The organism is Pectobacterium sp. F1-1, assembly GCF_025643735.1.
Taxonomy (GTDB): Bacteria; Pseudomonadota; Gammaproteobacteria; order Enterobacterales; family Enterobacteriaceae; genus Pectobacterium; species Pectobacterium colocasium.
The window spans coordinates 2,652,884-2,883,569 of record NZ_CP104733.1; the positions used below are offsets into that span (position 1 = coordinate 2,652,884).

187 protein-coding genes, 2 tRNA genes, 20 pseudogenes and 1 riboswitch (2 of these 210 cut by a window edge) are annotated in these 230,686 nt (G+C 51.9%); of the genes and pseudogenes, 108 read left to right on the plus strand and 101 right to left on the minus strand.

Annotated elements, in window-relative coordinates:
• On the minus strand, positions 1-3,290 hold the 5' portion of the coding sequence (gene hrpA / locus NAL19_RS11665) for an ATP-dependent RNA helicase HrpA (RefSeq protein ID WP_263057417.1). It extends 598 nt beyond the left edge of the window; only the first 3,290 of its 3,888 coding nucleotides appear in the window; its start codon is at positions 3,288-3,290; its stop codon lies off the left edge, out of view.
• A gap of 348 nt (positions 3,291-3,638) precedes the next feature.
• Between hrpA and NAL19_RS11670 the strand changes: the two genes are divergently transcribed.
• Entirely contained in the window at positions 3,639-4,244 is a 606-nt protein-coding gene (locus NAL19_RS11670) for an FMN-dependent NADH-azoreductase (protein WP_263057418.1), read from the plus strand.
• A gap of 78 nt (positions 4,245-4,322) precedes the next feature.
• Here the strand turns inward: NAL19_RS11670 and NAL19_RS11675 are convergent, their stop codons facing one another.
• Complete coding sequence (locus NAL19_RS11675) at positions 4,323-4,556, minus strand: YnbE family lipoprotein (protein WP_263057419.1); 234 nt, start codon at positions 4,554-4,556, stop codon at positions 4,323-4,325.
• A gap of 15 nt (positions 4,557-4,571) precedes the next feature.
• On the minus strand, positions 4,572-7,163 hold the full coding sequence (locus tag NAL19_RS11680) for a YdbH family protein (RefSeq protein WP_263057420.1): 2,592 nt from the start codon (positions 7,161-7,163) through the stop codon (positions 4,572-4,574).
• Positions 7,164-7,535: 372 nt separating this feature from the next.
• Between NAL19_RS11680 and NAL19_RS11685 the strand changes: the two genes are divergently transcribed.
• From NAL19_RS11685 to NAL19_RS11695, 3 genes are all read left to right on the plus strand, one after another.
• Complete coding sequence (locus tag NAL19_RS11685; RefSeq protein ID WP_263057421.1) at positions 7,536-9,089, plus strand: methyl-accepting chemotaxis protein; 1,554 nt, start codon at positions 7,536-7,538, stop codon at positions 9,087-9,089.
• A 347-nt stretch (positions 9,090-9,436) separates the two neighbouring features.
• Positions 9,437-10,990 (plus strand): methyl-accepting chemotaxis protein, encoded by a 1,554-nt coding sequence (locus NAL19_RS11690; RefSeq protein WP_263057422.1) that lies wholly within the window; start codon positions 9,437-9,439, stop codon positions 10,988-10,990.
• 119 nt (positions 10,991-11,109) lie between these two features.
• Entirely contained in the window at positions 11,110-12,102 is a 993-nt protein-coding gene (locus NAL19_RS11695; protein ID WP_263057423.1) for a 2-hydroxyacid dehydrogenase, read from the plus strand.
• Between the two features lie 33 nt (positions 12,103-12,135).
• On the opposite strand, the gene NAL19_RS11700 is transcribed toward NAL19_RS11695, so the two are convergent.
• A complete protein-coding gene (locus NAL19_RS11700) occupies positions 12,136-12,426 on the minus strand; it encodes a DUF333 domain-containing protein (RefSeq protein WP_225084855.1) in 291 nt (96 codons plus the stop codon).
• A gap of 872 nt (positions 12,427-13,298) precedes the next feature.
• Here NAL19_RS11700 and NAL19_RS11705 point away from each other — a divergent pair.
• Positions 13,299-13,571, plus strand: a complete 273-nt coding sequence (locus NAL19_RS11705) for a hypothetical protein (protein WP_225084856.1) — start codon at positions 13,299-13,301, stop codon at positions 13,569-13,571.
• A 478-nt stretch (positions 13,572-14,049) separates the two neighbouring features.
• On the opposite strand, the gene NAL19_RS11710 is transcribed toward NAL19_RS11705, so the two are convergent.
• A complete protein-coding gene (locus NAL19_RS11710; RefSeq protein ID WP_161509182.1) occupies positions 14,050-14,319 on the minus strand; it encodes a hypothetical protein in 270 nt (89 codons plus the stop codon).
• Positions 14,316-16,796, minus strand: a complete 2,481-nt coding sequence (locus tag NAL19_RS11715; RefSeq protein ID WP_263057424.1) for a colicin-like bacteriocin tRNase domain-containing protein — start codon at positions 16,794-16,796, stop codon at positions 14,316-14,318. The genes NAL19_RS11710 and NAL19_RS11715 overlap by 4 nt, the downstream gene beginning before the upstream one ends.
• Positions 16,797-17,349: 553 nt before the next feature.
• On the opposite strand from NAL19_RS11715, the gene ttcA reads away from it, so the two are divergent.
• Positions 17,350-18,285, plus strand: coding sequence for a tRNA 2-thiocytidine(32) synthetase TtcA (gene ttcA / locus NAL19_RS11720; protein WP_225084858.1), 936 nt, complete (start codon positions 17,350-17,352; stop codon positions 18,283-18,285).
• Positions 18,286-18,371: 86 nt separating this feature from the next.
• On the opposite strand, the gene NAL19_RS11725 is transcribed toward ttcA, so the two are convergent.
• The 3 genes from NAL19_RS11725 to NAL19_RS11735 all read right to left on the minus strand — a co-directional run bounded on the left by NAL19_RS11725 (position 18,372) and on the right by NAL19_RS11735 (position 21,830).
• A complete protein-coding gene (locus NAL19_RS11725; protein ID WP_225084859.1) occupies positions 18,372-18,548 on the minus strand; it encodes a hypothetical protein in 177 nt (58 codons plus the stop codon).
• A 485-nt stretch (positions 18,549-19,033) separates the two neighbouring features.
• Positions 19,034-20,047: a zinc transporter ZntB gene (gene zntB, locus NAL19_RS11730; protein WP_225084860.1), complete on the minus strand. Its 1,014-nt coding sequence runs from the start codon at positions 20,045-20,047 to the stop codon at positions 19,034-19,036.
• Positions 20,048-20,213: 166 nt separating this feature from the next.
• Positions 20,214-21,830 (minus strand): ABC transporter substrate-binding protein, encoded by a 1,617-nt coding sequence (locus tag NAL19_RS11735; RefSeq protein WP_284144901.1) that lies wholly within the window; start codon positions 21,828-21,830, stop codon positions 20,214-20,216.
• A 165-nt stretch (positions 21,831-21,995) separates the two neighbouring features.
• Between NAL19_RS11735 and mpaA the strand changes: the two genes are divergently transcribed.
• From mpaA to NAL19_RS11765, 6 genes are all read left to right on the plus strand, one after another.
• Positions 21,996-22,715, plus strand: a complete 720-nt coding sequence (gene mpaA / locus NAL19_RS11740) for a murein tripeptide amidase MpaA (RefSeq protein ID WP_225084861.1) — start codon at positions 21,996-21,998, stop codon at positions 22,713-22,715.
• Between the two features lie 79 nt (positions 22,716-22,794).
• Positions 22,795-23,298 carry a thiol peroxidase gene (tpx, locus tag NAL19_RS11745; RefSeq protein ID WP_225084862.1) on the plus strand — a complete coding sequence of 168 codons (504 nt, stop codon included), beginning with the start codon at positions 22,795-22,797 and terminating at the stop codon, positions 23,296-23,298.
• Positions 23,299-23,668: 370 nt separating this feature from the next.
• A complete protein-coding gene (locus NAL19_RS11750; RefSeq protein WP_263057425.1) occupies positions 23,669-24,451 on the plus strand; it encodes a hypothetical protein in 783 nt (260 codons plus the stop codon).
• Between the two features lie 26 nt (positions 24,452-24,477).
• Positions 24,478-26,436, plus strand: a complete 1,959-nt coding sequence (locus NAL19_RS11755) for a calcium-binding protein (protein WP_263057426.1) — start codon at positions 24,478-24,480, stop codon at positions 26,434-26,436.
• Positions 26,346-27,554, plus strand: coding sequence for an IS256 family transposase (locus NAL19_RS11760; protein WP_263057427.1), 1,209 nt, complete (start codon positions 26,346-26,348; stop codon positions 27,552-27,554). Before NAL19_RS11755 ends, NAL19_RS11760 begins: the two co-directional genes overlap by 91 nt.
• Before the next feature lie 70 nt (positions 27,555-27,624).
• Positions 27,625-27,921: a hypothetical protein gene (locus NAL19_RS11765; RefSeq protein WP_263057428.1), complete on the plus strand. Its 297-nt coding sequence runs from the start codon at positions 27,625-27,627 to the stop codon at positions 27,919-27,921.
• Between the two features lie 61 nt (positions 27,922-27,982).
• Here NAL19_RS11765 and NAL19_RS11770 read toward each other — a convergent pair whose 3' ends face one another.
• From NAL19_RS11770 to NAL19_RS11795, 6 genes and pseudogenes are all read right to left on the minus strand, one after another.
• On the minus strand, positions 27,983-29,290 hold the full coding sequence (locus NAL19_RS11770) for a DNA-processing protein DprA (RefSeq protein ID WP_263057429.1): 1,308 nt from the start codon (positions 29,288-29,290) through the stop codon (positions 27,983-27,985).
• A complete protein-coding gene (locus NAL19_RS11775) occupies positions 29,290-31,404 on the minus strand; it encodes a RecQ family ATP-dependent DNA helicase (protein ID WP_263057430.1) in 2,115 nt (704 codons plus the stop codon). Before NAL19_RS11775 ends, NAL19_RS11770 begins: the two co-directional genes overlap by 1 nt.
• Positions 31,405-31,456: 52 nt before the next feature.
• Positions 31,457-33,024 (minus strand): annotated as a pseudogene (gene tyrR, locus NAL19_RS11780) (transcriptional regulator TyrR).
• A gap of 135 nt (positions 33,025-33,159) precedes the next feature.
• A complete protein-coding gene (locus NAL19_RS11785; RefSeq protein ID WP_263057431.1) occupies positions 33,160-34,704 on the minus strand; it encodes a M20/M25/M40 family metallo-hydrolase in 1,545 nt (514 codons plus the stop codon).
• A gap of 141 nt (positions 34,705-34,845) precedes the next feature.
• Positions 34,846-35,889, minus strand: coding sequence for a YcjF family protein (locus tag NAL19_RS11790; protein ID WP_263057432.1), 1,044 nt, complete (start codon positions 35,887-35,889; stop codon positions 34,846-34,848).
• A complete protein-coding gene (locus NAL19_RS11795; protein WP_263057433.1) occupies positions 35,886-37,283 on the minus strand; it encodes a YcjX family protein in 1,398 nt (465 codons plus the stop codon). Before NAL19_RS11795 ends, NAL19_RS11790 begins: the two co-directional genes overlap by 4 nt.
• Before the next feature lie 355 nt (positions 37,284-37,638).
• Here NAL19_RS11795 and NAL19_RS11800 point away from each other — a divergent pair, with 355 nt between their 5' ends.
• Genes NAL19_RS11800 through NAL19_RS11810 form a run of 3 tightly spaced genes read left to right on the plus strand, consistent with a single transcriptional unit; the run spans position 37,639 to position 47,444 of the window.
• The gene (locus tag NAL19_RS11800; protein WP_263057434.1) at positions 37,639-39,381 is read left to right on the plus strand and encodes a ShlB/FhaC/HecB family hemolysin secretion/activation protein; all 1,743 of its coding nucleotides are present in this window, start codon (positions 37,639-37,641) and stop codon (positions 39,379-39,381) included.
• An 11-nt stretch (positions 39,382-39,392) separates the two neighbouring features.
• Positions 39,393-39,908 carry a toxin-activating lysine-acyltransferase gene (locus NAL19_RS11805; RefSeq protein ID WP_039480927.1) on the plus strand — a complete coding sequence of 172 codons (516 nt, stop codon included), beginning with the start codon at positions 39,393-39,395 and terminating at the stop codon, positions 39,906-39,908.
• Positions 39,909-39,935: 27 nt separating this feature from the next.
• A complete protein-coding gene (locus NAL19_RS11810) occupies positions 39,936-47,444 on the plus strand; it encodes a hemagglutinin repeat-containing protein (protein WP_263057435.1) in 7,509 nt (2,502 codons plus the stop codon).
• Positions 47,445-47,465: 21 nt separating this feature from the next.
• Here the strand turns inward: NAL19_RS11810 and NAL19_RS11815 are convergent, their stop codons facing one another.
• Positions 47,466-48,659 (minus strand): IS4 family transposase, encoded by a 1,194-nt coding sequence (locus tag NAL19_RS11815; RefSeq protein WP_225085167.1) that lies wholly within the window; start codon positions 48,657-48,659, stop codon positions 47,466-47,468.
• A 41-nt stretch (positions 48,660-48,700) separates the two neighbouring features.
• Here NAL19_RS11815 and NAL19_RS21845 point away from each other — a divergent pair, with 41 nt between their 5' ends.
• The 12 genes from NAL19_RS21845 (at position 48,701) to NAL19_RS11870 (ending at position 57,769) form a co-directional block, all read left to right on the plus strand.
• Positions 48,701-48,901 (plus strand): hypothetical protein, encoded by a 201-nt coding sequence (locus NAL19_RS21845; RefSeq protein ID WP_411561431.1) that lies wholly within the window; start codon positions 48,701-48,703, stop codon positions 48,899-48,901.
• Positions 48,901-49,404 carry a contact-dependent growth inhibition system immunity protein gene (locus tag NAL19_RS11820; protein ID WP_225084875.1) on the plus strand — a complete coding sequence of 168 codons (504 nt, stop codon included), beginning with the start codon at positions 48,901-48,903 and terminating at the stop codon, positions 49,402-49,404. Before NAL19_RS21845 ends, NAL19_RS11820 begins: the two co-directional genes overlap by 1 nt.
• Before the next feature lie 103 nt (positions 49,405-49,507).
• On the plus strand, positions 49,508-49,864 hold the full coding sequence (locus tag NAL19_RS11825) for a hypothetical protein (protein WP_263057436.1): 357 nt from the start codon (positions 49,508-49,510) through the stop codon (positions 49,862-49,864).
• Positions 49,861-50,151 (plus strand): hypothetical protein, encoded by a 291-nt coding sequence (locus NAL19_RS11830; RefSeq protein ID WP_225084878.1) that lies wholly within the window; start codon positions 49,861-49,863, stop codon positions 50,149-50,151. The genes NAL19_RS11825 and NAL19_RS11830 overlap by 4 nt, the downstream gene beginning before the upstream one ends.
• A 529-nt stretch (positions 50,152-50,680) precedes the next feature.
• Positions 50,681-51,046, plus strand: a complete 366-nt coding sequence (locus NAL19_RS11835; RefSeq protein WP_263057437.1) for a hypothetical protein — start codon at positions 50,681-50,683, stop codon at positions 51,044-51,046.
• A 61-nt stretch (positions 51,047-51,107) separates the two neighbouring features.
• The gene (locus NAL19_RS11840; RefSeq protein ID WP_263057438.1) at positions 51,108-51,662 is read left to right on the plus strand and encodes a hypothetical protein; all 555 of its coding nucleotides are present in this window, start codon (positions 51,108-51,110) and stop codon (positions 51,660-51,662) included.
• A gap of 314 nt (positions 51,663-51,976) precedes the next feature.
• On the plus strand, positions 51,977-53,692 hold the full coding sequence (locus tag NAL19_RS11845) for a VENN motif pre-toxin domain-containing protein (protein WP_263057439.1): 1,716 nt from the start codon (positions 51,977-51,979) through the stop codon (positions 53,690-53,692).
• A gap of 12 nt (positions 53,693-53,704) precedes the next feature.
• Positions 53,705-54,187, plus strand: a complete 483-nt coding sequence (locus NAL19_RS11850) for a hypothetical protein (protein WP_225084872.1) — start codon at positions 53,705-53,707, stop codon at positions 54,185-54,187.
• 144 nt (positions 54,188-54,331) lie between these two features.
• On the plus strand, positions 54,332-54,886 hold the full coding sequence (locus tag NAL19_RS11855; protein ID WP_263057440.1) for a hypothetical protein: 555 nt from the start codon (positions 54,332-54,334) through the stop codon (positions 54,884-54,886).
• 54 nt (positions 54,887-54,940) lie between these two features.
• Positions 54,941-56,608: a VENN motif pre-toxin domain-containing protein gene (locus NAL19_RS11860; RefSeq protein ID WP_263057441.1), complete on the plus strand. Its 1,668-nt coding sequence runs from the start codon at positions 54,941-54,943 to the stop codon at positions 56,606-56,608.
• Between the two features lie 2 nt (positions 56,609-56,610).
• A complete protein-coding gene (locus tag NAL19_RS11865; protein WP_263057442.1) occupies positions 56,611-57,162 on the plus strand; it encodes an immunity 42 family protein in 552 nt (183 codons plus the stop codon).
• Between the two features lie 52 nt (positions 57,163-57,214).
• The gene (locus tag NAL19_RS11870; protein WP_263057443.1) at positions 57,215-57,769 is read left to right on the plus strand and encodes a hypothetical protein; all 555 of its coding nucleotides are present in this window, start codon (positions 57,215-57,217) and stop codon (positions 57,767-57,769) included.
• A gap of 92 nt (positions 57,770-57,861) precedes the next feature.
• Here NAL19_RS11870 and pspC read toward each other — a convergent pair whose 3' ends face one another.
• The 3 genes from pspC to pspA all read right to left on the minus strand — a co-directional run bounded on the left by pspC (position 57,862) and on the right by pspA (position 59,204).
• A complete protein-coding gene (pspC, locus tag NAL19_RS11875) occupies positions 57,862-58,227 on the minus strand; it encodes an envelope stress response membrane protein PspC (protein WP_225084884.1) in 366 nt (121 codons plus the stop codon).
• Entirely contained in the window at positions 58,227-58,451 is a 225-nt protein-coding gene (gene pspB, locus NAL19_RS11880; RefSeq protein ID WP_010276759.1) for an envelope stress response membrane protein PspB, read from the minus strand. Before pspB ends, pspC begins: the two co-directional genes overlap by 1 nt.
• A gap of 84 nt (positions 58,452-58,535) precedes the next feature.
• Positions 58,536-59,204 carry a phage shock protein PspA gene (pspA, locus tag NAL19_RS11885; protein WP_263057444.1) on the minus strand — a complete coding sequence of 223 codons (669 nt, stop codon included), beginning with the start codon at positions 59,202-59,204 and terminating at the stop codon, positions 58,536-58,538.
• A gap of 225 nt (positions 59,205-59,429) precedes the next feature.
• On the opposite strand from pspA, the gene pspF reads away from it, so the two are divergent.
• Positions 59,430-60,419, plus strand: a complete 990-nt coding sequence (pspF, locus tag NAL19_RS11890; protein ID WP_263057445.1) for a phage shock protein operon transcriptional activator — start codon at positions 59,430-59,432, stop codon at positions 60,417-60,419.
• A gap of 165 nt (positions 60,420-60,584) precedes the next feature.
• Here pspF and NAL19_RS11895 read toward each other — a convergent pair whose 3' ends face one another.
• Both NAL19_RS11895 and NAL19_RS11900 read right to left on the minus strand, forming a co-directional pair.
• On the minus strand, positions 60,585-62,102 hold the full coding sequence (locus NAL19_RS11895; protein WP_225084886.1) for a cellulase family glycosylhydrolase: 1,518 nt from the start codon (positions 62,100-62,102) through the stop codon (positions 60,585-60,587).
• A gap of 297 nt (positions 62,103-62,399) precedes the next feature.
• Positions 62,400-64,179, minus strand: a pseudogene (locus tag NAL19_RS11900) (2-isopropylmalate synthase).
• A 363-nt stretch (positions 64,180-64,542) separates the two neighbouring features.
• Between NAL19_RS11900 and NAL19_RS11905 the strand changes: the two are divergent.
• The 7 genes from NAL19_RS11905 to fabI all read left to right on the plus strand — a co-directional run bounded on the left by NAL19_RS11905 (position 64,543) and on the right by fabI (position 71,984).
• Positions 64,543-65,265: an AraC family transcriptional regulator gene (locus NAL19_RS11905; RefSeq protein WP_263057446.1), complete on the plus strand. Its 723-nt coding sequence runs from the start codon at positions 64,543-64,545 to the stop codon at positions 65,263-65,265.
• Between the two features lie 387 nt (positions 65,266-65,652).
• A complete protein-coding gene (gene sapA / locus NAL19_RS11910; protein ID WP_225088168.1) occupies positions 65,653-67,341 on the plus strand; it encodes an ABC transporter substrate-binding protein SapA in 1,689 nt (562 codons plus the stop codon).
• Positions 67,338-68,303 (plus strand): putrescine export ABC transporter permease SapB, encoded by a 966-nt coding sequence (gene sapB, locus NAL19_RS11915; protein ID WP_263057447.1) that lies wholly within the window; start codon positions 67,338-67,340, stop codon positions 68,301-68,303. The genes sapA and sapB overlap by 4 nt, the downstream gene beginning before the upstream one ends.
• On the plus strand, positions 68,290-69,180 hold the full coding sequence (gene sapC / locus NAL19_RS11920; RefSeq protein ID WP_263057448.1) for a putrescine export ABC transporter permease SapC: 891 nt from the start codon (positions 68,290-68,292) through the stop codon (positions 69,178-69,180). Before sapB ends, sapC begins: the two co-directional genes overlap by 14 nt.
• Positions 69,181-69,196: 16 nt before the next feature.
• Positions 69,197-70,189, plus strand: coding sequence for a putrescine export ABC transporter ATP-binding protein SapD (gene sapD, locus NAL19_RS11925; RefSeq protein WP_225084892.1), 993 nt, complete (start codon positions 69,197-69,199; stop codon positions 70,187-70,189).
• Complete coding sequence (sapF, locus tag NAL19_RS11930; RefSeq protein WP_225084893.1) at positions 70,189-71,004, plus strand: putrescine export ABC transporter ATP-binding protein SapF; 816 nt, start codon at positions 70,189-70,191, stop codon at positions 71,002-71,004. Before sapD ends, sapF begins: the two co-directional genes overlap by 1 nt.
• 191 nt (positions 71,005-71,195) lie before the next feature.
• Entirely contained in the window at positions 71,196-71,984 is a 789-nt protein-coding gene (fabI, locus tag NAL19_RS11935) for an enoyl-ACP reductase FabI (protein ID WP_039351636.1), read from the plus strand.
• A gap of 29 nt (positions 71,985-72,013) precedes the next feature.
• Here fabI and NAL19_RS11940 read toward each other — a convergent pair whose 3' ends face one another.
• From NAL19_RS11940 to NAL19_RS11950, 3 genes and pseudogenes are all read right to left on the minus strand, one after another.
• Positions 72,014-73,111 (minus strand): FAD:protein FMN transferase, encoded by a 1,098-nt coding sequence (locus tag NAL19_RS11940; protein ID WP_263057449.1) that lies wholly within the window; start codon positions 73,109-73,111, stop codon positions 72,014-72,016.
• A gap of 115 nt (positions 73,112-73,226) precedes the next feature.
• On the minus strand, positions 73,227-76,091 hold the full coding sequence (locus NAL19_RS11945) for a flavocytochrome c (protein WP_263057450.1): 2,865 nt from the start codon (positions 76,089-76,091) through the stop codon (positions 73,227-73,229).
• Between the two features lie 331 nt (positions 76,092-76,422).
• Positions 76,423-76,944: pseudogene (locus NAL19_RS11950) on the minus strand (TIM-barrel domain-containing protein); the annotation flags it as partial.
• Positions 76,945-77,050: 106 nt separating this feature from the next.
• On the opposite strand from NAL19_RS11950, the pseudogene NAL19_RS11955 reads away from it, so the two are divergent.
• Positions 77,051-77,965, plus strand: a pseudogene (locus tag NAL19_RS11955) (LacI family DNA-binding transcriptional regulator); the annotation flags it as partial.
• Here the strand turns inward: NAL19_RS11955 and NAL19_RS11960 are convergent.
• Complete coding sequence (locus NAL19_RS11960) at positions 77,956-78,858, minus strand: LysR family transcriptional regulator (protein ID WP_263057452.1); 903 nt, start codon at positions 78,856-78,858, stop codon at positions 77,956-77,958. The pseudogene NAL19_RS11955 and the gene NAL19_RS11960 overlap by 10 nt on opposite strands.
• A 184-nt stretch (positions 78,859-79,042) precedes the next feature.
• On the opposite strand from NAL19_RS11960, the gene NAL19_RS11965 reads away from it, so the two are divergent.
• From NAL19_RS11965 to NAL19_RS11975, 3 genes are all read left to right on the plus strand, one after another.
• A complete protein-coding gene (locus tag NAL19_RS11965) occupies positions 79,043-81,355 on the plus strand; it encodes an FdhF/YdeP family oxidoreductase (protein ID WP_263057453.1) in 2,313 nt (770 codons plus the stop codon).
• 252 nt (positions 81,356-81,607) lie between these two features.
• Complete coding sequence (locus NAL19_RS11970) at positions 81,608-83,542, plus strand: exoribonuclease II (RefSeq protein WP_225084900.1); 1,935 nt, start codon at positions 81,608-81,610, stop codon at positions 83,540-83,542.
• A 625-nt stretch (positions 83,543-84,167) separates the two neighbouring features.
• Entirely contained in the window at positions 84,168-86,231 is a 2,064-nt protein-coding gene (locus NAL19_RS11975) for a carbon starvation CstA family protein (protein WP_263057454.1), read from the plus strand.
• Between the two features lie 265 nt (positions 86,232-86,496).
• Here the strand turns inward: NAL19_RS11975 and araD are convergent, their stop codons facing one another.
• Positions 86,497-87,192 (minus strand): L-ribulose-5-phosphate 4-epimerase, encoded by a 696-nt coding sequence (araD, locus tag NAL19_RS11980; protein ID WP_263057455.1) that lies wholly within the window; start codon positions 87,190-87,192, stop codon positions 86,497-86,499.
• 333 nt (positions 87,193-87,525) lie between these two features.
• Between araD and osmB the strand changes: the two genes are divergently transcribed.
• On the plus strand, positions 87,526-87,738 hold the full coding sequence (gene osmB, locus NAL19_RS11985; RefSeq protein WP_039359270.1) for an osmotically-inducible lipoprotein OsmB: 213 nt from the start codon (positions 87,526-87,528) through the stop codon (positions 87,736-87,738).
• A gap of 74 nt (positions 87,739-87,812) precedes the next feature.
• On the opposite strand, the gene yciH is transcribed toward osmB, so the two are convergent.
• From yciH to NAL19_RS12005, 4 genes are all read right to left on the minus strand, one after another.
• Positions 87,813-88,148, minus strand: a complete 336-nt coding sequence (gene yciH / locus NAL19_RS11990; RefSeq protein ID WP_225084903.1) for a stress response translation initiation inhibitor YciH — start codon at positions 88,146-88,148, stop codon at positions 87,813-87,815.
• Entirely contained in the window at positions 88,145-88,888 is a 744-nt protein-coding gene (gene pyrF, locus NAL19_RS11995) for an orotidine-5'-phosphate decarboxylase (protein ID WP_263057456.1), read from the minus strand. The genes yciH and pyrF overlap by 4 nt, the downstream gene beginning before the upstream one ends.
• A gap of 182 nt (positions 88,889-89,070) precedes the next feature.
• Positions 89,071-90,240: a lipopolysaccharide assembly protein LapB gene (gene lapB / locus NAL19_RS12000; RefSeq protein WP_263057457.1), complete on the minus strand. Its 1,170-nt coding sequence runs from the start codon at positions 90,238-90,240 to the stop codon at positions 89,071-89,073.
• Positions 90,241-90,252: 12 nt separating this feature from the next.
• Positions 90,253-90,558: a LapA family protein gene (locus NAL19_RS12005; protein WP_263057458.1), complete on the minus strand. Its 306-nt coding sequence runs from the start codon at positions 90,556-90,558 to the stop codon at positions 90,253-90,255.
• A 251-nt stretch (positions 90,559-90,809) separates the two neighbouring features.
• Here NAL19_RS12005 and NAL19_RS12010 point away from each other — a divergent pair, with 251 nt between their 5' ends.
• Positions 90,810-91,754, plus strand: a complete 945-nt coding sequence (locus NAL19_RS12010) for a sugar-binding transcriptional regulator (protein WP_263057459.1) — start codon at positions 90,810-90,812, stop codon at positions 91,752-91,754.
• 89 nt (positions 91,755-91,843) lie between these two features.
• Here the strand turns inward: NAL19_RS12010 and NAL19_RS21720 are convergent.
• The 3 genes and pseudogenes from NAL19_RS21720 to pgpB form a co-directional block, all read right to left on the minus strand.
• A pseudogene (locus tag NAL19_RS21720) lies at positions 91,844-92,734 on the minus strand (sugar phosphate isomerase/epimerase family protein); the annotation flags it as partial.
• A pseudogene (locus NAL19_RS21725) lies at positions 92,708-93,034 on the minus strand (substrate-binding domain-containing protein); the annotation flags it as partial. The pseudogenes NAL19_RS21725 and NAL19_RS21720, both read right to left, overlap by 27 nt.
• Before the next feature lie 332 nt (positions 93,035-93,366).
• Positions 93,367-94,143, minus strand: a complete 777-nt coding sequence (gene pgpB / locus NAL19_RS12020; protein ID WP_225084907.1) for a phosphatidylglycerophosphatase B — start codon at positions 94,141-94,143, stop codon at positions 93,367-93,369.
• Between the two features lie 312 nt (positions 94,144-94,455).
• On the opposite strand from pgpB, the gene ribA reads away from it, so the two are divergent.
• Positions 94,456-95,049, plus strand: a complete 594-nt coding sequence (gene ribA / locus NAL19_RS12025; RefSeq protein WP_225084908.1) for a GTP cyclohydrolase II — start codon at positions 94,456-94,458, stop codon at positions 95,047-95,049.
• A gap of 71 nt (positions 95,050-95,120) precedes the next feature.
• Here ribA and NAL19_RS12030 read toward each other — a convergent pair whose 3' ends face one another.
• The 3 genes from NAL19_RS12030 to NAL19_RS12040 form a co-directional block, all read right to left on the minus strand.
• On the minus strand, positions 95,121-96,752 hold the full coding sequence (locus tag NAL19_RS12030) for an ABC transporter substrate-binding protein (RefSeq protein ID WP_263057460.1): 1,632 nt from the start codon (positions 96,750-96,752) through the stop codon (positions 95,121-95,123).
• A gap of 212 nt (positions 96,753-96,964) precedes the next feature.
• Positions 96,965-99,637, minus strand: coding sequence for an aconitate hydratase AcnA (acnA, locus tag NAL19_RS12035; RefSeq protein ID WP_263057461.1), 2,673 nt, complete (start codon positions 99,635-99,637; stop codon positions 96,965-96,967).
• A gap of 296 nt (positions 99,638-99,933) precedes the next feature.
• Complete coding sequence (locus NAL19_RS12040; protein ID WP_263057462.1) at positions 99,934-101,238, minus strand: dicarboxylate/amino acid:cation symporter; 1,305 nt, start codon at positions 101,236-101,238, stop codon at positions 99,934-99,936.
• Between the two features lie 924 nt (positions 101,239-102,162).
• Between NAL19_RS12040 and gstA the strand changes: the two genes are divergently transcribed.
• Positions 102,163-102,771 carry a glutathione transferase GstA gene (gene gstA / locus NAL19_RS12045; protein WP_225084912.1) on the plus strand — a complete coding sequence of 203 codons (609 nt, stop codon included), beginning with the start codon at positions 102,163-102,165 and terminating at the stop codon, positions 102,769-102,771.
• Positions 102,772-102,809: 38 nt separating this feature from the next.
• On the opposite strand, the gene pdxY is transcribed toward gstA, so the two are convergent.
• The 5 genes from pdxY to anmK all read right to left on the minus strand — a co-directional run bounded on the left by pdxY (position 102,810) and on the right by anmK (position 107,583).
• Positions 102,810-103,670: a pyridoxal kinase PdxY gene (gene pdxY / locus NAL19_RS12050; RefSeq protein ID WP_263057463.1), complete on the minus strand. Its 861-nt coding sequence runs from the start codon at positions 103,668-103,670 to the stop codon at positions 102,810-102,812.
• 84 nt (positions 103,671-103,754) lie between these two features.
• The gene (gene tyrS / locus NAL19_RS12055; protein ID WP_263057464.1) at positions 103,755-105,032 is read right to left on the minus strand and encodes a tyrosine--tRNA ligase; all 1,278 of its coding nucleotides are present in this window, start codon (positions 105,030-105,032) and stop codon (positions 103,755-103,757) included.
• A 236-nt stretch (positions 105,033-105,268) separates the two neighbouring features.
• Positions 105,269-105,949 (minus strand): pyridoxamine 5'-phosphate oxidase, encoded by a 681-nt coding sequence (pdxH, locus tag NAL19_RS12060; RefSeq protein ID WP_263059705.1) that lies wholly within the window; start codon positions 105,947-105,949, stop codon positions 105,269-105,271.
• A 106-nt stretch (positions 105,950-106,055) separates the two neighbouring features.
• Positions 106,056-106,373, minus strand: a complete 318-nt coding sequence (locus NAL19_RS12065) for an MliC family protein (protein WP_263057465.1) — start codon at positions 106,371-106,373, stop codon at positions 106,056-106,058.
• A 97-nt stretch (positions 106,374-106,470) separates the two neighbouring features.
• Positions 106,471-107,583: an anhydro-N-acetylmuramic acid kinase gene (gene anmK / locus NAL19_RS12070; protein ID WP_263057466.1), complete on the minus strand. Its 1,113-nt coding sequence runs from the start codon at positions 107,581-107,583 to the stop codon at positions 106,471-106,473.
• 348 nt (positions 107,584-107,931) lie between these two features.
• Between anmK and NAL19_RS12075 the strand changes: the two genes are divergently transcribed.
• Positions 107,932-108,399, plus strand: a complete 468-nt coding sequence (locus tag NAL19_RS12075; protein ID WP_225084917.1) for a glycine zipper 2TM domain-containing protein — start codon at positions 107,932-107,934, stop codon at positions 108,397-108,399.
• Between the two features lie 131 nt (positions 108,400-108,530).
• Here NAL19_RS12075 and slyA read toward each other — a convergent pair whose 3' ends face one another.
• A complete protein-coding gene (gene slyA, locus NAL19_RS12080; protein ID WP_015840595.1) occupies positions 108,531-108,968 on the minus strand; it encodes a transcriptional regulator SlyA in 438 nt (145 codons plus the stop codon).
• 227 nt (positions 108,969-109,195) lie between these two features.
• The gene (locus tag NAL19_RS12085) at positions 109,196-109,435 is read right to left on the minus strand and encodes a DUF1289 domain-containing protein (protein ID WP_317630284.1); all 240 of its coding nucleotides are present in this window, start codon (positions 109,433-109,435) and stop codon (positions 109,196-109,198) included.
• A gap of 288 nt (positions 109,436-109,723) precedes the next feature.
• Between NAL19_RS12085 and gloA the strand changes: the two genes are divergently transcribed.
• The gene (gene gloA / locus NAL19_RS12090) at positions 109,724-110,131 is read left to right on the plus strand and encodes a lactoylglutathione lyase (protein ID WP_180742737.1); all 408 of its coding nucleotides are present in this window, start codon (positions 109,724-109,726) and stop codon (positions 110,129-110,131) included.
• A gap of 147 nt (positions 110,132-110,278) precedes the next feature.
• On the plus strand, positions 110,279-110,950 hold the full coding sequence (rnt, locus tag NAL19_RS12095) for a ribonuclease T (RefSeq protein WP_225084919.1): 672 nt from the start codon (positions 110,279-110,281) through the stop codon (positions 110,948-110,950).
• 101 nt (positions 110,951-111,051) lie between these two features.
• On the opposite strand, the gene NAL19_RS12100 is transcribed toward rnt, so the two are convergent.
• On the minus strand, positions 111,052-111,402 hold the full coding sequence (locus tag NAL19_RS12100; protein ID WP_010276591.1) for a Grx4 family monothiol glutaredoxin: 351 nt from the start codon (positions 111,400-111,402) through the stop codon (positions 111,052-111,054).
• 341 nt (positions 111,403-111,743) lie between these two features.
• On the opposite strand from NAL19_RS12100, the gene NAL19_RS12105 reads away from it, so the two are divergent.
• A complete protein-coding gene (locus NAL19_RS12105) occupies positions 111,744-112,595 on the plus strand; it encodes a C40 family peptidase (RefSeq protein ID WP_263057468.1) in 852 nt (283 codons plus the stop codon).
• 103 nt (positions 112,596-112,698) lie between these two features.
• Here NAL19_RS12105 and NAL19_RS12110 read toward each other — a convergent pair whose 3' ends face one another.
• A complete protein-coding gene (locus tag NAL19_RS12110; RefSeq protein ID WP_121575788.1) occupies positions 112,699-112,788 on the minus strand; it encodes a YnhF family membrane protein in 90 nt (29 codons plus the stop codon).
• 377 nt (positions 112,789-113,165) lie between these two features.
• On the opposite strand from NAL19_RS12110, the gene purR reads away from it, so the two are divergent.
• Both purR and NAL19_RS12120 read left to right on the plus strand, forming a co-directional pair.
• The gene (gene purR, locus NAL19_RS12115) at positions 113,166-114,191 is read left to right on the plus strand and encodes an HTH-type transcriptional repressor PurR (RefSeq protein ID WP_225084921.1); all 1,026 of its coding nucleotides are present in this window, start codon (positions 113,166-113,168) and stop codon (positions 114,189-114,191) included.
• A gap of 201 nt (positions 114,192-114,392) precedes the next feature.
• Positions 114,393-115,262, plus strand: coding sequence for a class I SAM-dependent methyltransferase (locus tag NAL19_RS12120; RefSeq protein WP_263059706.1), 870 nt, complete (start codon positions 114,393-114,395; stop codon positions 115,260-115,262).
• 61 nt (positions 115,263-115,323) lie between these two features.
• Here NAL19_RS12120 and NAL19_RS12125 read toward each other — a convergent pair whose 3' ends face one another.
• Complete coding sequence (locus NAL19_RS12125; RefSeq protein ID WP_263057469.1) at positions 115,324-115,959, minus strand: riboflavin synthase subunit alpha; 636 nt, start codon at positions 115,957-115,959, stop codon at positions 115,324-115,326.
• A gap of 242 nt (positions 115,960-116,201) precedes the next feature.
• On the opposite strand from NAL19_RS12125, the gene NAL19_RS12130 reads away from it, so the two are divergent.
• Entirely contained in the window at positions 116,202-117,575 is a 1,374-nt protein-coding gene (locus NAL19_RS12130; protein WP_263057470.1) for an MATE family efflux transporter, read from the plus strand.
• Positions 117,576-117,735: 160 nt separating this feature from the next.
• Positions 117,736-117,812: transfer RNA gene (locus tag NAL19_RS12135), tRNA-Val, on the plus strand.
• A gap of 633 nt (positions 117,813-118,445) precedes the next feature.
• On the opposite strand, the gene uca is transcribed toward NAL19_RS12135, so the two are convergent.
• The 7 genes from uca to NAL19_RS12170 form a co-directional block, all read right to left on the minus strand.
• Positions 118,446-122,051, minus strand: a complete 3,606-nt coding sequence (uca, locus tag NAL19_RS12140; protein ID WP_263057471.1) for an urea carboxylase — start codon at positions 122,049-122,051, stop codon at positions 118,446-118,448.
• A gap of 150 nt (positions 122,052-122,201) precedes the next feature.
• Entirely contained in the window at positions 122,202-122,342 is a 141-nt protein-coding gene (locus NAL19_RS12145; protein WP_263057472.1) for a hypothetical protein, read from the minus strand.
• A complete protein-coding gene (locus NAL19_RS12150; RefSeq protein WP_263057473.1) occupies positions 122,333-122,968 on the minus strand; it encodes an urea amidolyase associated protein UAAP2 in 636 nt (211 codons plus the stop codon). Before NAL19_RS12150 ends, NAL19_RS12145 begins: the two co-directional genes overlap by 10 nt.
• Before the next feature lie 11 nt (positions 122,969-122,979).
• The gene (locus NAL19_RS12155) at positions 122,980-123,714 is read right to left on the minus strand and encodes an urea amidolyase associated protein UAAP1 (protein WP_263057474.1); all 735 of its coding nucleotides are present in this window, start codon (positions 123,712-123,714) and stop codon (positions 122,980-122,982) included.
• 13 nt (positions 123,715-123,727) lie between these two features.
• Positions 123,728-124,519 carry an ABC transporter ATP-binding protein gene (locus NAL19_RS12160; protein WP_263057475.1) on the minus strand — a complete coding sequence of 264 codons (792 nt, stop codon included), beginning with the start codon at positions 124,517-124,519 and terminating at the stop codon, positions 123,728-123,730.
• Entirely contained in the window at positions 124,516-125,331 is an 816-nt protein-coding gene (locus NAL19_RS12165) for an ABC transporter permease (protein WP_263057476.1), read from the minus strand. The genes NAL19_RS12160 and NAL19_RS12165 overlap by 4 nt, the downstream gene beginning before the upstream one ends.
• A 22-nt stretch (positions 125,332-125,353) precedes the next feature.
• Positions 125,354-126,412, minus strand: coding sequence for a putative urea ABC transporter substrate-binding protein (locus NAL19_RS12170; protein ID WP_263057477.1), 1,059 nt, complete (start codon positions 126,410-126,412; stop codon positions 125,354-125,356).
• A 59-nt stretch (positions 126,413-126,471) separates the two neighbouring features.
• A riboswitch (guanidine-I (ykkC/yxkD leader) is annotated at positions 126,472-126,573 on the minus strand.
• 260 nt (positions 126,574-126,833) lie between these two features.
• Between NAL19_RS12170 and NAL19_RS12175 the strand changes: the two genes are divergently transcribed.
• Complete coding sequence (locus NAL19_RS12175) at positions 126,834-127,100, plus strand: DUF3861 domain-containing protein (protein ID WP_411561432.1); 267 nt, start codon at positions 126,834-126,836, stop codon at positions 127,098-127,100.
• 50 nt (positions 127,101-127,150) lie between these two features.
• On the opposite strand, the gene katG is transcribed toward NAL19_RS12175, so the two are convergent.
• Together katG and NAL19_RS12185 are read right to left on the minus strand one after the other, a co-directional pair.
• Positions 127,151-129,325 carry a catalase/peroxidase HPI gene (gene katG / locus NAL19_RS12180; RefSeq protein WP_263059707.1) on the minus strand — a complete coding sequence of 725 codons (2,175 nt, stop codon included), beginning with the start codon at positions 129,323-129,325 and terminating at the stop codon, positions 127,151-127,153.
• Positions 129,326-129,633: 308 nt separating this feature from the next.
• Positions 129,634-130,899, minus strand: a complete 1,266-nt coding sequence (locus NAL19_RS12185) for a metallophosphoesterase (RefSeq protein ID WP_317630323.1) — start codon at positions 130,897-130,899, stop codon at positions 129,634-129,636.
• A gap of 78 nt (positions 130,900-130,977) precedes the next feature.
• Between NAL19_RS12185 and NAL19_RS12190 the strand changes: the two genes are divergently transcribed.
• Positions 130,978-131,751, plus strand: coding sequence for a DeoR/GlpR family DNA-binding transcription regulator (locus tag NAL19_RS12190; protein ID WP_263057479.1), 774 nt, complete (start codon positions 130,978-130,980; stop codon positions 131,749-131,751).
• 47 nt (positions 131,752-131,798) lie between these two features.
• On the opposite strand, the gene NAL19_RS12195 is transcribed toward NAL19_RS12190, so the two are convergent.
• Positions 131,799-132,590 (minus strand): HAD-IIB family hydrolase, encoded by a 792-nt coding sequence (locus NAL19_RS12195; RefSeq protein ID WP_263057480.1) that lies wholly within the window; start codon positions 132,588-132,590, stop codon positions 131,799-131,801.
• Between the two features lie 134 nt (positions 132,591-132,724).
• Here NAL19_RS12195 and NAL19_RS12200 point away from each other — a divergent pair, with 134 nt between their 5' ends.
• The 13 genes from NAL19_RS12200 (at position 132,725) to NAL19_RS12260 (ending at position 144,302) form a co-directional block, all read left to right on the plus strand.
• A complete protein-coding gene (locus tag NAL19_RS12200; RefSeq protein ID WP_263059708.1) occupies positions 132,725-133,780 on the plus strand; it encodes a cation:dicarboxylate symporter family transporter in 1,056 nt (351 codons plus the stop codon).
• 322 nt (positions 133,781-134,102) lie between these two features.
• Positions 134,103-134,179 (plus strand) — tRNA-Val (locus NAL19_RS12205).
• A gap of 227 nt (positions 134,180-134,406) precedes the next feature.
• Positions 134,407-136,251, plus strand: a complete 1,845-nt coding sequence (locus tag NAL19_RS12210) for a tyrosine-type recombinase/integrase (RefSeq protein ID WP_263057481.1) — start codon at positions 134,407-134,409, stop codon at positions 136,249-136,251.
• Between the two features lie 375 nt (positions 136,252-136,626).
• Positions 136,627-137,565 carry a LysR family transcriptional regulator gene (locus NAL19_RS12215; protein WP_263057482.1) on the plus strand — a complete coding sequence of 313 codons (939 nt, stop codon included), beginning with the start codon at positions 136,627-136,629 and terminating at the stop codon, positions 137,563-137,565.
• Positions 137,566-138,006: 441 nt separating this feature from the next.
• Entirely contained in the window at positions 138,007-138,219 is a 213-nt protein-coding gene (locus tag NAL19_RS12220) for an AlpA family transcriptional regulator (RefSeq protein ID WP_263057483.1), read from the plus strand.
• Between the two features lie 30 nt (positions 138,220-138,249).
• Positions 138,250-138,438: a hypothetical protein gene (locus NAL19_RS12225; RefSeq protein WP_263057484.1), complete on the plus strand. Its 189-nt coding sequence runs from the start codon at positions 138,250-138,252 to the stop codon at positions 138,436-138,438.
• Complete coding sequence (locus tag NAL19_RS12230; RefSeq protein ID WP_263057485.1) at positions 138,422-138,682, plus strand: type II toxin-antitoxin system HicA family toxin; 261 nt, start codon at positions 138,422-138,424, stop codon at positions 138,680-138,682. Before NAL19_RS12225 ends, NAL19_RS12230 begins: the two co-directional genes overlap by 17 nt.
• A complete protein-coding gene (locus NAL19_RS12235; protein ID WP_263057486.1) occupies positions 138,675-140,399 on the plus strand; it encodes a ParB family protein in 1,725 nt (574 codons plus the stop codon). Before NAL19_RS12230 ends, NAL19_RS12235 begins: the two co-directional genes overlap by 8 nt.
• A gap of 11 nt (positions 140,400-140,410) precedes the next feature.
• Complete coding sequence (locus tag NAL19_RS12240; protein WP_263057487.1) at positions 140,411-140,971, plus strand: DUF2857 domain-containing protein; 561 nt, start codon at positions 140,411-140,413, stop codon at positions 140,969-140,971.
• On the plus strand, positions 140,971-142,185 hold the full coding sequence (locus tag NAL19_RS12245) for an STY4528 family pathogenicity island replication protein (RefSeq protein WP_263057488.1): 1,215 nt from the start codon (positions 140,971-140,973) through the stop codon (positions 142,183-142,185). The genes NAL19_RS12240 and NAL19_RS12245 overlap by 1 nt, the downstream gene beginning before the upstream one ends.
• Before the next feature lie 278 nt (positions 142,186-142,463).
• On the plus strand, positions 142,464-143,282 hold the full coding sequence (locus tag NAL19_RS12250) for a PFL_4669 family integrating conjugative element protein (protein ID WP_263057489.1): 819 nt from the start codon (positions 142,464-142,466) through the stop codon (positions 143,280-143,282).
• Positions 143,279-143,839, plus strand: a complete 561-nt coding sequence (locus tag NAL19_RS12255) for a DUF3158 family protein (protein ID WP_263057490.1) — start codon at positions 143,279-143,281, stop codon at positions 143,837-143,839. The genes NAL19_RS12250 and NAL19_RS12255 overlap by 4 nt, the downstream gene beginning before the upstream one ends.
• A 61-nt stretch (positions 143,840-143,900) precedes the next feature.
• Positions 143,901-144,302: a single-stranded DNA-binding protein gene (locus NAL19_RS12260; RefSeq protein WP_263057491.1), complete on the plus strand. Its 402-nt coding sequence runs from the start codon at positions 143,901-143,903 to the stop codon at positions 144,300-144,302.
• A gap of 224 nt (positions 144,303-144,526) precedes the next feature.
• Here the strand turns inward: NAL19_RS12260 and NAL19_RS12265 are convergent.
• Positions 144,527-144,954, minus strand: a pseudogene (locus NAL19_RS12265) (transposase); the annotation flags it as partial.
• A gap of 74 nt (positions 144,955-145,028) precedes the next feature.
• Here NAL19_RS12265 and istA point away from each other — a divergent pair.
• Positions 145,029-145,724: pseudogene (gene istA / locus NAL19_RS12270) on the plus strand (IS21 family transposase); the annotation flags it as partial.
• A gap of 87 nt (positions 145,725-145,811) precedes the next feature.
• On the opposite strand, the pseudogene tnpC reads toward istA, so the two are convergent.
• A pseudogene (gene tnpC / locus NAL19_RS12275) lies at positions 145,812-147,273 on the minus strand (IS66 family transposase).
• A 54-nt stretch (positions 147,274-147,327) separates the two neighbouring features.
• Positions 147,328-147,399, minus strand: a pseudogene (locus NAL19_RS12280) (IS66 family insertion sequence element accessory protein TnpB); the annotation flags it as partial.
• Between the two features lie 3 nt (positions 147,400-147,402).
• Between NAL19_RS12280 and NAL19_RS12285 the strand changes: the two are divergent.
• A pseudogene (locus NAL19_RS12285) lies at positions 147,403-148,024 on the plus strand (IS3 family transposase); the annotation flags it as partial.
• 3 nt (positions 148,025-148,027) lie between these two features.
• A pseudogene (locus tag NAL19_RS12290) lies at positions 148,028-148,270 on the plus strand (Tn3 family transposase); the annotation flags it as partial.
• Between the two features lie 264 nt (positions 148,271-148,534).
• On the opposite strand, the gene NAL19_RS12295 reads toward NAL19_RS12290, so the two are convergent.
• The 15 genes from NAL19_RS12295 to NAL19_RS12365 form a co-directional block, all read right to left on the minus strand.
• Complete coding sequence (locus NAL19_RS12295; RefSeq protein WP_263057492.1) at positions 148,535-149,026, minus strand: DUF2165 family protein; 492 nt, start codon at positions 149,024-149,026, stop codon at positions 148,535-148,537.
• Positions 149,020-150,096 (minus strand): 3-oxoacyl-[acyl-carrier-protein] synthase III C-terminal domain-containing protein, encoded by a 1,077-nt coding sequence (locus tag NAL19_RS12300; RefSeq protein ID WP_263057493.1) that lies wholly within the window; start codon positions 150,094-150,096, stop codon positions 149,020-149,022. The genes NAL19_RS12295 and NAL19_RS12300 overlap by 7 nt, the downstream gene beginning before the upstream one ends.
• Positions 150,097-150,324: an acyl carrier protein gene (locus tag NAL19_RS12305; RefSeq protein ID WP_263057494.1), complete on the minus strand. Its 228-nt coding sequence runs from the start codon at positions 150,322-150,324 to the stop codon at positions 150,097-150,099.
• Positions 150,314-151,795 carry an AMP-binding protein gene (locus tag NAL19_RS12310; protein WP_263057495.1) on the minus strand — a complete coding sequence of 494 codons (1,482 nt, stop codon included), beginning with the start codon at positions 151,793-151,795 and terminating at the stop codon, positions 150,314-150,316. Before NAL19_RS12310 ends, NAL19_RS12305 begins: the two co-directional genes overlap by 11 nt.
• A gap of 70 nt (positions 151,796-151,865) precedes the next feature.
• Positions 151,866-153,020: a hypothetical protein gene (locus NAL19_RS12315; protein WP_263057496.1), complete on the minus strand. Its 1,155-nt coding sequence runs from the start codon at positions 153,018-153,020 to the stop codon at positions 151,866-151,868.
• Positions 153,013-153,804, minus strand: a complete 792-nt coding sequence (locus NAL19_RS12320; protein WP_263057497.1) for an SDR family oxidoreductase — start codon at positions 153,802-153,804, stop codon at positions 153,013-153,015. Before NAL19_RS12320 ends, NAL19_RS12315 begins: the two co-directional genes overlap by 8 nt.
• Positions 153,804-155,267, minus strand: a complete 1,464-nt coding sequence (locus NAL19_RS12325) for an MFS transporter (protein ID WP_317630324.1) — start codon at positions 155,265-155,267, stop codon at positions 153,804-153,806. Before NAL19_RS12325 ends, NAL19_RS12320 begins: the two co-directional genes overlap by 1 nt.
• Positions 155,264-155,947 (minus strand): SAM-dependent methyltransferase, encoded by a 684-nt coding sequence (locus NAL19_RS12330; protein ID WP_263057498.1) that lies wholly within the window; start codon positions 155,945-155,947, stop codon positions 155,264-155,266. Before NAL19_RS12330 ends, NAL19_RS12325 begins: the two co-directional genes overlap by 4 nt.
• Before the next feature lie 44 nt (positions 155,948-155,991).
• Entirely contained in the window at positions 155,992-157,413 is a 1,422-nt protein-coding gene (locus tag NAL19_RS12335) for an aldehyde dehydrogenase family protein (protein WP_263057499.1), read from the minus strand.
• Entirely contained in the window at positions 157,413-158,513 is a 1,101-nt protein-coding gene (locus tag NAL19_RS12340; protein ID WP_263057500.1) for a phenazine antibiotic biosynthesis protein, read from the minus strand. The genes NAL19_RS12335 and NAL19_RS12340 overlap by 1 nt, the downstream gene beginning before the upstream one ends.
• The gene (locus NAL19_RS12345; protein ID WP_263057501.1) at positions 158,494-159,120 is read right to left on the minus strand and encodes a pyridoxine 5'-phosphate oxidase C-terminal domain-containing protein; all 627 of its coding nucleotides are present in this window, start codon (positions 159,118-159,120) and stop codon (positions 158,494-158,496) included. Before NAL19_RS12345 ends, NAL19_RS12340 begins: the two co-directional genes overlap by 20 nt.
• Before the next feature lie 9 nt (positions 159,121-159,129).
• On the minus strand, positions 159,130-160,020 hold the full coding sequence (locus NAL19_RS12350; protein WP_263057502.1) for a PhzF family phenazine biosynthesis protein: 891 nt from the start codon (positions 160,018-160,020) through the stop codon (positions 159,130-159,132).
• The gene (locus tag NAL19_RS12355; RefSeq protein ID WP_263057503.1) at positions 160,020-161,924 is read right to left on the minus strand and encodes an anthranilate synthase family protein; all 1,905 of its coding nucleotides are present in this window, start codon (positions 161,922-161,924) and stop codon (positions 160,020-160,022) included. Before NAL19_RS12355 ends, NAL19_RS12350 begins: the two co-directional genes overlap by 1 nt.
• Complete coding sequence (locus NAL19_RS12360; protein ID WP_263057504.1) at positions 161,917-162,546, minus strand: isochorismatase family protein; 630 nt, start codon at positions 162,544-162,546, stop codon at positions 161,917-161,919. The genes NAL19_RS12355 and NAL19_RS12360 overlap by 8 nt, the downstream gene beginning before the upstream one ends.
• Before the next feature lie 133 nt (positions 162,547-162,679).
• Positions 162,680-163,156, minus strand: coding sequence for a phenazine biosynthesis protein (locus NAL19_RS12365; protein WP_263057505.1), 477 nt, complete (start codon positions 163,154-163,156; stop codon positions 162,680-162,682).
• 453 nt (positions 163,157-163,609) lie between these two features.
• On the opposite strand from NAL19_RS12365, the gene NAL19_RS12370 reads away from it, so the two are divergent.
• The gene (locus NAL19_RS12370; RefSeq protein WP_263057506.1) at positions 163,610-163,999 is read left to right on the plus strand and encodes a VOC family protein; all 390 of its coding nucleotides are present in this window, start codon (positions 163,610-163,612) and stop codon (positions 163,997-163,999) included.
• Between the two features lie 340 nt (positions 164,000-164,339).
• Here NAL19_RS12370 and NAL19_RS12375 read toward each other — a convergent pair.
• A pseudogene (locus NAL19_RS12375) lies at positions 164,340-164,752 on the minus strand (IS1 family transposase); the annotation flags it as partial.
• Positions 164,753-164,901: 149 nt separating this feature from the next.
• On the opposite strand from NAL19_RS12375, the gene NAL19_RS12380 reads away from it, so the two are divergent.
• The 5 genes and pseudogenes from NAL19_RS12380 (at position 164,902) to NAL19_RS12400 (ending at position 171,380) form a co-directional block, all read left to right on the plus strand.
• Positions 164,902-166,914 (plus strand): DNA topoisomerase III, encoded by a 2,013-nt coding sequence (locus NAL19_RS12380; RefSeq protein WP_263057507.1) that lies wholly within the window; start codon positions 164,902-164,904, stop codon positions 166,912-166,914.
• A gap of 523 nt (positions 166,915-167,437) precedes the next feature.
• A pseudogene (locus NAL19_RS12385) lies at positions 167,438-168,867 on the plus strand (DNA cytosine methyltransferase).
• 233 nt (positions 168,868-169,100) lie between these two features.
• Positions 169,101-169,898: a GTPase gene (locus NAL19_RS12390; protein ID WP_263059710.1), complete on the plus strand. Its 798-nt coding sequence runs from the start codon at positions 169,101-169,103 to the stop codon at positions 169,896-169,898.
• A 148-nt stretch (positions 169,899-170,046) separates the two neighbouring features.
• Complete coding sequence (locus tag NAL19_RS12395; protein ID WP_103182588.1) at positions 170,047-170,412, plus strand: DUF3085 domain-containing protein; 366 nt, start codon at positions 170,047-170,049, stop codon at positions 170,410-170,412.
• Positions 170,413-170,537: 125 nt separating this feature from the next.
• Positions 170,538-171,380 (plus strand): phosphoadenosine phosphosulfate reductase family protein, encoded by an 843-nt coding sequence (locus NAL19_RS12400; RefSeq protein WP_263057508.1) that lies wholly within the window; start codon positions 170,538-170,540, stop codon positions 171,378-171,380.
• Positions 171,381-171,450: 70 nt separating this feature from the next.
• Here the strand turns inward: NAL19_RS12400 and NAL19_RS12405 are convergent, their stop codons facing one another.
• Positions 171,451-171,774, minus strand: a complete 324-nt coding sequence (locus tag NAL19_RS12405) for an H-NS family nucleoid-associated regulatory protein (protein WP_015730104.1) — start codon at positions 171,772-171,774, stop codon at positions 171,451-171,453.
• 375 nt (positions 171,775-172,149) lie between these two features.
• Here NAL19_RS12405 and NAL19_RS12410 point away from each other — a divergent pair, with 375 nt between their 5' ends.
• The 9 genes from NAL19_RS12410 (at position 172,150) to NAL19_RS12450 (ending at position 183,650) form a co-directional block, all read left to right on the plus strand.
• Entirely contained in the window at positions 172,150-173,070 is a 921-nt protein-coding gene (locus NAL19_RS12410) for a DUF3577 domain-containing protein (RefSeq protein WP_263057509.1), read from the plus strand.
• An 82-nt stretch (positions 173,071-173,152) separates the two neighbouring features.
• Positions 173,153-173,827 (plus strand): DUF3275 family protein, encoded by a 675-nt coding sequence (locus NAL19_RS12415; protein WP_263057510.1) that lies wholly within the window; start codon positions 173,153-173,155, stop codon positions 173,825-173,827.
• A gap of 95 nt (positions 173,828-173,922) precedes the next feature.
• Positions 173,923-174,570: a hypothetical protein gene (locus NAL19_RS12420; RefSeq protein WP_263057511.1), complete on the plus strand. Its 648-nt coding sequence runs from the start codon at positions 173,923-173,925 to the stop codon at positions 174,568-174,570.
• A 71-nt stretch (positions 174,571-174,641) separates the two neighbouring features.
• Positions 174,642-175,751, plus strand: a complete 1,110-nt coding sequence (locus NAL19_RS12425) for a DUF6094 domain-containing protein (protein WP_263057512.1) — start codon at positions 174,642-174,644, stop codon at positions 175,749-175,751.
• 263 nt (positions 175,752-176,014) lie between these two features.
• Positions 176,015-177,037, plus strand: coding sequence for an IS110 family transposase (locus tag NAL19_RS12430; protein ID WP_263057333.1), 1,023 nt, complete (start codon positions 176,015-176,017; stop codon positions 177,035-177,037).
• A gap of 279 nt (positions 177,038-177,316) precedes the next feature.
• The gene (locus tag NAL19_RS12435; RefSeq protein WP_263057513.1) at positions 177,317-179,596 is read left to right on the plus strand and encodes a DEAD/DEAH box helicase family protein; all 2,280 of its coding nucleotides are present in this window, start codon (positions 177,317-177,319) and stop codon (positions 179,594-179,596) included.
• A 316-nt stretch (positions 179,597-179,912) separates the two neighbouring features.
• Positions 179,913-181,256, plus strand: a complete 1,344-nt coding sequence (locus NAL19_RS12440; RefSeq protein WP_263057514.1) for a DUF4145 domain-containing protein — start codon at positions 179,913-179,915, stop codon at positions 181,254-181,256.
• Between the two features lie 196 nt (positions 181,257-181,452).
• Positions 181,453-182,082 (plus strand): hypothetical protein, encoded by a 630-nt coding sequence (locus NAL19_RS12445; RefSeq protein ID WP_263057515.1) that lies wholly within the window; start codon positions 181,453-181,455, stop codon positions 182,080-182,082.
• A 422-nt stretch (positions 182,083-182,504) separates the two neighbouring features.
• Positions 182,505-183,650 carry a hypothetical protein gene (locus NAL19_RS12450; protein ID WP_263057516.1) on the plus strand — a complete coding sequence of 382 codons (1,146 nt, stop codon included), beginning with the start codon at positions 182,505-182,507 and terminating at the stop codon, positions 183,648-183,650.
• Between the two features lie 146 nt (positions 183,651-183,796).
• On the opposite strand, the gene NAL19_RS12455 is transcribed toward NAL19_RS12450, so the two are convergent.
• The 5 genes and pseudogenes from NAL19_RS12455 to NAL19_RS12475 form a co-directional block, all read right to left on the minus strand.
• A complete protein-coding gene (locus NAL19_RS12455) occupies positions 183,797-184,378 on the minus strand; it encodes a hypothetical protein (RefSeq protein ID WP_263057517.1) in 582 nt (193 codons plus the stop codon).
• 71 nt (positions 184,379-184,449) lie between these two features.
• A complete protein-coding gene (locus NAL19_RS12460) occupies positions 184,450-184,827 on the minus strand; it encodes a hypothetical protein (RefSeq protein WP_263057518.1) in 378 nt (125 codons plus the stop codon).
• Between the two features lie 17 nt (positions 184,828-184,844).
• A complete protein-coding gene (locus NAL19_RS12465; protein WP_263057519.1) occupies positions 184,845-185,558 on the minus strand; it encodes a hypothetical protein in 714 nt (237 codons plus the stop codon).
• Positions 185,559-185,826: 268 nt separating this feature from the next.
• Complete coding sequence (locus tag NAL19_RS12470; protein WP_263057520.1) at positions 185,827-188,631, minus strand: hypothetical protein; 2,805 nt, start codon at positions 188,629-188,631, stop codon at positions 185,827-185,829.
• 341 nt (positions 188,632-188,972) lie between these two features.
• Positions 188,973-189,145 (minus strand): annotated as a pseudogene (locus NAL19_RS12475) (integrase); the annotation flags it as partial.
• A gap of 98 nt (positions 189,146-189,243) precedes the next feature.
• Here NAL19_RS12475 and NAL19_RS12480 point away from each other — a divergent pair.
• From NAL19_RS12480 to NAL19_RS12515, 8 genes and pseudogenes are all read left to right on the plus strand, one after another.
• Positions 189,244-189,813, plus strand: coding sequence for a PilL N-terminal domain-containing protein (locus NAL19_RS12480; RefSeq protein WP_263057521.1), 570 nt, complete (start codon positions 189,244-189,246; stop codon positions 189,811-189,813).
• Positions 189,810-190,460 (plus strand): hypothetical protein, encoded by a 651-nt coding sequence (locus NAL19_RS12485; RefSeq protein ID WP_263057522.1) that lies wholly within the window; start codon positions 189,810-189,812, stop codon positions 190,458-190,460. Before NAL19_RS12480 ends, NAL19_RS12485 begins: the two co-directional genes overlap by 4 nt.
• A gap of 11 nt (positions 190,461-190,471) precedes the next feature.
• Positions 190,472-191,188 carry a TIGR03759 family integrating conjugative element protein gene (locus NAL19_RS12490; protein ID WP_263057523.1) on the plus strand — a complete coding sequence of 239 codons (717 nt, stop codon included), beginning with the start codon at positions 190,472-190,474 and terminating at the stop codon, positions 191,186-191,188.
• Positions 191,170-191,773, plus strand: a pseudogene (locus tag NAL19_RS12495) (lytic transglycosylase domain-containing protein). The gene NAL19_RS12490 and the pseudogene NAL19_RS12495 overlap by 19 nt, the downstream one beginning before the upstream one ends.
• The gene (locus NAL19_RS12500; protein WP_263057524.1) at positions 191,770-192,309 is read left to right on the plus strand and encodes an integrating conjugative element protein; all 540 of its coding nucleotides are present in this window, start codon (positions 191,770-191,772) and stop codon (positions 192,307-192,309) included. Before NAL19_RS12495 ends, NAL19_RS12500 begins: the two are co-directional and overlap by 4 nt.
• 4 nt (positions 192,310-192,313) lie before the next feature.
• Positions 192,314-194,473 (plus strand): type IV conjugative transfer system coupling protein TraD, encoded by a 2,160-nt coding sequence (traD, locus tag NAL19_RS12505; RefSeq protein ID WP_263057525.1) that lies wholly within the window; start codon positions 192,314-192,316, stop codon positions 194,471-194,473.
• Entirely contained in the window at positions 194,470-195,219 is a 750-nt protein-coding gene (locus tag NAL19_RS12510; protein ID WP_263057526.1) for a TIGR03747 family integrating conjugative element membrane protein, read from the plus strand. Before traD ends, NAL19_RS12510 begins: the two co-directional genes overlap by 4 nt.
• A gap of 361 nt (positions 195,220-195,580) precedes the next feature.
• A pseudogene (locus tag NAL19_RS12515) lies at positions 195,581-196,616 on the plus strand (IS630 family transposase).
• Between the two features lie 554 nt (positions 196,617-197,170).
• Here NAL19_RS12515 and NAL19_RS12520 read toward each other — a convergent pair.
• Together NAL19_RS12520 and NAL19_RS12525 are read right to left on the minus strand one after the other, a co-directional pair.
• Positions 197,171-197,821 carry a pentapeptide repeat-containing protein gene (locus NAL19_RS12520; RefSeq protein ID WP_263057527.1) on the minus strand — a complete coding sequence of 217 codons (651 nt, stop codon included), beginning with the start codon at positions 197,819-197,821 and terminating at the stop codon, positions 197,171-197,173.
• A 241-nt stretch (positions 197,822-198,062) separates the two neighbouring features.
• Positions 198,063-199,241 carry a DUF3800 domain-containing protein gene (locus NAL19_RS12525; RefSeq protein WP_263057528.1) on the minus strand — a complete coding sequence of 393 codons (1,179 nt, stop codon included), beginning with the start codon at positions 199,239-199,241 and terminating at the stop codon, positions 198,063-198,065.
• Positions 199,242-199,772: 531 nt separating this feature from the next.
• On the opposite strand from NAL19_RS12525, the gene NAL19_RS12530 reads away from it, so the two are divergent.
• The 9 genes and pseudogenes from NAL19_RS12530 (at position 199,773) to NAL19_RS12570 (ending at position 207,401) form a co-directional block, all read left to right on the plus strand.
• Positions 199,773-200,150, plus strand: coding sequence for an RAQPRD family integrative conjugative element protein (locus tag NAL19_RS12530; protein ID WP_263057529.1), 378 nt, complete (start codon positions 199,773-199,775; stop codon positions 200,148-200,150).
• The gene (locus NAL19_RS12535) at positions 200,147-200,380 is read left to right on the plus strand and encodes a TIGR03758 family integrating conjugative element protein (protein ID WP_137742619.1); all 234 of its coding nucleotides are present in this window, start codon (positions 200,147-200,149) and stop codon (positions 200,378-200,380) included. The genes NAL19_RS12530 and NAL19_RS12535 overlap by 4 nt, the downstream gene beginning before the upstream one ends.
• 18 nt (positions 200,381-200,398) lie before the next feature.
• Positions 200,399-200,758 (plus strand): TIGR03745 family integrating conjugative element membrane protein, encoded by a 360-nt coding sequence (locus tag NAL19_RS12540; RefSeq protein WP_263057530.1) that lies wholly within the window; start codon positions 200,399-200,401, stop codon positions 200,756-200,758.
• 12 nt (positions 200,759-200,770) lie between these two features.
• Positions 200,771-201,169, plus strand: a complete 399-nt coding sequence (locus NAL19_RS12545; protein ID WP_263057531.1) for a TIGR03750 family conjugal transfer protein — start codon at positions 200,771-200,773, stop codon at positions 201,167-201,169.
• Positions 201,166-201,845 (plus strand): annotated as a pseudogene (locus tag NAL19_RS12550) (PFL_4703 family integrating conjugative element protein). Before NAL19_RS12545 ends, NAL19_RS12550 begins: the two are co-directional and overlap by 4 nt.
• Positions 201,842-202,744: a TIGR03749 family integrating conjugative element protein gene (locus tag NAL19_RS12555; RefSeq protein ID WP_263057532.1), complete on the plus strand. Its 903-nt coding sequence runs from the start codon at positions 201,842-201,844 to the stop codon at positions 202,742-202,744. The pseudogene NAL19_RS12550 and the gene NAL19_RS12555 overlap by 4 nt, the downstream one beginning before the upstream one ends.
• Entirely contained in the window at positions 202,734-204,137 is a 1,404-nt protein-coding gene (locus NAL19_RS12560; protein ID WP_263057533.1) for a TIGR03752 family integrating conjugative element protein, read from the plus strand. Before NAL19_RS12555 ends, NAL19_RS12560 begins: the two co-directional genes overlap by 11 nt.
• Positions 204,118-204,555 (plus strand): TIGR03751 family conjugal transfer lipoprotein, encoded by a 438-nt coding sequence (locus NAL19_RS12565; RefSeq protein ID WP_025920317.1) that lies wholly within the window; start codon positions 204,118-204,120, stop codon positions 204,553-204,555. Before NAL19_RS12560 ends, NAL19_RS12565 begins: the two co-directional genes overlap by 20 nt.
• Positions 204,555-207,401, plus strand: a complete 2,847-nt coding sequence (locus NAL19_RS12570; protein ID WP_263057534.1) for a conjugative transfer ATPase — start codon at positions 204,555-204,557, stop codon at positions 207,399-207,401. Before NAL19_RS12565 ends, NAL19_RS12570 begins: the two co-directional genes overlap by 1 nt.
• Positions 207,402-207,741: 340 nt before the next feature.
• Here NAL19_RS12570 and NAL19_RS12575 read toward each other — a convergent pair whose 3' ends face one another.
• From NAL19_RS12575 to narQ, 14 genes and pseudogenes are all read right to left on the minus strand, one after another.
• The gene (locus NAL19_RS12575; protein ID WP_263057535.1) at positions 207,742-208,224 is read right to left on the minus strand and encodes a hypothetical protein; all 483 of its coding nucleotides are present in this window, start codon (positions 208,222-208,224) and stop codon (positions 207,742-207,744) included.
• Positions 208,225-208,326: 102 nt separating this feature from the next.
• Positions 208,327-209,487, minus strand: coding sequence for an MFS transporter (locus NAL19_RS12580; protein WP_158653963.1), 1,161 nt, complete (start codon positions 209,485-209,487; stop codon positions 208,327-208,329).
• 54 nt (positions 209,488-209,541) lie between these two features.
• Positions 209,542-210,810 (minus strand): acetyl-CoA carboxylase biotin carboxylase subunit family protein, encoded by a 1,269-nt coding sequence (locus NAL19_RS12585; protein WP_263057536.1) that lies wholly within the window; start codon positions 210,808-210,810, stop codon positions 209,542-209,544.
• Positions 210,807-211,574 carry an SDR family oxidoreductase gene (locus tag NAL19_RS12590; protein ID WP_263057537.1) on the minus strand — a complete coding sequence of 256 codons (768 nt, stop codon included), beginning with the start codon at positions 211,572-211,574 and terminating at the stop codon, positions 210,807-210,809. The genes NAL19_RS12585 and NAL19_RS12590 overlap by 4 nt, the downstream gene beginning before the upstream one ends.
• Positions 211,549-212,451 (minus strand): DapH/DapD/GlmU-related protein, encoded by a 903-nt coding sequence (locus NAL19_RS12595; protein ID WP_102801070.1) that lies wholly within the window; start codon positions 212,449-212,451, stop codon positions 211,549-211,551. The genes NAL19_RS12590 and NAL19_RS12595 overlap by 26 nt, the downstream gene beginning before the upstream one ends.
• Positions 212,448-213,413 (minus strand): hypothetical protein, encoded by a 966-nt coding sequence (locus tag NAL19_RS12600; RefSeq protein ID WP_102801069.1) that lies wholly within the window; start codon positions 213,411-213,413, stop codon positions 212,448-212,450. Before NAL19_RS12600 ends, NAL19_RS12595 begins: the two co-directional genes overlap by 4 nt.
• A gap of 16 nt (positions 213,414-213,429) precedes the next feature.
• Complete coding sequence (locus tag NAL19_RS12605; RefSeq protein WP_263057538.1) at positions 213,430-214,593, minus strand: NAD/NADP octopine/nopaline dehydrogenase family protein; 1,164 nt, start codon at positions 214,591-214,593, stop codon at positions 213,430-213,432.
• Positions 214,594-214,609: 16 nt separating this feature from the next.
• Positions 214,610-215,530: a hypothetical protein gene (locus tag NAL19_RS12610; protein WP_263057539.1), complete on the minus strand. Its 921-nt coding sequence runs from the start codon at positions 215,528-215,530 to the stop codon at positions 214,610-214,612.
• 104 nt (positions 215,531-215,634) lie between these two features.
• On the minus strand, positions 215,635-215,862 hold the full coding sequence (locus tag NAL19_RS12615; RefSeq protein ID WP_263057540.1) for a hypothetical protein: 228 nt from the start codon (positions 215,860-215,862) through the stop codon (positions 215,635-215,637).
• Positions 215,863-215,928: 66 nt separating this feature from the next.
• A protein-coding gene (locus NAL19_RS12620) for an IS1 family transposase (RefSeq protein WP_263057541.1) occupies positions 215,929-216,623 on the minus strand; the annotation gives its coding sequence in 2 pieces (ribosomal slippage) (positions 215,929-216,377 and positions 216,377-216,623; 696 coding nt in all).
• A 56-nt stretch (positions 216,624-216,679) separates the two neighbouring features.
• Positions 216,680-217,710: pseudogene (locus NAL19_RS12625) on the minus strand (IS3 family transposase); the annotation flags it as partial.
• An 88-nt stretch (positions 217,711-217,798) separates the two neighbouring features.
• The gene (gene tnpA, locus NAL19_RS12630; protein ID WP_263057542.1) at positions 217,799-218,257 is read right to left on the minus strand and encodes an IS200/IS605 family transposase; all 459 of its coding nucleotides are present in this window, start codon (positions 218,255-218,257) and stop codon (positions 217,799-217,801) included.
• A 160-nt stretch (positions 218,258-218,417) separates the two neighbouring features.
• Positions 218,418-219,050 (minus strand): nitrate/nitrite response regulator protein NarP, encoded by a 633-nt coding sequence (gene narP, locus NAL19_RS12635; protein WP_225084935.1) that lies wholly within the window; start codon positions 219,048-219,050, stop codon positions 218,418-218,420.
• 47 nt (positions 219,051-219,097) lie between these two features.
• A complete protein-coding gene (narQ, locus tag NAL19_RS12640; RefSeq protein ID WP_263059711.1) occupies positions 219,098-220,840 on the minus strand; it encodes a nitrate/nitrite two-component system sensor histidine kinase NarQ in 1,743 nt (580 codons plus the stop codon).
• A 258-nt stretch (positions 220,841-221,098) separates the two neighbouring features.
• Between narQ and napF the strand changes: the two genes are divergently transcribed.
• From napF to napC, 7 genes are read left to right on the plus strand one after another with little or no spacing between them, the layout of a single operon-like run.
• On the plus strand, positions 221,099-221,635 hold the full coding sequence (napF, locus tag NAL19_RS12645) for a ferredoxin-type protein NapF (protein ID WP_225084936.1): 537 nt from the start codon (positions 221,099-221,101) through the stop codon (positions 221,633-221,635).
• Entirely contained in the window at positions 221,632-221,952 is a 321-nt protein-coding gene (gene napD, locus NAL19_RS12650) for a chaperone NapD (protein WP_263057543.1), read from the plus strand. The genes napF and napD overlap by 4 nt, the downstream gene beginning before the upstream one ends.
• The gene (gene napA, locus NAL19_RS12655) at positions 221,949-224,435 is read left to right on the plus strand and encodes a nitrate reductase catalytic subunit NapA (protein WP_263057544.1); all 2,487 of its coding nucleotides are present in this window, start codon (positions 221,949-221,951) and stop codon (positions 224,433-224,435) included. The genes napD and napA overlap by 4 nt, the downstream gene beginning before the upstream one ends.
• A gap of 5 nt (positions 224,436-224,440) precedes the next feature.
• Positions 224,441-225,133 carry a ferredoxin-type protein NapG gene (gene napG, locus NAL19_RS12660; protein ID WP_411561397.1) on the plus strand — a complete coding sequence of 231 codons (693 nt, stop codon included), beginning with the start codon at positions 224,441-224,443 and terminating at the stop codon, positions 225,131-225,133.
• On the plus strand, positions 225,120-225,983 hold the full coding sequence (napH, locus tag NAL19_RS12665) for a quinol dehydrogenase ferredoxin subunit NapH (RefSeq protein WP_263057545.1): 864 nt from the start codon (positions 225,120-225,122) through the stop codon (positions 225,981-225,983). The genes napG and napH overlap by 14 nt, the downstream gene beginning before the upstream one ends.
• Before the next feature lie 47 nt (positions 225,984-226,030).
• Positions 226,031-226,432, plus strand: coding sequence for a nitrate reductase cytochrome c-type subunit (napB, locus tag NAL19_RS12670; protein ID WP_411561433.1), 402 nt, complete (start codon positions 226,031-226,033; stop codon positions 226,430-226,432).
• An 8-nt stretch (positions 226,433-226,440) separates the two neighbouring features.
• Complete coding sequence (gene napC / locus NAL19_RS12675) at positions 226,441-227,043, plus strand: cytochrome c-type protein NapC (protein WP_129706122.1); 603 nt, start codon at positions 226,441-226,443, stop codon at positions 227,041-227,043.
• A gap of 660 nt (positions 227,044-227,703) precedes the next feature.
• Here the strand turns inward: napC and ccmI are convergent.
• The 4 genes and pseudogenes from ccmI to NAL19_RS12695 form a co-directional block, all read right to left on the minus strand.
• Positions 227,704-228,573, minus strand: coding sequence for a c-type cytochrome biogenesis protein CcmI (ccmI, locus tag NAL19_RS12680; RefSeq protein WP_263057547.1), 870 nt, complete (start codon positions 228,571-228,573; stop codon positions 227,704-227,706).
• Positions 228,570-229,028 (minus strand): cytochrome c-type biogenesis protein CcmH, encoded by a 459-nt coding sequence (locus NAL19_RS12685; protein ID WP_225084944.1) that lies wholly within the window; start codon positions 229,026-229,028, stop codon positions 228,570-228,572. Before NAL19_RS12685 ends, ccmI begins: the two co-directional genes overlap by 4 nt.
• Positions 229,025-229,581, minus strand: a pseudogene (locus tag NAL19_RS12690) (DsbE family thiol:disulfide interchange protein). Before NAL19_RS12690 ends, NAL19_RS12685 begins: the two are co-directional and overlap by 4 nt.
• Positions 229,578-230,686 carry the 3' portion of a heme lyase CcmF/NrfE family subunit gene (locus NAL19_RS12695; RefSeq protein WP_263057548.1) on the minus strand. The gene runs 847 nt beyond the window's last position, so only the last 1,109 of its 1,956 coding nucleotides appear in the window; its start codon lies beyond the right edge, outside the window; its stop codon occupies positions 229,578-229,580. The pseudogene NAL19_RS12690 and the gene NAL19_RS12695 overlap by 4 nt, the downstream one beginning before the upstream one ends.

Here is a 230,686-nt window from a genome sequence, read left to right on the forward strand (position 1 = left end):
TACGGGTTGAAATAGAGGCCGAGTTTCGCCTTGTTCGGCAGCTTGTCATGCAGATATTTGATCGGTGACGGAATATTTAACAGCAACAGACGACGCAGCCCCTGCCGCATCACCTGCTGTTGCTGGTGCGGCGTATCAAACAGACGAATCGCCACGCTATCCTTTTCATCCACCAACGCCGGATAGGCTTTAACCGAGTAGCCGCCCCGTTTCTGCTCATAGCAGTCCGGCAACGAACCAAAGCTCCAGACGTGCAAACCGCGCTGCTCCAGCCCGTCATCCGCCACGGATGACAGTGTTTGCTGCACTTTATCTTTGAGCTGATCTTTCAGCGCGTTCAGGTCTTTGCCTTCCCGCTGCGTCCGGTTCTTCTCATCGATGACGCGGAACGTGATTTTCAGATGATCGGGCACCTGATCCCACTGCCACGCCTCGCGCGGCACCGTCACACCCGTCATCAGTCGTAACTCACGCTCCAGCGCCTCCAGCAATCCCTTCTCTAATGGCGTAGTACGCGCCAGAAACGCCTCGGCATAATTTGGCGCGGGAACAAAGTTACGACGTAACGGTTTGGGCAACGATTTAATCAGCGCAATCGTCAGCTCACGACGCACGCCGGGGATCTGCCACTCAAAGCCTTCTTCACGCACCTGATTGAGGATAGGTAACGGAATATGCACCGTCACCCCATCCGCATCCGCGCCCGGTTCAAATTGATAAGACAGCCGTAATTTCAGGCTACCCTGATGCCAGAAGTTCGGATAATCCAGCGCGCTGACCTTCTCCGCACCGTCTTTAATCAGCATGCTCTTTTCAAAATTAAGCAGGTCGGCATTATCCCGGCTGGCGGCTTTCCACCACTTGTCAAAGTGGCGCGACGAGATGACATCGTGGGGCAAGCGCTGATCGTAGAAAGCAAACAGCGTCTCGTCATCCACCAGAATGTCGCGGCGGCGCGATTTGTGTTCTAAATCTTCAACCTCCGCCAGTAGCTTAAGGTTGGCACGGAAAAAGGCGTGATGCGTTTGCCAGTCCCCTTCCACCAGCGCATGGCGGATGAACATCTCACGCGCCAGCGTTGGATCGATTTGGCTGTAGTTCACCTTGCGCGCCGCAACAATCGGCAGCCCGAAAAGCGTCACCTTCTCCTGCGCCATCACGGTGCCCTGCGCTTTTTCCCAGTGAGGCTCGCTGTAGCTCCGCTTAATTAGATGCTGAGCCAGCGGCTCGATCCACTCGGGCTCAATACGCGCCGCGATACGTCCCCACAGGCGGCTGGTTTCCACCAGTTCAGCCACCATCGTCCACTTAGGCGGCTTCTTGAAGAGACCGGAGCCAGGGAAAATCGCAAACCGAGCGTTACGCGCACCGCTGAACTCCTGTTTCTCAATATCTTTCTGCCCGATATGCGATAGCAAACCAGTAAGCAGTGAGCAGTGAATGCTTAGGTAATCGGCGGGTTCACTGTTGACCGGTAGTCCCAGTTCCTTCACCACCTGACGCAACTGCGTGTAAATATCCTGCCATTCGCGCACGCGCAGATAGTTAAGGAAATCCGTACGGCACTGGCGACGGAACTGGCTGGATGACAGCGCCTTTTGCTGGTCACGCAGATAGTCCCACAGATTGACGAAAGCCAGAAAATCGGAGTCTTTATCCGCAAAACGACGGTGTTTCTCATCCGATGCCTGCTTCTTATCCAACGGCCTTTCGCGCGGATCCTGAATCGACAGCGCGGCGGTGATGATCATCACTTCACGCACACAGCCGGTTTTACGCGCTTCCAGCACCATTCGCGCCAAACGTGGATCGATCGGCAATTGCGCCAACTGTTGCCCCTGCGGCGTCAGGCGGTAATGCCCATTTTCCGCCAGGTTAATCGCGCCTAACTCCTCCAGTAACCGCACGCCGTCCTGAATATTGCGCTTATCCGGCGCTTCAACAAACGGGAATGCGGCGATATCGCCAAGCCCCAGCGACGTCATTTGCAGAATAACGGAAGCCAGATTGGTGCGAAGAATTTCAGGATCGGTAAATTCAGGCCGCGACAGGAAATCCTGTTCAGAGTAGAGACGAATACACACCCCAGCGGCGACACGGCCACAGCGTCCTTTACGCTGATTCGCCGACGCCTGAGAGACAGGTTCAATCGGCAGGCGCTGTACCTTGGTGCGGAAACTGTAGCGGCTGATGCGCGCGGTGCCCGGATCGATGACATAGCGAATCCCCGGCACGGTGAGCGAGGTTTCCGCTACGTTGGTCGCCAGCACGATGCGGCGGCCATGATGTGACTGAAAGACGCGGTTCTGTTCCTGATTAGATAAACGCGCGTACAGCGGGAGAATTTCGGTATGCGGCAAGTCCAGACGGGTCAGCGCCTCTGCCGTATCGCGAATTTCACGTTCGCCGCTCATGAAGATCAGAATATCCCCCGGCCCTTCGCGCGTCAGCTCGTCTACCGCATCAAAAATCGCCTGTAGCTGATCGCGTTCGCTGTCGTCGGCGTCTTCCACCACGGGACGGTAGCGCACATCAACCGGATACGTTCGACCAGACACTTCGATGATTGGTGCGTGATTAAAGTGGCGAGAGAAGCGCTGCGGATCGATGGTCGCTGACGTAATAATGACTTTCAAATCAGGACGTTTTGGTAACAGCTGACGCAAATAGCCCATAATGAAGTCGATGTTCAGGCTGCGCTCGTGTGCTTCATCGATGATCAGCGTGTCATACTGCATCAATAGGCGATCCTGCTGAATTTCAGCCAGCAGAATACCGTCGGTCATCAGTTTGACCAGAGTATTGTCACTCACCTGATCGTTAAAACGAACTTTATAGCCGACGCTGCCGCCCAACGGCGTTTCCAACTCAGCGGCAATGCGGTCAGCAACGGTTCTGGCAGCCAGACGACGCGGCTGCGTATGGCCAATCAGGCCATGCACGCCACGACCCAGTTCGAGACAGATCTTCGGCAACTGCGTGGTCTTCCCCGACCCTGTCTCGCCCGCGACGATAATCACCTGGTGGTGACGCAGCGCCTCCAGTATCTCGTCTTTTTTCTGACTAACGGGAAGCTGTTCAGGGTAGTGAATCGCCGGGCAGCTTGCCCGCCGGTTCTCGACCTTCTGGCGTGCCGCGACAATTTCCCCCTCAATTTCCTGCGCGATCGCCGCCTGCGCCTGCGGGCTGCTGACCTTCTCTGCGCCCTGCAAACGACGGCGTAGACGTTGCCGATCGCGAAGCATTAGCTCACTTAACTGCGTAGATAATGCACTGAGAGGTGATTTCACGTTGCTCTTCCTTAATTGTTTCTCTAATTCTGTTCTCTACCGGGACAATGCTTGTTGCCGAATCTGGCTCGATTGAACCTAACCTGATTTCAAGGCACCGCATGTTTAAACCATGAAAATGGTTAAGCCGTGGGGATTTTTAAGACGTGGATAGTAGCACATTGTCATAAGCGGCTCTAATCGCCCCGCGCAGTCTTATTCAAACGTCATGCAAACATCGTCTTATTCAAGAAAATCGAATAAAGACCTCGAATATTTGCACTTTTCACTTGCCAGAGCACCGCATAAGATGTGACACATCAAAGGGCGTTATGTTGCCGCCCACTTCAATCACTAAAGGAATTGGCAATGAGCAAAGTATTGGTTCTGAAATCAAGCATTCTGGCAGGTTATTCTCAGTCAAACCAACTGGCCGACCACTTCACCGCCGAATGGCAGTCTGCACATCCAAACGACAGCATCACCGTACGCGACCTGGCCGCTCAACCGATCCCGGTTCTTGATGGCGAGTTAGTCGGCGCACTGCGTCCTTCCGATGCCACGCTGACCCCGCGCCAACAGGAAGCCCTGAAACTGTCCGACGATCTGATCGCGGAACTGCAAGCGCATGACATTATCGTGATTGCCGCACCAATGTATAACTTCAACATTCCTACCCAGTTGAAGAACTACTTCGACTTGGTTGCCCGCGCGGGTGTGACGTTCCGCTACACCGAGCAAGGCCCAGAAGGTCTGGTGAAAGGTAAACGCGCTATCGTCTTAACCAGCCGTGGCGGTATCCATAAAGGCACACCAACCGATCTGCTGGAACCGTACCTGCGCGTCTTCCTGGGCTTCCTCGGCCTGACCGACCTTGAATTCGTGTTCGCAGAAGGCTATGGCTACGGCCCAGATGTGGCGCAGAAAGCCACTGAAGCAGCAAAAACCCAGCTTTCTCAACTGGTTACAGCATAAAAAATCACTGCCCGTATGAATAACGGGCATAACGGATCATTGTTACCGACCTTGCCATATCTTGATTTTATTGGCTAATTATTGCGCGCCCACGGGCGCGCTTTTCTTTATCTCATCACCGGCCGCATTGTCCGACTTTTCCAGCAGTTGCGTCGCTTCTTTGTCCGCTTTGATATGAATTTCATGTTCGATCTTCACGTTCATATTAATGGTAATCGGCTCTTTGGGCGCAGCTACTTCGATGCGCGGCACGCATCCCGTCAGGAAAACAACTGCGCAACCTACCGCCAGCAATGTCTCGCTCTTGTTCATTGTTCTGCCTTGAATTTATTCATTTGCCTGCTGCTCCAGCGTATCCCGCAAGTTATCGCCAAAACGTAAGCTGCGCCATAGCTGGAAGATATTCTCCTGATGACGATAGTTAAGAAGAACCTGTCGGTTCGCACTGAGCTGTGGATTTTTCCCCTGCACCTGCGACGTTAACGTCAGTTCGCCCTGATTATTCAGATCAAGCGTGGCATAGGAACGCCCTATTTCCAGATAACGCAGCCAGTCAATCGCCGCGCCGCCCGCTAGATTTTTACTCGCTAATTCATCGGCCAGTTGGTTATCCAACCGCAGCGTCAGGAAGCCATCATTGGTAATTCGCCCGCCTTCAATCAACATGGTCGGGTGATTAAAATTCAACGGAAGCGTACCGCTCACACGCCCGGACAGAGCGAATTGTTTTTGCTTCAATACCGTCAGCAGTTCGCTGAGATCCACACTTTTAACGGTGAACAACGCGGGTTCACGCTGCGGCCAGCGCAGCGTCGACAGGCCGATATGCCCATCCAATACGTCCATATCAGCCTGGGACATAATCAGCGGTCGCCGCTCGCTATACGGATAAAACCCTTGTAGATCGACACGGATATTGCTCATCCGAAACAGGTTATCCAGCACGTCAATGCGCAACGTGACAGGCTGCCTGATACCCAGTTGCCAGCGCTGATCTTTCAGACGGTAAGGCAGGACAAAGTTTACGCCGCTGACTTCACCATCCTGTAACCACAATCCGCCATTCTTCACGACCCAATGCCCACCGGCGCTGAACCCTTCTTTACGTGCGGCGGAAAAGGCCGCCTGTGCGTAAAACTGTCCGGCGCGAATGTTCATTTTCAGCAGTGGGGAAAGCAGGGGTTGAAACACCTTAAGCGGCTGCGTCGGCCACCACGCACCACCGCGCAGTCGTTCCCCATCCCAGCGTCCGCGCAACCTCACCGGGCCGATATCCTCAGCCTGTAGCTGCCCCTGTAGCAGGAAATCATCCGGGCTACGCCCCTGCATTGCCAGCGTTAGCAACGAAGGTGGCAGATAGCCGCCGTTGCTGAAATGCGTCCGCTCTGAGGCCAACTGCAACGCCCCTTGAAAATGTTCCCCGGAACGGGCGCGCTGCCAACGGATTGGATCAGTAATCGTCAACCGAGGCTGATGTACTGTCACCATGCCGTAGCCCAACTGATCTAAGCCGCTCGACAGTTGGCTGATTTCAATCAGCGTATCCTGCCATTGGCCTCGCCCGGTTACATCCCACTGACCTTTCAGCGGCGGCAGATGACCATTGCCCCAATAACGCCATTGCCACTGCCCTTGATCCGGCCAGAAATCCTGCGCCAGACCATCAAGGTGCAGGTTCACACGCCCCCAATATTCCTCCCGCGCCTTCACAATCGCCTGTAGTCGTCCATTCACGCCAGTCGCACTGACCCGAACGCCCGCCAGCGGCCAGCGCGCCTCCTCCAGATAAACCTGCGGCGCAGGTGTTCCCCAGGCGCGCAGCAGCGCCCCAGGTAAAAGAGCGAGTTCAGGATTGAGAATCGATCCCTGCAACACCCCCGGTAGCGTCGCCGTCAGAGAAAGTGCCGGTAAGTTAGCCTGCCCGGTAAGCTGAAAGCGCAATTCACTGTTGAGCAAACCAATATTACCCGGTCCCAGCACCAGCACGGCGTTCGCTTTGCCGTTATGCCCTTGCGTCAACATGTTCAAACGCGCAGTAATCGTGGTAGCGTCTAGTCCTTTCCGCCAGTGCTGTAAGGTCATGGCGACTTGCCCAGAGAGCGGCTGAGCGGCATAAGGCCAGCGCCAGATGCCGTTAGTCACCTGGATCACCTCATCCGTCAGTTGCCACGGTAGCGATATCAGCGGCGCGTCATCATTCGCCGCATTCAGCACCAGTTCACCTTGCTGGTTATGCCAGTCCAGCAGGAGCGAAAGCGGGTCCGGCGTCTGCCCTGAATCCAGCTTTCCCGTCAGTCGCCCCTGTATCGGGGCCGCATCCAGCGTATCGGCCAGCGCCATCTCGCCGCTGAGCTGTAAACGTACGAATCCCGCTGGCGTGGCGAGCATGCTCTCATGCAGAGTCAGCTGTGCCTCATTCAGCGCTGCCCTCACCACCAGTTGATCGCCCTGATAATCGAGCGTTTGTCGCCGTTTTCCGTCACTACTGAGCCGCACCTGTCCGGCATAATCCTGCCAGGGCTGTAGCGTAAACGCCTTTATCTGAATATCGGCAGCCGGCAATCGCTGTTGCCACTGCGCCAGCTGCGCTGGCGGCTCGGTGCCGCTACTCGCAGGTACATATTGCAGGCAGTCACTGTTTAACGTCACGGCATCAATATCAACATGCCAGCGCCAGCGGTGCCAACGCAACGTCATATTCCTTACGTCAACAAGCGCGCACTCCCCGGCCATCATACGGAACCCCTCGCTATGTAGCCCACCGCTCTGCCAGCCAAGTGTCCCATTCACGGACAAAGACACCTCCGCTGGTAGCCAGACTGTGGCGATACGCGGCAGCCACTGCGGCAGTGTCCGCCAGAAAAGAAACAGCAGCGCGACAAGGAGAAAGGTAACTGGAAGTGCATGTTTTTTAATCATTAGCGCGAGTTAAGCATCCTGTTCAATAGCGGTAAAATGTCGTCCTGCATGCCCTTGTCGATTATTCATTCACAAATAGCTCTTTTTGTTAACAAACAATCCTATCCATCTCACATTTACCACCATTGTGCGTACATGCTCATTACCCTTTCGTGGTAAAATGTTTAATTGAGGTTATATTTTGTAATGAATCACGTTATCTCATCATGAACAACGCGTTTACGGGTGGATATCAGGATTATCTCCTTCTGCCCGAGTCGCCTTAAAAAAAGCAATGAGCAACCTGAACCATTACCGCTATCCGCAGATTCATCTCCGTGGGTATGCCTCAGCTAAATCAGTATTCGGACACAGCATATCAAGGACTGCTTCATGCGTAACAACACCCCTGTCACCGACCGCCAGCTCCCTCTTTCTGAAAAAACCCGACTGATGTCGGTCACTACGCCAGAAAGCCATATTACCTACGCAAACAAAGATTTCATTGACGTCAGCGGCTACAGCACTGATGAGTTAATGGGGCAGCCCCATAATCTTATCCGACACCCAGATATGCCACCAGCCGCCTTCGCGGATATGTGGAAAACGCTGCGTGCGGGCAATATCTGGACGGGGATTGTGAAAAATCGGTGTAAAAATGGCGACCATTACTGGGTAAAATCCAGCACCACGCCGTTGAGAAAAGGCGGTGAGATTAGCGGATATATGTCCGTTCGCACGGCGGCATCACCCGAAGAAATCCGTCAGGCCGAAGCGCTCTACGCCAGCGCAAACGAAGGTAAACTGAAATACCGAACCTTCCATCATGGCCTGCTCATTTATACCGGGCCATTGCGTATTCTAAGCCTGTTTAAAACCATGCCGCTACGCTGGCGCATCCGCAGCTATTTTCTGCTCTTTAGCCTGATCCCACTGCTCACAGCCTATTCCCTTTTGGCGGGAACCGCATTGGCTTCCGTACTCTTCCCGCTGCTCATTGCCTGCTGTTTTGTTAGTGGCGAGCTTCTGGTGCACCATGTTGCTCGCCCCATCGAGCAAATTCTGTCTCAGGCCATGCGTTCCGCGGCCGGGCAGGCAGATAATCTGACACAGCTTAATCGCGTGGATGAAATTGGCATGTTAATGCGGGCAGTCAACCAGTCCGGTATGAATTTCCGTACTTTCGTGGACGATGTGAATACCAATCTGAGCGAGCTGAAAAACGCCTGTAATGAAATCGCGCAGGGTAACCATACGCTAGCGCAGTGCTGCGAGGAAACGGAAGAAAGCCTGCAACAAACCGCTGCTTCCGTGGAACAGCTTACCGCAACGATAAAAAGCAATGCGGAAGCTTCACTTCAGGCTTCGATGTATACACAGGATGTGAATCAGGCCGTGAACTCTGGCGAGCAGGCCGTCAGCCAGGTCTCTACTACCATGGAGACGATCACACGTTCCAGCGAACGCATTACCGATATCGTCAGCGTGATGGATAATCTCGCGTTCCAGACCAATATCCTGGCCGTGAACGCCGCCGTCGAAGCCGCACATGCCGGGGAACAGGGTAAGAGCTTTGCGGTAGTCGCCAGTGAAGTTCGTTCGCTGGCACAGCGCAGCGCGTCCTCTTCCAGCGATATTTCAACCATCATTGACGAAACGCTGAATAGCATCCGTACCGGTGAACAACAGGTATTGCATACACACAAATCCATGAGCAATATTCTGCTTCAGGTTCAGCACGTCACCAACTTAATGAATGAGATCAGCCTCGCCACGCAGGAGCAATCTCTGGGATTGGAACAAATCAATGAAGCGGTAAACCGCATTGATGAACTCACGCACCAGAATACCGCGCTGGCCAGTCAGTCACATTCGGCCACCGATCATCTACAACAGCAGATATCAAGCATGGTGCAGGCGGCATCAGTCTTCAGCCTTTCCCGCTAATCTCCTCTTCACGGGCGCTTCACGTCAGGGCGCCCTTCGCCGCCTTTTCTCGCTATTTCTCCCCCCCCCTTCAGCATGCGTTTTCCACAGTGCAAATTCACAGACACATAATATACTTAGCAAGTGAATGCTTTTGGTCATAGGCACATGCGTTTGTCACGATTTGGGGGAAGATAACTACGTTTCCGAAGAAAAAATAACAGGCGAAATTAGTGACAATATATAAGTCTACTCGCTAATTATTTCGCAAATATTGCCGTTAATTAACTAGCATCAATCGCCTTTCCGTTAGTTAATAGATCTAAAAACATCATATTTATGCTTGCTTATACTAAAAGGATCAATAAATGCGTAAGAATTTTCCGGTCAGTGATATTCAGTATTTATTAGATGAAAAAGCCAAGCTAATGTCGGTAACCACCATCGATAGTCATATCACTTATGCAAATGACGATTTTATTGGTGCCAGTAGTTACGACTTTGAGGAAATCCTCCACCAACCTCACAATATCGTACGCCACCCGGACATGCCCCCACAGGCGTTTGCCGACATGTGGGCGACGCTAAAGGCAGGTAAAATCTGGACAGCCGTCGTCAAGAACCGCCGCAAGAATGGCGATTACTATTGGGTCAAAGCCAGTACAACGCCGTTAATGAAGAACGGGAAAATAACAGGATATATGTCGGTGCGAACCCGAGTTTCACAGGAAGAGATTCGGCAAGCGGAAGCGCTTTACCATCAAATGAATGAGAATAAATTAAAAAACCGCCGACTCTTTCAGGGACTGCTGATTTATAAAGGCGCGCTAAAATTTCTTAGCTTATTTAATGTTATTCCCGTACGTTGGCGGATAAGAAGCTATGTATTCCTTTTCATGCTATTCGCGCTGCTTTTCTTACTTGCAACGCTTCCACTCACAACGCCGCTATTAATTTTTGTTTTGGTGCTGCTCGCTGGCGCAGCCATCACCAGTGAATTATTAGTTCAGCATATAGCAAAACCACTGGAAAAAATTCTGCGCCAGGCCATTAATTCCGCATCCGGGCAGGCGGATAACTCGTTCCAGCTTAATCGCGTGGATGAAGTCGGCATGCTGTTACGCGCCGTCAATCAATCCGGCATGAATTTCCGCACGTTTGTCGATGATGTTAACGGTAAGCTAGCCGAACTGCGCCACGCCTGCGGCGAGATCGCCTCCGGAAATTACACGCTGAGCCAGCGCTGTGAAGATACCGCACAGAGTTTGCAATCCACCGCATCGTCAATGGAAGAGCTGACAGCGACGATTCAAAGCAACGCGTCTGCTTCACAGTTAGCAACGCGCTGTGCGAACGATGCCAATCAGGCCGTCGATGCCGGAGAGAAAGCGGTGAGTCAGGTCACAGACACAATGGCGGTCATGACCCGCTCTAGCAAAGAGATCACCGACATCATCAGCGTGCTGGATAACCTGGCGTTCCAGACCAACATTCTGGCGCTCAACGCGGCAGTCGAAGCTGCTCACGCGGGGGAACAGGGTAAGAGCTTCGCCGTAGTTGCGGGTGAAGTGCGTATTCTGGCGCAACGTAGCGCCGCCGCCGCCAAAGACATCGCAGAGATTATCGACTCGACGATCGCAAACATTCATACCAGCGATAAATTGGTCAGCCACACCAGCCAGTCCATGAACAATATATTGACTCAGGTACAGCAGGTTACGCAGCTTGTGAATCAAATCAGCCTGGCAACACAAGAACAATCGCAAGGTCTGGGGCAGATTAACTCAGCAGTGAACAACATTGATGAATTGACGCGCCAGAACACGATTTTGGCAACGCATTCCAGTTCCGCCATTAACAGTCTGGAACAGCAGATCTCCACGATGTCCGAAGCCGTCTCGGTTTTCAGTACGCCTCGCTAAACCCGTTCTGACGTTATTATCGCCCCTCAATTTCAAACCGTTACTGTCAGTCAGGTAACGGTTTGTCACCGCCCTATTTTCTGATAGCTTAATCTAAGGATTTTTCGGAGAAACTATCAATGAAACTGGCAATTTACAGCACTAAGCAGTATGACCGTAAATATCTGGAGCAGGTCAATCAACAGTTTGGCTATGAGCTGGAGTTTTTTGATTTCATGCTGACGTCGCGCACGGCCAAAACAGCGGCGGGCTGTCAGGCCGTCTGCATCTTTGTGAACGATGATGGTGGTCGCGAGGTGTTGACCGAACTGGCAGAGATGGGCATAAAAACGCTGGCGCTGCGTTGCGCAGGTTTTAATAATGTCGATTTGGAAGCCGCTAAGGAACTGGGTATCAGTGTTGTACGCGTTCCCGCATACTCCCCTGAGGCCGTCGCCGAGCACGCCGTCGGCCTGATGCTGACGCTTAATCGCCGCATTCATCGTGCCTATCAGCGTACTCGCGATGCGAACTTCTCTTTGGAAGGGCTGATCGGATTCAATATGCATAATCGGACGGCGGGCATTATCGGCACAGGAAAAATCGGCATCGCGACCATGCGTATCCTGAAAGGCTTCGGGATGCGGCTGCTGGCCTTCGATCCCTATCCGAACCCGCAGGCATTGGAATTAGGGGCGGAATATGTCGATCTGAAAACGCTGTATGCCAACGCGGACGTCATTTCCCTGCACTGCCCGCTGACCCCGGAGAATCATCACCTGCTGAATCAGGCAGCCTTTGCGCAAATGAAAAACGGCGTCATGATCGTCAATACCAGCCGTGGTGGGCTGATTGACTCACAGGCGGCTATCGACGCGTTGAAACAACAGAAAATTGGCGCGCTGGGGATGGACGTTTATGAAAACGAGCGCGACCTCTTCTTTGCCGATAAATCCAACGATGTGATTCAGGACGACGTTTTCCGCCGCTTGTCCGCATGCCACAACGTGCTATTTACCGGACACCAGGCATTCCTGACGGAAGAAGCGCTAATCAGCATTTCTCAAACCACGCTACAGAACCTGAAAGACATCAGCCAGAACGTACCTTGTGCCAATCTGGTGACATCTTAATTTTTCCCGCGGCAGTGCTGGCTGCCGCAACACTCACCCCGCCGGACAGCTTCCATTCATCAGCGATTGTTCGCTACAGCGCTTACCATTGGCTAACTGGCAGGCTCCCACGCTTGCACCGTCAAGCTGTCGGGAGAGCGCCATCGTCCCGCCAATCAGCGTACAGTTGACGTCAACCGGAGAACTGCTTTTTAGCAACACGACAGCATTCTTATCATCATTTTGCGTGGCGTCTTGCTGGGTCGCCGCAGTGCTCTCACTATGGTTGCTGCATCCCGCCAGCAACAACACAGCGGCAGTACATAGCCATGGCAATAATTTCATGTTTTGGCCTCGGATCGGATGAGTAGTCGGTTCTGACGCCACGTTTGGCATCAATACCTATCAAATAGCTTTTTCAGACGAGGACTATATCTATCACACCTCACGCTGACAACACAGGGCTCAATGCAGGTAAACGGGAAAAAGATCAAGGAAATGGTGGGTTATCTGGGAAGTGGGACAACGATAAAACAATCCTTCTCGCAAGCATTATGGTCTGCTCCCAAATGTTTTGGTGTTGATAATGTTCCCTTCTTTATGAAGGGAACATATCTTTCCATTTTAAAGAGCCACGCTTAAAAATCCGAAATCAGTTCCACCTCTGCCAGTCTTCAAAGAAGGTTTTCTGAGCCTTCTCGTCATCGTACAAAAGCTCTTCAACTCCAGTTCGAATAATACAGTCACTTTGAGTGATACGCTGAACAGGTTAAAATGAATCTGATTTTCTGCTCATCATCTAAAAATGTACCATCCGATTGATCAACAAGACCGCTAATCAGGTAGCACAGCACATGAAAAGCATGCTCCATGCACGACATTATGAGGAGGGGAAAGGAAACCGTGCTCAGAGCGTAACGTGATTGGTTGATGGCGTGTTGTATAAGCCTCTTGATATTCATATCAAGACATATAATTACATATATAATTATTTTAATGATTGCAAACCTGGCATTTAAATACATTAATAACTGACAAATCGCCTAAAAGCTCTTATTTTATTTTCTGATATACTTTAATTTTATTCATATAAAGAGAATGGCATTCCTCCTTGCCAAGAAAAATTAAATAACTTAGTCTCATTTCACAGCCCTGTGGGAATATTAACAGGGTAACACAGCAATTAAATTATCCGTTAAAGTAAATGAGGTGAAATAATGTCAGATCAACTTGCTGGTGGATGGACTGCTTTCCGTGATTTGAATGATGCGGATAAATCACTTTTCAAATCCACCGTACATTTATTGGGTGTGACCTACACACCTTTATTCGTCGCAACACAGGTGGTCTCTGGTACGAATTACTCCTTTCTGACGAAAGGTACGGTAACGTCCCCAGAAGCACCACTAAGAATTGTCAAAATCCACATTTATAAACCGCTAAGCGGCGATGCGCATATTACTAAAATTGAAGAAGTTCTGCCGCAATAAATAGTGAAATAAAATAAATAGTGCAATAAACAACGCTACGGCTCATTAATTTATCACGCTAGCCGTAGCGTTGTTTTATCTCTCCTACTTCCCTGATGTACCAGAACCACCTCCTGTATTACCTGAATTTCCGTTTGGGGATGAAGGGGCATTGCCTCTATTGCCACCCGATGGATTTCAGGTTGTGCTGATCTCTTCCACTGTTTCTTCACCGGTTAAATTATTCATATCAACACTCACGTCATTACTCCTGCATGTCTATTTGTCGGATAGATCCGAAAGGGAAAAGGCGTATCGCTGCCCATGCGAATAAGCGCTCTAACAAAAACGCTTATCGGCACAAACAAAAAAGCCACCCGAAGGTGGCCGAGACTGATTTTGTGGTATAAAAAAACCGGAGCAGCTTTTTAAGGCATACTCCGGTATCTTTCGCGAATTTAGCGCATATTAATTAAGAAAGCAAGTAATGAACCTTCGATTAGAGACCGTATTTTTTCTCGATTACAAACTTAGGTTCTTTCCAGTTGGGGCCTTTTTTAACGAGCATTTTTTCTCCCCATTCGACCACGCCAGCTTTAAGGAGATTATCAAATACTTTTAATAACTCTCCATCACCAATAACATCAAACCGATAACGAACAAAAAAATTATCTAATTGAGGATAACCGATCCCTTTCGTTGAACCAGCAAAGAAAGACACTATATCGCTAACGCTTTCTTTCTCAAACATTGCCTTAAAATCAATCATTTCGATTCCCTCATATCCTGTTCCTCTGAAGCTTTAATCGCCTCAGACGTGTATAAAGATTCAGTTCTTTCATCTATTCTGTAGTCTTCTAAGGTAGCAGTATGGGTATTATTCCATACTTCCCCCTGATTACTTGGCACAACTCCATCCTTAATGCCTAAATTTCGATAACGTTCAAGTTCTCGGATTTCATGTGTATAAAATCGTTTGTCCGTGTCAGTTACAGCAAGAGTACCTTTCAAGATTCTCTCAAGACGGTCAATCATCACCTTGTTAGCATCGGATTCAGCAAATCGCCCAGTATGCAGTTTTACCTTGTCCACACCAGCGCGGTCAATATTAGCCGTTTTCCAGTCCAGACTTTGGATGGGGCCTCCAGCTTTGTCCGTATTAAAGCTACGACCACTGTATTTCCCTTTGGAATTAGTTTCACCATACGGATTACTGTTAAACACAACATAAAATGGTTCAACACCAGAGCCAGAAGCGGTTGGCAACCAGATTATATAGTCATCAATCTCCACTGGATCAGCAACTGGCGTTACCGTAATTGTGATTTTATCGACCGGTTTAACATCAACACCGGTATTCAGTAATGCTTTGTAGTCAGGAGCGGTATTACCCGTATTGCCGACATTTCCGGTCGGAGGAAACGCAGGGTTTTCCAGTACAAGGCGAGATGAAACACCGTCAATTTCTGCACTAAAAATACCCGTACTTTTGTCATAGCTACCAGCTACACCTCTGACACTCGAAGGTACTCGCAGACTACCCGCTTTGAATGCCCGAAGAACCCTTTCTCCATTCTCATCAGAAAATGCCAGACGAATGGGAAGATCCAGACTTCCACTTTTATTGGCTAAATCGTCAAAGTTAGTAGGAGGCTTATATCCAGGAATGTCTTTTACTGGGATGGAAAATAAAATATCGACATCCTTCCCAACAATCTTACCGCTGCCAATCATCCCTTGTGGCTTATATGAAAAAGAGGCTAATGCCCCAGAAGGAACACTTTGGGAAATAGATGCAGTAGATCCAGATGTAGCAGCATAAAATGCTGACAACAGTGTACTAAGTTGAGTTTGCACTGTACCAAATGTTGATACATTAACCCTGTTGCGTTTTATCTCTTTTTCTTCGGCAAGCGTTCGCTCCGTTTCAACCTGAAGCAGATTATTCTCAGCAAGCAACTGCTCAGCCTTAGACAGATCAGAACGAGCCTGGTTCAGAACATGACTCTCTTGTTCCAATGCATTATTTGCTCTGAAATAAGCCTGATGAAAATTATTCATCGTCTGCCATGCGGCAAGATACATTGGATATCCCGGCCCCCCAGTTATTCCAGAACTCAAAAATGCCTTAGCATTATTATAAAAATCATCGCGATTTTTCGCAGCGGTATTCACCTGTTCTTGGTAAACCGCAACAGTTTTAGTTTTTTCTGAAATGGTTGCGGCAGAGCTTTCTTTTAGCTGTTGAGCAAAAGAGATCACTTGGTGGATTTCAGTTAATTTTCGCTCCGCAGCGGTAATTGGATGTCTCAACAACCACTCCTGCTCACGGCGTTTGGCCTCTGCAACCTGTTTTTTCTCTTCCTCGGCTGTCACGATCTTCGAAAGAGACACGTATACAGGTTCATGGTCGCTGCCAAAATCAATAAATGCATGGTGCGTATCAGCCACCGGCGTGGAAAGGAAAGAAGATACCTGGACATCATCTTTCACTTTCGGCGGATTCTTTGCCAAAGCTGGCTGCGTTCTGTCCAGTTTGATTTGAAGCGCTGGTTTATCAGCAATGATCTTCACCGAATACACGCCAGGTACAGCCGTTTTCTCCGCTTTAACCACAGGAATATTCGCGACTGGTGAATTAACCGCTGGCTGAGTGAGGGTAAGTTGGCGACGTGAAAGCTCAGTATTAATAACACTCTGAGCCAGCAGACTAGCTGGAGCGGTTGTCAACGAACGCATTTCGCTAACAGGCAGGCTGCTTACTAAATCTGCCGGCATTGCTGTAACACTATAGCCCGTATTTAGTACGCCTTTTTGAGCGGCCAACTGCGCAGCTAGTTGAGCCATTTTTGTCTGCTGCATCCCGTTAAACACAGGATCAATACTATCAGGTGCAATATCTGATGGCATAATCGCACCAAGAATGCCAACCAGTCTTCCTGCAACAGGAGCAGCTTTAAGCGCAAAATCAGCAACTTTCTTTAATCCAACTTCAATAGCTGCCGTATTAAACGTAAAACCCCATACGTCATCAATAAGGTAGACAGCAGGTGGTATAGCAAAGAACAAATAAGGATTTATCACCGTTTGCTTTTCAGGATTTTTGCCATAATCAACCTGTGAACCAGACTTATCATTATTCCTGTCATTACCACCTTTGCGGTCATCGTTTGAAACCCAACCACCACCACCATCTACGGTCATGGTATCTCCATCGTTTGGAGCATATAAACGGTATTTAATCATTGAAGTTCTCCATCAAAAAATGCCAATACTGTATTTTTATACAGACTCGGCATTATAGAGACTTCTCCGATCTGGCTAAAGCATTCGCCTAATTTCATAAACACAGTTAATAAACTGATTTTAAAAGTCTATTTTATCAATCTGCCCCTGAATGCTCTGCATCATCTGTGCATTCCACACCTCAATTTCCCGCATAGTGTTCTCCATATCCTTTCACAGTTTCCTTAGTTAGACTGACTCTGGAATCACTTCAATCTCAAATGAAAATCACGGGGAACAAGCACACGAACGAGATTGTCTATCATCACAGAGAATATGGCCTTACTGAAATCCAACGTTTACGCTTCGTTTTTCTACCGCGAGTACGCAACGGTGAGCAAAAAAATCAGTTACTCATACGGCATCATGGGATCATTGTGGAACACTGCTGTAAAACGATCTGGTATTCGTCGCCGTAATCCGTACCATACACGCCATGATCGTGCAGACCGTGTTGGCGTCTGCGCTGAACCGTTTTCCATCCGCAACGCTTTTTGCAACGAGCACAGATAAAATGTCAGAAAAACAAGAGATTAACCCAAAAACTCAGTACAATTTGAACAAATTGCAAAAGCGACTGCGGCGTAACGTCGGCGAAGCTATCGCTGATTTCAATATGATTGAAGAAGGCGACCGCATCATGGTGTGCCTGTCCGGCGGGAAAGATAGCTTCACCATGCTGGATATTTTGCGCAATCTGCAACAAAGTGCGCCCGTTAACTTTTCTCTAGTCGCCGTGAATTTGGATCAGAAGCAACCTGGTTTTCCAGAGCACGTTCTGCCGCAGTATCTTGATAGCATCGGCGTGGAATACAAGATCGTCGAAGAAAACACCTACGGGATTGTGAAAGACAAGATTCCAGAAGGGAAAACCACCTGCTCACTGTGCTCACGCCTACGTCGTGGGATTTTGTACCGTACCGCAACGGAACTCGGCGCAACGAAAATCGCCCTTGGTCACCACCGCGACGATATTCTGCAAACGCTGTTCCTGAACATGTTTTATGGTGGAAAACTGAAAGGCATGCCACCAAAATTAATGAGCGATGACGGCAAACATGTCGTTATCCGCCCGCTTGCTTACTGTCGCGAAAAAGATATCGAGCGTTTTGCTGAAGCTCGCCAATACCCGATTATTCCGTGCAACCTGTGCGGCTCGCAGCCAAATCTTCAACGTCAGGTGATTAAGGATATGCTGCGCGATTGGGACAAACGCTATCCTGGCCGTATTGAGACCATGTTCAGCGCCATGCAGAACGTTGTGCCTTCTCATCTTGCCGATCATGCCCTGTTTGATTTTAAAGGCATTCGTCACGGCAGCGACGTGGTGGATGGTGGCGATCTGGCGTTCGACCGCGAAGAATTGCCATTGCAACCTGTTGGCTGGCAACCGGAAGACGATGAAGACGCGCCGTCACTCACCCGCCTCGATGTGCTGGAAATAAAGTAAGTACGATTTTCCCGAAAGAATAATGACACGGTGGCAAGAAGCAGCGGTTGCTGTTTCGCCACCGTTTTTATTTCCGTTTTCTAAGTCTATCGACCTTGCGGTGGTTCAGTGACCGGTTCGTGTTCCGGCCCGGTTGGCGTTGGGTCAGGAATGGGCGATGGTTCGGGAGGCGGCTGAGGTATCGGATCGTTCGGTATAATGGGAATCGGTTCAACCGGAACCGTGTCGGCTTGCAGATAATCCGCTGCGCCTTGAGTGAGCATATTTTCCTCCTCGGTGTTGGATAAGAGCAAATCCAGCTACTGAAGCAGTACAGACATGCGTTACAACTGGCCGTTCGGCACCAGCCTTTCCCTTTAAGCATAGTCAGCTAATAAATAAAATGCCAAAGGCATTTTACAACGTCGCTTGCGACGGCCCGAAGGGGAGCGCGTAGCCCACCATAATAAATGCCAAAGATATGTCGCAACACCGCTCAGGACGAAACAGGAAAGAGTAAGATCGAAGAACAAAAAAAAAGCCGACAAAACTGTCGGCATGGTGTGAATCAATTGTGCTATGCAGTAATTCAAAAAAGGAAGTAAGACAATATGGAGCGCAACGCCCATCGCTTGACGTTGCATTCACCTGCGGGAATGATAGTGCCGCACAACAGGGTAAAAAATGTTGATATTGCTCAATTTACGCGTGGTTTTTTAGCCGTTCGCGACAGTTTGTGATTATCTGCGCACCCAGTCGCCGCAAGTCGTTATAGCCATTTACTGCGTTTTAACCACCATGCAACGCCGCCGACCAATATCACCAACATCAGACAGAACGCGAAAAAACCAAACGGCGCGTCGCCGCCGGGAATGCCCCCTAAATTGACGCCAAATAACCCAGTTAAGAACGTCGTCGGCAAAAAAACCATTGCCAAAAGCGACATCGTATAGGTGCGGCGGTTCATCGCTTCGGTCATCTGCGCGGTGATTTCATCCGAAAGTACCGTGGTGCGCGCAATACTGGCATCCAGATCCTCCAGCCCACGCCCTAACCGATCGGCAATTTCCTGCATTCTGCGGCGATCGTCATCCTGCATCCAAGGCAATTTCTCACCGGAAATACGCGAGAACACATCGCGCTGTGGCGTCATATAGCGGCGTAGTACAATGAGCTGTTTGCGGATCAATGCCAGTTCACCGCGCGGTGGAATCTTCTGTTCCAGCAAATCCTCTTCCAGATCGATGATTTTTTCATGCAAATCATCAATAAACTCGCTGGTATGATCGGTCAAGGATTCCGCAATGGAGACCAACCAGCTTCCGCTGTCCGTCGGGCCATTGCCTTCCTTTAGATCGGTAAGAATCTCGTCGATAGCCAAAACCTTACGGCGCCGGGTAGATATAATCAGCTTATCGGTAATGAATACCCGAACCGCCACCAGTTGATCCGGCCGTGCATTTGCATTCAGGTTAATGCTGCGCAGCGTAATGAGCGTGCCCTCCCCCAAGCGTGTCACTCTAGGGCGGACGCTTTCCCCCGCTAGCGCGTTGCGCACGCTATCCGGCACCAGTATCGTTTTATTCAACCAGCGCACGCTGGCGGGCAGTGTCGAGTCCAGGTGCAGCCAGCAGGGTTGTTCACTGTTAACCACATCCTGTTCACCAATCGGGGTTACCCCCCCCTTCCCATCCAACTGATACGCATGAACCGCACCGCTGTGTTGCAACTCTTTTCCTGCGAAGGATTCCACGTTTTGCCTCCAACGGTGTTTGCTATCCATTCTTTTCCTATTAGTGCTTTACTATCAGCTCTTTTATTATCAGCGCTTCTACTATCCGTTCTTTTACTATCCGTTCTTTTACTATCAACGATGGGATTGTCAGCCGGAATGACCATCATGGCCATACCGGCGTTATCACCACATCATTCGATGCGTCAATCTGGTATTAATGCTTCTCGATGTAAAGCGTATGGCTGTAGGCCACGTCTTCAGGGTTCGTAATGGGATAGCCCTTCACCCACGGCTTGATCAAACGTCCGTTGGTATATTGATAGATCGGCGCAATCGGTGCTTCATCCATCAATATCTGCTCTGCCCGGTTATAGTCAGCATTCAGCGCCTGCGGGTTAGTCTGATTCCCCGCTTCATCCAGTACGCGATCGTAATTCGCGTTTTTAAAACGTGCGATGTTACCGCTGTGGTGGGACGTCAGCAGTGAGAGGAATGTCGACGGCTCGTTGTAGTCCCCCACCCAAGAGGCTCGCACAACATCAAAATTGCCGCTATTGCGGCTATCGATGTAGGTTTGCCACTCTTGATTGGACAGACGGACGTCAACGCCCAGCGTTTTCTTCCACATGGACGCCACGGCAATCGCGATCTTCTGGTGGCTTTCCGAGGTGTTGTACAGCAGCGATAATTTCAGCGGATGGTTTGGACCATAGCCCGCCGCCGCCATCAGCGCTTTTGCCTGCGCATCCAGTTCATCCTGAGAATACTGCTGCAACAGGCTTTCTGTCGGTTTGAAGCCCGCCGTAACATCCGGCGTGAAGTGCCAGGCCGGTTTTTCCCCTGTGCCCAATACTTTTTCCGCAATCACTTTACGGTCGATGGCGTAAGACAGCGCTTTTCGCACTCGGGCATCGTTGGTCGGCGCCCGCTGGGTGTTAAACGCGTAATAATACGTGCCAAGTTGATCCGGCGTATAAACCTGACCGGGCAAATCTTTCAGCAGCTTTTGATACAGGTTTTTAGGAAATGACTCGGTGATATCGATATCCCCGGACAGATAGCGTTTTGTCGCGTTCGATTCCTGATTGATGGGAACAAAGGTCACCTTTGTCAGGCGCGTGTTAGCGTTATCCCAATAATATGGATTCTGCGTGAGCACCAGCTTCTCGTTAACGACGCGCTGATCCAGCTTGAACGCACCATTGCCAACCAGATTGCCCGGCTTCGTCCAGTCATTCCCGAATTTTTCGACCGTAGCCTGGTGTACCGGAAACAGGCTGAAATTCGCCGTCAGGCTGACAAAATAAGGGACTGGCTTGCTGAGCTGCACTTTCAGGGTATGGTCGTTGACAGCCGTCACACCAAGCTGATCGACAGGCAGTTTACCCGCAAGAATCTGCTCGGCATTCTGAATCCCCGCAAGTCGGGCAAACCAGGAGAACGACGAGCTGTTTTCAGGCGTCACCAGACGACGCCAACTGTAGACAAAATCGTTTGCCGTAACGGGTTCACCGTTAGACCAGCGGGCATTGTCACGCAAAGTAAAGACAAACGTGCGGTTATCGGTCGTCTGCCAGCGTAGTGCTACGCCCGGAATAATGTTCCCTCTGGCATCCTGATTGACCAGCCCTTCAAACAGATCGCGATCCACCTGAGCCTCCATCAGCCCCACCGCTTTTATCGGGTCGAGAGAAGCCGGTTCATCTTTAATGTGGCGGACGATTTCCTGTTTTTCAGCCAGAACCGTTCCCGCAGGTACCTGTGCCGCGACGGCATTGCCCGTCATGGCCGCCATCAGCGCGGCATAGAATGCAGAATATCCATAGTGCATGATGATTTGACCTGAAAGCATAATGAAATGATTGAAGAATATAATAGTCAGAAATCAGCGCTATCATCCAGCGATACGCCCGCAATTTGTCAGCACGCATCGCGGTTTGCGTCTCCGGTGCGATTTTTTTATGATGAAATGCATAGGTAATAACAGGGCGGTATCATGGAAAATACAATCATTCCTCTTCAGGCGCGCCAGCAACGCGGTAATTTGCCGTCGCTGGGCGAACCTTATGGAAAATCGCTGCTGGGCGCACCGCTGCTGTATTTCCCCGCCGAGCTAGCGGCCTCCGAGAGCGGGCTGATTATTGCCGGAACGCACGGTGATGAAACCGCAGCGGTAGTCGCGCTTTCATGCGCGCTGCGAACGCTCTTTTCAGGACAGCGCCGCCATCATGTGATTCTTGCGGTAAATCCGGATGGTTGTCAGTTGGGGCTGCGCGCTAACGCTAACGGCGTCGATCTCAATCGTAATTTTCCCGCCAGTAACTGGCAGCCGGGAAAGACGGTATATCGCTGGAATAGCGCCGCAGATGAACGCGATGTCGAGTTATCCACGGGTGAAGCCGCAGGTTCAGAACCGGAAACGAAAGCCCTTTGCACATTGATTGAGAAACTTAATCCTCGCTGGGTTGTCTCTTTTCATGAGCCACTCGCCTGCATTGAAGATCCGCATCGTTCCGAACTGGGTCGATGGTTGGCGCAGCAGTGCGAGCTGCCGTTAGTGTCGAGTGTCGGTTACGACACACCGGGATCGTTCGGAAGTTGGTGCGCCGATCGTTCGCTTCACTGCATTACCGCTGAGCTGCCGCCGATCTCGGCAGATACCGCCAGCGAATGCTACCTGAAAGCGATGGTCGCGTTGCTAAGCCAGCAATTTTAATCGTAATTTTTATACCAATGTTGCTAATGTTGCCCTAAACTGAGCAGCGTGTTAATCACCTGTAATTAAGGACGCAAACATGTCACAGAACGTACATTTTCAAGGCAATCCTGTGCCAGTAGCAGGGTCATTTCCAGCTAAAGGAAGCAAAGCCCCGGCATTTACGCTGGTGGCTAAAGATCTGTCAGATACCCCACTCAGCAACTATGCTGGCAAGCGCAAAATCCTGAACATTTTCCCAAGCATCGATACCGGTGTTTGTGCCGCGTCCGTGCGCAAATTCAACCAGTTGGGTTCTGAGCTGGATAACACTGTTGTTCTGTGTATCTCTTCCGACCTGCCGTTCGCACAGTCTCGTTTTTGCGGTGCGGAAGGTCTGAACAACGTCGTTGTACTGTCTACCCTGCGTGGCGGTGAGTTCAAAGAACACTATGGCGTTGCTATCGCCGATGGCGCGCTGAAAGGTCTGACTGCTCGCGCGGTTGTCGTACTGGACGAAAACGACAACGTGCTGCATAGCGAGCTGGTGAACGAAATCACCACTGAACCAGACTATGACGCTGCACTGGCGGTTCTGAAATAAACGACGCTGACAGTGACTCACATTGTCAGTATTGAAGAAACGGCTGCTTACGCAGCCGTTTTGTTATCTTAATATCTATCGATTTCCCATACATATAATTGGGTTATTCTGTTAATCACCCTGTATCTATTTGAACATGAATTTTTATTAATGATTTATTTCATCATGCTTATGATATGAAGGTATCTGTTTTTTGATACTCACCATCTTATATAGACTTTTTCGCCACGTTCTGGCGTTTTCATCACGACAAGTACGATGCCAATAATAACTACTATTTTCTGTATGGAATAATGGACATGGTAAAGAGAAAGTAATTGCACCATAACTAATCCTGATATGTTAGTGCTATTCACAGGAGTGATGACTGTTGAAAATATTATTATTTTCCCTTCAAATAGCCGCTTTATTTTCAGGCCTCGCTTTTAGCCAGAGCAGTGAAGCGGCATTCACGTTTGATCCACTGAAATGCCACGCACCGGACCCAGAAGGCAAAGCCTATGTTGCCCTACGTGATACGGTGTTCCACATCGCTATCGACCAGCTCAGCATCCTACACGACCCTGTTTTACGCGATGGTGAAACCCTCCCACTCCCGCCCGATCCTAGCGAGCCTCTCGGGTGTAAAGGCAATCCGCTCAGTCAGCAAAGTTTATTGTTCAGCCGCAATTTCAACGGAAAGCTGGGAGACCGTCCTTACTGGCCCAAAGCCTGGCCGTTACGAAAATTTCAGCTATTCAGCTCAACGCCGGATCATTGGGGGGTTCAGCTAGACAATCGCCACGACAAGATGTGTGAAACGCGACCAAAACAAACAGGTCTAGTACCCCACATGACAGCCTGTTTATATGAAAAGAACCCTGCACGCCCGGATCGATATGACGTAGAAGAAGCAGGAAGCTGGCTGATTGATCCAGAGGTATATTCCGCCCCTTTTAATCAGAGACTCGCTATTTTTTGTATGTTTGCCATTTCTGGAGGAACCGACTGCAAAGTAGGCTATAAAATTTTCCCTACGGTGAACCTTCGCTATGAATTTAAACCCAAGGAATTACCACTTACCGAGGTTATTAATTTTGATAAACATCTGAGAACGGAATTAGAACAGTCCGTAGTTAAAAATTATCCCTGGAAGAAGAGCGCCCCTAATTGAATTTTATATAATATGGAGATGAATATATGGCAATTACATATGAATATCATTACGGTAATGGCGGCTTTATTTTATCAAAACCTCAACAAAAGGAGCTTGGGGAATTACTCGATAAACAGTTGTTCCAAGCTGGAACAGGAGCGAAATCGCTCGCTGTTCCGCTATATGATAAAATCCTCAGTTATCTTCCTGTACCCGATATAAATGTAGGTGAATACTTCAAGGTATATACTTGGTTACAAGGAGCCCGTGAAGTTAATAATGATTCGAGCGTCTACTCTGTTTTTATTAGGAACTATACCAAGATACAGTATGAATTACGCTATGGTGAATTAACTGAATTCGAGTTAAAAATACTTAATAATAAAATCGATGAGGCCTCAAACAATATCGGATTCGAGTTAGTTGATAACATCTTAAGCCATAGCGGACTCCTACCTGGATTGGAAGGTCTAGGTGTATTAGATGGTGGTGAAGCTGCCAGAAAGGTATTTCAAGGTGACATCTATCCAGAAGGTGACTTTACCGGCTGGGCTGGCACAATGCTTTTCCCTTTCTTAGGTTATGATCGGTTTTATGAGGAGTGGTTATTAACCACAGAAGAAATTAATGCAGAAATCCGTACGGGGAGTGGTATTGTAGATCGTATCATAAAAGAGCATAGCGGCACTTATGACTTGATTGCCGCATTGCAGGCTAACCAGGAAACCATTGATAGTTATAATTTACTAGAATCTATTTATGCCGTTATTCGCAGTTTTGAAAATGTCGATAAATCACAGCAAGAAATTATCGAACAAACCAATAATTTTATTAGCACAGCCTACGCGCTGCCAGCCGATCATCCGTTTTTAGCCGGTAATAAATTACCTTATGATAAAGTCTTATTTCAAACTACAAATTTAGGATTCTCATCAGGTAGTCAAGGCGATGATGATTATAAGGATTTTTGGATAGGTGACAGAGCAAACTATCTTAATTACATCGTGCATGCCGGTATAGGAAATGACAATATCCTTGGTGTCCCTACGACTTATTTAGGTCTAATTCCTGGCAGTGCGCTGATTGATGGAGGGCCAGGTTACGACACATTATCCTATCATGCGACTCGTGATGGTGGAGATAACGCAGTCCCCCTTAAACTCAGTATTAGCTTTGAGAAAATAGATAGCGCTTTATACAACTGGAGATTCTCTATCGATAAATCACCCTCTGAAGGATATAGTATTTATAAAGGGCATGATTATGCTTATAGCGTAGAGAAAGTCGAAGGGACAAATAACTCTGACACTATTATCATAAAAGAACTCCCTATATCTAATGAAAATATCATCGTGGACTTATTAGAGTCTAAGACTGGATATGGCGATACGATTGACCTTTCCCATATAAATCATGGCGTAGAGCTTTCATTAGTCGGTAATGAAGTGGTCTTTCCCTTTGAAGGTGAGGGTAACGGTTCCCTGACAATCAGGAATATGGAGAACATTATTGGCACATCATTTGACGATGTATTATATGGTAATGGTGACAGTAATATTATTGTTGGTGGAAGAGGTGATAATATTATTTACGGTAACGGAGGGGCGGATAAATTTGTTATCACTCAAGGCGTAAATACCATAAAAGATGCCGATAGTGATGATAAACTTTACATTAATCTCTCTTCTATAAATCAGTTAACTAACCAAAGAGATCTCGGCATAGAATTAAAAGGTGGATTTATTATTCGTAGTAGCTCCCCCAATCCCGGAGGAGAAGTAATACTTCAAGACGGTGATACCGCTGTGTTTTATCCTGCGATCCCTAATCCGATGAATTTGAGCCTGTACATAAATTTGTGTAATTGCCTGATTTTGATATGTTCAATCCAACATCAAAAGCAGGTTAATTTATGGACGAAAAACAATTACAGGCACTGGCTAACGAACTGGCCAAAAATCTTAAAACACCTGATGACCTCAGCCAGTTCGATCGCCTGCTGAAAAAAATCAGTGTTGAAGCCGCCCTTAATGCTGAAATGTCCCACCATCTCGGGTACGAGAAAAACCAGCCCAAAGCGGGTCTTAACGCACGTAACGGTTATTCCACAAAAACGGTCATTACTGGCGATGGCCCGCTCGAACTGCGTACTCCGCGAGATCGTGATGCCACATTCGAACCTCAACTGGTGAAGAAAAATCAGACCCGGATAACCAGCATGGATAACCAAATCCTGTCGTTATACGCCAAAGGCATGACTACCCGAGAGATCGTCGCGACGTTTAAGGAACTGTATGACGCAGATGTGTCGCCGGCCCTGATTTCAAAGGTCACGGACGCAGTGATGGAGCAGGTTGTTGAATGGCAGAATCGGCCGTTGGATAGCCTTTATCCCATTGTTTATCTTGACTGTATTGTCCTTAAGGTCCGTCAGGATAGTCGTGTCATCAACAAATCCGTGTTCCTGGCCCTGGGCATCAATATCGATGGTCAGAAAGAACTACTGGGTATGTGGCTGGCGGAAAATGAAGGGGCGAAGTTCTGGCTGAATGTGCTGACGGAGCTGAAAAACAGAGGTCTGAACGACATTCTCATCGCCTGCGTTGACGGTCTGAAAGGCTTCCCTGACGCTATCAATGCGGTCTATCCGCAAACCCGCATCCAGTTGTGTATAGTCCATATGGTGCGCAACAGCCTGCGCTTCGTCTCATGGAAGGACTATAAGGCCGTCACTCGCGACCTGAAGGCGGTTTATGGGGCCGCGACGGAAGAAGCGGCGTTGCAGGAGCTGGAAACATTCGCCAGGGTCTGGGATGAGCGCTACCCGCAAATCAGCCGGAGCTGGCGTGCAAACTGGGCGAATCTGTCAACATTCTTCGCGTACCCGAGTGACATCCGTAAGGTGATTTACACGACCAATGCCATTGAATCACTGAACAGCGTCATCCGGCATGCCATAAAGAAACGCAAGGTGTTCCCGACAGATGACTCAGTAAGGAAAGTGGTGTGGCTGGCAATACAGTCGGCATCAAAAAAATGGACGATGCCGATCCAAAACTGGCGGCTGGCGATGAGCCGCTTTATTATCGAGTTCGGTGACCGCCTGGACGGTCACTTCTGAGAAATGGCATTTACACAGAATCATGTACAAGGTCATGAATTTTTCACCGGCGCTTGGAGGAAGCAGAAATATGATTGATGAGACGCTGGGCGATCAATTCATTGTCCGTTACACCTTGTCAGGGTCGACACTCTTCGTATCGTCTTCTTTTGCTAACCTGGATCCCGCAGAAGCCATTATTGAAAATTACGATGCTGGCGATCTGGGTCTGAAATTTAAATCGCTCGTTGTTCCTAACTATTCTAATGCGGCAGCTTCACATGCCAGTAATATGGATCAGTTAGTTGACCAATACGTTCAATTACACTCAGAGATGATTACAGATCGTTTCACTCTCCCTACCTCTTCTGATTTATGGTACGCCTGAGACGACTATCCTCATCATCATGCCAAAACGGCTGCGCAAGCAGCCGTTTTGTTATTCTGACTTAGGAAGGATGGGAATTAGCGATCCATTGATAACGAACCGGTTGGTTGTGTTTTTTAATAGCTCCCTCATCAACAGCCCGCTGTAACCAGACGGCAATCTGCGATTTGTGTAGCGCAGTGAGACTAATGAGTTCATCCAGACTGACAGCCTCTATCGCCAGCCGACTGAGTTCCTGCAAAAACAACGCATAAAAATCAATGGATGCATCCGTTAGCACATTGATTTCTTCTGCCGTAGCAAGACTCTCCCCGATCGTCGAAGCGATGTTTTCCGCACATGCTTTTTGCGAGTCAGACTGCTCCGGTAGTGTCGTTTGTGGCTCTTCGCGCAAAAACAAGCTACCTTGTCCTCCCAAGGCAACGGACGTCGATACCGGGTTAACCTGCTCAAGTAATCCGGTAACACTCAAAGATCGCCAGTCCATATCACACCAGCGACCTCCTGCAATCACCAGATCTGCGTTACCCGCAGACTCTTCGTCTGTTGGCTTTACCCACAGCGGCACCCAGCCTTTCTTCAGGTTTTCCTGCGCACCGCTGAACGTTCCCCCGTTTTTACCTGAGTGAACGACTAAAGCACTTTCGGCAAGACAATAAATGTACTTATTCCGCGCCATTGCATTGCCCGTACTGAAACCCGCCTCAGGATAGAAAGGAGACACCAACACCGCCCGCCCTTCCATCAATCCTTTACGCCATTTCGTACTCGTACTCGCCTTAAGCAAGCTATCGGCCATCACGCCGATGACAACGCCCCCCTGATTAATGGCACCCAGCATCGCCATTTCATCCACGCCTCTGGCTCCACCAGAAACAATGGCAATATCGTCAGCTGCAGCTTGTCTACCAACCTGATGCGTAAACGATAAATCCGTGTCATTAGCATTGCGAGAACCGACCACAGCCAGCCCTCTGGCATTTAATAGCGCACGGTTACCACAGCCGAATAACACAGGGGGAGAATCACTTTTCAGCCTCTGCTTTAAACGCTTGGGATAATCATAATCCGAACGCGTAACGACCCATAACCCCGCCCTTTGCCACTTTTCAATCGCGAGTGCCAGACTATGTCCTCGGTTCAACAGTTGCACAACCCGAGCGACGCTCACCCGTAAATCATGCCAACCACTGAGCAGCGCTGCAGGGTCAGGCACAAGGAGATCCGCAGGGCTCAGTGATTTTTCTTTTAACCACATTGCAAAACGCCCCCACTCCGTATTGGTGAGTGGCTTGGGATCGCCAGCACTTGCTTTGCTGAAATAGCAGGTCAAAAGCAGTGTCGCCTGAGCTGTAGAGGATAAATTCATTAGTCTTTTACCGAAGAAGAAGCAAGCGCGACCGGATAAACACAGCCGCTACCCGCTTGTTGTAATAAAGCAGCGATAACCGTCAGCGTCCAGCCTGAGTCTATAACATCATCGACTAATAGCACGGGGCCGGCAGGGACAGGTTGCGAAATAGCAAATGCACCGTCCAGATTACGGCACTGATGGAAGCGATTCTGTTGGTTTTTCTGTGGCTGGTTGTCACGTACTTTCTGAACAGAATCCACAAACGGCAGGTTCAACCGTTTAGCCAAACGCTGAGCAAAATCAGGCACCAATGTAGGATGATTACGTGAAGGTACACAACAGATCCATTCAGGCGCGGGTTCGGGCTGCCAGCGTTGTTGGATCATCTCCGCCATCGCAGCAACCAATTCGTCACTAAAATGGCCTGCATGTTTATTGTCTGCTACCTTCCGTCCCCATCCCGCGTCTCCCCAACGGGACAAGACACGCCCTTCTTGAGTTCGTAAGTTTTGCGCCAGATTTCCGCGGAAACTGTATTTAATAAAAGCATTAGCGGCGACCTGTATGTTTGGTCGAATAACAGTTTCAGTCTGTTTGAGAAACATTCCTGCCCGATGAATAAGCTCAGCATTAAGCGGAATAGCGATCACCGGACGTCCAAGGCAGGAAGTACACTTACCACACGGCATCGTATCTCGGTCATCCAATGCGTGACGCAAAAAAGTCATCTTGCAGTCCGTTTCTGCCAAATAAGCTTGCATCTCCTGCCATTCTCGTTCCCGTTGCCCAGTCAGATGAGCAATGCGACCACGATCCATCTGATAAGGAATAGGCGTCCTACACCACTTTCGGTCAATTTTTATCACAGGTGCGGGGCTATCGACGCTGAGAAATTTCAACACTTTCTCGATCTGCCGATGACGAAGATTGGTTTGCTCTTCAATTTCTCGCAACGTCAGGCCATCAGCATTCGCAAGCGCCTGCAAAATTTCAGTCACTTGCGTCTCCGCAGGAAAAGCCGATCCTCTGAAAAATTCGTGAATCTCTCTATCTTCAACGCCAGACATCAGGATACCGACAGCTCGCTCGATACCGCGTCCGGCACGCCCCACCTGCTGGTAATACGCAACAATCGATCCTGGCATCTGATAATGAATCACAAAACCCAGATCAGGTTTGTCATATCCCATTCCGAGCGCTGTCGTCGCGACTAGCACTTTAATTTGGTTATTGAGCAACAATGATTCAAGGTGTTGCCGATATCCATCTGAATCAGCTTTCCCTGCCGACGTCATAAAATCGTCATGCGTTACACCGCTGTAATAAGACCGTGCGACGATACCCGCTTGATTGAGCCAGCGAGAAACCACCTCCGCATCGCGCTGCGTCAGCACATAAACAATTCCGGTCCCTTGTAGGGTTGGAATCGCCTGTACCAGCCATGCAAGACGCGATGATTGGTCGGGTAATCTCATCGTCTGTAACGACAAGCTTTCACGAATGAGTGAGCCACGCTGAATGCGAATGTTACCTAGTTGAGCCTGAATATCCTCAACCACGCGATTATTGGCCGTGGCTGTAGTACCCAACACGGGGGTATTAGCTGGCAATTGGCGAAGAATATTCACAATGCGCCGATAGTCCGGTCGAAAGTCATGCCCCCAATCCGAAATACAGTGTGCCTCGTCAATCACCATCAGGGCAATATGGTCGGCAATAGGCTGCAATACCGTTTCAACGAATGAATCATTCGCCAGACGCTCTGGAGAGATCAGCAAGCAATCCACTTGATTCCGGTGCACGCGCTGTGTGACATTTTCCCATTCACTCTTGTTAGTAGAGTTCAGCGTTTCCGCCACAATCCCTAATCGCCCAGCAGAATCTATCTGGTTACGCATCAGCGCCAACAGAGGCGACACAATGATAGTTGGCCCCATGCCGCGATCGCGGAAAATTTTCGTACTGATGAAATAGACCGAACTCTTTCCCCAGCCAGTACGCTGCACTACCAGTAGTTTCTGCTGGCGGTTAACCAGCGCGTCAATCGCTTCCCACTGCCCCTCACGAAACTGTGCGGCAGGGTTAGCCAATGCCGTCTGTAGCAGTTGTCGAGCCTGTTCTTGATCCATAATCACTCCTTTGATTAATTAATCCCCACTGCGCGTAGACCAATCGCCGCGATTACTCCTCGTCGTCCCCCGCCGATTTGCGTTGGCTGAGTCCATATTCCCGCAGTTTGTTGGCTATCGCCGTGTGCGATACCCCTAACCGCTTCGCCAATTTACGCGTGCTTGGATAGGATTGATAAAGGCGGGTCAGCACGGAGCGTTCGAAACGCTTGTTGATGTCATCCAGCGAGCCATCAAGCAGGGTTTCATCCTGTGGTGCATCAATCGAAAACGCCGGGAGATCGATGTCCTGCATATGCAGCTCGTTGCCTTCCAACTGCGTTAGCGCCCGATAAATGGTATTCCTCAACTGCCGAACGTTGCCCGGCCAGCCGTACTGCGGCAGGAAATGTTCCACATCGGCCGCCAGTTTAGGCCGTGAAATCCCCTGTTCATCGGCAAAACGTGCCACAAAGAGTTCGGTCAGCGGCATAATGTCCGCCGGACGCTCGCGCAACGGCGGTAGCATTAGTGTAAGCACATTCAGGCGATAATAAAGATCCTCCCGGAACTCACCGCGCTGAACCAGCTCCAACAAATTTTTCTTGGTCGCGCAAATCACCCGCACGTCGACATGGACTTCGTGATCTTCACCTACCCGGCGAAATGTCCCGTCATTCAGAAAACGCAGCAGTTTAGTCTGCATTTGCGCCGACATTTCACCGACTTCATCTAACAGAACTGAACCACCGTTAGCCTGCTCAAAGAACCCTTTTTTGCCTTCCTGGGCGTTGAGATATGCGCCGGGCGCATGGCCGAACAGTTCACTTTCCATCACGTCATCGGGCAACGCCGCACAGTTTAGCGCCAGGAAAGGATTCTTGCCGCGCGGCCCGCGCAGGTGGCACGCTCGCGCCAGCATATCTTTGCCCGTCCCCGTGTCGCCCACAATCAGCAACGGCGCATCCAACATGGCCAGTTTGCGTGCCTGTTCCACCACTTGACGCATTTTCGGGCTAACGGCAACGATGTGATCGAACTCATTCTCATCGTTTATCGTCAGATTCTGTAATTGCCGTCCCATGCGGGCAGCCGATTTCAGCATCACCAGCGCCCCTGCCGTAGCGGTTTTGCCAGCATCATCTTCCAGACGAACCGGCGTCATTTCCAGCAAGAAATCCTGACCGCGGATCACCACTCGCTCCGTCACGACGGTGCTGCTCTTCTCCAGCCAACTGGCGAAATTGAAACCGGGGATCATGCTGCCAATAGTCAAGTCGCGGATGGTCTCTGCTGACTGTTCAAACAGTGCCAGTGCCGCAGGGTTAAACAGTTCCGTCTTCCCTTTCATATCCAGCGAGAATACGGGTTCCGGCATGGATTCCAGCAGCGCATTCAGCGCCCGATGCTCGCGTTCAGATGGCATAAACGCGACGGTGCGCACATCGCTACGCTTTCAATGCGGCGGATATCCGTCATCAGCAGGCGAAAAGCATCAAAATCGAGCGTGGCAAAATTGAGGTAAATACGGCCAATGGTGGCAATTTCGATACCGCGTAAATCAATATTGCGTGACGCAAGCAGATCTAACAGTTCACGGACCATACCAATGCGGTCTTCACAAATCACTTCCAGATGCATCAACGGCTACCTTCTTCAAGAGACACGATTGGGCTATTGCTGCTGATAATACCCTTTCGTTTGCACCGGATGAAGTAAGGTGGCAGCAAAAGTTGACACATCTGTACGTTTTTTCCACTCAATAGCGAAACGGGATTATGGCAGCGGCGTCGTTGCCATTGCCACAATGGTGCGGATGCCTTCCAGATAGTTACCGAGACGTAAATTCTCATCAAAACTATGCTGGTTATTGTCGGCATTCACCAGAGGAACGATGACGTAAGGCACTTTTAACACGCTGACCGCCCCGCTCATCGGTAGCGTTCCGCCCATCATACGGTTCTTCTCCGGTGCGATGCCGCGCGGTGCAGTTGTAGTCGCCACCGCCCAACGCCCCAGCGGGGAGTCGATTTCGGTTCTGGCCGCATAGGCGCTGCTCGGATAGGCCGTTAGATGAAGGGAAATCAGATGCGGATACTGCTCACGTTCGGCCTGCGTTGGTGCTTCACCGGCAATGATATGAAAGCCTTTGCTGACAATATACTGGCGTAATAAGGCATACATATCATCCGGCGGCGTTTCCGGCACGGTACGAATATTCACGCTGGCCGTTGCCGTTGACGGAATGGCATTTGAGGCTTTTTTCCCCGTCTCACCCGCTTTAATGCCGAGAATATCCAACGAAGGATATTGCACCGCCTCTGCCGCATTGCTGGCGACCTTCTCTAGTTGGGCAACACCAAAGCGTTTCTCCAGCGCGCCCGCAGGGGGCGCAGTTTCCGCCACCTGTTTTTTATCGCTCTCGCTCAGCGTAACACGGTCATAATAGCCAGGGATCGTGACCTTGCCGTCCGCATCTTTCATGCTGGCTAACAGCGTTGCCAGATTTTGCACCGGATTCGGAATGACATTGCCATAGCCGCCGCTGTGCGCTGCCGCGTTCGCACCGAAAACCGTCATATCAATTTGGATAGAGCCACGGTTGCCAAAGTTGATGCCAGGCTTATTGCTGGACGGCATCGCACCGTCATAAATCACCATCCCATCGCTTTTCAGCAACGTCAGATGATCGGCCATCACCGTCGTCAGGCCGGGCGACCCTTTTTCCTCTTCGGAATCCAGCAGCACCTTGATGTTGACGGCAGGTTCAACGCCTTTATCTTTCATCGCGTCCACGGCGGCGAGAAACATTGCGATCGGTCCTTTATCATCGGCCGATGCCCGGCCGAAGAGACGCCATTCTGGGTTGATATCGCCTTTCAGAAGACGCGATTCGGGTAGCGTTTGCCATTTGCCCGCGGCATCTTTTTCTTTCAACACGGGCTGCCACGGCGGCGTTTGCCATTCAGCGGGATTCACGGGCTGTCCGTCAAAATGCATGTAGAACAAGATAGTCTTACGATCGGCTCTTGGCGTACCCAGCTCAGCATAAACCAGCGGCTTATCACCATTCGTCAACTGCTGCGTGGTGAAGCCCCGCTTCTGAAAGGCCTTTTCCAGCCAGGCGGCATTGCGCTGGATATCCGCAGGCATGGCGGCATCATTGGGCAGCGTGAGTAATTCGAGATATTCGGGGAAGCTGTGTTGCGCGTAACGCTCAGCATCGGCAGAATTCAGTACAAGCTGTGCGCTGGCAGGTAAACAGAGAATAGTGGCCGACAGCGACAGCGCCGCCAGCGTCAATTTTTTACCGGGAATCATAAAAACATCCTGTTATATAGCGATGAGGAGTTTTTATCCTACACACGATTCTGTCATAGCGGTACTCACAGAACACAGTCTGCACTTCTTGCCGGACAATGAAAAATATGACGAAGGCGCACGCTGCGCGCCTTTGTTTCCCTAACGCCCTTTTTGCAGCGTTTCTTTCACCTGACCAATCAGCTCGCGGCGGAAATCACCGAGGCGCGGTTTGTCATCCAGCCACGGCAGCGGGCGGCACAGTTCCATCGCCTTAATACCCAGCCGTGCCGTCAGCAGCCCTGCGCCAATACCCTGTGCGGCACGGGTTGATAGTCGTGCCGCAAGATCCTGCGACATCCAGTCCATGCCAATTTCACGCACCAGCTCCGATGCGCCAGCAAACGCGATATTGACCAGCACCAGCCGGAACAGACGAATACGGCTGAAATAGCCGAGTTCGATGCCATACAGCGCAGCAATACGATTAATCAGACGCAGGTTGCGCCAGGCGATAAAGGCCATATCCACCAGCGCCAGCGGGCTGACGGCGATCATCAAGGTCGATTCCGCCGCCGAACGGCTGATTTCACGCCGTGCCTGCGTGTCGAGTACGGGCTGAACCAGACGTGCATAAAGCTCCAGCACTTCGCGGTCGTTGTGGGTTTCATGGAGTGAAGCCTGCCAGCGTTGTATCGCCGGATGGCCGCTATCCAGCCCTGCCTGACGCGCCAGCTTTTCACAGAATTCGCGCCCACGCCCTACGCCGTGGCTGTGTAGCAGATCGCGGGCCACATCACGCTCTTCCGCGCGTTCCCGTAAGCGATAGAGCCGTCGCCACTCGACGGCCAGCGAACCGACGCCCGCCGCCACAATCAGGCTTCCTGCGGTAATGCCGCCCAACGCGATCCAATCTTGCTGCACCCAGGCGTTGTGCAGTGACTGCACGCCCTGTGCCAGTGCGCTAACGCCAAACAGCCCGATGCCTGCCATCACCATACGCCGCCACAGGCTGCGCTTCGGGCGTAGCGCCGCGCTGACGGCCTCTTCCGCGATGCCTTCTTCCGGTACTTCTTCTTCGCGGCTGATAGGGGAAAATGGCGTACCGCTCTGCTCGTCAAAGGCTAATCCGGCACGCAATTGCGGTTGCGGCTCTTGCGGTAAAGCATCATCGAATGTGACGCGGGGTTTCAGTGGTTCGCTCATCGCAATTTATCCTTTAACAGAAAGTCCATGACCGTATCCAACCGGATATGCGGCAACGGTGTGTCTACCGTCATTTCTCGCGGACGAAATTGATCGAAATGGAAGCCCTGCGTTTGCCAGAATGCCGCCCCCGGTAAACGCGCAGGCACTTCACCGGGGTAGACCGTCAGCGGCTGACCATCGCTGAGCCGATGCCCTTTCAGAGCGGGAATTTTCTGCCCCTGATGATCGACAACGCCGCTTTGCGTTGACTGGATTGACGCAATGCCTTCACAGCGCATATCGATGCCTTCAAACGCAGCGTTCTGCCACGCCTCTTGCACCAGTTGCTGAAGCAAAGACACCAGATTGGCGTGCTGATCGGCGGTAATGTGATCCGCTTTACTCGCCGCAAACATCAGCTTGTCGATACAGGGCGAGAACAAACGCCGGAAGAGCGTGCGTTTCCCGTAGTGAAAACTTTGCATCAGTTGGGTCAGTGCCAGCCGCATATCGTTAAACGCGTGAATACCGCTATTGAGCGGTTGCAGGCAGTCAACCAGAACAATCTGCCGGTCAAAGCGCACGAAGTGATCCTTATAAAACCCTTTGACGACCGACTGACAGTAATAATCAAAACGCTTACGCAGCATGCCGATATTGGTTTTCTCATCCGCCTGCGCCAGTTTGGCTTCACCGATTTCATTCACCTGCGGCCAGGGGAAAAATTGCAGCACCGGCGCACCCGCCAGATCGCCCGGCAGCACAAACCGTCCCGGTTGAATAAAGTGCAGCCCTTCTTGCTTGCAGCGATGAAGATAGTCGGTATAAGCCTGCGCGACCTCAGCGAGCTGGTTTTCATCTACTGGTGCCAGCGGATCGAGTTTCTCACACTGCGCCAGCCAAGGCTTCGCCCACTCAATGCGCCCCCCTTGCAACAAACCGCTCATCTGCTGCGACCAGCTCAAATAGGTTTGTTCAAGCAGCGGTAGATCCAGCAGCCATTCGCCGGGGTAATCGACAATTTCCAGATAGAGCGTCGAGGTATCTTTAAAGTGGCGCAGCAACGAATCTCTGGAGCGATAACGCAACGCCAGACGGATCTCACTCACGCCACGCGTCGGCGTCGGCCAGTCCGGCGGAGAGCCATACAGCGCCGCCATGCCTTCATCATAGGCAAAGCGCGGCACGCCCAGATCGCGCTGCGGCACGCGTTTTACCCCCAGCAAACGCTCTTCGCGCATGGGGGAAAACATCGGCAAATGTGCTCCGCTATGGGTGTTTAATAATTGATTAACGAACGCGGTGATAAACGCGGTTTTGCCACTGCGGCTCAACCCGGTGACGGCAAGACGCAGGTGGCGATCCACACTGCGATTGACCAGTGAATGAAGTTCGTTTTGTAGTCGACTCATTGAATGATCCATCACGCCTGTAGTTGAGAAATATACTGTTGAGAATGATATGTAGTTGAGAACAATTATGGAGCTGAAAACTGCATATCGTTGAGAAATATATCGTATCAATATAATGAAATCAGACAAACGCCTCACGCCGACATAAGTTCAACCACGACCACCTATCTCATACCGTATTTTTACCGCCAAAATGTAAAGAAACGATAATTTTAAGACAACTCTGAGTAAGCAATAAGACAACTCTTAGTAAACAAATTGTTAACGTATATAACCTGAAATTGTTCCTGGAAACGAATTGTTCCAGGAAATGAATAGTGTCCCAATAACAATCAATAATTCAGGTTAATTAATTATGCTACGGAATGCGTCATTCACTGACGGGTATCAATCTGCGCGTCTCAGCCCGCTTGCGCTGTTTATTTTATTGACCACCTCAGCAAGCAGCTGGGCGGCAGATAATAATCAGACGCCTCTTGCCGCACCGAACCGTGTGGATGAACAGCTGAATATCAACCAGCAGGATCGCCAGCGTGCGATGCAGCAACAATTAGCGCCACAAACGCCCGATGTGCGTTTGCAGGCCCCCTCTTCATTCTTTACTAGGCTGCAATTTCCTCGCGAACAACAGTGCTTTACGCTGTATCACATTATCCTGACCGGCAAAGATGATTTCCCCTCCTGGCTGCGTATGCCGCTGCAACAGCTGGCCGATCAGGGTAAAGGTCAGTGCCTGGGCGCTCAGGGTGTCAACCTGCTGATGAGTGCACTGCAAAACCGTCTGATCGACCACGGTTACGTCACCGCGCGCGTGATGGCACCGCCGCAAAACCTGAAAACCGGCACCCTGCATGTCACCCTGATTCCGGGCAAAACGCGCCAGATCACATTGACCAAAGAGAGCGATCGCTACGTGAGCTTCTGGAGTGCTCTGCCAGCGCGTGAAGGCGAACTGCTGGATCTGCGTGATATCGAGCAGGGACTGGAAAACCTGCAACGCGTGCCAACCGTGCAGGCAGAAATGGCGATTGTTCCGGGCGACCAGCCAGGCGAAAGCGACATTGACGTGACCTGGAAACAGGAAAAAATGTGGCGTCTCGGCGCAACGCTCGATGACTCCGGCACCGAAACCACCGGTCGTTATCAGGGCGGCCTGACGCTGTATATCGATAATCCCTTCGCGCTCAGCGATCTGTTCTACATTTCCGGCAACCATGACCTTGAATCCGGCAGCGAAAAAGGCAGCAAGAACTACATGCTGCACTACTCCGTGCCGTTCGGTTACTGGATGGCGGGCGTCACCGCCAGCGGCTACGACTACAACCAGAATGTGGCAGGCGCGTATGAAGACTACAACTACAGCGGCAACAGCAAAAACCTTAACTTCCAACTGAGCCGAGTGCTGTACCGCAGCGGCAGTCAGAAAACCTCGATGAGCTATGAAATTCTGACGCGCGAATCACAGAACTTTGTCAACGATACCGAAGTGGATGTACAGCGGCGTAAAACCAGCGGCTGGCGTCTGGGCTTGCAGCACCGCCACTACTTCGGCGCCACCACGCTGGATGCCGCCGTGAGCTACCAGCGCGGCACTCGCTGGTTCGGCGCGATTCCAGCGCAGGAAGAGTATTTCGATGAAGGCACAGCGCTGGCGAAAATTATCCAACTCAATGCCCAGTTGGATATGCCGTTTACAATAGGAAACCAGACCTTCCGGTATAACGTCCAGTACCTGCGCCAGATCAACCACACCAAACTCACGCCTCAAGATCAACTGTCGATTGGTAACCGTTGGACCGTGCGCGGCTTCGACGGTGAACGCACCCTGACGGCCGACCACGGCTGGTTCGTGCGCAACGATCTGGCCTGGCGCACGCCGCTGCCCAATCAGGAACTGTATCTCGGCGCTGACTACGGCGAAGTTGACGGCACGCGTGATTACCTCGCTGGGAAACATCTGGCGGGCGGCGTCCTTGGTCTGCGCGGCAACGCCTTTAACACGGGCTACGGCCTGTTTGTCGGTGTGCCGTTCTCCAAACCGGAAGGTTTCCATACCAGCCCGGTCACCCTCGGCTTCAACCTCAGTTGGCAGTACTAAGGAGGCGCGTGATGAAAATTCCTGTTAATGGCTATCAGTTAACCGCCCCGCTGCTCGGCGGTCAGTTCAGCGAAGCGGAAGCGCTTGGCGCGGCAGTTTGGCTGTGGATGCATTCGGCACAGCACCGCGATATTCCGCTCAGTGTGCTGCCGACGCTGCTGTTGCCCGCCATCAAACATCAACAGTTTGTTATCGCCAGCCGTGATGACAAGCCGATGTTTTTCCTTAGCTGGGCGTGGATGGATGAAGAAGCGGAACAGCGCTACCTCACCGGCCCCGGCATCCTGGTGCAACCGCAAGACTGGACCAGCGGCGACCGTCTGTGGTTCCGCGACTGGGTCGCGCCCTTCGGCGATCAGCAGGCGTTTCGCCGCATCGTCGGCGGCACACTGTTTCCCCACTTATGTGGCCGTGCGCTGTACCACAAAGGGGCAGAGCGCGGACAACGGGTACTCCAGTTTCGTGGCGATGACGTCACCCAGCAACAATTCAGACTCTGGCAGCAGAACACGCCGCTGGTTGCTTAACATCACTTCTAGCAGGGATAACTTTTCGTGAATAAGAACCTCTATCGCGTCATTTTCAACAAGGCTCGCGGCCTGTTAATGGTGGTTTCAGAAATCAACCGTGGCCAAGGCAAAAGTGGCGCAAATGGCGTCGGCCATACGCTGAGCCAACTGATTGGCCGGATGAAGCCCACCACCTTCCTGACCATGACCGCACTCGGCCTGGTCACGCTCGCGCCACAGGTGCTGGCGGCCGGGATTGTCGCTGACAAAAGCGCACCGGGCGGCCAGCAGCCGAATGTGATGCAGAGCGCCAACGGCAAGCCGCAGGTCAATATCCAAACGCCGAGCGCCGGTGGTGTTTCACATAACAAATACACCCAGTTTGACGTCGATAACAAAGGCGCCATCCTCAATAACTCGCACAAGCAGGTACAGACCCAACTGGGTGGCTGGGTGGCAGGTAACCCATGGCTGGCGAAAGGCGAAGCCAAAATCATTCTTAACGAGGTCAACTCGCGTGACCCAAGCAAGTTGAACGGTTATGTCGAAGTGGCAGGCCGTAAGGCGCAGGTGGTGATTGCTAACCCGGCGGGCATCAGTTGCGACGGCTGTGGCTTTATTAACGCCAACCGCGCCACCCTGACCACCGGCACCCCACAGATAACCAACGGCGAATTGCGCGGTTATCGCGTAGGCAACGGCGAGATCGTGGTGGAAGGCGCTGGCATGGACAGCAGCCGGCAGGACTACACCGATCTGATTGCCCGCACCGTGAAGGTCAATTCCGGTATCTGGGCGAAAGATGTCACCGTCACCACCGGTAAAAACGAGGTGGCTGCTGATAACAATAGGGTTGTCGATAACAATAGCGTTATCGATAACAACAATGCCACAGCCAGCAGCGCGACGGACAGCGACAATAGCGACGTCAAGCCGACGCTGGCGATCGACGTCGCCCAGTTGGGCGGCATGTATGCCGGTAAAATCCGTCTGGTGGCGACCGAGCAAGGGGTCGGCGTCAGTAACAAAGGCACACTCGGCACGCAGGCGGGTGATATCACCATTAACGCTAATGGCGATATCGTTAACAGCGGCACAATCAATGCCGGACAGGATCTGCTGCTGGGCGGTAAAAAAGTCGATAACAGCGGCACGCTGTTTGCTCAGCGCGACCACAGCACCACCGCCAGCGACGGGGTGACCAACAGCGGCCTGATCGCCGCCAAAGGCAACACCCATGTGCGCGGCGCCACCATCCGCAACAGCAAAGGCGCGGCCATTGCCGCCGGGATGAAAACCGATGGCACGCTGGCCGACAGCGGCAATCTGACACTCGCTAGCGACGGCAAACTGACCAGTCAGGGTCAGGCGCTGGCCGGTGGCGATCTGAACGCCAGCGCCAGCCAGATTGATCTTAGCGGCAGCGATACCGCCGCGCATCACGCCACGCTGACCAGCAGCAGCAATATCATCACCGATGACGCGCGACTGCTGGCAAGTGGCGATTTGAAACTCTCAGCGGCCGATAAACTCAGCAACGATCGCGGCGTGATTAACGCCAATGCGCTACAGGTCAGTACGACAGTGATCAGCAACCGTGGCGGCCAGTTACTGCAAAGCGGCGACCGCGACCTGCAACTCAGTAGCCACAGTATTGATAACCAGAATGGCCGTATTGCCGCCAATGCCAAAAAATTCAGCGTGCAGAGCGCCAGCCTGAACAACCAGAGCGGCACCATCATGGCGGCCAGTTCCGGCTCGCTGGATGTTGCGGCCAGCAATGAACTGAATAACCAAAACGGCACGCTGGCCGCCGCCAGCGATCTGGCCATCGCCACGCCGGTGCTGAACAACAATCTGGGGCAGATCTCCGCGAATAAACGGCTGACGCTCGATCAGCAAAACAGCAGCGCCCTCTCCCGCGCCGCAGCCACCCACAGCGATCTGCGTATCAGCAATGAAGGTGGTCGTCTGGTGGCGGGTCAGCAACTGACCTTCCGCGGTCGCGAGATTAACGGCAGTGGTGAAATTCTGTCGCTTGGCGATATGGATCTCAGCTTCGCCGACGGCTTCAGCAACAACAATAAAACGCTGGCAAATGGCGATCTGACGCTGAACGTCAACAACAGCTTGATTAACAATGCGCTGCTTGGCGCAGGCGGTAAGCTGAATGTGCAGGCCAGCAACATCGACAACCAGATCGCAGGTGAACTGAGCGCGCAGCAGACCACGCTGAACGCCAGCGATACGCTGAGCAACCGTGGCATGATCGACGGCGTGCTGACCCGCATCAATGCCAGCACCGTCAATAATATCGGTCCCGGTCGTATTTATGGTGACGGCCTGGCGATCAGCGCAGCGACACTGAATAACCTGGCGGAAAATAATAGCAGCGCCACCATTGCGGCGCGTCAGCGTCTCGATCTGGGCGTCGGCACGCTGAACAACCATACTCACTCCCTGATCTACAGTGGTGGCGATCTGGCCATCGGTGGCAACCTCGATGAAAACGGTCTGGCCAGCGGCAAAGCGGGCAGCCTTAACAACCACAGTGCCACAATAGAGTCTGTCGGCAATATGGCGCTCAGCTTCACCGCGCTGAACAATATCAACGACAATTTTGTCACCCGCTTCGTACAACTGTCACAGAAGCAGAAAAATGAGTATATGGTGGTCAGCCTGAATAATGGCGTCCACTATAGTCCTGATGACTACAACATCAGTTTCTACAAAAATGAAGTGCGTCATATCTGTATTGAAGGTGTGGTGTGTGGTCGTGACCACTATTATCAGTACAGCTACACCGAAACAGTGCGCGAAGAACAGATCGCACAGAGCGATCCGGCGAAAATTATCGCGGGCGGCCAGATCTCACTCGCCGGCGATAAGCTGCTGAACGACAAGAGCCAGATTATTGCTGGCGGCAACCTGCTGACCGCCGTCAAAGAACTGGTGAACACCGAAGTCACCGGTCAGAAACTGACGGAAAAAGTCGGACAGGTGATTGAGTGGGATCGTATCCATAAGAAAGGCACCGACAGCCAGAAAGCCAGAGCATCCGCCTATACCCCGCCAACGGAAATTCAGTCCATCAGCCTCAGCCCGAGCGTGATGAAGGAGAATACCCAGCCAACCAGCAACGCGCCATCGCTGGCGGATTACGCCGCGCAGCGCGTGGACGTGGCCGGACAGAACACCGATGTCATTCGCTCGATGACACCGGACGCTTCTCTGCCAACCGGCAGCCTGTTCACCACCCTGCCGGATGCCACCAGCAGCTATCTGATCGAAACCGATCCGCGCTTCACCAATCAGAGAACCTGGCTGAGTTCCGACTATATGCTGAGCCAGTTGCAGACCGACCCGTCGATCACGCAGAAACGCCTCGGCGATGGTTTCTATGAACAGCGTCTGGTGCGCGAGCAGATCGTCGAGCTGGTCGGCCAGCGTTATCTCGCCGATTACACCAGCGATGAAGAGCAGTACAAAGGACTGATGGAAGCGGGTGTCAGCTTCGCGAAGAAATTCAATCTGGTGCCGGGTGTGGCGTTGACCGCCGAGCAGATGAAGCAGATCACGCAAGATATGGTATGGCTGGTGGCGCAGGATGTGAAAATGCCGGACGGCAGCACCCAGAACGTGCTGGTGCCGCAGGTGTATGCGCAGGTTCAGCAAGGCGATATGGATGGCAGCGGCGCGCTGCTGGCGGGTAAAAACGTCAGCATCGGCGTCAGCGGCGGCATGCTGAACAGCGGCCGCATCAGCGCCACTCAGTTGGTCAGCATTTCCGGCGACGATATCGTGAATGTGGGCGGCATTATTGCCGGTAAATCTGTGTCGCTACAGGCAACCAACGACATCACTAATACCGGTGGCACGTTACGCGCGACCGATACCCTGCTGGCGCAGGCAGGACGAGATATCACCGTCGCCAGCGAGACCAACCACGCCGAGAACCAGAACGGCAGCAACCGCTTCAGCCGTGATAATATCGATCGTGTGGCGGGCATGTATGTGCAAGGTGACGACGGCAAACTGCTGTTACAAGCCGGCCGTGATGTCAATCTACAAGCCGCTCAGGTCGTCAACAGCGGTGAAAACAGCCAGACGCAGATCGCCGCTAACCGCGATATCAACATGACCACGGTTACCACCGGCAGCCATGACAAGGTGGTATGGGATAAAGATAACCACGTCACGCAGACGCTGACTCAGGTACAGGGCAGTGACATCACCAGCGACGGCACTATCACGCTGAATGCAGGCAATAACATTAACGCCCAAGCGGCAAAACTGAATGCCGATCGGCAGCTTGCGCTGACCGCCACCCATGATATCAACCTCGGCAGCGCCAGCAGCCAGGAATATCTGGATATGAATTCGAAGGTGAAAGGTTCCGGCTTCCTGTCGAAACGCACCACCACCACCCGCGCTGGTTACGATGCCACGCTGGCAAACGGCAGCAGTCTGGGCGGGGAAAATATCGCCGTCAGCGCGGGTAACAACCTGAATATCACCGGCAGCGATGTGGCGGCAGATCAGGATCTGGCACTGCGTGCTGGTAATGACCTCAACGTCACGGCAGCGGAAGAGAGCCGCGACAGTTGGTCGATGAAGAAAACCACCAAGTCGGGCCTGATGAGCAGCGGCGGCATTGGCTTCTTTGCTGGTTCAATCAAAGAAACCTCCACCTCCGACACCGCCGCACTAACGCAGAACAACAGCACGCTGGGCAGCGTGGCGGGCGATACCAGTCTGGTGGCAGGTAATAATATCGCCGTACAGGGCTCTGATGTGATCGCCGGTAACGACATCAATATGGTGGCGAACAATATCACCATTGATGCCGCGAATAACCAAAGCACCACCGACACCACTTACGAACGTAAACAGACGGGCCTGACGTTGGCGCTGTCCGGCGCCATTGGCAGCGCGATCAACACCGCTTACACCAGCGCGAAAGCCGCCGATGAGCAGCAGGATGGCCGTATGGCATCGCTACAGAAGCTGAAATCCGGTCTGGCAGGCGTACAGGCCGCGCAAGCCGCGGTGCTGGCGGCGCAGAACACCACCGACAATAACGCCATTGGTGTCAGCCTGTCGCTGAGTACCTCGAAGTCGAAGAGCGAGAGCCACAGCGAAGCGGTCAACGCCTCCGGCAGCACCGTGCAGGCGGGCAACAATATCAACCTGGTGGCGACCGGTTCAGAGAATGGCACCGATGGCGATCTGACCCTCGGCGGCAGCCAGTTGAAAGCGGGCAACGATGTGCTGCTGTCGGCAAACCGCGATATCAACCTGCTATCAGCGCAGAATACGCAGTCGCAGACCGGCAAAAACAGCAACAGCGGCGGCGGCATCGGCGTCAGCATCGGTGCGGGTCAGGGCGGCGCAGGAATCAGTGTATTTGCTAATGCCAGTAAAGGTTCCGGTAAGGAGAATGGCGATGGCCTGACGCATACAGAAACCACCGTCGACGCGGGTAATAAGCTGACGGTCAACAGCGGGCGTGACACCACCCTGCGCGGCGCACAGCTGAGTGCCGATCGGGTCGTCGCCAATGTCGGCCGTAACCTGACGTTGCAGAGTGAGCAGGACGTTAACAACTACGACTCGAAGCAGAAGAACAGCTCAGCAGGCGCCAGCTTTACCTTTGGCAGTATGACTGGCAGCGTCAGCGCCAGCGTGGCGAAGGACAAAATCCACAGCACCTATAATAGCGTGCAAGAGCAGACTGGTATCTTCGCGGGTGACGGTGGCGTCGATATCAACGTCGGTAACCACACGCAGTTGGATGGCGCCGTGATTGGCAGCACCGCCAGCGAAGATAAAAACCGTCTCAGTACCGGCACGCTGGGCTTCAGCAATATCAACAACCGTGCAGAGTTTGAGGTATCGCACAGCAGCGTCGGTATCAGCACGGGCGGCCTAGGTGCACAGGATCTGCTGAAAAATGCGGTGCAGAATCTGGCGGCCAATGGCCTGGGCGCGGATGGCAGCGATGGGAAGGCTTCCGGCACCACCTATGCCGCCTTCTCACCAGGGTCGCTAATTATTCGCGATCAGGCGAACCAGCAGCAGAATGTTAGTGAGTTAAGTCGCGATGTCGAGCACGCTAACCAGAGCATCAGCCCAATCTTCGATAAAGCGAAGGAACAGCAGCGTTTGAACCAGCTGCGCCTGATTAGCGACGTTGTTAACCAGGGCGTGGATATCACCCTCAGCCAGGGCCAAATTATGGCAAACAACGCGGGAATTAAAGCGGCTGGTGAGTGGGATGAGACCAAGGAGACACGTCAGGAGTACTGGGCTCGTGTACAAAATACCGCCGCGTATAAGGACATCAACGATCAATATAAAGCGGGTGGTGAGCTTAATAAAGGCATTCGTGCCGCAGCGGCAGCCATCACGGCGCTAGCGGGTGGTGATCCACTGAAAGCGCTGGCTCAGGGCGCGGCACCTTATATGGCGGGTGTGGTTAAAGACATGACGGTGGGGTTTGATGACAATCCTACCGCCGGACAAATTGCGGCGAACGCAATTGGTCACGCCGTGCTGGGTGGTGTGATTGCTGAACTCTCCGGAGGTAACGCCACTGCGGGTGCGGTGGGCGCAGCAACGGGTGAGTTGGCGGCGCGTGCAATTAAAGACTATCTCTACCCCGACACTGACATCGCCCATTTATCCAACGGTGATAAAGATAAGATCAGCAATCTGGCCTCGCTGGCGGCAATGCTGGCAGGCAGCGTAGCAAGTGACTCTTCTGCTGGTGCCGTCAGCGGACATGATGCGGGTAAGAATGCGGTTGATAATAACTATCTGACAGCGAATCAGGCACTCGACTTCGATAAAGAAATGCAACAATGCCGAAAATCAGGGAAAGATTGCACTGCAATTATCGCTAAGTATAAAAAAATCAGTGATGCGCAAAGTGCGGAGGTCGACATTACGCTTGCAAAACATCCACTTAAAGCCCAGGTCTGGGATAAAGAGCTCGCCTACGGAGGTATACAGGCAACGGAACGGCCAGCGTGGGCAGGCGATATTTTTGGCCTTTCTGTGATGCGAGACGAAGAGGTGAAAGCTTATGTCCAGTATTGGAATTCGCAAGATCTGCAAAAAATAGACACGGCGAGCCCTAACTGGACAAAATTCGCTGCGTTTATATCTGATCCAGAGAACCAGGCGGCTGTCGTTTCACTGGGGCTTGTCGGAAAAGACCTCACAAAAGCCGCATTATCTTACATGGGCAGAAATTCAGCCACTACGACAGTAAAAGCAAGTGAAGTAGGCATGAAATGGGGCCAGGGCAATATGAAGCAGGGTATGCCATGGGAAGATTATGTAGGAACTTCTCTTCCTGCTGATGCCCGGTTGCCACAAAACTTCAAAACGTTTGACTACTATGATGGCGTGACAAAAACTGCCGTGAGCGCAAAGTCTCTGGACACTCAAACACTAGCAAAACTGTCAAAACCGGAACAAATTTACAGCTCTATTAAAGGAAATGTTGATGCTGCCGCCAAATTCAAAGATTATACCCTTTCAGGCTGAGGGATCCCCACAAAATCATCGCTAATAAACCAGCACCATGCTTCGGTAGGTGCTGGTGAGTTGGGCTAAAATACTCTCCAGTTTCACCCGCCCGATTATTCGCGGTGAATGCCGCAGTACATTTTCCGCCAGTGTCAAAAACGATATCACTCTTCGACTTTTAAGGCTGTTCGCTTGATAATGAAGATGAAGTCCTTTATTTTCAAAATGATATCCTAATAACCAGAGTACAATGGATGCCAGTGTCGCCAGCAGACTCAGCACCCAAAGCCGCTCACCTGTTTTGCTTCCACAGGCGCGTAAGCCAAAGCCAAATCTCTCACTCTTTTCATCCCGAAAGTTTTGTTCAATCTGCATGCGTCTGCTGTAGAGCTTCATGATTTCACGGGGCTTAAATTCCTCTGTGCTGGTAAATATCAGCCACGGCTCTTTGGCTGAGGCTCGTTGCTCTTTTTCTGTTGTGGGATGGCTCGGTTTCCCTTTGCGACGTTGGCTTTTTCGGCCTTTCGGCGTTTTTTTATAAAGATAAAAATATCCGTTGCATTGCGCTTTTTTTGAACGCGCCAGCGTACCTATTCCCAGATATTCCGCAGATGCCGTTTCCTTGCAGTCTTTCACGCTCAGCCAGTTTTCTTTGTCATGATGAAGGCAAAATTTTACGTTTCCCCGGATGCGGCCAATAAAGTCCCACCCCAGTGATTTGATACGCCGAAACCATTCACTCTGGAAGCCCGCGTCGGTGATAATGATGACTTTCGTTTGCGGAGCGATGGCACTGGCAAGCGCGTCAAGAAAGGCATTCTGTATCAGAACATTGTTTTGCTTTTTCGACGGAACAATCTGGCTTATCAAGGGGATAGCACGACCATCACAGACAAGGCTGGCACGCAGGACATGAAATTCCTGAGAGGGATAGCCACTCCAGTCAACGGCAATAGCACACCACGGCATGTTTTTGGTCATCATGGACGTAATCTGATTAAATATTTTCGGAATATCGTTATAAAGCGCAGAATTTCCCAAAAGGCGGTCAACCCGTTTTATTTTATCTTTCACACGAGCCGCACCGGGCAAATGGCGCCCGATACTGGTGAGCGAAAGCGTCGCACCGTTTATCAACGCAGTGGTTGAGTCAATGAGCGCGTTTTGTCGGTATTGATGCGTTGAAGCTAAAGCGTTATGGAAAAAAGTCTGGCATACTTTACGGACAGGCATAGGGTGATCTCATTGAATTTTTTGGCGAAAATCAGTAGATCATAAAACTCTATGCCTGTCTTGTTTTCTGGGGATTCGTCAGCCTTTCAGGTCAGGAGCTGAATTCAACGATGATCGCGCAGAGAGAGATACGTCTGGCAGTTCCTGCGAACACAACGAAGACACAGTGGACTGAAATTAACCGTGCGATTGAATACGGTAAGAGTCAGGGTGTAAAAATTACTGTAACACAGGTGAAATAATGGACTTTAATAGCAATCAAGATTATTGGAGCTGCGTTTTTAGCACGGATAAATTTTTGAGCATTGAAACCTATTCTGGTCTGGGAAGAATCGCTATAGATCCATTGTTCCCACCCCATCTACTCGAACCAGGAGCAGATGATAAAGAAATTGGTGAATCCGTACTAAAAGCTCTGGCTAATAGTCGTACTTTAAACAATGTCGAGGAGAGAATTAAATTTTTCGACATAAATAGAAGTAAAGAAAAATACGCAAGTTGGGTTGCGAATTTGATGGAAAACTATCAATATAAAACTAAGCGATCTCTATTCAGCAATATGAAAAAGTGCGGCATTCACTTGAAAGATGAGATCATAACGATTCGTCCCAGCTATCATGAAAAACTTGAAGCTTGGAGTGGTGAGCGAATCCCCGAGACTGATTACGTCATACTCACTACAAATAGCCCAGTAGAGGATATTGGTGCGGGTTTGCGATTGGCATTAAGTCGTTGTACTGGATAACATATTTCCTCCGAGGTTGCCCTTGGAGGAAATAACAGTCTGTTTTTAAATAAAATTATTCTTAATGAGTAATGAAAATTAACACGTTCTCTCTTCAAAAGCCTTGCTGAAAGAGCTGGCGACGCAAGGTATCAAACATACACCCGCAGATATTGTCAGTGTCGCGAAGGATGCAAGCGGGAGAATCATTTTCCTTGAAAAAGGAAACGCTAAAGCAGGTCTGCAGCACATTATTAATGAGCATGGTAGCCAGTTCGCGCAAATAGGCATCACAGAAGCAAAGATCCCTGAAGTGGTCATGAATGCGGTTACAAAAGGAAAATTGGTCGGTTACCAGGGCTCTGGTACAGGCCGACCAATCTACGAAACTATTATAAATGGTCAAAAGTACAATGTTGCTGTAACCGTTGGTAATAATGGTTATGTTGTAGGTGCGAACCTGAGAGGAGCAGTGAAATGAAAAAAATAAAGCTCATGGCAGACTATCAATGTCACCCATTGTGGGGAACAACACCTGATGATTTTGGCGATATTGCTCCTGATGAATTGCCAATCTCAGTACAACTAATAGAATCACTCCGCCAATGGGCAGAGCAGTATGATAATACACTGAACATGGATGATCCGGCATCTTCAGGATTTAGTAATGCTGAGGAAGAAGCCGAATTTAAACGTCAGGGAGATATTCTTTCTCAGCGTTTACGGGATGAGCTTGGCAGCGAATACGAGATCATCTATCACCAATAGTATTCATTAAAAAACACAAACGATACTCAGTAAAATAAATTACTGAGTATCGTTTATTAGTGGATTACCATTTACATTCATTATTTCAGGGTGGGTGTGTTTTCCAAATAATGATTTCTTCACTCCACTGGCATAGAATACCCATTTATCATAGATTCGTATTATAGACAACACCGAGCAAACCAGCATTACCAGACAGTTAATGGCAAACGTGCTGGAGGCCTTATTCGCGCCAGTGAATGTGTATTACAAAACATTAAGGATCGTGGCATGTCGAAAGCAAATATACCTGTTTGGTAACCACTCACTTTATTCCCGAAGCAGGCAGTGGCTGGCATCCGATGCACAGTAGTATCTGATTTTAAAAAATTAATACTACAATGGCTAGCCAGTATGAACACATTGAACTGGAACTGGACACCCGAATTTGGCACCTTGTTAGCTGATTTACGATGGACAAACAAGGTCGTATAGCCGTTATGATTACTAACTGTTTTGGTAAAATTAAAGAAGGACGGAGACTGCCTAAATGATAAATGATCTCTTTTTTGAGATAATGAAGAATAATTTCATCTCTGTGTTGAAGAAAAAAAGCACATCGGCTATCGAAATGGATGACTTGTCGATTGACTACAATGGGCAGCTGAATGAACAATTTCTCAAGCAACTAACTTTGCTAAAAGTTCATACTGACTTGCTAAACAAAGCCAGTGCTGAAAATGATGAACTGGCAATGCAATCAGCTTTATTGAAGTTAAGAAGCCACGCAATGACCCTCTCAAGTTTCTTCGAATCCATAGCTGAAGACAGTGAGATGTTATTGAAAATAGATAGCTGGCCTGCAATCCCTGAAGGTTATCAATTACCAGATCATTATGATTTATCAGGGAAATAATATCTAAATCCGCGAATATGTTATGATAAGGCAAGGACGCCTTGTTAATAAGGAGCATAGCGTGAAAAATATCTTAAAAGTTACATTTGCTATTCTTGCATCTTTTAGTTCTGCCTGTTCCATAATGCCAAATAATGATTTCTTTGTCCCCCCTCCTCAAGACGCTGATTCACCATGGGTACGCATCGTAGATAACACAGAACAGACAAGTATCTATCAGACGTTAAACGGCAAACGCACTGGCGGTCTTATTCGTTCCCGCGAATGGGTATTACAAAACACTCAGGATCGCGGGATGCCAAAAGTATCCGGAGAGAAATACGATATTGACTACTACGAAACACCGGTCGTTCCCGGCGTGGAAACCGCTATTGAAAATGTGTACGTCGAAAGTAAATACACCTGCCTGATCACCACCCGCTTTGTTCCGGAAAAAGGCAAAAAGTATGAATTCCGGTTGGAGACCGATACGCTGCATTATCAATGCCGTGCGGTTGCCAGTGAAATCGTGCAGGACAGCAAGGGTCAATGGCAGCGCCTACCACTGCAAAACGTGCGCTACAGCGCGAAAGAAGGAAATGGCTGGCACCCGATGCACAGCGGGATCAGAGGATAGATATTGTCAATGCTTGCCTGCGTGACTTGTTAACACACACACAACTCAATGGCGCCGAGTTTGAGGTATCGCACAGCAGCGTCGGTATCAGCACTGGCGGGCTGGGCGCGTAGGATCTGGCGGCCAATGGCCTGGGAGCGGATGGCAGCGATGGGAAGGCTTTCGGCACCACGTATGCGGCCGTTTCTCCAGGATCGCTGATTATCCGCGATCAGGCGAACCAGCAGCAGGATGTTAGTGAGTTAAGTCGCGATGTCGAGCACGCTAACCAGAGCATCAGCCCAATCTTCGATAAAGCGAAGGAACAGCAGCGTTTGAACCAGCTGCGCCTGATTAGCGACGTTGTTAACCAGGGCGTGGATATCACCCTCAGCCAGGGCCAAATTATGGCAAACAACGCGGGAATTAAAGCGGCTGGTGAGTGGGATGAGACCAAGGAGACACGTCAGGAGTACTGGGCTCGTGTACAAAATACCGCCGCGTATAAGGACATCAACGATCAATATAAAGCGGGTGGTGAGCTTAATAAAGGCATTCGTGCCGCAGCGGCAGCCATCACGGCGCTAGCGGGTGGTGATCCACTGAAAGCGCTGGCACAGGGTGCTGCACCTTATCTGTCCAGCACAGTGCGCGATTTGACTCTGCAGAATAGCGACAATCCAACTGCCGCGCAGATCGCGGCAAATGCCATCGGTCACGCTATCGTTGGCGGCGTGGTGGCTGAGCTTTCCGGTTCCAACGCCACTGCTGGGGCAGTGGGTGCAGCAGGTGGTGAGCTGGCCGCACGAGCGATCGTCGACTATCTCTATCCAAACAGAACGGTTGAGTCACTGACTGATGATGAACGGGCGAAAGTCAGTAATCTGGCGTCTCTGGCTGCCACCATGGCGGCAGGCCTAGCGAGCGATTCTTCGGCAGGCGCGGTGGCAGGACATGACGCGGGTAAAAATGCCGTTGATTATAATCTGCTGTCAAATAAGTACGGCGTTGAAAAACTGAGTAAAGAAGGCCGCGCGCTGTATGAAAAACTAAAAGCCGCCGGTATCGGTGGCATGGATGAACTACAGGAACGCTTTGCTGCCTGTGGTTCTAATGGTAAATGCCAGACCGAGATCCGCAATGAGTACCGTAAACGGGAAAAAGAAGCGGGTGAAAAGCTGGTCGCGATGTATCAATCTGGAGCAATAACGGCTGATGAGTTCGGCTATCTCGTAACCGATTATGCCAGAACGATGATGCGTGGTGCGCAACAGGGACAGCTAAATTCTGATTACTCTGGATTCATCGGTGACATCTATACACAGACGGGCATTGACTGGACACCGATGGGCGTCGCTGGCAATCCTTATGTCGCCGCCATTAAGGGCAGTGAACAACTTGCCGAATGGAAAGCGCAGGGACTGAGCGATGAGAAAATCCGTGAGCTGGCGCTGAAAAACGATATCATTACCTCAGCGATGACGCCTGTTGATATCAATGGGATCCTCAGCTTATACGATAATGGTGCATCAGCGCAGGAAGTTGTAAAATTTGCTGCTGGCATGGCGTTCAATAAAGTCATACAAAAAACGCAGTCAGGCAACAAAGGGACGTCGGGTACCATTGGTACTCCTGTGACGACAGCTAAAAATCCGCTAAGTCCCGTTCAGCAACGTGATGTTCATGGCAATGAAATTGTTTATCGGACGATGTCACCTGAGCAATTCAGGCAGTTTGAAAGAACAGGTGTGATGCCAGCGACCACTGAAACATCCGTTTCTCCAGTGCTATCATACTCTTCTAAGTACGATGGTATAACAGTGAAAATCACTGTTAAGTCAGGCACTTTCTCCGAACTGGAAAAAATTGGTATTGCCGCAAACAGTGCTGCAGCTAAAGAATTGCCCAATATGTCCACCCAAACGGGTAAATGGATGGAAACCAATACTCGCTTCAAGGTTGAAGGAGGACAGATGACGACACAACTTGGACAAGGCAAAGGAATGGAGATTTTTAATAAAAACATCGTCCATTTTGAACAGGTTAAATAACAGGAAAGCATTATGCTGTTAAATCTTGAAAACTCGAAATACCCTATGAAAATTGTCTATCTTCTTTCAGAAGAACTCAAAGGGGACCCTGATCAAGTGGCTTTAACGCAGGCTCTGACTCTCGATCCATCAAGACCAGCCATGGGCCTGAAGGGAGCCAATGGTCTTTTTGGCTCATCCGAGTGGTGGAGTAGCATTGAACAGGGAAAAATGCGTTTACTGCACCGATCTGGCACGATCACAAGAACCTATGTGGCAGGACAAGATCCCTCTCCAGTAGATAACTGTTTCAGTTTGCGGCTGGATGATGGCTCTGTCATTGAAGAAAGCATTTATAGCCATATCGATGATGAAGATAAAAAACTGTTCCGCCCGGGAGCCAGGGTGGATATCGTTTATGCACTTGATGAACTTAAGAGAACATCAGCCAATGGCGATAAATGCTATTCTGATATCGTGCTGGAAATAGCGATTTCTTTACAACCCATTAAATGATAACGAAATACGCTAATTAAAATAATGACGCCTTTATAATATTGCACTCCCCACCTCTGGTGGGGAGCTGTTAGTCTTAAAAAACTGAGCGCAGCGTTACTGTAAAATACTCATTACCTTTCAAACCCATTAGGAATGAAACAAGTGAAAAAGTTACTGCGAAATAATCTGGCAATGATAGTACTCCTCTCTTCAGGCTGCTCTATTATGCCAAACAACTCTTTTTTCATTCCGCCCCATGAAACCAATGACTCCCCGTGGGTACGTATCGTAGATAACACCGAACAGACGAGTATTTACCAGACGTTAAACGGCAAACGCACTGGCGGTCTTATTCGTTCCAGTGAATGGGTTTTACAGAATACCCAGGATCGTGGAATGCCAAAAATATCCGGAGAGAAATACGATATTGACTACTACGAAACACCCTTAGTACCTGGTCTTGAAACCGCAATTATCAACGTTTATGTTGAAAGCAAATACACCTGCCTTATTACCACCCGCTTTATTCCGGAAAAAGGCAAAAAATATGAATTCCAGTTGGAGACCGATACGCTACATTATCAATGTCGTGCGATTGCCAGCGAAATCGTGCAGGACAGCAAGGGTCAATGGCAGCGCATACCACTGCAAAACGTACGCTATAGCGCGAAAGAAGGAAATGGCTGGCATCCGATGCACAGCGGGATCAGGGGATAGATATTGTCACTGTTTGCCTGCGTGACTTGTTAACACACACAACTCGATGGCGCCGTGATTGAGGTATCGCACAGCAGCGTCGGTATCAGTACGGGCAGGCTGGGCGCGGATGGCAGCGATGGGAAGGCTTCCGGCACCACCTATGCCGCTTTCTCACCAGGGTCGCTGATTATTCGCGATCAGGCCAATCAGCAGCAGGATGTTAGTGAGCTAAGTCGCGATGTCGAGCACGCTAACCAGAGCATCAGCCCCATCTTCGATAAAGCGAAGGAACAGCAGCGCCTAAGCCGATTGCGATTGATTGGTGATGTTGTGAATCAGGGCGTGGATATCACCCTCACCCAGGGCCAGATTATGGCCAACAACGCGGGCATTAACGCGGCGGGTAAATGGGATGAAACGAAAGAAACACGCAAAGAATACTGGGATCGCGTGCAAAGTACCGCTGCGTACAAAGACATCAGCGAACAGTATAAAGCCGGTGGCGATCTGGATAAGGGCATTCGTGCCGCCGCTTCTGCCATTACCGCGTTGGCGGGTGGCGATCCACTAAAAGCGCTGGCTCAGGGCGCGGCACCTTATATGGCGGGTGTGGTTAAAGACATGAAGGTGGGGTTTGATGACAATCCTACCGCCGGACAAATTGCGGCGAACGCAATTGGTCACGCCGTGCTGGGTGGTGTGATTGCTGAACTCTCCGGAGGTAACGCCACTGCGGGTGCGGTGGGCGCAGCAACGGGTGAGTTGGCGGCGCGTGCAATTAAAGACTATCTCTACCCCGACACTGACATCGCCCATTTATCCAACGGTGATAAAGATAAGATCAGCAATCTGGCCTCGCTGGCGGCAATACTGGCAGGCAGCGTAGCAAGTGACTCTTCTGCTGGTGCCGTCAGCGGACATGATGCGGGTAAGAATGCGGTTGATAATAACTATCTGACCGTAAGGCAGATCGATGACTGGGTCGCTGAGGTCAAATCCTGTCAGGCTAAGGGGGGTGATTGCGGCCCTATTATGAAAAAATATCAGCAGCTCAGCATTGTACAGCAGGAGCAACTGGTTAATGATTGTGCCAACGACCCGGACAGTTGCCAGACAAAATACGGTAGTGTGCTCGCGAATAGCATGGCGGTTAAGGAAGCACTCAATCGCGCAATGGGCGAAGATATTCCCTGGGCAATGAGTTATGACCTTTCGGCGATTTGGGCACAACAGATCGACGTTGATGGTGTGGTGGCAAGCAACCACGTATCAGAAGTTATCATGGCAAGGTGGGGGCTTAACCGCGAGCAGGCAGATATTGTTGCCAGCATTGCGGCCAGCGCTATAGGTGGCGTTGGTAAAGCGAGTGGAGGAAAAGGCTCTAAAGCGAATACAGTCAAGGGAAGTAGTGGGAGTGCACTTCCAACAGCCACTCCCTCCACAGCACAAAATGGGTTGAGCTATAAATCAAACCCTAAACATACTGCGGGCCAACAAGGTTACAGCTTCAAAGCGGGAACAGAACCCAGGAACTCACTTGATCTGTTTGGCTCATCAATTGAGAGTGGTAAAAAACGTTATGCTAAAGATGCTGATGGCAACGTACATCAGTTTACTAACACGAATGATGGAACATGGCACTGGTCAGGCAGCACCGGCGATAAATCTGCGCCATTGAATAAAAATACGATACCATCAGACGTTAAAAAGCAGCTTAACTTACCGAAAAAAGGGTGGTAATCATGATATTCGGTGACCCAAATACCTTCGCTATTCTGATGGAGCCTGTACCCGTCTGGAGTGAAGATGCTGGTTATACTAATGGCCTTTTTCATTTTATCATCAATGGAAAGCTGTTCCCTGATAATGCAAGTGTGGCTACGCTTGATGGTGATATCAGTTGCCTGTCTGAGGATAACGCTCTCGTTACCGCTACTGAGGACAAGGAGTTGTTCATGGCTGATAAACATATTGCATTTACAGCCATGCTAAATAAAATGTTGCCTGAATTAATGAATCCTGATGCAAATATTCCGGATGATTTTGTCACAGATTATCGCTATCAGGCATCGACTTATAACCTGGAAAACAATATGTGTTATGTTTTCGCCGTTAGTCACAACAGCAAATTACGTATCCTTGCGGCAAAAACTAGCTACTTATTGGGGAATGATAGTGACGGATATCAATGGGAGAATTTCATGACATTGGATGTACAGGAAATCATACTCCCCTGTGATGAAGTACAGAAAATTATTTTTTCCACAAGAAATTTTTATAAAGAGATAATCTAGAAGATACACTCCCGACCCTGGTCGGGATTGCTAATAATAAGCGAAAAATATTATGAAATTTACGCTTTATCGCATTTCTGTGCTTGTAGTATTTTCTCAAACAAGTTGCGCACTTATGCCGAATAACTATTTTTATTCGCCACCTTCGCTAGCTGCTGATTCACCATGGGTACGCATCGTAGATAACACAGAACAGACAAGTATCTATCAGACGTTAAACGGCAAACGCACTGGCGGTCTTATTCGTTCCAGCGAATGGGTATTACAAAACACTCAGGATCGCGGGATGCCAAAAGTATCCGGAGAGAAATACGATATTGACTACTACGAAACACCGGTCGTTCCCGGCGTGGAAACCGCTATTGAAAATGTGTACGTCGAAAGTAAATACACCTGCCTGATCACCACCCGCTTTGTTCCGGAAAAAGGCAAAAAGTATGAATTCCGGTTGGAGACCGATACGCTGCATTATCAATGTCGTGCGATTGCCAGCGAAATCGTGCAGGACAGCAATGGTCAATGGCAGCGCATACCACTGCAAAACGTGCACTACAGCGCGAAAGAAGGAAATGGCTGGCATCCGATGCACAGTGGGATCGGATCATAGAGATTGCAGCGAAAAAGCAGCGCGACATTATCCACTTTCGACCCCAGTCGTACGGTGGATAACGTCAGCGAAAGCGTATGACCGATGACAAATTACAGGTGACGAAAGCGGTTCTGAACGCCAAACGTCTCTGAGGTGACATAGCGCTCAATGTTACGCAGGCGCTGTTCGCTGGCCTGCAATGTCGCGTCCGCCTCATTCAGCAGTTGGCTGGGCGTTCGGGTCACCTTTTCATCCTCCCCCACCATTCCCGCCGGAGCCGGATCGAGCATAAAGGTCAGAATGATATAAGCCACGATGGTGAAAAAGAACAGGCCGAAAAACATCGACAGCACCACGATTATCCGCAGGAGTTTCACCGGCACATCAAAATAACGCGCTAAACCAGCACAAACCCCTTTCAGCATGCCCTCTTCCGGTATGCGGTATAACGTTTTACCTGACCACGTATTTTTCATTACGATTTTCTCCAGTCCGGGTGTTCTGCATCCAGAATATCTTCCAGCGCTCTGATACGCTCACGCATGCGGTTGGACTCTTCCGTTAAGCGTGTCAGACGTTGCATATCATTTTGTCCCAGTTGAGCACTGTTTTTACGCTGGCTGTAATGTAGCCAAAGCCATATCGGTGCCACAAACAACATGAAAATGGTCAACGGAATGGCAAGAAACAACGCACTCATTGTGTCTCCTTAGTTATTATTCACACGCTGGTGGCTGCCGTTTTCTCACGACAGCCATCCGATGGCATCTATGCTTTATTCGTCTTATTGCTCTGCTGGCTTAACTTTAGCTTTAAGCGCCGCCAGCTGCGCGCTGATTTCATCGTCCGCTTTCAGCTCGGCAAACTGCTGATCCAACGATTTTTGTTTCCCTAGCCCGTGGCTTTCGGCTTCTGCTTCCATCGTGTCGATGCGGCGCTCGAACTGATCGAAGCGCGCCATGGCTTCATCCAGCTTACCGCTGTCCAACTGGCGGCGCACATCACGCGACGATGCCGCAGCCTGATGACGCAGCGTCAGCGCCTGCTGGCGAGCACGCGTTTCGCTTAATTTGTTTTCTAGTTCGCCGATTTCACGCTTCATACGCTCCAGCGTTTCATCCACACTTTCGGCTTCATGCTGCAACACCGCAATCAGGTCGGTCAGCTTTTGCTTCTCAATCAGCGCGGCACGAGCCAGATCGTCTTTATCTTTACGCAGCGCCAGTTCCGCTTTTTCCTGCCATTGATCTTGCTGACCGTGAGCTTGTTCAATGCGGCGGGCAATCTGTTTCTTTTCTGCCAACGCCCGCGCCGAGGTCGAACGCACTTCAACCAACGTATCTTCCATTTCCTGAATCATCAGCCGCACCAATTTCTGCGGATCTTCAGCTTTATCCAGCAATGAATTGATGTTGGCGTTCACGATGTCGGCAAAACGAGAAAAAATACCCATAATTACATCCTCTTCATGATTTCCAGCGTCTGATTACGCCTGATTTATCACCGAGGCTGACCAAGCCAGCCGCGATCTCCCTATAGGTATATCAATAAGCATGCCAACTTTTAATTTATTTTAACTAACTGAAAATAAAGAAATAGATAATTTTGACTATTTTTCTCTTTTCGTTAGATTAGTCAAATACGCTAACAGTTAGTAAAAATAAAACGGTGGAACATCATGCTTCAGGAAAAAGAGAATCTGCTGGGCGAAGCCAACAGTTTTTTGGAGGTACTGGAACAGGTGTCGCAACTGGCGCAACTTAATAAGCCCGTGCTGGTAATCGGCGAGCGCGGTACGGGTAAAGAGCTGATTGCCAGCCGCCTGCACTACCTTTCTCCGCGTTGGCAAGGGCCGTTCGTTTCTCTCAACTGTGCAGCACTCAACGAGAACCTGCTTGATTCCGAGCTATTTGGTCATGAAGCCGGTGCGTTTACCGGCGCGCAGAAGCGTCATCTGGGACGCTTCGAGCGCGCCGACGGTGGAACGCTGTTTTTGGATGAGCTCGCCACCGCACCGATGCTGGTGCAGGAAAAACTACTGCGAGTGATCGAATACGGCATGCTGGAGCGCGTCGGCGGCAGAGATCAACTACAGGTAGATGTGCGACTGGTGTGCGCGACCAATGACGATTTGCCTGCGCTTGCCGCGAGCGGTAAGTTCCGTGCGGACCTGCTCGACCGTCTGGCTTTTGACGTTGTGCAACTTCCGCCACTGCGCGAACGCCAGCAGGACATCATGCTGCTGGCCGATCACTTCGCAATTCAGATGTGTCGCGAATTGCATTTGCCGCTGTTTCCCGGTTTTACGCCCGCCGCGCGCGACACACTGCTGAATTACGGCTGGCCGGGCAATATTCGTGAGCTGAAAAACGTGGTTGAACGTTCAGTGTACCGCCACGGCGACAGCGAACAGCCTCTTGATGCCATCATTCTGAATCCCTTCCGCCGCACTCCCGCCGTTCAGGATATTTCCTCACAGGCGACAATCGGCCTGCCGGATTTACCGCTGGAGATGAAACCGTGGCTGTTGGAACAAGAGAGAAGCTTGATCGAACGGGCATTGAATCAGGCAAAATTTAACCAGCGTAAGGCCGCTGAACTGCTGGGATTAACCTACCACCAACTGCGTGGATTGCTTAAGAAACACGATATTGTGGTGAATGAATGAAGTCTGGAAAGAAAAGGCGGGCGAATTCACGCCCGCAGAGTAAGTCATGCCGATCTTTTAAGCATCGAGATATACGGGGCGACCACAGGTGTGAGGCCTCCCTGTGCTTCCCCTAATACCAGGCTTAAGTGACCGTATTACGATTAATACGTTAACAGCACACGGTTACGGCTCCACGCCCCATACCAGCGTACCTTTATCGTGCACGGTGATCTTATCCCAGTTCGTGTAGCTCGTAACGTTAGCACCGTATGAATAGTCATTTGTTTCATTCACGTTGCTCCAGTCACCGGCGTGGATACGCACCTGTACTTCACCGGTTTCTGCGCCAGGCTGAAGAGAGCCGGCTCCGCTGCTGAAGGTCACCAGAACGTAGCGGTTAGCCTTATCAGTGCTGGCGGCAGGGGTACCTGTGCTGGTCACGATGTTTTGCGGACCGACGTTCGCCCAGTCAACAAAGAGGTTCGCACCAGGTTTGCCATCATCATGGAAGTAGTAGCGCACTTGCAGATCGCTCAGTTTGATCGGCGTACTTCCGGTATTTTTGATGTTGACAGCCATACGAATCGCATCATCAGAAGGGTTGTTATCCACATTACGATATTGCAGTACGATGTCGCCCGTGGTTCCACTACCTGGATTAGTCGGTTCCGTTGGCGTAGTCGGCGTATCGCCGCCGCTTAGGTTCGCCGCCGCACGAATCTGCTCTCTGACAAATTTCCCTGACGTTGAGAGATTTTGCTCCGTCCAACCGCCTGATTTGCTCGCTCCCGGCGCCAGCGCAGCGGAGGCCTCGGCTTTGTCGGTAAGCGACCAATTCACCCAGCTCACACCGCGGTTATTCAGGAAATCGATCCAGGTCTGCGATTCAGGCAGGAACGGTCCGCCCCCACCGGATGCATCGCTGGTGCCCCACTCGCTGACAAAAATCGCCGCGCCGCGGCTTTGTGCATAGTCAATGCGGTCGCGCAGGAACTGCCCGTGCGTGCCCGCATAGAAATGCAGCGCGTACAGCGTATTCGGATCGGGCAACTGATTATCCGCCGCGTCATGAATATCCTGACTCCAGGTGCCCGTACCGACGATAATGAGGTTATCGGGATCTTTGCTACGGATGGTGTCAGTCACTTCCAGCGCATAAGGTCGAATCTGCCCGTTCCATGTTACGCCGCCGTTGGGTTCATTGGCGATTTCATAAATCACGTTCGGCGAATTACCATACAGCCCTGCCATTTCGGCAAAGAAGGTTTTTGCCTGTGCTTTATAAATATTAGGATCGTTGTCTGACAAGATATGCCAGTCGATGATGATGTAAACGCCGAGGCTTTGTGCCGCCGCAACGGCCTCTTTTACCTTATTGGCAAGGGAAGGATTAGCGATATAGCCACCGTCTGCCGTATACATCGCCACACGGAATACGTTAATCCCCCAGTCGTCACGCAGCCATTTCATCGAGTCCTTGTTGACATAATCACCAAACCACTGCAAACCGTGCGAACTCACTCCTCGCAGTTGCACCCTTTTTCCCTGTTCATCCACCAGTTGTCCATTTTCAATGGACAACTGACCATGCGTTTCCACCGGCGTGGCGGATAATGCTGAGAAACTGAGCGACATGCCCAGTGCTGCGGTTACTACACCTAACGTCAATTTCCTGACGAGTTGATTCCTTCTGATCCACATATTCCTTATCTCCATTGTGAACACCCATGATCTTGGGTATAGGCATGATAAGGGAGATTTTCGTTCCCGCAAACAATTTAAGAAATATCCCAATGATATTGATTTTATTAATTATTCACAAAAAAAATAGTAAGCATATAATGTTGTTGCCCTTGCCAAAATATGCGCAGCTCATTTTCGTCATCCGCCGTTGCTTCATATCCGAACCGGAATGAAGAACGCGCGGCCTTAAGCGCGCGCGTCCAGAAAGATAACGTGCTTACCATCCTGATTGCAGTGACGTGGCCTTAGCGCGTTTTATCTCCCAGCGATATCCCCGACCGCCGGAAATCTGGCTGCGGCGCTCAGTACCGCCAGCACCGAAGCCGTGATGATGTTCGGATGTCGCCCAACACCGAAGCGCGATCCCGGTACACCGGGCCATGCGGCTTCAACAATGGCTAACGCGACGGCATCCGCCCCTGCTCCCAGACTGCGCTCCTCATAGCTGTCGATACGCAGCGGTAACCCCAGCGCGTCCACCGTAGCGGAAATCGGGCCATTTCCCTTTCCCCGATAGTTTTGTGGCGAACCGTTGGCATCAATGAGTTCCAAATCAATCGCCTGCCCTTCGGGATGGTCTGACAGGTGATGTGTACGGTAGATAAAACCCGGTTGTTCAAGAACCGGAGAGAGGTAAGTCTGTTGGAAAACCTCCCAGATGTTCTCGCTGCTCAGTTCGGTTTCACTGGTTTCCGCCAGTGACTGAACGATAGCACTGAACTCCACTTGCATACGACGTGGCATAACAATGCCATGATCGCGTTGCAGCAGAAAAGCGATGCCGCCCTTACCAGACTGGCTGTTAACACGCACGATACTGTCATAGGTGCGCCCCAGATCCTGAGGATCGATAGGCAAGTAGGGTACGCGCCACGGTGCGTCTGAATGCTGTGCGGCAAACCCCTTGGCGATAGCGTCCTGATGCGAACCGGAGAATGCCGTGAAAACCAGGTCACCGACATAGGGATGACGCGGATGGATAGGCAGCGCGGTACAATCCTCAGTCACGCGAGCCACAGCGGCAATATCAGAGAAGTCCAGGCCGGGTGAGATGCCCTGGGTGTACAGGTTTAACGCCATCGTGACCAGATCAAGATTGCCACTGCGCTCGCCATTTCCAAACAGGCAACCTTCGACCCGCTGAGCACCTGCCAGCAACGCCAGTTCCGCACAGGCGATGCCGGTGCCGCGATCATTGTGTGGATGAACGGACAGCACGATGTGCTCGCGCCGCGCCAGACGCTGGTGCATCCATTCGATCTGGTCCGCGAAAACATTGGGCGTCGAGACTTCTACCGTTGTTGGCAAATTAATGATCATCGGGCGCTGCGGTCCCGCATCCCAGGCTCTGATGGCAGCGTTGCAGAGCAGAAGGGAAATATCCAGTTCGGCCATGCAAAAAGTCTCGGGAGAATACTGGAGAACCCACTGCGTTTGGGGATGCTCTGCCGTTAACTGTTTCAGCAGCGCAATATGATGCTCGACCATCTCGACGATCTGCGCCACGCTCATACCGAACACGATCTCACGCCAGGCTGGGGCAATAGCATTGTAAAAATGAACAATCACTCGTCGCGCGCCAGCCACACTGCGTACCGTTTCTTTCACCAGATCATCACGCAGTTGGGTAATGACCATTGGCGTCACGTCCTCAGGTATCAGGTCGGCATCAATTAAATAGCTTTGCATAATAGCGCTACACTCGCTGAAGACGGCATCCCGTCAGCACTGGCCTCGCACGATGAGAAGTGAAGCATCAATGTGCGAAGTTATTTAAGTGGCGCACGATTTCAAAATCGGTGCGTGATGCAGAGGGAAATCCAACTTCAATCTCCTTAAAACCGATACGCACCAATTCCTGAAACAGATGCAGCTTACGTTCACGGTTCATGGGTTCGAAGAGCGCCTGATTGCCATCACGCAGATCCGTAGAGAGCCAGACAGGAGCGCACGTCAAAGTACGTGACGGCCATTGGCGGTCGGCCAAATCAACAGGGGGAAAGGGGCGATACTTTTGCGAAGGATCGGTCAACATAACAATCTCCAGGGAATCAATAGAACCTGATCCCCGGACTCAAGAAAAGCGGACCGGCGTCGGGGTCAGGAAGAAGCAGGATGGTGCATGATGCGAACGTATGCATACCGACCCCGACCGAGAGACAATCGTCGTAACGAACAGGAATAATGGCTGGACGGCAGCATGTACGAGAGACTCAAGGTTGTCATTACACGTCCATATTAGGTTTGCACAATTCGTCCATCTACATGAAAATAGACATTCAATTGTTTGTTTTGGACAAAGTGAATCGATATGGGTTTTTCTTCCCCCGGAGACGGTGGACACGCGCTTGACTTAAACGCGGCCGAAGCTTCAGAGCTGCCTGTCACGGGGGTCTCCATGCATTACCCGCAGGGGCATGTGGTTCCCATGCACCACCACCGCAGAGGTCATCTGATTTATGCGGATAGTGGACTGGTGCAGGTGGAGGCGCCAACCGGACAATGGCTGGTTCCGCCCACCTCTGCCGTATGGCTGCGTCCAGGTGTTCCCCATCGCCTGATCATTCCGGTCGCTTCACAGGCAAATGGCATCTTCGTGCGTGAAGATATGTGTATACAACTGCCTACCGCAGACTGTGTCGTACGCGTGTCTGGGTTGGCCAGAGAATTGATAGCCCGACTCACCGATGCAGACAGTCACGCAACCACGCCGCGCTATACGCAACTGCTAGGAGAGCTATTAATCGAGGAACTGCGCACAACGCCACATCTCCCCTTTCATCTGCCCTGGCCACAAGACATGCAGATACAGACGGTTTGCCAGATACTCATGAGCGACCCAGGTGATACCGCGACGGCAGACGACTGGGCTGGAAAGTTGGCGATTAGCGGCAAAACCTTTCATCGCCGCTTTCTGAAAAGCACAGGGATGACGTTCGGCAAGTGGCGTCAACAGTTGCGTCTAATGTCATCATTGACCCTGCTGGTGCAAGGTGCCCCCATCACTCAGGTCGCCCTGAGCAGCGGTTACGACAGCCACAGCGCCTATACGACGGCATTCAGAAAACAGTTCGGGCAGTCGCCATCGGCATTTATGGGCGACAGACGGCGCAACACATAACGCCGTCACAGGAAGGGTTGGGAACAAAAAAAAGCCAGCACATAGGCTGGCTAAAATAATACTGGAAGCAATGTGAGCAATGTCGTGCTCTCCTTCAGTGCCTGCGAGAAGCCACTGCTGAAGTGCGAAAATGATGATAATAGTTATCAGTATCATCTGTAAAGCACTTTGTTGAGAATTTTTCTCATTTCCATACTAACTATAGGGTTCTTGCCATCGTAACTCACAGCAGAAATACCGTTAGAATAGGATGACTTCTCTCCCCTCTGCTGACAGTGCTGGTGGCTTAAGCGGTTGGAAAGTCGCCAGACGCGCATAACAAGAGTGGGGAGGATGCCAAGAGTACGATACACTCTGTCTATAACCGTATTGACTGAAAAATCCCGTATGTTCGGAAAAACCTGTTTCGCACTGGCATTAACCTGGCTGGCATTGCCTGCACTGGCCGCACCGCCGTCCGTGCCAACGTCACCTGCTCCGCTGGAAAGTATTCACCAGAGCGGTTTTGTCTATTGCGTCAATGATGTCCTGAACACATTTAACCCGCAGATGGCACGCAGCGGCGTCACCATTGATACGTTGGCGGCGCAGCTTTACGATCGTCTGCTGGATGTCGACCCTTATACCTATCGTCTGATGCCAGAACTGGCCCAGCGCTGGGAAGTGCTAGACAACGGCTCGACATACCGTTTTTACCTGCGCCGCGATGTACCGTTTCAGCACACCGCCTGGTTCAGCCCAACCCGCAATATGAACGCCGATGATGTGATATTCAGCTTCGAGCGCATGCTGGACAAAAAACACCCGTATCATGATGTCAACGGCGGCGAATATCCCTATTTCGACAGCCTGCAATTTGCCGATTCGGTGCAAAGCATCCGCAAACTGGGCGAATATAGCGTTGAAATTCGGCTTAACAGCCCGGATGCGTCTTTCCTCTGGCATCTGGCCACGCACTACGCGCCGATTCTGTCCGCAGAATACGCGCAGCGTCTGGCGAAAGAGGACAAAAAAGAGCTACTGGATCGCGAACCGGTCGGTACTGGCCCTTATCTGCTCGATGAATACCGCAACGGACAATATATCCGGCTGACGCGCAACGGCGATTATTGGCGCGGTCTGCCACGTATGCGGCAGGTGGTTGTCGATCTTGGTTCCGGCGGTACGGGTCGCTTATCCAAGCTATTGACGGGCGAATGTGATGTGCTCGCCTATCCGGCTGCCAGCCAGTTGACGATTTTACGTAACGACCCTCGCCTGCGTCTGTCACTGCGCCCCGGCATGAACGTTGCCTATCTGGCCTTCAACGTGCGTAAACCCCCGCTGGACGATCGCCGCGTGCGGGAAGCCATCGCGCTGGCGATCAATAACGACAGGCTGATGCAGTCAATCTATTACGGTACAGCGGAAACCGCAGCGTCGATTCTGCCCCGCGCCTCGTGGGCGTACGATAATGAATCGCAGATTACGGAATATAACCCGCAGAAAGCACGGCAAATCTTGCAGGATCTGGGGCTGACTAACCTCAGCCTGCGCCTGTGGGTGCCCAGCGCCTCACAGTCCTACAACCCCAGCCCGTTGAAAACCGCAGAGCTGATACAGGCCGATCTGGCGCAAATTGGCGTCACCGTGACCATCGTGCCGGTGGAAGGCCGTTTCCAGGAAGCGAAGCTCATGGAACTCAGCCACGATTTAACGCTGGCAGGCTGGGCAACGGACAGTAACGATCCGGACAGTTTTTTCCGCCCGCTGCTAAGCTGCGCGGCAATTCGTTCCCAGAGCAACTACGCGCACTGGTGCGATCCTACGTTTGACGAAGTGCTGCAAAACGCGCTCTCGTCACAACAGCTTTCTAAGCGGATTGACTATTATCAACAGGCACAGCGTATTCTGGCAGAGCAGCTACCTGTCCTGCCGCTGGCATCGTCATTGCGACTGCTTGCCTACCGCTATGACATGAAAGGGCTGGTATTAAGCCCCTTCGGCAATGCCTCATTCGCGGGCGTCTTCCGCGAGGATCAACAGGCGCAGCAGAAGCCCTCTGCACCGGAAACCGTGGAGGAAGCACAGCCGTGATTATTTTTACCTTGCGACGTCTGGTGTTATTGATAGTGACCTTGTCACTACTGACGCTGGTAGGCTTTAGCCTCAGTTATTACACACCCAACGCCCCGCTCAATGGTGCGGCGCTGTTTGATGCCTATCATTTTTACCTCAGCAGCCTGCTTCAGGGAGATTTCGGTCGCTCCAGCATTAACGGACAGGCCATCAGCGAGCTGCTGAAAGAAGTGTTCCCAGCCACGATCGAGCTTTGTCTTCTGGCGTTTGCGTTCTCGCTGCTGGTCGGGATTCCGCTGGGCATTACCGCTGGCGTGATGCAGAACCGCGGCGCGGACATCGTGATCAGCACGCTGGCGCTCATTGGTTTTTCCCTACCCGTGTTCTGGCTGGCGCTGCTGCTGACGCTGTTTTTCTCGCTGCACCTCGGCTGGCTACCGGTTTCAGGCCGTTTCGACCTGCTCTATCAGGTGAAAACTGTGACCGGATTTGCCTTGATTGACGCCTGGCTGTCAGATTCGCCCCATCGTGGTGAAATGATCGTCAGCGCCATCCGTCACCTGATTCTGCCGATTACCGTGCTGGCCGTTGGGCCGACGACCGAAGTGATCCGTCTGATGCGCGTCAGCACCACGGAGATTATCAGCAAAAACTACATTAAAGCGGCGGCAACCCGCGGACTGTCGCGCTTTACGATCATTCGCCGCCATCTGATTCATAACGCGCTACCGCCGATTATTCCCAAACTGGGGTTGCAATTTTCCACGATGCTGACGCTGACGATGATTACCGAAGTGGTCTTTAACTGGCCGGGGATTGGTCGCTGGCTGGTCAACGCCATTCGCCAGCAGGACTACGCCGCGATTTCTGCGGGCGTAATGGTCGTCGGCGCGATGGTCATTACGGTTAACATCCTGTCCGATATTTGGGGTGCTATGGCAAACCCGTTGAAACACAAGGAATGGTATGCCCTTCGATAACGTTTATAGCGAAAAACGGCTGCCGAGCCGACTGGGCGATACCTGGCGCGCATTTCATCAGGATATGCTGGCGATGATCGGGCTATACGGCTTTCTGATCCTGATTGGCCTGTGCCTGTTCGGCAAATTTCTCGCGCCTTATGAGGTCGATCAGCAATTTTTGGGCTACCAGTTGTTGCCCCCCTCCTGGTCGCACTACGGTGAAGTCTCATTCTTTCTCGGCACCGACGATTTGGGGCGCGATCAGCTAAGCCGCTTGCTGAGCGGGGCTGCACCCACCGTAGGCTCCTCACTCATCGTCACCTACGCGGCCGCGCTGTGCGGCATCGTCCTGGGCGTCTTTGCGGGCGTGACCCGCGGGCTGCGCTCCGCGATGCTCAACCACATTCTGGATACGCTATTGTCGATTCCATCGCTGCTGCTCGCGATTGTGGTCATCGCTTTTATCGGCCCTAAACTCGAACACGCCATGCTCGCCGTCTGGCTGGCGCTGCTGCCGCGTATGGTGCGCACCATCTACAGCGCCGTACACGCTGAAATGGACAAAGAGTACGTGATCGCGGCTCGTCTTGACGGTGCGTCCACGTTTTATCTGGTGTGGTATGTCGTGCTGCCCAACATCGCCGCGCTGCTGGTTTCCGAATTTACCCGCGCGCTGTCGATCGCCATTCTGGATATTGCCGCGCTGGGCTTTCTCGACTTGGGCGCACAGCTCCCGACGACCGAATGGGGCGCTTTGCTTGGCAACTCGCTGGAGCTGGTTTATGCCGCGCCGTGGACCGTGATGCTGCCCGGCGCGGCTATCGCGCTGAGCGTGTTAATCGTCAACCTGCTGGGCGACGGCATTCGCCGCGCGCTCGTCGCGGAAACGGAATAAGAGGCGACGACTCCCTATGCCATTACTTGATATCCGTAACCTGACGATTGAATTCCTGACCCCCGACGGCGCGGTAAAAGCCGTCGATCGCGTCAGCATGACGCTGAGCGAAGGGGAAATTCGTGGACTGGTGGGCGAATCCGGTTCAGGTAAAAGCCTGATCGCCAAAGCCATCTGCGGGATCACCAAAGAGAACTGGCGCGTGACCGCCGATCGCTTCCGCTTTGATGATATCGACCTGCTGCAATTGTCGTCGCGCGAGCGGCGTAAGCTGGTTGGCCACAACGTCTCCATGATTTTTCAGGAGCCGCAATCCTGTCTCGATCCGTCTGAAAGTATTGGTCGGCAATTGGTGCAGGCGATTCCCGGCTGGACGTATAAAGGCCGCTGGTGGCAGCGGTTTAACTGGCGCAAACGTCGCGCTATCGAACTGCTGCACCGCGTCGGGATTAAAGATCATAAAGATATTATGGGCAGCTACCCTTATGAGCTGAGCGACGGTGAGTGCCAGAAAGTGATGATTGCCATCGCGTTGGCGAACCAGCCGCGCCTGCTGATTGCCGATGAGCCGACCAACGCGATGGAATCCACCACGCAGGCGCAGATTTTCCGCCTGCTGTCGCGCCTGAATCAAAACAATAACACCACGATTCTGCTCATCAGCCATGACCTGCAAACCATGAGCAAATGGGCCGACCGAATCAACGTGCTCTATTGCGGGCAAACGGTGGAGAGCGCCACCAGTGAAGATTTGATCACCGCGCCGCACCATCCCTACACGCAGGCGCTGATTCGCGCGATGCCCGATTTCGGTCGCTCGCTGCCGCACAAAAGCCGGCTGAACACGCTGACTGGTGCAATCCCCTCGCTGGAGCATCTGCCGATTGGCTGTCGACTTGGCCCACGCTGCCCGTATTCACAAAAACAGTGTATGCAAACGCCGCCATTGCTTTCCATTAAGAACCACCTATATGCCTGCCACTTTCCGCTCAACATGGAGGAACCGTGATGGTTGAGATGCTGCTTGAAGCCCGCAATCTGACCAAGACGTTCCGCTATCGGACCGGGCTGTTCCGCCGTCAGCACGTTGAGGCGGTGAAATCCGTCAGTTTTACGCTACGTGAACGACAAACGCTCGCCATCATCGGCGAAAACGGATCGGGGAAATCGACGCTGGCTAAAATGCTGTCGGGCATGATCGCCCCAACGTCCGGCGAGTTGGTGATTGACGATCATCCGCTGCACTACGGCGATTATCGTTATCGCAGCCAGCGTATCCGCATGATTTTTCAGGATGCGGGCAATGCGCTCAATCCGCGCCAGCGTATCGGGCAGTTGCTGGACGTCCCGCTGCGGCTGAATACCGACCTCAGCGCCGAAGCGCGCGAAAGAGCGATTAATCAGGCGCTGTATCAGGTCGGCCTGCGTCCCGACCACGCCTATTACTATCCGCATACGCTCGCGCCGGGGCAAAAACAGCGTGTTGGCCTGGCGCGTGCGCTGATCCTGCAACCGAAAGTGATTGTTGCCGATGAGGCGCTGGCGTCACTGGATATGTCTATGCGGTCACAGATTATCAACCTAATGCTGGAGTTACAGGAAAAGCACGGTATCTCTTATATTTACGTGACGCAGCATCTGGGCATGATGAAGCACATCAGCGACCAGATTCTGGTGATGCAGGCTGGCGAAGTGGTCGAACGCGGCAGTACCGCCGATGTGTTGTCCGCCCCGCTTCACGACCTGACGAAACGTTTAATTGCCAGCCATTTCGGCGAAGCGCTCAGCGCCGATGCCTGGCGACGCGACGGCGCACAACGTTAATCTCCGCGCACAACGACGGTATTCCCTCTGACCACAGGGCTGTGGAAAAAGGCGGATACTGCTCGGAGTACCCCTACCGTCCCCAACATGGTAGAATCGCGCGGTTTATTCATCTCGGTCGTCACTTGCCGCGTAGGTTTACCGGCACCGAAGTGGCGATCGCAGCAACAATGATCACAAGGATTACTGCTATGGGTTTTCTTACCGGTAAGCGCATTCTGGTAACAGGTGTTGCCAGCAACCGTTCTATTGCCTACGGTATTGCACAAGCAATGCAGCGTGAAGGTGCCGAACTGGCCTTCACCTATCAGAACGACAAATTGAAAGCACGCGTGGAAGGCTTTGCCAGCGAGCTGGGTTCCAGCATCGTTCTGCCGTGTGATGTCGCTGAAGATGCCAGCATCGAAGCACTGTTTACCGAACTGGCTAACGTATGGCCGACCTTTGATGGCTTCGTGCACTCTATCGCTTACGCACCGGGCGACCAACTGGACGGTGACTACGTTGATGCCGTTACCCGTGAAGGTTTCAACATCGCTCACGATATCAGCTCTTACAGCTTTGTTGCGATGGCGAAAGCCTGCCGTAAAATGCTGAACCCGAACTCTGCGCTGGTTACCCTGTCCTACCTGGGCGCTGAGCGTGCCATCCCGAACTACAACGTGATGGGTCTGGCAAAAGCCTCTCTGGAAGCAAACGTACGTTACATGGCGAACGCCATGGGTGCTCAGGGCGTGCGTGTTAACGCCATCTCTGCGGGCCCGATTCGTACACTGGCTGCGTCCGGCATCAAAGACTTCAAGAAAATGCTGTCGCATTGCGAAGCCGTTACGCCAATCCGCCGTGTCGTTACCATTGAAGACGTGGGCAACTCTGCTGCGTTCCTGTGTTCCGATCTGGCTGCCGGTATCTCCGGTGAAGTTCTGCACGTTGACGGCGGTTTCAGCATCGCTGCAATGAACGAGTTGGAACTGAAATAAGTCATCAAAAGTAGCCTATCTCGGATAGGCTACTTTCCTTTTTCGGCTATAACACCTAGATGGTGCTGCTCGGTTAAATCAGGTAAGACAATACGCTTGTCACGTCTCTCTGGACTAAATATCCCTTTAGTAAACAGATTGTTACTCTTTTTTTCAATGCTAACGGCCACCGAATAATCCGTATCCAGCAATTCAAACGTATAATTCCGCTGCGAAGAAAAAATAATCTCTCGGTTTTTCGTCACAAAGATAGCTTCAATGTCCGGCTGACGGTGTAGAAATTCAATACCCGCGCTCACGCCCATGCCATAGAGCAGCGTGGTGTAGATATCGCCGTCGAGAGAATCATTCGAGATAACCGTTACACTGTGCAGTTCATTATCCAGCGGATACCCCGTCCGGGGATCGAGGATATGATGATAGATATGGTCATCCACGGTAAAAAAGCGTTCATAGACGCCGGATGTCACTACCGATTTGTTCTTCACCTTAATGATGCCCAGCAGGCTATCGCGATCCGCGAAAGGCTTCTGTAACCCGACGCTCCATAACCCTTGCTCATCCGTCAACGCGCTGCCAATCGCCAGCACGTTCCCCCCCAGATTAATCAGCGCATCCTGAATCGCATGTTGATGCAGGACATCACGGACGATATCGGCAATATACCCTTTCGCAATCGCCCCCAGATCGATCTCCATTCCGGCGCTTTCCAGCAACACGGCGCAGTCCTGTTCTCTGAGAATAAGGCGTTCGGGATGTGTTAATGCCAGTGCCCGTTGTATCGATGCGCGGTCAGGAACCGTGCTGCCGCTAAAACCGATTTTCCAAAGTTTGACGACGGGGCCAATCGCCACATTAAAAGCACTATTTTCCATCAGGCTCACCGCTTTGGCGCGTTTAATCAGCGCAAAGACAATCGGGCTGACCGACACATACGCTTTTCCCGCCGCGTGATTGATACTCATCACTTCCGACCGCGCTCGGTTAACGGTTAGCATGTCTTCAAGCTGCTTGATGCGCTGGAAAACTTGCCTGACGGCGGTTTCATCATGAACAAAGAGTTTGAGCAGAATGGGGCTGCCCATCAGATTAACGGAATAAACGTAAACGTTATCGACCGAAGGCATACGGTGGCTCCCATGAACGAATAGCGATACAGAGAGGATACGGTTGGAAAATCGCGAGCGCCCTTTCAGACGCCCGCCATTAGCACGGCTATTTTACGACTAACGCTCCTGCCACTTATTCTTCTACCAGCATCGGTTGATTTTCAGCCGTTTTCGCAAACCTTGGCTTACGCGCCTTCGTTGGAAAAACGTCGGAACGACGCGGCGCACGCGCATAGGCCGCGGCCTGAATGCCTGCCTGAATACCGAAGATAATGATATCCGCTACGGCATTGCCGCCAATACGGTTCGCACCGTGAATACCGCCAACCACTTCCCCTGCGGCATACGCCCCGGAGATCGTCTCTTTATAACGGTTCAGCACTTCTGCCTTCTCGTTGATGGTAACGCCCCCCATCGTATGGTGTACGCCCGGCGCTACCTTAATGGCGTAGTAAGGCGCCTGATTCAGCGGGTCGCGCATCCCCGTCGTGCGGCCAAAATCCTCATCGTGCTTATCGGCAATAAAGGCATTGTAGCGGTCGAGCGTAGCGTGCAGCGCCACCGCTGGCATATCCAGCCTGTCGGCCAGTTCCGCGACGCTGCCCGCGCTAACGGTCAGTCCTTGCGCGACATACTCTTCGACCGCCCGATTGCGGCTTCTCACCTGCTCGTCAAATAGAATGTACGCATAGCCTTCTGGCAGATTCACGATAGCTGATGAAACATTATCGCGTGTCTCCATCTCGTTAAAGAAGCGTTCCCCGCGCGGTGACACCAGAATCGCCCCACCGCCGCGAATGGATTCAGAAATCAGATAAGACGTCGTCTGTTCAACCGTCGGATGGGTCTGAATTTCCCCCATGTCCACCGTATCCGCGCCGATCTGTTCCAGCAGGCGAATGCCACCGCCCGTCGCCCCTTTGTGGTTGGTGGTGACGAAGCCTTTCAGGTCTGGACGATATGACTCCACCATCGACGTATTCGCGCTAAAACCGCCCGTGGCAACAATCACCGCTTTTGTCGCAATGTGGCTCTCTTCCTGCTCCTCATTGACGATTCTGACGGCAGTAACCTTGCCCTTTTCCTGCACAATCTCGGTCACCGACGTTTCCAGCAGCACCTCAATATTGTATTTATTGAGGTTTTTAATCAGCCCGCTGACCAAATAGCCGCCTACCGCGGCGCCGTTGGCAGGCCGATGCGTTCTGTCTACGCTCATGCCGCCCGTCGTGGTGATATCGCTCAGTTCAATATCGTGCTGCGCCAGCCAGTTAATCGCCTCAGACGCATGATCGACGAAATACTTCACCAGCGCGGGATTGTTCTTCTGTTTGCCGCTTTTCAGCGTTTCGTCATAGAACAGCGCCTGGCTATCTTCGATACCTCTATTTTGCTGGAAGACGGTGCCCGCCGCATTCATACCGGCAGAGGCCTTGATGGTATTGCCGCCGATGACCGACATCTTTTCAATCACGATAACGCGCGCGCCCGCTTCGCTGGCCTGAATCGCCGCTGCCAGCCCCGCGCCGCCGCTGCCAATGACCACCACGTCCGCTTCACGACGTGCGTCTGGGTTACCGCCATCGGCAATGATGGCGTCTTTGCTGGATTTCACCATCGCCTTGGTGACCGCTTTTTTAATCGCTTCACTCTGTGCCGTTGCGCCCGTTACGGCATCAACGTGTGGACTATTGGTATCCAGAATGCGTTCGCGGATAATCTCAAAACTGATTTTCAGCGAATCATCCATCTCGCTATTCTCCAGCGCGATATCGGCGACCCGATTCTGCTCAAAATGAACCTGAATTCGCAACTCGCCACATTCATCCTGAACGCGTTCCTGATAAACCCCGGATTTAAATTTTTTGCCGGTTAAATTCACGTCCCGAATCATGGCTTCAACTAATGAAAAACGCCACAGGGGTTCAGGAATCATTAATGCTTCACGTTTATCGCTGGCAATATAAAGTTCGAGCTTTTCCTGCTCGGCAATACGATCTGTCCAGTCAGGATAGGCAATACAGGCTCTGCCAACCGCAATCAGGTCATAACCATTTTCTAGCGCCGCGTCAGCATCTGCCTGATTGACAATATCCCCGACGCCAATCACCGGAATTGCCGCTAATGTCGTAGAACGGCGCGCAACATATTTCTTAATCAGCGGCGTCGTATCGTTTGTTTCGACAATCGATGAACGCAGAATATTTCCCATCGAGAAGTGAACGTAATCCAGCCCGCGTGCCGCTAATTTCTCCAGCAGATAGAGTGAATCATCAAAATGAATGCCCGGCTCTTCGATCTCTTCCGGCGAGAAGCGATAGCCGATGATAAAGGACGGATCGGCGTATTTACCGGCAACATCATGGGCAATATCCAGAACGGCCAGCGGAAACGCCGCACGTTTATCACGGCTGCCGCCCCATTTATCTGTGCGCCGATTAGAGTGAGGTGAATAAAACTGTTGGATCAGGTAGGTGTTCGCGCCGTGAATTTCCACGCCATCAAAACCCGCCTGAATGGCACGATGAACGGCATCGCCAAATTTGCCGATCATGGCATCAACCTCATCGCCCGATAGCGCGACCGGAACGATGGCACCCGCGCGCGGCGCGGCAATGGCACTCGGCGCAACTGGCGTCGCACCACCGATAAAACGCGGTTCGACCATCCGGCCGCCGTGATAAATTTGCAGAATTGCCGTCGATCCCTTTTCTTTAATCGCCGTCGCTATTTTGGTCAATCCGGCAATTTTGTCGTCGTTGTCTATCCCTATCGCACCGGGAAATGCCAACCCTTTATCATCAATAAAACAGCATTCCACAATCACGGTGCCGATGCTGCCAGCTCTGGCCTGATAATATTCCACCAGCTCTTTGGTCACGCTCCCATCATAAAACCCACTACAGGTGGTCATGGGCGCCATCAGTACCCGATTTTTCAGCGTCGCACCGTTGGGGAGTGTAAAAGCGGCAAATAGATCATGGTGATTATTCTTCATAATGAATACTCCACTTAAAATAAAATCCTGTTCGAAAAGGCCATGTTTTTCTTTTAATCATTAATTCTTCTGGCTGATAATTTGCGAACTTATTACTTACCAAGTATCTATTTTTTTTGATGTTATAAAATGTTTTCTTAGTATTTAAACTATTTTGTAGATCCGCTTTTATTAGGGGTATTGGCACAACTCTTTTTTATATTTAATATTCCATTCACTTCATTAACATCTCCTTATCCTTAAAATAACCAATCGGATATTATTTATATTCTGCATAACAAAAAAAACGCCCCGATAAACAATAAGACCGAGGCGTCAGACCGTTGACAAACCTATTTTCTGAACGAGAACGGGAGTAACGGAATAGAAGAGTAGATAGCGGGATCATCGCGCCCGCGCGCACCAGCAATGGAAGTCGCTCCAATGGCGCGTCCAGCACGATCGTCTTTCCACCGCTGAACCATTGGCCGGAATGAAAATCGTACCAGCCTGACGTATTCGCTGGCAGGTAAACCGCCCTTTGACGCTGCCCCGGTTCCACCACGCTGGCGACCAGAATATCGCGTCCCAGCATGAAATCGTCAGTTTCTGCCAGCGTCGTGCTGTCCTGCTCGTGATCGAGGAACGTCGGGCGCAGCATCGGCTCATCGTCTGCGCTAGCTTGCCACAGTAAGGTGTAAAAATACGGCAACAGACGATAGCGTAGCTCAATAGCGCTGCGAATCGCTGGCGTCACCGCAGGATACATCCACGGCTCGTTCACCGTCTGGTCGTCATTCCAGGAGTGAATGGTGAAACGCGGGTGCATCATGCCATTTTGTACCCAGCGTACAAACAGCTCGGCGTCTGGCTTAGGCGAATAAACCGCGCATCCCGTTCACCGTTGCCATCTGCCCTTTATCAAACGATTCCACCACCAGTGCGCTCAGCATGCAGGAAATGACCTGATGACCGAATCCGCCGATGGCCGTCTGCTCTTGAACGGGTTAACGATCTTCGCTCCACCGCGCGCGTTTGATATTCGGTCAGACATCTTCTATCACAAGGTGGTACAGAGCATCATTGATGCCCTGAAGCCACACGATGTGCGAGTGCGGTACTGCGGGCTGGAGGAAAATGACAGCGATGCGGCGCTCTTTTTAGACAAAATGCGCGATCCGGCCACGGAAGCGGCGCTGCTGATCGGCATCGACGATCCCTATATTCACGCGCTGGCGGCGGACAGCGGTAAGCCCTGTATATTGATTAACTGCATCGACCGTAAGATGCGATTACCGGGTGTGGCGCCTGCACATCGGTTAATTGGCGAGTTCTCCGCCCACTATCTCTTCGAACAGGGGCACCATGCCGTATTGACGCTATTATGCCTGCGTCGCTACACGATGGAACTGCGTCTGGACGGCATCCAGGATGCCTATCAGTACCATAATCTGCCGTTTTCTACCGGGGACAACCTGCTGTCGTTAGATAATTTCAGCACGGCAGACGCGGAACAGGCGATGACCGCCTTTTTGTCCCGCTGCCCGCAGGATAAATGGCCTACAGCTATTCTGGCAGGCGGTGACTTCATCGCGGTCGGGGTGGTGAATGCGCTGCACAAGGCGGGACTGCGCGTACCGCAGGACGTTTCGGTGATGAGTATGGATGGATTCAATCTGTCGGCCATTCACGACGTGCCGCTAACGTCGGTACATGTACCGCGTGAGGCGCTGGGCGAAGAGGCCGTCAGGCTGTTGCAATACCGCCTGATCCGTCCCGAGGCTCCGGTTGGCAACACACTGCTCAACGGTACGCTGGTGGTGCGCCAGTCCGTCAGGCGGCTGCGCGCCAGTAAATCGGTAGCACCGGTACAGGATGAAAGTCTTTACGACTGAGTGTGTAACCACTGCTGTGCCACATCAAAGAAGTTCTGCGCCAGCGGTGTCGCTCTGCCTGCCTGTGCGACAACAACCGCCGCACGACGACGCATCGGCGGAAATTGCAGCGGCCGCAGCGTTAACGCAGGCGTCATTTCTGGAATGAGGCTGCCACGGGGAACAATGCCGCATCCCAGCCCGACATAAACGCTTTGGATCAGTTGCAGGATAGAAGCGCTTTCCACTTTGACCCACGGCGAGACGCCCATTTCACGGAAATGGCTATCCAGATAGCGACGGAAATAGCGGCTGGCCTCCGCCAGACAAAGCGGCACATCGGAAAGCGCAGCGAGAGGCAGCGGCGTATCCCCGACTAACTGCGGGAAATGGTGAGGATGGAACAACAGATCAATGCCCTGCTCCGTCAGCGGCGACGCCTGAAAGTGCAGTTCCTGTAGCGTCGAAAACTCAAAAAAGCCGATGCCGACATCCACCGAATGCGCATTCAGCGCTTCCAGCAGTTGATCCGCACTGAACAGCGAGATCTGAAAATCCAACTGCGGATAGACCTCGTTTACCGCCGCCAGCAGACTCGACAGCGCAATACTGCTTTGCGGCACCGCACCGATGCGCAGAACACCGCTGACGCCGCGTTTTAGCGACGCGACTTCCAGTTTCAGCCCCTGATAAACTGAGACGATCTCCCGCGCCCAGGCCAGCACGCGCTCGCCTTCGACGGTAAAGCCTTCAAAATTGTTACCCCGGTTGATGAGCGGCAGATCCAGCTCTCGCTCCAGATTTTTCAACCGCATAGAGAGCGTTGGTTGACTGACAAAACTGGCTTCCGCGGCTCGGCCAAAATGGCGCTCTTTCTCCAGATTGCACAAGTATTGCAGTTGCTTGATATCCATCGTCAGGCTCGATCGTCAGACACAGTAGTGGGTAAGCCCCGAGTATATACTGATAAACCGCCTCTATCCCACCATAGCCGCATTTGATTAGACGGGATCGCCGACCACACCTAAACTTTCCTCAAGAGCAAATATTTAAAATTTTGTTCACATAAAAAAAACATCATCACCTGCGGAATATGTCATGAAATTCAAACCATCCATCAAGCCATACCGCAACGCGGCTGGCGGCTGGGGCTCATTGGAAGCCACCACGCGTTTTGTGCTCGACAGCAAGCAAGCGCTGAAAAATATCCGAAACTTGTTGCGGGTCAATAAATCGAAAGGTTTTGACTGCCCCGGCTGCGCCTGGGGTGATGACAACAGCAGCACGTTCAGTTTCTGTGAAAACGGCGCGAAAGCGGTCAGTTGGGAAGCGACGCGCAAAGCGGTCGATCTGGATTTCTTCGCCGCCCACAGCGTCACGACACTACGTCAGCAAAGCGACTATTTCCTTGAATATCAGGGGCGCTTAACCCACCCGATGCGCTATGACCGCGCCAGTGACCGCTATGTTCCCATCGACTGGGACGCGGCGTTTGCGCTGATCGCTCACCACATCAATAACATGGATCACCCCAATCAGGCGGAGCTTTATACGTCTGGTCGTGCCAGTAATGAAGCCTCTTATCTGTATCAGCTTTTTGGCCGCATGCTGGGCACCAACAATTTCCCTGACTGCTCGAATATGTGTCATGAGGCCAGCGGTATTGGTCTGAAGCAAAGTATCGGCGTGGGCAAAGGCACCATCCGACTGGACGATTTCGAGCACGCTGACGCCATTTTCGTTTTTGGTCAGAACCCTGGCACCAACCACCCGCGGATGCTGCATAGCCTGCGTCATGCCGCCGATCGCGGCGCGCACATCGTCTCCTTTAATACGCTCCGCGAACGCGGTCTGGAACGTTTTGCCAATCCGCAGAATCCGCTGGAGCTGCTCACGCCGCTGTCCGGCACTATTAGCGAAACTTACCTGCAACCTAATCTGGGCGGCGATATGGCTGCCGTGCGCGGTATGGTAAAAGCGCTGCTGGAAACGCATCGCCAGCGCCTGTCCGACGGGGAAACGGGGTTATTCGATCAGGCGTTCCTGTCCACGCACACCCAGCAGGTGGACGAGTATCTGGCCGTTGTCGACGCGACAAGCTGGCAGAAAATCGAACAACAGTCCGGCCTGAGCGAAGCACAACTGCGCTATGTGGCGGCGATTTATCAGCAGTCACCGCGGGTCATTTGCACCTGGGCGATGGGCATTACCCAGCATAAACACTCCGTCGCCACCGTGCGGGAAATCGTGAATCTGCAACTGCTGTTCGGGCAGTTGGGGAAACCGGGTGCCGGGCTGTGTCCGGTGCGTGGACATAGTAACGTGCAGGGCAACCGCACCATGGGGATCGATGAGAAGCCGACTGCGGCATTTCTCGATCGTCTGGCGGCGCATTATGATTTCACGCCGCCTTACGCCGCCGGCCACAACACCGTAGAAGCGCTGGAAGCCATGCTGCGTGATGAGATCAAAGTGCTTATCGCACTGGGCGGTAACCTCGCGGCTGCCGCACCGGACTCGGCACGTACCGAAGAGGCACTCAGCCGCTGCGATCTGACCGTGCACATCAGTACCAAGCTCAACCGCAGCCACCTGATTACCGGCAAGATCGATGCGCTAATTCTGCCGACGCTCGGTCGTACCGATCTCGATATGCAAGCCAGCGGCCCGCAGTTTATTACCGTTGAAGACTCCTTCAGCATGGTGCATGCGTCACAAGGTGTCGGCCAGCCGCTTTCGCCGTTGCAGCGCTCGGAAACAGCCATTGTCGCCGGGATTGCCGATGCGGTTCTCGGTCATGAAACGCTCGACTGGCTGGCGCTGGCGGACGATTACTCACGCATCCGCGACCATATCGCCGCGACGATTCCCGGTTTTACCGATTTCAATGCCAAGTGCGACCTGCCGGGCGGATTCTATCTCGGTAATGCTGCCGCCGAACTGCACTTCAATACCCTCAACGGGAAAGCGCAATTCAGCCATGCCACGCTGCCCGATACGCTGTTCCCACAGCTACAAGGCAGCGATGTGCCTTTTACGCTGCAAACCCTGCGTTCACACGACCAGTACAACACCACCATTTATGGACTGGACGATCGCTATCGCGGCGTGTATGGGCAACGAGAAGTGCTGTTCATGCACCCGGATGACATCAGCGCACTGGGGCTGGAAGATGGCGATCGGGTTGATATCGAAACGCTGTGGAATGATGGCATCACCCGCGTCGTCAATGGATTCAAGCTGGTGAGCTACGCCATTCCACGCGGCAATCTGGCAGCCTATTACCCAGAAACCAACCCGCTGGTGCCATTGTCCAGCTTCGGGGATGAAACGCACACGCCAACCTCTAAATCGGTGCCGGTTAGCGTTCGTCGTAGTATGCAAGCGGAGTCTCTGTTACGTATCGCCTGAATTGCATATAGCCTGAACATCTGTCCACTAGGCTGTCGCCACCTCAAAAGCTCCCCCTGTCGTGCAGTGACATCCGTCGAGTGCACGGCTGGGGGACACGTTCAAATCGGCGCTGACTTGACGCGAATTCATACGCGCCCTACTGCTGATCTGTGCTCACTCCGTCCCCCGATTATTCTTGCCGCCAGCACCCGATTCGAGTAAAACTGTGAACCGCTAATTGAGCCATTCACAACCGTATTTCTGGACGCTATGTTTCAAGATAATCCGCTGCTTGCACAGCTAAAACAGCAACTTCACTCTCAGACGCCGCGTGTTGAAGGTGTCGTCAAAGGCACTGATAAAGGATTTGGCTTTCTTGAAGCTGACGGACAAAAAAGCTATTTCATTCCCCCTCCGCACATGAAAAAAGTGATGCACGGTGACCGGATTACCGCCACCCTGCATACAGAAAAAGAGCGGGAAATTGTCGAGCCAGAAACGCTCATCGAACCTTTCCTGACCCGATTTGTTGGGCGCATTCATAAAAAAGACGATCGTTTATCCATTACGCCTGACCATCCGCTGCTGAAAGATGCCATCCCTTGCCGCGCCGCACGCGATGTGACGCACAATTTTCAGGAAGGCGATTGGGCAGTGGCAGAGATGCGCCGTCACCCGCTGAAGGGCGACCGTGGATTTCATGCAGAGCTGACGCAGTACATCACCACGGGCGATGACCCGCTGGTGCCGTGGTGGGTGACATTGTCACGTCATAATCTGGAGCGTGCAGCGCCGGACGTTGAAGCAACGGAACGCAATGACGGCGAACTCATCCGCGACGATCTGACCGCGCTGAGTTTTGTCACCATCGACAGCGCTAGCACCGAAGATATGGACGATGCGCTGTATGTACAGGACAACGGCGATGGTTCGCTGCAATTAACCGTTGCTATTGCCGATCCGACCGCCTATGTCGATGCGGGCAGCGAACTGGACAAGATTGCACGCCAGCGCGCCTTCACCAACTACCTGCCCGGCTTCAACATCCCGATGCTGCCGCGCCCGCTGTCCGATGATATCTGCTCCCTGCGCCCGAACGAGCGCCGCCCTGTCCTCGCTTGCCGCGTGACAATTGCCGCCGACGGTGCGTTAGGTGATGATATTCACTTCTTTGCCGCCTGGATCGAATCCAAAGCCAAGCTCGCGTATGACGATGTCTCTGACTGGCTGGAGGAGCAAGGTGAATGGCAACCGCAAAACGATGCCATTGCTGAACAAATCCGTTTGCTGCACCGCCTCTGTCTGGCGCGCAGCGAATGGCGCACCACCCACGCGCTGGTGTTTAAAGATCGTCCTGATTACCGCTTCCTGCTGGGTGAAAAAGGCGACGTCTTGGATATCGTGGTTGAACACCGCCGTATCGCTAATCGTATCGTTGAAGAATCCATGATTGCCGCCAACGTCTGTGCGGCCATTATGCTGCGAGACAAACTGGGCTTTGGCATCTATAACGTCCATAACGGCTTCGATCCGGCATCCATTGATCAGGCCGTTGCTGTGTTGGACACTCACGGCATTCAGGCCGACGCGCAGGCGCTGTTGACGCTTGAAGGGTTCTGTAAGCTGCGTCGCGAGTTGGATGCCCAGCCGACACAGTTCCTGGATAGCCGTATTCGCCGCTTCCAGTCTTTCGCGGAAGTCAGCACCACACCGGGGCCGCATTTTGGTCTGGGTCTGGAAGCCTATGCCACCTGGACATCCCCGATCCGTAAATACGGCGATATGGTGAATCACCGCTTGCTGAAAGCCGTGATTACCGGGCAGGCTGCGGAAAAACCGCAGGACGACGTTACGGTACAGTTGGCGGAACGCCGTCGCCTTAACCGTATGGCCGAGCGTGATGTCGGTGACTGGCTGTATGCTCGCTACCTCAGCGACAAAGCGGGTACCGATGTGCGCTTCAATGCGGAAATCATTGATGTCACACGCGGCGGTCTGCGTGTCCGACTGCTGGATAACGGCGCAGTGGCCTTTATCCCGTCCTCCTTTATCCACGCGGTGCGTGACGAGCTGGTGTGCAGTCAGGAAATGGGCACGCTCGCCGTGAAGGGCGAAGTCGTCTATCGCCAGGGGGATACGCTGGACGTCGTCATCGCGGAAGTACGTCTGGAAACCCGCAGCGTTGTGGCAAAGCCAGCCGCATAAGCGTCATACCGCCGATTCATCGCGGCGGGCAGCATCTCCGCGCGGGCGTTCATCGCGAACTGACCCGCGCATCATCATGCATTTATTCCGCAACATGATTTATCAATGACAAAATTTACCAACAACTGGTTTATCAACGATTTGCCGTTGGTGTGGTCGATAAACGCAGCAGCCCGTTGACAGCATCTGTAGAGTGCCATTGATGAAATAGACAGCACATACAAAAATGCGCGGGTTGTGCCCGCGCATTGCTAGTTCCAGTAGCCTGCATAGCGCCACGATTGTCATCGCACGTCAACGCTGATTCGTCATCGAGCTGAGGCAGCTTTTTTACCGAGTCAGCACGTTACCCCTTGTTTGGGCTTTAATTTTCTTTACAAAAATTCACCTTCGCTCACATTTTCTCATCCATTCCCTTCTCTTCGCCATTAAACCCACTATTGTTAAATTGTATTAACACTCGCGCCATATACCCCAAATAATTCGAGTTGCAGGAAGGCGGCAAACGCATGAATCCCCAGGAGCTTACACAAGTAAGTGACTGGGGTGAGTAAGAGAAGCCAACGCACATGCAGCTTGAAGTATTAACGGTATACCCGTTCTGAATAACGAAGGAGCCGTTGTTATGAATAACGTAAAGAGCATTGTGATCTGGCTGCTAGTCGGCCTGGCGGGCGCCTTTGCGTTCGCTACGCTGGCACTGAGCCGCGGTGAACACGTCAATGCCGTGTGGTTAGTCGTCGCTGCTGTATCGTGTTACAGCATTGCCTATCGCTTTTACAGTCTGTTTATCGCCAAAAAAGTCTTTGAGCTCGACGATCGCCGCCTGACACCGGCGGAGCGTCATAACGACGGTCTGGACTACGTTCCCACCAATAAATGGGTCCTGTTCGGCCACCACTTCGCCGCCATCGCCGGAGCCGGGCCGCTGGTTGGGCCGATCCTCGCCGCGCAGATGGGCTTCCTTCCCGGAACAATCTGGATTCTGGTCGGCGTTATGCTGGCAGGTGCCGTACAAGACTTCCTGGTGCTATTTATCTCCACCCGCCGGGATGGGCGTTCTTTGGGCGAGATGGCGAAACAGGAACTCGGGGCGTTCGCGGGTATCATCACCATGCTCGGTGCGTTGGGCGTGATGATCATCATTCTCTCGGCGCTGGCGCTGGTCGTCGTTAAGGCGCTGGCGGAAAGTCCGTGGGGGCTGTTCACCATCGCCGCCACTATCCCTATCGCGCTCTTTATGGGCGTTTACATGCGCTTTTTACGTCCGGGTAAGATCGCAGAAGTGTCTATCATTGGTTTTGTGCTGATGATGCTGGCGATTGTGTATGGCGGTAACATTGCCGCGCATCCCTACTGGGGGCCGTTCTTCACGCTGAAAGGCACGTCGCTCACCTGGATTCTGGTGATTTACGGCTTCATCGCTTCTGTGCTGCCAGTCTGGCTGCTGCTGGCGCCGCGTGATTATCTCTCTACCTTCCTGAAAATCGGGGTCATTATCGGGCTGGCCTTCGGTATCGTATTCGCGATGCCGGAAATTAAAATGCCCGCCGTTTCCCGCTTTATTGATGGCACCGGCCCGGTCTTCTCCGGTACGCTGTTCCCCTTCTTGTTTATTACTATCGCCTGTGGCGCGATTTCGGGCTTCCACGCCCTGGTTTCCAGCGGCACCACGCCGAAACTGGTTGAACGTGAAAGCCACATCCGTTTCATTGGCTATGGTGCCATGCTGATGGAATCCTTCGTCGCCATCATGGCGTTGATTTGTGCTTCAGTTATCGAACCGGGCATCTACTTTGCCATGAACTCACCTGCCGCGCTGATCGGCACCACGGTTGAGAGCGCCTCGCAGGCCATCAATAGCTGGGGATTTGTCATCACCCCACAGGAATTGAGCGCGATTGCCCATGACGTGGGCGAAGCCTCGATTCTTTCCCGCGCGGGCGGTGCGCCAACCTTCGCGGTAGGCATGGCCTACATCATCACCGAAATCTTTAACAGCCGGGCGATGATGGCATTCTGGTATCACTTCGCGATTCTGTTTGAAGCCCTGTTCATTCTGACCGCAGTAGACGCCGGGACGCGCGCCTGTCGCTTCATGGTGCAGGATCTGGTCGGTATTGCGATTCCCAGACTGGCCAACAGCCACTCCTGGCTGGGTAATCTGGCCGGTACGACCGTCGCCGTTTCCGGTTGGGGATTCTTCGTCTATCAGGGTGTTATCGATCCACTGGGCGGGATCAATACGCTCTGGCCGCTGTTCGGTATCGGTAACCAGATGCTAGCCTCGATGGCGTTAATTCTCGGCACCGTGGTGTTGTTTAAGATGAAGAAACAGCGCTATGCGTGGGTGACTATCGTCCCTACCGTCTGGCTGTTTATTACCTCGATGACGGCAGGTTGGCAAAAAATCTTCCATGAAAAGCCCAGCATCGGTTTTCTGGCACAGGCAAAACGCTTCGCGGCGGGTATTGAGCAAAACACGCTGATCGCCCCGGCCAAATCGATTAAAGACATGGAAACCATCGTCTTCAGTAACCAGATCAATGCTGCGTTGTGCGGGTTCTTCATGCTGGTAGCGGTAACGATGCTGGTTTCCGCGTTCTTCGTCATTCGCCGGGCGCTGAACAGCGATGTCCCAACGGCAAAAGAGACGCCGATAGTATTACGGGACGGCGCACAACCTTAAAACGTCGTCACGTTTTCCTCAATCCCTCCTTCATGGAGTAATGCCGATCGTTTAAGAATCGAGATACCGGGGGCTACCACGGTGCGAGGTATCCCTGCGGGAACCTCATCACCGTGTTTCCCCCTAAATCCACGCTTAAGTGAACAGTATTATCCTTCATGGAGGGGTTTTTTATGGCGTGCCATTCAGCAACGTAATCAATAACGATAGCGCCGCATTTGCGGCGCTAAGGTGTTACCTAGAAAGTGAAAGGAATCGCGGCGGTTTATTGCCCGTAATACGCGTTCTTACCGTGCTTGCGTAAATAGTGTTTATCCAACAGCGTTTGCTGCATCTCACCCAACTGAGGCGTTAACTGGCGCGAGAAAATTCCCATGTAGGCAAGTTCTTCCAGAACAACGGCGTTGTGCACCGCATTGTCTGCATCTTTCCCCCACGCAAAGGGGCCGTGCGAGTTAACTAATACGGCGGGGACATCTACCGGAGAAATGCCACGCTGGCGGAACGTTTCGGCGATCACTTGCCCGGTTTCCCATTCATAGCGTCCGTTGATTTCTTCATCCGTCATCAGGCGCGTACAGGGAATGGGGCCATAAAAGTAGTCTGCGTGCGTCGTTCCCCAAGCGGGGATATCTTTACCGGCCTGCGCCCAGATCGTGGCATGGCGAGAATGGGTATGCACAATACCGCCGATATCGGCAAACGCCAGATACAGTACACGGTGGGTATCGGTATCTGACGACGGTTTCTTCGTGCCCTCTACCACCTTGCCGCTTTCCAATTCAACGACAACCATCTCTTCCAGCGTCATGGCTGAATACTCCACGCCGGAAGGTTTGATCACCATAAGGCCATGATGCCGATCTACCGCGCTGACATTTCCCCAGGTAAACGTCACCAGATTGTGCTGCGGCAAAGCCAAGTTGGCTTCCAACACCTGTTTTTTTAGCGTTTCTAACATATCAGCCTCCCATCGGCGCGATAACACCATTTTCGCGGCCTGACGAGCGGGTCGCTATGGGCTAAATCGCTAAAGACCTAGCGGTGTTCTGCTATGGGAAAAAGAAAGAGACACACCACAGAATTGCGCAAAAAACAGCCAATTTTATCAATTATTGCTATCTTTAACATAACGAAAGGGAATTAAGAGTTTTTACCTGTTGCAGTTTTTTCCGATGATTATACTTGTCATCAAGCAGTAAAAGGCTCGGTTTCTTTATTTAATACCGTAAAAGGCACGTTGTTCGATATTTCCTCACAAGAAACGTGAGGCCAAGAGCAGAAGGGGAAAAAGATGAAATTAAACAAACGTTTTGCAACAGCCGCTCTGGCAATTACGCTTGCCGTTACACTCGCAGGCTGTTCAAACATGTCTAAACGTGACCGTAATACCGCGATTGGTGCCGGTGCCGGTGCGGTAGGTGGCGCTATCTTAACGGATGGCGGAACATTAGGAACGCTGGGCGGTGCAGCTATCGGCGGACTGATTGGCCGTCAGGTCGACTAACGAATTCATGAGCAGCAGGTTCACGGGAGTAAACCTGCTGCTTTTATCTATCTCTTATCTGCCTCTGGCATACTTCAGCCACCAGCCAGCTTAACCTTCATGCCTTTCGCTTCCAGCAGCTGTTTTAGTAGATCGCGTTTATCTCCCTGGATTTCGATCACACCGTCTTTCACTGCACCGCCGCAGCCGCATTTTTTCTTCAATTCAGCCGCCAACTTATCCAGCGCGACATCATCCAGATCGAGACCGCTGATCAGGCATACGCCCTTCCCTTTGCGTCCGCTCGTCTGACGCTGGATACGCACAATGCCATCGCCTTTTGGCCGAACGGCCTTTTCTTCTTCTGGCTTAATACGCCCGGTTTCCGTGGAGTAAACCAGTTGGCTATTCTCATCACGACGCATGCTCATGAGGCAGCCCCGTTTAACAATGAGGCGCGAATCTCGCGGAGCGTCTGCGCAGGGTCTGCCGATTGGGTGATCGGACGTCCAATCACCATATAGTCTACGCCAGCCTGCTGCGCCTGAATCGGCGTCATGATGCGGCGCTGATCGCCAACATCGCTGCCTGCGGGACGAATTCCTGGCGTGACCAGCTTAAATGCCTGCCCGCATACCTGCTTCAACCGCTGCGCTTCATGTGCGGAGCACACCACGCCATCCAGCCCGCTGTTATGCGTTAGCACGGCCAGCTTTTCCGCCTGCTCCGCAGGACTGACGGTAATACCAAGCCCGCGCAGATCGTCTTCGTCCATGCTGGTTAGCACGGTCACGGCAATCAGCAGCGGTGCATCTTTACCAAACGGCACCAGCGCCTCTTTTGCCGCCGCCATCATGCGCGAACCACCGCTGGCGTGGACATTCACCATCCACACGCCAAGATCGGCCGCGGCCGCAACGGCGTGAGCGACGGTGTTCGGGATATCGTGGAATTTCAGATCGAGAAACACATCAAAACCGCGCTGTTGTAGCGTCTGCACGAACTGTGGCCCGAACAAGGTAAACATCTCTTTGCCTACCTTCAAGCGGCAATCCTGCGGATCGATACGGTCAACAAACGACAACGCCGCTTGCTGACTGGCATAGTCCAGCGCGACCACAATTGGGGATGATACCGTTTGATTCTTTTTCTGTAGATTCTCGTTTTTCATTCGTCACCCAGTCTCTTGCGAAGCCAAAATTCCCGCCGCATTCTACATGCCCCGCCCTTGAAATCCCAGCCACCTGAAGACCAATGCGGTTAAAGAGGCTGGCTGGAACCGAAATCGCGCACAGCTTATAGTATGTTGTAACTAAAAAACATTAAATAACATCCATGCGATATAGTGAAGCGTTACTGACCGTCGAGCCCACGGATCGGTTTTATGCTGGCCCAGGTACGGCAGGAAGGACACTGCCAATAGAGTGATTGTGACGTGAAGCCACACTTGCGGCAACTGTAGCGGGGTTTGGTGCGAATCTGTTCGCCCACCATGTCGCGCAACCCCTGAAGATTTTCTTTTGTTCGCCCGTCTTCCGCTTCGTGCAGGTGAAAATCCATCAGGCGATGGAATACGCGCATTGTGGGGTGACGCTGAAGCTGACGGTTGATATAAGCCTGTGCAACCTCAGCCCCCTCTTCTCTTTCAAGGATGTCGGCCAGCATCAATTCCGCCGTTGCACCGGTATTTTCTTCTACACAGCGTTTGAGGAAATTCGCCCAATCCAAAGGCTTATCTAAATGCTGATAGCACTCCTGTAGCATCGGCAGCGTTTCACTGACCAGCTCTTTATCCTGATCGAGAACCTGTCGCAGCGCTTCCACGGCACGCGAATAATCCTGCTGTGCCATGTAAATACGCCCCATCATGATAGATGCGCGGGCGCACTGATTGTCGGCCGCGGCACCTTTTTTAAGCAGCGTTAACGCTTTATCCAGATCGTCGCTGCCCATCGCCAACAGCGCCAATTCGCAATAAAAATGGGCGATATCCACACGGAGCTGATCTTTTCCCATCTTCACCAACTTATCGGCAATCTCAATCGCCGCTGGCCAGTCGCTGGTTGCCTGATAGATCTGTAATAGCTGTTGCAAGGCGCTGCGCCGAAAATCCTCTTCATCCACGAGTTGGTTGAAGCTTTCTTCAGCGCGGTCGTACAACCCGGCGGCCATGTAATCACGGCCCAGTTGTTGCACCGCCAGCAGGCGTTGTTCAAAGGTTAGCGATGCGCTTTCGGTCAGCGCCTGATGGATGCGTATCGCACGATCGACTTCGCCGCGCGAACGGAACAGATTACCGAGCGTGAGGTGGGCTTCAAAGGTGTTGCTGTCATCCTTGAGCATGTCGAGGAACAGCTCAACCGCCTTATCCTGCTGATTGGACAAAAGGAAGTTAACCCCGGTGACATACTCACGGGACAGGCGGTTGGACTCCTGATCTTTGTCCTGCTGCGCACTTCTGCGCCCCATGTACCAGCCGTACGCGGCGGCCACGGGCAGCAACAGAAACAGCAGTTCTAACATAGAGAGGATTCCTTAGTGGGTGGCCGTCTGCACTGGCGCCACGTTCTCCTCGGTGGAGGTAGAAAGCTGTTGTTCCAGACGCTTGATTTTACGTTGTGCACGGCCAAGCGCAATGCGCTGACGCAGATAAAACAGACCACAGATAACCCAGCCAAGGGCAAAGCCCAGAGCAAACATCGTGGCAAGCAGCGTGGAGATGCGATAATCCCCCTGAGCCAGCAGGTAGTTAAATGTCACAACCTGATCGTTGTGCGCCCCCAGTGTGACAGAAATGATGAATATCGCCAGCACGAGTAAAAAAATCAGCAAATATTTCACATTGTCCTTCCTGTGATATCCATTAACCGGATGAATTATGCCAAATTTTGGCGACAAACCCCATTAAATTACCATGTCCGGCACGGACAGGGAAATCACAGCGTCAACCCGATTTTTTGTCGCCGCACTTATCACCACACTTCCACTGTACAAAAGTCAAAAACAAGAACCGTGCTCCGCTGCCGTCTGCGCTTGTTATTTATTCTGTGCTGAATAAAAATGACAGCAGCAAGTCAGCAAGGGGAAAAGTCATGTCAAAGCAGGACGAACAGCGATTATTGGTCAAGATCGCTACGCTCTATTATAGCGAAGGGATGAAACAAGCAGAAATTGCTGCCTCACTCCATTTGTCACAATCTTTTGTCTCCCGCGCCATCACGCGCTGTGTTAAAGAAGGTGTGGTCAAAATCAGCGTAATTCAACCCCCGAACATGTTCATGGGGTTGGAAGCGGCGATTCAGAAGCGCTACGGCATCGATCAGGCTATCGTGGTGGATGTCGCCGATAACGCCACGCTGACGAAAATCAAGCAGGCGATTGGCTCTGCGGCCGCACACTATGTCCAAACCAGTATCCGTCCTGACGATCTGGTGGGTATTTCATCCTGGAGCAGCACACTGCGGGCGATGGTGGACAGCCTGCATCCGCAGAGCGTCAAGGCTCAGGGCGTCATCCAATTGTTAGGCGGCGTAGGGCCGAACGGCAACGTGCAAGCGACGATCCTGACGCAAACCTTAGCCAATCAGCTCAGTTGCCCCGCTTACCTCTTGCCCGCACAGAGTATTGAACGGTCGGTAGAAGACCGTGCCCGTTTGGTGACCAGCGATGAAGTTTCCAACGTGGTCGATAAATTCAGCGAGGTGAGTCTGGCGCTTGTGGGTATTGGCGTACTGGAACCGTCGCAGTTGCTGAAAAATTCCGGTAACTACTATCACGAAGCGATGCTGCAACAGCTGGCCGAACGCGGCGCCGTGGGGGATTTGTGCCTGCATTACTACAATGCGGACGGCGAACCAGTATTGCAGGACGATGAGGATCCGGTGATCGGTATGGCACTGCCACAACTGCGTCAATGTCCTCGCGTGGTGGCGTTGGCGGGGGGTATCGAGAAAAGTGCAGCGATTCGCGGCGCGTTGATCGGCCATTACGTTGATGTACTGATTACCGATCGGTTAACAGCCGAGACACTGATCTAACGTACCCATCATGCGTGATGAGCAAGCAAGAACGATAGCGTCAGGCGCAGAGTGATTCCCCTCTCTACGTCTGACGCACCACCGCGAGATTATTCGTTTACGTTAATGGATGACAGCAGCGCATCCTGCACAATCCGCTGCGCCTGTAACGGATTTTGCGCTTCCTGTGCCGCCTGGAGCGCCGGAATATCCAGCTTGTCCAGCGAGCGGTAGATATGTTTCAGGAAACGAATAGACAGCTTCGCGGCTTCAACGTGATTCTCGCGGAACGGGAACTGATCGAGCTGCCAGACGCCCTGCCAGTTATTGATTTTCAGCACATAGAAGAATTCAAAGATCTCGGTCATATGCACGGTGCCGACCACCAGGTCGTCATCCCAACCGCGCAGATTGTCATTCACATCCATACCGCACAGTCGGCCGCGATCGATAATCAGCTGGGCCGAGTCGGCTGGTGATTCGCCGCCATACAGAGCATGCCCGAAATCCAGTAGCACCCCGACGTTATCCAGCCCGATATCTTCAATTCCCAGCAGCGTTCGCGCGGCAGAGTCCCAGGTCATTTTCACGCGCGGTTCACGCGGCTTGTACTCAATAGCGAATTTCACATCGGGGTTAGCCCCCGCCAGATCGCGCATACCATCAACTGCCAGCTTCCACAGGTTTTTATGGCTAACTTGGAACGGATAATCCCAGCCATCCTGACCCGGCAAGACTTTGACGTAATTTGCCCCTAATTCACGCACAATGCCGGCTGATTCGTGCATGAGTTAAAATGCTGCGGCTCGGGCCGCCGGATCGGGGTTGGTAAAGGCACCGCGAGACCACTTTTGCAGGTAAATTTCCGGCGTGATGCCAATCGCCTTCAGCCCGGCATCTTTCAACGCATCCTTCACTTCGCTGAGCGTCACGCCCGGCGTGAAGGGATAAGGCAAATCGACATAGGAAAGCTCGCCAACGGCTTTCGCCGCTTTGATCTGAAACGGGCCAATGGTGCCATCGGCTCCGGCATTATCCAGAATGATGGCCTTCGCCTTGCGGGCAATGGCGGTTTCAATCAGCTGATTTTGTTTGCTGACGCCATCGTCATGCGACGCCACCAGCGTGGTGTACCCCAGTTCGATAGCTTTGGTTCTGGCGCCTTCGGCTTCCGCTTTAAAGAACGGGTTGTCGTGTGAAGGGGTAATAATGGCGATCAACCCGTTACCTGCGGCGAACGCACCGGTAGAAAAGGAAAACATGATGGCCAGCAGGGAGGATTTCAGACGGTAAGGTTTCATTGTTATCCCCCCCCCATCACTTGAATATATATTCAGTATCGAATTAAAATTCAAGTGAAGTTTTACAACCAACCGAAAAATTGTCCAACAGCAAAAACAGGAATAGCGAAGCAGCTCACAAATTGTTTACATTTTGCGCGAGGCGATAGCGGCAAGAGCCGGGAAAAAAAAGAGGCGAGAGGAATTTTTGCCGTTGTATCAGCAACGGCAACCGAGCGACGAACAAGGAGGCGCGACATAAAAAATGCGGATGACTTATGCCATCCGCATGGTACGCGCTACAGGGGAATATCTATGGAGTATAACTTACAGCAGGAACAACAACTCAACGACTACGAGGGTTTATTTTCGGCGGCATCCTCCTCCGCCTGTTCTGTAATTTCTTCATACTGGAGCGAGAGTGGGCCACACCAGCGCTGCGCCAGCCAGCTGGCGACGATCACCAGCAGCCCGCTAATTAACGTCGCCACCACCAGATCCTGCGGCCAATGCATGCCGAGCGCCAGACGGCTGCCCATGACGCCACTCGCCCAGAGCATCAGGATCACCACCGTTTTATAATGTCGACGCGCCCACAGCAGCCCAACGCCCAGCAGCGCCCAAGTCGCTGCAAACAGGGTGTGCCCGGACGGGAAAGCAAAGCCGGTTTCAAACTGCCAGTGGCTACGCAGCCATTGCGGAATCTGTGTTTGATCCTGCAACTGCGTTTTCACCAGTTCCGAACGTTCTTTACGCGGCAACGAATAGAAATAACTGTCATCTACCTGGTGATTTTTCTCCAGCCAGACGACATAGGGCCGAGATTCCTGTACCCACTCTTTAATCACCGATTTGATACCCTGACCCACCAGCACGGTAATCGCCATGATGACTAACAGACCGAGCGCGGGCTTCAGACGAAAACGCAGGCACCAGAGAAACCAAATACCCAGTACGATGCTGGTCAGAATGCCCCACGGCGACGTCACCGTTTCTGTAATCCAGAAAAGTACGCGTAACCAGAGCCCGTTATACTCCGGTTGCCACTGCCAACCGCTCACCCAGATAATCATTGGCATAATCAGTAATAGCGCCGCACCAATGGTTGTTCGTTTGGCAATTTCGTACATAGTTTTTCCCATAATACAGATAGTTTGTTCCCATAATTCAGTATGATGCTTTGCAACAAAACTTTCACAATTCTATCAGAAAATCCGACATAGACTGTCAGTATGGCGTAAAATAGCGCTCAGTTCTGTCAACGAATCTGAAACCAGATGGCAGTCTGGTGGCATTATAATTCAATTTTTGTGACGTTCTTAGACAGGCTTTTTTGCTAGTCAAGCGCGATAGGGCGCAGTAGGATTCGCCCCAGCACTTTTATTTTTAAAAAGCAGCTTTTTAGAAAAAGCTTTTTGGATACAGCATTTTTGGAGAAGAGTATGCAGCTAAAAAGGGTGGCGGAAGCCAAGTTGCCTACCCCGTGGGGCGATTTTCTGATGGTCGGTTTTGAAGAGATCGCCACGGGTCACGATCACCTTGCATTGGTCTATGGTGATATTTCCGGTTCAGTTCCCGTACTTGCCCGCGTGCATTCCGAGTGTCTGACAGGGGATGCGTTATTTAGCCTGCGTTGTGATTGCGGGTTCCAGCTTGAAGCCGCACTGGGTCACATCGCCGAAGAAGGTCGCGGCGTACTGTTATACCACCGTCAGGAAGGCCGTAACATTGGGTTGCTCAATAAGATCCGCGCCTATGCGTTGCAGGATCTGGGTGCCGATACGGTGGAGGCCAACCAACAGCTTGGATTCGCCGCCGACGAGCGTGATTTCACACTGTGCGCTGATATGTTCAAGCTGCTGGGCGTTGATGAAGTCCGCCTGCTGACCAATAACCCGCAGAAAGTGAAAATACTCAACGAAGCAGGAATCAATATCGTCGAACGTGTGCCATTACTCGTCGGGCGCAACCCAAAGAATGAGAACTATCTGGCAACCAAAGCCGCTAAAATGGGGCACATGCTGGATATGAAATAGCGATCCCACGTCGCGTCAGGATCGTATCTTTCAATGACGACAGCCGGTTTTTACCGGCTGTTTTATTTGGTTCAGTGCTTGAGGATGTACATGTCTTGCGTGTAATAATCGCCGCGCACATTAGGCGAAAAACCACCAATATAGGTTTTAACCATCTGAGGCTGGACGTAATAATAGATAGGCAATAATGGAATGTTTTTATCTAAAATATCCGAAGCCTGTTGATAAATAACCTCTTTATCTTGCTTATCCTTCACCGTCAGCGCTTTTTTCAACAACGCATCATATTCCGTATTACTGAATTTACCATTGTTGTTACTGTCATTGGTTTCCAACGTATTCAGGAACGTACTGGCTTCATTGTAATCCCCCGTCCAGGATTGTCTGACCACTTCAAAATTCCCCATACGTACAGTATCCAGCATGGTTTTCCATTCCTGATTTTGCAGCGTCACTTCTGAGCCAAGATTCTTCTTCCACATTGAACTCGCGGCGATCGCCACACGCAAATGCGATTCAGAGGTGTTGTAAAGCAGGTTGAATTTCAGCGGATGTTTTTCATCAAATCCAGCTTCTTTCAACAGTTTTTTCGCTTCCTCGTTGCGCTGTTGCTGTGTCCAACTAGCCCATTCAGGATCCTTACGCTGGAAGCCACCAATATTTTTAGGAATCAAACTGTAAGCAGGCGTCTGTCCCATACCCAACACATTATTGGCGATGATATCTTTATCTAAGCTGAGATCCAGAGCACGACGAACACGGGGATCGTCAAAAGGTGCCTTTTTCGTATTGAAGCGATAGAAGTAGGTACCGATCTGCGGTGCTACCTTCACCTCCTTCGGATACTCTTTTTGTAACGATGCAAACTGGATCGGTGATAACAGCCCGGTAATGTCAACTTCACCGGACTTATAGCGATTCAGCTCCGCCGCCTGAGAACTGATCGGCAGGTACGTCACTTTGTTAATCACGGTATGCGCGTTATCCCAATACTGGCTATTGCGCGTGCCGACGATACGTTCGTTAACGACCCACTCGCTCAGCGTGTAGGGACCGCTGCTGACAAAATTGCCGACCTGCGTCCAGTTTTCCGGATGCTTTTCAATCACCGCTTTCGGTAATGGCACCAGTACATGGTAAGCCGACATTTCCAGGAAATAGGAAAGCGGATGCTCCAGCGTCACTTCAACGGTATGACTATCCAACGCCTTGATACCCAAGGAATCTGGCGTTTTCTTGCCTGCCAGAATATCCGCCGCATTCTTCACATACATACTGGCGACATAGCTACCATACGGTGACAGCGTTTTCGGGTCACCAAGGCGTCGCCAGCTGTAAACCACATCATCAGCGGTAATCGGTGAACCATCGGACCATTTGGCATCAGGCCGCAGATGGAACGTCCACACCGTGTTGTCTTTATTCTCCCAGCGCTCCGCCAGTCGCGGTTCGATAGTGCCGTCATCGTCCACGCGAACCAGATTATCGAAGAAATCATTGATAATGTGGCCTTCTACATCGCTTTCCACCTTATGCGGATCCAACGATGCCGGCTCTGAACCGTTGCCCCGTACCAGTTCTTGCTTATCCGCCAGTACCGCCCCAGCAGGAACCTGGGCAGCAAAAGCCGATGTCATCGCCCCTGCGGTACACAGCGTGAGCAGCAGCGAGTGTTTGAAGCGTTTTTTAATTAACTCATTCATATAACCTCCTGTTATATCCCCGTCATTCTTCAAGCGGCATTTCCGCGATTCCGAGGCATGGATGGGCAATAATTTTTACTTATTCCCCATGTAGTTAGCGTCACTACTACCTAACCACAATTCACCTGAGGATTCGAGCATTTAATGTGGGAAAACGTGCGCTGGTGCAGAAGAAAAGTGCACCAGCGCGGCAGGACTGAACAGGAGTAACGTTACAGCATATTACGGATAACGTAGTGCAGGATGCCGTCGTTCTGGTAGTAGGTCAGTTCGTTACGGGTGTCGATGCGGCAGCGGGTGCTGATGGTCTGCGTGTTACCACTGGTATCCGTGATGTTGACCTCAACCGTCGCCCCCGGCGTCAGCTGATTTAGCCCCGTAATCGAAATCTGCTCATCCCCGGTGAGTTTCAGCGTCTTACGCGTCACGCCTTCGGGAAACTCCAGCGGCAGAATCCCCATCCCAATCAGGTTAGAACGGTGAATACGCTCGAACGATTCGGCAATCACCACACGAACCCCCAGCAAACGCGGGCCTTTCGCGGCCCAGTCGCGGCTGGAGCCTGAACCGTATTCCTTCCCGGCAAACAGCGCCAGTGGCACATTGTCGTCCTTGTAGCGCATCGCCGCGTCATAAATCGTCATCTCATTCTGCGACGGGATATGGCGGGTATAACCGCCCTCTTTACCCGGCACCATCTCATTACGAATACGGATGTTGGCAAACGTCCCGCGCATCATCACTTCGTGATTACCGCGCCGTGAACCGTAAGAGTTGAACTCCGCGGTTTCGACGCCACGCTCCAGCAAATATTTCCCTGCCGGGCTATCGCGCTTGATATTACCGGCTGGCGAGATATGGTCGGTGGTGACCGAATCGCCCAACATCGCCAGAATACGCGCGTTGTGGATATCCTGAACCGGTTCAGGTTCTTTCCCCATTTCCAGAAAGAAAGGCGTCTGGCGAATGTAGGTCGATTCTTCCGGCCATTGATAGGTAGGATTGTTATCGACCTCGATATCTTGCCACTCCTGCGTGCCTTCAAACACCGCCGCATATTGCTTGTGGAACATGCCCGCGCTGACATTCAATACCGCGTCTGCCACCGCTTTGGTCGAAGGCCAGATATCTTTCAGGAAGACGGCTTTTCCGTCACGATCTTCACCCAGCGGTTCTTGCGTCAGATCGACGTTCATATTCCCCGCCAGCGCATACGCGACCACCAGCGGCGGCGATGCCAGCCAGTTCGTTTTCACCAGCGGATGGATGCGGCCTTCAAAATTACGGTTGCCTGACAGCACCGCGCCAACCGTCAGATCGCCTGCTTTTATCGCGGCTTCGATCGCGTCCGGCAGCGGGCCGGAGTTACCGATACAGGTAGTACAGCCGTAGCCGACCAGATTGAACCCCAGTTCATCAAGGTACGGCGTCAATCCCGCTTTAGCATAGTAATCGGTTACAACCCGTGATCCGGGCGCCAGCGACGTTTTCACCCACGGTTTGGTTTTCAGACCGCGCTCTACGGCATTTTTTGCCAGCAGCCCGGCGGTCATCAGCACGCTCGGGTTAGAGGTATTGGTGCAGGACGTGATCGCAGCGATCACGACCGCGCCTTGATGCAAACGGTGCGTTTCGCCTTCCAACGTGAATTCTTCATAGTCCGAACGATTCTTCACCGTGCTGACATCCAGTTCCCGACTGGCTTTAAAGGCTTCTGGCACGCCAGCTAAAGGCACACGATCCTGCGGGCGTTTCGGCCCTGCCAGACTGGTTTCCACCGTCGCCAAATCCAGCGCGAGCTGGCTGGTAAATACCGGTTCATCCCCGGTATTACGCCACAGCCCTTGCTGCTTACTGTAAGCTTCCACCAGTGCAATCTGTTCTTCCGCACGGTTGGTCAACCGCATGTAGTCCAGCGTGATTTGATCGATGGGGAAAAAACCGCAGGTCGCACCATATTCCGGTGCCATGTTGGCGATAGTCGCGCGATCCGCCAGCGGAAGCGAATCCAGTCCATCGCCGTAAAACTCGACAAACTTGCCGACCACGCCGTGTTTACGCAGCATCTGCGTGACCGTCAGCACCAGATCGGTTGCTGTTATCCCCTCTCGCATCTTGCCGCTGAGTTTAACGCCGACCACATCGGGGATCAGCATCGACACCGGTTGCCCCAGCATCGCTGCTTCGGCTTCTATCCCGCCGACGCCCCAGCCGAGCACACCCAAACCGTTAATCATCGTGGTATGTGAATCGGTTCCCACCAGCGTATCGGGATAGGCGAACTGTTTATCGCCCTGCTTTTCGTGCCAGATGGCCTTAGCCAGATACTCCAGATTCACCTGATGGCAAATCCCGGTTCCCGGCGGCACGACGCTAAAGTGGCTAAAGGCATTTTGCCCCCAGCGCAGAAACTCATAGCGTTCACGGTTACGCGCCATTTCCAGCTGTGTGTTATCCGTGAGCGCCTGACGATCGCCGAAGTGATCAACCGTCACCGAGTGGTCAATAACCAAATCAACTGGCGACAGCGGGTTAACCTTATTCACATCGCCGCCCAGTCGCTTCACCGCCGCCCGCATCGCTGCCAGATCGACCACGGCAGGCACGCCGGTAAAATCCTGCATTAATACACGCGCGGGACGATAGGCAATTTCCCGGTCAACGTGGCCTGTCTTCAGCCAGTCCACGACCGCCTGAAGGTCGTCCTGCTCGACCGTGTCGCCGTCCTGATGGCGCAATAAATTTTCTAGCAGCACCTTGAGTGACTTCGGTAATTTATCAATGTTACCGAGCGCTTTCGCCGCCTTCGGCAGGCTGTAATAATGGTAAATTTGCTGCTGTACCGTCAGTGTGTCCAGACAAGTGTCGCGAAGGTGTGATGACATGCTTCCTCCCAAATTAACTTGCTATTCGTTATTCTGCATCGGGCGATCAATGAATAACCAGCCTGATCTTGCGGTCTTATTTAAAGATAACACAAACAAAAAATAACGTTTTTGCAACAAGACGATATGAATGCAGCGATAGCCGTTAGCTATTGAAAAGCGGTAGATCAAAATAAACGCTAATAGGAACGTGAAGGGGATAGCAGACAGTAAAAGCAGCAAGCAGAAGGGAGCGAAAGCAGAAGAGAAAAACGGCCCGAAGGCCGTCTGTCTCAGTGTATTAACCTGAAGCGAATTTAGACATTCTCGGCCGCCATCACAGGTGCGTCTTCATCGGCATGCTCATGCTCTTGTTCTTCCAGTCCATGGTTTCGCTCCAGCTTGGCAACAACCGCAGTCGCCATACCGTTACCAATCACATTGGTCGCCGTGCGACCCATATCCAGGAACTGATCGATACCAATAATCAGCAAAATGCCCGCTTCGGGTAAACTGAACATCGGCAATGTCGCAGCAACCACGACGACGGCGGCACGCGCTACGCCAGCCATACCTTTACTGGTGATCATCAGCGTCAGCAGAATCAGGGTCTGCTCCGTCAAACTTAAGTGGATGTTGTAAGCCTGCGCGATAAACAGAATGGCAAACGCCTGATAGATCATGGATCCGACAAGGTTAAAGGAATACCCCAACGGGAGCACGAAGCTGGTGATTTTTTTAGGCACGCCGAATTCGCTCAGCGCTTCCATTGTTTTCGGATAGGCCGCTTCGCTACTGGCCGTCGCAAACGCCAGAATACTAGGCTCACGCAGCAGTTTGATCAGACCCCAGGTTGCTTTCTTACCGAGGAACAACGTCCCGGCACCAAACATGAGCCCCCATAGCAGCGCTAATCCAAGGTAGAACTCGCCGATAACTTTGCCAAAGTCGAGGAGAAGCCCCAGACCTTCGGTCGTAATAGATGACGCCAGCGAGGAAAACACGGCCAGCGGCGCTAATCGCATGACATAGTCCGTCACCCGAAACATCACTTTCGCCAGTGCTTCTACCATCGTTTCCATGGTAACGGCATGCTTGGTTTGGCCTTTAACAAAAGCCAATGCAGAACCGAAGAACATCGAGAACACCAGAATCTGCAATATTTCGTTATTCGCCATGGCTTCGACGATACTGCGTGGAAATATATGCGCAATGAAGCTTTTCAGCGTAAATCCGCCAGTGTTTACGCCAGTATCTACGGCTATTGGCGTACTTGGAATGGCGAGATTCATGCCAACACCGGGTTCAAAGATATTTGCCAACAACATACCAATAAAGAGGGATACCACTGAAGAGCAAATAAACCACACCATGGCCTTCAGACCTATTCTGCCAACTGAGGAAGAATTCCCCATACTAGCAAGACCCGAGACCAATGTTGCGAATACCAATGGCGCAATAATCATTTTTATCAGGCGAAGAAAAACATCGGTCACTAGATTAAAGTAGGAAACGACGTCTTTGGCTTGCTGCTCAGTTAATACAGCATGACAGACCCCGCCGACAATAATTCCGAGAACAATAGCCAAGGCAATAAAAAACAATAAGCTGTTCTTTTTCATAGTAACCTCATGGTAACAAATAGCGTTAGACAATACGCATTATTAGTAAGAACTCGCCGTTCGATGCATCCTCGTCATCATCCTGCGGTTTATCCCATTTTTCGTCGTAATATTGTCTGTATCTTGGTGTAGAATAATAGTTAATCGATAATGTTATTGCTTCCCCATCAATAATAGAAGCCGAGAAATAACACAGAAGATATAACAGGAAGCGTCATAGTTAACTCATTTCATTCTTTCCCCACAAAAACCATTCAACATGACTACCCCTATTTTATTACAGGCTAAAATAAAGGAGTAACCTAGTCTATGTAACAATAAATTACGTTTCTTCATACCCCTCCTATTTTCATTTTTAAATATCCATAAGGCACCAACCTTGGGGAAATAACTTAAATTGACGGTGTCATGAAAAATACGAAATCTGTCACTAATGAATTTTTTCCTATCAAAAAATGTAGTAATCATTAATTAAGTTCGATAAATCACACGTGGGAAAACATCACTTACACCGCTGATTTAACCGCATAGGCTTCAAAAACCCACAGCGTCCTTTATTTAGCACGTTCCCTGCGTTAACGTCTCATCTCCCAGGCTATCGCGATCTTGCCAATTCCGAAGTGACTCTGGCGATCCATCACGTCGATGTTCCCATCCCCGCCAAAAGCGGCCTATGGCGACCGCCACATCGCTTTACTTACCTTCGCCGTTAACCTCAGTAAAACAGCCCAGGAATGGCGAATGAACATTTGATGCTGAACGGTCAAAATCGCCTGAATTTCATACAACAATCATACATAAGGAGTATTTTGCAAGAAGCCTCACACTCTCTCGTTACGTTTTGTTGTAAAAAAACGACATGTAGCTATTCAACAATCATCAGCGCATGTGTTGATGGAAAAATAATAATAGAAAGGGGTTTCCATGAAACTGTTTTATAAAGCTGAAAGCAGTTCTCTATTTACACACATCGTTTTGATCGAATCCAAACTGGAATTCAAGCTGGAGAAGGTCAACCTGCGCACAAAAAAGACAGAGCGTGGAACCGACTATACGTTCATCAACCCGAAAGGAATGGTGCCAGCGTTAGAGCTGGATGATGGTTCTGTTCTGACTGAAGGTGTCGCTATCGCCGTATACATCGCCGATCTGGTTCCACACTGTAACCTTATCGCCCCGACCGGCAGCATGGCGCGCTACCATACTCTCGAATGGCTGAATTACATTTCTGCTGAGCTGCACAAAACGTTTACGCCGCTCTTCCGTCCTGGTACGCCGGAAACGTATAAAGAGCTGTTGATGGAATATTTGCAGGTCAAATTCCGTTATATCAATCTGGTGTTAAGTGAACAGAACTATCTGGTCGCTAACCGTTTCAGTATCGCCGATGCGTATCTGTTTACCGTGATGCGCTGGGCACAGTCGCTAAAACTGGACATGTTCCGCTACCCTGCACTAGCGGCTTATCTCGACCATATTGCCGAGCGCCCTTCCGTCGCGACCGCGCTTAAGGTTGAAAGGTTGAAAGGATAACGCGCAATAACGCCCCGAGAGTCGGGGCGTTATTCATTTTACGACAGTCGAATCGCTTGAAAATGATGACGCGGATTGGCAATTCCATCCTGAGCGGCCACCAGTTGCAGCTCATATTCATTCATCTCTTTCGTCACCAGCATGACTTCATAGACAGCCGCCGTCGTGTGCTCCAGCGCCTTATCCAAGGCCACTCCTTTCAGCAAGTTCACCAGCAGCAAGCCACTGGTTAAATCGCCCACGCCGACGGGCTGGCGTTCAAATTCCACCAGGGGACGGCTGATGTGCCAGGCATCCGTCGGCGTGACCAGCAGCATCTCGAAGCTGTCTTCACGCGCAGCCGCTCGGCTAAGGTGTTTGACCAGAACGATTTTTGGCCCTTTCTCACACAGCGCACGCGCGGTTTCCACAGCTTCCGCCACGTTATGCACGGTACGGCCACCAAGCAGCTCCAGCTCTGGCAGGTTCGGCGCGATAATATCGGCCGCCAGCAACGACTGCTGGCAGTGAAAATCAGACACGCCGGGCGCGACGATGCAACCTTTCTCCGGCGTCCCCATCACTGGATCGCAGAAGTACAACGCATCAGGATTGGCGGCTTTTACCTGCCGAACAATGCCCAGAATATGCTCCCCTTGCTCCGCCGAACCAATGTAACCGCTCAAAACCGCATTACAGGTCTTCAGTTTATCGATGTTCGCAATCCCCTGAACCACTTCGGTCAGGTGGCTGGCGGGCATGACACACCCCGTCCAGTGGCCGTATTGGGTATGGTTCGAGAATTGCACCGTATTCAACGGCCAAACGTTTGCGCCCATCCGACGCATAGGAAACTCTGCCGCGCTGTTACCAGCATGACCAAAAACGACATGGGATTGGATGGAAAGTATATTTTTCATTAGATACAACTCAAATCCTTGCCAGCGCCTGTGCGCCTCAACTTACAAGAAGAAAGGGAGCTGGCGCTCCCTTATCGGTGATGCTTATGCTTTCCAACAGATCAGGCAGTAGTGCTTTTTGCCGCGACGCAACAAGGTGTAGCGATCGAACAAACGGTCAGCAGCACTGAAGGTGTATTCAGGATCGGCCTGCTTTTCGCCATTAATGGTTACCGCATTCGAAGAGATCATCGTACGAGCCTGACCGCGTGACGGCACCAGCTCCGCACTCACCAGCGCCTGTTGCAAATCCGCGCCGTTTTCCAGTTCGATAATCGGCATACCATCCTGCGCCAGTTGGGCAAAATCGTCCTGCGTCATATCCTGCAATGCGCCAGAGAACAGGCTTTGCGTAATACGACGAGCCGCTTCCAGACCCGCTTCGCCATGCACCATACGGGTCACTTCTTCCGCCAACACGTACTGCGCACGCGGAGCCTTACCGCTATTTTTATCTTCTTCTTCCAGCGCGTCGATGTCTTCAAGGCTCATGAACGTGAAGAATTTCAGGAAGCGGTACACATCGGCATCCGCCGTGTTGATCCAGAACTGGTAGAATTTGTAAGGGCTGGTCTTGCTGGCATCAAGCCAGATCGCGCCGCCTTCCGTTTTACCGAATTTCGTCCCATCAGATTTGGTGATCAGCGGCACAGTCAAGCCGTAAACCTGTTTCTGGTTCATACGGCGCGTCAAATCAATACCGGAGGTGATGTTGCCCCACTGGTCAGAACCCCCGATTTGCAGTTCGACGTCATGCTGTTTGTTCAGCGAGGCAAAGTCATATCCCTGAAGCAGGTTGTAAGAAAATTCGGTGAACGAAATACCAACGTCATCACGGTTTAAACGCTGTTTGACGGCTTCTTTGTTAATCATCTGATTAACGGAGAAATGTTTGCCGATGTCACGCAGGAAATCCAGCACGTTCATACTGCCGAACCAATCGTAGTTATTAGCCGCAATTGCGCTGTTTTTGCCACAGTCAAAATCCAGGAATGGAGACACCTGACGACGAATTTTCTCTACCCATTCCCCCACGGTGTCAGCCGTGTTCAGCTTGCGCTCCGTGGCTTTAAAGCTGGGGTCACCGATCAGCCCCGTGGCGCCGCCTACCAGTGCCACCGGTTTGTGCCCAGCCAACTGGAAGCGTTTCAGGCAGAGCAGCGGCACCAGATGCCCCAAATGCAAGCTGTCAGCGGTGGGATCGAAGCCGCAATACAGTGCGATTGGCCCTTGCGCCAGCCGCTCTGCTAACGCACCCTCATCCGTCACCTGGGCAATCAAGCCCCGCTCTTGCAATTGTTTAATCAGGTTACTACTCGCCATCGATAACTCCATTTTTATAAAAAACAGGCCGTTACGTTCCCTCTTTGGGATACGCACAACGCCGTGAGAAATGCGCAGCATACCTGCCTGCTGCCGCATGATGATTTCACTGCCGCATTACCTTACGCAACACGCTATAAACACCCTATCGCTGTGCAATGCCCAGTCAACGCGAAACTTCATAGGATAAAGTGCTGATGATAGGAGCGCCAGCGTTTAACACGGATATTTCGCGATTAAGGCGCTAAACGATCAATCTGCCAGCCTTCTTCCTGCCGCTGATAGAAAAATCGATCGTGCAAGCGGTGCTCACCGCCCTGCCAAAACTCCACAGAATCGATCACGACGCGGAAGCCTCCCCAGAAGCTCGGCAAAGGCACCTCGCCATTCTGGAATTTTTGCTTCAATTCCAAAAATTTACTCTCTAGCACGCCGCGCGCTGAAATCCGGCTGGACTGCTTAGATACCCACGCACCAATCTGGCTGTCTTTCGGGCGACTATGGAAGTATTTCAGTACCTCCAGCGCCGGTAGTTTCTCCACGCGCCCCAGCACCATCACCTGTCGCTCCAGCATATGCCAAGGGAACAACAGGCTAATACGTGGGTTGTTTTCCAGGTGATGGGCTTTGCGGCTGCCCATATTGGTATAAAACACCATGCCTTTCTCATCATAGTGTTTCAATAGAACGATACGTTGGTAAGGTTGCCCATGCTCATCTACGGTCGCGACGGACATCGCGGTAGGATCGGCCAGTTTCGCGTCGCAGGCCTGCTTCAACCAGCGTTCAAACAAATCCAACGGGTTAGCCGGAAGATCGCTACGACGAAGCCCACCACGCGTGTATTCACGGCGGATGTCGGCGATATCGGCGGGTTGAAGAGGAGTACTATCAGAGGGGGAACGTTCCTGAGTCATAATGTCCTGCTGTCGCAATGTCGGGCCAGAAGCGGGCGAAAATCCCATTTTGCTCCCGTACCCGAAAAATCGCAATCAGCAGTCGCACCACGAACGTGCGGTACAGTTACAGCGGTGCCAACACGCAGTCGTCTACGATAACCCGTTCACCACGTTGGATAAATGCGCGATCGCCTTTGCTCCAAAATGTGTAGATATCATTGCTGTATCGGACGCCAGAAGCGGACACCACCTGAGGGAGAGCCAGACGTTCGCCATCCAGCAGGAAACTCACCTGCGAAGGCATTTCGCCGCCCTGCTGTAGCGTCACCGTTAGCGGCATCGTGCCACATTGATAATGCAGCGTTTCCACTGTTTGTTTATGACCGAAATAGCTGCATCCGCTCAGCAGAATCAGCGCTGTCCCCGTCAGCAATCGTTTCATTCTTTTCTCCTGTCATTCTTGTCAATGGCGGCAACTGACGCTGCCGCACCTTGAAGTTTAACAAGAGGATAAACCTGAACCTCTCGGCAAAATCTGATTAATCCGCGTTGACCGGATAAATCGCGCCTAACACCGTTTCCTGACTCGCTCCCGTAACAGACGGCAGATTGCCCGACAGTCCCGACAACGTGCGTGAAGCCAGCCAGGCAAATGCCAGCGCTTCCATGTCATCGCCGCTTACGCCACATTCATCCGTCGTGCTGACTTCAATACCCGGCAGCAGCGCCGAGAGACGCGCAATGATGAGCGGATTGCGCGCCCCACCACCACAAACCAGTAAACGTTCGCATCCACCAACCAGCAGTACCTGTTCGGCGATGCTCATCGCGGTTAATTCAGCCAGCGTTGCCTGCACATCCTGCGGTGTCATTGGCGGTAGCCCAGCCAGCATTCTTTCCAGCCAGCTCAGGTTGAAATACTCACGTCCGGTGCTTTTTGGCGCCGGTAACGCAAAATAAGGATCGGTTAACATCCGACGAAGCAATAGCGGGTTAACCTGCCCGCTTATCGCCCACGCGGCGTCTTTATCGTACGGTTGTGCGCAGTGCCGCCAGATCCAGGCATCCAGCAACATGTTGCCGGGGCCAGTGTCGTAACCACGTACTGGCGCACCCGGAACCAACAGCGACAGATTGGCGATTCCCCCAACGTTGAGCACGATACGCCGTTCGACAGGATGTAGCAGCAGCGCATGGTGGAACGAGGGAACCAGCGGTGCGCCTTGCCCGCCATAAGCCAAATCCCGACGGCGAAAATCCCCCACGGTCGTAATACCCGTCAATGCGGCGACACGATTATTATCACCGATCTGCAACGTGCAGGGCGCGTCGCCCGTAGGCTCGTGCCAGACCGTCTGCCCGTGGCAGCCAATCGCCGTAATATCCTGAGCCCCCAATTCCGTCTCTTTAAGCAGCGCCAGTACAGCTTCGGCAAACAAGATACCCAGACGCGTATCCAACTTTCCCAGTGCCGACAGCGTTACCGCCTGCCCCTGACACATCCCCAGGATGGCCATTTTGATGTCCTGCGGTATCGGGTGACAGTAGCTGGCCTGCTGAGCAACCGTATGCTCGTCAATCGCGGCGAGCACAACGTCCACACCATCCAGGCTGGTGCCGGACATTACGCCAATATATCTGCCTGATCTCATTATGTAGCCTTTGCCCTATGGGATAAAAAGAGAACACCGCTAATAACCGTTATATCGAGAATAAAAGTAGCACGTTAACACGCTGAATTATTAAATTTTTTGCGTTTTTGCCACATGGGCCAGCTTTTAACCAAATGGGGGGTTTTGATAATATTTGCTACAAAAAAAGCCACTTCTCGTGCGATTTACTCCTCTGTTTATACGCAATTTAAGCGCACTATTATATTCTGAAAAAAAGAGTAAAAAGAGTGGCATGCTATACTGAGCCAGACCATAATTTATTGGTATAACACTGCGTCGGCCGCGGCTGAGCCAGCCCGACATATTCGCTATTAAGGAGTTAGTATTATGATGAAGCGTTTACTTGTGGTTACCCTTGCAGGTATCACGCTGGCTGGTTGTGCTAATACCAGTACACTTTCAGGTGATGTTTACAGTGCATCCGAAGCTAAGCAGGTACAGACTGTGACCTACGGTACGATTGTTTCTACGCGCCCGGTTCAGATTCAGGCGGGGGAAGATTCTAACGTGATAGGTGCGCTGGGCGGTGCCGTACTAGGTGGTTTCCTGGGCAACACGGTCGGCGGCGGTTCCGGTCGTAGTCTGGCGACAGCAGCGGGTGCGGTAGCAGGTGGAGTTGCGGGTCAAAGCGCAACAAGTGCACTGAACCGTACACAGGGCGTAGAGCTGGAAATTCGTCGTGATGACGGAAGTACTATCATGGTAGTACAGAAACAAGGCGATACGAAATTCAGCGTAGGTCAACGCGTTGCTATGGCCAGCAATGGCCGCAGCATCACCGTTTCTCCACGCTGATGCTGTGTGACGATCGCCGCCAACTGCGGCGATCGTCACAACGAATAATCAACTCCCGGAATGAATAACCAATGACAGATATTGGTAATATTACCGGGATTTAATTCTCCCTCTGCGCAACCCAAATTTAGCTACGCTTGATTCTCATGTAATGCCAATATATTTTTCTCAAGGCGCGCAACCAGCAGCGCTAATTCATCAACCTGCTCCGGCGTAATTCCAAATAATACTTCATTACGTGTATGGCTAATTACGCCATTGACTGCCTGTATGATCGGCTCTGCCGATTCAGTCAGCATAATACGTTTTGCCCGACGATCGTGTGCACAAACATGGCGAGTGATTAACCCTTTCTCCTCCAACTGATCCAGTGTTCGAACCAATGAAGGTTGCTCAATACCTATCGCTTTGGCCAGTTGAATCTGCGATTGACCAGGGGGTAAATGGTATATGTTATGCAGCGTAACCCAGTGTGTTTGGGTTAGTTCAAGTGGTTTTAACCGATGATCGACTAGCGCACGCCATACGCGCACCAGACGGGCTAAATCAGATCCTAATGGCAATTCCATCACCTCTCCTTATTGTTAGCACGCTAAGTTATATCCCTGGATTGCAATCAACTCTGATTTATAAAATAAGAAACGACTTTATTGTTGTAAAAATAGAACCACCGTGAAATGGATTCTATCAAATAAAAGTCTTTTAAAAATGATCTCAGGCTTATTTTATTCAATCGAACGCTCCTGCGTTGCTTAAACAAAATTTCACGTTAATAGATCATCTAAGACAAGATGACTTAAAACAACGATGGCTGACGGGATTCTGCTGGCGTATCGGTTTTCTCTGCACGCTGTGAGCGTTTCATTCTCTGCCGACACAAACGCAGCACATCCTGTTTCTGCGCATCACTCATTTGGCTCCAACTAAAGCGCTCATTACGACTGCGAAAGCAACCGCGACAATACCCGCCTTCATCCGCCTGACAAATACCACGGCATGGATTAGGGACCACAAAGAGTTCTAGTTGCTCTGGCACAACACCTCCTGCTACAACTCTATTTATTGAAGCCCTGTTCTTTACCGCTGGCAAGCACAAACGGACAGTCACAATGAAAATAATTAGATAACCATTGTAATAACTGACGATTTTTTTACACGCCCGGCAGCCTAAAAGTGCCCCACCGCGCTATTTACCCCTCCTGTTAGTACGTTTTAACACAAACCTCACCATAGTGTCGCATTTTTAGCATCATCCCAACAGCTTGGACTCGGCAGAGCCACAACGCTATACTTCCCTTTTGTTGCACTTTTTAACGAGGACACTATGCGTTTACTTCACACCATGCTGCGTGTTGGCGATTTACAACGTTCTATCGATTTCTATACTCAGGTTCTGGGCATGCGCGTGCTGCGCACCAGCGAGAATACCGAATACAAATACACGCTGGCTTTCGTCGGTTATACCGAAGAGAGCGAAGGTGCAGTTATCGAACTGACCTACAACTGGGGCGTCGACAGTTATGATCTCGGCAACGCCTATGGTCATATCGCACTGGGCGTTGACGATGTTGCCGCAACCTGTGAGCGTATCCGCAAAGCAGGCGGCAATGTCACGCGCGAAGCTGGTCCGGTCAAAGGCGGCACAACCGTCATCGCGTTCATTGAAGATCCAGACGGCTATAAAATTGAATTGATCGAAAATGCCCACGCGGGTAACGGCATCGGCCACTGATATCTCTCGCATGCTACAGGTGCTACATCGGCACCTGTTCCCTCCCCCTCTTCGTCCCCCTCGCGGTTTGAACCACAACGGCATGCTGCATCTCCAGTCAAAATTTGCAATAATGCGCGCTGCGTTTTGCTAACAATTAAGAGACAAATGGCTGATAAAAGTGATCTGAACGCCCTGAGCGGCCGTTTTCGTGGGTTCTACCCGGTAGTGATTGATGTTGAAACCGCCGGATTTAATGCGAAAACCGATGCCTTGCTGGAAGTGGCGGCGGTAACATTAAAAATGGATCAAGACGGTTGGTTGCAGCCAGATGAAACGCTACATTTTCATGTTGAACCATTCGAAGGCGCGATCCTTGAACCCGCCGCGCTGGCGTTTAACGGCATTGACCCTACCAACCCGCTACGCGGCGCCGTGAGCGAATATGATGCGCTGCACGAAATTTTCAAAGTCGTGCGCAAAGGGATCAAGGAGCAAAACTGCAACCGTGCCATTATCGTGGCGCATAATGCTACATTCGACCACAGTTTCATGATGGCGGCAGCGGAGCGCTGTAGCCTGAAACGCAACCCATTTCACCCTTTCGCCACCTTTGATACCGCGGCCCTCAGCGGGCTGGTGTTAGGACAAACCGTCCTTGCCAAGGCCTGTATTGCTGCGGGTATTGCGTTTGACTCCAGTCAGGCACACTCCGCGCTGTATGATACCAATCAGACAGCCTTGCTGTTCTGTGAGTTGGTTAACCGCTGGAAACGTCTGGGTGGGTGGCCGATTGCGCAGGAAGAACATTCGCTGGAAGACGCGTCAGCCGAAGACTAAAAAGACGGGAAAATCAGAGATAAAAGAACGGGTGCCATAAGGCACCCGTTGGAAGGATTTACGCTCCGGTAATGACGTATAGCATCGTCATTAAGAACGCATTACTCTTGATCGGCCTGCTGTGCTTTGTACTTGTCGGCCGTTTCTTTGATCAGCGGTTGCAGTTCACCACGCTGGAACATTTCAACCACGATATCACAACCGCCAATCAGCTCGCCGTCAACCCACAGCTGTGGGAATGTCGGCCAGTTCGCGTATTTCGGCAGCTCAGCGCGAATATCCGGGTTCTGTAAAATATCAACATACGCAAAACGCTCGCCACATGCAGACAACGCCTGAACTGTCTGTGCGGAAAAACCGCAACTTGGCAATTTCGGGGAGCCTTTCATGTACAGCAGAATCGGGTTTTCAGCAATTTGGCGCTGAATTTTTTCAATTGTCGGTGTCGTCATCTTCTTGCTTCCTTAAACTTATAGGATGGCTAACGTCCAAAACGCTAGCCATGAGCCGCCGTCAGAGGTACTACGACAGCGACATTGACTCAGTGATATTGTACCGATGCCACCAGTCACAAAAAAACGCCATTTTTTGTAGGGATATTTTCCCTGCAAGTTATTCGCCCTTGATGAAATCAACGCCAGAAAGCGTTGATAAATCAATCGAAAAAACAACTATTAACGTTTTTTCACTATTCTGTATGAATAAAGCGACCATGCCCACTTTTTTATGCCGCCGTTTTCAGGAATACTGTGCGGATTGAGCGAGTTAAGGATTATGTTCGGTCACTTTTATTATGCGCTTGTTTATTACTCTTTTTATATTATTTTTCAGCAATCTGTCCCTGAACGTCGTTCAGGCTGCACCGCATACCCCGCATTCTGCGCCAAAGAAAAGCGCCGTTGAAGAAACCAATAAGAAAAGCCGTCAAACAAAGGGTAATGCGAAGTCACCGACACCGATCAAAAGCAAAAAACCAGAACCTGCCGCGGTCAGCACGAAAACCAAACCTCGCAGCGTAAACAAATCAACAGAAAAAAAACCGTCACGGACGCAAAGCAGCACGCCCGCACTCGTGAAAAAGAATCTCAAAAAGCTGAAGCCTGAAGAAGAAAAGCAGACAACCGCACAGGCCAGAGTCAAAACCGGGCTGAAGAAAACGACGGTCAAGGGAAAAGCGGAGAAAAATCCGGCGCCTACAGAAAAAGGTATGGCGCTGAGCGCGGCGCATAAAAAGCGTTATCAACATGCCAAAACGACAGCAATGAATAAGTTGATGAGCCAAATAGGCAAGCCTTACCACTGGGGCGGCTCATCTCCTTTTACCGGATTCGACTGTAGCGGACTGGTCTATTACGCGTACAAAGACGTCGTTAAGATCCAGATTCCACGTACCGCCAATGAAATGTATCACCTGCGTGATGCCGCTCCGATTAAAAAGAGCGAGCTGGAAAGTGGCGATCTGGTCTTCTTCCGCATCAACAATCGCGGTGCCGCCGATCATGTCGGCGTTTATCTGGGAGAAGGGAAATTTATCCAGTCGCCGCGTACCGGTTCAGATATTCGTATCAGCAAACTGAGTGAAGATTATTGGCAGGAGCACTACGTTGGCGCGCGTCGCGTAGTAACGCCACAGACAATTCGTTGAGAAATGGATTCGGCATCGAAGAAGAAGAACGATTCAGACACGTTTTATGTAGCTGTAGCATAAACGTGTCTGAATACCGAAATCACACAGAGGCATCGTTCGGTTAGTTCAGCACCGCAACAAAACTGAACACAATGATCATCGCCAGTGCGCCAACCGTTGTCAGCAAAGACATCTTCAGATCTGTATCCATAAACCACTCCTTATTAACGAACAAATTTTATCTGAAAGAGGAAACCGCCCTTTACTGCGAACCCATCCAGGCGGTTAAAACCACAAACAATAGGGTTATTACGATTCTTTCATAATTTTAGTGAAAAATCTCGGACCAATGCATCACTAATAGTATAAATTAGCCCTTTCCCTTTCATGATAAATCGGACACAATCCGCTGTTTATGAAAGCGCTGCGTATCGGTCGAAAAACGTCAACCCAGATCCCTTCGGTATAACATTCGGCATTCTCCTTCTGAAATTCTGTTTTTTAGCTTAGAAGAAGAACTTTAAACGTAGGCAAACGATTAACAATATACTTACGTCTGTAACAGGTAAGTTCAGGAGTCATTTTTAGATGGCAACGATTAAAGATGTGGCAAAACGTGCTGGCGTTTCCACCACAACCGTATCGCACGTGATCAATAAAACACGTTTCGTCGCCGAAGAGACTAAGGCAGCCGTCAGGGCGGCAATCAAAGAATTGCACTATTCGCCCAGCGCCGTCGCACGCAGCCTCAAAGTTAACCACACTAAATCAATCGGTTTGCTGGCTACATCCAGCGAAGCCCCCTATTTCGCCGAGATCATCGAAGCCGTCGAAAACAGCTGCTATGCCAAAGGCTACACGCTGGTGCTGTGTAATTCGCATAACGACATCGGTAAACAGCGCGCTTATCTCTCCATGCTGGCGCAAAAACGTGTGGACGGCTTACTGGTGATGTGTGCCGAATATCCACCTGAGCTGCTGGCAATGCTGGAAGACTATCGCAGCATCCCGATGGTCGTGATGGACTGGGGCCAGATGCATAGCGACTTTACCGATACGATTATCGATAACGCCTTTGAAGGCGGTTATATGGCAGGCCGCTACCTGATCGAACGCGGCCATCGGGATATCGGCGCCATTCCCGGTATTCAAGAACGTAATACTGGCAGCGGGCGCTACCTCGGCTTTTTAAAAGCGCTGAAGGAAGCAGACATCACCGTACGCGAGGAATGGGTGGTTCAGGGCGATTTCGAGCCGGAATCCGGTTACAAAGCCATGCATCAGATTCTCGCGCAGAAACAACGACCAACGGCCGTATTCTGCGGTGGCGATATCATGGCGATGGGTGCCATCTGTGCGGCAGACGAACTGGGTCTGCGCGTGCCGCAGGATATTTCGGTGATCGGGTATGACAACGTGCGCCACGCGCGTTTCTTTACGCCGGCGCTGACCACCATTCATCAGCCGAAAGAGCGTCTTGGGCAGTCCGCCTTCGCGATGTTGCTGGATCGCATTACCAGTAAGCGGGAAGATGCACATGTCATTGAAGTCCATCCGACGTTAATTGAACGTCGTTCTGTGGCAGACGGCCCTTACCTCGACTATCGCCGCTAAGCGCGACGACACGATACAGACAACTTTCTTATTCCTGTCCGCTTCCCTCTCTGCTTCAGCCAATTTTCTTGTATGCTGGCTGAAGTAGTTCTAAATTTAATACCGCGTTTCATTTTCTCTGGTGACAGCCGATACGTCGGCTGCGATAAGTGCTGTCCAGGTATGTTTTACGATACTTTTACATAAAGTTAAGGAGACATGATGGGTTTACCTTATACAGAAGAATGGGATGACGATATCGCGCCCTGGTTCCACATCGTGCAGGACATGTTGGATGTCGCCGATATCACCATCAACGGCTCTCGCCCTTTTGACATCCGCGTGACCCATCCTGGTTTTTTTAAACGTGTTCTGCGCGAAGGATCGCTGGGGCTGGGAGAGAGCTACATGGATGGCTGGTGGGAATGTGAACGACTGGATATGTTTTCCCATCGCGTCCTGCGTGCAGGGCTGGAAGCGAAGTTGCCCCGCCGTCTGCACGATCTTACGCGAGTCGCCCTCTCACGAGTCATGAATCCGCAATCCCGCAGACGCGCTCAAATTGTTGGCAAGGCACATTACGATTTAGGCAATGACCTCTTTACCCTGATGCTGGATCCTTACATGCAATACTCCTGTGCTTACTGGAAACAAGCACAGACGCTGGAACAGGCGCAGGAAGATAAACTCGCGATGATCTGCGAAAAGCTCCCGCTCAAATCGGGAATGACGCTGCTGGACATCGGTTGCGGCTGGGGCGGGCTTGCCGAATTCGCCGCACGCCACTACGGTGTGCCAGTTTATGGCGTCACCATTTCCAGAGAACAGCAGATGCTGGCACAACAGCGTCGTCAGAATCTGAATGTCACGATTGATCTACAAGATTATCGCGATCTCGATCGGCAATTTGACTGCGTGGTGTCGGTAGGCATGTTTGAACACGTCGGACCGCGCAACTATGACCGCTTCCGCCGGATGTTCAGCTACTACCTGAACCTCTGTGCTGGAGCCTTCAGAGCAAGAACACTCCAGCTCTGGCAAGTGGTATTCAGTCTGGATGGGATCGAAGGAGGAATACGTGTTTCACGCTAGCAAAAGAGAAAAAACCGGACGACGCTGTTCGTCCGGTTTACAGAATCAGGCAACGCAGAAATTACTCTTCTTTGCTCTGGTCGTTCGCCTGCTTGCTCGCCAACACACGCTCAACGGTATCCACTACGGCCTGGGTCTGCGGATCGATTTCAATATTGATGCGATTCCCCAGGCGTTTCTGCCCCAGCGTAGTCCGGTTCAACGTTTCGGGGATTAAATGCACGCAGAAGCGCCCACGAGTTACTTCCCCTACCGTCAGGCTGATGCCATCAATCCCGACAAAGCCTTTATGCAGCACGTATTTCATCAGCGCGTCATCTGCCAGACGGAACCAAATCTGATGGTTATTCTCTGAAACCTGAATCTTCACCACTTCCGCCGTACACATAATATGGCCCGACATGACGTGCCCGCCGATCTCGTCACCGAACTTCGCGGCACGCTCAATATTCACGACATCGCCTTCATGAATATCGCCCAGATTCGTTAATCGCAGCGTTTCTTTCATGAGATCGAAGCTGACACGATCGCCGTCAATAGCGGTTACCGTCAGGCAGCAGCCGTTGTGCGCCACCGAGGCACCAGGTACAAGTCCGGGCAGCAGGTCGGGCGGGAGTTGAACGACATGCGTACGGAAATTGGATTTTTCTTCAATCGACACCACCGGCGCGGTGCCCTGCACAATACCGGTAAACATACGGTTTGCCTCTTAAAAACAAAGAAATGATTTTGTGCAGTGTGCCCGATATTTCGCGGAAAACCAAACCGGAATACCGCACACCGCATGGCCATCGAAACCGTAGCGTAACAAAAAGAATATATTCTCTTCCATGCTGGTTTACTTTCGTTAAGTCGTTACAATGACTCTCTCTTTATCCCGATCTGTTTCTTATATCTAAATTATTTATTCCGCCGTCAAGTCATTCAAGGAAGGTATCCGTGCAACAGTATCTGACAGAAGCGCGTAAATTATCAGCGCTTGCTGTTCCTGTCATTATTGCGCAAGTGTCTCAAACATCGATGGGTGTCGTTGATACCGTCATGGCTGGTGCCTATAGCGCCACCGATATGGCCGCCGTTGCTGTAGGAACATCAATCTGGCTACCCGCCATTCTTTTTGGTCACGGTCTGCTGTTGGCGCTGACGCCCGTTGTCGCACAGCTCAACGGTTCCGGCCGACGCGATCGCATCTCGCATCAGGTGCGACAAGCTTTTTTCCTGGCCGCTATTATTTCTGTATTTACGATGCTGGTGCTGTATCAGGGGGAATATGCCATTAACCTGATGAGCGACGATTCACCAGAGCTGGCGGCAAAGGCCATTGGCTACCTGCATGCGCTGCTGTGGGGCGTACCTGGCTATCTGTTCTATCAGGTTTTGCGCTGCCAGTGTGAAGGGCTGTCCAAAACCTACCCCGGCATGATGATTGGGTTCATCGGGTTATTAATCAATATCCCGATCAACTATGTCTTTATCCACGGTAAATTTGGCATGCCCGAACTGGGCGGCGTAGGCTGCGGCGTCGCTACCGCATCGGTTTACTGGATCATGATGCTGTTGATGATGGCCTACACCCGACGCGCCTCCTGGCTACGCGACATCCGCCTGCATCGTCCAGCATTCCGCCCAGACGTTGCCGTACTCAACCGCCTCTTTGGTCTCGGTTTACCTATCGCGTTGGCGCTGCTTTTCGAGGTCACGCTGTTTGCCGTCGTGGCGCTGTTGGTGCTACCGCTGGGCGTCGTCGATGTGGCCGGTCACCAGATCGCGCTGAATTTCAGTTCGCTGATGTTCGTCCTTCCGCTCTCGGTGGGCGTCGCTACCACCATTCGCGTCGGACATCGATTAGGGGAAGGTTCGGTTGAGAACGCCCGCATTGCCGCGCACACGGGTATCATGGCTGGCGTAGCGTTAGCCTGCTGCACGGCAATCTTCACCACGCTGCTGCGTGAACCCATCGCCCTGCTCTACAATCAGGACCCGCTCGTGGTGGCGATGGCCTCTCAGCTCATGCTGTTGGCTGCCGTTTATCAAATTTCCGATGCCGTTCAGGTCATCGGCACCGGCGTATTGCGTGGCTATAAAGATACCCGGTCGATTTTCTATATTACGTTCACCGCGTACTGGGTGCTGGGGTTACCGAGCGGCTATATTCTGGCCTTGACGGATATCGTCGTACCGCGCATGGGGCCTGCGGGTTTCTGGTGTGGCTTCATTATTGGCCTGACGGCAGCGGCCGTGATGATGGTGACGCGGATTCGTTTTCTTCAGCGCCAGCCTGTCGCACAGATTTTAGCGCGCGCGGCTCGCTAGATAACGTTTTATCCATTTTGAGTCGAAAAAAACGACACAATGGATACAACCCCAGCAATCGCGCTGGCAAGAGCACAAAATTGCATTTTTCCTCTTGCCAGTTTTCCCCTTGCTCGCTACTATTCGCCTCGCTGTCACACAGGCAGCACGGTATCTTAATGCGTTCATAGCTCAGTTGGTTAGAGCACCACCTTGACATGGTGGGGGTCGTTGGTTCGAGTCCAATTGAACGCACCATTTTCCGCTTTCTACACGTTTTATTTTCCAGTATTTCTTACTGAAAATAATCGGCGATATCCTCTGAAGTAACTGCATTTATTCTCTCCACGTAAGATCGATTTCGTTCTGGCTATCCTCATGGTCGCGACGCCTATTTGATCTGACTCAAAGCAACGTATTGAACTTCCTCAGGTTTGTATAGACGCCCCAGCCGTTATGATAAAATCCTTCCGCGAAAATAATATTGAAAGAGTAAATTGCAATGGATTGGTTAAAAGATTACATACCACTGCTCCTCATTGGTGGTGGGATATGGGAAATTTGTCACGTCTATAACGGACTCAAATCTGGCGTGTTAGTCGAGAGAATTAATAGAAAAGACGTGACATTTCATCGTGGCGAGTTTTGGTTTAGTTTTTGGATCGGCTTTCATATTGTTTTCTCAATAGGCTCGTTTGCCGTTAGCCTCTTTCTCATCAGAAAATATTTGCTCCTCCCTGACTGGCTGCAACCGTATGTCTCTCACTTTTATTCACTCTGACAACTATTAGCGTCAATAAAATATCCATGTGACTCTGCATGGTGTTCAAACTTGCCATAGGTAATGTCACGCCAGAGTGTCACTCTGGCGTAAAATCATGCGCGCCGCTGTTATTCCGCCAGCGACTCGATCACCACCACGCACTGTCCGGCGCGTACAGATGCACCGGGCTGGCAGCGAATATCCCGCACCGTACCGCGCTGTGGCGACACAATCGGGATTTCCATTTTCATGGATTCGAGAATCATCAGCGTTTCGCCCGCAGCTACCGTCTTGCCGATTTCCGTCGTCACCTGCCAGAGATTGCCGGAAATCGGGCTTTCTACGCCGACCTGTCCCGGCAGGATCGGCGCGTCGTTCGCGTCCTCAATCACCACGTCGACGCTATCCGTCACCGATTGACCGGCAATACGCCAGCGCTCGCGCTCCGCCTCAAACGCCGCTCGCTGGTGCACGCGAAATGCCTCGATGTCTTCCGCTTCCCGCGACAGGAAATCCTGATAGGCGCTTAACGCCAACTCGCTTTGCTCGATCCGCAGCGGATAGCGCCCCAGCGGGAAATCCCGCCGAATGGATAACAACTCATCGGCCGACACCGGATAGAAGCGAATTTGGTCAAAGAAGCGCAGCAGCCACGGTTTGCCATCAAATGCGTCAACGCCGCGATAGCGATCCCACATTTGCAGCGTGCGACCAACAAACTGATAGCCCCCCGGCCCTTCCATGCCGTAAACGCACAAGTAAGCACCGCCGATGCCCACCGAGTTTTCCGCCGTCCAGGTACGCGCCGGATTATATTTGGTGGTGACTAACCGATGGCGCGGATCCAGCGGCGTTGCCACCGGTGCGCCGAGGTAAACATCACCCAGCCCCATCACCAAATAGCTGGCGTCAAAGACCGTTCGGTAAACCTCATCGAGATTTTCCAACTCGTTAATACGACGGATAAATTCAAGATTGCTCGGACACCAGGGCGCATCGCGGCGTACCGTGGTCATGTATTTTTCGATCGCCAGTTGGCAGGCGGGATCGTCCCAGGACAGCGGCAGATAAACCACCCGCGACGGCACGGTCAGATTCTGCTGTGTGCAAACGTCCTGCCATAGCGTGGACAGCACGTCCAGCAGGTGCGACAGCGAAAGTACCTCAGGGCGATAATGTACCTGTAACGAACGAATCCCCGGCGTCACGTCAATAATGCCATCAAGCGCCAGTTGCTCCAGCGCCAGCATCAGCGCATGGACGCGGAAACGTAGCGCCACATCCAACTCCGCCGCGCCTACTTCCAGCAGCAAATGGGTATCACCGGACAGCCGTGCAACCAGCCGCTTGTCCGCCTCACCGCTATCCAACACCACAGGAGAAATGAGCGCGGCAGGCGACCAATCAATTGCGATAGGAGCAAGCTGTTCCACCTCCGCATGACGTGCCTGCGCCAGTGCGCGCGCTGTCGGGAGATCGACAGGAATAAAGCGAACACGGTCGCCCGCAGTAAGCTGCCCCAGCGCCCACAGATCAGCTTCGATTATCGTTACCGGACAGACGAATCCACCGAGACTCGGGCCATCCGGCCCCAGAATAACTGGCATATCGCCGGTGAAATCCACCGCGCCAATGGCATACGGGTTGTCGTGAATATTCGAAGGATGCAGCCCGGCTTCTCCACCGCTATCACGAACCCACTCTGGTTTCGGCCCAATCAGGCGCACGCCCGTGCGGCTGGAGTTAAAATGCACTTCCCATTCGGTGCTAAGAAAGGTGTCCATATAGGCAGGCGTGAAATAGTCCGGTGCCGCATGCGGGCCGTAAATCACACGTAGTTCACGCACCGTAGACAATGTGGTGCGCAAGGCGTCCGGCAGGCAATCGCCGGTGCGTCTGTCCGTCAGCGGCGCAAGGTGCAAGACGTCACCCGCCCGCAGCGCCCTGCCCGCGTGGCCGCCAAATTGCCCCAGCGTGAAGGTGCTTTTACTGCTGAGATAATCCGGCACATCGATACCTCCACGCAGGCAAAGATAGCTGCGTACTCCCTGCGCATTCGCCGCACCTAACCGCAACGTGGCCCCCGCAGGTATCGCAAAGACAGTATCCATCAGAACGGGTTGCCCATCCAAGTCGATAGCGAGAGACGCACCGGTGACCGCCGCTACCGCATCCGTATTAAAACGCAGCGTCGGCCCGTTCATTGTGATCTCCAGGGCGGCCACTCCCGCCGGATTCCCTACCAGACGGTTACCGAAACGTAATGCGCGATCGTCCATCGGCCCCGACGGCGGTACGCCGACCGCCCAGTATCCGAGGCGTCCGGGATAATCCTGTACGGTGGTCTGCGTACCCGCGTTCACCACTTCGCAGGTTGTCGCCTGATAGATCAGCGCATCCAGACAACGCGTCCACGGCTGGCCGCTGGCAAACGGCTCTGCAGCCAGAATCTGACGCAGATAGTCACGGTTGTGTTCCACGCCGTAGAGTCGCGTATCCGCCAGCGCCCGATCCAGCCCGGCCATCGCCTGCTCGCGGGTGGGGGCATAGGCGATGCTCTTCGCCAGCATCGGGTCGAAAAACGGGGGGATCTCACACCCGGCGCTCACCCAGGTATCGATACGCAGGCTCTGTCCTTCTGCGGCAGGAAACGCAACGTCCGTCAGTAACCCCGGCGAAGGCTGGAACTGTTTGCCCGGATCTTCCGCGTAAAGGCGCGCCTGTATCGCATGCCCCTGAGGGTTCAGACCCACAGCCAAGTCGCGCAGTGGTGGTAAATCCCCAGCGGCCAGTTCGATCATCCAGCGCACCAGATCCACGCCCCAGACCTGTTCCGTTACACCGTGCTCTACCTGTAAGCGCGTATTCACTTCAAGAAAGTAAAAACGGTCCGTCGCGCTGTCATAAACGAATTCCACCGTCCCAGCACTGCGATAATTCACCGCCTGAGCCAAACTGATTGCTGCCGCGCACAGCGCGTCAGCGACGCCATGCGGCAGATTGGGCGCGGGCGTTTCTTCAATCACCTTCTGGTTGCGACGCTGTACCGAGCAGTCCCGAACGCCCAGCGCCAGTACATCTCCCTGACCATCACCAAAGATCTGTACCTCCAGATGTCGGGCGCGTTCGATATACTTTTCGATGAATACGCCTGCATCGCTGAAATTGTTCTGTCCCAAACGCTTTACCGTTTCAAACGCGTCGGACAGTTCCGTGGCGCTATAGCAAACGCGCATCCCGATCCCCCCACCTCCGGCTGTGCTTTTAAGCATGACCGGATAGCCGATCGCTTCCGCCGCACGGAGGGCCGCATCAAGATTTTCCAGCAGTTCGGTGCCTTCCAACAGCGGTACGTTGTGCTGCTTCGCCAACGCGCGCGCCGTATGTTTTAAGCCAAATACCCGTAGCTGCTGTGGCGTCGGCCCGACAAAGGCGATCTGCGCCGCTTCGCAGGCTTCGGCAAACGCGGCATTCTCGGACAGAAAGCCATAACCGGGATGAATGGCCTGCGCGCCGCTGCGCCGAGCCGCCGAGAGAATTTTTTCTACATCCAGGTAGGTGTGCGCCGCCGCGCCCTCCCCCAGGCTAATGGCTTCATCGGCGTCCTGAATATGCAGGCTACTGATATCGGCATCAGAATAGACTGCGACGCCATGGACGTTCATCTCGCGCAGCGAACGCAGAATACGGCACGCAATTGCGCCACGGTTGGCAATCAGAAGTTTGTCGAACATACGCTAGACTCATGCAAGGGCGGGTCGTCCCACCAAAATGCGATCCGCATGATGGTCGTCCATCACGCTAACAGTCAGGTGCTGCTGAAACAGCGGGTAAAACGGGTCATGCTGAAACAGATAGAACTGAAACAGGCTATCGAGTCGGTATCACGGGGCGTTGTCCGTTCGGGCGTTAGCCGACGGCAGGTAATAGCGATTTGCCCGAGCCTCCAGCGCGCTCACCAGCCACGCTTTCACTCGCTGCCAACGCGTACGTTTCTCATAGCCGCGATCCGACATCAATTCCATATCAGCACCTCCGCTGGCGTCGGGTTCCAGCCATTACATGGGTTATTCAACTGCGGGCAGTTGGAAATCAGCACAATGACATCCGCTTCGGCACGCAGCTCCACATATTTCCCCGGTGCAGAAATGCCGTCCTCAAAAGTCAGCCCACCTTCCGCCGTTACTGGCACGTTCATAAAGAAGTTGATGTTTGCACCAATGTCCTTTTTGTTCAGGCGACCATCGTGCAGGCAGGCACAGAGAAAATTGTCGCGACAGCTATGCATGTAGCGCCGGTCGAGCGCATAGCGCACGGTGTTGCTCTCCTGCGCACAGGCTCCGCCCAGCGTGTCATGGCGACCGCAGGTGTCGGCGACAATCGTCAGCAGCGGGTTGCCAAGGTTGGAATACAGCACGCTGCCCGTCGTCAGGTAGACGCTATTCTGGCGACGCAGCGTGCGTTGCGGATCATAGCGTTCACGCGGATCATCGACGCGATAGAACAGCGTATCCACCGCCTGATTGCCTTCCAAATCCAACAGCCGCAGCGTCTGTCCCTGCTTGACCTCAAACAGATAGGGTTCTCCGGCAGGGATCACATGGCGGAATGCCGCGTCCTCGGCCGTTTTATTGCTGGCAATTAACGTCATGTCCGGCCTCCTTACAGGCAAAAGCGTTCAGTATTGTGAAACGCGCGTGCATTTTCCTCACGGAACTCACGGCAGTATCTGGCAACATCCTCGCCTTCCGAGCGGCTCCAGGTCAGCGCTATCGGGCGCGGTGCATACGTCGGGTTAGGGTCCATCGGGTGTTGCAGGGCAGTCAGCACCACCAGCGTATCCATCGGCGCATACAGCTCGATATAGTCCCCCGCCTGAGAATGATTAGCGTGAAAATGAAATTGCCCCTGCCCATCCACGGCGACCTTGCTGAACAGGTTGAGGGTCATCAGCAGATCTTGCAGATTGAGATTCCATTTCCCCATCTCGACCAGCAGGTTATCCATGCCATTACGGAAAAAACCGTTGCGCAATTCCTGATAACGCCCCTGCCCGTATTTCTCCTGCACTTCCTGTGCATTGAGCACACCGCCGAAGCTGTCGTGCCAGCCGCAGGTATCGGTAATGATTGCCGCCAGCACGCGTCCCATATCGGAATAGAGGCAGTGCCCAGCCGTTAATTTGGCGGTATGTTGCCCTTTCAGGGTATCCGGCAGGTTCAGGCGTTCGCTGGTCTGGTGCGCGTTAAACAGCAGCAGGCCAACATTGCCGCCGCCTTCCAGATCTTCGATACGCAGAATCTGTCCACGTTTGAGAATGAAGGAGGTATGGCCTCCGCCCGGCACTATTTCTTCATCAAATGTTGTTCGGCCTGTCGATGTCTGTATCGCTGTCATAACCGAAAGCTCCTTAAATGGGGGATGTCGCCACGCTGACTGCAGGAGGCACTAGCGTCAGCGCACGCTGGCGCGTAGCGAGACGCTCCTGATTAAGCGGGATGTCATAGGTAATACGTGCGCCATAGGCTTCCGGCGCATGCGGGTCGACGCGCACTTTGTCGAACACCAGCAAACGCGTGCCGAGATGGAAACCTTCCGGCAAATCGTGGGTGACCATAAAGACCGTTAAGCGAGTTTCTCGCCACAGCTCCAGCAGCAGCGTGTGCATATCGCTGCGAATACCCGGATCCAGCGCTCCAAACGGTTCATCGAGCAGCAGGATGCGCGGCTGGACAATAAACGCCTGCGCAATCGCAAGCCGTTGCTGCATGCCGCCAGAAAGCTGGTTCGGGTATTTGTGCATGGAATGTCCCAGCCCGACGCGCTCCAGCATCCGCGCGGCACGGTCTCGCGCCGCCTGCTTACGCGCTCCAAACAGCCTGCCGAGCCAAGGGGAACGCGGGATCTCCAGCCCAATCACCACGTTTTCCAGCACAGTTAAATGTGGGAAAACCGAATAGCGCTGAAACACCACGCCGCGGCTGGCATCCGGTTCAGCGGGCAGCTGCTTCCCTTCAAGCCGTACTGCACCACGACTGGGCGTTTCTTGCCCCAGCAGCAGGCGCAGAAAGGTGGATTTACCGCAGCCGGATGCCCCAACCATCGTGCAAAACTCCCCTTCCTCAACGTTCAGGTTGAGCCGTTCCAGCACAACGTGGTCGCCGTATTCCTGCCAGATGTTATCGATCTCGATAAAACTCATGCTTTGCTTTCCTCTGACCACGGGAACCAGCGGCGATGCAGCCACCGCAGCGCCCTATCCATGAGCCATGCCAGCAGCGTGATCCACACGACGTAAGGCAGAATCACGTCCATTGCCAAATAACGACGAACCAAAAAGATGCGATAACCCAGCCCAGCCGTTGCCGAAATCGCCTCGGCAGAAATCAGAAACAGCCACGCCGCGCCCAGCAGCAGTCGCAGTGAAATCAACAGCCGCGACAACAGCTGCGGCAGAATGACCCGCAGCACCACGACCCAACTGTTCGCCCCCAGCGTCTGCGCTTTAATCAACGTTTCCTGCGGTATGTTGCGAGCGCGCTGTTCGAGGTCGCGCGCCAGCATCGGCGTAACCCCAATCACGATCAGCATCACTTTCGAGAGTTCATCCAGCCCGAAAACGATGAAGAGAATGGGCAAAATCGCCAGCGGCGGAATCATCGACAGTACGGTCATCAGCGGCGAGAGCGACGCGCGAAACAGCGGGAAAGCCCCGGCCGCAATCCCGAACAGCAGGCTCAACAGGCTGGCGATCCCCAGCCCCAGCGCGAGACGCACCAGACTGGCCTGCGTATCCAGCCAGAACAGGTAATCGCCGCTGCGTTTGTCCTCGGTCAGTGCCATGCGCTGAATCGCCTCGGCCATTTGCCCGAGACTCGGCAGAAGTTTGTCATTGGGGTTAGCCTCCAGCCGCAATGCCGACCCGATGAGGTACAGCACCAGCAGCACGACAAACGGCAGCAGGACCAGCAACAGCCGTCCGCCCCTGCTGGGGTAGCGATTGATCAAGCGCACGATAGTCTCTCCAGTTTGCGGGTCAGAGTTTGTTCTCTGCGGCCAGACGCACGAAGGTGTCGTCAAAGCGCAGTTTCACATTGGCGCTGTCACCCTGCGTAATCTGTCCAGGGAACGTCATGCCAATAAAATCCGCGCTCTGTGCGCCTGCACCAAGCAACCCTTTATCAAAGGAGAAATCCGCCACGCGCTTCATGGTGTTAGGGAGATCCGGGCTGGTCAGAAATGCCAGATTGTCCTGTGGGGAATAAAACAGATGGGTGGTTTTTAACTGCGCCTGATAGCCGGCTAAATCCGTACCGGAAGCGGCGGCCATTGACTCCAGCGCCGGTTTGTCGCCCGCTTTCATTAACGCCATCATTTCAAACCAGGCACCAGCCAGCGCGTTGCCCAACGCCGGGTTCTCTTGCAGCGTCTGCGTGTTCACGACCATCATGTCGATCAGCTCACCGGGGATCTGGCCGGACTGAAAGACCTCCGTGGTGTCCGGCTGGCTTTTAATCGCAGACAGTTGCGGGTTCCAGGCGACGGCAGCCTGCACGCTGCGGGTGGCGAAGGCGGCGACAATATCAGCATCCGACGTATTGACGACCGTGACATCTCGCTCCCGCAATCCGGCTTTTTCCAGACCGCGCACCAGCAGATAATGCGAGACGGAGAGTTCAGGCAGGTTGACCTTCATCCCGCGTAAATCGCTCAGGGTTTTCCCTTTGCCTTTGAGCACAATGCCATCGTTGCCCGCCGAGAAACTGCCGAGCAGCAGCGCCGTAGTATCCACACCGCCCGCAGCCGGAATGGTCAGCGCATCCATGTTGGTCATCGTGCAACCGTCAAACTGTCCGGCGGTATATTGGTTGATCGACTCGACGTAGTCGTTAAGCTGCGTGACCTTAATCTTGATGCCGTACTTGTCGGCCCATTTATCGATAATGCCCTGCGTGCCGATGAACCCCCACGGCATCCATCCGGCATAGATCGTCCAGCACACGTTGAATTGCGTTTTAGGCGCAGCCTGAGAAGGGAAGCTCAGCAACGCTGAGAGACTGAGGACGCAAACGCCCAGTAAACGAGATAGGTTCATGCCAGACCTCCGGTTGAGTAGGAAAAAAGCGGGAACAGCGCGACACCATGGGTGTTGCTGTCTCCCGGGCTTTTGTCCCGCCGTGTAACCTCAACTGGAGGTCGCCAGCTCTCGGACCAGACATCCATATGGTATGGATCGGAACCCTAGCCAGCTATTCAGGTTGTTCAGCGCCATGCGTGGTGCTGTCCCGAATAGAGAAAAGCAAAATGCATGCCAGTACCGAAAAGCACAGTACAGCTGTCGTTTCTATGGATAATCTAGGGAGAATTATGCGGGGAAGCGCGCTATCTCGGTGCAGTAGCACAGCAAGTGCGCTTCACGGCAGTGCAGTGAGGGTTAACGGATACGAGACTTAGCGTGCAGAACAATTCGCCGTTATTTTTTCCAGCAGCGCGCTAAACGTGGCTTGTTCGTCAAGATTACGGTGGAAGAAAAAGCAGAGCCGCAGCGCACGCTGTCGTTTGAATGCTCGATTCACGATGACTTGTTCAAGATACTGGAAAAAGTCGATGGCAAGATGGATATGACGCCGGAACAGACGCAGGCTTTTCTGGTGGGGCTGAAGCTATTTAGTGAAGTGATGATGCAGAATAGAAAGCACCCGTTGTTTAAGGAATTTGCCGCCCCGTTCAGGGAATTTATGCTTAATCTCAAGAAGCAGGGATCCACAAAGGGGCAGCAGTAAAAAATGATGCTCCCCGTGCTCTATAGCGCCTGCACGGAGAGCGCTACGCCTTACTCTGCCAGATCGAAGCGATCCGCATTCATCACTTTCACCCAGGCGGCAACAAAGTCATTCACAAACTTCTCTTTATTGTCGTCCTGTGCGTACAGCTCGGCGTAAGAACGCAGAATGGAATTAGACCCAAAGACCAGATCCAGACGCGTCGCTGTCCATTTGACTTCACCCGTTTTACGATCGCGGATTTCATACAGGTCTTTACGGTATGGCTTCCAGGTGTATTTCATGTCGGTCAGGTTGGCGAAGAAATCATTCGTCAGCGCCCCTTCACGATGGGTAAATACGCCATGCTTCGTGCCGCCGTAGTTGGTTCCCAGCACACGCAGCCCACCAACCAGCACCGTCATCTCTTTCGCCGTTAACCCCATCAGTTGGGTGCGATCGAGCATCAGTTCTTCTGGGCTCACGGCATAGTCTTTCTTCAACCAGTTGCGATAGCCATCGTGGATGGGTTCGAGGACATCGAAAGACTCTGCATCGGTCAGGGCATCGGTGGTATCGCCGCGTCCCGGTGCAAACGGCACGGTGATATTTACACCTGCCGCTTTCGCTGCTTTCTCAATCCCCACATTACCCGCCAGCACAATGGTATCGGCCACGCTGGCCCCGGTTGCGGCCGCAATACTTTCCAGTACGACTAATACACGCGCCAGACGGTCAGGTTCATTCCCTACCCAGTCTTTCTGCGGAGCAAGACGAATACGCGCGCCGTTAGCACCACCGCGCATATCGGAACTGCGGAACGTGCGGGCGCTATCCCAGGCGGTTGCCACCAGCTCGCTAATGGACAGGCTACTTTCCGCAATGCGGGCTTTGACCACATCGACATCATAGTCGGTACGGCCTGCCGGAACCGGATCCTGCCACAGTAAATCTTCCTGCGGCACATCTGGACCGAGGTAACGCGTCTTCGGCCCCATATCGCGGTGCGTCAGTTTGAACCACGCGCGGGCAAACACTTCGGAGAAATAAGCCTGATCCTGATAGAAGCGCTCGGAAATCTTGCGATATTCCGGGTCAACTTTCAGCGCCATGTCGGCATCGGTCATCATCGGGTTGTAACGGATAGACGGGTCTTCAACATCCACCGGTTTGTCTTCTTCTTTAATGAAGACGGGTTCCCACTGCCACGCGCCCGCTGGGCTCTTTTTCAGTTCCCATTCATGATTAAGCAGCATGTGGAAGAAGCCGTTATCCCACTTCGTCGGATGCGTTGTCCAGGCGCCTTCCAGCCCGCTGGTAACGGTATAGCGCCCTTTGCCCGACCCTGTCGGGTTATGCCAGCCGAGGCCTTGCTCTCCAACATCGGCGCCTTCCGGTGCCGCTCCCAGCAAACTGGCATCACCATTACCGTGGGTTTTACCTACCGTATGTCCACCCGCCGTCAGTGCAACAGTTTCTTCATCATTCATCGCCATACGGGAGAACGTTACGCGCATATCCTGTGCGGTACGCAGCGGATCGGGATTGCCATCAACCCCTTCTGGGTTAACGTAAATCAGCCCCATCTGTACGGCAGCCAGCGGGTTTTCCAGCGAGGTACGATCATCGCTGCCGTAGCGCCCAGTGCTCTTCGCCAGCCACTCTTTTTCGGAACCCCAGTAGATGTCTTTTTCCGGGTGCCAGATATCTTCACGCCCAAAGGCGAAGCCGAATGTTTTCAGCCCCATGGATTCGTACGCGATATTACCCGCCAGAATAATCAGGTCTGCCCAGCTCAGTTTATTGCCGTATTTTTTCTTGATGGGCCACAGTAAACGGCGCGCTTTATCAAGGCTGACGTTATCCGGCCAGGAGTTAAGTGGTGCAAAACGCTGGTTACCGGTTCCGCCGCCGCCGCGACCGTCGGCTGTGCGGTAAGTCCCCGCCGAGTGCCAGGCCATACGAATCATCAACCCGCCATAGTGACCCCAGTCCGCCGGCCACCACTCCTGGCTGTCGGTCATCAGTGCATGCAGGTCTTTTTTGAGGGCATCGACATCGAGGGTTTTGAGGGCGTCGCGGTAGCTGAAATCGCTGCCTAACGGGTTGGTCTTGGTATCATGCTGATGAAGAATGTCGAGATTGAGGGCATTTGGCCACCAGTCAGTGTTTGATGAGCCAGTAGAAGTATTTCCGCCGTGCATAACCGGACACTTGCCGGCTGGTTTCGTTTTATTCTCGTCCATCATTATCTCCCAGTATGTTGCATTGCCTTAATCGCTGCGCAAGAAGGCAGGGTCGTCCTCCAATAGCCTTACGGAGCCTTCACCTATTCCCTCTTCTTGATGCAAGACAGTGCCAGAGTCTCCCTATAATTTATAATTGTATATGCTAACTTCTGCGATAGTTTAAGTTGATGAAAATCAGCTCAATCGCACATTTTTCCTATCGGCATCAATAATCTCGCCGCCAGAACCGCTAGCGATAATGCGCCTGATTATCATTGCGGCCTCTTTAGGGAAGCCGCAGATTCTGTTAGCGCCCAACAAACAACCTACAGCGAAGATGAACGGAGTATGAACTGGGTAATTTCGGCTCGTTTCCCTAAGCGGATCGGAAAGCCGTTCCACAGGCCCGCACCATTGCTCACGTACAAATGCATGCCATCCACGTCATAGCTGCCAGACACATAACCTTCATTCGCCAGCTGTGTCACCCAGTGCATGCCCAGCACTTGGCCACCGTGCGTATGGCCGGAGAGCTGTAAATTCGCACCGGCACGCGCATTCTCTTTCGCCCCCGTTGGCCGATGGCTGAGCAGAACAACGGCGCTATCTGGCGAGATTCCATTGAGCGCCGCGCCGATATCCGGCAGCGGCTGTTGAAAATCAGCGGCGGTACGATCGGTGATGCCAGCCAGTACAAACGCGGCATTATCGCGACCGATCGACACATGTTCATTGAGCAACAGACGTAAACCCAGCGCATCCAACCGCTGCACCCATGGCGTATATTCCACGTAATATTCATGGTTGCCCACGATGGCAAACACGCCGTGTGGCGCAGTCAGGTTACGTAGCGGTTCCATATCCTCGTATCGAGCATTCACGGTGCCATCAGCCAGATCGCCAGTAATCACCGTCAGATCGGGCTTAAGCGCATTGGTTTTTGCCACCACAGCCTCCATCCAGGGGCGCTGTAACAGACGACTGGCATGTAAATCGGTTAGCTGTACTAGCCGGAAACCATCCAATTCGGGCGGTAGCTGCTTCAGTTCGACGTCTACCGTGCGAACGTCAGGAACACGCACTGCCTCCCAAACGCCGATAGCCGCTAACCCCATCGCCACGACGGCAATGCCGCCACGCAGCGCCCTATTGTTTAGCAGAACATCCCCAGCCGAGCGGGATAAAAAACGCCCCACAATGCCAAGCAGATCAGCAGCCAACAGCAGAAATGCGGATATCAGCAGCGCGCCAAACGCCCACCCCAGAAACATCAGGACAAACGCGGGCACTTCCGGCGACGCCATCGTACCAAAAAAGGTACGCGTAATCAGATGATGCTGCGAAGCCAACAACACTAACACCGCCAGTATACGCTTGGCGGACACACCGACACGCAGACGCCAAACCAGACGCCAGATAACATAGAGGGCGATAAGCCCGGTAATGACATGAAACACGGATGTTTTTCTCTCTTTATCGGTGATATTGGTATAGTAACGCGTAAATTTTACACTATGACTCACACATTGCAGAGCAACACAGTAGAGAGGTTGTGTTGCCAGAAATGGCGGATTACCATGGCGCGATTCCATGCGGTACACGGCACTAACAGCAGTGAAGCCTGCCATCGGCGGCTGGTGACGCATGATTTTGATTAACCAAGGACATTTATGTTCGATTACACCGACTTTCCCGAACAACGGCAAGCCAAAATCCGGCAGATCCTCAGCGAGGAAGGCAAAGTCGTCTGTGCCCAGCTCTCACGCGAATTGAACGTCTCTGAGCACACCATACGGCGCGACCTGAAGGAGCTGGCACTATCCGGTGCCTGTAAGCGCGTCTACGGCGGTGCGGTCATTATGCCGCCAGAAGCCATCGATTTTGCCAGTCGAGCGACTATCGATGCGGTCCAGAAAGATCGCATCGCGCAGGCCGTTATCCCACTGATAAAATCGAATAGCTGCGTCTTCTTTGACACCGGCACCACCAATCTGGCCGTGGCGAAGCAACTCCCGCCAGGCCTGAAGTTTACCGCCGTGTGTAATTCGCCCATTATCGCGACAGAATTGATGCAGCACCAGGATGTAGAAGTGATTTTTCTTGGCGGAAGGATCCAGAAAGAAGTCGGCAGCGCAATTGGTATTGATACGCTTCGGCAGCTAGAGAAGATGTATTTCGATCAATGCCTGCTGGGAGGTTGTGCCTTTGACGTCAATGAAGGTCTAACCGTTTTTGAATATGACGATGCAGAATTCAAAAAGTGTCTGGTCACCCGCAGCAGCGAAGTGATCGTTGCGCTGACCGCCAATAAGATGTCTGCTCTGGCGCGCTATCGCGTCGCTGGGTGTGATGAGATCGCCGCGCTGGTGACCGATGATGAAATTGCCCCTGCCTGCCAAAGTGCATTAAGCGAAAAAAACCTGGATCTGATTATTGCCAGATAACACAGCGGTAGCCCTAGCGGCTGCCGGATCGGTTCACACGGTTCAATTCATGAAAGCAGCAGCTTTATCGTGTTGAGTACTCCATCATCGTCATTGCTGCGGGCAACAAAGTTCGCCGCGGCTTTGGTTTCCTCAAACGCATTGCGCATCGCAAAACTGTAAGCCCCACGGCTCATTAGCTCAATATCATTGTAGCCGTCGCCGAACACCATCGTTTCCTGTGGCGTAATCGCCAATTTTTCCTGAAGGATGTCGACGGTGTGCCCTTTGTGTACACCGACATTCGCAATGTCGATCCAAGCCGCTTCAGAGACCACGATATAGACATGATCGTGGAACGCATCGAGATACTTCGCCGTCTCATGACAGTTCCCTTCCGGGTCATAAACTGTGATTTTCACAAAGTCATCAGTCACGGCAGCAAAGCTGGAGATCAGCGTCACGTTGGTGTACGACTTCCTTATCTTTTCCAGTAAAGCTGGGTCGATCGTTTCTCTGACCATTGCACCATGTGGGGTACAGCCGATGACCACATGCCGATCGTCTACGCTTTCCAGAACGCCAATCAGACTCAAGGCCAGACGGTTTTTAATGAGCGACTGGTAAACGTACTCTCCCTGATACTTGATGCGCGTCGCGCTGTCTCCCAGAATCCAGATATCTTTTGCAACATCGCCAAAAAGTGCCTCGACCCGCTCGCACTGCTTACCCGTGCAGACAGCAAACTGCACGCGCTTCTCTTTCATTAACGCATACACGTCGGCAAACAAGGTTCTGTTGTAGTCGCCATCGCTGTGAAGAAACGTGCCGTCCAGATCGGTAATTACCAACTTGATCATTCCACTCCCCTTACAGATTTACGTACACGTATAGTCGCAAGTCAGGCTGTGAACAGCCTCTCTGAACAAAGAAAATATCAATTTTACTCGGCGACATCTTTCTGAAACTCATCAAAACCGCCGTTGCGCCACTCATCTTTTTTACCGTGGTGCATGGCATCGCCTCCGCTGGAGATATCAAGAAAGTAGGAAAAATCGGCGTGCGTGCGCTGATCTATTTTGAACTGGTGTCGACCTTTGCCCTCGCACTCGGCCTCGGCTGGGCAAATCTCATTGACATCGGTTCTGGCATTCATGCTGATAATGTCAGCAAGACGGCCACCGCCGCCGTTGACTCTGCCATAGCAAAAGGCCACATGCCGACCACCACCATGGATTTTATCTACGCTATTTTCCCCGATAATTTCATTGGAGCCTTTACTGGTGGGCAGCTTTTACAAGTGCTGGTGATCTCACTGATTTTCGGTTTCGCTTTGCTTGCTCTTCCTCATGAAAAACGCAGCGTGATTGAAAATGGCATGAACCGCATTTCGGAATGTTTCTTCGAGTTCATCAATTTGATCATGAAATTAGCGCCGATTGGCGCCTTCGGTTCCGTCGCTTATGCAGTGGGAAGTAACGGCAGTAGCGTGCTGCTGTCGCTATTAAATCTGGTATTGATGTTCTATGCTGCGGTCGCTTTTTTCATCATCGTTATTTTGGGCTGCATCTGCCGATTTGCAGGATTCAGCCTTACCCGCTTTCTTAAATACATCCGCGATGAGATCGTGATTGTGCTGGGAACGGCGTCGTCCGAAAGTGCCTTACCTCGGCTGTTGCAGAAACTGGAGCGTTTTGGCTGTTCACGACAGAGCGTAGGGCTGATTCTCCCGACAGGCTATGCATTTAACCTCGACGGAACCAGCATTTACATGTCGATGTGTACGCTGTTTATCGCCAATGCCTATGGTGTCGACCTGAGCTGGCAACAGCAAATGGGCATTTTGCTCATCATGCTGGTGACATCAAAAGGCGCCGCAGCCGTCTCTGGCGGCAGCTTCGTGGTCTTCGCGGCAACCGTGGCGACGGTAGGTAATTTACCACTAGAAGGACTGGCGCTGATTTTCGGTGTCTATCGCTTTATGTCGATGGCAATTGCCTTGTGCAACACGATAGGAAACAGCGTGGCCACTATCGTCGTTGCAAAATGATGCGGTGAATATTCGCCCCAGCCTGACGCAACCCAGGACCGTTCTCTCCTTACCCAGGAGACTCGCCCTGCTCGCTAATCACAAGCCAGCAGAGGACGAGATCGGAAAATGACAGACATCAGCCATGACGACACACTGCGTCATGGCTGAGTAGTAAACCTCAACGCACGAATTCGGCTAAACATTCAACACTTGAAAGAGGATAGTCAACAAAGCGCTTGCCACCGACATCAGAGCCGTCCATAATAGCGCCCATTCCAAACGCTGGAATGAAGAAAAGCATTCTAATCAAAACGTTACTGATTAAGATGTTATCTCCTGTACGACCGTAGCTCAGTTGGTTAGAGCACCACCTTGACATGGTGGGGGTCGGTGGTTCGAGTCCACTCGGTCGTACCAATTCATGTTCTATAGACGTATATTGATGTCTATGACACGCTGAAAAGAAGAAGAAATTCATCTTTTTCTATTCCAGTAAAATCTATCGAAATCCACTCAAATCCGATCACTTTAAGTACATGTTTAAGTCCATTTGAATGCGGGTGATTTCGTTTCCAGATTGTTACTGTTAAGCAATACCACCGAGAACCAAAATTCAGCTCTGATGCTAATCAGGAGCGATGATAATGGTACTTTCTGCTATAGCTGTTCGCCAAGCAAAAGCAATTGGCAAAGCCTATACACTCCCAGATGATAATGGCCTTTCGCTTTCGGTCTCTCCAAGCGGTGGGAAATCTTGGCATTTCCGCTATTACTGGCTAGGTAAACAAAAGCGCCTATCTCTTGGCACCTATCCCAAAGTGTCACTACAAGAAGCTAGAAACCTGCGGGATGAAACGAGAGCTTTGTTAGACGCAGGAATAAACCCTCAAGCCGCTCGTAAACAAAAACGCTATGCTATCCAACTAGCTGTCGAAAATAATTTTGAATCCGTGTTCAAAAAATGGGCTGAATATAGGTCTTTAGAACTAAAAGAAGATAAAAAAGGCACCCTTTCCCAAATTCAGCGAACATTTAATAATGATATCTTGCCCCAAATTGGCAAAATGCCAATTTATGATATCCGCCGTATAGATCTATTAAAAATCTTATCTAAGATTGAAAAACGCAGAGCATTTACAACAGCAGAAAAAGCACGCAGTTGGCTTGGACAATTATTTCGTTACGCTGTGGTGAAAATAGATGGGCTTGACGTTAATCCTGCCACTGATCTGAAGGAAGTTGCTCTACCAAAACCGCCAGAAATTCACAATCCATTCTTACATATGTCAGAGTTACCGTCATTTTTATGTAAATTGCGTAAATACTCAGGCCATGAAAATACACAACTTGGTATTCGTTTATTATTTCTCACCGGAGTTCGAACGGGTGAATTACGTCTTGCTACACCAGAACAATTCGATTTAGATCGTGGACTTTGGCTTATTCCTCCCGAAGAGGTTAAGCAACTACAAAAGAACATGCGAAAAAATAGAAAACGGCCACAGGATATCCCGCCTTATATTGTACCGTTATCTGCACAGTCAATTGAAATAGTCAGATATTTGATAGATAAAATGAAGCCTGCTCAACGTTATCTACTGCCACATTACTATAATTTACAAGAACGTATCAGTGAAAACACTCTCAATAATGCTCTGAAGCGTATGGGATATAAAGATAAGCTAACAGGTCATGGTATACGTGGCACAATTTCAACAGCACTAAACGAAATTGGTTACCCCAAAGTTTGGGTAGATGCCCAACTTTCTCACGCCGATCCAAATAAAGTTAGCTCCGCATATAACCATGCTAGTTACGTAGAACCACGTAGACGCATGATGCAAGATTGGGCTGACAGGCTCGATTTATTAGAGCAAGGATTTGTTGAATCAGCAGTGAAGCATTTGACTATCTATATTGCTGGCATTCCCACCATGCTGGATACAGATAGGAATTTACCAATATCACCACTGGTAACAACACTTCCAGCAATCACCTCTAATCCTGTAGTTACAACTGATGAAGAAGATAACAATAACCAAATATTTCAAAGACTTTCACCTATTCCATTAAAATCTAATGGGGAAGATTCATCCGAAATAGTCATCACAGAAATACAAAAAAAACGCATAGACATGCTTAATATATATGAAAAACCGCACAATCTATCAGTATCCCAGTTTGCCAAACTGGCTGGTAAATCTCGAGACCAAATTAATCGGGAGATAAAAGCAAATAAGTTATTAACAATAAATATTGGCAATCGTGGGCAACGAATTCCTGATTGGCAACTCGATCCCATAAAGCAAAAACTGATTCAGTCAGTACTTAAATTATCAGATAGAGCAGACTCATGGACAATTTATCAAGCTTTATCTAATAAAAATAAAAAACTAGATAACCAGTCTCCTGTTGACGTAGTCAATACTAATAATCTAGACGAGATCCTTACGATCATTAATAAAATCAAAAATATACCCTTCTTTTGACGGGATACCTCATAGAACTCATTGAGTTAAACACTTAATTAAAACCCGCAATACCATGTGGGTTTTAATTAACCTTAAAGTATTAATCAGAGTAATTACTCATAAATCCTATAGTGCACGGCATTCGTACTATTGAAAATAACATCAGCAGTTCCGCAGATCATTGATTAGAAAAAAGATCAACATCACACACCCTATAATTGATTGTATCTTTACTTCCTCCTTCGCGTAGTATTCACCTGAAGTCTCATTGAGTTGCATAAGTGAAACCATCACAAAACAGGGAATGGATTATTAACATCAGATAACCAAAACAAGTTAGTCCTTCTGTTGTTTCAGAAGTCCAAAGTTACTTGTAAAAAGGAGCAATAAAATATGAGGATCCGTCACCTGCATTACTTTCTGGTTGTCGCAGAAGAACAGAGCTTCGCAAGAGCTGCAGCCAGAGTTCATATTGAACCATCACCACTATCCCGTGCGATTAAAGAACTGGAGCAACAGCTTGGTGTTCAGTTGCTGCACCGTCACAAAGGCCGTATTCGGCTTACCTGGCCTGGGGAGGTATTCCGCGAGGAAGCTCAGCGCATTGTTAACTTTATCGAAAACGCCAAAACACGTGTACATTCTGCAGCAAAAGGTTACAGAGGCAGGCTCCGTATAGGTCTATGCGACAGTCTGGCTCAGCCCCGGCTGACACAATTATTTGCCCGCTGCCGGGAAGAAGAGCCACGTACAGAGATACGTATAACAGAGATGTCCGTCAACGAAATGCTTCATGCCCTGGCTCACGACCAGATAGACGCAGGATTCACTATTGATGATGTCAGCCTATCCGGCTACACCAAACAATCGGTCTGGAGTGAGCGTCCCGCAGTCGCCATTCCTCGTAATCACCCTCTTCTTTCTCTTGAGTTTATCTCTGTCGCCGAAGCGCTTCGCTACCCTCTAGTACTATGCCATCCAGAACGATGCACCGGGGGATATAACATCATCCGACGCTGGTTTAATGACACATCTCTACCACAACCGAATATTGCTGAATATATTTCCGGCCATGAACCGATGCTCATGCTGGTAGCTGCAGGATACGGTATCGGCATAGGGCTTGAATCACAGCTCTCATTGTATAACCATCCAGACGTGATTATCCGCGCAACGTCTTACGATATCCCAGACTCATCGACAAATATCATCACGACAGAAAAATATTACTCGCCGGAGTTGGAACGCTTTATCAACCGTGCGCTTGAAATTGGCGAATTGCAATCTGCCCACATGTCGACAGTCCCTACAGAACTACATTCAGATGGGTAAGTTGCACCAGTTAATGCCTTACTTTATTTGTCTGCCATATGACCGACACTGTTAGTGTCTGTTATCGTCATGTCCCCTCAATTTTCTGATGTGTTTCATTTAACACCAATCAATCAAGCGAATAATAAGCAATCATATAATTCGCATGAAATCTGACATTTTCAGTCCTGTGAACGACAAAATAGAACCCATTGAACTGGGTTCTATTTCATATGCAAAAACACCGACAACTGAAACACTTTACCGTCATTTATTCTTCATAAACATTGCCGGACGACGAACCGGATAAGCGCTGGCGAATATATCCAGTAATCCCTGTTTTTCAGTCAGCTAAAAAACCGTAACCAGCACATCCCTATTGTTTGATGAAACGGAATGATGAGGTCTTTTTAATAGCCATCACACCTCATAAACGCTACCAAGCACCAAGGAGTGACGATAATGAACGCGGAAATCACGACACAACTATCAGAGCGCCGTATTTTACGGCGCCCAGAAGTTGAGGCTAAAACCGGATTCAAACGCGCCCATATCTATAACCTGATGAAAGAAGGCAAATTTCCCAAGCCAATACGCCTCGGTGTACGGGCAGTAGGTTGGGATTCGGTCGAAATTGATCGGTGGATCACTGACCGTCTGAAAGAACGCATCTGACTGCTCCAGTCATACGATAAGGAGCAACTCATGCAAACAATTTTTGTTAGTTCAATAAAAGGCGGTGTCTGCAAAACCACTGCAACCAATACCGATTCATCAATCGTACTGCCTGAACCTGAAATCATCCGAATGATGGTCAGTGAATTATGGCATACGGAATTCCATCACATTATCGGAAAAAGCCATGGAGGGACCAATTATGTCTCATCTCCATGAATTAGCCCGAGGCCACAAGCAGTTACTACCGCTGATCGAATACACGCTGCAAGAAGGCTGGGAGGTTGTGCGTACCTCTGGCGGACATCTGAAGTTCACCAAACCGGGTATGCCCCCCATTTTCACCAGCTCTACGGCCAGCGACTACCGCGCCGGGCGCAATGCACGCGCCTTGCTCCGACGCACGCAGAACCAGTTTGCCACTGACGAATCCTCTCCTGACAAGGGAGGCCACCATGCCTGATATTTCTGTACAAGACCTGACCAACAAGCTTTTGAGTGAAGGCTTCGCGAGCAAAACACCGATTACCGGAGTGTTAAGCGCACCTATTACGGAAACCGCCATGGTGGTAACGCTCGACGAACTGTCACCCTATGAGCTCGATCCACGACTGACCCGCAACCCGCTCTACGACGATATCAAAGCCTCGATACACGAGCGCGGACTCGACTCCCCGCCTTCCATCACTCAGCGCCCAGGGGCAAAGGGCTATATCATTCGCAACGGGGGCAATACCAGACTGTCAATCCTGCGCGAGCTCTGGACTGAGACCAAGGATGAACGCTTTTTCCGCATTCCATGCCTGTTCCGCCCATGGCCGGAACGCGGTGAAATCATCGCATTGACGGGGCATCTGGCTGAGAACGAGCTGCACGGTGGCCTGTCATTTATTGAACGTGCCCTGGGCGTCAATAAAGCACGAGAGCTCTATGAAGAAGAGACTGGGAAGTCACTGTCACAGTCAGAGCTGGCCCGCCGCCTCAAGGCCGATGGCTACCCTGTACCCCAGCCCCATATCAGTCGCATGCAAGAGGCCATTCAATACTTGCTTCCGGCCATCCCTACTGTGCTTTATGCAGGATTGGGAAGACATCAGGTCGAGCAGTTGACCAGCCTGCGACGTGCTGCTGAGCGGGCCTGGTCTGCTCGCAGCACCAACACGCATCGCCATATCGACTTCACCACCTTGTTCCAGGATGTATTGGTGATGTTCGACAGTACACCGGGCAATTTCAGTGTCCAGCGCGTACAGGATGAGTTGATTGGACAAATGGCCGATCTGCTGGAGATGGAGTACGACACGCTGGCATTCGAGATCACCGACGCCGATCGTCGTTGGCAGTTACTCAGCAATGAAACACCAGCAGTTGCACCTGGAGCATCGACGCTGAAAGAGACGATGCCATTACCCGTAACGCCGCCTGGAGTCGCATCGGAATCCACGCCATCCAGGAATAATGAGCCATCAACGACCAACAAGGCGTCTGCACAACCAGCATCGCCCCCGGCAGAACCTGCTGGTCATACCCCGCAAGACAAATCTGCGACAGGAAACGACGAACGGGCAGCGCTGCTGCAACAACATGTTGTTTCCCCTACCGGCACAACCGAACGGCTGCAGTCGATTCAGCGGCTGGTCGCCGACCATACTGGCGAGACCTTGCCGGACTTCGAACGCAATGTCTTGCAATCTATCCCTATCCAGGCCGATAGCCTGTATCCGATCACCGATATCTGGCACATTGAGTCATCACTGGATGAACCTTCTCGACTACGCACCCATATTGCGCAGTTTGCCGCAGAAATCGCCCATGAAGTCGGTGCGCAAGATGCTATTGAGCCATACGAAAATGGCATCGGATTCAGTTGTAAATGCGCCGATGACAGTGTCAACACAGATACGTCAGCATCCATGGTGCTGGCGCTGCTGCACGCCCTGAGCGTCCCCTATCTGCCCGCCACACATCCGCTTTCAGATACCGCGTCTTCGATCCGGTTTGGGCTACTCGGGCATTTGTTGCAGGGGATACTGGACGCGAGCAATGACGCAAACGATGCACCACAGCGGCTCAATGACAGTGCACTGGTGAAGCTGTTCCGATTGCTACGGCTGACCCGCAGGCTGATCGACATTGAGAACGGCACACAGGATGACGGCGACGTCATTCCCGGATCATGAGGAGCACAGCCATGACCGGTCCACACCCTCTCAATCAGGCTGTCATCGCACAAGCACTGCATGATCTGCGTAATGGTCAATTGCGCAGAGCCAAGTCCATGGGATTCGATGACACCGACCTCGATGCACTGAAGCATCCTGCCATGGCAAGTGTGCTGGCCAACGCCAACGTGTCCTGGTGCTCCGTCGTGGTCAACCGTGATGTGCTGCGTCGGCTGCTGCATCAGGTCGATGGGGTAACCGAAGAGGTCGTCAAAATTGACAGGTTTCTGCGTCTGGGAGCCAGTACCGAGCTTATCAGCAAGTTCTTCGGGCTCACGCATCAGGAAATCGCGTTGCGCCGCAGCGTGATCGGATTGCCAAAACGCAAAGGCCGCCATCCGGTTCTGAGCGAAGAACAGGATACCAATCTGTGGCACCGCTGGTCTGCTGCTGTTAAGTCACAGCAAATGGCACTCACTGACGATATGGACATGCTGGGTATCGCAGCGGATCTCGCTGAGGCTACAGACCTGCCTCTGTCCGTTATCTGGAGTGCCATACGCGGATGGATTGATGAAGGACAGACCTGATGGCAGGAGGTCAGCCACGCACGAACGGTCCTGTCCGGCTGAATGAGCTGTTCGACCAGGCGTTCTCTCACCTGCAGCCGCCATCTGCGAAGCCGGTTAAAGCCACCTCATCGCCTGTGGCAACGGATGGTTTCCTCTTTAGCGGCAACCACCACGACAGTGTGCCACGGGCACTCCTGATGGACGGGCGGCTGACCCCGCTTGAACGCAACGGCTGGCAAGTCTTCCGGCTGATGCTCGCAGAAGATGGTATCACCGCGATGCCCACGTACGATCAGCTCGCGCCCTGGCTCGCCTCCATGCCGTGCGCGGCCCGAGCGTCTCATGAAACGGTCGCACGCACCCTGAAGATGCTGCGCCTGACCCGATGGATCAGCCTGGTCAGGCGCAGACGTGATCCGCGCACAGGCCGCATTCTGGGCAACCTCTATGTCCTGCACGATGAACCACTCACCCCCTATGAGGCAATCCAGCTTGATGCTGACTATCTGGCGCTGGTCAGCCAGTCTCTGGTTCATGCCAGTAAATCTGTCCAGCGTGTCGGCGTGTATACGCTACAGGAGATGTCCCAGGACGCGATGCTCAGCGGCCAGGTACTGCCAACCCGATTGCAGGTGCTGACACAGCGGCTGTCCGCACAGGGCTGGCGCATGGATTCACGTTACCCACAGGATATGAACGATCACGATTCCGAAGAAGGGACAACGCCCCCGCTTCGGAATGATGGCGACCTGACTTCGGATTCCAAATCAAGCCTGAGCGCCAGCAAAATCAACACACTTCGGAATCCGAAGAGCATCAGTACAGTACCTATAAAAGAAAATAATAAAAAAATACTTACAGTACCGCGTGCGCAAGGGCTTGGGATGCTTCGTTTGCCAGAGCGCTTTATGGCACTCAAGGCTGAGCAGCAATCCGGTGCGCTGGCCGCATTGCAGTCGGTTGAACCCAATTTGCACCAATCCGTCCTTGACGAATGGGATGCCCGATGCACGACAACCACCATTCGCAACCCTGCGGGCTATCTGTTTGGCATCATCCAGAAAGCCCTGCGTGGTGACTTCCGAGCCTGGGCAGGCCAGAAAGACAACACACAGACAACGCCTGCCACCAAACCACGTGAAGACCCCGCCCCACCGCAGCCGCCTGCGGCGAACAGAGATGTCGCACTGGCCCATCTGGCACGGCTGCGCAAATTGCTGGATGCCACCTGACGACATATCCATCACCATCCATGGTCGTCTATACCCTGGGTATAGCTGTACACACAGCCTTCCAGACGATACGCATACGACTCACACAAAAATAGCGACATATCGTCCACTGGCGTCCACCGTCGCCTATACCCCGGGTATAGCGGCACACACACCCTTCCCTCGCAAGGTGTCCGGTGCCTCGCAAAACAGGCTGACCAGCAGTGCGGTTTCATGACTGACGGCCTTCCTGTTAGAGCCGAAGCTGGCGACTCATTTCACTACAGAGAATCATCACCATGGCCAACGAAAACAATGCCACCGAGTCCTTGCAATTGAATCTGGGGTCATTGCGCAGTGCGATGTCACTGACCCTGCATACCCACCACGCGTCGCGTATCTGGCACGGACGCGCAGCCGCAGAAAGCAAACCCGGCATCGTCGGCCTGAACGGATTTGTCTCCATCATGAACAAGCTCAAGCGCGGTGCCGAGCAGGACGATCCCTACTCCGACTGGTGGATGCTGCGCATTGAAGACAAGCTGTCGCTCACCAAAGAACAGCTCCAGAACTTGCGCCAACAAGTGGACCAGGCACTGGCTGACGTACCACCCGCGCTGAGTATTGGTGAAAACATGAATGTGCAACCCGTCAAGCTACCGCTGTTCGTCTCTTCGCAACTGGGCTTTATGGCGGTCTATTTGCTGGCCGACTACGATGATCTTGCCCGCCGCCTGATCCTGGCTCACCACACCGCCCTGATCGACCGCTCAACCCTTGAGCGCTGGCTCAACGACGGAGCACATGCCCTGCGCAGTCTCTTCAGTCTGGCGCAGCAATACCGCTACTCCGGCACCCGGCGCGACGACTTTGCTGCCAACAATGCCGCAGCCCGTGCCGCAGTGGAAAAGTACGGAGAACTGCCGCAGGACGTGCTCGAAGGCACGCGTCGTTCACGCTTCGCCCCCCCCTTGATCCGGCGTGGGCAAACGAACATGGCGTATTCAGGCACCACACATCAAACACCCTCACACGCAGACGAACCTGCTGATGTCCCTGCCAACGCCAGTGGAAACCCAACCGAAGATGCACAGGATAGCGAGGATGACCACGCATGAGCGCATCGACACGTTTCACCCTGCTGGAACAGACCGCCTTCCAGCAGTTGGAACATGCAGGCTACCTAAAAGGCCTTTTAAAACCTTTTAAAGGTAAAGGGGCACTCGAAGTCTGGGCCAGCCAATGCGAGGCACTGCGCGACAATCTGATCGTGCTGGCGCAACGGCAGGTTCTGGCACAGGCACGCAGCCATCCCTTCAACCTGCTACCCACGCAACTGGCCCAGCAAACCACTGGCGCAGGCACCACCTTTCTGCGCTGGCGCAACCTCGATCGCAGCAGTATGGGCGTAGCCCTGTGGCAGGAGATGATGGCCAATCCGGCTACGCCACCCGGACTCATCGACGATTTGCACGCAATGGAAGTCCAGCGTGCCGTGCTGAACATGCAGATTAGCCTGTTGCACACACTCGCACGCCAGGCCAGGGGCTGCGCCAGCAAAGTGGCCCATGCCGACGATATTTATCTGCGCCGGACAGGCCATCAGGCAGATCTAAACCCGCCCCATCCAGAGGGAGACCACATGAAACATCAGGCATCGGCACAACACCGTTGACGGTTTCAACCGGCATTGTCTTTCCAATGCGGGCATTTCACATCAAACAGGAGTCATCACTATGAGTACACATTTCAGCGGCGAGGGAAATATCGGCTCTGCGCCAGAATTCCACGAGTACCCCAACGGCAACGAAGAACCACGTCGGGTGTTGCGTCTGAACGTCTACTTCGACAACCCCGTCCCCGGCAAGAGCGGTGCCTTTGAAGATCGTGGCGGTTTCTGGCGGCCCGTTGACTGGTGGCATCGTGATGCGGAGCAATTCTCTGGACTGTTCCAGAAAGGCATGCGAGTCGTGGTCAGCGGACGTGTGGAGCGCGACGACTGGACCGATGAGAACAACACCCCGCGCACGACTTACCGGGTCAATGCACGCAGCGTTGGCATTCTCCCTTACCGAATCGAGGCCATCACCCTGAGCCCCAAGTCAGGGTCAGCAGAGCCTGGGCCACAGACCGAATAACACATCGCACTTCGGGACGATCCCAGACAGCGGTCGTCCCCTATTCCACTGACGTCTATTGCGTTTCGCGCGCTCCAGCGCAAGAAGCTGACTGCGTAAGCGAGCCGCGCCCAGCATAGACCTTTCTCGGTGCAGACCCAGTCACAGCCACACTCTTGAAACACCTTGAGGCGGGATGTTACCAAAGGTGAAAAATGGGTCTTCCGCAACCTGGGTGGAAGTCACTATGCCAGAGGGCTCATAACTCGCGGTCGCAGTAATTCGAAGCCGGCTCGACCATACATCTGCTGCTTTAGCATCTTCAGACTGTTTACATGGCCTTCGACTACACCATTACTCCATCTGCTACTACTTATTGCTTCGTGTATTGCTGTTGCATCAGCCGCCATCCCGGCCGCTACGCGCTGAAGGTCAACGAGACCGCTTTGACTGACGTCAACGAACCATTGATTTAGCTGGAATTTATTCTTCATCTTCGGCATCTAGTAGAAGTCGAGTAACAGTTGTTGCGCCATTTTCAGTTGCGGTTCTTTCTAGCACATTGACTCGATGAAGCGGGACGCATAGTTTTCTTCTCCTCCGCTCATTCGTCAGGGCATTAACCAGCGACTGCCCGGGATGCTGAGGGGAGCCGCCCTGGTGTTACCAACGGTGCAAAAGTGATCAGCCCCAACGGTTGAAATCTGATCTAGGGGTTAATCTGCTCTCCTGAACAAGGGAGAGCTTATGGTCACTTTTGAGACAGTTATGGAAATTAAAATCCTGCATAAGCAGGGAATGAGCAGTCGCGCTATTGCCAAAAAACTGGGCATCTCCCACAACACCGTCAAACGCTATCTGAAGGCAAAGTCTGAGCGACCAGAATATTCTCCAAGGCTCCGCGCCACTTCAGTTTTGGATGAGCACCGTAGTTATATCCGGATGCCCACCCTTATAAAATTCCCGCTACCGTGATTGAAAGAGAGCTCCGCAAGCAGGGTTACGGCGGCGGGATGACCGTTTTAAGGGAATATATCCGTTCTCTAGCTGTTACCGCTCCGCCGGAGCCTGTTGTTCGCTTCGAAACCTCACCGGGACAGTAAATGCAGGTTGGCTGGGGCAAGATGCGCCACGGTAAAAACCCACTGCACGCCTTCGTCGCCGTTCTGGGTTATAGCCGAATGCTGTATATCGAATTTACCGACAATATGCGCTACGAAACACTGGAAAGCTGCCACCGTAATATTCACCTTCTTTGGCGGCGTCCCGCGCGAAGTGCTGTTCGACAATATGAAAACGGTTGTACTGGAGCACGACGCTTATCAACCAGGCCGCCACCGCTTCCATCCTTCTATCTGGCAGTTCGCTAAAGAAATGGGCTTCGCACCTCGTCTGTGTCGCCCCTTCCAGCCACAAACCAAAGGGAAAGTGGAGCGAATGGTGGTAAGCCTTAAGTGAGCGCCGTATTGACGGCTATTTCTTGGTAAGCTCTACGTTCCATGGCAACAGTTCGGCCACTTTGTTTGAAGGCTACTCCGGCAACACGCACAGGATATGGCGAAGGTAGGCTTCCAGATCGATACCGTTCAGCCTGCACGTTCCGATCAGACCATACAGCAGGACCCGCGATCGCCACCGCAGAAGATATAATTTTTCTTTCCCAGACATACTGCACGTAATGCCCGTTCTGCGACGTTGTTATCAGGCTCTGCCAGGCCACCATTACTGTAGTAGCACAGCGCATTCCACTAATTGAACACATAAGCGAACGCCTCACCTAGCCGGGATTTTTTCGACAGTGCTGCGCTTTTTTCTATCAGTCACTCATGCAGGGATGCCAGCAGCGGCTTGCTTTGGGATTGTCTGGCAGCTAGTCGCTCAACTGCCGGAAGGCCGCGTATGGCTTCTTCGTCACCGATACGCTTCAGAGTTTCCTCTTCTGTCGCCGTTTGGGTGCTTATATACACATCGTGGATTTTTCTGCGCGCATAGACCCAGCAGGCTGCTTCTGTTAACGGGTCACCTTCACGTTCTGCGCTGAACAACCTGTCACAACCAGCGAAGGCATCCGCCTGCAACACACCATGATAGTGTCGAAGATGTTGTTGAGGATGCTTACCCTGCCGGTCTAGCGAGAAGGCGAACCATGCCGCTGGCGGATCTGATGAGCCCGCACTCCGGTCATCCCGTACATACGTCCAGATGCGCCTGGTTTTCGTCTTCTTTATGCCCGGCACCAGTACAGGCACCGGAGTATCGTCCGTATGCAGTTTGTGGCTGTCCATCACGTAGCGACACAGAGCTTCATCCAGTGGTGCCATCAGGCGGCAGCATGCATCCAGTTGGAGAGCAGCGCCCGGCTCAGATCCACGCCCTGACGCACTAGGATTTCTGTCTGCCTGTATAACGGCGTATGCTCACAGTATTTAGTCGTCAGCACCCGGGCCAGCAGACCCGGCCCGGCGATACCACGGTCGATGGGACGTGAGGGAGCAGGTGTTTCAACGATGCAGTCGCATCTGACGCAGGCCTTTTTCACTCTGACCGTGAGGATAACTTTTAGGGCGTTGGAGACCAGTTCCCATTGTTCCGCGCTGACTTCGCTGAGGTATTCCATATCGTTGCCACATTCCGGACAGCAGGTTTCCGCGGGCTCCAGTCGGTGTATCTCACGGGGAAGGTGTTCCGGTAATGGACGACGATGGCGGGACTGCCGCAACTGGCGGGGTACCTGCGGCTCGTCTTCTCGTCCGTTGTAGCGATCGCTTTCCTGCTCCTACTGTTTCAGCAGGGTTTCTGCTTCTTCAACCTGTCGGTGAAGTTTTTCTGAGCGGGTACCGAACAGCATCCGTCGCAGTTGCTCTATTTCGCGCTCTTCGTTCTCTATTTTCTCTTCGGCACGGGTCAGCGCCGAACACAGGAACAACTCAATCTCTGCAACGAGGCTGAGCTGGCTGTCTTTCTGGCGAAGCGCATCTTCCAGCGCGGCGATACAGGCGAGATAGTCCTAACTCATGACCATACTTATAATATGGTCATGTTCTTTTTACAACATTGTCAGTGAGTTAAGGCGAACTGTTTTAGGCTGACGCCAGTCCAGCTTATCGAGGATCATAGCGAATGGAATCACAAACGCGTTCATCGTATTTATTGCTTACTGAAACTGAATTTTCGTCGTTAAAGGAAAGCAACGTTTGCCCATGCGTGATCCAGCACCATTGGCGGCGCCGGAATACCTGAATCAGAGCTGGTCAGTGGATTTTATGCATGATGCACTGGTGTGTGGCAGGCGTTTTCGCACGTTCAACGTGGTGGATGATTTTAATCGTGAAGTGCTGACGATAGAAATTGACCTGAATATCCCGGCACAACGCGTTGTTCGGGGGTTGGACAGGATAGCGGTAAACCGGGGGTATCCGTTAAAGATGCGGATGGATAACGGTCCGGAGCTGGTCTCGCTGACGTTGGCGCAATGGGCGGAAGAACATGAAGTAGCACTGGAATTTATTAAACCGGGCAAGCCAACACAGAATGCGTTTATCGAACGTTTTAACCGGACGTACCGAACAGAAATACTGGATTTTTACCTGTTCAGAACACTGAATGAAGTGAGGGAAATTACAGAGCGCTGGCTGCATGAATATAACAGTGAGCGTCCCCATGAATCGCTGAATAACCTGACGCTGGAAGAGTATCGGCTGATAGCTGAAGACCCGGAAATCTCAAAAAGTGTGTGGAACTAAAACGGGTGCGCTTACATAGTCACTAACGCAGTAGTACTGTGGAACTCTCTTTATATACAAGAAGCGCTTTCACACCTTCACTCAACAGGCGAAGCGCCAGAGGATGAGCATATTGCCCGACTGTCACCACTGATGTACGGTCATATCAATATGCTGGGTCATTATACATTTACCCTGCCGGAAGATATTCTGAAAGGGGAGCTAAGGCCATTAATTTTCATTTTAAACAATGAGTTATCTTATTAACGTGGTTTTTTACACGATTGGACCTCAAACCCCTAATCCCGTATCGTCGGCTGAGCACCGGCGAACTGCTAAAATTGGACGGCTGCCAATAATGAGTGGCCAGCACTGAACCATCGGCCCGCCTCTGCCAAACAATATCGTCAGCCGTTTTAGTACAGATCCATCGCATTGTGCTCTCATTCCGCATATCTGCATTCCATAACGAGAAGAGAAAGCAGCCCGGACATCAGCATAGGTATGCAGCAATAAACACTTAGCAGAATTTTAATAAAAATTAATAAACCCGGCAGCTACTATACCCAAAATGATTAATACAAAATGGGTAATCATTAGCTCACACTGTTTTATATAGTAGGCGAACCATAGACCAACCAAACTTAATGAAAAACCCATTAATATAAATACAGCCAGACCATAGTTACTCCACTCGATGAATAAATCGATACTGCCAGGTATGAATTCCGCACGAATCGTACCAGACACGGCAATAAACAGGAGTAATGCACAAGAAAAGTTAAATAATATAAGTACTACTGCGCCTGCTTTATGCCAGAAAGGATGACCAAGGCGGCGGTTCATCAGAGTTGTAGGCACGGCAGGTGGTGCTTCAATCATTTCCATATTCATAATCCTACCTACCATTTTTTGTGCGCTGGTGAAATCTTTAACCAGACCTATACCTTCCAGTAAATTCCATAAGGCGAGTCCAGAAACAATAACCACTTTAATAACATTGACTCCACTCAGCATTAACATAGCTTTTTACTCCTTTCCATTCCATGGATTAAGTCCTTTTTACTGGCGGCATCATCATACCTGAAAAGTGATGCTCCCCATTTCAGTCCCGTAGAAATAGTACTCATGACAACCTCTGCTCCGGGCTTAATTTTCCCTCTCTGCATCATCAACCGAAGTGACAACAACGGATCAGCGCAACCTACATGCCCTAATTCTGGTAACAGACTAAGATTGCTTCTCTCAATGGGAATACCAATTTGCTGACAAAGGTTTTCTATGCTCTGTTTCCCTTCAAGGGTATGTAATAGAAAAGGAGGAGCATTACGCCACACTGATTTCTCCAATACACGGCGAATAATATTAACGCTGTTATCTGCACGTAATGTTAAAAAACCCATTAAATCTTGCGCAGAAAACTGGTAATTATCCATAATCCGTTCTCGCCCTAATTTATCATTTCTACTGTCACGTCCTTCAGGTAGCAAAGGTAAATGTCCACCACCGTACTCTATGCGCATCATGTCTACATAACGGCAATCAGAGATATCTTCTGTAGCTATAAAACACAATCCAGGCTGATCTGCATATTTCATTGACTCCCCTATTACGCAAGCAACTGCACCATCACTCAAAGCAGCATTCATTAGTCCAAACCTGTCCTGATGTGCATCGCTGATGCGTTGCGCCAGCACCACCAGCCCTAATTTACCTTCTGGCATATCAGCACAAAGTGAAGCTGCTTGCTTCCACACGCTTACAGCAGTGGCACAGCCCTCTACTAAGTTGAGCGTTCGAATCTGATGACAATTAAGCTCTGCTCCGACCTGACAAGCTAAGTCGATACCAATAAAATCGGGAACCCCCGAAAATCCAGCAACAATGAACCCCACCTGTTCTGGTGCAATATTGAACTCTTCCAGTGCGTTTCGTGCAGCTGAAGCAGCCATTAACCGTACGCTCATAGATTCAGTCCAGAATTGGTCATAACCCGCACGGCCTATCGCATCTAACTGTAGCTGATTAGGATGGACAACTTCTTTTAGACTGGTCATTTGCGATAACGAATGGCCTGTACTTAATATTTTCATTTACTTGTCCAGCGGTATCCATTCAATCTCGCCAATCTGGCTGCCCAATAATTGTGCTAAATCTATTGTAATAGAATTATTTTTTTGCAAATTATCCACTATTATCATAGCCATTATTGAATTCCCTCCTAGCTCAATGAAATTATCATCCAGCCTGACATCTGTTTCATTTAGCATGGATTTAATTTCATTGATTATAATGTCATGCTTACTATTTTTACATTCCATAGAATTTCCTTTTTATCTCTGCGCGATCAGATTTCCCACGTGAATTTATAGGCCACTCATTTTGGGTTATGATTAAATAGCGTGCAGGCCTTAACCAAGGAGACATTTTGACACAGGCACTTCTGAGGTCACGAGTGCTTAAATTATTATCCGTCGAAACATTTACGCAAGCTTTTAATATTGGAGGCGTAGTTCCGGATTCCTCCAACCAAACTACCGCCTCACATACACCAGGGATAGATTGAAGGAACTCCTCAATTTCAAGCGGGTCAACTCGAAAGCCATTTATTTTATAGTAACCTTCATTGCGACCAATATAATGCCACACTCCTTCGTTATCACAGCGGCAAATATCACCCGTTAGATAACCCGCAAGTATAGGATCGCGTCCTTCATAGCCGGAAAAAACCTGAGCCCCCAGTAACATTAAATTCCCCGCCCCCTTTTCTCTGCATTCTTCCAAAGAAAAAGTCATATCCGGAAATGGTTTACCAATAGGGATAATATCGGAGGTAAAATCGTCTGAGCTCACCTTCCAGGCTGAACAAAAAACGGTTGCTTCCGAGGGTCCATAAGTATTCAGCAATTGCACTTTAAGTGCATAAAAAGTAGGGAAAAAGAGACGCAGAGTTTCAGCTGTGAGCTTCTCACCACAAAATACTATCAACTTAAGGCATAGTTGATTAAAAAGCGTTGGTGACTGGCCACCAAACAGATAACGAAATTCTGACGGCGTGACTGATAGCAAGTGAACATGGGCCTTTTCCAATGTCTGACGGGTTTGGTCTGGATCGCGTTTCATCTGCTCGCTGATGACTACTAGGCAACCACCATAACTCAGTGCGCCAAACAACTCCCAGATAGAAAAGTCGAAAGATAGATCGTGAATCCACGACCAGTTAAGCCCCTGCTCAACAGGAATTTCGCTATGAGTGTTTTGTAAAAATGCATTAATCTGAGTTATGTGGATTGGTACAAGCTTAGGCTCTCCAGTGGTACCAGATGTCCTTACGCAGTACACCTCATCGCTATATCCGGATCGACGTCCACCATGTATTAAACCAATACACCAATCTCCAGCGAGTGTGTTTTGTAGCTCCTCAAATTTGCATGATGATGAGCAAATTCCTGCGCATCCCGTGTTTGCAGCAAACTGGTACTTTTGCTGTTTATTCATATTTCTTGGTATTGAAATAAATGAAATACCGGATAGCAGGCATGCTAAAACCATCAGATATAGTTCTACTGACCGTGGGCCATCAAGAGCAAGCCGCTGTCCTGACACCATACCCGCCTTATCGAAATATCTTATGATTTGAACTGCACGCTCATACATTTGCTTCCACGTTAAGTGAGTTTCACCATCACTTACTGCCATAGCTTCTGGACTTTCCATAAGCATGCGATTTAGCGAAGTATTGAGCATCTTTAACTTTGTGCTGGCTTGCCTGGGGGTTAATTTCTGCATCATTTTCCTACTCGCCTCTAATTAATTACGTAGTGGCGCTGTCGCAGTAACAACGCCCTACAGAGCCAATATGTCAGTACATTTGTGTTAGTGATGAAGGGTCTCCCTTCAAGGCGCTTATTCCTTCCAACTCCTCAGGGACAAGTTTGGCGAAACCACCATGCCTAGCCCCGACATTTACGTCACGCCAGATTTTTTCCAGAGGGCTATTTTTCTCTAAGGCAGAAGAACCTCGCAGCCACAACAAGGACTGGACAATATCAACACAACCTCGCATTATCTGAGTAGCCCGACCGCGAATCGCTACTCGCTCTTCACTTTCCAGCGCCCTGCCTTCTTGCGCTGCGCTATCAATAATTGAAGCGTTGTACTCTGCTGCGCGCACAAGCAAATCGAAGGTTGAACAGAGCCGTCCGATCTCATAACGTGCTGCACCAGAATCACTCATTGCTGTATAAGAGCTGCCAGCAACGGGAGCGTTAAATTCAGTGAGTACTAACTTGATGCCGCTCTCTGTTGCCCCCAATAGCGTGGCGGGAAGACAGTTCATCAATACACCAGTAAAGTAGCGTGCATAAGAACCCGCTCCTCGTCCTGAAATCGCATTCCCTGAAAGGACTGGTGCATATGCAACAGTGAAAGCCTCAGGAATAGCGATATCTCTTGCCTCCACGGTCACGCTTTGCGTTCCAACCAGACCAGTTGACTGCCAATCAGCTGTAACGGTCATTTGATTTGACGGAACAGTAACAACACGCACGTCTCCTGAGGGATCTACCGCGAGGCAAAAGAAATGTGAGGAACAGGGGTAACCTGACGCATATTTCCAGCTACCGTTCAAATACCACCCTTGACCATCGGTAGCAGGCTTAAGCTTTCCGGGACGGCCTAATACCATTGACAGCATGGCGTTTTCACGCATATCCGCACTCACTTCATCAGGCAGAGGAAAATTGGCGCGCATCGACCATGCGGAATTGGCAACACCTACAAGCCAGCCAAGAGAAGCATCCGTTTTCCCGAGCTCACGACATACAGCGACCACCTCACGTAGTGTGCCAGTTTCACGAAGATCACTTTCGTCAAGGATGCGCAATAATGGTGAACCCTTTAACACATCCTGAGCCCTCTGCTTCAGCGAATCCTGCTGTTCTTTTTCTGACCAGGAAGACTTCAAAATATCTACAGGATTTTGCCATCGTCTGAGTACATCGTTATTTTTAAGCAAGAGAAGCCCTCCATTTTTTTATTTTCTCTTCTGCCTGCGCACAAATCAGGTCAACAAACTCTGCTGACGTCGCAAGCATTTCCGGCATCTCAGGTGTGTTGAACATCCTCCAGAAGAAAGGCAAACTAGCTTTAGGGTCTTCAATGTTAAAGCCACAAGTGGCTCGCTTTTTTAATGCTTCACCATCATATTCCGGGCCAATAGCCTGGCGTTGCGCAGAAGTCGTTGCCCAGCCAGTACGGTAAGGTCCCGGCTGAATTACGCCAACCTGTATAGACGTTCCCTCAAGTTCATGACGCAGGGTTTGCCCCATCGCTTCAATCGCATGCTTGCTCATCTGATAAGCTCCCAGAAGAGGCCAGCACGCCACACCACTCATACTGGACACCAGTAGGATGCGGGCTTCATCCAACTGACGCATCAGTGGTAGCACTGGTTTAATAACATTGAGTGTCCCCTCAACATTGGTAGCGAACTGCTGTCGCAACTGTTCTGTAGAAAGGTCCTCAAGCGTGCCAAACTGGGCATAGCCGGCGGACGTTACTATCCGACTCGGGATACCGATATCCTGAACCAGTTGCGGTAATATTCGGGCCAGATACTCTTCATCTCGTACATCAGCGATACAAGGAATAAAATGTTCTGGGTAAAGGGCTGTCATCTCTTGTGCAGCGTCTGCCGAACGGGTAATTCCAATCACGCGATCCCCACGCTCACGAATAACAGATTCCGTCCAGCATCGGCCTAGTCCGTTTGAACATCCACTGATAAGCCAAGTATTCATTATTTGGATTCCTTAATAACAGATTGAACAATAGGATAAGTCCGTGATAACCAGGCACCCACACCCAGCAATCCGGCAATAATCAGGAAGCAGCCGAATGCAGCAAAAGCAACAGATGGAGAGCCAGAGGAAAATAAGGAATTTTCATTCGTCAAAGTTTTTGTTTCAGAGTTATGAAGCAGATAATCGAAAAGTATAGCTATGGCTACGCTACCCAATGCGCTCATCATCTGACGCACCACGTTAAAAAAAGCGGCTGCCCGCCCAAAATTGTTAAACGTTGCCCGGCTGAAAGCCTGATTAGCAAGGGGGGCAAAGGCCAAGCCCGTCCCTATGCCTGCTAGTGCCATAGCGGCAATAATAATGATAAAAGCTACATATTCACCGTAAGTCATCAATCCGGTAATACCAATAATCATGGTGGCAGCAGCGAAGCAGGACATCCCCCAACGAATCAGTGTTTCTGGAGCTGTCTTATCCGAGAAGTGCCCGGCAAATGGACCCACCAGTGCGTTTGCCAGAGCAATTGTCACCATGATGACGCTAATCGCTACAGGCCCAAAACCCATACGCAGCTCAATCAAATAAGCCAGCGGCAGGTAGAACGCTGTCAGGCCAAAGCCGAGTAAACCGGAAATCAAACATGTACGCAGGAAAGATCGATCCTGCCAGAGCACAGATGGCAAAAGATACTGCTTATGATTTTTCAATTCACCGCGCAGCATGAAAGCGACGAGCAAAATACCGGGTAATAATAAAAGCAGGCCTGTTGTCATTCCCTGCAAACCACCATTAAGAAGCTCTAACCCCAGAAGTATTGCAGCCAGCGCAACGCCCACTATGGCACTACTTAGCAATTCTTTAATTTTCACACCGTTACCCTGTGTGCCTGGAAGACAGATAACAGCAACTATCAGAGCAAGCAGAGCTGCGGGTATGTTAATCCACATAATCCATCGCCAGCCGGCTGTTTGCAGGAATATCTGGGTAACAACAGGTCCAGTTGCCGTTGCTACACCGGCAACAGCCCCCCAGATACCCAGTGCAGTACCACGCCCTCCTTGTGCAAAAATGATGGAAATAAAGGCCATGCTTTGCGGCGTTAAAAGTCCGGCTCCTACTCCCATCAGCGCACGACCCAGAATAACCTGTATCAGCGTTTGCCCTGAACCGCTGAGTAATGCACCAAGAGCAAGAATAATGAGCGCATAGTAAATCACCGCCTTGCGATTGAGCGCATCACCCAGTCGACCGCCAAACAATAGGAAACTGGCATAGGTAATTAAATAACTATTATTAACCCACGCCACCATTGCGGGCGTCACTTGGTATTCATTTATTAGAGAGGTATAAATCAAGGGCACTGTCGTGGTATCCATCATAATAATAAAGAAACCGAGACAGAGACCAAAAAGGCCATTTTCTTTCTCAAAATCAATCCACCAGAATAAAGAGACGATTATCGAACATTAAACACTACATGCCAGCAAGGTAAACGAGTAAAACCGGCTTCATCAGTCAATATTATTAAATTTTTCTTTTTACAGAAATCAGTAATTGCCTGAGCATTCCCCTTATATTCGACACGATTAACAAAACTAACATCCCACCCAGTATTTTCGGCATTGTGGCAGATTTCAGAGAGTTGTATAGCCAGTGGTACTGGCATACCATTTTTGGCAGGCGCAAACGTTATAATATGCATTTTAGTACCTTCATGCGCCAAGCGACGCATCTCCTGAAAATACGTCAAACGTTCATCAGAAGGAAGTGCGTGATAGAGAGCAGAATCAAGTATAATATCGAATTGTTCATTCAACCCTGTATTACAGGCACTGGCAATTAGAAATCGAACATCACCCATCTCTTTTTGTTTGCATTTTTCAATCGCCGCAGATGAACTGTCCAGCGCTGTAACCTGAAAACCTCTTTGCGCAGCTGCATGAGCATTAAGTCCCAGACCACAACCAACATCAAGAAGCCTGCCAGCATTTTCATTATCGAAAATATCACACACTGCAGGTTGCGCCTGACCAATATCCCAAGGCACAACGTTTATCTCAGCACTATCAATTAATGTCTTACCCTGATATACGCCCTGAAAATCGGCTTTATCATATTCGTTATGATGACTACTTTTCATAATTAGCACCTGAATAAAATTAGAAATAAATTTGAATGTAAAAATTAATTCACTCGGCTATGCTCACCCTCAGGATCCTTTACGCAGTATCCCCGAGTTCTCATCAGAAACTCGGCCAGATAACCATCGTGGGGAACATCTGGATGCATCCACACAGTTGGCACCTGTCCGATGTAAAAATTTTTAACACTAGGCACGTTTGCGACCGCATCAATCAAATGTTTATTAATCGATGCCACGGTGACCACCAACGCAGGCGCAAGAAAATCTAAATCATCTCCCTCTTTAAAGGAGGAGAAAGTCACTGCTGCCACAGGCAACTCCAGTTGGACCAGAGGATCATTGAATGCGGATGCCTGCATAACAAGTGGCGTCACTTGATATGTGTTTCGGGCAGATTTAAAAACCTGTGGCGTTTCAACCAATACCGAGGAGTAATGCTCTACCTGGTCGCACCACCAGCTATAGCGCTGTGGTGATAAATGAGTAAGCCACTCTGCACGCTGATTTGGATCTTTAATTTTCTTGGACAGAAAATCGCAGAATGCACGAGCTAAAGCTTCGGCATCCCCTTCTACAAGAACACTACTTGCACAAACACAGGCTGCACCACCCAATCCTGCAACAGAAGCAAATATCAGTTCTAATCCCTTTTCTTGAGGATAATCAGCACCAATAACAATTTTCGAACGTCCAGGCCCCTGAATCAGAATATCGTTGCGATCAGCAAAACGGGCAGTTATCGCATCACCGCCATAAATAAGACTTAAATCAGCAGCATCAATTAGTGTTTCTACCACCTCATACTCACAGGGCAACAGGGCCACATAATCCTGCAATCCCGCAGCAACCATTGCCGCTACCACACGCTGTGCAGTTAACGGTTCACGTTCCGACGGTCGAAGCACAACTCGATAGCCCAGCGCTATCGCCTGTGGCCATAGGGCATGAACACCAGTTCCGTTACCCGGGGCTATTACAGCAAGCACGTCACCACGTCTGACGCTTTGTGCGCAGAAGTAACTGTCTGTAGCCTGACTTTCCTGCAGGGGAACGCCATAAGGAATGCCCTTTAAAGCGAATGCCAGCGCATGAGAGATAGACTGTGCAATTTTATCGCTGGCATTCTCCACAACCATTCGCGGTAAACCCGTAAGAGCGCAAACTTCCGTGTTATATTCCGTAAGACTCATGCCACAGAGCACCGAACCTGCAAATAATTCTCCGGCCTGTTGCAGTGCTCTTTGTCGGGTAGCGCGATCCAGTACAGGGCTCTTTCTTAGATGTGCAATTACGTAGTTTACAAATACGCCAGGGGACTGCTCCAGTAAAGCTATAGGCTGCTCATATATGTTTATTACCTCTCGCTGACGCAAAAAACGCGGTGAGCGTAACGGCGTCATAGCAGAAATAACCGGCAGTTCATCGGCATTTACATGAGGGTAGGTTTGCGTAATGTGTGGCATCAGTAAACCCCTTCAATAACCTTACGTCCTTCGCTGGTTTTCAATGGTGCAATATCAGCCAACCGGTCCCCCGAAAAACCAGACACTCCTGGTAGTCTGACGGCAGTGTCCCGTTCCACCACACGTGGATAAAAAGCCCAAGGTGAAAGATGAGTAACAATCACGTTTCCACGTTCACCATAATCGACAGTTTGAGCAGTGATACTGTCGACAACGTCATAGGTAATAAAAGGAGAGAAACTGTCATAAACAACTTGTTTGCTTTCAGACGTAATCAGTAAAGAGCGAGATACGCCCAATGCTGAAGTACTGCCATAACTGGCACTGAATTCACAGTCAGGCAGAATTTCACTCGCTATGAATTTAATTTCATCTAGGTTGAGCTCAGTTCCTCCAAGTGTGATCTGCGCGAGAGATTGTTTCATTTGTAACACAACTTCTGGACGTTTAAGCAACTCGCGAAGCACTGGTGGAGTGGTAACCAGAAACCGAATATCCTGATTGATAAGGGTGTTCTGGACCTGGTCAACAAGATGATGTGTGTACCTGCGAACAGTTGCCGTATCTCCCTCATTCAGACAACGTTTTACCCAGCGAGGATCTATATCGATCGAAAAAAACATCCCACCCAAACGCACTGCTCGCTCTTTATTTATGGCACCGACAATGTGAGGCCCAGTGGGGATAGCTGCAAGCGTATTACCTGCCGGACGGCACGGCCGATGCTGATAACCTGACATTCGCCAGGAAATGAGCGCCTCTATCCAATCATCGTAAGCCACAACATATTTCGGAGCTCCTGTTGTGCCCCCACTTTCATAAACCTGAGGGTGCAAGTCCAGAGGTAGGCCTCGCGGCACTAAATTAGCTACGGGTTCCTGGCGCAGGCAGTGGGAGATATCACTAAATTGCCTCAAGTCGTTAAGCGTTTTAACCGAGTTGATTGGGTCAAAGTTCAGTTGCTCGCGCATCCTCAACCAAAAAGGACTGCCAGTTTCTTTTGAGAAGTGCCAGCGCATTAATGCCTGAACAAAGCTATCAGTGTCGTTTATCTGGGCTGCCTTCATAACAGCATCTATTTCAAGGCTGTAATCTTTCATGCTTCCACCCCAGTTCACTGCGTGTGTATAACAGACGTTTATGGATTCGAGAGGACGATGCTGACCAAAACTCATAGGTGTCAAAAGCCAGCGCCCATACTACAAAACGTTCAGGACGTTGCAGCTTTCCACAACCCATTCCAGCTATCGTCGCTTGCAGAGCAGGAAGGTCGTTTAATGGTTCACTTTGATGGGATGCAACGGAGACAGGATCATATGCAGAAGCCCGGCTGTACCAGATTTGATCGGCGATATCATCTGACAGCAGTTTTGCGTTACCCGTTAAGTTCATCTGCCGCCCCAGCTCACGCCAGTAAATATGGCAGGAGACCGCTTTGTTGGCGCACATATCGAGACTCTTACGACTGCCGAGATGAGTAGCGCACCACAGAACTTCGCCATTCATCCAGACTGGAAAGATGGTGCGCATTGAAATCATACCAGCGTCACTTCGGGTCGCGAGGGTCCATGCATCAGGTTCACGTACATTTTTCTGATGCGCCAGTTGCACCCAGTTATGTAAAAGTTCATAAGGCACCGCAGGCGGTGCGTCATATTGCGGAAAAGGGAGATCCATTATTCCGGTTAGCGATTCGAGTTTTTTCACTTTTCATACCTAAAACAGCACATTCAAATTAAGCGAGTCATTTTCCGTGTTGCTCAGCCAGGCCCTGCAATCGGAAAACAAGGTAACCTGCCCAGAAAGTTCGACATGAGAAACAATTTCATTTTCTTGTCTGATTTCGCCATACATCACGCAGCGGCGGTTAAGCAAAATTCCCTGCTCAATCATGAGTTGCTCGTTAGCTTTTAACTGTCCGTGCTTCATCAGGTGAAGTGCTATTGGCCCGACAACTGAGCCGGTACCAGCATCTTCTTTTACCCCATAAGCTGGTGAGAACATGCGGTTTTCCGCCTGAAATCCACACCAGGCGAAACAGTTCACTGCAAGATTTTCAAATTCGGCCAGCGCCTGATGGTCTGGCCGTAGCGCACGTAAGGTTTCAACACTGTCGACGGAAACCAGTACATGCCTAGCTCCTGCATCGTACATTTCCACAGGAAACACACTCTGTTTCAGCCCCAGCGCCTTAAGCAGACGCTTTTCTTCATTAAAAGGAACCGTTCTTGCTGGAGGAACATTGATTCTCACCGTGCTGAGTGTTTCGTTATGGTGCTTAACTGAAATGCTGACGGCGCCAAGAGCAGTATGAAATACAAATTGATCCAGACCATGGCGCCGTGAAAATGCACTGGCGGTTCCCATTAACGGATGACCAGCAAAGGGCAATTCATTAACAGGCGTAAAAATTCGCACGCGAGCCTGACCATCAGCAGTCTTTTCGCTGATAAAAGTACTTTCAGAAAGCTGGAGTTGACGTGCAATCGCCTGCATGACTGCATCAGAAAGCTTTTCTGTATCATGAAAAACGCCCACCGGATTTCCTTCGAGAGGAGAATGTGTGAAAGCATTTAGTACCGTGTAATCAACCTGACATCCTTCCATTAAGAAGCAATTCCTGAATAATTTTTTTGGAAAAGAGGAGCGACAAAGCTTTCGAGCAGTGCTTGTCCGTTTAAAGTGAGTACCGATTCGAGGTGAAACTGTACTGACGAAAATGAAGGAGATCGCAGCGCATGAACTTCCCCATTTTCCATATCGCTGTAAACCTCTATACCTCTTTGGCGCATTTGAGATTGTGTAACAGCATTAACACGGGCACAGAATGTGTTGTAAAAACCGGTAGTTTCCAGGTTCCCGTCCAGACAGATTTTTTTCTGTACTCCCTGGTTGGGGGGGGAAAGGGGTATAATTGGTAAGCCAAGTTGCAGACAAAGCAATTGATGACTCAGGCAAACAGCAAAGAAAGGCTGGCCGGTCACTCTCATTCTCGTAATGGCTTCGCGCATTGCATTAACTCTGAAGTCATTAACATCGAGTGGATTTCCCGGGCCCGGCCCAGCTACGATTAAATCCCAACCCTGTAGATCAATACCGCTACAGACTTTTTCCACATGAGCAAGAGCGCCTAGTGAAGAAAAAAGTGTTTTAAACATGGCAGTAAAAGCATCATGACCATCGAGAATAAGTATTTTTTTGTCAGCGAAGCAATATTGTCGATGGTAGCGCTGCTCAGGTTCACTCAACCAGAACTGCGAGATCCTGTTATTACGCTCCTTCATCAAAGAGCGAACTCTCGGATTATCACTCAGCTCTAATCCCGCGAGGCTGGCAGGTGTCACTTTCTGTTTGGCGGGCAAACTATCTTGCGTCAGTGCAACATAAAGCGACTGTGCTTTACTGCGAGTTTCTTTCGCTTCATCCAAAGGGATGGAGTCGCGGACTATCGTTGCCCCGACACCAATCTCCACTTTTCCATCAACAGTAATTTCAGCCGTACGAATGCAAATAGCCGAGTCCAGACGAGGGTTATCATTTGTACCGTCAACCAGAGCGACCACGCCGCTATAATATCTGCGCCCCTCTGGCTCATATCGGGCAATGACCTGACAGGCATTTTGCACCGGGCTACCAATGACCGTTGGTGCTGGTAACGTTTCAATCAATATATCTGCAATACTGGCTTGCGTTTTTCCTTTCAGAACATATTCGGTATGAATAACCTGACTTAGCTGTTTGAGACGCAAATCACTCACCTGCGCTCCACGTTCACACAGCCCGGACATTACTTTCAGTTCCTCATCCACCACCATGTAAAGCTCATTAGTTTCTTTCTGATTGTTGAGAAATTCAATCAGAGCTTCGATTGTGTCGCCCTGCTCGGGATAACGTAAAGTCCCGCTGATAGGGTTCATACACATCTCACCGTTATTCAGTGATGCATGTAATTCTGGAGATACACCAATGAAAACCTCATCGCCAGTATTAATTAAAAAACACCAATACACGGAGGATTCAGTCTGTAAAAGGCGGCGATAAAGGCTCAGAAGTTGTTCAGGATAATAATCTACAATCGAAGTACGTAGCTTACGATGAAGGACGAAGTTTGAACCTGCTCCCTGCCCTATTTCCTGTTCGATTAACTGACTAATACGTTGCCCAAACTGAGTATCATCAAGATTAAAGTGAGTGTTCGTGACCGAGATAGGCAAATCTGGCAGCCTATTAATTGCTTCCGACAACGGCAACCATTGACGGGAAATAATTGGCATGCGAAGAATCGGTGTTTCATCATTGATAGCATGGTAGCCACGTTTCGCCACCTGACAAAACGGAACAACTAAAAGTTTACCGTGATGACTATCTGCGCTAAGAGCTTTGTCAAGAGAATGCGTCTTTTCGCAAGTAAGTTGTAAAATTTCAATTTTGTCCAACGAAACTGCGGGCCGATAAAGTAAAGCATACGGTTTTTGTGGCTGTGACAGAATCTGCGTTAGGAAATCAGACATTATTTATCACCCCGTCCGCTGAGATTATTTTGGCGCAATTATCAGCAAGATAGTTGATTGCCTGCTGATGCCCTGCTAGTGAAAAATCCGCGACTGCATCGGCTACAACAAAGGGTTTAATATCTTGCGTAAAAGCTTCAATAGCGGTCGCAGATATTCCTACTGACGCATAAATCCCTGTAATGATCAGGGAGTCACGCTGGTCCTTTTTTAACATTTCGGCCAGAGGAGAACGATAAAAAGCACTGTATCGCCATTTAGTTAAAACTGTGTCATCGGGGGAAGGAGCAAGCTCAGTAATAATCCTCCGCTCATCCTCAGTCGTCCTCATTCCTGGGCCCCATAAATCATTCAGCAAGCCGCGCTGCTCCAGAGTCATTCCACCTGGCTGCGCACTATAAAATACCGGTATATGATTTATCCTTGCCCACTTTAGTATCAGTGAAATTGAATGAATAACCGTGTCGATAGGTTCGCTCGGCAGGGCGTTAACAAAGTAACGCTGCATATCGTGAACTAGTAACGCACAGCGCTGCGGTTCTATATTCCACGTTAGAGGTTGATCACCAGGTATGATGAGATCAAGTGAACTATAAGACTCAGACTTTAATGTTCTGTACATCAGATAACTCTGCCATTTTAGAAAAAAGACTTTTATTATGCGCACTAAAGGAATTTATTGAGCATTGAAATTCGCATAGATATGCCTTACAAAAAACTCAGCATCAGTGCAGACATTGAAATGCTTACAATAATTAGCAGGGAATACCCTCACGCTTGATACGTGGAACCTCTACACCTAAAGATTTCAATTGAGTAACAGGATTCATAAATTCGCGATTCCTGACAATCAGGCCATCACGTAACTCAAATGAATGAATGAAGTGGTTTTCATAATAACTTTCAGGATATCCGGGGAAACGAATCAAACCTCGACCGTCACACTCAACCCAAACATGGTCGGGATTGTCGGTAGTAAATATCTTAATATTATACCACTCCCAGTCAGGGAAACATTCAAGAGACCATTTTGCGTGTTTTTCTAAATTTTTAATACCACATATAATTATAGGTTCGCCGGTCTCAGTGGTCCACAGACCGCCTTCACCATCTTCAACAAATAACTCATGCCTTTTAAGGCGAGCATTTCCGCGAGTTGATGACAAATACTGCGAGACTGTTTTACGGTTAATTTCACGAGCACGATTCGCATCTTCATCAGACAGATACATAAATAAAACCTCATTTTATTAAACCAACTCAAAGCCCCATGATTTAAGATGTTTCAATTAAGTTAACAGAGAGGGGGTAAAAGTGCTAATTTTTTAACATTCAAAATTAAGACAGTCAACTTAAGTAATATATTTTTTATTGAAAAATAAGTTACCACTCAGTAGATGAATAATCATTACACTGATAATCATCAGGTAATTAATAATATAATTCATTTAAAAAACTCTGGATTATTAGAAACAACGCATACCACAAATAGCGAGAAAACACTATTTAAGAAACATCAATGATTATTATTACCTAATAGTTTTCAACTATATTCAGAAAAGCCCCGACAAAAATACAATTACTGTAAAAGCATTGCGTAAATACTGTTAAACGATTAAGGTAAAGTAATGAATTAAAGTTTTAATGGAAAAATTTGTTTCGCTTAGTATACAAAAGGAGGAGTCATGACTAATTTAGCCAGCCCTGCAATAACCCCAAACTTGCAATTGGTTTACGTCTCAGATGTTGAGCGCTCAACTGATTTTTACAGATTTATTTTTAAGAAAGAACCGGTATTCGTAACCCCCCGTTATGTTGCCTTCCCATCGTCTGGCGATGCTCTTTTTGCTATCTGGTCAGGCGGAGAAGAGCCCGAGGCGGGTATTCCACGCTTTTCTGAAATCGGCATTATGCTGCCAACAGGAGGAGACGTAGACAAGCTTTTCACTGAATGGATAAGCCAAAAAACCAATGAAATCAATGTCTTAAAAGAACCTTACACCGACGTATTCGGCCGTACTTTTTTGATTAGTGATCCGGATGGGCATATTATTCGGGTTTGCCCACTGGATTAGGCTTACTCTTAATATTTAACGGCGAATTATTACCTTATAATGGTAAGAGTTTGTTGTAAACTATGACCGTTATCATAAATAAACGATGACGGTCACATTCATAATATAAAAATTTGATAACGAATTAGTACCGCGGCGATACAGACGGAGATCGCTTTTTTATCCAAAAAATTTACTTGCTGTTTTGGGGATAAATTCTTTGTGCCCATATGGAACACATAATCGAGCACGAACATCCACAATTGTCTGTTTAATCTAGCACTCGCAATGTTGCTCTGTTCGTTAAGTGGTGTTCACTGAGGGCGTGATTCCAGCTGGATTTAGTAGCAAGCTCCTCCAATTAGTAGAACATGTACTTCTCAATGAAGGAACCGATGACTTTTTCGCGGAGCTCGATGGCGCGCGAAAAACAAATTGTTTTGCATGCCGAGTACGTAACGTCAGATTGTTACGCTCAATACGTTGTGTGAAAATTTTGCCCGTCAGATGTTTCTCCTTCGGCACTTCTCTGGCATGGCTGCCCCAGTCGTCGCTGGTTACCATGCCAATGCTGAAAGGGGTCAATAGAGCAAGTAATTCTCTGCATGTTTCATCGTTTCTTGGCCCGAAGGTGTAAGCCAGTACGCCGCCCTTTTTGGTGTTGTAAGCATACCAGAGCCAGTGTTTTACCGCTTTACTGCCAACGAAGGCCCACTGTTCATCAAGTTCGGAGATAAGCGCGACGTCGGCGTGAGCAACCGGAGAAGAGGTTATTGTCAACAACGATGGTGATTGACACACCGAATGATTGGCATACTAGATGGGAAAATCGAATACGTTGGTTCTCAATCCGTATTCTTTATAACTTTAAAATCTCCAGCCGGGAATACTCGACGGCATGATTCACGTGCCGAGAGAATTCCATGAAGCTATTTCTGTGCGAGAAGCCCTCCCAGGGCAAAGATATCGGACGTGTACTGGGGGCTACCCAACGAGGCAAGGGTTGCCTCACCGGTTCAGGTATCACCATAACCTGGTGCATCGGTCATCTCGTTGAAGCAGCACCGCCCGATGCCTATGGCGAGCAGTACAAACGCTGGTCTATCGAGCAATTGCCCATTATCCCTGAGCGCTGGCGCGTCGACGTCAAATCCAAGACCGCCTCGCAGTTCAACGTCGTCAAAGACCTTCTGAGCAAGGCCACCGAGCTGGTCATCGCAACGGATGCTGACCGGGAAGGCGAGTTGATCGCACGTGAGATCATCGAACTGTGCGGTTATCGCGGCCCCATCCAGCGGCTCTGGTTATCGGCATTAAATGACGCGTCGATCCGCAAAGCACTGGCAACGCTCAGGCCATCAAGCGAAACCCTGCCGATGTACTTCTCGGCCTTGGCCCGTTCCCGCGCAGACTGGCTGATTGGCATGAATCTCAGTCGCCTGTTCACCGTTATGGGGCGGCAGGCCGGTTACGACGGCGTCCTCTCCGTGGGCCGGGTACAAACCCCAACGCTAAAACTGGTTGTCGATCGCGACCGCGAGATCGCACGTTTTGTCTCTGTACCGTTCTGGGCAGTCGAGACCGTACTATCGGGCGCAGGTCAATCTTTCATTGCAGCCTGGCTTGCACCAGATACAGCAACAGACGATGCCGGCCGCTGCCTGCAGGAGCCCATAGCCCGGCAGGCGGTGGAGCGCATGCGTTCGGCTGGTAGTGCACAGATCACGTCCGTCGAGACTGAACGCATGCGTGAAGGCCCACCGTTACCCTTCGATCTGGGCACGCTGCAGGAAATCTGCTCCAAACAGTTGGGTCTGGACGTGCAGGAAACCCTGGAAATCGCTCAGGCACTGTACGAAACTCACAAAGCGACGACGTACCCGCGCTCAGACTCCGGCTATCTGCCCGACAGCATGTTCGCCGAGGTGCCCACCGTGCTCGACAGTCTTCTCAAGACCGATCCTGGCCTGCGACCGCTCATTGACCAGCTAGACCGCAACCAGCGCTCACGTGCCTGGAACGACAGCAAAGTCACGGCGCACCACGGCATCATTCCCACGCTCGAACCCGCTAACCTTGCGGCCATGAGCGACAAGGAACGGGCAGTCTATATGCTGATCCGTGCCCACTATCTGGCGCAGTTTCTGCCTCAACATGAATTTGACCGCACCACTGCACGCTTATCCTGTGCGGGTGAAACGCTACAGGCTGTCGGCAAGCAGGTCGTCGTCATCGGGTGGCGGCAGGTGCTCGCTGAGCCCAGGCCAGACGATGATGGCGAAACCACTCCGCGCAGCCAGGTTCTGCCAGCGCTGCATGAAGGTTTGTCTTGCCAGATCACGGGAATCGACTGCAAAGCGCTCAAGACATCGCCGCCACGTCCTTATACCCAGGGCGAACTGGTCAAAGCGATGAAGGGCGTTGCCAAATTGGTTGCCGATCCACGCCTGAAGCAAAAGCTGAAGGACACCACGGGTATCGGCACTGAGGCGACTCGCGCCAATATCATCAAAGGATTGCTTGACCGTGGCTACCTGCTGAAAAAAGGCCGTTCGGTACGTGCCTCCGATGCGGCCTTCACACTCATCGACGCCGTTCCCGGTGCCATTGCCGACCCCGGCATGACCGCCATCTGGGAACAGGCGCTGGACATGATCGAAGCCGGTCAGCTCACTCTCGATGTCTTCATCGACAAGCAGTCAGCCTGGATCACGCAGTTGGTACAGCAGTATCGAGGTGCATCGCTGTCTATCAAGGTGCCACAGGGACCTGCATGCCCAGAATGCGGCACCGCTATGCGTCAACGTACTGGCAAGAGCGGGCCATTCTGGTCTTGCCCTCGCTATCCTGACTGCAAAGGCTCTCAGCCTATCGACAACGGCAAACACAAACGTGCTATGCCGCGCAAACGTAACAGCAGCACACGGGCATCCTGAGCCGCTCTGAATCCAAAAGCCATGCCACATCTTCAGTGATGACATGGCTCCATCCCGCGCCCATGCGGGAATCCCCACGCACCACGCCTTCTACTGAACAGTGCGTACTTCGCTATGCTCCGGCAGCGAGGCAGAGGGCAACTTGTCCACGGATCGCACCAGACGCTTTCCCTCTTCTCCGGTACTTCCGCCTTCCTTGAAGGGTTTCCTGATGCCTTGCTTGAGAGGCCAGACATCAGGAAACCCTTCGGGGATGACGGTATTCGTTGCCGCGCCCAACGGCGAAAAACTGGGCTCCCTTTGTGTGTGGATACATGCCAGAGGATTCCGGCCACAACCACGATAACGGCCGGGTGCGATTGCTGCGACAGTGAACGGTTTTGACGACGACCACATCCTGAAACAGCCCACAGGTGGTTTCTTCCTACCAAGTCGGAGGCCAGCAGGTCCCCGACACTTTTTCTCCTGATTTACGACACACACGGTTGGGCCTGTGGCCCTGAACCAAAAAACAGGAGACCCCATGAACATGCAACCCACACCCCATGTACTGCAATTCGGCAGCGTCTGCAGTGGCATCGAGGCAGTCAGCCTCGCCTGGGAACCACTGGGTATGAAAGCCGCCTGGTTTTCGGAAATCGACCCTTTCCCGTGTGCCGTGCTCGCACACCGCTACCCCCATGTGCCCAATCTCGGCGACATGACGCTCATCGCTAACCAGGTATACGCTGGCGAGGTCATCGCACCAGATATTCTGGTTGGCGGGACACCCTGCCAGGCGTTCAGCATTGCCGGCGCACGACGGGGACTCAACGACCCTCGCGGTGCCTTAACCCTCAGCTACGTGGAACTTGCCAATGTCATCGACCACATCCGTCTCAAAAATCATCAGTCCCCCACCACGATCGTCTGGGAAAACGTCCCCGGCGTGCTCAGTGACCGCTCCAACGCCTTTGGCTGCCTGCTGGGCGCACTGGCCGGAGAAAGCCATGCGCTCAACCCGCCAGGGGAAAAATGGGCGCACGCAGGTCACGTGTCTGGACCCCGCCGTCGCCTTGCGTGGCGGGTGCTCGACGCCCAACACTTCGGTGTCGCCCAGCGCCGCAAGCGTGTGTTTCTTGTGGCAAGTGGTCGAGACGACCTCGATCCCTGCGAAGTACTTTTTGAGCGCGACAGCGTGTGCGGGCATTCTTCTGCGAGCAGCTCGCCGTGGCAAGAAGCTGCCCGCGCTGCTGGAGCAGGCCCTGCGACAGCAAGCGACTATGCCGGATTGAGTCCCTACGGCAAGGCTGTCACGACATTCAGTTTCGCTGGCGGTACAGGGCCAGCCAACGTGGCGGCCTGCCTGATGGCAGCCGGTTCCAAACATGACATCTGCACCGAGAACTTCCTGGTGCAGTCGATGGCAGGCCCCTCAGCCATACACTGAACACGGCTGCGCATGGCAAAGACTACAGGGAAGATGGTGCCAACCAAGGTATCCCGATGATGGCCTTTACCGCTCAGGACTATGGCGCGGATGCCGTAAAAGACGTCACTCCGACATTGCGTACCCGGGCCTGGCCTGCCATCGCCTTTGCACAGAACGGGCGCGGCGAACTACGCCTGGAATCGGGTCATGGCCAGATCGCTGGCACGCTGCTCGCCAGCGGCGGAAAGCCCGGTCAGGGCATGCCAACCGTGTTCAGCGTCACCCCGCCTGACGCGCACTTCCATTACACGCCGCTTGAGCATGATGGAGAAAACTGGCAGCAATGGAAGGTCAGGCGGTTAATGCCCGTCGAATGCGAACGCTTGCAGGGCATGCCGGATGGCTGGACGCTGGTGCCATATCGCGGCGGCAAACCTGCTGCTGATACACCCCGCTACAAAGCGATCGGCAACTCCATGGCCGTACCATGCGTAGCCTGGCTGGGTCAGCGTCTGCTCCAGGCATTGCAGACACCCAAGTGACATCGCGCTAACCAATACGGGCACGTCCTGATGCGTGTTGTTCCACACACACGCACCGTTGCCACGTCATGCTGAATACATGTTCGCCGGCGTAGCTGGCAACATCCCAGGCAGTCAAGGCCATCAAGACTGCGACACGCCGACGGTGTGTTGGCTTTCGTTATTTTCTCATTCCACCCATAGGGGCTCTCCTCCCTTGTGGCTGGGGAGCTCCTTTTTTTGGAGACTTTCCCCTGGATCATCAAACCATTCGCAATCAGATGCAGTCATTGGTGCGTGACCACGTTCCTTCCAATGCCCGCAGTTTCAGGTTCAACATTTTTGACGGCCAACCCAAGGTGTCGACACTGGGCTTTCACATTGATCCCAAGCCTTTTGAAGGAAAGATCATCGCCAGGACGGAGGATGCCATTGTCGTCAAGACGGGCAGAATCGAGTTCGCCGTGCTTGACCGGACGCTCGTGACCGAAGATCCCGACGAAGGAGCCAAGGTGCAGGTCGAACCCTACGCACGGCATCGGTTCGACGGTCTTCGCGCAGACACCCCCGAAGAGCGCACCGAATACACCGCTGATGGCACGCCCTACAAGCTCCAGACGTATGTACTCGGCTCCGCTCCCGCCAAACTGCCGATCCCGCAACCCCGCTGCCCGGAGTTACAGGAACTGATCAGGCAACTGGAGGAGCTGCCGGCACCGGATGGTTTTCGTCGGATTACGCATCTGCTGGTTGATGCGGGTGCGCGGGATTTCACCTGGGTTGATCCACTGCCCAAGGACATCATCGCTACACCACCGGCTATCAGCTTCAACACAAGCACGGCGAAATTCAATGGCCGCGTCACTGTGCAATACGAACGCGCCGACGACCTCTATGCCGTCGTGCTGAGCCACGATGGAGAGTTGGTCGAACGGGTTGACGGTGTGTTCTTCGATACCCTCGGAGACGTATTGCTCAGGCTGATCGACGATGGCAGTTGGCGTCGCATACGTGTGCGCACCATTCAAAAGCCGCTGCGGCGCAAGTCATGACGCGGCAGACAGCCCGTCTATACGGCAGGTTATCTGACCAGCCTCGTTTACTTATCTCGCCTCGACCGGGATACGCACCAATCTCCCGCCCCGGACAACGCTTCTTCACTGTGTTGCCCGGCATACCATCCTCTCAGGAGTAACGTGTATGACTTTACGCTTCAAAGGAGCCGAATTGCGGCCCGTCATCGCCGAAGCTGTTGCCAATCAGTGCCGCATCATTCTGGTCAAGGATCAGGGTGTTTACTGGCTCGCCGAGCATGGTGAACGCCATCCCGATGGGCGTCAAAAGCTGATCGCCTACGCGATTGGCTGCAACCCTGACGTTGCGCCCTTCGACGACTGGTGGGAGCGCTCACGCGCTGAGTTCGGTGGCGACGATTTTGGCGAATTTTTCGAACCTGGTGACAGGGTGTTTACCGGCATTCTGGATGGTGCCGGCGACCTCGAAGTGTCCGCTACCGCAACACAGATTTTCCTGCAAGTTGTCGCGACAAACTCCGATAGCCACTGACTCTCATCCTCCATAGCCCCCTGATGGGGGCTTCTTTCCTCTCACGCCAGCATCTCCGCAACTGACGCGCATTCGTCTCAGCCCACGACGGGCCATTCCACCAGCGATACCCTGGAGACGCCCACATGCGCGACCCGTTCAAGATTGACACCCCGACCTGCATCAGTTTTTCCGGTGGCCGCACCAGTGCCTATATGCTGTGGCGCGTTTTACAGGCCAACTGCGGCCTGCCTGCCGATACCGTTGTCTGCTTCGCCAACACAGGCAAAGAAGTCGAAGCCACGCTGCGCTTCGTGCGCGACTGCGCCACACATTGGGAAATACCTATCCACTGGCTCGAATATCAGGATGCAGAACCGGGATTCACGCGGGTCGGCTTCGCGACTGCCAGCCGCCAGGGTGAGCCTTTCGAGGCATTGATCCGTAAGCGCCAATACCTGCCCAACCCCGTTGCTCGCGGCTGTACCACCAGCCTGAAAATCCGGCCGATGCATAAATACCTGCGCAGTCTCGGCTGGACGGAATGGGATCAATTCATTGGCATCCGCGCCGACGAGCAACGGCGTGTCGCCAAAATCCGGGCGCGTGGTCACTCCACGGAATCAAGCCATGAAATGATGTGCATGCCATTGGCCGATGCACACATCAGCGTAGACGAGGTCAGTGCGTTCTGGCAGGCACAGCCTTTCGATCTGGAACTGTTGACCGTGAAAGGCCGCACACTCGAAGGCAACTGCGATTTGTGTTTCCTCAAGCCACAAGGGCAGCGACTGGCCCTCATCAAGGCCAGACCGGAAGCCGCCATATGGTGGATGCGCATGGAATCACTGAATCTGGCCAGCAAAGCCAGTGGCACACGGTTTCGTATTGACGGTCCCAGCTATGCCGATCTGGCGCGCTTCGCCGCAAACCAGGGTGATCTGTTCGACTCAACCGAAGATGCGGTGGCCTGTTTTTGTGGCGATTAAATCGCGCCGCAGGAGAGATTTCACCTGATTGACTTCGGTCTGTTCTGATCAGGTGCCCCTTGGATAACGGTCAGGACAGCAACAACTGCTCCTGCGTTTTGCCTGCCGCGAGCGCCTCTTTGAACCAGTTCGGCTGCTTGCCTCGACCACTCCAGGTCAGGCTTGGGTTATCAGGATGCGCATATTTGGGAGCCACAGGATTTTTTACCCGAGGACTGGGCTTCGAGTTCGGGAAGACCTGCTCCAGTTCCAGATTTTCACCTTCCAGCAACTGCAAAATTTTCTCGCGAACAGCCTTGATGCGTTCACGTTCTCCCTTGACCAGTTGATCCTGTGCAGATGCGATCAGGTTCTTCAATTCGGCTGCGGACAGCGCCTGCAAATCAATCGACATTATTTCTCCCTCCATGGGTGATGCAGAAAGTCGTTAAGTACGCGTTTGTACCACGACTGCCATTTCCAGAGGAATGGCATCTCAAAAATAGGGAACGGCTTCAGTTCATATTTCTCGTCGCGCCGGCATGGAGGCGCGGGCAGTCTGTCGGCATGTTTTGCTGACGTTGTCAGCGACATGCCACGCAACCACGGTCTCCAAGGTTGCGGTGCGGCAAAAACCGCATGACCGAGCCAGTTCGCACAGCATCCTCACGCGAACGACCACCGGTTTACCGGTAGTGGATGCATTCGCCTTATCAACCCATCGCGGGGTGACACACCCTCGCCATCGGGCCTGGTGTGTCTCCGCTTCATTTTCAATGGAGATTTCACCATGGCTCATTCTACTTCAGGCGAAAAGGCCTATTTCGATCTGCACACTGAAGGTTACGGTCGTCTGCAGCGTGTACGGGAAGTTCCCGTGCGGGGTGGCCGACGTGCTCAACCCTTCCTGGCCTGCACCATCGCCGCGCTGGTCGGCTCTGCCAAAGAACCGGCCACCCGCTATTTTGATGTCAAAGTCACAGGTGCCGAGGCTAAAAAACTGGTCGAACACTATGTCGGCATTGATGATCCAAAGCAGCGCCCGATGATCAAGTTCCGGCTGGGGGATCTGTGGAGTGATGCATTCATTCGCCCCAGCGGTGAGCGCAAGGGTGAACCGGCAGCCAGCCTCAAGGGACGACTCCTGAAAGCTGAACTGATCGACCCTGCCACACTGCAAATAATCGAACAGTACGAGCTGGTCACTCGGGGCATTGGCTACCTCAATCGGCCCAAAGATGTCACGCCGAAAAAGGGTGACCCGTTCCTCGCATGCACCCTCGGTGCGCTGGCCGGGCCTGTCGAAGAACCGGAGTATCGGTACATCAACAGCATCGTGACCACACCGGAGGCTCAACATCTGGTGCGCCGTTGCGTGCAGGCCGTCGAGGCTGAGCGCAAGGTACTGGTGGCCTTTCGTCTCAACGACATGAAAGCTGATCCGTACCTTCGCACGAAGGGAGAACATGCCGGCGAGCCAGCAGCGAGTCTGGAGTCCAGACTGATCCATATTGGCCTGATCAAGATCGATGGCCAATTGGTCTATCCCACTGCCAGTCAGGCTCCCTCTTCCGGGCACGCTACAGCGGCATCCACTGCGTCAGAAAGTCTTGATCACAGCGTGGATATGCCGTCTACGACGCCCGGTACAGCCGAACCTGAAGCGCAATCCTCGATAGAAGAAGAGTCCGCTCTCGTCACGTCACACTAAGCCGATCGGCAAGACCTCACAGTGGGGTCTTGTCTCTTTTTCCAGGTTTATCGGCAGTACAACGCATCTCAGGAGATTCATCATGGCTACAGCAGCCGTTCAATCCGCTCCCCCCATCATCGTTCGCGGCCAACTCGCAATCCGCACAATATCCGGTCGTAATGGCCGGTTCACAGTCGGTCGTCTCACCACTCACCTTGGGCTGTTCCATGTCAAAGATCCCGAACTGGAGCAGTATCCCGAAGGGAAATATGAGGGTGAATTTGCGATTCGATATATTTATCCGAAAGCCTATCCTGTCGGCGACGGCATGCGATTCGAAATCCGGGCCAACCTGGATGGCATGACCTTGTCTGGTATCGACAAACTCAGCAAAGCAGAGGCTCGCGCCTTCGCCACGCAGGATGTCGATCCGCTTGATGAGGAATCGGGTACTCAACCCGTACCCACGCCAACCGCAACATCCAAATCCAAGGCCAGGCCTGCCCCTGTGCAAGCCACCCAGGACCCACTGGTCGACACCACGCCATTCGGCGTCGATGCACCCTCCGCGACTGTAGCGGCCTCGGACAATCCCGATAGCGATGATGCTGCATTGTTCGGCATCCTCTGGCCGCTGGGTGAGTCGGTGAAGCTGGACGCAACCATTAACCGTCGCACGTTGCGCCTGCAAGTCGCGCGGTTGAGCCAGTTGAGCTATGTGTTCGACGCCACGGCCCAGCAGTGGAACCGTCAGTCTGAATCCCTGGCGATCTGATTCATCCAGCCACCGCTGCGCGCTTTTCCCATCCTTCGGGGCAACACGGCCCCAAGGGCAGTGTTGCCCCTCAATTTTTTATTGAGGACACCACCATGCCCGAATCTTCATTACAGCAACCGTTGTTCCGTATCGACGAATGCACTGACCTGATGGTCGATGCCTGCGTCTGCCGCGAGAATGGCGATCTGGTCTTTGTCTCAATCTGGGCGCGGGATACTGCCATCCAGCAATTTATCGCCCGACTCACACTGGGCCGCGATGAAGATGGACTGAACCAGTTTCACCTCATCACAGAACAGGGCGGCTCCGTACCTGTGTTCATCCCTTCGGTCGAGCGCCTTGAAAAGCGCCTGACCCGCAACTATCGCCGCACACTGTTTGGATCGCTCACCAACCTGTGGCTATTCGACCAGCGTTGCATCTGCCCTGACAAGAACACGGCCAGCGCACTGGCACTATTGCCGCGCTCTGCTGCTGAACCGACCGTTCGCTTGTGGCAACTCGTCAAAGACACATGTCCGCTGCCGCTGCTCGACCACTGGCAAACGCCGGTGCTGGAGTTACTGCGCAGCCGCGACATGCTCCATGAGCTACCGGTCGCCCTCGGGCCACTGCGGGGCTTTCGCCTTGGACTGGACGTGCCAGCGCTCACCGACGCGCTGGGCGAGCTTATCCGTAATGGTGTTCTCACGGCCTATCCATACCCGTCACAGATCTGGACACCGCACGCGGTGGTCTGATCGTTCCACAGCAGGCGCTGCCTTACCAGGCTCCTGCACGTTCTTTCATCACCGCCAGACAGGAGGTCCCTATGGCACTCATGTTTCCCCGGCTCGCCAGAAATTTTGCCAAAAATGGCTATTACCCTACCGATGAGTCCACACTCGAACGGACACTCGCAGCACTGGCTCCCGGCAATGAGCCCATGTGCATTATTGACCCTTGTGCCGGCGAAGGCGTTGCGATTGCCGAAGCCGCCCATGCCCTCGGGCTTGATCACACCCGTTCGTACGCTGTCGAGTACGATCAGGAGCGCGCCAGCCATGCACGGTTGTTAGTCGATCACTGCATCCATGCCGACCTGATGGATACCCTCATCTCGCGTCAGGCATTCGGCTTGCTTTGGCTCAATCCACCGTACGGCGACTTGTCCAGAGATGCCAACGGCAATATCGGCTACGACGGTAAAGGCCGGCCCCGACTGGAAAAGCTGTTCTACCAGCGGACGCTGCCCTTGCTGCAGTACCACGGCATTCTCGTTTTTATCATTCCGTTCTATGTGCTCGATCAGGAAATGGTGGGCTGGCTCACACGCCACTTCGCCGACCTGCAAATCTTCCGTGCGTTAGATACACAGTTCAAGCAAGTGGTGCTGTTCGGTCGTCGCATTCGCCAACGTGATCTGGCAAGTGAAGACGTGAAGTCCACCCGCGCCCGGTTGTTGCAAATTGGGCAGGGAGAGCAAGACGCAGAGGAATTGCCGCCTGAGTGGACGTCGCTTCCCTATATCGTGCCAGGCACCCAGGCCGAACCCGAGCATTTTTATCGCATCAGCATGGAGCCGATGCAGTTCGCCGAAGAAGTACAGCGTCTGCGAGGTTTGTGGCCGGCGTTCGAGACTCACCTCGGTGCTGCGCAGCAATCGCTGCGTGCGCCTGCTCGGGCTTTATCTGAATGGCACCTGGCATTAGCCCTGGCGGCGGGTGCGATCTCCGGTGTCGTGCAGTCCCAAAGCGGCCGCACACTTGCGGTCAAGGGCGACACCTACAAGCAGAAAGCGACGAGCACCGAGTATTGCGAACGCGATGACGGTTCAATCGCCGAAACGCGCATTCTCACCGATAAGTTCGTGCCCGTCATCAGAGCATGGGATTTATCTCCCGACTCAGCCACGCTGGGACGGATTCTCACCATCCATTAATCCCCGCAAGGGGAAACAGTACCACCTACACACTGCTGGCCACTGAACCCGAGTTCAACACCAGCTCATTTCTCTTACCCATCGGGGCATACATCGCCCCTGGGCGGTGCATGCCCCATTTTTTGGAGAATGAGATGAACGCATCCCAACTATTTGACGAGTAGCACAGAGGCTGAAAGACGGGGTGTGGAGCCTCGCAGATTTCCGGCATCATCGTGCCTATAACGGGATACTCATCGTTCCCCTGACTGGAGACTCCACACATGAATAACTATACCCCTGTTGGCGTTGATATCGCAAAACACCTGATTCAGGTTCACTTCATCGACAAACATAGCGGCGAAGTGGTGGATAAACAGCTGCGACGTCAGGATGTTCTGACCTTCTTCAGCAACCGTGAACCCTGCCTGATTGGTATGGAAGCCTGTGGCGGCTCTCAGCACTGGGCCCGGGAGTTGAAGAAACTTGGTCATCAGGTTCGCCTGCTTCAGGCGAAATTCGTCAAAGCCTTCCTGATGGGCAACAAGAACGATGTCATGGACTCCCGCGCCATATGGATGGCGGTCCAGCAACCGGGACGGGGGATTGCCGTAAAGAGCGAAGAGCAGCAGGCCGTTCTGGCACTGCATCGCATGCGCCGCCAGTGGGTGAAGTTCCGCACCGCGCAGACCAATGCCCTGCATGGCTTACTGCTCGAATTTGGTGAAACAGTACGCAAAGGACGTACCGCGCTGGACAAGGCTCTGCCCGTGGCGCTGGAGAGGCTGAAAAACCGCCTGCCGCTGTTCCTCATCGCCCAGATTGAAGAGCAGCACCGTCGCTTGAGTGAGCTGGATGCTCAGATTAACGGCATTGAGCAACAACTGACGGCGCTGGCGAAACAGAACGAGACCTGCCGACGGCTGATGGCTATACCCGGCGTAGGGCCACTGATAGCCACGGCGGCGGTGGCTACGATGGGCGAGGCTCATGCGTTCCGGTCGGGACGGGAGTTCGCGGCCTATGTCGGACTCGTCCCAAAACAGACCGGCACTGGCGGCAAGGTTCGCCTGCTGGGGATAAGCAAACGCGGTGACACCTACCTGCGTACGCTGTTTATCCATGGAGCGAGGGCAGCGAGCCTGTTGGCGAAAGAGCCGGGACCGTGGATAACGGAGTTAAAGAAACGGCGGCCGACCAGTGTGGCGATAGTCGCGATGGCCAACAAACTGGCGCGCACGGTGTGGGCGGTGGCGGCGCACGAACGGGAGTACCGGAAAGATTACGTCAGCATCAGGCCGTATTAACAGCGGATGCTGAAAACCATTAACCCTTAACAAAAGGATGAATGCGGAAAGGTTGCGAGGGCAGCCAGCGTGATGACGACGACAGGTAAGACCGGGACTTGCTGAACCTGAATGGTGTGTCGGGCATAAAGCCCGCCAGGAGAATAAGGAGCAAGTCGGCGAATCTCATCGAGGCCCGCGGCACAGGCTGCAATAAGGCCGGATATAGAGCTGCGACCTATCCGTCAACGTCAACACAACGGAAGCCTTGCAAACGGGATGCGTTCATATAGCATCACCATGAGCATACAAATCGAAGCGGCTCCTGCCGTCACGCAATCGCCCGAGACAGGCGATCTGTTCGACCCTGCGAACGACGAACTCTCTATCAGTCTACAGGATTTTGTCAGCGAGTTCGGGGATGAGTTGCTCGACTCTCTCAACCGAGCCAATCCACCAGTCTACAACGGTGTGCCACGTGCAAACCGACAACGCATTCTCGCCAGTCTCAAGCGACAGTTGTTCCCCGCCCAGGCCGAGGTCGTGCATGCAGCAGCCGAGTTGCTCGTCAACCAGGGCGAGCGCGCAGCCATCGTCAATGGTGAGATGGGGACGGGCAAAACCACCGTCGGCATCGCGCTGGCGGCGGTACTCAATGCGGAAGGCTATCGCCGCACACTCGTCCTCAGCCCACCGCACCTGGTCTATAAATGGCGGCGAGAGATTCTCGAAACCGTCACGGGGGCCAAAGTCTGGGTGCTCAACGGCCCGGACACGCTGCTCAAACTGATCAAGCTGCGCGAGCAACTGAATGTGCCAGCCGATGGACAGGAATTTTTCATCATTGGCCGTGTGCGCATGCGAATGGGATTCCACTGGAAGCCTGCATTCGTTCGCAAACGCACCCGTCACGGCACCGTTGGGCTTTGCCCACACTGCGGCACCATGGTTAACACCCTTGATGGCGAGCCCGTCAGCGCACTGGAACTCGATGCCGAGGAAGTGCGTCGCAAGTGTGGCGTTTGCAAAGGTGCCCTCTGGACACTGATGCGACCACGCAGTTTGTCAGGCAGCGATCAATCCGCAGCAGTACTGCGGGCGCTGAAACGCATTCCGACCATTGGTGAAGCCACGGCGGCCAAGCTGATGAAAACCTTCGGCGATTCATTCCTGGCCTCGATGCTTGGGGACAACTTCCACCAGTTCATCAACCTGATGGACAACCGGGGGGAGTTGGTCTTTTCAGACCGGCAGGCTCAGCGCATGGAACGCGCCATGTCGAGTATGGAGTTCGGCTTCGGTGAGGGTGGCTATCAACCCAGCGAATTTGTGAAGCGGTATCTGCCGCAAAGCACGTTCGATTTGCTCATCGCCGACGAAGCCCATGAGTACAAGACAGGCGGTTCCGCGCAAGGTCAGGCCATGGGCGTTATTGCAGCCAAAACCCGCAAAACGTTGCTGCTCACTGGCACGCTGATGGGTGGCTACGCTTCCGATCTCTTTTATCTGCTGTTCCGGGCACTGCCCGGACGTATGATCGAAGACGGCTACCGACCGAGCACCAGCGGCAGCATGAACACTGCGGCCATGGCATTCATGCGGGATCATGGCGTCCTCAAGGACATCTATTCCGAAAGCGACGGCCCGGCCCACAAGACCGCAAAAGGCTCGAAGGTCACCGTCAGAACCGTCAAAGCGCCAGGGTTCGGCCCCAAGGGCGTGCTGCGCTGCGTTCTGCCCTTCACGATTTTCCTCAAACTCCGAGATATTGGTGGCGTACTGCCCCCGTATGACGAAGAGTTCAGGGAAGTCGCGATGGACGCCGAGCAAAGCGATACCTACAGCAAGCTTGCTGCCAGCCTGACGACTCAGCTCAAGGAAGCCTTGCGTAAGCGGGATACCACCTTACTGGGCGTGGTGCTCAATGTGCTGTTAGCCTGGTCTGACTGCTGCTTTCGTACCGAAACTGTGCGCCACCCGCGTACACGAGAGGTACTGGCATTCACCCCGGCCCAGTTCAACGAGCTGCAGGTGATGCCCAAGGAACGGGAACTAATCGACATCTGCAAGCAGGAGAAGGCAGAGGGGCGCAAGATCCTGGCCTACTCCGTCTACACAGGCACGCGAGATACCACCAGCAGGCTGAAAATGCTGCTGGAGCAAGAAGGCTTTCGGGTTGCGGTATTGCGCGCCAGCGTCGATGCCAGCCGCCGTGAAGACTGGATTGCAGAACAGCTCGACAGAGGAATTGATGTCCTCATCACCAACCCGGAGCTTGTCAAAACAGGGCTGGATCTTCTGGAGTTCCCCACGATTGTGTTCATGCAATCAGGGTACAACGTGTACACACTGCAGCAGGCCGCACGACGCTCCTGGCGTATCGGTCAGAAGCAGCCTGTGAAGGTGATCTACCTGGGGTATGCGGCCACGTCGCAGATGACGTGCCTGGCCCTGATGGCGAAGAAGATTCTGGTCTCTCAGAGCACATCGGGAGACGTCCCTGAGTCAGGACTGGACGTGCTTAATCAAGATGGCGACTCTATTGAAGTTGCCCTGGCCCGGCAACTTGTCGCGGCCTGATATTCCTGTTTGCCGGCGTCCTACAAGGACGTCGGCTTTTTCACATGACACGTTGCGCTGTGGCGGTGAAAACTGCCCAGAGACAGCGGGCTTGTTCGTCATAGCGGCCCAATCCTTCGCGCACCATCCAAAATAAAAAAGGCACAACATCAGATGCAAGGGAAGATGCTTTTTTTCGACCTTTTGCAGTCACTGGAATCTATCTGCTTGGATACTATGAGAACAAACGGTGTACCGTTTTATTTAGGTATGGTCAAATTGCCGCAGGCCACGTGAAAAAAGAGAAAATATGAATAGGAAAGGTATTAGGCGCAAAATGACTGATGTAGAAATTTGCATCGACCTTGTACCGGCAGCAGGGGATGCATACCGCCGCGCTTTAGACGTGATGACGGCCTATCCAGACTATGCGAAAACAAACTTCCGAATCGTAGTCGAACACTTGACTCAAAAGCTAGGAGAGCACTCTGGCATTGATCTGGTGAATTTAGACCTTTTTAACTCCATTCAAGAGTTGTCCAAATTCCAGATCATCGACCATAACTTGCGCACTGAGCTACATAGAATCCGTCAGCTTGGCAATGAAGTGGTTCATGCCAAGCTAACAAATGGCGATGTAAATGGTGATGGAGAGGACACCAGTAAAGCACGAGGTGCTGGTAATTTGGCAAGCGCACTTTGTGCCCGTAAAACGCTAGTGGGAATCTTCGAAAGTGTTTTTCTTTTGGTCAACAAAGGTGAGGAGTTGCCAGAGATAACAGTCGTGGACGTCGGCGACATCATCAATAATCAGCAAACGCTTTGGAAAGCTATTTCATCAGTGAACTTCGAGGCAAAGATGGCTGCGGGCTTGATTCTGGAGGCACAATCATTGGCTCCCTTGCCCAAAGGAGTATTAATCATAGCGAATAGCCAATACGCGCATAAGCAAACAACTCAAAAAATGGCGGCAGAGCTGTACTGGGCTGCATGCGTGATCAGCGCTGGAGCTGATTTAAAAAGCCAGATCGAGATTCACGAAATGGGCGGGGAAGAGGCATTTCTGTTTAAACACGCAAATACAGAAGCATTATTTCGGTATTCTCAGCTTACTTTTTACCAGTCAAAAGGCGAGGAAAGCCAGAAACGCGGCGTTAAAGCCTTGGAGGCCGCAGCTAAGCGAGGCTATACCGATGCTCTGCCTGAATACGGTAATTGGCTACGTGAGGAAGGCAAGTTCGTTGAGTCCTTTGGCTTTTTTTCACATGCCTTGAAAAAAGGGAAAATCTCGGCACATGCAGGACTGGGGTTGCTGTATCTGGAAAAACCCTACTCCGACTATTCTCAAAATCTGGCTGAACAAAGCTTTATAAATGGCATTAATAGCGGAGACGAACACTGCAAATACCTGCTTGGACGGTTTCTCTATGAGGGCAAAGAGCTTGTTCAGGACAAAGAGCGCGGTAAAGCGCTTTTAAAAGCAGCTGCGGAAGCGGGCCATGAATCAGCGGCGCATTACTTCAATCTTGCTGTAGATGACAAACTTCACAAAGAGTTACAGGAACATTTTTTAGACATACTGCTAAACATGCCAAAACGCCCTGAAGGACCAAAACAAGGGAGAAATGACCCCTGTGCTTGCAAATCAGGCAAAAAGTACAAGAGATGCTGTGGTGCCTAACGCAGCCGGATTGATCGAAATCATCGTGGATGGCTGAAAGCTATCGATAGTTGCTGATCGCTTTCGACCCATTGCTGCTGTACTCATTGCCTCTGCCTCTGCTACTGTAAGTCATTGACGACACCTAACTGTCTAACGTAGACAGTAGCAATGAAGCCAAAGCCGATATTAAACATAAATTTTTTTATAAATTATTATGAATTTAAAAAACAAGAAACTTGAGCTTCATAAACTGACAAAAAGCATAAGGCTTTGGCAGGTAATTGTCGCCGCATACGTTGGATTTGTTTTTTTAATATATTTTTTATGGTTTGGCGTTTTAACGTCCAGCGCCATATCTCATGAAACCTCGAAATGGGGTGAGTTTGGGGATTATATTGGAGGTGCGCTGAACCCCGTGCTCGCTCTTGCTGCATTCTTTTGGCTTACCAAAGCAGTTAGATATCAAAAGGAAGAATTGATTGAAGCTGCCGCTGCTCTTGAGGATACCTCAAGGTCAGGAAGAGCGCAGGTAGAAGTCATGGCAAACACGGCCAAACAAAATGCACACACCGCTTTATTAAATTCAGTAATTAGTGATATTGAGCAACTTCGGTCGGACGCAAGGTTTATTGCTGGTCAGCTAACAATCGACCGCCAAGGCACATCAACCAAAATGATTATTACTCCTGCCGGGGTAGAAATGAGCAGCGAAAATGGCAGAGAGCATCTAAAGAGAATGCAAGAACAGCTCCAGCAACTAATCACTGAAAAAAATCGCCTTAAAGAGGTAGTGAAAAACGGTGGAAATAACACTCTTCCCCCGTCCCTGAATGAGTCTCAATAAGCCATCAGCACCAACTTCGTAAATCTAGTCTAGCTGGCTGCTTACAGCAGACTTAGTCAGACACCCGTTTCCGACTCACAACTGCCGTTCGACCAGTATTTGACCAGCGTTCGCTATGCAGTGATTGCAGCCAAACGAGGAAGCGGCTTCGACGGCCCAATGCACATAGACATTGGCCGCGACCGCTGTTAGGCTCTGTTGAGGCGGCATATGGCTAGAATAACCAAACCAACGGCAGCCCTGCCCACAAGACGCTGTTTTTGCTTTCCGATTTCGGACTTACCAGTGCCGACAAACTAAATAACAAACGCCTTTAGATGAATAACAAATCGTTTCGTACAGACTTCTCCAGACCGCATCAAAACGCAGTTGTTGGCGCGCACTTGGCCGGTGACTTAGACTACGCATATCGAGAGGGCTTCATGCAGGCTACGTTGGTTTTGCTCGCCGCCGCCGCCGCAGAATCCTACGTCGACCCTGAAACTGGCGAAGAACAGTACGTGTTCGTGGACGCTATTGTCTACCCGATTTGCTTCAATGCTAGGCATTTCATCGAATTGTTCATGAAAGACTCGATTCGGAACGTCTCAACTTTAGGGCCAAACCCAACTCAAACTGATGCCATCGCCACTCATGACTTGAACATGCTATGGGGAAAATTCGCGGCTGCTATCGCGCACGATAATCGTCTCCTCGAACTCGGAATGTCTCTGGAAGAGATATTCAAAGAAATTGCCGATGTCGACAACACCGGCATGACGTTTCGATACTCTCGTGACCTTGGCGAAAATGTGCATCTTCCAAATATTGAGCACATCAACCTGGGCGCGCTCGGCGACCGCTTGCGAGAAATGTTCAAGCAGACGGAGGAGTTTTCACTATGCTTGAGCATCCTGCAGCAGGAATACTCTCAGGGAACGTATACTGAGAAGTTACATCGAGCAAACATAGAGGCCATTGCCAAGCGACTGCCACCTCACGAGAAGTGGGCAGAACAGCTTAAGTCAGTCAAGAAAGAAATATGCGAGGCCCTTGGACTCTCGTCGAATGATTTTTCGAAAGCTCTTGTGCTGATAAAGCAACATAGAGAGTTTTCTGCACTAATCGGACTCGAGTTACCGCTTCAGGGTCTACCTGTAGACGTTTTCGCTCGTCTCGCAAGTATTCATGCTGGCGAAGCTGCTCACGACCTAATTACAAGAGAAGAGTGGCTCCGTTTGGATGCCGTGATAGAGGTTAGCCGCTTGGACTCGTACAGCGAGGAGTACGACCGGCATCTGACATATATATCTAGTGCTGATTACAAAGGACCATTTGACCCCGAGCATATCGCCAGAAATGCATACGCACGAAATCAACGTCTGCGTACTGGACTAGTTAAGCTCGGTCAGCTGACGCTTCTGGCAGCACTAGCAAAAGCTATCCCACATCTCGCAGAGCCCCTAAAGATACCGCCGAGGCCTACGGCAGACGAGATTTCAGCACTCGTGAATGAGACGTTCCAGCACATGAAGTATTCCCATTCAAACTCTGAAGCAGTTGAGGACTCCGAGCCAGATAAAGGGTGAGTTGGCACTCCAAGCCCTCAATATAATTCCATCAGAGGCAGCTTCAGCCTGAAGCAGTCACTTGCGCGGATATTTTCAATGACTGCTTCTGGCCGGACAGTTACAATCCGGATGGGTACGCTTGACCGATGGGTTAGAAGCGAACCCTAAAGTTGATGCCACCAAGCCCATGCTGTCGGCGCAGTGCTTAAAAGTGCTACTAGCCAACCGCTCAACATGGTCAGAACGCGCTGGTTCGCCTGATCGCTCATCCAGTGCCACAGACGTGAATACAATGGCGGAGACAATGGGATTTTGTGCGTCTTCTCGAAGCGGTCTCTTTCAACCTTGGAAACGATAAGATCCTCGCGTGTGAATTGCGGCGCTGTCACATGCCCAAGGCCAGATTCTTTGGTTCTTTCCGGAGCGCTGTAATGACCTCGAACCGCAATCTTTTCCCCCGGCCCCGCTTCGAGAATGCGACTCGTATCGTCAGATTTTAGGTATTGAATTGGTGGACGCGAGTAACCCTTTGCCTTGAGGCTGAAATGCACGGTGTGATTCGTTACCGCCGCTCCGTCCGAGACTTCCCCAGTGGATGTATGACTGCCGATATCTCGTACGTAGATTGAAAAAATGAGAAGGTCATCCGTCGCTAGTTTCAGCAAGGTTGCGCTATCCATTCCCGCAAAACGCCAGCGATGGACAATTTCGTTGAGTGTGAAGAAGTCTTTTTCTGGAATAGCCATTATGCGGAACTTGAATTGTTACGCCTAACGCCTGAATTAAGTAGAGAAGTGGCGTCGGCTTGAATGAATTGTTAGGCCAGCTGTAACTTGCGCTGAACATTGGCGATGATCTCTACAGCAGCCTTGGACTTGAGGTGAGAAATCCCTTGGGATACGCGATTGGCGTACGGGAAAGGGCGTCTAAGGTCGGTGTACTGTTCAGCGGTTGGGTCAATGGTTTCACCGGCTGGTGATTCTAACCAATAGTGTTTAATTTGTAACTCATCAATCGCTTTCCGAACCTTGTAACCACTGGCTTTACCTCCAAGAAGGTTGTACATGGCGATAGTTGCATGATGGCAGTGACCGCAGTACATACTATCAACAATGCCACGATATTCAGGCGGGACAAAGTCGGGGCGGAGCTCAGACCTTACCAAATCGAATATGCGTTTTTCTTCAGGTGTCATGATTGTTGAGTTAGTTGTTAAACATCTGGCAGTTCATCAATCTTTCTAACTGCTGTCTTTGCGCGGTCCGTCATTCGTGGGTCCGCGTGCTCAAGATGGCCATGAAAGACCAAGTTTCTGTATTTGTTGATCTCCATCAGCTCTTTCTGAAAGCTACTATCAATACGCTCATTGAAAAGCAAAGAGTCCACCATTTGCCGGAAGGAGTAGCTCATTTTTGGTGCACCCCGACTCGGTACATACAGGTTTTGTCTGCGGAGATAGCTGCGAATCGAGCGCTCTAGCGCGATGAATGCTTTGAAGAACTCATCCGATGGCTGAGATGCGTGGTCTTCACCAGGTGAATCTTGCAACTCGGCTTTCGCGACCTTCTTATACTTATCAGGATCGATCAAGGTGATGACGAACCACAATGCGCCCACTATCGACGCGCAGACGAGGAGACCCGTAATTGCTTGGACCCAAACCGGTATGACGTACTCTCCATTCAAGTAGACAATAAGGAGAGAGAGAATTATGGAAAAGCCAGTGACAACTGCTAGAACTGTAAGCTGGCGGTGAACTTTTCTCTTTAATGCTGTTTCAACTTCCTCTAGGGATTCGTCCGCAGCACGCCATGAACGGAGAAGATCGTTACCAAGCGTGTAGCCAGTCAGAAGAATAGCAATGAACGCCGCAACGCTCTGCGCTGCAGCCGTAAAGGTCCAAAATATATAGTCATCACTTGCCACTCTATCTCCCCAGAGGTCTAACCTTGCATAGCAATTAATTCCGCCCATCATTCATAGTGAGTCGATTGCTGCCTTCACCGACAAGCAGCAATCGATCTGTGAACCGATCTGCCCTAAACCGGGCATTCACATCTAGTGAAAAAGAAAGCTAGATTCTGCGGCATTGCCGTCTCCTGCGAGGCACTGTTGCCCGATTCCAAAGGCCTAGCTCAATAACTTTCCAAACTGCAGCAGCCCCTGTGACCACGATGACAACGGCTAGACAGAATCAACTCTGACGTAATTTCAACTCATCCACACGCGCGTTTAAGTGCTGTCTATATTTTTCGTCGCCAGACAAATCCAGTGCAGTCTCGGCGCTTATCAATGCGTCCGAAAACGCTCCAAGGGCTTCGAGGCATTGGCTGAGTAAGTCGTGGTAGATTGACAGCCTTGCTTTCCCTTTTGGATCCTTCTCGGCGGATTTGAGCGCGCACATAGCCGTTGCCAACGCCGGTTCGAGTAGACCTAGAGCAAGTTCTGCTTTGGCTTGCTGGTAGAGTAGCCAGTGATCTTTGGCATCATTAGCAATTTTATTAGCCGCATCGAGCGCCCCTTGGTGATCTCCGATAGCCATGAAAGTCTTGGCCAGGACTCGCGCCGTGTACGGCTGGATGCCAGTGTCTCTACTCAACTCATCTGCAAAAGCACGCATCGTGCTTTCGAGCTTGGCGGCAAGTGTGTGACTTCCACTCCGTCTGGCGACGATCGAGACATTAGCAAGCGCTTCGCAGGCATTTACCCACTGACGTCGATCCACTGTGTTTGGAAAAATGGCGAGCATGTCAGGATAAACCTCAGCGACCGTCAAACAGGTCGCGCCATGACGATAACCAAACAAGGCAGTGAGCGCGAGGAACGCCTCGTAGAACTGGTCAAATCCCTCTAATGCGGATAGCGCAACCAAGTCTCCCAGTTGTCTGACCATTGCCGCGTCGGCACCAATCTCAGCACTAACCTGCCCATAGGATCGGAGCTTGCTCAACGTCGCGAGCGACACACGTAGAGGAACAGTGAATAGTCCCTGCCGAACCTCGTCGACCAGCCGCCGAATCGCAACCTCACCTTGTCGCTTAGCCTCAGAATTGGCGTCACTTTGCATACCAAGGTGGGCAATTTGTCCGTACGTGGCGTGCCATTCTGGCCGCTCCGCCAATAGTTGCCTGAAGCACTCCAGCGCAGCATCGATCTCGCCGCATCTACGAAGCGCTTTGCCTTGGTGATGCAGCATTTCCGCTCGAACGTCTGGATTCTCTGCTTCAATCGCAATCTTGCCGTACACGTCAGCGCAGGTCTTATAATAGGCTATGCGCTCTTCCTTTCCTAGGTCATACGAAGCCGCTTCCTTCGCGTCGATGATGCATAACAACTGTGCGATAGGCATTTCGGAGTGCAAGTCGACACAGTGCAGTTCGGAGATCAACGCCGCTCGCGACGGGTTATCGAATTGAAGCAGGGAATAAGTCACCCATCCTGGCTCTGCGGCCTCGATACCAGCGACGTAGGCGGCTTGGAGTTGGTTAGAACAAAGGTGAATCTGCCGGAGGACGCTCGGCACCATTTCGCCACGTTTCTGATCTATATATCGCGCGACAGCGCTGGCAAGTTCATGAGATACAGAATTACCCGATCGAAGAACTCGGCAAATAAGGTCGTGAACAGACAGTGTTGCAGTCGCTGCAGTCCGGTTCAAGATGGCAAGATTCTGCAACGAAACGCGCGCGTTCACACCTATGAAGCTTCTCAAGAACTGGGAGTCGTATGTCGTGCACCCGCTATCAGCGATCTTTCGCAATGCCTCGCGGTTTTCTCCACTCAAACGACTCAAGATACGCTCCATGACGTTACCGCCATCGTTTGTATGAACAGTTTTGGGATCTTGGAGGACTTCGCTATACAGCTCGTCACGAGGCATGTCGTCGACCTTGGCGACTTCTCGAGTGACGGCTAGGATCAGAGGGCAGAAGCGACAGGCTTCGACAAACTGCTTGCATGTCGGGCTCGCAACATCTTCAGATTCCCCCAAGATCTGAAAACCCGTAGACATGGACATCGGTGGCAACTGAAGATGGATCTCACTTCCAGGAGCACCAAGCTGAGACGTCACGAGAACACGGCCTCCGAGCAGGAAACCCTTACTCAGTTCCGCAAACGACTCAATCGTGACAGCTCGATCAAGGTCGTCAATGACCAGCAGAGTTCGTGTCGCATTGAACAATCCGGCGACATTAATCGCAGCTCCACCACGCGAACGTTTGATCGCTGTCAACGGCGTTCCCTCCGACCAGTCGACTCCTGCGATCCAAAGATAATTGCCAAATCGAGGCAACTCGGCATGCACAAAATCAATCGCAGCTTGCGTCTTCCCAGAGCCACTCAAGCCGTGAAGTACACACACCTCAGCACCAGTAGCGAAGTGGCTCTGCATGGCATCGACGAAAGGCTGTTCGGTTTGATGTTGTGCGCATGCCGACGGCACCCGACCGTAGTATTCATAGCGATCAAGGTTCTGCGAAAAGTCAGGTAGATAGTGACGAAAGAAATCGGCTATCTGAGAGTTTTCTTGCGAACACTTGAAGATGGCCTTGGCCAGTTCCCTTGCGTCTATGAAGTGCACACGCTTCCTGTCGTCCTCGGCGATCCTCGACTTGTTAAAGTTTCCACGGAACGAGGCCGGCTCTTCTTCGGTAGTGACAAGGTATATCTTGGTAGGCGGTGTCGCACTGGCCTGTTCGATAGCGTGAGCGATGTCATTCTCGATCTTGTCGAACCGATTTTCCTTCTTCTTCCCCGACGAATCGTCAAAGTATCCGCTGACGGTGCTGTACTCGCCGACGACAGTGAAGTCCTGAGAAAACGTGTCGACGGTGTACCCAACCGGCTTGTAGTCCTTGTTGATACCATGGTGCACGAGAGTTTTGTTTTCGAGCGTTTCGATGACCTTGTGCCCGATAAGCTCCAGGCTGGTCGGGTCGATGTATGCCAACTCGTCGATCAAGTCCCTGACGACGCGCATTTTGATGAGTTCGGACATATTTTCTCCCTTAGTGTTGTATTCGCCAAATCGACGCCTATCGTATGCCTTGCACCCAGTTTCGTTCCATCCGGTAACGCTACTTCAGCAGTTCAGACTAAGTAGCGCATCACGTCATACAATTGAACTGCCGGAAAGCAGTCGCCAGCCAACGACCGCTTTTGACCGATAGCGAACATTATAGAATTCCGTTCAGGTTTCTGTTACTTCTGCCTAAATAACTTTGCATATTACCGCTCCACTTTAGCCAGACCATGGTGATTACCAAAGAAACGGTGGTGCTACCTTCATAAACTGTTTTACCTGTTCCAGTCAATTCCACATATACCAGAACCGATTTCAGGCGGATACATCAGAACATGACGGCACGGATTCGTGCCGTCCGAACGCAGTCCTCACTGCGGCCAAGTTGAACATCTTGCGCAATACGCCAAAGGGTTCGGCTCACCTCGGCCCGCTTGTAGGCCAGCGTCTTCATCAACGTGCCCACACCCGGACGCCTCACGTCCTGCACCATGACGCAAAATAGGAATACACCCAATCCGCATTCTTTGCTGATCAAATCCACGCCTCAGACGAAGGTAACAGCTCATCGCAACAGAGAGCTGAACCATGTCACCCACACATTTAACCCAGCGGCTGTTCGTCAGTCACCTGCTGATCATTGCAACCTTGAGCAGCGGATGCACAACAACCACTGCCCCGCCCCCCTCACAGCCCATTAAAGCGGTCGCCCCGGTTCCCGACGCGACGCCGAACTTCATCCCAATCGTGCGCTACGGGCGCTATACCCTTGTTGAACTGGCACCCAACGCGGCGCAACGCGACCTGCTGCTACAGGTCATTGACGTCGCAATACCCGAAGACGCCCGCGCCACCGTCGGTGATGGCCTGCGGCATGTGCTCAAACGCAGCGGTTACCAGCTCTGTGAAACAGCACAAACCCTCGCTGAACTGTACTCACTTCCACTCCCCGCCGCTCACCTGCACATGGGGCCAATGACCCTACGCGACGCTCTGCTGACCCTGGCTGGCTCAGCGTGGGATATGCAGGTCGATGACCGAGTGCGGCAGGTGTGCTTTGTACGCGCCAGCACAGATAGCGAGGTCGGTGCAGCTCCCATCAACCTCCCAGCCGCCAAGGCAGGTAAAGCAGCCCTGTCCGCAGGAGGTCAGCCATGAACAACGCACCTACAAGACTGAAGCGCACGGCAGCCGCAGTCTCCTGGTTCCTGATCTATGCGTGGTTGAGTGTACTCACGGTTTTTATCGGCCTGAGCTATCGCGCGATAGCCGAGCTCGCCGAACGGAAACAGGTCGATGCCAGCATGCAGCAAATTCACGTACTGGAAGAAAGCGTGACAGAGCTGGCCGACAGCATGCAGGTACTTCAAACGCACACTCTCCCTGCCAGCACTACAGCCCTACGGGAATTACAGCAGAATCAGGAAAATCGCCTCGCTCAAATCGAGCAGATGCAGGAAAACCAGGCTTCCACACAAGCCGTGCAAACCCTTCGTGACGAGCTTGAGCGGCTCAAGTCTCAACTGGACGTTGCCCGCCCGAGCCCGCCAACCGCCCACAGCACTGCCAGCCCTGCAGCGACAGCGCCCAGAAAAATGCCATTCCCGTTCCGCATTTTGGGGCTGGAACTGCGTGCAGGACAACGCATGGTCTCGCTGGCACCTGCCAGCGGAAAGCTGTCATCCAACCAAATCCAGCTTGTGTCGCTCGGCGAAACCGTGGACCAGTGGAGACTGGATGCCATTGAGGGTAACACCGCAATTTTCAGCCGCGCCGGACAGACACGCCGCCTGGCGATCCCCTGATGGAGAAGACCATGAAACGCATGATGACGATCCTCATCGCAGTTGCGGTGACAGCCCTTCCACTCACCACGATGGCACAGCAACCTATCACGATGCAGTCCCGTATCGTACCGACTCAGGTCGAACAGCACCGAGACGAGCACCTGGCTCAGGACTGGGGCCTGAACACAGAGGAATGGCTGCGTTACCGCAAAATCATGGAGGGGCCGCTCGGCACATACTCACCCAACCTCGATCCACTATCGGCATTGGGCATCGAGGCACGCAGTGACGACGAACGACAACGCTATGCCGAACTGCAAGTACAGGCAGAAGCACGTCGCGTTGAAAAGCTGCTGGCCTATCAGCGTGTTTACGATGAAGCCTGGCAAAAGCTGAACCCCGGCATGCAGCGGGTGAACCTGCCGGATGCCGTCCCCAACAGCAATGCAGTGACCAGCAACGGCCGCACGGCAGTGTTCGTCAAAGATGACTGTCTTACATGCGCCGAGCACGTACAACGCCTGCAAGCGTCTGGTATTGAATTCGACCTGTACATGGTCGGTTCACGGCAAGACGATGCGCGTATCCGCGATTGGGCCAGGCGTGCCCGGATCGACCCGGTACGGGTGCGTAACGGCACCATCACCCTGAACCACGATGCCGGTCGCTGGTTGTCTCTGGGCATGCCCGGAGAACTACCCGCCAGTCTCAGACAGGTCAATGGTCAATGGCAACGCCAGCCCTGAACGCCATGCAGCGCTTGAATGTACTACTGGCATACCTGCTACTGACCAGTCTGGCCCAGGCGCAGGAAATCCCTCCACCCGCCTACCAGTTGGCTGCTCAACGCGCAGGCATTCCTTCCGTCGTCCTGTATGCTGTGGCGTTGCAGGAAAGTGGCGTGTACCGGAGAGAACGTATCGTGCCGTGGCCGTGGTCGCTGAATGTCGCTGAATGTCGCTGGCCAGTCACGCCGATATGCCAGCCGGGCGCAAGCCTGCGCAGGAGTGCATCAGGCCCTGCAAGACGTACCGCCTACCCGCATCGACGTGGGCCTGGGACAGATCAATCTCGGTTGGCAGAAGCACCGCTACCGCCAGCCCTGCGAATTACTCGATCCGTACAACAACCTGGCGATCGCTGCGCAGATCCTCAAAGAGCAGTACACACCCGGCGAAGACTGGCTGCTGGCGATGGGTCGCTACCACCGACCTGCTGGAGGTGCTCCGGCGGCACGCTACCGCCGCAGTGTGTCGCAGCACCTTCAGCGCGTATTAGGGCCACAACAGCAATTGTTCGCCCCCACTGTCAGCAAGGAGACCTCCCCATGACTTCCCGTATCGCTGCCGTATACGGCCTGCTCCTGACCCTCACCACCGTACCGCCGTTGCTGCACGCGGCACAGCCGCCCATCGTGGTGAAAGACCTGGGCGGGGTATCCGCCCTGCCATACTACGAAGCGCTCAGTCTTCAGGCACGTTCACCCGATAGGCCACGCCCCCCTATTGCACTCCCCTCGGTGCAGGTCAATCCAGCCACCGAAGCGGACATGCTGCCAGTACGCAGCCCGAAGCTCACACCCGGCACCGTAGCACGCCGGATCATTGACGCTCCTGGTCTGCAGCCGTTCTTCCTGGTCGGCGACGATGAGTCATCCCATGTGTGGCTGCAACGCCAGGGCGCATCATTGCGCGAGCGTGGTGCCGTCGGTCTGGTCGTCAACGTTGAGACTGAGGACGGTCTGGTACGCCTGCGCGCAGCCGCACCGGGCCTGCAGCTTGTGCCCGTTGCCGCTGATGACCTGGTCGAACGCCTTGGCCTGCGACATTACCCCGTGCTCATCACCAGCACGGGTATTGAGCAATAACACGATGGCACAGACTCAGCCTGTCGAGGTACTGCTGCGTCCCCCTGTGGAGCTCTACACCGTTGCCGTTTGTGCCGGAGCCGCGCTGTTGTGCGTAGCTGCACCGTGGTCGCTCGCGCTGAGTCCGGACATCGGCATCGGTAGCGCACTGGCTTTCGGGATCTTTGGCCTACTGCGCTGGCGCGATGCGCAGGTGATCCTGCGTTACCGCCGCAATATCCGTCGCCTGCCACGTTACGTGATGACGAGCAGGGATGTGCCTGTCAGCCAACAACGCTTGTTCATTGGCAAAGGGTTTCGCTGGGAACAAAAGCACACCCACAGATTGATGCAGACCTACCGACCCGAGTTCAGACGCTATGTGGAGCCGACACCCGCCTACCAGTTGGCACGTCGGCTGGAGGAACGGCTGGAGTTCGCCTCCTTTCCGCTGTCGCAACTGCCCCGACTCACGACCTGGGATATCCCGCTCAATCCGGTACGGCCATTACCGCCTGTTGGCGGCTTGCCGCGCCTGCATGGCATCGAGCCGGAGGAAGTCGACGTCAGCCTGCCGCTGGGTGAACGCGTTGGCCACTCACTCGTTCTGGGCACCACACGCGTGGGCAAAACGCGGCTGGCCGAACTGTTCATCACCCAGGACATTCGTCGAAAGAATCACCTCGGTGAGCATGAAGTGGTCATTGTTTTCGACCCTAAAGGAGACGCAGATCTTCTCAAGAGGATGTTCGTCGAGGCAAGACGCGCAGGCAGAGAGAACGCGTTCTACGTGTTCCATCTGGGGTGGCCGGAGATCAGCGCCCGTTACAACGCGGTGGGCCGCTTCGGGCGAATTTCCGAGGTTGCGACGCGTATCTCGGGCCAGCTATCGGGAGAAGGGAACAGCGCGGCCTTCCGGGAATTTGCCTGGCGGTTCGTCAACATCATCGCCAGGGCATTGATTGAACTGGGGCAACGACCAGACTACATGCTGATCCAACGCCACGTCATCAATATCGACGCCTTGTTCATCGAATACGCACAGCACTACTTCGCCCAGACGGAACCCAAGGCCTGGGAGGTCATCGTTCAGATTGAAGCCAAGCTCAACGAGAAAAACATTCCCCGAAACATGATCGGCCGCGAAAAGCGCGTGGTCGCTCTTGAGCAATACCTCAGCCAGGCCCGTAACTACGACCCTGTACTGGATGGCTTGAGATCGGCGGTTCGCTACGACAAAACCTATTTCGACAAGATCGTCGCCAGCCTGTTGCCCCTGCTTGAAAAACTCACCAGCGGCAAAATCGCCCAATTGCTGGCACCGAACTATTCGGATCTGAACGACCCCAGACCGATTTTCGACTGGATGCAGATCATCAGGAAACGCGCGGTGGTCTACGTCGGGCTCGATGCGCTATCCGATGCCGAAGTCGCCGCTGCAGTGGGCAACTCGATGTTCAGCGATATGGTCTCTGTGGCCGGACACATCTACAAATTCGGTATCGACGACGGCCTGCCCGGCGCATCAGCAGACACCAAAGTACCAATCAACGTCCATGCCGATGAATTCAATGAGTTGATGGGCAATGAATTCATCCCGATGATCAACAAAGGTGGCGGTGCCGGCATCCAGGTCACCGCCTACACTCAAACCCTGAGCGATATCGAAGCACGCATCGGTAATCGCGCCAAAGCAGGCCAGGTCATCGGAAACTTCAACAACCTGTTCATGCTGCGCGTGCGCGAGACAGCCACCGCCGAACTGCTCACCAAGCAATTGCCCAAGGTGGAGGTCTACACCACAACGGTGGTCAGTGGCGCAACCGACAGCTCCGACATCCACACCAAAACCGACTTCACCAGCAACACACAGGATCGCATCAGCATGTCGAGTGTGCCGATGATCGAGCCCTCACACGTTGTTCAACTTCCGAAAGGTCAGTGTTTCGCGCTGCTGCAGGGTGGCAACCTGTGGAAAATCCGCATGCCCCTGCCCGCCCCTGATCCAGATGAAATCATGCCGGCCGATCTTCAGCAATTGGCTGGCTACATGCGCCAAAGCTACACCGATACCGGTCAATGGTGGCAGAACCAGGGCTCACCTACGCTACAGGGGCAAGCGCTACCGCCTGAACTACTTGATGAGGATGCCGACCCTATTATCGACGAGAGTAAAGCGCCATGAGCGATTCAGCGGCTACGGCACAACATCGGCAGACACGCAGGAAAAGCCTGCTGTCCAGTGTCATCACTTTGCCGTTCAGGTTGATGGGTGTGCTGATTGGCTCATTGCTGATTTCGATCATCGTGGAATGCGCAGGCATGCATCTGTTCTGGAAAGACCAGGGCTGGCAACACTCGCAGGCGATGCTGCAGTACGAGTTGGGACACCTGTCGAATAATTTTACCCGCAGCGCCATCGTGCAGGAGCCGGGCCACACGGCACACCAGCTCATCGACACCGGCTATGAATGGATGTTCGTCAAGACTGGACTGCTTGAACGCATGAAGCAGACCGCCGAGCATGCGCGTACTCCCAGCCAGACACCCAGGCGCGACTTTCGCTACTTTGTGAGCCAAGCCTATGTGTGGTCAGAAAACTATCTGATCGCCGCAGCCTTCACCACGCTGACGTTCATGGTGCGCTTGCTGGTGCTGGTACTGACATTGCCGCTCATTGTCATGGCTGTGTTTGTGGGCCTGGTTGATGGTCTGGTACGGCGCGATGTGCGCAGGTTTGGCGCGGGTCGCGAATCGGGCTTTGTTTACCACAGGGCAAAGGCCGCGTTACTGCCGCTGGCTGTGCTGCCCTGGGTAGCCTATCTGGCACTGCCGGTATCGGTACATCCTCTGATGATCCTGCTGCCTGGTGCGATATTGTTGGGTATCGCTGTGGCGCTGACGGCGAGTAGTTTCAAGAAATACTTGTAAGTGTGTAAGTGCGGTGCCAAAGCCCAGGCGGTGTCTGTGCATTATCAGTGTTGCTTCATCTTACATCAATTCTGCGCTATGACGTCCTGCTGACTCATGTAATATGGCTCTGCCATCAGCCAACGCAGTGAACTTCTGCTAGGACATGTCTGGGTACAAAACCGCGACACAAACATTCACTCTTGGCTTTTCTAGAAATCCTGACCGATTCTGCAAATTAGGTAATTCCCGCTGCCCTTCGAGTTCAATGATTACTGCTAAATAACTTTGCCAAATAGTAGATCACTTGAAGGGAACTCAGTCCGAGTTGTGCGATCTGATCAATCGCCAAATCAAAACAAATCACCAACCGGACTGAGCGATGCCGATCATAGCAGCAATCCCTGATGAAGAACGACGACTAATGCGTAAAGAAGCCCAACAGACACATGATAAAAATTACTCCAGACGACTCATCGCCATACTGATGCTGCATCGGGGAATGACTGTCACCGACGTTGCAAGACTGCTCTGCCCGCTCATCCGTTGGACGATGGATAAATTGGTTTACTTTACATGGTGTTGAAGGTCTAAAGAGCCTCAAAGCCGGACGAGCACCGCGCTGGCCAGTCGCTGATATCCTGCATATGCTACCGCTTCTTATTAAACGCTCTCCTCAGGATTTTGGCTGGCTGCGCTCCCGCTGGAGTACCGAGTTGTTGGCACTTATCATTAACCGGCTTTTTAACGTGACGCTTCATCCTTCCACGTTACATCGCTATCTGAGACGAGCGGGCATTGTCTGGCGCAGAGCTGCGCCAACACTGAAAATCAAAGACCCAGATTATGAGGAAAAGCGACTCGCCATCGAACAGGCGGTCTCTCGGAAACAAACGGAGCATCCCGTGTTTTATCAGGATGAAGTAGATATCGACCTGAACCCGAAAATCGGTGCAGACTGGATGCTCAAAGGGCAACAGAAACGTATTACTACGCCGGGACAGAACCAAAAGTATTATCTGGCAGGGGCACTGCATTCGGATACGGGACGAGTCCATTACGTTGGCGGCAGTAAAAAGTGTTCTGATTTATTTATCAAGCTGTTAGAGACATTACGGCGGACATATCGGCGAGCGAAAACCATTACGCTGGTCGTTGATAATTACATCATTCATAAAAGCCACAAGGTGAAAAAGTGGCTGGGAAAAAATACGAAGTTCCGGTTGTTGTTCCTGCCCACGTATTCGCCGTGGCTAAATCCAATCGAGTTGCTGTGGTTGTCGTTACACGAAACGATAACGCGTAACCATCAGTGCCGGTATATGTGGCAGTTACTGGAGCAGGTAAAACTATTTATGAATGCCGCTTCACCGTTCCCCGGCAATCAGCATGGTCTGGCTAAAGTGGAGCGGTATTAGGCGAAGTTATTTAGCACGGAGAACTCCCAATCAAAGACTTCATTTCGACCTTTTCTTGGTGTCGATTATAATCCGCCAGCGCCCATCGATTCGTTTCCGACAGGTCAAAATTTGGGTATTTTGCTTGAAGAAAATGGCAAAAAATTTGGAATTTTTTTATTATTCCACACAGACTGGATGAAACTACTATGTGTCTCCTCGGCATTCAAACCAGCACATGTATACAACAGCGACTATCAAATTTCTGTGAATTTTCGATAACCGCCCATCAAACTTCCTAGTTTTTATTAGGACAAGCCAAAATTAAAAGGGTCAGTTTTCAGCGCCCCTTGAACAACTTTCATAATCGCCCCGCCATCCACGGAAATGACCCATATCAAGAACTTATGAAGCATAAGCAGCACAAATGCAAAACATGTTAAAAAGTCCATTACCATAGGCAATACCTCCACTAAGTCAAACGCAAACGACATGATAAATGTTTTTAACCGGCAACAGTCCGTAGACCAAACATTTACTAGTGATGGAATTCCGTGGGCGAGGAGACCCGGCAGTTACATGTTAGCTGATTTCCTTAATCGAGTCAAAAACTTAACCACATAGCTGACGGTATAGAAATCTCTTGTGATTTCACTGCCCAGCCTAGGAATATTTTCAACAAGAAAATCCAAATCAAACCTCATCATCAAAAACCTTAACGTTACCGTATTAATTTTTTGACGTTTTAAGTGAAAAACCGCAGATTTTCTGATGAAATTATTAGATCTCAACCTCTCAACCTCTCTTATTAACAGAGGGTCAAAATCCTCAATCGAAGGGAGTGCAGCAAGAAATATATTCTTCAGGCTTAGATCGTAATTAACCGGAATTTTTTTCCCAACAATAATACACTCAGAAAAAACAGCCCCTTTGAGTTTACACCCTTCAAACTGCGAGGCCCGAATCAAGCAGCGCGTAAACTTGGAGTGCTGCAAATTGCATCCTCTAAAAAGTGAGCCCGTAAAATCACAATTATCAAATACACACTCGTACATTTCGCAGTATTTAAACTTCGTAGCTGAAAACGAAGAATTTTCAAATTTGCTCTGACTAAAATTTGAATTATAAGGCAGTGCTTTATTGAAGTCTTTATTCTGAAATGACTTCTCCCTGACATCTGCATTTTTATAACTAAAAACCTTCCTATTCTTCCCCACCAGACTCATTCCACTACTCCTTGGCAATTCCGCCTGTCATGCTCCTTAAAAAACCAACCCACTGCTTTACTCGAGCACGGATTCATAATAAATAATTTTCGACTAGTATTTTAATTAACTTAATAAAACCATATCACTCCTACCAATCGGTGAATACGCTCCCCTAGTTGGGTAATCCTCCCATTTCAGCATACGACACATTAGGTTACCGGAGAAGAAAAAGAGAACATCCATAGCATCACATGATTTTCTAATCCTCTATTACGACACCGAAATCTTTCGCCACGTAACAAATCAAATCGGTAGGCGACGGATTTTTCCGTTTCCCAAAATGGTGAAAATACTCAATCTCATATAGTCTGGACGGAGGCACAACCCAGTTAACGCCAATGCTCTTTTCTTGATCACTCCCATCAATAATTTTATTGTAAATTTCATGATAAATACCATCAAATTCCGCCTCAGAATTAAAGAACCCTTCATAATATCGGTTAAAAAATCCGGCTAACAAATCAGCTATCTGTACCCCCAACGACTTTTTAGAATCAGAAAACTGTAAATCCGCACTTGTCTTTACTTGAAAATTAGAATTTGGGGTTGGGGGAGAAAATTCATTCGGACTATTAGAAACCATTAACTCCTTTATGGAAAACAAAACCTCATCAAAATGATCTTGTTTATCATGAAAGAACGTAACTCCTGCAATGCAGCCCTTATTCGCCAAATTTACACGAGCAATAATATTTGTCAAAGAAGAAACATGTGGCAGAAGTAAAATCTTATTCCCTCTTTTTCCATCATCTGGAATCGGAATGAATTTAAATACTGCCTTATCACCAATATCCTTTTTTACATCAAAATAGTCTTCGATAGACATATCTAAGTTTTTTGCGTACCCACTATATTCTGGATGCCCCCCAAAAAACTCTTTAATACCGACCATAGATCTTAAAATATTTGCTTCACTTGGCTCATGACACGAGTCAAAGAATCGTTCAAAATACTCATCAGGCATTTCAAGAGCCATTACTCCTGACGCAATATTTCTAGAAATTTGAAATCGACCATCCGACTCATCACCTGTAAAATATGGTGGCAATAATTGGTGATTTGAAATCGAAGTTGAAATATAGTACTTCTTATCAACAACCTCAATAAAGAATGGACATTTTGAATCAACCAGAATCGAAAAAACCTCAAACATGAATCGCGGTTTTTTCTTAAAAATATCAGACGATTTCAACTCAACCGCTCGAATTCCGAATTTATTTTTCAGATCATTAATTCTACTTTCAATATTTTCAAATCGCGAAACATCAATCGCTGCCAACGAAAAAATAGGCTGTCCAGCAAAACCAAGACCATTTTTTCGACTAATCAAATCACCACTATTTCCACTCTCATCAAGATACAGATTTTTAACCATCATATTAAATTCCATTTTTAATTTAAAAATTCAGCTTTTATTTTAATAGAGGACTTCGTTCAATTCCATAATTCCAGCATACACCGTAATTTTGGCAATACGACATAGCATCAAACGCTAGAATAGCAGTTCCCCCTTGAGTTGCCTAAATAGCTTTGCATAATAGCGCCTCACTTGCGTGAGGTGCCCCCTCACCAACGCCGACCTTGAGCGATGAGAAGCGAAGCATAAATGTACGAAGTTATTCAGGTTGTTAGCCCCACGTGAAACAAGAATCACACTCAATCCACGCATATCATATGCGTTCCCTCTCGCAACACAGCAAGCATGAATCAAATCTGAATGAAAATAATATACAACTAACTTCTGCTATTTACAAAGCTTCACCAAGCATCTAATCATGCTCAATTTTTATATCCCGCTACAACCCACTAACCATTAATCCGGTAATTTCGCAGTTCTCATTGTTTACGGCCTGAAAGCGCCGGCTTCGTCATGATCGAACCATTATTGATCTAGCGAGGACATAGCGTTATGACACTGTTGGCCCTTCCCTGCGCTGTGCGCTACAGCGCAACGTTACTACTCATTTCCCTGATAGCGAGCCTCCCGCAGACAGCCCATGCCGACACACCAGCCCAGCGTCAAGAACTGGCGGCCGCACTGCGCCAGCTCGACGCACTGGAGCACTTCGTTGTGCAAAGCGCATCCAGAACCTCCACTGCACCAGGCGAACGCTATCACTTCGACTACCCCCGACTGCTCGATGATTTAGCGCGTGTACGCGCAGGCATCCAGTTTCATCTGTCACCGTCCCGCGCCCAGCCGCGCGACGCCACCGAGCTGAGCAGTCACTACCGCCAGGAATCGGTATCCGAGCGCAGCAACGTCTCCCCAGAAGGCCAGCCATGACTGCCGCACAGATCAGCGCCTTCCAGGCAAACAGCAGTATCACACCTGCAGCCATGTCCACTGTCCTGATCGGCATCGTGTTCGCTGTTCTGCTGCTATGGGGCGCATGGGCCATCCGTACCGCCTACGTCGGCTGGGCCGAGAACCAGCTCAACCAGCGTCAGTTCCTCGGTGTCATCGTGCGCTTTCTCGCGATGTATCTCGTACTGACGTTCTTCCTCCTCTCGTAACCAGAAAGGATCAACTCCATGAAATACCACCACTCTCCCACTCGTCTCGTTCAGCGCGTCACGCTGGCTTTGAGCCTGACCACCTTGCCCACGCTGTCATTCGCACAGGGATTGCCGCAACTGGAAAACCCATCGCGAGGTACCGGTGGCGGCATCATGGAAACCATCCGCAACTATGGCTACGACATCGTGCTGTTGGTGGCGCTTCTGGTGGTTGCCAGCATGTTCATCGGCGTGTGCTATCACGCGTACGGCACCTACGCCGAGATCCACAACGGCAAGAAAACCTGGGGCCAGTTCGGCCTGACGGTTGCGGTTGGGGCCGTACTGCTGGTGATCGGCATCTGGCTGCTGACCGAAGCTACCGGCATTTTGTGAGAGGGGCTGGACATGTCAGCGCATCCTCATATCCGCGCAGACGGCACCGTCACGTTCCTGCCGCATCGGCTCAATCGGCATCCGGTGGTGGTGCGCGGTCTGACAGCCGATGAGCTGTGGATCTGCTGTGGCCTGTCCGGCAGCGCCGGGGTGCTCATCGGCATCCCGCTGTCCTGGCTACTTTCAACCATCGCTCTGGCACCGACCTGCATTGTGCTGGGCATCGCCTGCGGCGTGTTTGTTGGTGGCGGCTTCCTGCGACGACAGAAGCGCGGTCGACCCGACACCTGGTTGTACCGCCAGTTGCAATGGCACATCACGACCCGCTATCCGCTGCTTACAGGCTGGGTCGGCGGACACCTGCTGATCACGCGCTCAGGCTTCTGGTCGAATAGAAGGACAACGCGATGAGCCGATTCAAGAACGAAGTTGCGCATCTACAGGCACACATCAAGACCCTTCGTATCGGTGCCAGTGCATTACTTCTGGTATCACTGGTGATGGGGGCCGGTTGGTGGAGCGCACCACGTGACCTGACCATTCACGTACCGCCCGACCTGCGCTCGGGGAGCGCACGTGCCTGGTGGGAGGTGCCTCCCGAGTCGGTCTACGCTTTCACCTTCTATGTATTCCAGCAACTCAACCGCTGGCCAACCAATGGGGAAGAAGACTACGCACGCAACCTGCATGCATTGTCGCCGTACCTCACCCCAGCATGCCGTGCCTTTCTGCAGGCGGATTACGACTATCGCCGCAGTACTGGAGAACTGCGGCAGCGCGTACGCGGTATCTACGAAATCCCAGGGCGCGGCTATGGCGACAACCCCACAGCACGGGTGCGCACAATATCCAACCGCGACTGGGTGGTGACACTCGACCTCAGCGCCGACGAGTACCACGGCCCGGAACAGGTCAAACGCGCCCTGTGCGTTACCCGGTGAAAGTCGCACGTGCCGATGTCGATCCAGCCCGTAATCCGTTTGGCCTCGTGCTCGACTGCTATGACGGTGCTCCGCAACGCATCACAACCCCTACACCGGAGCCACCGAGTCGTGGTGGTCTGGGTACACAGGGAGAAACCCCATGAAGCACCACCCTCTCCGTCTTATCTGGCTGGGGCTGTTGATCCTGATGCTGACGCCCGTTGCCCATGCCGTGGAGATCCTGCGCTGGGAGCGACTGCCGCTTGCCGTTCCCCTTACGGTCGGACAGGAACGCATTGTGTTTGTGGATCGCAACATCCGTGTCGGCGTCCCGGCCAGCGTCGGCGATCGACTGCGTGTACAGAGTGCAGGGGGTGCAATTTACCTGCGAGCCAGTGAGCCCATCGAACCCACCCGATTGCAGTTGCAGGACGCTGACAGCGGCACGCTGATTCTGCTCGACATTGCAGCCTCCCCCGCCAAAGACGGTGAGCCGGCGCTTGAGCCGGTACGCATCGTTGAGAGCAATACCACGCCACCGCGCTACGGCCAGCAACGGGACAGCGAAACCGACACCGCCATCACAGAACAGGACAGGCCGGCGCGACGTGAAACCCCCGTGGCCGTGGTACTGACGCGCTACGCAGCACAGAACCTGTACGCACCACTGCGTACCGTTGAACCTGTACCCGGCATTGTGCGCGTGAACCTGCGCCGCGACCTGCCACTCGACACCTTACTGCCGACGCTGCCTGTTCAGGCGACCGCGCTGGCATCATGGCGACTGGAAGACCAGTGGGTGACTGCCGTGCAGCTGACCCATATGGAGGGGGGCTGGATCGAACTCGACCCGCGCACACTTCAGGGCAACTTCCTCACCGCCACTTTCCAGCATCCGACGCTTGGCCCACGCGGCACCCCCGAAGACACCACCGTGCTGTATCTGGTCACCCGCAAGCATGGGCTACCACAGTCACTGCTACCCGCCATCCAACGCTTCGATCCCGCCAGGCACGTGCAAACTACGACAAACCCGACGACGGAGGTGCAGCATGCGCAGTAACGGTCTGCTGAAATGGCTGATGATCCCCGTCGCACTGCTGATCCTGTTCGTTGGCATCCGCATGTTCTCTGGTGGCGACACACAGTCCCCTGCCTCGACAAAGACGGGCAGCCAGCTCACCCCGGAGGAAATGAAGGCGTTGGGCATCGAAGGGGACACACCACGTGATACCGTCGCAACCCTGGTGGCCCAGGTCCGGCAACTGCGCACCGAGCTGCAAACCGCCACCACCGACAACCGGGCACAGCGAGAAGAAAACCAGCGTTTGCGCCAGCGCGAAAGCGCCATTGACCAGCGCATCAGCACTGCACTGGAGTCCGAGCGAACCAACCTGCGCCGCGATCAGGCACAACTCAGCAGCGAACGCCAGCAGACCGAGGGTCTGCTGGCAGATTTGCAACGGCGGCTGGACAGCATGGGCAGCGGCGGCCATGGCGACCTGCCTGTCGGCCTCGGCCTGCAAGACGGGGATGCGGAAGGATTCAGCGACGAGGCAACAATCCGCTGGGTAGAGCCTGATGATGCCAGGCAGACTGAGGGTCGTCATGGCAACGCTGCGCCGAGCTTTCCGACACGTTTCGGGCCCGCTCAGAAGACGCTGGAAACCACGGCCAACCCTGTCACCGATGCAGGAGCCAGGGCTGCTGGCGTCAAAACTGCCAGAGCCGTCTACACCGTACCGACCAATTCAACGCTGATGGGCTCTGTCGCGATGACCGCGCTGATCGGTCGCGTGCCCATCGATGGCACCGTCAATGACCCCTACCCTTTCAAAGTTTTGGTCGGTCCCGACAACCTCACGGCCAACGGCATCGATATTCCTGATGTGGCTGGAGCGGTATTCAGCGGCACCGCCTCCGGCGACTGGACGCTCTCATGCGTCAGGGGGCAAGTGCGCTCCATCACCTTCGTGTTTCATGACGGCACCATTCGCACTATCCCCGAAGACGGCGATGGCAATCAGCGCAACAACGATCAAGACGGCCTGGGCTGGATCAGCGACCCCTACGGTATCCCGTGCGTGTCCGGCGAGCGCCGCAGCAATGCCCAGCAGTATCTCGGCACACAGGCGCTGATCACCGCTGCGGGGGCTGGCGCGGCATCGCTCATCGATTCAGACAGCGGTCAAATGTCCTACGCCGGTGCCGACGGCTCCATCGGTACGGTGGGTATCAGCAGCAACGAGGCTGTGGGTCGTATTCTCGCCGGTGGTGTACGCGACATGTCGGACTGGGTCAACAAGCTCTATGGACAGGCATTCGCAGCGGTCTATGTGAAACCAGGCGCACACGTCGCTGTTCACCTCGAAAAACCCCTCGCCATCGACTATGAGCCCGAAGGTCGCAAAGTCGACCACCGCACAGGAGAAAGCCATGCGCTCGAACTGGACTAAACCGCTGGCAATCATGCTCTCCGTAACCGTATTGACCGGCTGCGCCACGAGCAAGGAAGACCTGTTACCTCATAGCGGCCAAACCATGCAGGATATCTGGCAGCAAGAGAGCGGCAATGGAGGCCGAGTGGGACAGATGGCCTATCGCCAACTGCTCGATGCACGCCAAAGCTTGCGTCGTCCACTCAGCCATGCGGCTGTGCAAGCTGCTCCTGCAGAACAGGCACACTACACGCGTACCGCCGCCAATGAAGTACGCAGCCAGTTTCAGCGACTGCCCAATCCCGACCTGCTGATGTACGTGTTCCCGCATCTGGCGGGGACGGACCCGGTTCCTGTACCGGGTTACACGACCATCTTCCCCCTCTACCAACGTGTGCAGTACGCAATGCCGGGCGAACGTACGGAGGATTACTGATGGTTTGGTCACGTCCCTGGCGCAAGCCCTCGGTGCCTACCAAAGATGAACAACCGGACAGCTGGCAACGCCACATCGATGCATTACGAAAATCGGGCATTCCCGAACCCGGTGCCGCAGTGAGGGAGAGTCGTCCCGCCACGCAAGCGGATGAGCAGGCCTTGTACGACGTTGCGCCATCGTTCGTCACGTTGCTGCCCTGGGTTGAATACCTGCCCGAATCACAAAGTATGCTTCTGGAAGATGGCATCTCGGTCGCCGCATTCTTCGAGCTGACCCCGTTGGGCACCGAAGGCCGCGAGCCAGCCTGGCTGGCTCAGGCACGGGATGCGCTGGAAAACGCGTTGCAGGACAGCTTCGACGAGCTCGACGACAACCCCTGGGTGCTGCAACTCTACGCTCAGGACGAAACCAACTTTGACCCGTATCTGCAGACCCTGCATGGCTACATCCAGCCGCGAGCGCAGCACTCACGCTTCACCGAGTTCTATCTACGTTCGATGGCCCATCACCTGCGCGCGGTAGCAAAACCGGGAGGCCTGTTCGAGGATGCCACAGTCACGCGACTGCCCTGGCGCGGACAAACACGACGGGTACGCATGGTGGTCTATCGCCGTACCGCTGGCAGCACGGCACGACGCGGCCAGACACCCGAGCAGGCTTTGAATGTGGTTTGTGATCGCCTGTGTGGTGGCCTGGCCAACTCAGGCATCCGCACCCAGCGCCTGGACGCGCCGCACATCCACGACTGGCTGCTGCGCTGGTTCAACCCACACCCCACGCTGCTGGGCCCCAGCGCCGAAGACCGCGAACACTTCTACCAGTTAACCGCCTACCCGGACACCCACGACGCCGATGAAATCGAGCTGGCCTCCGGGTGTGATTTCAGTCAGCGGCTATTCTTCGGCCAGCCACGCTCAGATGCGGTCCGGGGCGTGTGGCACTTTGACGGCATGCCGCATCGGGTGATGATGACCGACCGCCTGCGCACACCACCCAGCGTGGGTCACATGACAGGTGAGAATCGCAAGGGCGATGCCATCAACACCCTGTTCGACCAGATGCCGGAAGACACGATGATGTGCCTGACACTGGTTGCCACACCGCAGGACGTACTCGAAGCACACCTGAATCATCTGGCAAAGAAAGCCGTTGGCGAGACGCTGGCGTCCGAACAAACCCTGGCAGACGTGCAAGAGGCTCGCTCGCTGATCGGCAGTTCTCACAAGCTGTACCGCGCCAGCCTGGCGTTCTATTTGCGCGGCCGGAATGAAGCGGAACTCGACAGCCGGGGCCTTCAACTGGCAAACGTCATGCTGGGCGCCGGCCTGCAGCCAGTGCGCGAAGAGGATGAAGTCGCCCCACTCAACACCTATCTGCGCTGGCTGCCGTGTATGTACAACCCGGCCCAGGACCGCAAACAGTGGTACACGCAACTGATGTTCGCCCAGCATGTGGCCAACCTCTCGCCGTCCTGGGGACGTAGCCAGGGTACAGGCCATCCAGGCATCACCGTCTTCAATCGTGGAGGCGGCCTGATCACGTTCGACCCCTTCAACCGCCTGGATCGGCAGATGAACGCGCACCTTTTCCTGTTCGGCCCCACAGGTTCGGGCAAGAGCGCCACCCTCAACAACCTTCTCAATCAAGTTACTGCAATCTATCGTCCACGCATCTTCATTGTGGAGGCCGGCAACTCCTTCGGTCTGTTCTGCGAGTTCGCCCGGCGCTTGGGACTGACCGTCAACCGGGTCAAGCTCGCCCCCGGAGCTGGTGTGAGCCTTGCGCCGTTCGCCGATGCCCGCCGACTCATCGAAACACCCAGCGATGTACAGACACTCGATGCCGATGAACTGGATGATGAGCAGCAGAGCAAGGAAGCCGAAGCTGACGAACAGCGCGATGTGCTGGGCGAACTGGAGATCACGGCACGCCTGATGATCACGGGGGGTGAAGACAAGGAAGAAGCCCGCATGACCCGGGCTGACCGCTCGTTGATCCGCCAATGCATTCTGGACGCCGCTCAGCGCTGCGTCACTGCCAACCGTACCGTGCTGACCCGTGATGTGCGCGATGCGCTGCGAGAGCGAGGTCATGACACCACGCTGCCGGAAATCCGGCGCGCTCGCCTGCTGGAGATGGCCGACGCGATGGATATGTTCTGCCAGGGCAGCGACGGAGAAATGTTTGACCGTGACGGAACGCCCTGGCCCGAGGCCGACATCACCCTGGTCGACCTGGCCACCTATGCACGCGAAGGCTACAACGCACAACTGTCGATCGCCTACATCTCGCTTATCAACACCGTCAACAACATCGCCGAGCGCGACCAGTTCCTGGGTCGCCCCATCCTCAACGTGACGGATGAAGGCCATATCATCACCAAAAACCCCTTGCTCTCGCCCTACGTCGTGAAGGTCACGAAAATGTGGCGCAAGCTGGGTGCGTGGTTTTGGCTCGCGACGCAGAACATCGACGACCTGCCGAAGGCCGCAGAACCCATGCTCAACATGATCGAATGGTGGATTTGCCTGTCGATGCCACCCGACGAGGTGGAAAAAATCGCAAGGTTCAGGGAGCTGACACCCGCGCAGAAGGCGCTGATGCTGTCCGCACGCAAAGAGTCTGGCAAGTTCACCGAAGGCATCATTCTCTCCAAGAACCTGGAAGTGCTCTTCCGTGCCGTACCGCCCAGCCTCTATCTCGCCCTGGCGCAGACCGAGCCCGAGGAAAAAGCTGAACGCTACCGGCTGATGCAGCAGTTCGGCATTGGCGAGTTGGATGCCGCACTCAAAGTGGCCGAAATGATTGACCATGCACGTGGCATCACGCAAGAGAGCCCATAGAGTATTGCCTTCCTGGCTCTTGAAAGACATTCCTCCACCCCAATCTCACATTATAGCTTCACTTCATAATACTGGAGAGGGATACATGATCATCCGTTTTTGGACAGGCAACCCACAAGGACTGTAGAGGATTCTTACCATAAAACCGTGACCAGTTTTACTTGACCACTACAGAATAGTGTTTTCGGTAAGGCTAACGGGGTTTTTGTTTATGCCCTGCCCTGATGTAATGCAGTACCTGCACGCCCGCATCCGGCAGGGTACCACTGGGGGACCAGCCAGCCGCTGAGGTTGGTATGTAGTCAGCAGACCGGAACTTGTAACCTTAGTAAAATGGCTTTCAGGCGAACACATGGTGCTGAAGCGTACTGTATATCATGAAAATGCTGAAAGACATCAGCGCTAAGGAGGAAAAAGACCTGACTGCGATATCAAACCGCTTGGTTTTTTTTCTGCGCTTTATCATAACGCCCAATGAAATCCAGAAACCGGATGCTACAAGAACCACTAAAGAAAAGTTAAGAAAAGCCATAAGATAAATTTCTGGATCAGATAATATATTCCCCGGAAATATCACGGAGGCAAAAACTAGAGCTTTCGGATTCAGTGCAGTTGTTACAAATATCCCCTTAGGACTGAAAATATTACCGGAGGTGTTTATTTCTGACAGCGATATTTTCACAGAGAGAAAAAAAAGATAGCCCGCACACAGCAGCCTGAAAAATCCGATTCCTGTGTCTCCTGATGACAGTAATAAAAAAGTCACCGCTGACCAAGATGTTATGCTGAGCAGATACCCTCCCCATTCAGCAACCATGAGCATATACGCTCTCCGGAATCCTTGCCTGACTCCTGAATTAAGAAGAAGGATATTTGTCGGCCCAAGGGAACGAACAGGAGTGCAGCGCATGATAAAATAAGCATACTATTCATTCTTCCTTCCTCGTTTTATTGAAGCATTAATCATTAACCCCCCACCAACTGCTGAGACAGCCATTACATAATAAAAAGATGCCGGGCTGAACCGCTCAACGAACCATCCAGTAATAGCAGGATTCACTGCTCCACCAATACCGGTCAGGGTCTGTACCGAAAATATCCCTGCCCGCGTAAATCTGTATCGTATGCCGTCAGCCAGTAAATACTGGACAGGGTTAAGCAGGACTTCGCCCAGAGAGAAAAAAATCATCCCGGTAATCCATGTCACTCCGGACGTCCCGGCCAGAGAGAAAATTATTACGCCAGTTATTAATCCTGCTGCCCCGACAGCATTGAAGACAGTGAGGTTGCACGTGTTTACACGCCTCCCCAGGGGGATCTGAAAAACTATGACAAAGACTGCATTGGTAATGAGAAGTAACGTGATGATTTTATAAGTTTCCTCGGGAGAAAGTGTTGCAATAAGGATCTGCGAAATGCTGGAGGAAAACCGCCCATAGCAGAATGAAAATAACAGACCGGCGAAAATGATCATAATGAACCGTCTGACGTCCTGACTGCTGTGATAATCTGGAGCATTTGACCGGTTTACCACAGCGTCTGTACGTTCAGACCGGAATAACCAAGGTGAAAGTAATGCCAGAATCATGCTGATGGCTGCCGAGACCCAGAATATCAGGCTGGCATTAATATGCAGCAGCAGCGTCCCCAGCGCAGGGCCGGCTACCCAGCCAATATTAATGAAGGTATAATTTACTGAAAACTGATGTGCTTTCTCTGAATCATCTGAACCGGATATCTCCAGTTTTACAACGACGCTGTATACTGAATACGCGAGGTTAGTAAGCGTGTAACTCCCTACTATGAGCCAGAGGTTTTCTGAGAGGGATAAACCAGCATATCCTACGGTAAACATTATCATTGAACATGTGGCCGATCCTTTATTTCCTGCGATCCCAATCAGTTTACCGCAGAAAGAAGACAACGCTAGACCTGAAAGAATTCCGCATGTCAGAACTAAACCGGTCATTTCCAGCGTGAGTCCTCTCTGGGTCGTAAGAAAAACGGCCAGAAAGGGGAAGGTGACACCCCTCGACACTGTAAGAAAGAAAGAAGATAAAAAAAGTGGAAAATATTTATTCTTCAAATTGATAACCTTTCAATTCTGATTTCATCCATGCTTAGTCGAGCATTTCTGTTATTAAACGCTTGGTTTTTTCAAGGTGAGTGAAGATTGCTTTTCAACTGACCGGATAATTTCCTCAAGCATCGGCCATGCATTCTGCTCCGGAACATCTAATATCATCCAGCCAAAAATATCACCCTCAGCTATATTTTCACCAGGCTGCATCCGGAACTCCAGAGCCTTAATAGAATCCTTAAATTTCTCGGGCCGGGAAGGGCTGAATCCGCCGGAGACTGTTCCAGATTGCTGTGCTTTAAAGAAATATGACATGACCCGCTTTCCTCTTTTTACAGCGGGTATCAACGGTACTTCTCCCAGGCTGATATCGATAAGGTGTTCAAAAAGACTGGTTCCTGTTACAAAATCATATAGAAGGGGAATAGTGCCGTTACCGATTCTACCATTGATCTCAATAATAGCCGGCCCGTGTACCGTCACCATGAGCTCAACATGAAATAAGCCATTATCCAGTCCCATCTCGCCGAGCGCTTTTGCAGCAAGCTCAAAGCACAACTTTTCGGTCTCATCTGTCAGATAAGAAGGCATGACGCTGCCGAGTTCAATAACGTCATTTTCGGCACTGCGGATCCTGCTGGTGATCATAAAAGGATAAAAGGCGTTATCTTTTCGGCCGATCTCAACAGAGACCATTGTGCCGGACATGTATTGCTCGATGAGAAAACCGCGGTAAAGATAATCTGTGACTGATGTCGGCAGTTGCTTTACCTCGGCTTCGATCTTACCAGTCAGGCCATGAATATCGTCCTTTCGCCTGATGATATAGGTCAGCTTACTGCCGGATGATGTCACTGGTTTAACAATGACGGGAAGAGGCACTTCCTCAAGTCGCCAGGTCAGCTCCCGATAATCGTTAACGTGTATAAACCAAGGAGCGTTCAGATCCACTCCCTGTGTTTTTTGCCGCATGCGCAGCTTGTTTCTTGCCAGTTGAGCCGCCTGATAGCTCACAAAAGGCACATTCAGGGATTCTGCTGCGCTCGCGGCCGATTCAAGAGATCTGTCATCAGGGCAGATAACTGCAGTCACCGGAAAACGATTATTTAATTCAGTCAAAGCATTAAGGACAAATTCAGGTGATGAGGTTCTCGGCACGTCAACGATCTCATGAATACGCGCAAAAACTTCATCATTGTGGGGCGAATTCCAGTGGCGAATATTGGCCTGGTTACGGATATGGCTGACACGGTAACCTCTGTCCAATAGCCGGGTTATCAGATCGATGCCGCTCACTACGGCGTTGTTTACTACGACAATATGTTTCATCTGTTCACCTGCGCGGGTTCAATAATAATTTCATTAATCCTTACCCTGGGTGAGGTTGCAGTCAGCCAGAGCAACAGAGAGGATATGTCTTCCGGCTGCAGAAGGTTTTTTGCGGGCAACTGGCATCCCCCAGTCCGGGCCATTTCCGTGTTAATCCAGCCGGGACACAGCGAGGTAAAGCGTATTTTTTGTAAGGCCGGAATCGAAGCCAGTGACTGTACGTAGAGCAGTAATCCCGCTTTTGAAGCACCGTAAAGCCCCTTGTCTGAAAATCCGGTTTTGCCGGCTCTGGACGCAACACTCACAACGTACGGGTTTTCCGCCTTCAGCAGCAGCGGAATAAGTTCATCAATGAGTAGCATCGGGCCAGTAAGATTGGATGATATAACCTCATTTACCTCTGTTTCGGTCAATCCGGTACTTTTGTTGCTCGTGATGCCCGCTGAAAGCAGCAGTAAATCAAGCCGACCCAGCTCCAGTTCCACTTTGTGACGGACCCGCTGTCCTGCAAGCGCTCCCGTAACGTCCACGCGAAACGTTTTCAGTCGGTCAGCCGGCCCCGCGCTCAGGGCCTTGCGGGAGAGTTCATTTAAGTTATTGTCACTCCTGCTTAACGCGATAACCCTATACCCCGCCCGGATCAAATCGAACGTGCACTGCTGGCCAACGCCTCCCGTTGCTCCCGCAATCAGGGCGACGGGCCTGCTGTCAGGAGGCTCCTGCGGATGGTGCATGTTCTCAGTCATTCTGGTGAAGTTGTTCATTAACCCCTCCCCAGACGCTGCTGTCTGTTTTAAGCACTTCCACTTTACCGGTCTGGCTGTTTCGCCTGAACAGGAGGTTATTCTTTCCGGACAAATTCCGGGCATACTCAACGCTGCCGTCAGGAAGGGTCAGCTTGGTTCCAGATGTAACGTAGAGGCCGGCCTCAACGATGCACTCATCACCGAGTGAGATACCGATGCCAGCGTTAGCACCGAGAAGAGAATCGCGGCCGATGAAATTCGTCTGTTTTCCGCCTCCTGAAAGCGTTCCCATTATGGAGGCGCCAGCCCCGACATCACTGCCATGACCGACTGTAACACCAGGCGTGATCCGGCCTTCAACCATACATTGCCCGAGCGTTCCGGCGTTGAAGTTGACAAAACCCTCGTGCATGACGGTTGTGCCTTCTGAAAGATAGGCCCCGAGACGGACACGATCAGCATCTGCAATACGAACGCCTGACGGAACAAAATAGTCAACCATGCGCGGAAACTTATCGACGCTTAAGACGGTTAACTGATGGTAATCGGCAGCAACAAGTTGCCGAAGACGTGCAACCTGATCCGGAAGGACCGGTCCGGCAGACGTCCATGCGACATTAGGCAAATGGGCGAAAATTCCCGCAAGATTTATCTCATTGGGTCTGAATTGGCGCGAAGAAAGAAGAAACAACCGCAGATAGGCATCCTCGGTCGAGGTAATTTCCGCCTGAATGTCAGTCTTTATCTCAAAGCTTTCACTTCGGATTAGGCCATATTTAACCGCAAGACAGGAACGTGCATATTCTGAGCTGTCAAAATAATACGCATCAAGCGTTTTGCCGCCAGCAGTTTCGACGTAGCGGCTTCCCGCTGTTTCATAGAAAAACTTAGTCACTCTTTATCTCCAGGTTGAGTACGGATCACGGTACCGAGTTCAACATTAAACTTCTTACCATCGCCTTCGGCGATTCTGTTGACCAGAACGGAAACATCGCCCCCGGTCTTGTCAGAATTTACTTTGTTATAGCGTGAGCTGGCGTCAATAAAACGCATCACAAAGGATCTGCGGGAAGGCTGTGGACCGGAAAAGAATTTATTGCTTTTGTGAAACACGTCCTTATCAAAGGCTATAGCATCGCCGGGGCTGAGGCGGTATTTAACTGACTCACTGTCGAACAGATTTCTCGCAAACCCGGAAATATATAGAGACTCGCTAAAAAGGTGAGGAAACTGCTCCTGAATAAAAGGGTAAAGCTCCTTGAACTTTTTTTGCTGTTCAGTTCGGAATCGCGGGCCGAGAACAGTTTTGAATATTGCCGGTATTTTATATTTACCTTCGGTCAGCGAACGCGTCACTTTAGACTGAAGTTTATAAAACTCTCTTCCGGAAAAGGCCTCCGTTGAAAGCAGGCTCATTCCTCCATCCTGGCCATCAGGCTCCACGTCGTCCAGCGCAATCCAGATAGAAAACGCACGGTCTTCAGGGAAGATATATTTGAAACTCGTCACGCCTATATGCCAGTCAAAGCCTACAGAAGTCACATCCGTTTCAAAAATAATCCCATCGGTAAAGATGACGTCATTATAACCCAGATTTTTTACTAGCCCGGAAAAGGCGGGACTTTTGATGAAGGCCTGTACTTTTTCATCATCGATTGCAACGTTATAGGTATTTCTCTTGAATGAATCAAAGGCGCTGTTGCTTTTAGTCTGACTGTTGATTTCACGCAGGTGCTCAACCATCTGGCTGGATATAAGATTTTTGACGTCGGTAAAACCATGTTTACGATAATAGTCTGCATTGTATTTGACGTTTTCGCCAGACAGAACTTCATTTTTGGTATCAGTTAAAGACATATTAGCCCCCTTATATTTAGTCGAGAAGATCAATAATGCTCTGCTTGTTGAGGTTCAGAGAGTCAAGATAATGCTGATAGCGTTGAAGATTATCGGTATTCACATTAAGTGACGTAAGCACTTCATTTATTGCACTGACAAACTGGTTTGTACTGGCATAGTTTTCGCCGGAAACAGACGTCAGCCAGTTCATTGTAAGCAGCCCCGGATAGTCTTCACTGATAATTCGCCCGGTTTTGAGCTTGTCTATGGAGGCTTCTGATAATGAGCGATAGATGCTTCTGGTACTCTTTATCATCGCAAGAAAATTTTTCTGCTGAGGAATTCCGTACTGCTCAGTAAGCATATCCGTGAAGAGGCGGGTGCGGGCTCCAAATGACCCGGCAAGTTTTACTCTTTCCCGATCCAGAGCTTCAATCAGGTCTGAATTGCCTTCGTGAACCCCATCGCTATAATGCAGATACTGTTCACCCCGTCCGGTCCTGCACAGGTTTTGCGGATCGAAAGCAACGGCCAGATGGATGATATAGCCGAGGGGATCAAACTGCAGATCAAGCGGACGGACGAGCTCAAACCTGTGTTCCTGTAGGCCAATAGAGTATCCGGAAAAAACCCGCTCGCCAAACGACAATGCACTGACACGGTCATCTCCCGGTATTGCGACCCGTGTGATTTTTTTCCTTTTATATTCAATTACATTGTTGATGCACCTAGTTCCGTAAAAGCTGTCCTCAACGAGCAGCAGATGCATACTGCAGAGCTTCGCACTTTTACGCCATTTATCGATCAGCGGAATCTGGCCACCCTGGCCGGCCCTAACAAACGCGATGGTAGTGCCCGGCTGCAGTGGACTCACTTCGATGTACTGCAGAAGCTTCTCTCTCAGTAAAGGAATATCAGGCACGGTTAATATGACGGCAATAGATGTTCTGAACAACTCGCTCAAGTCGTATCCGAAATGATGCAGATTATTTTTAGGGAAAAAAGCGGAATAGGTTTCACCACTCAATATATTTTCCATGCTGAACTTCAGGGGATCGTTTCCCTTATAAAAAGGATGATTATCCGGTTCTATCACGATGAGATGAGGTTCGAGAAAGGTTTCATGTCGCCTCGCATACATATCCACCGCCAGGGTTGAACCTACGTGGCCACCGCCGATAATGAGTACATTTTCCATAAACTATCCTATGTATTCAGTACCGGAGGGATAACATCGTATTGCCGTAATGTGCATCTACTACGTCCTGAGATACCACATAGGAACGCAGCAAAAGTCTTTTCACATCTCCAGACGCAAATACGTCCCGGCCATGCACCACAAAGTCATTGGGTATAATGAGTGCCTCCCCTTTAAGTATGCGGTAGCCGTCTCTCAGGCCGATTTTTAGGGCCAATTTCGAAAGCTTTTCGAGAACCTGTTCGGCCTTGAGAAAGGTTTCTTTGTCAAGATGTGCAGCAGGACGAATATTTGAAAAATTCATCTTTATTTTGAGACTACGATCAGCCTTTTCTTCAAAAACTCTGAGCTTTCGGATCTCTTCATTCGGCCATAATAATTTTCCGCCCGCACGCATTTCAAAGATTGAGTCGCTGAGCAGGCTTATTTCCTCCTGAGATAACTCTTTTTTTATGTCCTGTGAAGTTGCAAGAAGCGTTTTAGGGATGTTCCCGTCTGTAATATGCGGTAACAGAACCAGTCTTTGAGGGCGGCATCGGTCAGATGCAAAACTTAAATCATTATGCATCGCTAGCAACTCTGTTCCGCTACTGAGTTCTGCAGACGTAGGCGTGGGCCGGATATCCGTTATGTAACTCTGATTATATTCGGAATACGCTACGCAACGGCCAACACTTTCACCGATAATAAGCAGAAGTATTTTTGACTTTTCGATATCATAAAATATAGGCAAATTTCTTAAAAGAAAAGGGTCCTGAGATATAAGCTCAGGAAAAATATTATTTATTATTCCGCTTTTCTTATAGTAACTGATTCTTGAAAGATACCGGTTCTGCATCTGCCCAGGGCACTCATCATAAATATTATTGACAGTTTCACTCAGAAAATCACGAGATCTTTCTGGCAAAATTAAATCTGAAAACTTGAAGCTTTCCATTATATTCACCGCTTTTCCTGAATGTTTCTATAATTAAACATTTAAAATAAACACAACAACAGATTAACTGTAAATATAATTTCACCAAAATACTTAATTATAAATTACTTATGATTTATTGTCATAAAGAAGATTGTTTTTAAAGTTAATTTAAAAAGGTTTTTTAAAAACAACATTAATTTAGTAAAAAGGACTGTAAATGGATTCACACACCATATAATCTCTTCGTTTTTCATTTCATGAATATGTATTTTTAAATTAATCATAAAAAGGAGTGGCCATTTTTTTGAATTAATGCGACCTGAAGCTTCATTTTCAGAATGCAGCAGCATCCATAATTTCTTCTTGATACCGGTGAAACCCCAATCACTCTTAAGCCTTCAGGGTAATGCGTCCAATTAGTAGAACATGTGTTTTTCAATGAATGCCCCGATGACTTTTTCATGCAATTCTATCGAACGCGAGAAGCAGATTGTTTTACGGGCCAGACGTTTAATACGTGTCCTCAGTGTCAGGTTGTTACGCTCAATACGCTGAGTGAAGATTTTTCCTGTCAGATGCTTATCTTTCGGGAGTTCTCTGGCATAACTGCCCCAGCCATCGCTGGTTATCATACCGATGTTAAACGGCGTCAGCAGAGCCAGAAGTTCACGGCAGGTGTTATCCGTGCGCGGTCCAAACGTGTAAGCCAGAACGCCACCTGTTTTGGTGTTGTATGCATACCAGAGCCAATGCTGCCGGGCTTTATTGCCGACAAAGCTCCATTGCTCATCAAGCTCACAGATAAGTGCTACATCGGCATGAGCGACCGGAGAGGAAGTTATTCGCATCGGCGCGAGTTTTTTAACGTGCGAATGACGGTGTTAATACCGATTTTCAGTGTTCTGGCTGTATCACGAACGCCGGCGCCGTTGAATGCCATTTCGGTAATTTGTTCTTTGACACCGGGCTTACGCGCTTCATAGGTATAGGTGAGCAGAAACACGCGGTGACAGTCACGACAGCGAAACCGGTCACGACCTTTAGGGTTCTGTCCATGACGGTAAACCTGAACAGACTGACAGCGAGGACAATGAACATTAACGCTGGCCATGAGCAAACCTCAAAGCGGTCATTATATATCAATTCAACTAATTAGAGGCACCACCCATCGCTGAAGCTTACGTAACCCGTCACTGGCACCCATTCGTTCTTCAGACTCCGGAAGAAGCGTTCCATTGGACTATTATCCCAGCAGTTTCCACGCCGATTCATACTCTGCCTGATCCGGTATCGCCACAGTAACTGCCGGAACTGTCTGCTTACATAATGACTCCCCTGATCGCTGTGGAACAATACTTCGACGGGTTTGCCGCGCGTTTCCCACGCCATTTCCAGCGCTTTCATGGTGAGTCTGCTGTCCGGTGAGAACGACATTGCCCAGCCCACTGGTTTCCTTGCAAACAGGTCGAGAACAACGGCGAGGTACGCCCAGCGCTTACCTGTCCAGATATAGGTCACATCACCGCACCACACCTGGTTTGGTTCGGTTACGGCGAACTGTCGCTCAAGATGATTCGGGATAGCAACGTGCTCATGACCGCCACGCTTGTACCGGTGAGTCGGCTGCTGGCAACTGACCAACCCCAGCTCCTTCATGAGCCTGCCAGCGAGCCAGCGCCCCATTTTGTAGCCTCTCTGGGTTGCCATTGTGGCGATGCTTCTTGCTCCGGCCGAACCGTGGGTGATGCCATGTAGCTCAAGTACCTGACTGCGTAATACAGCCCGTCTGCCGTCTGGTTTATCAGGACGGTTTTTCCAGTATTTGTAGCTACTGCGATGAACCCCGAACACGTGGCAGAGAGTGACCACAGGATAACGCGCCCTGAGTTTCCCGATTATCGAGAACTGTTCAGAGAGTCCGACATCAAGAGCGCGGTAGCCTTTTTTAATATTTCGTTTTCCATTTCAATGCGTTGTAGCTTTTTCTTTAGCTCACGTATTTCGATTTGTTCCGGAGTTATGGGGGAGGCTTTTGGTGTTTTACCCTGGCGCTCATCACGCAGTTGTTTGACCCATTTCGTCATCGTGGAAAGACCAACATCCATAGCATTAGCAGCGTCAGAAACGGTGTAATTTTGGTCGACAACCAACTGAGCTGATTCGCGTTTGAATTCAGGACTAAAATTTCTTCTTTTCATTGATGCACCTGTGTTGTTCTGAGGTGAGCATATCACCTCTGTTCAGGTGGCCAAATTTAGTGTGCCACTACACATTTGCATCTATGGATTACTTACGGCCCGTAAACGGGCTACCAGAATATGGGATCGAGAGTTGCTCTCCCATTTTATCTTCTTCCAGTTGGTGCTTTATGTATTCTTGTATCTTGACCGTGTTTTTCCCTACCGTATCAACGTAATATCCTCGGCACCAAAACTCCCTGTTACGGTATTTGAACTTCAAATCGCCAAACTGCTCATAAAGCATCAGGCTGCTCTTTCCCTTCAGATACCCTATAAATCCCGAGACACTCATCTTCGGCGGGATTTCCAGAAGCATATGGATGTGATCCACACAGCATTCTGCTTCCAGAATATTCACGTTTTTCCATTCGCACAGCTTTCTTAAAATACTGCCAATCGCTTTGCGTTTTTCCCCGTAGAACACCTGTCTTCGGTACTTCGGCGCAAAAACTATGTGATATTTACAGTTCCATCGGGTGTGCGCTAAGCTCTTTTCGTCCCTCATTGCGACCCCCTTTTGATTTCTTGTTGAACGTTTGCAGTTGCCAGACCGCAAACTGTTTTAACAAATCAAAAGGGGTTTTTATAACTGCCCCAAAGCTGAAAGCTTTACTGAACCCCCAGCCTAGCTGGGGGTTTCTGTGCACAATAACAACAACGCGGCCCTACTGGCCGCGTGTTTCCAAATAAAGCACCGTGGCGGCGACGCGGGAGCGCACGTTGAGTTTGCGCAGCATGTTGCGGATATGCACTTTTACCGTCTCTTCTGAGATATACAGCACACTCGCGATTTGTTTGTTGGATAGCCCCGAAGCCACTTCTTGCAGTACGTCCAGTTCCCGTTCCGTCAATACGGTAAAGGGCGACGGCGTCTCCTGTATGGCGATACGGTGACGCAGCACATCACGCACCTGTTCGCTGAAGGCATCACTACTGCGAATAGCATCCAGTAAGTGTTCCGGCGCACTGTCTTTTAGCAAGTAGCCATCGGCACCCGCATCCATCAGCGCATAAATATCGCTGGGCGCATCGGAGACCGTCAGCACAATCACGCGGGCGCAGATCCCATCGCGCCGCAGCGCATGAAGCGTATCCAACCCGCTCAATCCTTTCATATTGAGATCGAGCAAGATGATATCGGGAGAATCCCGATTCGCGAGGCTCAGTGCCTCCATGCCGTTACTGGCTTCCCCTATCACGTCAAAGATGGCATCGGTTGCCAATAACTGACGGATTCCCCGACGCATAAGCGGATGATCGTCGACGATCAACACACGATAAGATGGTTTTTCTGACATGCCCAGCCCCAATGTAATATGAATTTTATTATTGTTTTATTTGTGAATTATTCTGGATAGAAATTGTTCGTGTTATCACGTACACGCGCTGCCGCCGGCGTCGAGAAACAGACGCTAACCTGCGTTCCCCCTTCAGGGTGGAGGCCGATAGATAGCGTTCCTCCCAACCGTTCGGCGCGTTCCTGCATAATATTTAAACCGTAATGCCCCGCTGGCTCCTCCTGATTGATAATACCGCAGCCGTCATCACGAATATCCACACAATGACGGCCATCAGGCTGCGTACGGCAGTTGACGGTAATCGTCGTCGCCTGCGCGTGCTTAATGGCATTCAGCACCGCCTCACGGATGATTTGCAGCAAGTGAACCTGCTGTGAAGCATCCAGCGCCTGTGTAGGGATCCGGCAGTCAATCGTGATTGTCGCCGGGGTCTGCGCGCGTAGCGGCTCAATCATTTCCTGCATCGCCGCAGGTAAATCGGCCTGTTGCAGCGTCAGTCGGAACGTGCTCAACAGTTCCCGCAGTTGGCGATAAGCATCGTTGAGCGCCTGTTCAAAATCGGTGATGATCTGCCGGGCCTGCGCATTCTCTTCCGCTACCGCGCGCTTTAACAACGTCATCTGGATATTCAGATACGAAAGCACCTGCGCCAATGAGTCATGCAGTTCATGCGCAATGGTGGCGCGTTCTTCCATCAGTAACAGCTGCTGGTAGTGCTTCTGCGCCTGATTAAAATAGAGGCCACGCCCCAACATGTTGGCGACGCTTTCCATCAGTTGCGCCGACGGCTGCTGCGTTGAGGCCTGCCAGCGCAACTGCCCAAACTCAACCTCTTGCAAACAGATGGGCAAGGTCTGCCACACAGTCTGCCCATCCGGCTGGCCTTCACATAACCGCCAGTTTTCCCCAACCCGCATTTCCAGACAGCCGACCGTTTCATAACGGCGAACAATTTGCAGAATCTGCTGAAAGCAATGCCTGTCAATTGTGCTGACGTTCATCGCCTGAGAACAGTGATACAGCACCTTCAGCATGCGATTCGCTTCCTGTAAGCGCAGCGTTTTCTGCCGCACCTTATCTTCCAGAGAACGATAAAGCTTTTGCAGTTCGTCCGTCATGCTACTGAAGGTTTGCGCCAGTAAGCCCAGTTCGTTCGGCAAATTAACGTCCAGCCGTGAATGGGTAAATCGCCCTTTCTCGATGGAGGTACAGGCCGCCATCAATTTATTCAGCGGCACGACCACCTGACGACGAATACGGCGCAGCGTAAAGAAGATCAGTATATAGATAGTGATCGAACCCATTATTGATGTCGCAACAACAATCATCATCTTGCGCTCGGAATAATGCTGCAACGCCAACACAAAGAGGTCGATCTGGGTGACATAGCGAACAATATTGTCCTGATACCAGACCCGATCGCCCGCGCTCAGCCGCTCATCCATCGTTTTCCAGCTCTGCAACAGCGCAGCATAACGTTCGCGTACATCGCGCGGCACATACCAGCGATCCAGCAGGTGAAAAACCGGAGAATCCAGCAGGTGAAAAACCGGAGAATCCAGCGTTTGCGCATAGAGACGGCGATGCGGTTCTAGTTCCGCGCGATCGCCCTGTAGATCATATCCCATACGATAGCTTTGCATACGCATGGAGCCCGCGACGTTGATCGCTTCCGCATCGCGTAAACCGCTAGCCAGCGTCAGTAGCGCAATACCCGTCGTCAGGAATGAGAGCAGCGCGATATAGAAAAACGCGCGAGCCAGACTGGTAGAAACAGGACGTTTGACCATCACAACGAATAATCCTCTTTGGCATCATACCGACTCTACTACCCTCAATAATTCGAGTTAGCCCTCTGTGCACTATCACGATCCCCACACGCTCCCGCAAGCCGATAAGGCACGAATCCCACATAAGCTTGATCCGGCACCACCATTTACCTCTAAAGGGTGATTATCGCATACAGCCTAAGGGGAATAGTGTAACCCCTACAAAAACAGCGTGTTTTTTATTGGATATTTCATTGCGTGCCAGAGCGAAAAACTGCCATGACTAACCTCTCCCGGCGTTCCCTACTGACTGGTGGCCTACAGCGGGCAGACAACGCGTTGCGTCCGCCGTGGAGCGGTGCAGAAAGCCAGTTCCTAAGCCAGTGCACGCGCTGCAACGCCTGCGTTGAGGCCTGCGGTTCAGCGATTATTCAGCGCGGTTCGGGCGGTTTTCCCACCATCGACTTTCAGCGCGGCGAATGCACGTTCTGCTACGACTGCGCGCGTGCCTGTCCGCAAGCGCTGTTCGCGGAGAGCCACACGACGCCGTGGGAATACCACCTGACGATTCAGGACACCTGCTTAGCGCTACATCAGGTGGAATGCCGAAGCTGTCAGGATGCGTGTGAAACCGGGGCAATACGGTTTCGTCCCGCCCTCGGACGCGTTGCGGCTCCGGCAATCGACAACGACGCCTGTACCACCTGTGGCGCCTGCATTTCCGGGTGTCCTGTCGGCGCCCTATCGATGAAAAAAATCACCGCGGGATATCACACCGCGCCAACGCGTCTCCCGACGCAACAGGAAAACCGATGAGCACAGTCTGGCATGTTTGCAGTGTAGTGGTTCACGTCAATACGGCGCAGATGGCGGCCGTCAGCGAGACGTTAGCGACGCAACCCAATCTGGAAGTGGGTGCCAGCGATAGCGGTACCGGAAAAATGGTCGTGGTACTGGAGTCAGATTCAGAAGACACGCTGTTAAAGCAAATAGCGTCAATACGCGAGCTTACAGGCGTACTGGCGGTTTCGCTGGTTTATCACCAGCTTGATGAACAGCCTTTTGATGAACAATCTTTTGCTTTCGATGAACAACCTCTTGATCAACAAGCTCAGGGTGAGGAAATACTATGAAACTCAGTCGACGACACTTTATGAAGGCGAACGCTGTCGCAGCGGCAGCCGCGGTCGCAGGCATCACCATACCCACCGCGGTTCGTGCCGTGACCGAACAGTCGGATGCTATCCACTGGGATAAAGCCCCTTGCCGCTTCTGTGGCGTAGGGTGTGGTGTGTTGGTAGGGACGCAAAATGGCCGCATCGTCGCCAGTCAGGGCGATCCCGAAGCACCGGTTAACCGCGGGTTAAACTGTATCAAGGGCTATTTCCTGCCAAAAATCATGTACGGACAGGATCGCCTGACCCAACCGTTGCTGCGTATGCGTGACGGCAAATTCGATAAAGAAGGCGAATTTACTCCGATCTCATGGGATCAGGCATTTGACATCATGGCGGAGAAATTCAAAACCGCACTGAAGGAAAAAGGCCCGAATGCGATAGGCATGTTTGGCTCTGGGCAATCAACCATTTGGGAAGGCTATGCGGCCGCCAAACTGTTCAAAGCGGGTTTCCGCTCCAACAATATTGACCCCAACGCGCGCCACTGTATGGCATCGGCGGTCGTCGGCTTTATGCGTACCTTCGGTATGGATGAACCGATGGGTTGCTACGACGATATCGAGCAGACCGATGCGTTTGTCCTGTGGGGTTCTAACATGGCGGAGATGCACCCGATTCTCTGGTCGCGTATTACTGACCGCCGTCTGTCGAACAGCAATGTCACGGTCGCCGTGCTGTCCACTTACCAGCACCGCAGTTTTGAACTGGCGGATAACGGCATGGTGTTTACACCGCAAACCGATCTGGCCATTCTCAACTACATCGCCAACTACATTATCCAAAACAATGCGGTGAATGAGGCTTTCTTTACCCGCCACGTGAACCTGCGCCGAGGCGTGACCGATATCGGTTATGGCCTGCGTCCGACACATCCGTTGGAAAAAGCGGCAAAAAATCCGGGTTCCGATGCGTCTGAACCGATGAGTTTTGAAGAATACAAAGCCTTTGTCGCCGACTACACGCTGGAAAAAACGGTCGCGCTCAGCGGCGTTCCCGCCGATCAGTTGGAAGCGCTGGCAAAACTCTATGCCGATCCGAAGAAAAAAGTAATCTCCTACTGGACGATGGGCTTTAACCAGCATACACGCGGCGTCTGGGCGAACAATCTGGTTTATAACATCCACCTGCTGACGGGCAAGATCTCTCAGCCGGGCTGCGGGCCATTTTCGTTAACCGGGCAACCTTCTGCCTGCGGCACCGCGCGTGAAGTCGGCACCTTCGCCCACCGCCTGCCAACAGACATGGTGGTGACCAACGAGAAACACCGCGCGATGGCGGAAAAGCTGTGGCAATTACCGACAGGCACAATTCCTGAAAAGATCGGTCTGCACGCCGTCGCACAGGATCGGGCGCTGAAGGACGGCACGCTGAATGCCTATTGGGTGATGTGCAACAACAACATGCAAGCCGGCCCGAACATCAATCAGGAGCGTATGCCGGGCTGGCGCGATCCGCGTAACTTCATCGTCGTTTCCGACCCCTACCCAACGATCAGCGCCTTGTCCGCTGACCTGATTTTGCCTACCGCAATGTGGGTGGAAAAAGAAGGTGCCTACGGCAATGCCGAGCGCCGGACGCAGTTCTGGCGTCAACAGGTTAAAGCACCGGGCGAATCAAAATCGGATCTGTGGCAGGTCGTCAGCTTTGCCAAACGCTTCGCCATCGAGGAAGTGTGGCCGGAAGAACTTCTGGCGCAGAAACCAGCCTACCGCGGCAAGACACTCTACGACGTGCTGTTTGCGAACGATGTCACCACGCGCTTCCCGCTCAGCGAATTAGCGGAAAACCAGTTGAACGATGAATCTCGCGACTTCGGTTTTTACCTGCAAAAAGGCCTGTTTGAAGAATACGCCGCGTTTGGCCGCGGGCACGGTCACGACCTGGCGCCGTTCGATACCTACCACAAGGTTCGCGGACTGCGCTGGCCGGTCGTTGACGGCAAGGAAACACAGTGGCGTTACAGCGAAGGGCACGATCCTTACGTCAAAGCGGGAGAAGCCTACCGTTTCTACGGCAAACCGGATGGCAAGGCGGTTATTTTTGCGCTGCCGTACGAGCCTGCCGCAGAAGCGCCGGACGACGAATACGATCTCTGGCTCTCCACCGGCCGCGTGCTGGAACACTGGCACACCGGCAGCATGACGCGTCGCGTACCCGAATTGCACCGCGCCTTCCCCGAGGCCGTGCTGTTTATGCACCCGCAGGATGCCAAAGCGCGCGATCTACGTCGCGGCGAGAAAGTCCGTATTATCTCGCGCCGTGGTGAAGTCGTCTCGATTGTTGAGACACGCGGCCGTAATAAGCCACCACGTGGGCTGGTCTATATGCCGTTCTTCGATGCCGCACAGATGACCAACGTCCTGACGCTGGATGCGACCGATCCGCTGTCGAAAGAAACGGACTTTAAGAAATGCGCCGTCAAGCTGGCTAAGGTATAGCGCACATGGCACGCCCGGAGAATTCATCACCCGCTCGCCGTCGCTTTCTGCGTGACGCCGTCCGCGCCGTTGCTGGCTTATCAGCAGCGGTGACGGTTCTCGGCATTCAGCAGCGACGCGCTCAGGCAGACGTACTCCGGCTGCGGCCGCCGGGTGCACTGTCTGAGGCGGCGTTTTCCGGTGCCTGCATACGCTGTGGCCAATGTGTTCAGGCCTGTCCGTACGACACGCTGAAGCTGGCGACGCTGGCCTCCGGTCCCGCTGCTGGTAGCCCTTACTTTGTCGCACGCGATATTCCGTGTGAGATGTGTGAGGACATTCCCTGCGTGGTCGCCTGCCCCAGCGGTGCCTTACAGCCGCTGGACGCTATCGATGATGCCCGCATGGGATTAGCGGTACTGCTCGATCAGGAGAACTGCCTGAACTATCAGGGGTTACGCTGCGATGTGTGCTATCGCGTCTGTCCTCTCATCGATAGCGCCATCACTCTGGAGCCAGAGCGCAATGCCCGAACCGGAAAACACGCCCGTTTTCTGCCTACGGTGCATAGCGATGTCTGTACTGGCTGCGGCAAATGTGAAAAAGCCTGCGTGCTGGAACAGCCTGCGATCAAGGTGTTGCCGCGCGCGCTGGCAAAAGGCGAACTCGGACACCACTACCGTTTCAGTTGGCTGGAGGCACGCGATGGCAAATCGTAAGCAAGACGCCGGACGAGAAGCCCTGGCGAAAAAAGGCTGGTGGCGCAGCCACCGCTGGCTGGCATTGCGTCGTCTGACGCAGTCTCTGGTGCTGATCATGTTCCTCAGCGGTCCGCTGTTAGGGTTCTGGATCCTGCACGGTAACTACAGCGCCAGCCGCTTGTTCGACACCGTGCCACTTAGCGATCCGCTGATGGTGCTGCAAAGTCTGGCTAGCGGTCATCTGCCCGCCACGCTCGCGCTGGTCGGTGCGCTGATTATTGCGCTGAGCTATGCGCTGGTAGGCAAGCGCCTGTTCTGTAGCTGGGTCTGCCCTGTTAATCCGCTCACCGATTTCGCCGCCTGGCTACGTCGTCGCTTTGGCATCACCGCCTCGGCGACGCTCCCCCGTAATCTGCGCTACCTGCTGCTGGTGCTTATTCTGGCAGGAAGTGCGTTGACGGGCGGGCTGCTGTGGGAATGGGTCAACCCGGTCTCATTGGTGGGACGCGGGCTGATTTTCGGCTTTGGCGCAGGTATTTGGTTGCTGCTGGCGCTGTTTCTGTTTGATTTGCTGGTCGTGGAACACGGCTGGTGCGGACACCTGTGCCCGACTGGCGCGCTGTACGGTGTGCTCGGCGGTAAAGGCGCGCTGGCGGTGGAAGCCACCGAGCGTGAACGCTGTACGCGCTGTATGGACTGCTTCCATGTCTGTCCAGAACCACAGGTGCTGCGCGCGCCCTTGCTCGATAAACACAGTCCGGTACAGGTCACTGACCGAGACTGCATAACATGCGGACGCTGTATTGATGTCTGCGCTGAAGACGTTTTTAAAATAACCCTTAGATGGAAACCGGGAGCAAAGTCATGAAAAGCCTGAGAATGGGATGGTTTCGCTGGATCACCGCCCTGGCGATAATGGGCATTACAATAATAGGTAGTGCGATAGCGACTGCACAGGTTGATTTAAGCCAATCGCCGGAAGTTGCCGCAACGCAGCCGGGCAATAGCCGGATGCCAAAGCAGCAGGAACGTATGGCGCTCAACTATGTCAACCAGCCACCGATGATCCCGCATAGCGTGGATGGCTATCAGGTCACCCCGACCTTTAACCGCTGCCTACAGTGTCACGGCGTGGAGAATTATCGTTCCACCAGCGCCCCTCGCGTCAGCCCAACCCATTTTGTCGACAGAGACGGCAAAGTGCTGAGCAATGTCGCCCCTGCACGCCATTTCTGTCTGCAATGCCACGTGCCGCAAGCGGACAGTGCGCCAATTACCGGCAACACCTTTGCACCTTCTAAAGGCTTTGGACAGTGAGGTTTTCTATGAAACAACCAGGAAAAGTAGGACGGTTGTTGCGCCAGCTGTGGCAATGGTGGCGCCGCCCGAGCCGGCTGGCGCTGGGCACGTTGCTCATTATCGGCTTCGCGGGCGGTATTTTCTTTCTGGCAACGTCCCAGAAAGGCATGGAGATGAGTAACAGCGAGGCGTTCTGCATCAGCTGTCATGAAATGCGCAATACCGTCTATCAGGAATATATGGAAACCGCGCACTACAGCAACCGCAGCGGCGTGCGTGCCACCTGCCCAGACTGCCACGTTCCGCATGAGTTTGTGCCCAAAATGGTACGTAAAATTCAGGCCAGTAAAGAGCTGTACGGTAAAATAATGGGCACCATCGATACGCCACAAAAATTTGAAGCACATCGGCTGACGATGGCGCAAAACGAATGGCGGCGCATGAAAAATAACAATTCTCAGGAATGCCGCAACTGCCACAACGTTGACTATATGGACTTTTCAGGGCAAAAAACGGTCGCAGCGGAAAAACACAGCGAAGCGATAAAACTCGGTCAAACCTGTATCGACTGCCACAAAGGCATCGCGCATAAACTGCCGGACATGCACGGCGTCAAAAGCGGGTTATAACCCCCCCCCCTTCGTCACACTCGGGACGGCGTATGCCGTCCTATCGTTTCTGACAAAGGCCGTCGAGCGGGAGTAACGGATAGATCGTAAAGACGCTGTGAATACATCCATGTACGCTCGGCTTGCGCCATCCCTGGCGCAAACGCTTTACTCTTCTATTCCGTTACTCCCGTTTTCATTCTGCAAATAGAACGGTATAAGGACGGCCCCCCCTTCAACATGAAGGCCGTCCACAGCAATCCTCCGTGCAGGCGGAGTAATCCCTTCACAAATAAAGATGTGCTACGTTCAGTCTTTTGATTTTATGGGGTTGGCTCGCGTAAAAAAATCGCGCAGAGGTGTACATGACCGCCGGATGAGCGGCATGGACGCCGCGAAAGCCTGCGCCGCGTCGGGAGCGCGTCGCAGGCGGTCCGAACAGTGGGCATGAACACCGAAGGCACCGCGAAGCGGCGCGATTTACCGCGAAAAGCCAGGGGTCACGGGGCGACGGCAACTGAGCCGCCCCGTGTCGGGCGCGTGCAACGCGAGTTGCAGAGAATGCCCCTTCTTAATGCGCACGAAACCTTCGTCGTAACAATAGAAACAGCAAGCACTGTAACAACAGAAACAACAAAAGGGCGATAGATATCGCCCTTTTACTATTTAGATGAAGATAACTTACTTGCCGGTGGTCGCCTGCACCGACATTGACGCTTTCGCCTGTGCCACGCTGCGCTCAATGACTGCTCGGCGCGTGTCGTTTTGCGGTAATAGCTTCAACATCGCTTCCCAGGCGTTAATCGCATCCTGATAGCGCTGGGCTTCATAAGCATTGAAAGCCAACAGGCTCAGCACGCGGACATTGGTCGAACCGGAATTCATCAACTCACGCAACATGTCACCACCGCGCTGGCTATCACGCGGGTCGGTGGAGCGCGACAGCAGATCGGCATAATCCAGCGCCAGATCCGTGTTTTTCGGATCGAGCTGGAACGCCCTGGCAAACGCCTGCACGGACATGTCGTAGTTGTTCAGTAATCCCGCAATGCGCCCCAACATCCACCAGTCTTGTGGATTGTCTGGCTGGGCTTCCAGTTGACTACGCAGCCCCAAACCGAGACGTGCGACCTCTTCAAGAGTCAGCGGTTCCGCGTCAGGATCTAATGCTCGCGTCATGAGTTCAGGCGTTAGCGCAACAACCTGCTGCAATTCCTGCACCCGCTTAACCGCAGACGTCTTCCAAAATACGCCGAGGCTGACCATCACCAGCAACAGCATGCCCGGCAGCAAAATCCTGCGGTTTAGCGGACGCTGCTGTGCCTTCGCGCCGTCGGGAATATCCTGCAATAGCGTATGCTGGAGTTCTTCAACCAGTTGAGCGCGCTCCTGCTCATTGGCCACATCCGCAGTCAGCTCACGCAGATGGTCGCGATACAGCGCCTGATTGATCGCATCGCGATCGTATTCGCCCCGTGACGACCACGGTGCAAGCAGTAGCGCAGAAAGCGCCATCAGCGAGAGCACAATGGTTGCAGTCAGTAGCATCATTCCGATTTCTCCTCACGTCCCAACAGCGTCTGCAAACGCTTTTTATCCTGTTCGCTCATGGGTTCTTTGGCGCTTCGGATGCGGTGTGCACGCCGAATAATCATCCACGCCCCCGCAGCCAGAAACAGCGCAGGCAGCAGCCATAGCAGGATAGTGAAAGGCGTGATCGGCGGTTCATACGTCACAAAGTAACCGTAGCGATCCACCATATAATCGACAACCTGCTCTTTCGTTTGCCCCTGTTGCATCAGCTCATACACTTTCTGCCGCATATCCGAGGCAATCATCGAATTGGAATCGGCAATGCTGTTGTTTTGGCATTTCGGGCAGCGCAGTTGCATGGTTAATTCACGAAACTGTTGCTCCTGCGTGTCGTTGTCAAAACGCAGTACCTCGGAGGACGCCAGTACGCTGAACGACAGCAGCAATGCACCAAGGAAACTCAGCACTTTCATGCGCCCCCCTCCTTGCTGTATTTCTCCCACAGCGGTTGCAGCGTTTCTTGCCACACCTGCATGTTGAGATCGCCTGCGTGGCGATAGCGAATGATGCCTTTCCTGTCGATCAGGAAGGTTTCCGGTGCGCCGTACACGCCCAAATCCAGCCCCAGCATGCCATCACCATCAAACAGGCTCATTGCATAGGGGTTGCCTAGCGTCTTCAACCACTCCACCGCTTTGGGCGTTCATCTTTATAATTCATGCCTACGACGCGAATCCCCTGCGCCGCCAGCGTGTTGAGAAATTGATGCTCGGCACGGCACGTCGGGCACCAGGTCGCCCAGACGTTCAGCAGCAGCGGTTTGCCATCGCTCAGTTCAGATTGGTTATAGACCTTTCCCGGTTGATCCAGCGATTCAAGACGAAATGCGGGAATCGGTTTACCAATCAGAGCCGACTCCAGCCTCATCGGATCGTCACCGTCGCTGTTGCGCACCAGTTGCCACAGCAAGGCCACCGCCAGCAGTAAAAACAGGACGAGCGGGATTAACAAGATTTTGCGGCTCATGATGATGCCTCCCGAACAGCGCGGCGCAGGCGATAGCGCGGATCGAACATGCACAGGATGCCGCCTAACGCCATCAGCCCGCCGCCGTACCAAATCCAGCGGACAAAGGGTTTGTAATACAGCCGTATCGCCCAGCTCCCGTCATCCAGCTTTTCACTCAAGGCGGCGTAAAGATCGCGCGTCACACCCGCATCAATGGCGGCTTCCGTCATGATCGCGCCGCTGGTGTTGTAAAAGCGTTTTTCCGCCTTCAGTGTCGCTTCCGATTTGCCGTTGTGCGTCACCTCAATCGTTCCTTTAGCGCTTTGCCAGTTCGGCCCCACGACATCACGCACGCCTTGAAACGTAAAACGGTAATCGTGGATCTGAATACTGTCGCCCACCCGCATCCGCACATCCCGCTCAACGCTATAATTCTGGCTAAAGGCGATCCCGACGACCGTCACCGCCAGCCCAATATGACCACACACCATGCCCCACTGGCTCAGTGAGAGCGTGGTCAAACCGCGCAGCAGACCATGACGACGGGTGGAACTGGTATGCAGCTCGAACACCGTTAAAAAGAACACCCACAGCGCCATCGACAGACCAACCACCGTCATGGCAACAAGGGAATCCTGTAACAGCCACGGCAGCAGCAGCGACAGCGCGGCGGTCACGGCCAGTGCAATCAGCAGCAGCTTACGCAGCTTCTGCGGCTCATCGCGCCGCCAACGAACCAGCGGCCCTACGCCCAGCAGTAAGGCAAACGGTGCCATTAACAGGGTAAACATGGTGTTGAAGAACGGTGCACCAATCGAGATGCTGCCTAAACCCAACTGCTTATGCACCAGCGGCAGCAGCGTTCCCAGCAGTACCACAAGCGTGGCCGCTATCAGGATCAGGTTATTGACGAGCAGGAAAGTCTCACGCGACCAGAGCGAGTTCGTTACCCGCGCCCGTACCCGGTTGCCTTTGATGGCAAACAGCAGCAAAGAACCGCCGATGACAATGACCAGAAACGCGAGAATAAACATGCCGCGCGCCGGATCGGAGGCAAACGCGTGCACCGATACCAATACGCCGGAACGTACCAGAAACGTCCCCAGCAGGCAGAGCGAGAACG

Bases quoted from the DNA above. Each gene is read 5' to 3' on its own strand.
- NAL19_RS12405 (WP_015730104.1), bottom strand. From the start codon at position 171,774: ATGTCGATTGATTTGCAGGCGCTGTCCGCAGCCGAATTGAAGAACCTG.
- NAL19_RS11760 (WP_263057427.1), top strand. From the start codon at position 26,346: ATGGACGAAAAACAATTACAGGCACTGGCTAACGAACTGGCCAAAAAT.
- NAL19_RS12220 (WP_263057483.1), top strand. From the start codon at position 138,007: ATGAACGCGGAAATCACGACACAACTATCAGAGCGCCGTATTTTACGG.
- NAL19_RS11695 (WP_263057423.1), top strand. From the start codon at position 11,110: ATGAAACTGGCAATTTACAGCACTAAGCAGTATGACCGTAAATATCTG.
- NAL19_RS11765 (WP_263057428.1), top strand. From the start codon at position 27,625: ATGATTGATGAGACGCTGGGCGATCAATTCATTGTCCGTTACACCTTG.
- NAL19_RS11835 (WP_263057437.1), top strand. From the start codon at position 50,681: ATGATAAATGATCTCTTTTTTGAGATAATGAAGAATAATTTCATCTCT.
- zntB (WP_225084860.1), bottom strand. From the start codon at position 20,047: ATGGATAGCAAACACCGTTGGAGGCAAAACGTGGAATCCTTCGCAGGA.
- napF (WP_225084936.1), top strand. From the start codon at position 221,099: ATGACTAACCTCTCCCGGCGTTCCCTACTGACTGGTGGCCTACAGCGG.
- purR (WP_225084921.1), top strand. From the start codon at position 113,166: ATGGCAACGATTAAAGATGTGGCAAAACGTGCTGGCGTTTCCACCACA.
- yciH (WP_225084903.1), bottom strand. From the start codon at position 88,148: ATGAGCATGCGTCGTGATGAGAATAGCCAACTGGTTTACTCCACGGAA.
- NAL19_RS12210 (WP_263057481.1), top strand. From the start codon at position 134,407: ATGGTACTTTCTGCTATAGCTGTTCGCCAAGCAAAAGCAATTGGCAAA.
- pspC (WP_225084884.1), bottom strand. From the start codon at position 58,227: ATGAAAAATACGTGGTCAGGTAAAACGTTATACCGCATACCGGAAGAG.
- NAL19_RS12010 (WP_263057459.1), top strand. From the start codon at position 90,810: ATGTCAAAGCAGGACGAACAGCGATTATTGGTCAAGATCGCTACGCTC.
- napG (WP_411561397.1), top strand. From the start codon at position 224,441: ATGGCACGCCCGGAGAATTCATCACCCGCTCGCCGTCGCTTTCTGCGT.
- NAL19_RS12590 (WP_263057537.1), bottom strand. From the start codon at position 211,574: ATGAACAACTTCACCAGAATGACTGAGAACATGCACCATCCGCAGGAG.
- NAL19_RS12245 (WP_263057488.1), top strand. From the start codon at position 140,971: ATGGCAGGAGGTCAGCCACGCACGAACGGTCCTGTCCGGCTGAATGAG.
- NAL19_RS12150 (WP_263057473.1), bottom strand. From the start codon at position 122,968: ATGACGTTAATTGCCAGCAATAAAACGGCCGAGGACGCGGCATTCCGC.
- NAL19_RS11755 (WP_263057426.1), top strand. From the start codon at position 24,478: ATGGCAATTACATATGAATATCATTACGGTAATGGCGGCTTTATTTTA.
- pgpB (WP_225084907.1), bottom strand. From the start codon at position 94,143: ATGTACGAAATTGCCAAACGAACAACCATTGGTGCGGCGCTATTACTG.
- sapF (WP_225084893.1), top strand. From the start codon at position 70,189: ATGGTTGAGATGCTGCTTGAAGCCCGCAATCTGACCAAGACGTTCCGC.
- NAL19_RS12360 (WP_263057504.1), bottom strand. From the start codon at position 162,546: ATGTACAGAACATTAAAGTCTGAGTCTTATAGTTCACTTGATCTCATC.
- anmK (WP_263057466.1), bottom strand. From the start codon at position 107,583: ATGAGATCAGGCAGATATATTGGCGTAATGTCCGGCACCAGCCTGGAT.
- NAL19_RS12320 (WP_263057497.1), bottom strand. From the start codon at position 153,804: ATGAATACTTGGCTTATCAGTGGATGTTCAAACGGACTAGGCCGATGC.
- NAL19_RS12240 (WP_263057487.1), top strand. From the start codon at position 140,411: ATGACCGGTCCACACCCTCTCAATCAGGCTGTCATCGCACAAGCACTG.
- NAL19_RS12125 (WP_263057469.1), bottom strand. From the start codon at position 115,959: ATGTTTACCGGTATTGTGCAGGGCACCGCGCCGGTGGTGTCGATTGAA.
- slyA (WP_015840595.1), bottom strand. From the start codon at position 108,968: ATGGAATTGCCATTAGGATCTGATTTAGCCCGTCTGGTGCGCGTATGG.
- NAL19_RS12420 (WP_263057511.1), top strand. From the start codon at position 173,923: ATGCCCGAATCTTCATTACAGCAACCGTTGTTCCGTATCGACGAATGC.
- NAL19_RS12510 (WP_263057526.1), top strand. From the start codon at position 194,470: ATGAGCGATTCAGCGGCTACGGCACAACATCGGCAGACACGCAGGAAA.
- NAL19_RS12075 (WP_225084917.1), top strand. From the start codon at position 107,932: ATGATGAAGCGTTTACTTGTGGTTACCCTTGCAGGTATCACGCTGGCT.
- NAL19_RS12310 (WP_263057495.1), bottom strand. From the start codon at position 151,795: ATGATGCAGAAATTAACCCCCAGGCAAGCCAGCACAAAGTTAAAGATG.
- NAL19_RS11735 (WP_284144901.1), bottom strand. From the start codon at position 21,830: ATGCACTATGGATATTCTGCATTCTATGCCGCGCTGATGGCGGCCATG.
- napB (WP_411561433.1), top strand. From the start codon at position 226,031: ATGGGCATTACAATAATAGGTAGTGCGATAGCGACTGCACAGGTTGAT.
- NAL19_RS11870 (WP_263057443.1), top strand. From the start codon at position 57,215: ATGAAATTTACGCTTTATCGCATTTCTGTGCTTGTAGTATTTTCTCAA.
- NAL19_RS12585 (WP_263057536.1), bottom strand. From the start codon at position 210,810: ATGAAACATATTGTCGTAGTAAACAACGCCGTAGTGAGCGGCATCGAT.
- NAL19_RS12110 (WP_121575788.1), bottom strand. From the start codon at position 112,788: ATGGATACAGATCTGAAGATGTCTTTGCTGACAACGGTTGGCGCACTG.
- NAL19_RS12120 (WP_263059706.1), top strand. From the start codon at position 114,393: ATGGGTTTACCTTATACAGAAGAATGGGATGACGATATCGCGCCCTGG.
- NAL19_RS12195 (WP_263057480.1), bottom strand. From the start codon at position 132,590: ATGATCAAGTTGGTAATTACCGATCTGGACGGCACGTTTCTTCACAGC.
- NAL19_RS12440 (WP_263057514.1), top strand. From the start codon at position 179,913: ATGACTGATGTAGAAATTTGCATCGACCTTGTACCGGCAGCAGGGGAT.
- NAL19_RS12410 (WP_263057509.1), top strand. From the start codon at position 172,150: ATGGCTCATTCTACTTCAGGCGAAAAGGCCTATTTCGATCTGCACACT.
- NAL19_RS12685 (WP_225084944.1), bottom strand. From the start codon at position 229,028: ATGAAAGTGCTGAGTTTCCTTGGTGCATTGCTGCTGTCGTTCAGCGTA.
- araD (WP_263057455.1), bottom strand. From the start codon at position 87,192: ATGTTAGAAACGCTAAAAAAACAGGTGTTGGAAGCCAACTTGGCTTTG.
- tnpA (WP_263057542.1), bottom strand. From the start codon at position 218,257: ATGAGGGACGAAAAGAGCTTAGCGCACACCCGATGGAACTGTAAATAT.
- NAL19_RS12215 (WP_263057482.1), top strand. From the start codon at position 136,627: ATGAGGATCCGTCACCTGCATTACTTTCTGGTTGTCGCAGAAGAACAG.
- narP (WP_225084935.1), bottom strand. From the start codon at position 219,050: ATGTCAGAAAAACCATCTTATCGTGTGTTGATCGTCGACGATCATCCG.
- NAL19_RS12250 (WP_263057489.1), top strand. From the start codon at position 142,464: ATGGCCAACGAAAACAATGCCACCGAGTCCTTGCAATTGAATCTGGGG.
- NAL19_RS12305 (WP_263057494.1), bottom strand. From the start codon at position 150,324: ATGGAATGTAAAAATAGTAAGCATGACATTATAATCAATGAAATTAAA.
- NAL19_RS12350 (WP_263057502.1), bottom strand. From the start codon at position 160,020: ATGGAAGGATGTCAGGTTGATTACACGGTACTAAATGCTTTCACACAT.
- NAL19_RS12155 (WP_263057474.1), bottom strand. From the start codon at position 123,714: ATGACAGCGATACAGACATCGACAGGCCGAACAACATTTGATGAAGAA.
- NAL19_RS12470 (WP_263057520.1), bottom strand. From the start codon at position 188,631: ATGTCCGAACTCATCAAAATGCGCGTCGTCAGGGACTTGATCGACGAG.
- katG (WP_263059707.1), bottom strand. From the start codon at position 129,325: ATGGACGAGAATAAAACGAAACCAGCCGGCAAGTGTCCGGTTATGCAC.
- NAL19_RS11895 (WP_225084886.1), bottom strand. From the start codon at position 62,102: ATGTGGATCAGAAGGAATCAACTCGTCAGGAAATTGACGTTAGGTGTA.
- NAL19_RS12570 (WP_263057534.1), top strand. From the start codon at position 204,555: ATGGTTTGGTCACGTCCCTGGCGCAAGCCCTCGGTGCCTACCAAAGAT.
- traD (WP_263057525.1), top strand. From the start codon at position 192,314: ATGGCACAGACTCAGCCTGTCGAGGTACTGCTGCGTCCCCCTGTGGAG.
- NAL19_RS11800 (WP_263057434.1), top strand. From the start codon at position 37,639: ATGCTACGGAATGCGTCATTCACTGACGGGTATCAATCTGCGCGTCTC.
- NAL19_RS11815 (WP_225085167.1), bottom strand. From the start codon at position 48,659: ATGCCTGTCCGTAAAGTATGCCAGACTTTTTTCCATAACGCTTTAGCT.
- NAL19_RS12355 (WP_263057503.1), bottom strand. From the start codon at position 161,924: ATGTCTGATTTCCTAACGCAGATTCTGTCACAGCCACAAAAACCGTAT.
- NAL19_RS12340 (WP_263057500.1), bottom strand. From the start codon at position 158,513: ATGAAAGATTACAGCCTTGAAATAGATGCTGTTATGAAGGCAGCCCAG.
- NAL19_RS12255 (WP_263057490.1), top strand. From the start codon at position 143,279: ATGAGCGCATCGACACGTTTCACCCTGCTGGAACAGACCGCCTTCCAG.
- NAL19_RS12490 (WP_263057523.1), top strand. From the start codon at position 190,472: ATGAAACGCATGATGACGATCCTCATCGCAGTTGCGGTGACAGCCCTT.
- NAL19_RS12395 (WP_103182588.1), top strand. From the start codon at position 170,047: ATGACTTTACGCTTCAAAGGAGCCGAATTGCGGCCCGTCATCGCCGAA.
- NAL19_RS11970 (WP_225084900.1), top strand. From the start codon at position 81,608: ATGTTTCAAGATAATCCGCTGCTTGCACAGCTAAAACAGCAACTTCAC.
- NAL19_RS12530 (WP_263057529.1), top strand. From the start codon at position 199,773: ATGACACTGTTGGCCCTTCCCTGCGCTGTGCGCTACAGCGCAACGTTA.
- NAL19_RS12230 (WP_263057485.1), top strand. From the start codon at position 138,422: ATGTCTCATCTCCATGAATTAGCCCGAGGCCACAAGCAGTTACTACCG.
- gloA (WP_180742737.1), top strand. From the start codon at position 109,724: ATGCGTTTACTTCACACCATGCTGCGTGTTGGCGATTTACAACGTTCT.
- tpx (WP_225084862.1), top strand. From the start codon at position 22,795: ATGTCACAGAACGTACATTTTCAAGGCAATCCTGTGCCAGTAGCAGGG.
- NAL19_RS12615 (WP_263057540.1), bottom strand. From the start codon at position 215,862: ATGCTGCTGCATTCTGAAAATGAAGCTTCAGGTCGCATTAATTCAAAA.
- NAL19_RS12335 (WP_263057499.1), bottom strand. From the start codon at position 157,413: ATGCCACACATTACGCAAACCTACCCTCATGTAAATGCCGATGAACTG.
- uca (WP_263057471.1), bottom strand. From the start codon at position 122,051: ATGTTCGACAAACTTCTGATTGCCAACCGTGGCGCAATTGCGTGCCGT.
- narQ (WP_263059711.1), bottom strand. From the start codon at position 220,840: ATGGTCAAACGTCCTGTTTCTACCAGTCTGGCTCGCGCGTTTTTCTAT.
- NAL19_RS11670 (WP_263057418.1), top strand. From the start codon at position 3,639: ATGAGCAAAGTATTGGTTCTGAAATCAAGCATTCTGGCAGGTTATTCT.
- acnA (WP_263057461.1), bottom strand. From the start codon at position 99,637: ATGTCATCACACCTTCGCGACACTTGTCTGGACACACTGACGGTACAG.
- NAL19_RS11690 (WP_263057422.1), top strand. From the start codon at position 9,437: ATGCGTAAGAATTTTCCGGTCAGTGATATTCAGTATTTATTAGATGAA.
- NAL19_RS12190 (WP_263057479.1), top strand. From the start codon at position 130,978: ATGTTCGATTACACCGACTTTCCCGAACAACGGCAAGCCAAAATCCGG.
- pyrF (WP_263057456.1), bottom strand. From the start codon at position 88,888: ATGAAAAACGAGAATCTACAGAAAAAGAATCAAACGGTATCATCCCCA.
- tyrS (WP_263057464.1), bottom strand. From the start codon at position 105,032: ATGGCGAGTAGTAACCTGATTAAACAATTGCAAGAGCGGGGCTTGATT.
- NAL19_RS11820 (WP_225084875.1), top strand. From the start codon at position 48,901: ATGGACTTTAATAGCAATCAAGATTATTGGAGCTGCGTTTTTAGCACG.
- NAL19_RS11675 (WP_263057419.1), bottom strand. From the start codon at position 4,556: ATGAACAAGAGCGAGACATTGCTGGCGGTAGGTTGCGCAGTTGTTTTC.
- napH (WP_263057545.1), top strand. From the start codon at position 225,120: ATGGCAAATCGTAAGCAAGACGCCGGACGAGAAGCCCTGGCGAAAAAA.
- NAL19_RS12105 (WP_263057468.1), top strand. From the start codon at position 111,744: ATGCGCTTGTTTATTACTCTTTTTATATTATTTTTCAGCAATCTGTCC.
- NAL19_RS11775 (WP_263057430.1), bottom strand. From the start codon at position 31,404: ATGGATCAAGAACAGGCTCGACAACTGCTACAGACGGCATTGGCTAAC.
- NAL19_RS12525 (WP_263057528.1), bottom strand. From the start codon at position 199,241: ATGATGGTTAAAAATCTGTATCTTGATGAGAGTGGAAATAGTGGTGAT.
- sapA (WP_225088168.1), top strand. From the start codon at position 65,653: ATGTTCGGAAAAACCTGTTTCGCACTGGCATTAACCTGGCTGGCATTG.
- napD (WP_263057543.1), top strand. From the start codon at position 221,632: ATGAGCACAGTCTGGCATGTTTGCAGTGTAGTGGTTCACGTCAATACG.
- ccmI (WP_263057547.1), bottom strand. From the start codon at position 228,573: ATGATGCTACTGACTGCAACCATTGTGCTCTCGCTGATGGCGCTTTCT.
- NAL19_RS11770 (WP_263057429.1), bottom strand. From the start codon at position 29,290: ATGAATTTATCCTCTACAGCTCAGGCGACACTGCTTTTGACCTGCTAT.
- NAL19_RS12030 (WP_263057460.1), bottom strand. From the start codon at position 96,752: ATGAATGAGTTAATTAAAAAACGCTTCAAACACTCGCTGCTGCTCACG.
- NAL19_RS12485 (WP_263057522.1), top strand. From the start codon at position 189,810: ATGAACAACGCACCTACAAGACTGAAGCGCACGGCAGCCGCAGTCTCC.
- NAL19_RS12540 (WP_263057530.1), top strand. From the start codon at position 200,399: ATGAAATACCACCACTCTCCCACTCGTCTCGTTCAGCGCGTCACGCTG.
- NAL19_RS11905 (WP_263057446.1), top strand. From the start codon at position 64,543: ATGCATTACCCGCAGGGGCATGTGGTTCCCATGCACCACCACCGCAGA.
- pspF (WP_263057445.1), top strand. From the start codon at position 59,430: ATGCTTCAGGAAAAAGAGAATCTGCTGGGCGAAGCCAACAGTTTTTTG.
- mpaA (WP_225084861.1), top strand. From the start codon at position 21,996: ATGGAAAATACAATCATTCCTCTTCAGGCGCGCCAGCAACGCGGTAAT.
- NAL19_RS12260 (WP_263057491.1), top strand. From the start codon at position 143,901: ATGAGTACACATTTCAGCGGCGAGGGAAATATCGGCTCTGCGCCAGAA.
- NAL19_RS11830 (WP_225084878.1), top strand. From the start codon at position 49,861: ATGAAAAAAATAAAGCTCATGGCAGACTATCAATGTCACCCATTGTGG.
- NAL19_RS12535 (WP_137742619.1), top strand. From the start codon at position 200,147: ATGACTGCCGCACAGATCAGCGCCTTCCAGGCAAACAGCAGTATCACA.
- NAL19_RS12100 (WP_010276591.1), bottom strand. From the start codon at position 111,402: ATGACGACACCGACAATTGAAAAAATTCAGCGCCAAATTGCTGAAAAC.
- lapB (WP_263057457.1), bottom strand. From the start codon at position 90,240: ATGTTAGAACTGCTGTTTCTGTTGCTGCCCGTGGCCGCCGCGTACGGC.
- NAL19_RS11700 (WP_225084855.1), bottom strand. From the start codon at position 12,426: ATGAAATTATTGCCATGGCTATGTACTGCCGCTGTGTTGTTGCTGGCG.
- pspB (WP_010276759.1), bottom strand. From the start codon at position 58,451: ATGAGTGCGTTGTTTCTTGCCATTCCGTTGACCATTTTCATGTTGTTT.
- NAL19_RS12560 (WP_263057533.1), top strand. From the start codon at position 202,734: ATGCGCAGTAACGGTCTGCTGAAATGGCTGATGATCCCCGTCGCACTG.
- NAL19_RS12605 (WP_263057538.1), bottom strand. From the start codon at position 214,593: ATGGAAAATGTACTCATTATCGGCGGTGGCCACGTAGGTTCAACCCTG.
- NAL19_RS11960 (WP_263057452.1), bottom strand. From the start codon at position 78,858: ATGGATATCAAGCAACTGCAATACTTGTGCAATCTGGAGAAAGAGCGC.
- pdxH (WP_263059705.1), bottom strand. From the start codon at position 105,949: ATGACTCAGGAACGTTCCCCCTCTGATAGTACTCCTCTTCAACCCGCC.
- osmB (WP_039359270.1), top strand. From the start codon at position 87,526: ATGAAATTAAACAAACGTTTTGCAACAGCCGCTCTGGCAATTACGCTT.
- gstA (WP_225084912.1), top strand. From the start codon at position 102,163: ATGAAACTGTTTTATAAAGCTGAAAGCAGTTCTCTATTTACACACATC.
- napA (WP_263057544.1), top strand. From the start codon at position 221,949: ATGAAACTCAGTCGACGACACTTTATGAAGGCGAACGCTGTCGCAGCG.
- NAL19_RS12430 (WP_263057333.1), top strand. From the start codon at position 176,015: ATGAATAACTATACCCCTGTTGGCGTTGATATCGCAAAACACCTGATT.
- NAL19_RS12185 (WP_317630323.1), bottom strand. From the start codon at position 130,899: ATGGAATCGCGCCATGGTAATCCGCCATTTCTGGCAACACAACCTCTC.
- NAL19_RS12450 (WP_263057516.1), top strand. From the start codon at position 182,505: ATGCAGGCTACGTTGGTTTTGCTCGCCGCCGCCGCCGCAGAATCCTAC.
- NAL19_RS12415 (WP_263057510.1), top strand. From the start codon at position 173,153: ATGGCTACAGCAGCCGTTCAATCCGCTCCCCCCATCATCGTTCGCGGC.
- NAL19_RS12065 (WP_263057465.1), bottom strand. From the start codon at position 106,373: ATGAAACGATTGCTGACGGGGACAGCGCTGATTCTGCTGAGCGGATGC.
- NAL19_RS12480 (WP_263057521.1), top strand. From the start codon at position 189,244: ATGTCACCCACACATTTAACCCAGCGGCTGTTCGTCAGTCACCTGCTG.
- NAL19_RS12575 (WP_263057535.1), bottom strand. From the start codon at position 208,224: ATGCTCATGGTTGCTGAATGGGGAGGGTATCTGCTCAGCATAACATCT.
- NAL19_RS12235 (WP_263057486.1), top strand. From the start codon at position 138,675: ATGCCTGATATTTCTGTACAAGACCTGACCAACAAGCTTTTGAGTGAA.
- NAL19_RS12170 (WP_263057477.1), bottom strand. From the start codon at position 126,412: ATGAACCTATCTCGTTTACTGGGCGTTTGCGTCCTCAGTCTCTCAGCG.
- NAL19_RS12160 (WP_263057475.1), bottom strand. From the start codon at position 124,519: ATGAGTTTTATCGAGATCGATAACATCTGGCAGGAATACGGCGACCAC.
- NAL19_RS11790 (WP_263057432.1), bottom strand. From the start codon at position 35,889: ATGAGCGAACCACTGAAACCCCGCGTCACATTCGATGATGCTTTACCG.
- NAL19_RS11805 (WP_039480927.1), top strand. From the start codon at position 39,393: ATGAAAATTCCTGTTAATGGCTATCAGTTAACCGCCCCGCTGCTCGGC.
- rnt (WP_225084919.1), top strand. From the start codon at position 110,279: ATGGCTGATAAAAGTGATCTGAACGCCCTGAGCGGCCGTTTTCGTGGG.
- NAL19_RS12365 (WP_263057505.1), bottom strand. From the start codon at position 163,156: ATGTATCTGTCTGATGAAGATGCGAATCGTGCTCGTGAAATTAACCGT.
- NAL19_RS12145 (WP_263057472.1), bottom strand. From the start codon at position 122,342: ATGGAATTGATGTCGGATCGCGGCTATGAGAAACGTACGCGTTGGCAG.
- NAL19_RS11945 (WP_263057450.1), bottom strand. From the start codon at position 76,091: ATGAAGAATAATCACCATGATCTATTTGCCGCTTTTACACTCCCCAAC.
- NAL19_RS12500 (WP_263057524.1), top strand. From the start codon at position 191,770: ATGACTTCCCGTATCGCTGCCGTATACGGCCTGCTCCTGACCCTCACC.
- NAL19_RS12040 (WP_263057462.1), bottom strand. From the start codon at position 101,238: ATGAAAAAGAACAGCTTATTGTTTTTTATTGCCTTGGCTATTGTTCTC.
- NAL19_RS11965 (WP_263057453.1), top strand. From the start codon at position 79,043: ATGAAATTCAAACCATCCATCAAGCCATACCGCAACGCGGCTGGCGGC.
- NAL19_RS12460 (WP_263057518.1), bottom strand. From the start codon at position 184,827: ATGACACCTGAAGAAAAACGCATATTCGATTTGGTAAGGTCTGAGCTC.
- NAL19_RS12555 (WP_263057532.1), top strand. From the start codon at position 201,842: ATGAAGCACCACCCTCTCCGTCTTATCTGGCTGGGGCTGTTGATCCTG.
- napC (WP_129706122.1), top strand. From the start codon at position 226,441: ATGAAACAACCAGGAAAAGTAGGACGGTTGTTGCGCCAGCTGTGGCAA.
- NAL19_RS11975 (WP_263057454.1), top strand. From the start codon at position 84,168: ATGAATAACGTAAAGAGCATTGTGATCTGGCTGCTAGTCGGCCTGGCG.
- NAL19_RS11850 (WP_225084872.1), top strand. From the start codon at position 53,705: ATGCTGTTAAATCTTGAAAACTCGAAATACCCTATGAAAATTGTCTAT.
- ribA (WP_225084908.1), top strand. From the start codon at position 94,456: ATGCAGCTAAAAAGGGTGGCGGAAGCCAAGTTGCCTACCCCGTGGGGC.
- NAL19_RS12520 (WP_263057527.1), bottom strand. From the start codon at position 197,821: ATGAGTCTGGTGGGGAAGAATAGGAAGGTTTTTAGTTATAAAAATGCA.
- ttcA (WP_225084858.1), top strand. From the start codon at position 17,350: ATGTCAGAAAAACAAGAGATTAACCCAAAAACTCAGTACAATTTGAAC.
- sapC (WP_263057448.1), top strand. From the start codon at position 68,290: ATGCCCTTCGATAACGTTTATAGCGAAAAACGGCTGCCGAGCCGACTG.
- NAL19_RS12295 (WP_263057492.1), bottom strand. From the start codon at position 149,026: ATGTTAATGCTGAGTGGAGTCAATGTTATTAAAGTGGTTATTGTTTCT.
- NAL19_RS11710 (WP_161509182.1), bottom strand. From the start codon at position 14,319: ATGATTGATTTTAAGGCAATGTTTGAGAAAGAAAGCGTTAGCGATATA.
- NAL19_RS12455 (WP_263057517.1), bottom strand. From the start codon at position 184,378: ATGGCTATTCCAGAAAAAGACTTCTTCACACTCAACGAAATTGTCCAT.
- NAL19_RS11795 (WP_263057433.1), bottom strand. From the start codon at position 37,283: ATGAGTCGACTACAAAACGAACTTCATTCACTGGTCAATCGCAGTGTG.
- NAL19_RS11715 (WP_263057424.1), bottom strand. From the start codon at position 16,796: ATGATTAAATACCGTTTATATGCTCCAAACGATGGAGATACCATGACC.
- NAL19_RS12425 (WP_263057512.1), top strand. From the start codon at position 174,642: ATGGCACTCATGTTTCCCCGGCTCGCCAGAAATTTTGCCAAAAATGGC.
- NAL19_RS11705 (WP_225084856.1), top strand. From the start codon at position 13,299: ATGTCAGATCAACTTGCTGGTGGATGGACTGCTTTCCGTGATTTGAAT.
- NAL19_RS12300 (WP_263057493.1), bottom strand. From the start codon at position 150,096: ATGAAAATATTAAGTACAGGCCATTCGTTATCGCAAATGACCAGTCTA.
- sapD (WP_225084892.1), top strand. From the start codon at position 69,197: ATGCCATTACTTGATATCCGTAACCTGACGATTGAATTCCTGACCCCC.
- NAL19_RS12400 (WP_263057508.1), top strand. From the start codon at position 170,538: ATGCGCGACCCGTTCAAGATTGACACCCCGACCTGCATCAGTTTTTCC.
- pspA (WP_263057444.1), bottom strand. From the start codon at position 59,204: ATGGGTATTTTTTCTCGTTTTGCCGACATCGTGAACGCCAACATCAAT.
- fabI (WP_039351636.1), top strand. From the start codon at position 71,196: ATGGGTTTTCTTACCGGTAAGCGCATTCTGGTAACAGGTGTTGCCAGC.
- NAL19_RS11785 (WP_263057431.1), bottom strand. From the start codon at position 34,704: ATGATTCCCGGTAAAAAATTGACGCTGGCGGCGCTGTCGCTGTCGGCC.
- NAL19_RS12565 (WP_025920317.1), top strand. From the start codon at position 204,118: ATGCGCTCGAACTGGACTAAACCGCTGGCAATCATGCTCTCCGTAACC.
- NAL19_RS12610 (WP_263057539.1), bottom strand. From the start codon at position 215,530: ATGGAAAGCTTCAAGTTTTCAGATTTAATTTTGCCAGAAAGATCTCGT.
- NAL19_RS12435 (WP_263057513.1), top strand. From the start codon at position 177,317: ATGAGCATACAAATCGAAGCGGCTCCTGCCGTCACGCAATCGCCCGAG.
- NAL19_RS11940 (WP_263057449.1), bottom strand. From the start codon at position 73,111: ATGCCTTCGGTCGATAACGTTTACGTTTATTCCGTTAATCTGATGGGC.
- NAL19_RS12380 (WP_263057507.1), top strand. From the start codon at position 164,902: ATGAAGCTATTTCTGTGCGAGAAGCCCTCCCAGGGCAAAGATATCGGA.
- NAL19_RS11725 (WP_225084859.1), bottom strand. From the start codon at position 18,548: ATGCTCACTCAAGGCGCAGCGGATTATCTGCAAGCCGACACGGTTCCG.
- pdxY (WP_263057463.1), bottom strand. From the start codon at position 103,670: ATGAAAAATATACTTTCCATCCAATCCCATGTCGTTTTTGGTCATGCT.
- NAL19_RS12545 (WP_263057531.1), top strand. From the start codon at position 200,771: ATGTCAGCGCATCCTCATATCCGCGCAGACGGCACCGTCACGTTCCTG.
- NAL19_RS11685 (WP_263057421.1), top strand. From the start codon at position 7,536: ATGCGTAACAACACCCCTGTCACCGACCGCCAGCTCCCTCTTTCTGAA.
- NAL19_RS12445 (WP_263057515.1), top strand. From the start codon at position 181,453: ATGAATTTAAAAAACAAGAAACTTGAGCTTCATAAACTGACAAAAAGC.
- NAL19_RS11865 (WP_263057442.1), top strand. From the start codon at position 56,611: ATGATATTCGGTGACCCAAATACCTTCGCTATTCTGATGGAGCCTGTA.
- NAL19_RS12330 (WP_263057498.1), bottom strand. From the start codon at position 155,947: ATGAAAAGTAGTCATCATAACGAATATGATAAAGCCGATTTTCAGGGC.
- NAL19_RS12225 (WP_263057484.1), top strand. From the start codon at position 138,250: ATGCAAACAATTTTTGTTAGTTCAATAAAAGGCGGTGTCTGCAAAACC.
- NAL19_RS12600 (WP_102801069.1), bottom strand. From the start codon at position 213,413: ATGTCTTTAACTGATACCAAAAATGAAGTTCTGTCTGGCGAAAACGTC.
- NAL19_RS11680 (WP_263057420.1), bottom strand. From the start codon at position 7,163: ATGATTAAAAAACATGCACTTCCAGTTACCTTTCTCCTTGTCGCGCTG.
- NAL19_RS12370 (WP_263057506.1), top strand. From the start codon at position 163,610: ATGACTAATTTAGCCAGCCCTGCAATAACCCCAAACTTGCAATTGGTT.